167 protein-coding genes, 6 tRNA genes and 17 pseudogenes (1 of these 190 running past the window's edge) are annotated in these 230,686 nt (G+C 39.5%); 98 read left to right on the top strand and 92 right to left on the bottom strand.

Features of this window, described 5'->3' with window-relative positions:
- The 3 genes from ACX27_RS19155 to ACX27_RS19145 form a co-directional block, all read right to left on the bottom strand.
- On the bottom strand, positions 1 to 287 hold the 5' portion of the coding sequence (locus tag ACX27_RS19155; RefSeq protein ID WP_062294998.1) for an NYN domain-containing protein. Its footprint begins 244 nt before the window's first position; 287 of the gene's 531 nt are visible here — the first part of the coding sequence; the start codon lies at positions 285 to 287; the stop codon falls past the left edge of the window.
- A gap of 459 nt (positions 288 to 746) precedes the next feature.
- A complete protein-coding gene (locus ACX27_RS19150) occupies positions 747 to 1,334 on the bottom strand; it encodes a Uma2 family endonuclease (protein ID WP_062294997.1) in 588 nt (195 codons plus the stop codon).
- 5 nt (positions 1,335 to 1,339) lie between these two features.
- Entirely contained in the window at positions 1,340 to 1,777 is a 438-nt protein-coding gene (locus ACX27_RS19145; RefSeq protein ID WP_062294996.1) for a secondary thiamine-phosphate synthase enzyme YjbQ, read from the bottom strand.
- A 179-nt stretch (positions 1,778 to 1,956) separates the two neighbouring features.
- Between ACX27_RS19145 and ACX27_RS19140 the strand changes: the two genes are divergently transcribed.
- Positions 1,957 to 2,634: an ATP-dependent Zn protease gene (locus tag ACX27_RS19140; RefSeq protein WP_062294995.1), complete on the top strand. Its 678-nt coding sequence runs from the start codon at positions 1,957 to 1,959 to the stop codon at positions 2,632 to 2,634.
- Between the two features lie 172 nt (positions 2,635 to 2,806).
- Here the strand turns inward: ACX27_RS19140 and ACX27_RS19135 are convergent, their stop codons facing one another.
- From ACX27_RS19135 to pdxA, 3 genes are all read right to left on the bottom strand, one after another.
- Complete coding sequence (locus tag ACX27_RS19135; RefSeq protein ID WP_062294994.1) at positions 2,807 to 4,897, bottom strand: glycoside hydrolase family 10-like protein; 2,091 nt, start codon at positions 4,895 to 4,897, stop codon at positions 2,807 to 2,809.
- Positions 4,898 to 4,995: 98 nt separating this feature from the next.
- Positions 4,996 to 5,069: transfer RNA gene (locus ACX27_RS19130), tRNA-Val, on the bottom strand.
- Positions 5,070 to 5,136: 67 nt separating this feature from the next.
- A complete protein-coding gene (pdxA, locus tag ACX27_RS19125) occupies positions 5,137 to 6,219 on the bottom strand; it encodes a 4-hydroxythreonine-4-phosphate dehydrogenase PdxA (protein ID WP_062294993.1) in 1,083 nt (360 codons plus the stop codon).
- 261 nt (positions 6,220 to 6,480) lie between these two features.
- Here pdxA and petM point away from each other — a divergent pair, with 261 nt between their 5' ends.
- The 4 genes from petM (at position 6,481) to nblR (ending at position 9,881) form a co-directional block, all read left to right on the top strand.
- Positions 6,481 to 6,585 (top strand): cytochrome b6-f complex subunit PetM, encoded by a 105-nt coding sequence (gene petM / locus ACX27_RS19120; protein ID WP_062294992.1) that lies wholly within the window; start codon positions 6,481 to 6,483, stop codon positions 6,583 to 6,585.
- A 162-nt stretch (positions 6,586 to 6,747) separates the two neighbouring features.
- Complete coding sequence (locus tag ACX27_RS19115) at positions 6,748 to 7,737, top strand: SDR family oxidoreductase (RefSeq protein WP_062294991.1); 990 nt, start codon at positions 6,748 to 6,750, stop codon at positions 7,735 to 7,737.
- Between the two features lie 126 nt (positions 7,738 to 7,863).
- On the top strand, positions 7,864 to 8,781 hold the full coding sequence (locus ACX27_RS19110; RefSeq protein ID WP_062294990.1) for an NAD(+) kinase: 918 nt from the start codon (positions 7,864 to 7,866) through the stop codon (positions 8,779 to 8,781).
- A 413-nt stretch (positions 8,782 to 9,194) separates the two neighbouring features.
- Entirely contained in the window at positions 9,195 to 9,881 is a 687-nt protein-coding gene (gene nblR, locus ACX27_RS19105) for a response regulator transcription factor NblR (protein WP_062294989.1), read from the top strand.
- A 25-nt stretch (positions 9,882 to 9,906) separates the two neighbouring features.
- On the opposite strand, the gene ACX27_RS19100 is transcribed toward nblR, so the two are convergent.
- Both ACX27_RS19100 and ACX27_RS19095 read right to left on the bottom strand, forming a co-directional pair.
- Positions 9,907 to 10,182 (bottom strand): DUF5132 domain-containing protein, encoded by a 276-nt coding sequence (locus ACX27_RS19100; protein WP_062294988.1) that lies wholly within the window; start codon positions 10,180 to 10,182, stop codon positions 9,907 to 9,909.
- A gap of 286 nt (positions 10,183 to 10,468) precedes the next feature.
- Positions 10,469 to 11,653 carry an NAD(P)H-quinone oxidoreductase subunit H gene (locus ACX27_RS19095; protein WP_062294987.1) on the bottom strand — a complete coding sequence of 395 codons (1,185 nt, stop codon included), beginning with the start codon at positions 11,651 to 11,653 and terminating at the stop codon, positions 10,469 to 10,471.
- A gap of 213 nt (positions 11,654 to 11,866) precedes the next feature.
- Between ACX27_RS19095 and ACX27_RS31835 the strand changes: the two genes are divergently transcribed.
- From ACX27_RS31835 to ACX27_RS19065, 7 genes and pseudogenes are all read left to right on the top strand, one after another.
- The gene (locus ACX27_RS31835; RefSeq protein ID WP_144427486.1) at positions 11,867 to 12,049 is read left to right on the top strand and encodes a hypothetical protein; all 183 of its coding nucleotides are present in this window, start codon (positions 11,867 to 11,869) and stop codon (positions 12,047 to 12,049) included.
- 218 nt (positions 12,050 to 12,267) lie between these two features.
- Positions 12,268 to 17,696, top strand: a pseudogene (locus tag ACX27_RS19090) (trifunctional serine/threonine-protein kinase/ATP-binding protein/sensor histidine kinase).
- A 421-nt stretch (positions 17,697 to 18,117) separates the two neighbouring features.
- Positions 18,118 to 18,816 carry a nuclear transport factor 2 family protein gene (locus ACX27_RS19085; protein ID WP_062294986.1) on the top strand — a complete coding sequence of 233 codons (699 nt, stop codon included), beginning with the start codon at positions 18,118 to 18,120 and terminating at the stop codon, positions 18,814 to 18,816.
- 202 nt (positions 18,817 to 19,018) lie between these two features.
- The gene (locus ACX27_RS19080; RefSeq protein WP_062294985.1) at positions 19,019 to 20,929 is read left to right on the top strand and encodes a M48 family metallopeptidase; all 1,911 of its coding nucleotides are present in this window, start codon (positions 19,019 to 19,021) and stop codon (positions 20,927 to 20,929) included.
- A 97-nt stretch (positions 20,930 to 21,026) separates the two neighbouring features.
- A complete protein-coding gene (gene rsmH / locus ACX27_RS19075; RefSeq protein WP_062294984.1) occupies positions 21,027 to 21,923 on the top strand; it encodes a 16S rRNA (cytosine(1402)-N(4))-methyltransferase RsmH in 897 nt (298 codons plus the stop codon).
- A gap of 41 nt (positions 21,924 to 21,964) precedes the next feature.
- Complete coding sequence (locus ACX27_RS19070) at positions 21,965 to 22,216, top strand: UPF0175 family protein (protein ID WP_062294983.1); 252 nt, start codon at positions 21,965 to 21,967, stop codon at positions 22,214 to 22,216.
- A pseudogene (locus ACX27_RS19065) lies at positions 22,209 to 22,702 on the top strand (PIN domain-containing protein). The gene ACX27_RS19070 and the pseudogene ACX27_RS19065 overlap by 8 nt, the downstream one beginning before the upstream one ends.
- Positions 22,703 to 22,716: 14 nt before the next feature.
- Here the strand turns inward: ACX27_RS19065 and ACX27_RS19060 are convergent.
- From ACX27_RS19060 to labA, 9 genes and pseudogenes are all read right to left on the bottom strand, one after another.
- Positions 22,717 to 23,355: a MotA/TolQ/ExbB proton channel family protein gene (locus ACX27_RS19060; RefSeq protein WP_062294982.1), complete on the bottom strand. Its 639-nt coding sequence runs from the start codon at positions 23,353 to 23,355 to the stop codon at positions 22,717 to 22,719.
- Positions 23,356 to 23,576: 221 nt separating this feature from the next.
- On the bottom strand, positions 23,577 to 24,329 hold the full coding sequence (locus ACX27_RS19055; protein ID WP_062294981.1) for a DevA family ABC transporter ATP-binding protein: 753 nt from the start codon (positions 24,327 to 24,329) through the stop codon (positions 23,577 to 23,579).
- Positions 24,330 to 24,342: 13 nt separating this feature from the next.
- Positions 24,343 to 25,503, bottom strand: coding sequence for an ABC transporter permease DevC (gene devC, locus ACX27_RS19050; protein WP_062294980.1), 1,161 nt, complete (start codon positions 25,501 to 25,503; stop codon positions 24,343 to 24,345).
- Between the two features lie 45 nt (positions 25,504 to 25,548).
- Positions 25,549 to 26,838, bottom strand: coding sequence for an ABC exporter membrane fusion protein (locus tag ACX27_RS19045; RefSeq protein ID WP_062294979.1), 1,290 nt, complete (start codon positions 26,836 to 26,838; stop codon positions 25,549 to 25,551).
- A 24-nt stretch (positions 26,839 to 26,862) separates the two neighbouring features.
- Positions 26,863 to 27,450, bottom strand: a complete 588-nt coding sequence (locus ACX27_RS19040) for a TetR/AcrR family transcriptional regulator (RefSeq protein ID WP_062294978.1) — start codon at positions 27,448 to 27,450, stop codon at positions 26,863 to 26,865.
- A 371-nt stretch (positions 27,451 to 27,821) separates the two neighbouring features.
- On the bottom strand, positions 27,822 to 28,676 hold the full coding sequence (gene dapF / locus ACX27_RS19035) for a diaminopimelate epimerase (RefSeq protein ID WP_062294977.1): 855 nt from the start codon (positions 28,674 to 28,676) through the stop codon (positions 27,822 to 27,824).
- A gap of 6 nt (positions 28,677 to 28,682) precedes the next feature.
- Positions 28,683 to 29,372, bottom strand: a complete 690-nt coding sequence (locus tag ACX27_RS19030; protein ID WP_062294976.1) for a Uma2 family endonuclease — start codon at positions 29,370 to 29,372, stop codon at positions 28,683 to 28,685.
- Between the two features lie 88 nt (positions 29,373 to 29,460).
- A pseudogene (locus tag ACX27_RS19025) lies at positions 29,461 to 31,054 on the bottom strand (2-isopropylmalate synthase).
- 89 nt (positions 31,055 to 31,143) lie between these two features.
- The gene (gene labA, locus ACX27_RS19020) at positions 31,144 to 31,674 is read right to left on the bottom strand and encodes a low amplitude/bright protein LabA (protein ID WP_015114631.1); all 531 of its coding nucleotides are present in this window, start codon (positions 31,672 to 31,674) and stop codon (positions 31,144 to 31,146) included.
- 973 nt (positions 31,675 to 32,647) lie between these two features.
- Here labA and ACX27_RS19015 point away from each other — a divergent pair.
- Positions 32,648 to 34,958 (top strand): annotated as a pseudogene (locus tag ACX27_RS19015) (CHASE2 domain-containing protein).
- A 24-nt stretch (positions 34,959 to 34,982) separates the two neighbouring features.
- On the opposite strand, the gene ACX27_RS19010 reads toward ACX27_RS19015, so the two are convergent.
- The 7 genes from ACX27_RS19010 to ACX27_RS32135 form a co-directional block, all read right to left on the bottom strand.
- Entirely contained in the window at positions 34,983 to 35,327 is a 345-nt protein-coding gene (locus tag ACX27_RS19010) for a XisI protein (RefSeq protein WP_062294975.1), read from the bottom strand.
- Positions 35,315 to 35,674: a XisH family protein gene (locus tag ACX27_RS19005; protein WP_235526680.1), complete on the bottom strand. Its 360-nt coding sequence runs from the start codon at positions 35,672 to 35,674 to the stop codon at positions 35,315 to 35,317. Before ACX27_RS19005 ends, ACX27_RS19010 begins: the two co-directional genes overlap by 13 nt.
- A 124-nt stretch (positions 35,675 to 35,798) precedes the next feature.
- Positions 35,799 to 37,862 carry a tetratricopeptide repeat protein gene (locus ACX27_RS19000; protein ID WP_235526263.1) on the bottom strand — a complete coding sequence of 688 codons (2,064 nt, stop codon included), beginning with the start codon at positions 37,860 to 37,862 and terminating at the stop codon, positions 35,799 to 35,801.
- Positions 37,863 to 39,268: 1,406 nt separating this feature from the next.
- Positions 39,269 to 40,870 carry a TROVE domain-containing protein gene (locus ACX27_RS18990; protein ID WP_062294973.1) on the bottom strand — a complete coding sequence of 534 codons (1,602 nt, stop codon included), beginning with the start codon at positions 40,868 to 40,870 and terminating at the stop codon, positions 39,269 to 39,271.
- 37 nt (positions 40,871 to 40,907) lie between these two features.
- Positions 40,908 to 41,030: transfer RNA gene (locus ACX27_RS32145), tRNA-OTHER, on the bottom strand.
- Positions 41,031 to 41,062: 32 nt separating this feature from the next.
- Positions 41,063 to 41,186: transfer RNA gene (locus tag ACX27_RS32140), tRNA-OTHER, on the bottom strand.
- Between the two features lie 41 nt (positions 41,187 to 41,227).
- Positions 41,228 to 41,357 (bottom strand) — tRNA-Met (locus ACX27_RS32135).
- 557 nt (positions 41,358 to 41,914) lie between these two features.
- Here ACX27_RS32135 and ACX27_RS18980 point away from each other — a divergent pair.
- A complete protein-coding gene (locus tag ACX27_RS18980) occupies positions 41,915 to 42,646 on the top strand; it encodes a hypothetical protein (RefSeq protein WP_062294971.1) in 732 nt (243 codons plus the stop codon).
- 102 nt (positions 42,647 to 42,748) lie between these two features.
- Here ACX27_RS18980 and ACX27_RS18975 read toward each other — a convergent pair whose 3' ends face one another.
- Positions 42,749 to 43,873: a quinone-dependent dihydroorotate dehydrogenase gene (locus tag ACX27_RS18975; RefSeq protein ID WP_062294970.1), complete on the bottom strand. Its 1,125-nt coding sequence runs from the start codon at positions 43,871 to 43,873 to the stop codon at positions 42,749 to 42,751.
- Positions 43,874 to 44,068: 195 nt separating this feature from the next.
- Between ACX27_RS18975 and ACX27_RS18970 the strand changes: the two genes are divergently transcribed.
- The 3 genes and pseudogenes from ACX27_RS18970 (at position 44,069) to ACX27_RS18960 (ending at position 54,055) form a co-directional block, all read left to right on the top strand.
- Positions 44,069 to 46,933 (top strand): sensor histidine kinase, encoded by a 2,865-nt coding sequence (locus ACX27_RS18970; RefSeq protein ID WP_062298432.1) that lies wholly within the window; start codon positions 44,069 to 44,071, stop codon positions 46,931 to 46,933.
- A 160-nt stretch (positions 46,934 to 47,093) separates the two neighbouring features.
- Positions 47,094 to 47,993: an alpha/beta hydrolase gene (locus ACX27_RS18965; protein WP_062294969.1), complete on the top strand. Its 900-nt coding sequence runs from the start codon at positions 47,094 to 47,096 to the stop codon at positions 47,991 to 47,993.
- 217 nt (positions 47,994 to 48,210) lie between these two features.
- A pseudogene (locus ACX27_RS18960) lies at positions 48,211 to 54,055 on the top strand (ATP-binding sensor histidine kinase).
- 83 nt (positions 54,056 to 54,138) lie between these two features.
- Here ACX27_RS18960 and ACX27_RS18955 read toward each other — a convergent pair.
- Complete coding sequence (locus tag ACX27_RS18955; protein WP_062294968.1) at positions 54,139 to 60,072, bottom strand: trifunctional serine/threonine-protein kinase/ATP-binding protein/sensor histidine kinase; 5,934 nt, start codon at positions 60,070 to 60,072, stop codon at positions 54,139 to 54,141.
- A 410-nt stretch (positions 60,073 to 60,482) separates the two neighbouring features.
- Here ACX27_RS18955 and ACX27_RS18950 point away from each other — a divergent pair, with 410 nt between their 5' ends.
- From ACX27_RS18950 to ACX27_RS18940, 4 genes are all read left to right on the top strand, one after another.
- A complete protein-coding gene (locus ACX27_RS18950) occupies positions 60,483 to 66,293 on the top strand; it encodes a trifunctional serine/threonine-protein kinase/ATP-binding protein/sensor histidine kinase (RefSeq protein ID WP_062294967.1) in 5,811 nt (1,936 codons plus the stop codon).
- A gap of 91 nt (positions 66,294 to 66,384) precedes the next feature.
- A complete protein-coding gene (locus tag ACX27_RS18945) occupies positions 66,385 to 68,832 on the top strand; it encodes a PAS domain S-box protein (protein WP_235526262.1) in 2,448 nt (815 codons plus the stop codon).
- A gap of 205 nt (positions 68,833 to 69,037) precedes the next feature.
- Positions 69,038 to 69,196 carry a DUF2256 domain-containing protein gene (locus ACX27_RS31035; RefSeq protein WP_083468775.1) on the top strand — a complete coding sequence of 53 codons (159 nt, stop codon included), beginning with the start codon at positions 69,038 to 69,040 and terminating at the stop codon, positions 69,194 to 69,196.
- A gap of 85 nt (positions 69,197 to 69,281) precedes the next feature.
- Positions 69,282 to 70,238 (top strand): isoaspartyl peptidase/L-asparaginase, encoded by a 957-nt coding sequence (locus tag ACX27_RS18940; RefSeq protein WP_062294966.1) that lies wholly within the window; start codon positions 69,282 to 69,284, stop codon positions 70,236 to 70,238.
- Positions 70,239 to 70,312: 74 nt separating this feature from the next.
- Here the strand turns inward: ACX27_RS18940 and glmU are convergent, their stop codons facing one another.
- The 3 genes from glmU to ACX27_RS18920 form a co-directional block, all read right to left on the bottom strand.
- Positions 70,313 to 71,671, bottom strand: a complete 1,359-nt coding sequence (glmU, locus tag ACX27_RS18935; RefSeq protein WP_062294965.1) for a bifunctional UDP-N-acetylglucosamine diphosphorylase/glucosamine-1-phosphate N-acetyltransferase GlmU — start codon at positions 71,669 to 71,671, stop codon at positions 70,313 to 70,315.
- Between the two features lie 320 nt (positions 71,672 to 71,991).
- Positions 71,992 to 73,176, bottom strand: coding sequence for a response regulator (locus tag ACX27_RS18930; protein WP_235526261.1), 1,185 nt, complete (start codon positions 73,174 to 73,176; stop codon positions 71,992 to 71,994).
- Between the two features lie 842 nt (positions 73,177 to 74,018).
- Positions 74,019 to 74,924, bottom strand: a complete 906-nt coding sequence (locus ACX27_RS18920; RefSeq protein WP_062294963.1) for a tRNA (5-methylaminomethyl-2-thiouridine)(34)-methyltransferase MnmD — start codon at positions 74,922 to 74,924, stop codon at positions 74,019 to 74,021.
- Between the two features lie 133 nt (positions 74,925 to 75,057).
- Here ACX27_RS18920 and ACX27_RS18915 point away from each other — a divergent pair, with 133 nt between their 5' ends.
- Positions 75,058 to 75,873, top strand: a complete 816-nt coding sequence (locus ACX27_RS18915) for a sulfurtransferase (protein WP_062294962.1) — start codon at positions 75,058 to 75,060, stop codon at positions 75,871 to 75,873.
- 75 nt (positions 75,874 to 75,948) lie between these two features.
- On the opposite strand, the gene ACX27_RS18910 is transcribed toward ACX27_RS18915, so the two are convergent.
- Entirely contained in the window at positions 75,949 to 77,331 is a 1,383-nt protein-coding gene (locus tag ACX27_RS18910) for a hypothetical protein (RefSeq protein ID WP_335337717.1), read from the bottom strand.
- Positions 77,332 to 77,599: 268 nt separating this feature from the next.
- Here ACX27_RS18910 and ACX27_RS18905 point away from each other — a divergent pair, with 268 nt between their 5' ends.
- The 3 genes from ACX27_RS18905 to ACX27_RS18895 all read left to right on the top strand — a co-directional run bounded on the left by ACX27_RS18905 (position 77,600) and on the right by ACX27_RS18895 (position 80,933).
- Positions 77,600 to 78,949: a FecR domain-containing protein gene (locus tag ACX27_RS18905; protein ID WP_062294960.1), complete on the top strand. Its 1,350-nt coding sequence runs from the start codon at positions 77,600 to 77,602 to the stop codon at positions 78,947 to 78,949.
- A 124-nt stretch (positions 78,950 to 79,073) separates the two neighbouring features.
- Complete coding sequence (locus tag ACX27_RS18900) at positions 79,074 to 79,706, top strand: YqiA/YcfP family alpha/beta fold hydrolase (protein ID WP_062294959.1); 633 nt, start codon at positions 79,074 to 79,076, stop codon at positions 79,704 to 79,706.
- A gap of 78 nt (positions 79,707 to 79,784) precedes the next feature.
- Positions 79,785 to 80,933, top strand: a complete 1,149-nt coding sequence (locus ACX27_RS18895) for a histidinol-phosphate transaminase (RefSeq protein ID WP_062294958.1) — start codon at positions 79,785 to 79,787, stop codon at positions 80,931 to 80,933.
- A gap of 62 nt (positions 80,934 to 80,995) precedes the next feature.
- Here the strand turns inward: ACX27_RS18895 and ACX27_RS18890 are convergent, their stop codons facing one another.
- Together ACX27_RS18890 and ACX27_RS18885 are read right to left on the bottom strand one after the other, a co-directional pair.
- A complete protein-coding gene (locus ACX27_RS18890; RefSeq protein WP_062294957.1) occupies positions 80,996 to 81,550 on the bottom strand; it encodes a hypothetical protein in 555 nt (184 codons plus the stop codon).
- 1,008 nt (positions 81,551 to 82,558) lie between these two features.
- Positions 82,559 to 83,176, bottom strand: a complete 618-nt coding sequence (locus ACX27_RS18885) for a GNAT family N-acetyltransferase (protein WP_062294956.1) — start codon at positions 83,174 to 83,176, stop codon at positions 82,559 to 82,561.
- A gap of 1,059 nt (positions 83,177 to 84,235) precedes the next feature.
- Between ACX27_RS18885 and ACX27_RS18880 the strand changes: the two genes are divergently transcribed.
- The 4 genes and pseudogenes from ACX27_RS18880 to ACX27_RS31030 form a co-directional block, all read left to right on the top strand.
- Positions 84,236 to 87,790 (top strand): response regulator, encoded by a 3,555-nt coding sequence (locus ACX27_RS18880; protein WP_062294955.1) that lies wholly within the window; start codon positions 84,236 to 84,238, stop codon positions 87,788 to 87,790.
- Positions 87,791 to 87,850: 60 nt separating this feature from the next.
- Complete coding sequence (locus ACX27_RS18875) at positions 87,851 to 88,930, top strand: hypothetical protein (protein ID WP_062294954.1); 1,080 nt, start codon at positions 87,851 to 87,853, stop codon at positions 88,928 to 88,930.
- A gap of 93 nt (positions 88,931 to 89,023) precedes the next feature.
- A tRNA-Gly gene (locus ACX27_RS18870) sits at positions 89,024 to 89,094 on the top strand.
- A gap of 274 nt (positions 89,095 to 89,368) precedes the next feature.
- Positions 89,369 to 89,545, top strand: a pseudogene (locus ACX27_RS31030) (WCX domain-containing protein); the annotation flags it as partial.
- 7 nt (positions 89,546 to 89,552) lie between these two features.
- Here ACX27_RS31030 and ACX27_RS18865 read toward each other — a convergent pair.
- The 7 genes from ACX27_RS18865 to ACX27_RS18835 form a co-directional block, all read right to left on the bottom strand.
- Complete coding sequence (locus ACX27_RS18865) at positions 89,553 to 92,066, bottom strand: hypothetical protein (RefSeq protein WP_062294953.1); 2,514 nt, start codon at positions 92,064 to 92,066, stop codon at positions 89,553 to 89,555.
- Between the two features lie 415 nt (positions 92,067 to 92,481).
- Complete coding sequence (locus tag ACX27_RS18860; RefSeq protein ID WP_062294952.1) at positions 92,482 to 95,196, bottom strand: hypothetical protein; 2,715 nt, start codon at positions 95,194 to 95,196, stop codon at positions 92,482 to 92,484.
- A gap of 944 nt (positions 95,197 to 96,140) precedes the next feature.
- Positions 96,141 to 96,644 carry a phage tail protein gene (locus tag ACX27_RS18850; RefSeq protein ID WP_062294950.1) on the bottom strand — a complete coding sequence of 168 codons (504 nt, stop codon included), beginning with the start codon at positions 96,642 to 96,644 and terminating at the stop codon, positions 96,141 to 96,143.
- Between the two features lie 13 nt (positions 96,645 to 96,657).
- A complete protein-coding gene (locus ACX27_RS32500) occupies positions 96,658 to 96,801 on the bottom strand; it encodes a hypothetical protein (RefSeq protein WP_158507404.1) in 144 nt (47 codons plus the stop codon).
- A 90-nt stretch (positions 96,802 to 96,891) separates the two neighbouring features.
- A complete protein-coding gene (locus tag ACX27_RS18845; RefSeq protein WP_062294949.1) occupies positions 96,892 to 99,129 on the bottom strand; it encodes a substrate-binding domain-containing protein in 2,238 nt (745 codons plus the stop codon).
- Between the two features lie 145 nt (positions 99,130 to 99,274).
- The gene (locus ACX27_RS18840) at positions 99,275 to 103,324 is read right to left on the bottom strand and encodes a CHAT domain-containing protein (RefSeq protein WP_062294948.1); all 4,050 of its coding nucleotides are present in this window, start codon (positions 103,322 to 103,324) and stop codon (positions 99,275 to 99,277) included.
- A 310-nt stretch (positions 103,325 to 103,634) separates the two neighbouring features.
- Positions 103,635 to 104,330 (bottom strand): hypothetical protein, encoded by a 696-nt coding sequence (locus ACX27_RS18835; protein ID WP_235526260.1) that lies wholly within the window; start codon positions 104,328 to 104,330, stop codon positions 103,635 to 103,637.
- 239 nt (positions 104,331 to 104,569) lie between these two features.
- On the opposite strand from ACX27_RS18835, the gene ACX27_RS18830 reads away from it, so the two are divergent.
- The gene (locus tag ACX27_RS18830; RefSeq protein WP_062294947.1) at positions 104,570 to 106,552 is read left to right on the top strand and encodes a DNA polymerase III subunit gamma/tau; all 1,983 of its coding nucleotides are present in this window, start codon (positions 104,570 to 104,572) and stop codon (positions 106,550 to 106,552) included.
- 264 nt (positions 106,553 to 106,816) lie between these two features.
- Here ACX27_RS18830 and ACX27_RS18825 read toward each other — a convergent pair whose 3' ends face one another.
- Entirely contained in the window at positions 106,817 to 107,455 is a 639-nt protein-coding gene (locus ACX27_RS18825) for a class I SAM-dependent methyltransferase (protein WP_235526259.1), read from the bottom strand.
- A 107-nt stretch (positions 107,456 to 107,562) separates the two neighbouring features.
- Positions 107,563 to 108,970 (bottom strand): annotated as a pseudogene (locus ACX27_RS18820) (glycosyltransferase family 2 protein).
- Positions 108,971 to 109,483: 513 nt separating this feature from the next.
- Here ACX27_RS18820 and ebsA point away from each other — a divergent pair.
- From ebsA to ACX27_RS18790, 6 genes are all read left to right on the top strand, one after another.
- Positions 109,484 to 109,858 (top strand): type IV pilus biogenesis protein EbsA, encoded by a 375-nt coding sequence (ebsA, locus tag ACX27_RS18815; protein ID WP_062294946.1) that lies wholly within the window; start codon positions 109,484 to 109,486, stop codon positions 109,856 to 109,858.
- Positions 109,859 to 110,189: 331 nt separating this feature from the next.
- On the top strand, positions 110,190 to 111,284 hold the full coding sequence (locus ACX27_RS18810; protein ID WP_062294945.1) for a phosphotransacetylase family protein: 1,095 nt from the start codon (positions 110,190 to 110,192) through the stop codon (positions 111,282 to 111,284).
- Between the two features lie 377 nt (positions 111,285 to 111,661).
- Positions 111,662 to 112,165: a hypothetical protein gene (locus ACX27_RS18805; protein WP_062294944.1), complete on the top strand. Its 504-nt coding sequence runs from the start codon at positions 111,662 to 111,664 to the stop codon at positions 112,163 to 112,165.
- Between the two features lie 94 nt (positions 112,166 to 112,259).
- A complete protein-coding gene (locus tag ACX27_RS18800; RefSeq protein ID WP_062294943.1) occupies positions 112,260 to 112,655 on the top strand; it encodes an MAPEG family protein in 396 nt (131 codons plus the stop codon).
- A 70-nt stretch (positions 112,656 to 112,725) separates the two neighbouring features.
- Positions 112,726 to 113,217 carry a YajQ family cyclic di-GMP-binding protein gene (locus ACX27_RS18795; protein ID WP_062294942.1) on the top strand — a complete coding sequence of 164 codons (492 nt, stop codon included), beginning with the start codon at positions 112,726 to 112,728 and terminating at the stop codon, positions 113,215 to 113,217.
- 633 nt (positions 113,218 to 113,850) lie between these two features.
- Positions 113,851 to 114,240: a hypothetical protein gene (locus ACX27_RS18790; RefSeq protein WP_062294941.1), complete on the top strand. Its 390-nt coding sequence runs from the start codon at positions 113,851 to 113,853 to the stop codon at positions 114,238 to 114,240.
- A gap of 126 nt (positions 114,241 to 114,366) precedes the next feature.
- Here the strand turns inward: ACX27_RS18790 and ACX27_RS18785 are convergent, their stop codons facing one another.
- Complete coding sequence (locus ACX27_RS18785; protein ID WP_062294940.1) at positions 114,367 to 115,242, bottom strand: DUF3153 domain-containing protein; 876 nt, start codon at positions 115,240 to 115,242, stop codon at positions 114,367 to 114,369.
- A gap of 162 nt (positions 115,243 to 115,404) precedes the next feature.
- Positions 115,405 to 115,935 carry a tetratricopeptide repeat protein gene (locus ACX27_RS18780; protein ID WP_200929826.1) on the bottom strand — a complete coding sequence of 177 codons (531 nt, stop codon included), beginning with the start codon at positions 115,933 to 115,935 and terminating at the stop codon, positions 115,405 to 115,407.
- Positions 115,936 to 116,086: 151 nt separating this feature from the next.
- Here ACX27_RS18780 and ACX27_RS18775 point away from each other — a divergent pair, with 151 nt between their 5' ends.
- On the top strand, positions 116,087 to 116,497 hold the full coding sequence (locus ACX27_RS18775; protein ID WP_062294939.1) for a hypothetical protein: 411 nt from the start codon (positions 116,087 to 116,089) through the stop codon (positions 116,495 to 116,497).
- Positions 116,498 to 116,585: 88 nt separating this feature from the next.
- On the opposite strand, the gene argB is transcribed toward ACX27_RS18775, so the two are convergent.
- The 3 genes from argB to ACX27_RS18760 form a co-directional block, all read right to left on the bottom strand.
- On the bottom strand, positions 116,586 to 117,479 hold the full coding sequence (gene argB / locus ACX27_RS18770) for an acetylglutamate kinase (protein WP_200929979.1): 894 nt from the start codon (positions 117,477 to 117,479) through the stop codon (positions 116,586 to 116,588).
- A gap of 154 nt (positions 117,480 to 117,633) precedes the next feature.
- Positions 117,634 to 118,194, bottom strand: coding sequence for a shikimate kinase (locus ACX27_RS18765; RefSeq protein ID WP_062294937.1), 561 nt, complete (start codon positions 118,192 to 118,194; stop codon positions 117,634 to 117,636).
- Positions 118,195 to 118,236: 42 nt separating this feature from the next.
- Positions 118,237 to 119,874: an NB-ARC domain-containing protein gene (locus ACX27_RS18760; RefSeq protein ID WP_062294936.1), complete on the bottom strand. Its 1,638-nt coding sequence runs from the start codon at positions 119,872 to 119,874 to the stop codon at positions 118,237 to 118,239.
- Positions 119,875 to 120,345: 471 nt separating this feature from the next.
- On the opposite strand from ACX27_RS18760, the gene ACX27_RS18755 reads away from it, so the two are divergent.
- Positions 120,346 to 120,546: a hypothetical protein gene (locus ACX27_RS18755; protein WP_062294935.1), complete on the top strand. Its 201-nt coding sequence runs from the start codon at positions 120,346 to 120,348 to the stop codon at positions 120,544 to 120,546.
- 75 nt (positions 120,547 to 120,621) lie between these two features.
- Here ACX27_RS18755 and ACX27_RS18750 read toward each other — a convergent pair whose 3' ends face one another.
- The 3 genes from ACX27_RS18750 to ACX27_RS18740 all read right to left on the bottom strand — a co-directional run bounded on the left by ACX27_RS18750 (position 120,622) and on the right by ACX27_RS18740 (position 124,431).
- Entirely contained in the window at positions 120,622 to 121,320 is a 699-nt protein-coding gene (locus tag ACX27_RS18750; protein WP_062294934.1) for a hypothetical protein, read from the bottom strand.
- Positions 121,321 to 121,439: 119 nt separating this feature from the next.
- Entirely contained in the window at positions 121,440 to 122,060 is a 621-nt protein-coding gene (locus ACX27_RS18745; RefSeq protein ID WP_062294933.1) for a flavin prenyltransferase UbiX, read from the bottom strand.
- Positions 122,061 to 122,079: 19 nt separating this feature from the next.
- Positions 122,080 to 124,431: a ribonuclease R family protein gene (locus ACX27_RS18740; RefSeq protein WP_062294932.1), complete on the bottom strand. Its 2,352-nt coding sequence runs from the start codon at positions 124,429 to 124,431 to the stop codon at positions 122,080 to 122,082.
- Between the two features lie 1,211 nt (positions 124,432 to 125,642).
- Here ACX27_RS18740 and ACX27_RS18735 point away from each other — a divergent pair.
- Together ACX27_RS18735 and ACX27_RS35795 are read left to right on the top strand one after the other, a co-directional pair.
- On the top strand, positions 125,643 to 126,485 hold the full coding sequence (locus ACX27_RS18735; protein ID WP_062294931.1) for a hypothetical protein: 843 nt from the start codon (positions 125,643 to 125,645) through the stop codon (positions 126,483 to 126,485).
- Between the two features lie 226 nt (positions 126,486 to 126,711).
- Positions 126,712 to 127,098, top strand: a pseudogene (locus ACX27_RS35795) (hypothetical protein); the annotation flags it as partial.
- A gap of 131 nt (positions 127,099 to 127,229) precedes the next feature.
- Here ACX27_RS35795 and ACX27_RS34015 read toward each other — a convergent pair.
- From ACX27_RS34015 to ACX27_RS18710, 4 genes are all read right to left on the bottom strand, one after another.
- Positions 127,230 to 127,847, bottom strand: a complete 618-nt coding sequence (locus tag ACX27_RS34015) for a sensor histidine kinase (protein ID WP_062294929.1) — start codon at positions 127,845 to 127,847, stop codon at positions 127,230 to 127,232.
- Positions 127,831 to 128,484: a HAMP domain-containing protein gene (locus ACX27_RS34010; RefSeq protein ID WP_083468774.1), complete on the bottom strand. Its 654-nt coding sequence runs from the start codon at positions 128,482 to 128,484 to the stop codon at positions 127,831 to 127,833. Before ACX27_RS34010 ends, ACX27_RS34015 begins: the two co-directional genes overlap by 17 nt.
- On the bottom strand, positions 128,426 to 129,148 hold the full coding sequence (locus ACX27_RS18715; RefSeq protein WP_062294927.1) for a hypothetical protein: 723 nt from the start codon (positions 129,146 to 129,148) through the stop codon (positions 128,426 to 128,428). The genes ACX27_RS34010 and ACX27_RS18715 overlap by 59 nt, the downstream gene beginning before the upstream one ends.
- Before the next feature lie 371 nt (positions 129,149 to 129,519).
- Positions 129,520 to 130,614 carry a PstS family phosphate ABC transporter substrate-binding protein gene (locus ACX27_RS18710; protein ID WP_062294926.1) on the bottom strand — a complete coding sequence of 365 codons (1,095 nt, stop codon included), beginning with the start codon at positions 130,612 to 130,614 and terminating at the stop codon, positions 129,520 to 129,522.
- 116 nt (positions 130,615 to 130,730) lie between these two features.
- Between ACX27_RS18710 and ACX27_RS18705 the strand changes: the two genes are divergently transcribed.
- The gene (locus tag ACX27_RS18705; RefSeq protein WP_062294925.1) at positions 130,731 to 131,852 is read left to right on the top strand and encodes a serine/threonine-protein kinase; all 1,122 of its coding nucleotides are present in this window, start codon (positions 130,731 to 130,733) and stop codon (positions 131,850 to 131,852) included.
- A gap of 246 nt (positions 131,853 to 132,098) precedes the next feature.
- Here the strand turns inward: ACX27_RS18705 and ACX27_RS32955 are convergent, their stop codons facing one another.
- Together ACX27_RS32955 and crtR are read right to left on the bottom strand one after the other, a co-directional pair.
- Entirely contained in the window at positions 132,099 to 132,251 is a 153-nt protein-coding gene (locus ACX27_RS32955) for a hypothetical protein (protein ID WP_200929825.1), read from the bottom strand.
- Between the two features lie 16 nt (positions 132,252 to 132,267).
- On the bottom strand, positions 132,268 to 133,170 hold the full coding sequence (crtR, locus tag ACX27_RS18700; protein ID WP_062294924.1) for a beta-carotene hydroxylase: 903 nt from the start codon (positions 133,168 to 133,170) through the stop codon (positions 132,268 to 132,270).
- A 437-nt stretch (positions 133,171 to 133,607) separates the two neighbouring features.
- On the opposite strand from crtR, the gene pyk reads away from it, so the two are divergent.
- On the top strand, positions 133,608 to 135,374 hold the full coding sequence (gene pyk, locus ACX27_RS18695) for a pyruvate kinase (protein WP_062294923.1): 1,767 nt from the start codon (positions 133,608 to 133,610) through the stop codon (positions 135,372 to 135,374).
- Positions 135,375 to 135,495: 121 nt separating this feature from the next.
- Here the strand turns inward: pyk and ACX27_RS18690 are convergent, their stop codons facing one another.
- The 3 genes from ACX27_RS18690 to ACX27_RS34005 all read right to left on the bottom strand — a co-directional run bounded on the left by ACX27_RS18690 (position 135,496) and on the right by ACX27_RS34005 (position 136,715).
- Positions 135,496 to 135,954: a type II toxin-antitoxin system VapC family toxin gene (locus ACX27_RS18690; protein WP_062294922.1), complete on the bottom strand. Its 459-nt coding sequence runs from the start codon at positions 135,952 to 135,954 to the stop codon at positions 135,496 to 135,498.
- On the bottom strand, positions 135,951 to 136,220 hold the full coding sequence (locus ACX27_RS18685) for a hypothetical protein (RefSeq protein ID WP_062294921.1): 270 nt from the start codon (positions 136,218 to 136,220) through the stop codon (positions 135,951 to 135,953). The genes ACX27_RS18690 and ACX27_RS18685 overlap by 4 nt, the downstream gene beginning before the upstream one ends.
- A 294-nt stretch (positions 136,221 to 136,514) precedes the next feature.
- On the bottom strand, positions 136,515 to 136,715 hold the full coding sequence (locus ACX27_RS34005; protein ID WP_235526258.1) for a hypothetical protein: 201 nt from the start codon (positions 136,713 to 136,715) through the stop codon (positions 136,515 to 136,517).
- A gap of 116 nt (positions 136,716 to 136,831) precedes the next feature.
- Between ACX27_RS34005 and ACX27_RS18675 the strand changes: the two genes are divergently transcribed.
- Both ACX27_RS18675 and ACX27_RS32495 read left to right on the top strand, forming a co-directional pair.
- Positions 136,832 to 137,041, top strand: coding sequence for a ribbon-helix-helix domain-containing protein (locus ACX27_RS18675; protein ID WP_062294920.1), 210 nt, complete (start codon positions 136,832 to 136,834; stop codon positions 137,039 to 137,041).
- A 178-nt stretch (positions 137,042 to 137,219) separates the two neighbouring features.
- Entirely contained in the window at positions 137,220 to 137,396 is a 177-nt protein-coding gene (locus ACX27_RS32495) for a hypothetical protein (protein WP_158507403.1), read from the top strand.
- 47 nt (positions 137,397 to 137,443) lie between these two features.
- Here the strand turns inward: ACX27_RS32495 and ACX27_RS18665 are convergent, their stop codons facing one another.
- On the bottom strand, positions 137,444 to 137,656 hold the full coding sequence (locus ACX27_RS18665; protein ID WP_062294918.1) for a hypothetical protein: 213 nt from the start codon (positions 137,654 to 137,656) through the stop codon (positions 137,444 to 137,446).
- Between the two features lie 160 nt (positions 137,657 to 137,816).
- On the opposite strand from ACX27_RS18665, the gene ACX27_RS32950 reads away from it, so the two are divergent.
- From ACX27_RS32950 to ACX27_RS18640, 6 genes and pseudogenes are all read left to right on the top strand, one after another.
- Entirely contained in the window at positions 137,817 to 138,464 is a 648-nt protein-coding gene (locus ACX27_RS32950) for an NACHT domain-containing protein (RefSeq protein ID WP_200929824.1), read from the top strand.
- Positions 138,451 to 140,082: an NACHT domain-containing protein gene (locus ACX27_RS18660; RefSeq protein WP_200929823.1), complete on the top strand. Its 1,632-nt coding sequence runs from the start codon at positions 138,451 to 138,453 to the stop codon at positions 140,080 to 140,082. The genes ACX27_RS32950 and ACX27_RS18660 overlap by 14 nt, the downstream gene beginning before the upstream one ends.
- Before the next feature lie 463 nt (positions 140,083 to 140,545).
- Complete coding sequence (locus ACX27_RS18655; RefSeq protein WP_062298424.1) at positions 140,546 to 142,939, top strand: endonuclease MutS2; 2,394 nt, start codon at positions 140,546 to 140,548, stop codon at positions 142,937 to 142,939.
- A 551-nt stretch (positions 142,940 to 143,490) separates the two neighbouring features.
- Positions 143,491 to 144,654, top strand: a complete 1,164-nt coding sequence (locus ACX27_RS18650) for a GuaB3 family IMP dehydrogenase-related protein (protein WP_062294917.1) — start codon at positions 143,491 to 143,493, stop codon at positions 144,652 to 144,654.
- Between the two features lie 313 nt (positions 144,655 to 144,967).
- Positions 144,968 to 145,318 (top strand): annotated as a pseudogene (trxA, locus tag ACX27_RS18645) (thioredoxin); the annotation flags it as partial.
- A 319-nt stretch (positions 145,319 to 145,637) separates the two neighbouring features.
- Positions 145,638 to 145,982 carry a hypothetical protein gene (locus tag ACX27_RS18640; RefSeq protein WP_062294915.1) on the top strand — a complete coding sequence of 115 codons (345 nt, stop codon included), beginning with the start codon at positions 145,638 to 145,640 and terminating at the stop codon, positions 145,980 to 145,982.
- A 24-nt stretch (positions 145,983 to 146,006) separates the two neighbouring features.
- Here ACX27_RS18640 and aspS read toward each other — a convergent pair whose 3' ends face one another.
- From aspS to ACX27_RS34000, 5 genes and pseudogenes are all read right to left on the bottom strand, one after another.
- Positions 146,007 to 147,794, bottom strand: a complete 1,788-nt coding sequence (aspS, locus tag ACX27_RS18635; RefSeq protein WP_062294914.1) for an aspartate--tRNA ligase — start codon at positions 147,792 to 147,794, stop codon at positions 146,007 to 146,009.
- A 158-nt stretch (positions 147,795 to 147,952) separates the two neighbouring features.
- Complete coding sequence (locus ACX27_RS31025) at positions 147,953 to 148,099, bottom strand: type II toxin-antitoxin system HicB family antitoxin (protein ID WP_083468773.1); 147 nt, start codon at positions 148,097 to 148,099, stop codon at positions 147,953 to 147,955.
- An 84-nt stretch (positions 148,100 to 148,183) separates the two neighbouring features.
- A complete protein-coding gene (locus ACX27_RS18630; protein WP_062294913.1) occupies positions 148,184 to 148,738 on the bottom strand; it encodes a shikimate kinase in 555 nt (184 codons plus the stop codon).
- Between the two features lie 70 nt (positions 148,739 to 148,808).
- Complete coding sequence (locus tag ACX27_RS18625) at positions 148,809 to 149,015, bottom strand: antitoxin (RefSeq protein WP_062294912.1); 207 nt, start codon at positions 149,013 to 149,015, stop codon at positions 148,809 to 148,811.
- 4 nt (positions 149,016 to 149,019) lie between these two features.
- Positions 149,020 to 149,304, bottom strand: a pseudogene (locus ACX27_RS34000) (BrnT family toxin).
- Between the two features lie 199 nt (positions 149,305 to 149,503).
- Between ACX27_RS34000 and ACX27_RS18615 the strand changes: the two are divergent.
- Positions 149,504 to 151,612, top strand: a complete 2,109-nt coding sequence (locus tag ACX27_RS18615) for a pentapeptide repeat-containing protein (RefSeq protein ID WP_062294911.1) — start codon at positions 149,504 to 149,506, stop codon at positions 151,610 to 151,612.
- A 54-nt stretch (positions 151,613 to 151,666) separates the two neighbouring features.
- On the opposite strand, the gene ACX27_RS18610 is transcribed toward ACX27_RS18615, so the two are convergent.
- Positions 151,667 to 152,071, bottom strand: a complete 405-nt coding sequence (locus ACX27_RS18610; protein ID WP_062294910.1) for a hypothetical protein — start codon at positions 152,069 to 152,071, stop codon at positions 151,667 to 151,669.
- 45 nt (positions 152,072 to 152,116) lie between these two features.
- Positions 152,117 to 152,983, bottom strand: a complete 867-nt coding sequence (locus ACX27_RS18605; protein ID WP_062294909.1) for a zinc metalloprotease HtpX — start codon at positions 152,981 to 152,983, stop codon at positions 152,117 to 152,119.
- A 480-nt stretch (positions 152,984 to 153,463) separates the two neighbouring features.
- On the opposite strand from ACX27_RS18605, the gene ACX27_RS18600 reads away from it, so the two are divergent.
- Both ACX27_RS18600 and ACX27_RS18595 read left to right on the top strand, forming a co-directional pair.
- Complete coding sequence (locus ACX27_RS18600; protein ID WP_062294908.1) at positions 153,464 to 154,384, top strand: TIGR04168 family protein; 921 nt, start codon at positions 153,464 to 153,466, stop codon at positions 154,382 to 154,384.
- A gap of 109 nt (positions 154,385 to 154,493) precedes the next feature.
- Positions 154,494 to 154,578 (top strand) — tRNA-Ser (locus ACX27_RS18595).
- Positions 154,579 to 154,591: 13 nt separating this feature from the next.
- Here ACX27_RS18595 and ACX27_RS18590 read toward each other — a convergent pair.
- Positions 154,592 to 154,993: an anthrone oxygenase family protein gene (locus ACX27_RS18590; protein ID WP_235526257.1), complete on the bottom strand. Its 402-nt coding sequence runs from the start codon at positions 154,991 to 154,993 to the stop codon at positions 154,592 to 154,594.
- 184 nt (positions 154,994 to 155,177) lie between these two features.
- Between ACX27_RS18590 and ACX27_RS18585 the strand changes: the two genes are divergently transcribed.
- From ACX27_RS18585 to ACX27_RS18565, 5 genes are all read left to right on the top strand, one after another.
- Positions 155,178 to 155,474, top strand: a complete 297-nt coding sequence (locus ACX27_RS18585; RefSeq protein WP_062294907.1) for a hypothetical protein — start codon at positions 155,178 to 155,180, stop codon at positions 155,472 to 155,474.
- Between the two features lie 119 nt (positions 155,475 to 155,593).
- A complete protein-coding gene (locus ACX27_RS18580; RefSeq protein ID WP_062294906.1) occupies positions 155,594 to 155,956 on the top strand; it encodes a hypothetical protein in 363 nt (120 codons plus the stop codon).
- Positions 155,957 to 156,304: 348 nt separating this feature from the next.
- Complete coding sequence (locus tag ACX27_RS18575) at positions 156,305 to 157,564, top strand: EndoU domain-containing protein (protein ID WP_062294905.1); 1,260 nt, start codon at positions 156,305 to 156,307, stop codon at positions 157,562 to 157,564.
- Between the two features lie 292 nt (positions 157,565 to 157,856).
- The gene (locus tag ACX27_RS18570) at positions 157,857 to 158,117 is read left to right on the top strand and encodes a MoaD/ThiS family protein (protein ID WP_062294904.1); all 261 of its coding nucleotides are present in this window, start codon (positions 157,857 to 157,859) and stop codon (positions 158,115 to 158,117) included.
- A gap of 580 nt (positions 158,118 to 158,697) precedes the next feature.
- Positions 158,698 to 159,960: an ABC transporter ATP-binding protein gene (locus ACX27_RS18565; protein WP_062294903.1), complete on the top strand. Its 1,263-nt coding sequence runs from the start codon at positions 158,698 to 158,700 to the stop codon at positions 159,958 to 159,960.
- 120 nt (positions 159,961 to 160,080) lie between these two features.
- Here ACX27_RS18565 and ACX27_RS18560 read toward each other — a convergent pair whose 3' ends face one another.
- Complete coding sequence (locus tag ACX27_RS18560; protein WP_062294902.1) at positions 160,081 to 161,727, bottom strand: iron uptake porin; 1,647 nt, start codon at positions 161,725 to 161,727, stop codon at positions 160,081 to 160,083.
- Between the two features lie 322 nt (positions 161,728 to 162,049).
- Here ACX27_RS18560 and ACX27_RS18555 point away from each other — a divergent pair, with 322 nt between their 5' ends.
- Both ACX27_RS18555 and ACX27_RS18550 read left to right on the top strand, forming a co-directional pair.
- On the top strand, positions 162,050 to 162,607 hold the full coding sequence (locus ACX27_RS18555; protein WP_062294901.1) for a Uma2 family endonuclease: 558 nt from the start codon (positions 162,050 to 162,052) through the stop codon (positions 162,605 to 162,607).
- Between the two features lie 354 nt (positions 162,608 to 162,961).
- Positions 162,962 to 163,195 carry a hypothetical protein gene (locus ACX27_RS18550; protein ID WP_062298422.1) on the top strand — a complete coding sequence of 78 codons (234 nt, stop codon included), beginning with the start codon at positions 162,962 to 162,964 and terminating at the stop codon, positions 163,193 to 163,195.
- Positions 163,196 to 163,330: 135 nt separating this feature from the next.
- Here the strand turns inward: ACX27_RS18550 and ACX27_RS18545 are convergent, their stop codons facing one another.
- Positions 163,331 to 163,624, bottom strand: a complete 294-nt coding sequence (locus tag ACX27_RS18545; protein WP_062294900.1) for an acylphosphatase — start codon at positions 163,622 to 163,624, stop codon at positions 163,331 to 163,333.
- A 458-nt stretch (positions 163,625 to 164,082) separates the two neighbouring features.
- Between ACX27_RS18545 and ACX27_RS18540 the strand changes: the two genes are divergently transcribed.
- The 3 genes and pseudogenes from ACX27_RS18540 to ACX27_RS18530 all read left to right on the top strand — a co-directional run bounded on the left by ACX27_RS18540 (position 164,083) and on the right by ACX27_RS18530 (position 167,899).
- Positions 164,083 to 164,457, top strand: a complete 375-nt coding sequence (locus ACX27_RS18540; protein WP_062294899.1) for a DUF1823 family protein — start codon at positions 164,083 to 164,085, stop codon at positions 164,455 to 164,457.
- Between the two features lie 480 nt (positions 164,458 to 164,937).
- A pseudogene (locus ACX27_RS18535) lies at positions 164,938 to 166,597 on the top strand (alpha-amylase family glycosyl hydrolase).
- A gap of 258 nt (positions 166,598 to 166,855) precedes the next feature.
- Positions 166,856 to 167,899 carry a 3-deoxy-7-phosphoheptulonate synthase gene (locus ACX27_RS18530; protein ID WP_062294898.1) on the top strand — a complete coding sequence of 348 codons (1,044 nt, stop codon included), beginning with the start codon at positions 166,856 to 166,858 and terminating at the stop codon, positions 167,897 to 167,899.
- 82 nt (positions 167,900 to 167,981) lie between these two features.
- Here the strand turns inward: ACX27_RS18530 and ACX27_RS18525 are convergent.
- Positions 167,982 to 169,893: pseudogene (locus tag ACX27_RS18525) on the bottom strand (ATP-binding protein).
- Between the two features lie 318 nt (positions 169,894 to 170,211).
- Here ACX27_RS18525 and ACX27_RS18520 point away from each other — a divergent pair.
- Positions 170,212 to 170,415 (top strand): hypothetical protein, encoded by a 204-nt coding sequence (locus ACX27_RS18520; protein WP_062294897.1) that lies wholly within the window; start codon positions 170,212 to 170,214, stop codon positions 170,413 to 170,415.
- A 415-nt stretch (positions 170,416 to 170,830) separates the two neighbouring features.
- The gene (locus ACX27_RS18515) at positions 170,831 to 171,682 is read left to right on the top strand and encodes a cyanophycinase (RefSeq protein ID WP_062294896.1); all 852 of its coding nucleotides are present in this window, start codon (positions 170,831 to 170,833) and stop codon (positions 171,680 to 171,682) included.
- Between the two features lie 360 nt (positions 171,683 to 172,042).
- Here the strand turns inward: ACX27_RS18515 and pirA are convergent, their stop codons facing one another.
- Complete coding sequence (gene pirA / locus ACX27_RS32935; protein WP_200929820.1) at positions 172,043 to 172,198, bottom strand: arginine synthesis PII-interacting regulator PirA; 156 nt, start codon at positions 172,196 to 172,198, stop codon at positions 172,043 to 172,045.
- A gap of 111 nt (positions 172,199 to 172,309) precedes the next feature.
- Here pirA and ACX27_RS18510 point away from each other — a divergent pair, with 111 nt between their 5' ends.
- Genes ACX27_RS18510 through ACX27_RS18500 form a run of 3 tightly spaced genes read left to right on the top strand, consistent with a single transcriptional unit; the run spans position 172,310 to position 174,461 of the window.
- The gene (locus ACX27_RS18510) at positions 172,310 to 173,113 is read left to right on the top strand and encodes an SAM hydrolase/SAM-dependent halogenase family protein (RefSeq protein WP_062294895.1); all 804 of its coding nucleotides are present in this window, start codon (positions 172,310 to 172,312) and stop codon (positions 173,111 to 173,113) included.
- 41 nt (positions 173,114 to 173,154) lie between these two features.
- A complete protein-coding gene (locus ACX27_RS18505; protein ID WP_062294894.1) occupies positions 173,155 to 173,811 on the top strand; it encodes a DUF2301 domain-containing membrane protein in 657 nt (218 codons plus the stop codon).
- A complete protein-coding gene (locus ACX27_RS18500) occupies positions 173,811 to 174,461 on the top strand; it encodes a YdcF family protein (protein ID WP_062294893.1) in 651 nt (216 codons plus the stop codon). The genes ACX27_RS18505 and ACX27_RS18500 overlap by 1 nt, the downstream gene beginning before the upstream one ends.
- A gap of 150 nt (positions 174,462 to 174,611) precedes the next feature.
- Here the strand turns inward: ACX27_RS18500 and ACX27_RS18495 are convergent, their stop codons facing one another.
- Positions 174,612 to 175,331, bottom strand: coding sequence for a class I SAM-dependent methyltransferase (locus ACX27_RS18495; RefSeq protein ID WP_062294892.1), 720 nt, complete (start codon positions 175,329 to 175,331; stop codon positions 174,612 to 174,614).
- A gap of 122 nt (positions 175,332 to 175,453) precedes the next feature.
- On the opposite strand from ACX27_RS18495, the gene ACX27_RS18490 reads away from it, so the two are divergent.
- Positions 175,454 to 176,845: a lysophospholipid acyltransferase family protein gene (locus tag ACX27_RS18490; RefSeq protein WP_083468772.1), complete on the top strand. Its 1,392-nt coding sequence runs from the start codon at positions 175,454 to 175,456 to the stop codon at positions 176,843 to 176,845.
- A gap of 128 nt (positions 176,846 to 176,973) precedes the next feature.
- On the opposite strand, the gene ACX27_RS18485 is transcribed toward ACX27_RS18490, so the two are convergent.
- Positions 176,974 to 177,249: a hypothetical protein gene (locus ACX27_RS18485; protein ID WP_062294891.1), complete on the bottom strand. Its 276-nt coding sequence runs from the start codon at positions 177,247 to 177,249 to the stop codon at positions 176,974 to 176,976.
- A 207-nt stretch (positions 177,250 to 177,456) separates the two neighbouring features.
- On the opposite strand from ACX27_RS18485, the pseudogene sfsA reads away from it, so the two are divergent.
- A pseudogene (gene sfsA, locus ACX27_RS18480) lies at positions 177,457 to 178,183 on the top strand (DNA/RNA nuclease SfsA).
- 135 nt (positions 178,184 to 178,318) lie between these two features.
- Here the strand turns inward: sfsA and ACX27_RS18475 are convergent.
- Positions 178,319 to 179,296, bottom strand: a complete 978-nt coding sequence (locus tag ACX27_RS18475; RefSeq protein ID WP_062294890.1) for a carbohydrate kinase family protein — start codon at positions 179,294 to 179,296, stop codon at positions 178,319 to 178,321.
- A 452-nt stretch (positions 179,297 to 179,748) separates the two neighbouring features.
- Here ACX27_RS18475 and pedR point away from each other — a divergent pair, with 452 nt between their 5' ends.
- The 4 genes from pedR (at position 179,749) to ACX27_RS18455 (ending at position 182,784) form a co-directional block, all read left to right on the top strand.
- On the top strand, positions 179,749 to 180,012 hold the full coding sequence (pedR, locus tag ACX27_RS18470) for a photosynthetic electron transport-dependent transcriptional regulator PedR (protein ID WP_062294889.1): 264 nt from the start codon (positions 179,749 to 179,751) through the stop codon (positions 180,010 to 180,012).
- Between the two features lie 376 nt (positions 180,013 to 180,388).
- Positions 180,389 to 181,042 (top strand): DUF6391 domain-containing protein, encoded by a 654-nt coding sequence (locus tag ACX27_RS18465; RefSeq protein WP_062294888.1) that lies wholly within the window; start codon positions 180,389 to 180,391, stop codon positions 181,040 to 181,042.
- Positions 181,043 to 181,068: 26 nt separating this feature from the next.
- Entirely contained in the window at positions 181,069 to 182,067 is a 999-nt protein-coding gene (locus ACX27_RS18460) for a glycosyltransferase (RefSeq protein ID WP_062294887.1), read from the top strand.
- Positions 182,068 to 182,382: 315 nt separating this feature from the next.
- On the top strand, positions 182,383 to 182,784 hold the full coding sequence (locus ACX27_RS18455; RefSeq protein ID WP_062294886.1) for a hypothetical protein: 402 nt from the start codon (positions 182,383 to 182,385) through the stop codon (positions 182,782 to 182,784).
- 177 nt (positions 182,785 to 182,961) lie between these two features.
- Here ACX27_RS18455 and ACX27_RS18450 read toward each other — a convergent pair whose 3' ends face one another.
- Complete coding sequence (locus tag ACX27_RS18450; protein ID WP_062294885.1) at positions 182,962 to 184,365, bottom strand: serine/threonine-protein kinase; 1,404 nt, start codon at positions 184,363 to 184,365, stop codon at positions 182,962 to 182,964.
- A gap of 323 nt (positions 184,366 to 184,688) precedes the next feature.
- Between ACX27_RS18450 and ACX27_RS18445 the strand changes: the two are divergent.
- From ACX27_RS18445 to ACX27_RS18430, 4 genes and pseudogenes are all read left to right on the top strand, one after another.
- Positions 184,689 to 185,925: pseudogene (locus ACX27_RS18445) on the top strand (glycosyltransferase family 2 protein).
- Between the two features lie 389 nt (positions 185,926 to 186,314).
- Complete coding sequence (locus ACX27_RS18440; protein WP_062294884.1) at positions 186,315 to 187,502, top strand: TRC40/GET3/ArsA family transport-energizing ATPase; 1,188 nt, start codon at positions 186,315 to 186,317, stop codon at positions 187,500 to 187,502.
- 324 nt (positions 187,503 to 187,826) lie between these two features.
- On the top strand, positions 187,827 to 191,135 hold the full coding sequence (locus ACX27_RS18435; RefSeq protein WP_062298419.1) for a GAF domain-containing protein: 3,309 nt from the start codon (positions 187,827 to 187,829) through the stop codon (positions 191,133 to 191,135).
- A 132-nt stretch (positions 191,136 to 191,267) separates the two neighbouring features.
- Positions 191,268 to 191,873 (top strand): DNA-3-methyladenine glycosylase, encoded by a 606-nt coding sequence (locus ACX27_RS18430; RefSeq protein WP_062294883.1) that lies wholly within the window; start codon positions 191,268 to 191,270, stop codon positions 191,871 to 191,873.
- 27 nt (positions 191,874 to 191,900) lie between these two features.
- Here ACX27_RS18430 and ACX27_RS32490 read toward each other — a convergent pair whose 3' ends face one another.
- From ACX27_RS32490 to ACX27_RS18405, 7 genes are all read right to left on the bottom strand, one after another.
- On the bottom strand, positions 191,901 to 192,047 hold the full coding sequence (locus ACX27_RS32490) for a hypothetical protein (RefSeq protein WP_158507402.1): 147 nt from the start codon (positions 192,045 to 192,047) through the stop codon (positions 191,901 to 191,903).
- Complete coding sequence (locus ACX27_RS18425) at positions 192,034 to 192,375, bottom strand: XisI protein (protein WP_062294882.1); 342 nt, start codon at positions 192,373 to 192,375, stop codon at positions 192,034 to 192,036. Before ACX27_RS18425 ends, ACX27_RS32490 begins: the two co-directional genes overlap by 14 nt.
- Positions 192,363 to 192,779 (bottom strand): XisH family protein, encoded by a 417-nt coding sequence (locus tag ACX27_RS18420; protein ID WP_062294881.1) that lies wholly within the window; start codon positions 192,777 to 192,779, stop codon positions 192,363 to 192,365. The genes ACX27_RS18425 and ACX27_RS18420 overlap by 13 nt, the downstream gene beginning before the upstream one ends.
- A gap of 225 nt (positions 192,780 to 193,004) precedes the next feature.
- Entirely contained in the window at positions 193,005 to 193,247 is a 243-nt protein-coding gene (locus ACX27_RS18415; protein WP_235526256.1) for a type II toxin-antitoxin system PemK/MazF family toxin, read from the bottom strand.
- Entirely contained in the window at positions 193,231 to 193,428 is a 198-nt protein-coding gene (locus ACX27_RS18410; RefSeq protein WP_062298417.1) for a hypothetical protein, read from the bottom strand. The genes ACX27_RS18415 and ACX27_RS18410 overlap by 17 nt, the downstream gene beginning before the upstream one ends.
- A 186-nt stretch (positions 193,429 to 193,614) precedes the next feature.
- The gene (locus tag ACX27_RS35790) at positions 193,615 to 193,953 is read right to left on the bottom strand and encodes a transposase (protein WP_083468914.1); all 339 of its coding nucleotides are present in this window, start codon (positions 193,951 to 193,953) and stop codon (positions 193,615 to 193,617) included.
- Between the two features lie 178 nt (positions 193,954 to 194,131).
- A complete protein-coding gene (locus ACX27_RS18405) occupies positions 194,132 to 198,118 on the bottom strand; it encodes a magnesium chelatase subunit H (RefSeq protein WP_062294880.1) in 3,987 nt (1,328 codons plus the stop codon).
- A gap of 456 nt (positions 198,119 to 198,574) precedes the next feature.
- Here ACX27_RS18405 and vapB point away from each other — a divergent pair, with 456 nt between their 5' ends.
- Complete coding sequence (gene vapB, locus ACX27_RS18400; RefSeq protein ID WP_062294879.1) at positions 198,575 to 198,820, top strand: type II toxin-antitoxin system VapB family antitoxin; 246 nt, start codon at positions 198,575 to 198,577, stop codon at positions 198,818 to 198,820.
- A 164-nt stretch (positions 198,821 to 198,984) separates the two neighbouring features.
- Here the strand turns inward: vapB and ACX27_RS18395 are convergent, their stop codons facing one another.
- The 3 genes and pseudogenes from ACX27_RS18395 to ACX27_RS18385 form a co-directional block, all read right to left on the bottom strand.
- Complete coding sequence (locus tag ACX27_RS18395; protein ID WP_062294878.1) at positions 198,985 to 199,587, bottom strand: hypothetical protein; 603 nt, start codon at positions 199,585 to 199,587, stop codon at positions 198,985 to 198,987.
- 26 nt (positions 199,588 to 199,613) lie between these two features.
- Positions 199,614 to 199,820, bottom strand: coding sequence for an RpnC/YadD family protein (locus tag ACX27_RS18390; protein ID WP_062294877.1), 207 nt, complete (start codon positions 199,818 to 199,820; stop codon positions 199,614 to 199,616).
- 4 nt (positions 199,821 to 199,824) lie between these two features.
- A pseudogene (locus ACX27_RS18385) lies at positions 199,825 to 200,668 on the bottom strand (Rpn family recombination-promoting nuclease/putative transposase).
- A gap of 196 nt (positions 200,669 to 200,864) precedes the next feature.
- On the opposite strand from ACX27_RS18385, the gene ACX27_RS18380 reads away from it, so the two are divergent.
- Complete coding sequence (locus ACX27_RS18380) at positions 200,865 to 202,334, top strand: aldehyde dehydrogenase family protein (protein ID WP_062294876.1); 1,470 nt, start codon at positions 200,865 to 200,867, stop codon at positions 202,332 to 202,334.
- An 11-nt stretch (positions 202,335 to 202,345) separates the two neighbouring features.
- Here ACX27_RS18380 and mazG read toward each other — a convergent pair whose 3' ends face one another.
- The 3 genes from mazG to ACX27_RS34665 all read right to left on the bottom strand — a co-directional run bounded on the left by mazG (position 202,346) and on the right by ACX27_RS34665 (position 205,177).
- On the bottom strand, positions 202,346 to 203,170 hold the full coding sequence (gene mazG / locus ACX27_RS18375) for a nucleoside triphosphate pyrophosphohydrolase (protein ID WP_062294875.1): 825 nt from the start codon (positions 203,168 to 203,170) through the stop codon (positions 202,346 to 202,348).
- Between the two features lie 287 nt (positions 203,171 to 203,457).
- Entirely contained in the window at positions 203,458 to 204,453 is a 996-nt protein-coding gene (locus tag ACX27_RS34670; RefSeq protein WP_062294874.1) for a COR domain-containing protein, read from the bottom strand.
- A gap of 28 nt (positions 204,454 to 204,481) precedes the next feature.
- Positions 204,482 to 205,177: a COR domain-containing protein gene (locus ACX27_RS34665; protein WP_062294873.1), complete on the bottom strand. Its 696-nt coding sequence runs from the start codon at positions 205,175 to 205,177 to the stop codon at positions 204,482 to 204,484.
- Between the two features lie 64 nt (positions 205,178 to 205,241).
- Here ACX27_RS34665 and ACX27_RS35785 point away from each other — a divergent pair.
- Positions 205,242 to 206,196: pseudogene (locus tag ACX27_RS35785) on the top strand (ISAs1 family transposase).
- Positions 206,197 to 206,668: 472 nt separating this feature from the next.
- Here the strand turns inward: ACX27_RS35785 and ACX27_RS18350 are convergent.
- The 3 genes from ACX27_RS18350 to ACX27_RS35405 all read right to left on the bottom strand — a co-directional run bounded on the left by ACX27_RS18350 (position 206,669) and on the right by ACX27_RS35405 (position 209,968).
- Positions 206,669 to 207,457, bottom strand: coding sequence for a cistern family PEP-CTERM protein (locus ACX27_RS18350; protein WP_062294871.1), 789 nt, complete (start codon positions 207,455 to 207,457; stop codon positions 206,669 to 206,671).
- Between the two features lie 365 nt (positions 207,458 to 207,822).
- Positions 207,823 to 209,010, bottom strand: a complete 1,188-nt coding sequence (locus tag ACX27_RS35410; RefSeq protein WP_335337716.1) for a polysaccharide biosynthesis tyrosine autokinase — start codon at positions 209,008 to 209,010, stop codon at positions 207,823 to 207,825.
- Position 209,011: 1 nt separating this feature from the next.
- Positions 209,012 to 209,968, bottom strand: a complete 957-nt coding sequence (locus ACX27_RS35405) for a GumC family protein (protein WP_335337715.1) — start codon at positions 209,966 to 209,968, stop codon at positions 209,012 to 209,014.
- Positions 209,969 to 211,320: 1,352 nt separating this feature from the next.
- On the opposite strand from ACX27_RS35405, the gene ACX27_RS18340 reads away from it, so the two are divergent.
- The 17 genes from ACX27_RS18340 to ACX27_RS18260 all read left to right on the top strand — a co-directional run bounded on the left by ACX27_RS18340 (position 211,321) and on the right by ACX27_RS18260 (position 229,583).
- Complete coding sequence (locus ACX27_RS18340; RefSeq protein ID WP_062294870.1) at positions 211,321 to 212,670, top strand: glycosyltransferase family 4 protein; 1,350 nt, start codon at positions 211,321 to 211,323, stop codon at positions 212,668 to 212,670.
- A 361-nt stretch (positions 212,671 to 213,031) separates the two neighbouring features.
- Positions 213,032 to 213,460, top strand: a complete 429-nt coding sequence (locus ACX27_RS18335; RefSeq protein ID WP_062298414.1) for a hypothetical protein — start codon at positions 213,032 to 213,034, stop codon at positions 213,458 to 213,460.
- Between the two features lie 45 nt (positions 213,461 to 213,505).
- Positions 213,506 to 214,348, top strand: coding sequence for an ABC transporter permease (locus tag ACX27_RS18330; RefSeq protein WP_062294869.1), 843 nt, complete (start codon positions 213,506 to 213,508; stop codon positions 214,346 to 214,348).
- Positions 214,349 to 214,427: 79 nt separating this feature from the next.
- Complete coding sequence (locus ACX27_RS18325) at positions 214,428 to 215,654, top strand: ABC transporter ATP-binding protein (protein WP_062294868.1); 1,227 nt, start codon at positions 214,428 to 214,430, stop codon at positions 215,652 to 215,654.
- Between the two features lie 224 nt (positions 215,655 to 215,878).
- Entirely contained in the window at positions 215,879 to 216,436 is a 558-nt protein-coding gene (locus tag ACX27_RS18320) for an acyltransferase (protein WP_062294867.1), read from the top strand.
- The gene (locus ACX27_RS18315) at positions 216,433 to 217,398 is read left to right on the top strand and encodes a glycosyltransferase (RefSeq protein WP_062294866.1); all 966 of its coding nucleotides are present in this window, start codon (positions 216,433 to 216,435) and stop codon (positions 217,396 to 217,398) included. Before ACX27_RS18320 ends, ACX27_RS18315 begins: the two co-directional genes overlap by 4 nt.
- 227 nt (positions 217,399 to 217,625) lie before the next feature.
- Positions 217,626 to 218,648: a glycosyltransferase family A protein gene (locus ACX27_RS18310; protein ID WP_062294865.1), complete on the top strand. Its 1,023-nt coding sequence runs from the start codon at positions 217,626 to 217,628 to the stop codon at positions 218,646 to 218,648.
- A gap of 34 nt (positions 218,649 to 218,682) precedes the next feature.
- Positions 218,683 to 219,699, top strand: coding sequence for a hypothetical protein (locus ACX27_RS18305; RefSeq protein ID WP_062294864.1), 1,017 nt, complete (start codon positions 218,683 to 218,685; stop codon positions 219,697 to 219,699).
- A 19-nt stretch (positions 219,700 to 219,718) separates the two neighbouring features.
- Positions 219,719 to 220,687 carry a glycosyltransferase family 2 protein gene (locus ACX27_RS18300; protein ID WP_062294863.1) on the top strand — a complete coding sequence of 323 codons (969 nt, stop codon included), beginning with the start codon at positions 219,719 to 219,721 and terminating at the stop codon, positions 220,685 to 220,687.
- A gap of 23 nt (positions 220,688 to 220,710) precedes the next feature.
- Positions 220,711 to 221,868 carry a glycosyltransferase family protein gene (locus tag ACX27_RS18295; RefSeq protein WP_062294862.1) on the top strand — a complete coding sequence of 386 codons (1,158 nt, stop codon included), beginning with the start codon at positions 220,711 to 220,713 and terminating at the stop codon, positions 221,866 to 221,868.
- Positions 221,869 to 221,946: 78 nt separating this feature from the next.
- On the top strand, positions 221,947 to 223,173 hold the full coding sequence (locus ACX27_RS18290) for a glycosyltransferase (RefSeq protein WP_062294861.1): 1,227 nt from the start codon (positions 221,947 to 221,949) through the stop codon (positions 223,171 to 223,173).
- Between the two features lie 86 nt (positions 223,174 to 223,259).
- Positions 223,260 to 224,000 carry an FkbM family methyltransferase gene (locus ACX27_RS18285; protein ID WP_083468770.1) on the top strand — a complete coding sequence of 247 codons (741 nt, stop codon included), beginning with the start codon at positions 223,260 to 223,262 and terminating at the stop codon, positions 223,998 to 224,000.
- A gap of 23 nt (positions 224,001 to 224,023) precedes the next feature.
- Entirely contained in the window at positions 224,024 to 225,088 is a 1,065-nt protein-coding gene (locus ACX27_RS18280; RefSeq protein ID WP_062294859.1) for an acyltransferase family protein, read from the top strand.
- Positions 225,089 to 225,090: 2 nt separating this feature from the next.
- Complete coding sequence (locus ACX27_RS18275; protein ID WP_062294858.1) at positions 225,091 to 226,128, top strand: glycosyltransferase; 1,038 nt, start codon at positions 225,091 to 225,093, stop codon at positions 226,126 to 226,128.
- A 40-nt stretch (positions 226,129 to 226,168) separates the two neighbouring features.
- Positions 226,169 to 227,410, top strand: coding sequence for a glycosyltransferase (locus tag ACX27_RS18270; RefSeq protein WP_062294857.1), 1,242 nt, complete (start codon positions 226,169 to 226,171; stop codon positions 227,408 to 227,410).
- Positions 227,411 to 227,452: 42 nt separating this feature from the next.
- Positions 227,453 to 228,772, top strand: a complete 1,320-nt coding sequence (locus ACX27_RS18265) for a glycosyltransferase (protein WP_062294856.1) — start codon at positions 227,453 to 227,455, stop codon at positions 228,770 to 228,772.
- Positions 228,738 to 229,583, top strand: a complete 846-nt coding sequence (locus ACX27_RS18260) for a hypothetical protein (RefSeq protein WP_062294855.1) — start codon at positions 228,738 to 228,740, stop codon at positions 229,581 to 229,583. Before ACX27_RS18265 ends, ACX27_RS18260 begins: the two co-directional genes overlap by 35 nt.
- Here ACX27_RS18260 and ACX27_RS31825 read toward each other — a convergent pair.
- Positions 229,566 to 230,604, bottom strand: a pseudogene (locus tag ACX27_RS31825) (IS630 family transposase); the annotation flags it as partial. The gene ACX27_RS18260 and the pseudogene ACX27_RS31825 sit on opposite strands and share 18 nt — an antisense overlap.
- Positions 230,605 to 230,686 lie beyond the last annotated feature (82 nt).

The following is a 230,686-nucleotide window of genomic DNA, read 5'->3' as shown; positions in this document are numbered from 1 at the left end:
TTAACACAGTCAGCCATCAAACGATGATCTGCGCTATTCAAAGAAGAGTCTGTAACATCAATACTTTCAAAATCTAGTGTCTCTAGTATGTCTTTGATAGAAACTTGACTAGGATAATGTGAGTTGTAGTAGAGTTTTTTATAATCTACTTTTCCTTGCAATTTTGCAAAATCTAGTAAGAATTTGGCTGTATCCTTAATTCTTAGAACATTTTGAATATCACAAAGAACAGCAACAGAGCTTTTCCTATAGCTGTTTTGTTTTGTGGATTGTGAATGAGCAAGCATTCTACTTTCTCCAGTATTTGTGGTGTACTGGACAGCATCAAAAAACTACACCTCTAGAAGTAGCATCACCTGGGGTAAGTGATTGAAACTCAAAAAGTTTTCGCTCACACAATGGCTCTTACTATCGCTTTCTTTGGTTCTATCTCAAGAGGTACAAGTCAGTGGCTGCTTACTAAGCTTTGCTTCATCTTTCTCCCTGAATATTCAGGCAAATATCTCGTCTTATTGTTTACAGGCTAATCTGTGCCTTGGACGAGATATTTGGCTAATTACTCAGGCAAAAAGATGACTCAAAGCGTAACAAGCAATCATAAGTTATCTCTCCTGAGACAATATCAACAACTAGAGCTTTAGAGTGCATTTATTTTGCTGTCTTAAGTATAGATTTGCACAATCAATACTGGATGTCAAGATAGTTTCTTGTAAAAAATTACAGCTTGGACAGGTACTCAATATCCTTTAAGAATTTAGTTTTGGCGGAAATACTTTATTTAAATCGAGAGACAAATCAGGGAAACAAGACAACGCTACTACTTGATTAGGTAAAACAATTCGCTTATCTAGATAACCATATTTACCGTGATTATCTTGAGAAGGTTCGCTGTAACATTCTAAATAATTATCGAGCAAATTAAATATCCAACAATCAGAAATACCAGCTTGAGCGTAAATAGGAATTTTCACATCTTGGTCATAACTTAATGAAGAGTCGGCAACTTCCATTATTAACAAAACATCATCAGGACTAGGGTGAGCCAATAGATAATTATCAGGACGGTTTTTAACAATAGTTAAATCAGGTTCATGCTCACTATTGAGAAGTAAAGTAATTGGTGATTTAGATTGTAATGTTGCCTTATCTCTTACTAATTTTGGTAATTTACTTAATAAGTTTCTTAAACAAGTTGCGTGTGCTGTACCCTTACATATAATTTGAATAATTTCCCCATTGATTAATTCGATATGTTCATCTTCATGAAAAAAGCCTAATTTTGTAAGTTCGTGATATTCATCCAATGTGAAACGTTTTGGTTGAATAATAGTCATAAATTTCACTCGCCGGAAATCTGCACTGATACGGTTCGTTGACGCGGCCCATCTAATTCAAAAAATAATACAGATTGCCAAGTTCCTAATGCTAATTTTCCATCCACAATGGGAATGACTTCACTAGTACTTAACATCATGGCAAGTAGATGAGAATGGGCATTCATCGGTTCATCTTCGGGAACATCTCGTAAATGCAAATCATTGTGTAAGTAACGGTCTGATGCTGGTGCTAATTTATTAAAGAATACTTTGATATCTTCTAATAATCTGACTTCATATTCATTGATGGCTAAAGCTGTGGTTGTGTGACGTGAAAAGACTAAAACTTGTCCGTTTTTAATTGATGTTTGAGCAATTAAATCTTTGATTTGTCGAGTGATGTTGTGAATATTAATTCCTGATTCGGTGGCAATTTCTATTAACTGATTAATTATGGGCATTTCTGGAAGTGTAGATATAGACAAGGGAGACAAGGAGGACAAGGGAGGCTAGGGAGAGATTATTGAGGATTGCCATAGAACAACCCAGTTTATCTATGCAGACTATCAAAAATCCTACTCAAAAATGGAGCGATCGCTTCATAATTAAGAAAGATTAAGCCGTAGTTAAAAAACTGACAATGAGCCAAACAGCCCTCAATTTAGTAGCCATATCAGTCTTTCTGATGACTTTTTCGGTACTGCTGGGGCCATTAATTAACTTATCGCCGACAGTACCAGCACTCGCCACTTTCACTATTTTAGGAATCGCCACTTTAGACAGTTTTAGCTTGCAAGGTAAGGGTGGAACTATTTTGCTAGATTGGATTGCGGGATTTTCGAGTGAACACCGCGATCGCATTATCCACCATGAAGCAGGACATTTTTTGGTGGCTTCTGTGCTGGGTATTCCCGTCACTGGCTACACTCTCAGCGCCTGGGAAGCTTGGCGAAAAGGACAACCAGGACAAGGCGGTGTGGCTTTTAATGACGCTGAGTTAGCGGCACAATTAGAAAAAGGTACCATCAGCGCCCAAATGCTAGACCGTTACTGCACAATGTGGATGGCTGGTATTGCGGCGGAAGCTTTAGTATTTGAACGTGCAGAAGGTGGCGCTGATGATAAAGCGAAGTTGGCGGAAGTCTTAAAAATTGTGGGTTTTTCCGAGTCAGCCTTTCAGCAAAAACAACGGTTTCATGTTTTACAAGCAAAAACTCTGTTAGAAGAAAATTGGTCAAGTTATCAGGCTTTAGTCCAAGCCATGCAACAGCGTGCTTCTGTGGAAGAATGCCAAAGTGCGATCGCTAGTACAAAATAAAAATACAACGAAAAATTAAGTTTTGGGGAGAGGGTGAAGGGGCAGAATCAAGTCAAAAGTCAAAAGTAAAAAATTCTCTGACTTTTGAATTTTGACTTCCCTGTAAGGGTGTAGGTGTTCAAAACCCTTACACCCATTCTTAACTGACAATCTTTGTGCGTAAGTCCTATCATCAACTTACAGTAATAACTACACCTAAACTTTCATTTGCTAACCTATCAACGGCACAAACAGCATAAGTTCCAGGTTGGACAGTGGCGAAAGTTGTACCAGCAGATAAAATACGCTGAATAGTCCAACTATCACCTGTTTGGCGGTAAAGTGTCCAAGACCTTACAGGCTGATTATCTCCTGGTTGCCAGTTAAGTTTACCATCTTTAAATTGCAAGGCTTGGGGAGGAGATACTTGGGCAGCACTCCGCCAAGGCATAGAAGGTACTATTGCAGGTCTAGAATAAAGAGAATTTTTGAATTGGTCAGCAATACCGCGCCGATTTTGATTAATAGCACTCATACTAAAGAAAATATTTCCTAGAGATAAGTTGCTGGCTAAGTTGCGGGAAATTTTGACTTGTTTATCAATTTCATCGTCTTTCCAAGCTTTTCCATCTAATTGACCAAGATTATTTCCGGCGTAAATATGTCGCTGCTGAGAATTAATTTCTGTCCACCATCGCAGTAGTGCAGGATAACTTTGTTTGGTTTGGTCGATCCGCCAATAAAGTTGCGGTGCTAAATAATCAATCCAACCTTGTTCTAACCATTTGCGTGAATCAGCATACAATACACTGTAAGCATCTAAACCAGTAATTCCCGCAGGTTGTCCGGGGCGATAAATTCCAAATGGACTAATCCCAAATTTGACATGAGGTTTGGTTGTCTTGATTCCTTGTGAAAGCCGCAGCACCATTTGATTGACATTTTCGCGTCGCCAATCATCTAAACTTAATAAACCACCTGCGGCTCTGTATGCAGCGTAGGTTTTATTGTCGGGGAAAGATTGCCCTTGGATGGGATAGGGATAAAAATAATCGTCTAAGTGAATACCATCGATGTCATAGCGCCGTACAACATCAAGAATTACATTGTAAGCTCTATCTTGAACAATTTTTGAGCCAGGATCCATCCACAGTTGATTGCCCCACTGATAAACTACTTCTGGATGGGTAACTGCGATGTGGGGGCGGACATTAGGAGAACCTTTGATGCTAGTTTTGGCGCGGTAGGGGTTGAACCAAGCGTGAACTTCGATATTGCGTTTGTGACATTCAGCGATCGCAAACTCTAAAGGATCATAAAATGGTTCGGGCGCTCTGCCTTGGGTTCCAGTAATCCAAGCACTCCAAGGTTCTAATTCTGAAGCATACAAAGCATCACCTTCAGGACGTACTTGCAAAATCAAAGCGTTGAAATTCAGTGCTTGCAACTGGTTGACAATTTCTAAAAATTCTGACCTTTGTTGTGCAGTTGGAAGTCCCGCCTTGGAAGGCCAGTCACTATTCCACACCGACGCTACCCAAGCCCCACGAAACTCGCGTGTATGGCTGACTTTAACAGTACTAGATACAGGGGGTCTAGGTATGGGTGTGGGCGTGGGTATTGGTATGGGTGTCGGTGTTGGTGTTGGTGTCGGTGTCGGTGTTGGTGTTGTGGTTGGTGGAACTACAAGATAAACAGAAGATATCTTTTGGGCATTACCCAGATATACCAAAGCTTGATAAACCATCACCGCGACATCGCCGCGAGTTGCAGCTGTAGCGTAATTGAGTAATTTAATATTGGGGAAACTGGCAACAAAACCTGCACTCGTAGCTAAAGCAATTTGATTTCTGGCATAACCAGGAATGTTAATTGCATCTTGATAAATTTGTGGTAATTGGTTTACTAAGTCCGGTGGTATTTTCGCTGCAATACCCAAACCATTGATTAGTGAAACTAAAACATCACCCCTAGCAATGCGATTATTAGGGCGGAAATATTTATCGGGATAGCCAGTCAAAAATCCTGTTTCGTAACATTTCTCAATAGCTTTTACTGCCCAGTGATTTGCCGGGACATCAACAAAAGGAGTGTATTGGCGTTTTTCTGGTACAGTAAAAACTGCTGCCACGATCGCCGCAAACTCAGCACGCGTCACTGAGTTATCGGGGCGAAAAGTACCGTTGGGATAGCCATTTAAAATGCGCCGCGCTGCTAAGGCTTCAATAAACGGACGCGCCCAATGGTTTTGAGTGTCTGAGAAGCGTGCAGTAGTAGAGACCATTGTTGATTGCCATTAGTTTGCTTGGCTGGATTCTAACAGCGCGATCGCAATTTTTCCCGGACTTCGCAGAAATTTTCATATTTGACAATCAACAAGAATGGACGTAACTGGATTCGAACCAGTGACCTCTACGATGTCAACGTAGCGCTCTAACCAACTGAGCTATACGTCCTTAACCACACAATTTACAATAATAGCGCATATTAATCTAGATAGTCAAGCACAAGGATATTTTCTTATCAATCAACTTGTCTTCTAGTACTGGCTAACTCAGCAGCTAATTGAATTGCGGCTTTCATACTGATGGAGTCGGCAATTCCTTTACCTGCAATATCAAATGCTGTACCGTGGTCTGGTGAAGTGCGGATAAATGGTAAACCAATGGAAGTATTCACGGCACGGTCAAAGGCCATGAGTTTCACAGGAATCAAGCCTTGGTCGTGGTAGAGTGCCAAGTAAGCATCGGCTAGATGATTTATCGAAGAGTTGCTATACCAAGCTTGACTAGGTTTCACCCACATTGTATCGGGAGGGATTGGCCCTTCTAAGAGCAATTGAGGGTGCTTTTGCTGTTCTTGTTCTATCCAAGGAATCAACCAATCGAGTTCTTCGGTTCCTAATTGTCCTTGTTCGCCACTATGGGGATTTAAACCTGCGATCGCAATTCTCGGTTTACTAATACTGAAATCTGTTTGTAAGCACTCTACTAATAAATCTAGTTTTTGGCTGAGTAGTTGGGGTGTGAGTGTATCTGCTACTTGGCGCAGAGGAATATGTGTCGTAGCTAACAAGGTGCGGAGTATCCAACCAGTGTGAGGCGATCGCGCTACAAATAACATCCCATATCGCTCTACATTAGATTTTTCTGCCAAAAGTTCTGTTTGACCGGGATAATTATATCCTGCGGCTTTCCAAGCCGATTTAGCAATGGGCGCTGTGACTATACCATCAAATTCACCTGCCAGTGTTTGGGCGATCGCATATTCCATATAAGCAAAACTCGCCGCACCACTCACCTCATTTCCTACACCTGGAACAATTGCATTGAGATTTTGCTGCAACTGCACATCAATAACTTTTAAACTGTGGGGATTTGCCAAGGCAACTAAATTACCCGATAAATTTAATTGGTCATAAGTCTGCACTAACCAATCTTGATTTCCTATTACCGTGACATCACAATTTTGAGTTACTTCTGGATCAGCTAAAGCTTTTAAGATGACTTCTGTCCCAATTCCGGCGGGATCTCCCAATGTCAGTGCTAATCGAGGACGAATTGCTTTGTGTGATTTTGCTATGAGTTTTGACTCGCTTGGATACATAAGGCTAATTTATCTCGATTTGTCATGGAATTGGCTTGATCCCGCAATCATCGGGATTAACCATCAAACTAGTTTAGAATTGTTTACACAGGTCTAATTCAACGGTAGCTGTTGAGTAACTTCAGTTTATCTGGGGTCATTGGTAAAAGTAAAACTTCTATTCTTGAATCACCAGATGGCAACAAACAGCCCAAATTATATGCAATCTAAAGGTTAGCCTTTAGAATTATGACAAACGATTCTCAAAGGAGACACAAAACAATGGGTGGCGAAATTTTCAGTACAGCTTTTCTGGCTTTTAGTTTAATCTTCGTGGGTTGGGCTTTAGGTGCTTTATTGCTGAAAATTCAGGGTGCAGAAGAATAATCTCTCTGAAGTCTGAAAAAATAGCGTGTCCGCACAACGGACAACGCTGTTTTCAAAATTTTTGGGTATTAATTAATTTCTAAGAAAAGTGTAAACTTTTGTTTACGGATATAATTCTGTTAAGATTCTTTTCATAAAACATTAAGATTTAATACAACCCTCATGACATTACTAATAGTCGGTGCCACTGGCACCTTAGGAAGACAAGTGGCTCGTCGTGCGATCGATGAGGGGTATAAAGTACGTTGTCTTGTCCGCAGTAGTAAAAAAGCGGCGTTTCTCAAAGAGTGGGGTGCTGAACTCGTTCTTGGAGATTTGTGCTACCCTGAAACCCTGCCAGCCGCACTAGAAGGAGTTACCGCAATTATTGATGCGGCTACTTCCCGTGCCACCGATTCTTTAACAATCAAGCAGGTAGACTGGGAAGGTCAAGTAGCCTTAATTCAAGCAGCCAAAGCGGCAGGTGTGGAACGTTTTATTTTCTTCTCTATAATTGATGCCGAAAAATACCCAGAAGTACCCCTGATGGAAATTAAGCGGTGTACAGAATTATTTTTAGCCGAATCGGGGCTTAACTACACCGTTTTACGTTTAGCTGGCTTTATGCAAGGGTTAATCGGTCAATATGGCATCCCAATTTTAGAAGGACAACCAGTTTGGGTAACTGGCGAGTCATCACCCATCGCCTATATGGATACTCAAGACATTGCTAAATTCGCTGTGCGGGCTTTGAGTGTGCCAGCGACAGAAAAACAAGCTTTCCCGGTTGTTGGCACTCGTGCTTGGAGTGCAGAAGAAATTATTAGCTTGTGTGAACGCCTGTCTAGCAAAGATGCTAAAGTCACAAGAATGCCGTTAAATTTATTGCGGACTGTGCGCCGATTTGTCCGGTTCTTTCAGTGGGGATGGAATGTGGCCGATAGACTGGCGTTTACAGAAGTTTTGGCCAGTGGCAGACCATTAAACGCCCCAATGGATGAAGTATATAAAGTTTTTGGCTTAAATCAACAAGAAACAACTACTCTCGAAGTTTATTTACAAGAGTATTTCAGTAGAATTATGAAAAAGCTCAAAGAGCTAAACTACGAAAAAACCAAGACCAAAAAGCAAAAAGACAAACGATCGCCGTTTAAAAAGGTTAATAGTCAATAGTGCTGAATAAAACATACTAGTCCCTAGCCTCTTTTTGACTTTTACTTACAGAATAATGACTCCGTTGGTCAAAATATGTAAGGATTACATAGTACAAAGCATCGCTAAAAGTTTGGATATTTGAATGTGCCGAAAGCAGGCATTATCTACAATGATTTAAAACCGATAGCCAGTCGTGTCGCTATCGAACTAGAAGAAAAACTCACCGCTGCGGGATGGCATGTATGTGTCACCAGTAGCATCGGTGGAATACTGGGCTATGCTAATCCCGAAAGTCCTGTATGCCATACTCCAGTTGACGGTTTAATTCCCCCTGGGTTTGACTCAGACATGAAGTTTGCGGTTGTCCTGGGGGGAGATGGTACTGTTTTAGCTGCGTCTCGTCAGGTTGCACCCTTGGGTATTCCCTTGTTAACGGTGAATACCGGTCACATGGGGTTTTTAACGGAAACTTATCTCAGTCAACTCTCCCAAGCCATTGAACAAGCAATGGCGGGTGAGTATGAAATTGAAGAACGGGCAATGCTAACTGTGAAAGTATTGCGCGGAGAGTCGGTATTGTGGGAAGCCCTGTGCTTGAACGAAATGGTGCTGCATCGGGAACCGTTAACTTGTATGTGTCATTTTGAAATTGCTATTGGTCGGCACGCGCCAGTGGATATTGCCGCAGATGGCATAATAGTTTCGACACCTACAGGTTCTACGGCTTATTCCCTCAGTGCAGGTGGCCCCGTAGTCACTCCTGGGATACCCGCTTTACAGTTAGTACCGATTTGTCCTCACTCCTTGGCTTCCAGGGCTTTGGTGTTTCCAGATACGGAGACTGTCAATATTTATCCGGTGAATATTCCGCGTTTGGTGATGGTGGTCGATGGCAATGGCGGGTGTTATGTGTTTTCAGAAGATCGGGTATATTTAGAGCGATCGCAATATAGTGTCCGATTTATTCGTCTACAACCACCAGAGTTTTTCCGCATCTTACGCGAAAAACTCGGATGGGGTCTACCGCATATCGCTAAACCCACCTCTGTGGAATTACCGTAATGGTCAATTGTTAACAACGATTGTCTGTTCAGAATGGGTGTAAGGGTGTGAGGGCTTGAGGTTGTAAGGGTTTTGAACACCTACACCCTTATACCCATCTACCCTACACCCATTCTTCATAGACAACCTTTACTTGAGTCAAAATTGTTTCTTTGGGTTTTTTCCCGAATCACTGGTTTATAAATAGAATTGAAAAACAAAGTTATAGCCAAGTGCTGATACCATTTCACGAAAAATCTGATATGGATGTAAACCCTAAAATCCTTGCTGCATCTAAGTTTTTTAATTGCAAATTGCCTTAGCGCAGCGTTAGCGACGAAGGAGCGTCATTGCGAATTGCGAATTGTGAATTGCGAATTGTGAATTGGTATGAGTGCTACTTCTGTTGACCATTGACTTTTGACTTAAAATTTATGACAGTTGCTCACAGTCCCTGTGTGTTGGTGATTGAAACTGATGAAAGCTTGGCAAATCAGCTATCTTCTGATTTGCAAGAAGCTGGTTATGATGCGATTTTAGCCCACGATGCCGCTAGTGGGTTGCAATATAGCCGTGATTGTCAACCTGCTTTAATTGTTTTAGACCGGATGTTGGCAGGCGAATCTGGACTATCCTTGTGTAAAAATATCAGAAGTACTGGGATGCGTTCTCCGGTGCTGGTTTTAATGGCGCGAGATACCGTTGATGACCGTGTAGCTTGTCTAGAAGCTGGGGCTGATGATTATATTCTCAAACCTTACCGCCCAGAAGAATTTTTAAAGCTAATTCGCCTGTATTTAAAACCTGATATTGATACTACAGAGCAGTTGCGCTTTGGGGAGTTAGTTTTAGATATCTCAACCCGTCGCGCTATTCAGAATGGCCGGGCAATTGATTTAACAATGAAAGAATTTGAGTTATTGAAGTTCTTAATGGAACATCCCCGTGAGGTATTAACCCGCGAACAAATATTAGAAAATGTTTGGGGTTACGATTTTATGGGTGAGTCAAATGTAATTGAGGTTTATATTCGTTATCTCCGCCTCAAAATTGAAGATGAAGGCCAAAAACGCCTCATTCAAACAGTGCGGGGTGTGGGATATGTATTGCGTGAATCTTAAAGAATTACTAATTGGGTGACGCAGCCTAAATTTCTCTGGGTTCAGCTGATTTCATCCGCTCTTCACCAACTTCTGCCCTAGCTTCAGCAATGATATCTTCCCAGACTTCGTTTACTTCTGCGATCGCTGCTTTGCTGTTTTCGTAGAACAATATTCCTTTTTTCACAACTGCTTTGGCTACTGGTCTACCAACACCAGCTACCACTGGCAACAATACAGGCACCAACACAACCCCAACAATACCTGTAACTCCTAATCCTTCTGCTAAATCTCCAAGGTCTGGTAAAAGTTTTATCGACATAATTATGTTCACCTCCCTGGTTTTCCTTCAGTTTATTCTAATTCTTTTTTGTTAGTACTCAGGCAAATCAGCTTTCAGCTGCAAAGTAATGTAACAGAGGCAAAGAAGCTAGTAGAGGTCGGCGTAAATAAACAGATCATTAAGAAATTGCTAAAAGGCTTGTAGTATCGTTATTGTTTTTTTCCTTTTGCCTTTTTACTTTTGCCTTGTTGTACTAGTTTTATTACTCTGAATATTACTTGGTGTGTTTGGGCAGGCAAGATGCCTACCCTGCAATAATCATTGCTTATCTGTCTACAGAACCCATGATTACGTCAATACTACCGAGGATGACCACAATATCTGCGACCTTCATACCCCGCAATAAGTGAGGTAGAATTTGCAGGTTGTTGAAATCTGCGGGGCGAATTTTCCAGCGCCAAGGAAAGACATTATCATCACCAACCAGATAAATGCCTAGTTCACCCTTACCGCTTTCCACACGGGCATAGATTTCACCTTTCGGCATTTTGAAGGTGGGGGCTACTTTTTTACCAATAAACTGGTAATCAAAATCATCCCATTCAGATTTTTTGCCAGCAGCTAGGCGTTTAGCTTCCAGGTTTTCGTAGGGGCCGCCGGGTAATCCTTTCAGGGCTTGCTTGATAATCTTCACAGATTCGCGCATTTCCCGCATCCGTACCATATAACGCGCTAAACAATCACCGGCAGTTTCCCACTGAACTTCCCAGTCAAAATCGTCGTAGCATTCGTAATGGTCAACTTTACGCAAGTCCCACTTCACGCCAGAAGCACGTAACATGGGGCCAGATAACCCCCAGTTAATTGCTTCTTCGCGGGTAATTGTACCAATACCTTCAACACGACGGCGGAAGATGGGGTTATTGGTAACTAACTTTTCGTATTCATCAACTACAGGTAAGAAGTAGTCGCAAAATTCTTCACATTTATCTACCCAACCATAAGGTAAATCGGCAGCCACACCGCCAACGCGGAAGTAGTTGTTATTTACCATGCGGTAGCCTGTAGCTGCTTCCCACAAATCGTAAATCATCTCCCGTTCTCGGAATTGGTAGAAGAAGGGAGTTTGTGCGCCTACGTCAGCCAGGAACGGGCCAAACCATAGTAAGTGGTTGGCGATGCGATTAAGTTCCAGCATAATGACGCGGATGTAGCTGGCGCGTTTGGGAACTGCAATCCCAGCTAACTTTTCGGGGGCGTTAACTGTGACAGCTTCGTTAAACATTCCTGCTGCGTAGTCCCAGCGACTAACGTAGGGAACATACATAACAGTGGTACGGTTTTCGGCAATTTTTTCCATTCCTCGATGTAAATAGCCGATTACCGGTTCACAATCAATGACATCCTCGCCATCCAAGGTGACAATTAGCCGCAGAACCCCGTGCATTGAGGGGTGGTGTGGCCCCATGTTCAGCACCATTGGTTCAGTACGGGTTTCTATTCTGGCCATAAATTCCGTGTTCTCCCATGATCAAAAATTGAAAGGAACCGCGTAGATGCCAACCAGACCGATAAAATCGTGTCTGCCAAAATGTAAGTTTGTAAGGACAATATTTTGCGGGTAAAGCCTGCATCTATTGTCAATACCGGAGTTTGTTGGAGAAGATGTAGCAGCAGAGAGATTTTACGATGTTTCGTTTTGTTTCACTTCTTCAACTATTATATGGAGCTTGAGTTGCCGGAAATTCAGGCATCGGAATTTTTTTCCATTCTGCTGGTGTTGGAGTGCGATCGCTCTCTTTATAATATGTTAAGTACAAGCACAGTAGCTTTTACAGCAACGCCCTACTTAGAATTGAATGTTAGGGTGAACTTTTCAAAAAGCTTGGTAATTTACGGAATTTAATTAAGCTTCCCATAAGCCAAAATTGTTTGTTTGAAATCTGCCTTTGTATATTTCTATCAGTTTTAACTGCACTTTTTAACTCAAATAACTGATATGAGGCATTAATAACTTACATAATTGTGATCATTGCTAGAACACTGGGAATAATTAACCCAGTAACTCTTCCATAATTAGCGAAGATTTTATTTTAATTTGTGTTCCTTTAAAACTAAAAACCAATGCCACATCTTACAGAATATCCCATCCTCTCTACTCTCCATGAAGGACTGCAAACGATTATCTATCGCACGCGCATTCCTGCAACTAAGGAATCTGTAATTCTCAAGCTTTTGAAAAAAGAATATCCTACCCTAGAAGCTTTTACCCGCCTCAAAAATGAATATTTGATTCAACAGACTTTAGACTCTCCCTATATTGTAAAAGCCATCAGTTTAGAAAATTTTGAGCATCGTGTCGGACTCTTACTCGAAGATTTTGGTGGTCAGTCTTTAGCCCAATTTATCCAGACAAATACCCTTGACTTAATTCAATCTTTAAAAATTACAATCGAATTAACTAAAGCTTTAGAACATCTTCATCAACAGCAAATTATTCATAAAGATATCAAACCCAGCAATATTATTATTAACTTACAAACCAATACTGTTAAACTTGCTGACTTTGGTATCGCCTCGCGGTTAAATAAAGAAACTCCCCAATTTACCAATCCTAATTGTGTAGAAGGGACATTAGCCTATATGTCTCCTGAACAAACAGGGAGAATGAATCGCATTCTCGACTATCGTAGCGATTTTTATTCTCTGGGCGTTACTTTATATGAAATGCTGACTCAGCAAATTCCATTTATTAGCCCAGATCCTCTAGAAGTTGTTTACCGACATATTGCAGTTACGCCAGTCAATCCTCAGTTATTGAATCCTGAAATTCCCGATGCGGTTTCAGAAATTGTCATGAAACTAATGGCAAAAAATGCCGAAGATAGATATCAAAGTGCCACAGGATTATTAGTTGATTTAGAAAATTGTCTAGAGCAATTAGAAGCTAAAGGTGAAATTACTAACTTTATTCCTGGTCAGTTAGATATTTTAAGTCAGTTATTAATCCCCCAAAAGTTATACGGTAGAGAAACCCAAGTTAATGAACTTTTAGCAGCCTTTGAGCGCGTGAATTCTGGTACTAGTGAAATTATGCTAGTATCTGGATATTCTGGAATTGGCAAATCTGCATTAGTTAATGAAGTCAATAAACCTATCACTCAACGGCAAGGCTACTTTATTTCTGGTAAATTTGACCAACTCAAACGGAATATTCCCTACGCCTCTTTAATTCAGGCTTTTACCTATTTAATGCGCTGTTTGTTAACAGAAAATCAAGAAAAAATATCTATCTGGAAAAGCAAAATATTAGCAGCTTTTGGAACAAACGGCAAGGTTATTACTGATGTTATTCCTGAAGTAGAATTAATTATTGGCAAACAACCAGAAATACCAGAATTAGGTGCAGCTGAATCTCAAAATCGCTTTCACCGTGTTTTTGAAGAATTTATCCAAGTTTTTACTCAAAAAGAACATCCATTAGTTATATTTTTAGATGATTTACAATGGGCAGATTCGGCTACTTTAAACTTAATCAAACTACTAACAACAAACCCCAACAGCAAATATTTATTATTCATCGGTGCATATAGAGATAATGAAGTCAATCCCACCCATCCTTTAATTCAGACAATCACTGAGATTGAGAATGTCGGCACAATTGTCAATAATCTGGTTTTACAACCTTTAGATTTACATCACGTTAACCGACTAATTACTGAGACTCTACAAGCCAGTCGCCATAGCAGCAATCAGGATGTGATATCTAAAGCATTTAAACAGCAGATTTTTCAACTAGCCGAATTAATTTTTAATAAAACAGGTGGTAATCCTTTTTTCTTGACTCAATTGCTGCAAGCACTGTATCAAGAATATTTATTATTATTTGATTTTAATAGTCAACAATGGCAGTGGGACTTAGAAAAAATTCAAGCTATTGGTATTACTGATAAAAATGTTGTCGAACTAGTTGCTAGTCGTCTGGAAAAACTACCTCCAGCTACTCAGGAGATTTTAAAGTTAGCCGCTTGTGTAGGTGATAGATTTAGCCTAGATGTGTTGACAATCATCAATGAGAAAGCATCTTCCATCACAGCTAATGAATTATACCCAGCGTTACAAGCTGGTTTGATTCTTCCTTTAAACGAAAGTTACCGAATTCCTTTAGTTTTTAATCAAGAAGAGGCTGTCAAATTAAAATTTGACACTTCTACAATTAGTTATAAATTTTTACACGACCGAGTACAACAAGCAGCTTATTCGTTAATTCCAGCATCTCAAAAGCAAGATACTCATTTAAAAATCGGTCAGTTGCTTGTCAAAAATATCCCTGAAGCAGAAATCGAAGCTCATATTTTTGATATAGTTAATCAGCTCAATGTCGGTGTTAATTCCATAGTTGAGCAATCGCAAAAGACAGAATTAGCCAAGTTTAACTTAATTGCTGGACGGAAGGCGAAAGCATCTACGGCTTATGAAGCAGCTTTGAAGTATTACAAAATTGGCATAGAACTGTTAAGCGCCGATATTTGGCAAACAGAATATCAGTTAGCACTAAGTTTATATGAAGGTGGTGCGGAAGTTGCCCATTTGGGTGGTAACTTTGATCAGATGTTGCAATGGGCTGATGTTGTGTTGTTAGAGGCGCAAACTTTACTCGATAAAGTCCATGTCTATGAAGTGCAGATTATCGCCTCGATTATTCACAAACAACAACGAAAAGCAATTCAAATCGCATTATCAACTCTAGAGTTACTAGGAATTAAAATTCCAGAGCAACCAACAGCCGTGGAATATGAACGCAGGGTAGAGGAAATTACTGCTAATTTACAAACCAGAGCGATCGCAGATTTAATTAACCTACCATTAATGACCGATCCCCAAAAGATAGCAGCAATGAGAATTTTAATGGGAGTCCTCCCCGCAGCCTTTCAAACTGCACCTGAGTTAATGCCTCTCATTGCCTATGAAATGGTGATTTTGTCCTTAAAATATGGCAATACATCTGTTTCTGCCTATGGCTACAGCTTATATGGATTACTGCTTTGTGGAGTTCAAGGCAAAATTGATGTCGGCTATGAATTTGGGAAATTAGCATTAAATGTAGTCTCACAATTTAATGCCGAAGAATTAAAACCAAAAATTCTCACAGTAGTTAGCGCCCATGTAATGCACTGGCAAGAACATATTCAAGAAACCTTAATCACCGCTAAACAAGGATTTGCCAGTGGTTTAGAAACGGGAGATTTAGAATATGCTGGTTATTGTGGATATATTTATCCTTATCACTCATTTTGGCTGGGCAAAGAACTCTGGATTTTGGAAAAAGAGCTGGTTGCTTATTGTGAATCACTGAAAAAAATTCAGCAACAGGTCGCCTTTACTTGGAATTCCATATATCTGCAAACAGTGTTGAATTTAAAAGGTAGTCCAGAGAATGTTTACTATTTAATGGGTGAGGCTTACGATGAGCAAGTGATGTTACCTACTCATCAACAGGTGAACGATTTGTACACCATGAATCACCTGTTTGTTAATAAGCTGATGCTGGCTTATTTATTTGGTGAGTATCAGCTTGCTGTTGAGTATGCAGCAATGGCAGAAAAATCATTAAGTGGTGTCACCGGATTATTTGTAGTTCCCTTGTTCTATTTTTATGATTCTTTAGCACAACTGGCAAATTATCAAACAGCTTCCGAATCAACGCAGACAGAGATTTTAGCCAAAGTCAGAAGTAATCAGCAAAAAATGGAACTCTGGGCGAATCATGCACCCATGAACCACCTGCATAAATTTTATTTGGTAGAAGCAGAAATACAGAGAGTTTTGCAGCATCATTTAGAGGCGATGGATTACTATGAACTGGCTATTCAAAAAGCCCAAGCCAATGGTTATCTGTTAGATGAAGCTTTAGCGTACCAGTTAGCAGGTGAGTTTTATCAGTCTGTAGGGAAAGAATTAATTCAGCAAACTTACATTACTAAGGCTTATTATGCCTGCATTCGTTGGGGTGCGATCGCTAAAGTTAAACAATTAGAAGTCCAATATCCTTTTTTAGTTAAACAAACTACCACTCCCGATAATTCTGCCCTCAAATTAGATGTCGTTCGCACTACAACTCACACTACTACCAGTAGTGGTTTAGGCGATTTCTTGGACTTAAATACCTTCATTAAAGTTTCTCAAGCAATTACTAATGAAATTGTCTTAGAAAACTTGTTAAGTAAATTAATCAAGATTTTACTAGAAAATGCTGCTGCCCAAAAAGCCGTATTACTACTGGTAAAAGAAAATCAGCTATATATCGAAGCTGCTGGTAATGCTGTGGATGATATGGTCACAGTTTTACAGTCACTACCTATTAATAGCTATCCCGATTTACCCTTGTCTGTGATTAATTATGTTTTCCGCACCCAAGAAAATCTCATCTTAAATGATGCAGCCACGACTGAACCTTTTAGCATCGACAGCTATGTTCAAGTAGCAAAATCTAAATCAATTCTTTGTTTGCCAATTATTTATCAATCACAAATTACAGGGATTATTTATCTAGAGAATAAATTGTCCACAGGGGCGTTTATGCCTGAAAGAGTAAAAGTCTTAAAAGTTTTGGTTTCTCAAATGGCGATCGCAATTGAAAATGCTCGTCTATATGCCAACGAACAAGATAAATCAAAGCAATTATCCCAGTCTCTCCAAGACTTACAAGCAGCACAATTACAAATTATCCAAAGTGAGAAAATGTCATCTTTAGGTAATTTAGTCGCTGGGGTTGCCCATGAAATTAACAACCCACTCAGCTTTATTTCCGGTAATTTAGATTTAGCTAAAGATGCTGTGAATGATTTAATTGATTATCTACAACTTTATCAGTCTAATTTTCCCAATCCTGGCGATGAAATTGATGATAAAGCTGAAGAAATAGATATAGATATCCTGTTGGAAGAATTACCCAAAATGATTGATGGGATGAAAACAGGGACAAAACGGATTCGGGAAATTAGTACTTCTCTGCGGACATTTTCTCGCGCGGATACTAAATCTAAAGTATCAGCCAATATTCATGATGGAATTGATAGTACCTTGATGATTTTACAACATCGCTTAAAAGCCAACTATGATCATCCTGGTATCAAGGTTATTAAAGAATATGGCAATATTCCTTCAGTAGAATGTTACTTAGGACAGCTAAATCAAGTTTTTATGAATATCTTGCTAATGCCATTGATGCTTTAGAAGAAGCCTACTCTTCCCGGCTACTAGCAGATAATACAGTAGATATCACGAATACAATTACTATCAAAACAGAGGTTGATCATGTAAATCAACAGGTGGTAATTAAAATTAAAGATAATGCTAAAGGGATGACAGAAGAAGTTAAAGCATCTATTTTTGACCACTTATTTACTACTAAAAATGTTGGTAAGGGTACGGGTTTAGGCTTATCTATCAGTCGGCAAATTATTGTCGATAATCATAATGGTAATTTAACTTGTGAGTCAGTTTTAGGGGTAGGTACAGAATTTATTATTTCTATTCCTATTTCTGGTTAATAAATAATTAACATCAAGTTGCAGACACACTAGTAGAGATGTTACATACAACATCTCTACTAGTGTGTAATTATTCCTGTACCCATTTTCTAAAAGGAGATGGGTATTATTTTTTCATATTGTATTTATGAATTTTTTATAGTTTGAAAGTGATTTTACAGAAAATATCTGAATTTTTTGTACAAAAACATATTTATTGTATTAATTAAAAATTGGTTGTAATTATCAGTTCCATTCAACATAGAAATTGTTATTAATATTGATATGACCAAAAGCAATTAAATAACTTCTTTGGCATAATTTTGTTACTGACATAGTGAACCGAATTTAGCTAATTTTAATTAGTTAGATAAACGCCAACTTGCAGTAAGAAATACCAGCGAAATTCAGACATTTATATAGGCATTGAGACGTTAATTCTATGAAAAAAGGCAGAGAAATTCAGCAAGTTGCATCAAATTTAATGTCATTTTTTGTCAAACGGTTAAGCTTGATTTTGCTGGCTGGTGTGATGGTTATTTTCGTGGGAGGTAAATTCGATGTAGCTAGTGCATCGCAACCAAATGCAGAATCGGAAATTGAAAGTTTGGCAGTTTGTTACGCATTAGGAACTGATGCTATTGGTAGCGGTAATCTGCAAGAAGGTATAAATACTTACCAAAAATGTTTTACTCCCGATGCTAAAATAACTGCGATTTTTCCCAATGGCGCTCAGGCAACATTTATTGGTGCAGTTAATTGGGCTAATTTTGTTTCTTCAGTGTTTCAAGGTAATGGATATACAGCTACTCAACATTTGCTAGGTAGTTTCAATATAGATATCAACAACAATACAGCAACTATGTCCTCTTACCTTCATGCAACCCATAAGCTTTCCGATACAAGCATTGACGTTGCTAATGGTACATATGTGGATAAAGTTGTCAATCAAAATGGTAAATGGAAAATTAAGGAACGTGTTCTGACACTGATTGATTTCTTAAATCTTTCTTCTCCTGCTTCTCCTGACGCGGAAGTTTCCTCAGCAGCTAGAAGTAGTAATTCTGTTTCTAATACCTTATCTGATGATTCTAATAATTCCAAAAAACCACATAGACCACATGTTCCTGGTTATATGTAAGAACGTTAGACAGAGTTTAATTTGGTACTAGCCAACATTTAGGACAGGTAAAATACCTGTCCTAAAAAGTATCAACTCTGAGCATTATATATTTACGTAGAATGGCACAAAGAATAAATGACTTGAGAGTTCTGCATTTTTACGTAAGTCAAGCATATATGGTGTCAGCTATATTGCAAATTGAACAAGCTAGTAAACATCTATGGCTTTCGATCAACAGCGTTTTGATAAGCTAATTCAGAGATTAGAAATTTTTGCCAGTCAACAGCCAACTCTTTATAGATTTCACGTTGCATGTTTGGCGGTGTTGGGTTACGCCTACATATTCATGATTTTAGCTGTAACTGTGGCATTACTGCTAACTATTGGCTGGTTGATGTTCAATGCTAGATCATTTAGCCGTGGAACTATTAAGGCTGTAATTTTTTTACTAGCGATCGCTATTATATTATTGCGATCGCTTTGGGTATCGTTTCCCGCACCCACCGGATTAGCATTACGCCGCAAAGATGCACCTAGCTTGTTTTGTTTGGTTGATGATCTCACGACAAAACTCAAGGCTCCGAGATTTCATCATATCTTACTCACCACAGATTTTAATGCCACTGTTGTTCAGAGACCACGCTTAGGTTTATTTGGCTGGCATCAAAATTACCTGATTGTCGGTTTGCCATTAATGTTAGCATTACCACCTGAACAATTTCGGGCGATTTTAGTCCATGAGTTGGGACATTTATCAGGAAATTATCATCGCTTCAATGCTTGGATTTATCGTCAGCGTCTCATTTGGTATCGCATTCAAACAGTACTAGAACAAAGTAGTAATGAATCATTGTGGGTAGTTTTTCACAAGTTTTTACAGTGGTACATTCCATTTTTTCATGCTTACTCTTTTGAACTAGCCAGATTACATGAATATGAAGTTGATAGATATGCTGTGGAAATCACAGGCGTAGAAAATACAGCTAAATCTTTGATGAATCGCAAGGTGAAAATTAGATTTTTAGAAAATTATTTCTGGTCTAATATTTATCATCAAGTTCAAACAGAAGTTGAGCCACCAAAAACGAGTTATACCGCTATGCAAACAGCTTTAACTCAGGGAGTACCTCTGAGAGAAGCAAGTATTTATTTAGCGCAATCACTAACAGAAAAAACGAATCATACAGATACTCACCCTTCCCTAACAGAGAGATTACAAGCTTTAGGCTTTGTTCCTGGTATTCAAGAAGAATTATCTGTGGCTGCACCAATGCTGATTAGTGCAGCACAAGAATATTTAGGTAACGCTTTTGAAAAAATTAGAGATAATTTTAGTCAAGCTTGGTGTGAAAAAATCGCCACACCTTGGCGACAAAAATATGCTGAAGTGCAACAATCATTAGCTATCTTAGATAAACTCAATGCTAAAGCTGAAAGACAACCGCTATCATTAGGAGAAGCAACGACAAGAGCGTTGTTAACATTTGAGTTAGAAGGTGAAGAAGCAGTAATACCATTGTTGCGTGAAGTGATTAAATTAGATCATACCCACGCTTCCGCAAATTATCTCTTAGGACAAATACTATTAAAACAACAAGATGCTAGTGGTATAGAACATATTGAAAGAGCGATCGCCAAAGATATAGATATCGCAATTGACGGTTATCAAATAATTGGCTCTTTCCTCAAACGCCAAGGACAAGATGATCGAGCAGAACTATATCATGAGCTTGCCGAAGAACATTATGATTTACTCTTACGTGGTCAAAAAGAACGCGCTAGTTTAAATATAACTGATGACTTTAAAGCGCATAGTCTTTCGGAGACGGAGATAACTCATCTACGTCAGCAGTTATCTCGCTATCCCAATATTACAACTGCCTATTTAGTCCAAAAAGTTGTACAGTATTTCCCCGAAAAACCACTTTATGTCCTGGCTGTAATGCGAAAATTCAGTTTCTGGGAAAGCAATCACGAAACCGATAACGCACAACTTGTTGACGCACTGTTAAAAGAAATTGAATTACCAGGAGCAGTATTTTGCTTTATTTTGAATAGTAATCTCAATTTTGAGAAGAAGTTTAAACAAATACCAGAGGCAATTATTTACCAACAAAAAATTAAAAAATGAACCAAAAAATTCAGGAGTCCGAATTCAGAATAATTAGTAACTCTTTGTCTCTCATGTCTATACAATAGGACTACTACAGATTTTTGCTTTAAGTCTAATGAATTCTGATTCTTCCTCATCGCTGATTATTGACGAACAGATATTTTCTCATTTGCCTGTGTTACCGCAAGAAGTAATTGCAGGTTTAGCGGTGTCTGCGGGAGGTCATTATCTAGATACAACTGTTGGTGGTGGTGGCCACAGTCGGTTGATTTTACAAACTGCGCCGGATGTACAGTTAACTGCTATTGACCAAGATGAGGATGCTTTAGCCGCAGCAAAAAAAGAATTAGCGGAGTTTGGCGATCGCGTAAAATTTATTCAAAGTAACTTTGCGGCTTATCCGTTTCCCGACGCTACTTTTAATGGTATTCTCGCCGATTTAGGAGTAAGTTCTTATCAGTTAGATACTCCAGAACGAGGTTTTAGCTTTCGCCACACTGCAAGTTTAGATATGCGGATGAATCAGCAAGCTTCCCTGACTGCTGCGGATGTAATTAATGAGTGGGAGGAAGCGGAACTTGCAGATATTTTCTTTAAATACGGTGAAGAAAGACTATCTCGACGCATAGCTAGACGCATTGTCGAACGCCGTCCATTTGATACGACAACGGAATTAGCGGAAGCGATCGCATCTGCTGTTCCTCCCAAATACCGTTATGGTAGAATTCACCCGGCAACCCGCGCCTTTCAAGCTTTGCGAATTGTTGTCAATGATGAGTTAAAGTCTTTAGAAACTTTTTTAGCAAAAGCACCAAACGCCCTCGTTCCGGGTGGGAGAATTGCGGTAATTAGTTTTCATAGTTTAGAAGACCGCTTAGTTAAGCATGGTTTACGTAACTCTCCACTGTTGCGGGTGCTTACAAAAAAGCCAATTACCGCACAAGAATCGGAAATTGCTCATAACCCGCGATCTCGTTCTGCCAAACTGAGAATAGCAGAAAGAGTTAACTGAATATTCAAGCATAATTAAAATAAAAAACCGAGTTAGGAACAATGCACATCCTCTCCCTGCAATATCCTGATGACTTACTTATTACTTCTGGTAAATCACCCCAAGCTTTAGAAGCAGAACTCACGTTTTTGCTTGCTGTAAAACTATTTGAGTTAAGAAGACTCTCACTCGGCAAAGCTGCGGCTTTTTGCAATATGAACAAACCTCAGTTTATGTACGAGCTAGGACGTTTACAAGTTCCTGTGATTAACCTTGATGATGACCAAATCGCTGACGAATTGAGCGATGACTAACTCTGCCATTGTTGCTGATAGCAGTCCTCTGATCTCTTTATCAATTATCGAGCAACTGGAACTTTTACCTCAAATGTATCAGAGGATATGCTTCCTCCGGCTGTATGGGACGAAGTAACTGTCCAAGGATTAGGCTTACCTGGTTCCCTAGCAGTCAGCCAATTAACTTGGCTTGAAATTCCAACCCCTGATACGCTGATATTAGAACCATTATCAATCTTAGTTGATCGAGAAGAAGCTGAAGCCATTGCTCTAGCTCAGTCCATCCCAGATAGTACTGTACTTTTGGATGATGCTCAAGCCCGAAGGGTTGCAGAACGTCTAGGAATTCGCCGAATTGCTACACTGGGAATTTTGCGTAAGGCGAAAAAAGCAGGCTTAATTGTTGAAGTTAAAGTATATATTGAGCAGTTATGCACCAATGGAATCTATATCTGGCCTAGCCTCATTGATGCAGTTCTAAAAGATGTTGGAGAACTCGAATAATTTCTAGCTAATAATTAAAATTTATCTCTCCTTTCATAACGGCGGCGATAGAGTAATTCTAACTGTCCACCATACTCTTGAATGCGTGCCAGTTGACGTTGGTAGAGTCCTCTGAAGGTGTTTGCAAACAACAGGGTAAAAATAGCCACGACTAATCCTGATGCGGTGGATACCAAAGCTTCACTAATCCCCGCAGTGACACCTATAGTTTTTGTACTACCTACATCACCAATATTTAGCGAAGCAAAGGAAGTAATTAAACCTAAAACTGTACCCAACAAACCTAATAATGGTGCAAGACCAATAATTGTATCAAAAATGTTTTGAAAGCGTTTGAGTAAGGGTAATTCGGCTTGCGCTTCACTTTCTAGCGCCAAACGAAATTCTTCTGGTGTTGGTTCTTCTAATTCTAAAGCGGCGAGAAAAATTCGGGCAATGGGTAAGTCTGTATTTTGCTGTAATTTGTTTAAAGCACCAACCACATTATCTGAACGATAAAGCTTGAGTACTTCTTTGACAACAGAATTTTGTCGATTGGTAATTCTGAACCAGAATAAAATACGTTCAATAATCAAAGCCACTGCTAACAAAGAGAATCCCAGCAGCGGCCACATCACCACGCCACCGGCGACAAATAAATTGCTAATTTGCATTTTAGTCAAGAGTCAATTGTCAATTTTTCATTGTCAATTGTCACTGCTCATTTGTCATTAGTTTTCTTTTTCATTAGGACTTACGCAGTGAGACGAAAAACCAAGGGTGTCAGGGTGTAGGGGTATGAGCATGTATTTATTCAAAACCCTCACACCCCATACCCTTTCACCCCTGAACCCAATCTCCACAGACAATTTTTGTGCGTCAGTGCTGTTCATAATTAGTGCATTGTGGTTGCTATATCTACACCATCACTTTTTAGTATTCCATCTTCCATATAAATGATGCGATCGGCGATATCTAAAATCCGGTTGTCATGGGTAACTAGCAAAATTGTACAGCCTTGTTCTTTGGCAAGTTTCTGCATTAATTCCACAACATCACGTCCAGATTTCTTATCGAGTGCGGCTGTGGGTTCATCTGCTAAAACAATTTTAGGATGGCTGACTAAAGCACGAGCGATCGCTACCCGCTGTTTTTGCCCACCAGAAAGTTTCTCTGGGTAATAATTTACACGTTCGCCTAAGCCAACTGTTTCTAGCATAGCGATTGCTTTCGCATCCATATTTTCATTCAGATATTCATCATGTAATTCTAAAGACATTCGGACATTTTCTTTTGCTGTCAGAAATGTCATCAAATTATGCGCCTGAAAAATATAGCCAATCTGACGACGTAGTACTGTTAATTTTCGTTTATTCGCGCCGCAAATTTCCTGTCCTAAAATTTTTAAACTGCCTTCTTGGGCAGAACGTAGCCCACCTAATAATGTTAATAAGGTGGTTTTACCAGACCCAGATGGGCCGGTCATAATCACAATTTCACCAGCATTAATCTCTAAATTAATATCAAATAAAACTTGTTTTCTTAAACTATCTGCACCAAAGTAATGATTTAGATTTCGGACGGTAATTACAGGTTCTAAATTACCCTGTGAGTCGGAAGAATTTACTAGCAGAGATTCTTGTAACATGAAATTTGAATGGTTAGAAAATATCAGCAGGGTCAGCAGAACTGAGTTTACGCATAGCGATCGCCCCAGATGCTGTACACATGATTACTGTTAAAATAAACACTGTGATTGCCCGTTGCAAATTCATGAAGATAGGCAACATAGTGGCGGTGTAAGCTAGTTGATACAGCCCAATAGACAATAAAAATGACGGAATAAAACCTAAAAAAGCCAGGAATAGTGCTTCTTGGAACAATACTACTAACAAATAGCGATCTGTATAGCCCATTGCTTTTAAAGTTGCATATTCGGGCAAATGGTCGGAAACATCGGAATACAGAATTTGGTAAACAATGACGATACCAACAATAAAACCAACTCCCACACCTAAATTGAAAATAAAGCCAATACCTGTACCACTAGCCCAGTAGGCTTTTTCGATTTGGGCAAATTCTTCTGGAGTCAGGACACTGATATCTTTGGGTAATCCTGCAATCATTTGTGCTTGTACTTTTTGGGGGTCTGCATCTGCGTTGAGAGTAATTAACCCAACTTCAATGCGGTCTGGTTTCCGTTCGGGAAAGATTTGTAAAAAGGTCGAGTCGCTGGTAATCACATTACCATCCGCCGCAAACGACGCACCATTACTAAAAATGCCCTTGACACTGACATTTTTATTATTTAATTCTGTTTCAAACTTACCCGTTTTTTGAAAAATCTCTCCCACAGCACCGTATTCTGGACGACCTGCTTGGTCAAACAGCACTTGATTTAATTGTTTAATCGGGTCTAGATTGTTTTGAATTTCGGGAAAATTAAATGCTGATTTTGCTGGGTCGATACCCCAAACTAAAATGGCACGTTCTAATCTGGTTTCAGGATTGCGCCATTGTCCAGTACCAATATAAACTGGGCTTACCGACTTTACACCCTCATAGCCTAATGTTTGGTACAGGCGCTCTCTCGAAAAGCTTTTAACAGAAAACAGGGTTTGAAATTGGGGATTAATTAATACTAAATCTGCTTGTAAACTGCGATGTGGTTTGATAGCTGCATCAAATAATGCTCCTTCAAATCCCATCTGAATAAATATCAGCATATCGGCAAAGGTAATACCTGCGACTGCTACTAATAAACGAGTTCTTTCTTTTAATAATTGTCGCCAAGCTAATGGCGTTTTGAGAAATAGTTTCATATTGGTTATTTGTCATTTGTCATTGGCACAATTCTTTCCTACTCCCTAAATTTCAATTGCTGTTTGCACTTGCAAGTTTGTTAAACCTGCAACTTTTTTACTATCTTCGGGATTAAGGCGAATTTTGACTTCTACAACTCGGCTATCTAAGTTTTCTCCGGGTTCGTTGCTAAACACGTTTTGGCGGTTGACTTGTAACCCAACATAGTAAACTTCGCCGCGCAGTTCGCCGTTAAATGCTGGACTGGTGACTGTGGCTGTTTGTCCGATTTTGACTTTACCGATGTCTGTTTGATAAACTTCGGCGACTGCAATCATCTGTTCGGTTTGCGCTAAGTCTGCAATACCCTTGTCACTCATTTTTTCGCCCACTCTGGTGTGAATCTTGAGTATTTGTCCGGTCATTGGCGCTCTAATATAAGCTGCTTGTAAGTCAGTTTGGGCGCGTTTGAGTGCTGCGATCGCATTTTCAACTTCCATTCTGGCGGCTTGCACATCCACGGGACGAACTTCGGCAATACTGGTGAGTGTGGCTTTGGCTTCGCTAACTTGTTTGTTCCCAGTGGCGTTAATTCGCGCTAAAGAAACTTTTGCTTCTGCTAGTTGTCTGCTGGCGGTGGAGTTAATTCGCGCTAAAACTGCTTTGGCTTCGTCTAGTTGTTGTTTGGTTGTCTCGACAATCAAGCGTTTACTGTCAAAGGCAGAGTTAGAAATTGCGCCTTCGGTATATAGCTTTTGATAACGTTCATATTCGGCTTGAGCGTTGCTAAGTTCTGCTTCTAGTTTCCGAATGCTGGCGGCTTGGGCAATTCGATCGCCTTCCCATTGCGCTTCAATCCGGGCGATCGCTTCTCGTTGTCCGATAAAATCTCCTACAGATTGAGCCTGTAAACGCTCGACGTTGGCTCTTTGGGCTTGAATTTCCCCAGCTTTGGCACCGGCTTTGACTTGATCAAGTTTGGCTTGGGCGACACGTACTTGTTTCTCGGCTTGCAGTACCGCAGTTTCTAAGCGATCGCGCGAATCTAAAATGGCAACTATCTGTCCCGCCTGGACAATATCACCTTCTTGCACCCGAATTTCCTGGAGGCGATCACCATCTAACACCAAGGGCGCAGATAAGCTAATTACTTCTGCTGCTGGTTCTAGTCTGGCTAAAGCTGAAACTTTCGGTACTGATGTGGTTACAGTCGCAGGTTCTTGAGAAGCTGTGCGTCCAATTAACCCAAACTGAGAAACACCATAAACCACAATTCCCCCAGTAATAGCCGTAGCCCCAATGACTAAACCCAGTAATTTTTTATTGGCAGATTTCAATAGTAGATTTTGTCCCATATTCCCCTCTATAAAATTAAATTGCTAATTCTGATTCGTGATGTTTTGTTGCAAATAAACTGTCAACATTTTCCCCAGCAAAGTACATTGCTCAACAAAATCAATACTTTCGTCTCCCCATAATTTCTCCAAAATTAATCCATTTACAAAGCTCAAGACAAAAGAAGCTAAAATCTGATCTTCCACACCTAAAAACCTACAAGCAGCTTGCTGATAACGTTGATTAGCACGTTTAAAAACATTGTTATGATGTGGCATTTTCTCTGAGTCTTGATGTTGACAAAAATCCACCCAAACAAATGTCCATTTAATAAAGTAATCCTCGTTTTTTACTAGATATTTCCCTAAAGCTGCCATAGCTTCTGACAGAGTTTCTTTCCCTTTTAGTTCTGCCAAAGCGGCACTCACATCTTGCTGCGAAATCTCTTCTACTAATTGTTCAAATAAGGCTTCTTTACTAGAAAAGTAGTGATACAAAGTCCCTGTCGAAACTCCCATCTCTTGAGCAATTTGCCGCATAGTCACGGAGCCATAACCTTTTTGAGCAAATAAATCAAAGCATTTGCTGAGAAGTTCTTTCCGGTATTGGTCATGGTCAACAATTTTGGGCATAAGTCAAATGATTGTGGATTTGAGATGGACTCCTCAGATAAATCTGGGGGCGATCAGGTAGATTTATTTATATCGAACGTTCGTTATTTTTAATTTACCACCTAAGAACATGCTGATGCAAAAGGCATCGATCAAAACATGAACTACACAGACAAAAGTGAAATCTGTTGATCTGATGTAGTCTGGCTCAACTATTAATGGGTCGTTAATGCAGGCAAGTTGCTAAGTCACAGCAGACTATGAGCAGTAAATGTTAAATTTACACTTATATACACTTCTTAATGTAGGCTTGACTATCAGTTTATGTCAAGCAGAATAATACTTACACAGAAATTACTCACAAAACGGGAGGCGACTGGCGTTGTCAGGGTTTAAGGGTGTAAGGGCGTAAAATCACTTAATTCTGCTGATAATTCGCCTTGGGCAACTTTTGTGACAGAACCAGTCATAGAAATTTTAAAGTCGTCGTTGATTTGAATTAAAATTTCTCCACCAGGCATTTGTACTGTAATTGGAGAATCGCATAAACCTAATGTATGGGCCACAGCCGCAGCCGCACTGCTACTACTACCGGAAGCTAAAGTATAGCCAGCACCTCTTTCCCAAATTTCAATTTTGATGGTGTGGCGATTAAGCACTTGCATGAATTGAACATTAGTGCGATTGGGGAAGAAAGGATGAGTTTCTAAGATTGACCCATACTTTTTAGCGATCGCAGCATCAACTTCAGTTAAAGAAATCACACAGTGAGGATTACCAATTGTCGCTGCACAAAAGGTAAAAGTTACATCGCCAACATTAATTTGCTCTTTGATGACTTCTCGGCGATCGCCTACTACTGGGATATCATCACTCCAAAAGCTGACTGTCCCCATTTCGACCTGAACTATTTTCCCCCCATCTTGGATCACCGATTGCACCACTCCACCTAAAGTTTCTATGGAAAATGGCGCTGCACTCACAAGACCAGTATCCCAAAGATAACGAGAAAAAATCCGCAGTCCATTACCACTTTTTTCGGCTTCACTGCCATCGGGATTAAAGATGCGTAAACCGAACTGTGCTTGTGTTGATGGTAATGGCCCTAATAATATACCGTCAGATCCAATGCCAAAATTTCGATGACAAATGATTTGGATTTGTTCAGAGGTTAACTGTGATGATAAATCTTCGGGATTGATAACTAGATAGTCGTTGCCGAGAGCATGATATTTGTAGAATCTCATCTCAACTTATCCATTCAATTCCAGTGCTTGGGTTAACTGCTGTACAAAAGCTTGATGCTCAGGAGAATTCAGCCCTGTCTGTAATACAGTTAATACCTGCTGCATATCACCTGCGAGCAATGCCGACCTATGTAACCACAAGCCTGGAAAGACTTGGCTTTGAAATATCCCTGCTTGATTCGGTTGCAGATTGACATATTCTCCGGCTTCCAAGCAGAACCAATCAATTTGCTGGTCAAATACTTGCCAGACAATATACTCTTTGATGCCATTCCGTCGATAAGCACGCTTTTTGTCACCTAAATCAACTGTGGCACTACTGGCGGCAATTTCAGCAATTAATTCTGGTGAGCCTTCTACGTAACCATCCTCGTTAAAGCGTGATTGTCCCCCAGCTTGAGCATCAATCAACAACAGCGCATCGGGTTGGGGTTCATTGTCTAAATCAAGGCGCACAGTCGGGTTATCACCGAGACGCACTCCTGGAGTTGCAATTTTGTAATTCCATAACCAGCCCATTAAGTCGGCGTGGGGTTCAGCATGGGGTTCAAAACGCAGAGGTGAAGCCATGTAAACAGTTCCTTCAATCAATTCAGCTTTTTTTAACTTAGGCATGGCATTGTAACGCCGTTCAAATTCAAAGCGAGTCAAGCGATCGCCATTTTCTAAGGGAGGAACTGTCAAACGTAAAACCATAATTATGGCTGCAACCTTTATTTTTATCCTACAGGTAAAGGGTGTAGGGTGAGAATTTGCCACTCACACCCCTTGTTTTCAACTATATTTATGCAGTCACTTCTTCTGGTTTTTGCTTTGTTTGCAAGGATGCGTAAAGACGGTTTAACGCATTGACGTAAGCTTGGGCAGATGCAACTATGATGTCTGTGTTTGCTGCATGGCCAGAAAAGACTCTTGATTCATAGCGCAGCCGAATTGTGACTTCGCCAATGGCATCAATACCAGCCGTGACTGACTGTACAGAAAATTCAATTAACTGATTAGGTACGTTGACAACGCGGTTAATGGCTTTGTAAACTGCATCAACTGGCCCAGTACCAATAGCGGCATCAGTTAATTCTTCGCCATCTGGGGTGCGGAGGGTGACTGTAGCTGTAGGACGAGCATTACTACCGCAGGAAACTTGTACCAACTCTACTTTAAATAAATCGGGTGCTTGTTGAATTTCATCATTGACAATTGCTTCCAAGTCCCAATCAGAAATTTCTTTCTTTTTATCAGCCACTTCTTTAAACCGCACAAAGGCTTTGTTTAATTCGGTTTCGGATAATTCAAAGCCCAATTCTTTTAAGCGGGTACGAAAAGCATTTCTGCCAGAATGTTTGCCCAAAACAATTTGATTGTCTGTTAAACCAATCAATTGGGCATCCATAATTTCGTAGGTCAGTTTATTTTTTAATACCCCATCTTGATGGATACCAGATTCGTGGGCAAAGGCATTTGCGCCAACAATTGCTTTATTGGGCTGTACTAACATTCCTGTCAAACTCGAAACTTGACGGGAAGTTTTGTAAATTTGGCGGGTGTCAATATTTGTTAATGGTTCTTCCGAATCAACGGGTCTACCTAAGAAGGGATTGAAATATTGACGACGGACGTGCAGCGCCATAACTAATTCTTCTAAAGCAGCATTTCCGGCACGTTCACCAATGCCATTAATGGTGCATTCCAGTTGCCTTGCGCCATTTTTGACTGCTTCTAAAAAGTTAGCAACGGCTAAACCTAAGTCGTTATGACCGTGAACGGAGATAATTGCTTGATCAATGTTGGGGACATTTTCTTTGATGCCCTTAATTAACGCGCCAAATTCGCTGGGAGTTGTGTAACCTACAGTATCAGGAATATTAACTGTAGTTGCGCCAGCGGCGATCGCCCGTTCTAATACTTGATACAAAAACTCTGGATCAGAACGTCCGGCATCTTCAGGAGAAAATTCGACATCATCAGTAAAAGTCTTAGCATAAGCGACCATTTCTTCCGCGATCGCCACTACTTCTGGCCGCGTTTTTTTTCAACTTGTATTGCAAGTGAATATCAGAAGTTGCAATAAATGTATGAATTCGCCCCTTCGCTGCCCCTTTAATTGCTTCGGCTGCTGTTTTAATATCGTCGTGTCTGGCTCTAGCTAAACTACAAATAATTGGGCCATCTTCTGTCCCCACAGTTTGAGCAATTTTGCTGACTGCTTCAAAATCTCCTGGACTCGCAAAGGCAAAACCCGCTTCAATCACATCTACGCCTAAACGGGCTAGTTGTTTGGCGATCGCCAGCTTTTCATCTATATTTAGCGTTGCACCTGGGCATTGTTCGCCATCACGGAGTGTCGTATCAAAAATGATAATTCGCTCTGGTTTATTCATCTTTTTGGTTTTTTGTTTAGGTGTAGTTCTTTTATTTTAAATATTTGTAACCTTAGTTGTTTCGCTCTAATTTTTGTAAATAATTATTGCTAAGGTACTTGACCATCTACTTTTTCTATTTGGTCTCTAATATCATTCAAATCTATATATCTGTCCGTAGCATTACGCAGTTCTCTGGCAATCATTCCTTCTGTAGATACTACTGTAATATGTGTATTTTTAGAACGTAATAGTTCAATAGCTCGTTCAAAATCACCATCACCACTAAATAAAACTACCCGGTCATACTGGTCTACAGTATTAAACATATCTACGACAATTTCTATATCTAAATTTGCTTTTTGGGAATAGCGACCGGAAGTATCATCATAGTATTCTTTGAGAATTTTCGTTCGGACTGTGTAACCTAGACTGATGAGAGCATCTCGGAAACCTCGTTGATCTTGGGGGTCTTTTAAGCCCGTGTACCAAAAGGCATTAATTAAAGTCGTCTCTGATTGCTCGTGTTTGAAATATTCTAATACTCGCCGAGGGTCAAAAAACCAGCCATTTTTTTGTTGAGCATAGAACATATTATTTCCGTCTACAAAAATAGACAGACGATTCATAGGGGAACCCATAAAAATTTACACCTAAAATATAGCAATGAATTTAGATTGAACAATAGATTATAGCAACTCTTAAATCATAAATTTGCTAATAGCTGGGAACTAGTTCCCCATGTATAGCCTTTATCTTACCTCTTTCAAAGCATAAATTTGACGCAAACATCAACCCAAGCTGCTGGGTGTTGGATAGTTTAACCTCTAACACTATATAAATATGTCATATAATCAAAATCTACCAATAAAGCTGACTGAGTAACAGCATTCTTAGTGATATAACTGTCAATTTTACTCCTAAAGAGGTAAGGTATATATCTAAAAGGAGGATATTGGCTAATGCTCATATATACATACAGTTGAGTGAAGTAAAGTTATATGTTCAGGCAAATGTAAAAATTAGAGGTAACTGGCAACTCAAGGAGAGATTTCAAGTATATTAATCCACATATTGGTTTTACTGTTAACAAAATTAGGAACTTTTTGGCAAATATCACCTGGACGCAATCAGCCGGAGTCATTTTAAATCAACCTTCCTGGATAATATTTTGGTGAGGTTCACATTGAGTCTTCACAGATGAAAGTCCGGCTGCTATCCAATACAGAATGTGAATATCCTGACAACAGGAGATTTTTAACTCAGGAGTGGAACCTCAGAAATAAACAATTAATTGTCTATCTCTGACACCTTTATATCCTTACACTATGAAATCAAGTTTCAGCGACAAATTTGCCACAACTTGGCTTGTGAGGTGGGAATTGCCTGGGTTTAACTCCGGTAAAGGATAATCAATACTCAAATTCACTCAGCAAATAACTCAGGCTGTCTTATAGTTGAAAGCCTTCCCATTTAGATTTGGCAAATTTTCCAGAGCTAGAGAAGATAGATTACAAATGTATAAGATTTTCATTTAAGTTTTATTTCAATATGTTTTTAGTAGAAACGAGACTAAATAAATCAAGTTGTCTGTAAACCAATTATTAACACGATATGGCAGAAGAACCTACATCTAGCTTCAGCAAAAAAAATGTCTCTACTGCCAATACAGCTTCAGGCAAACCCACAAAAGTTACTCTGACAGCCTCACAGTCTAAACTTGTGGGTCGCTTGAGTCACTTTTTAGTGGCTGTATCCACAATTGGGTCAGCATTACTGACTACTTCTGGTGTGGGTTGGGTGAATTTGATGGAGAGTCAGATATTTTCGGCATTTTTTCAACTGCGGGGTACGAACGCACCACCAGCAGATATCGTGATTTTGGCAATTGACGACCAATCAATTTCCGTTCCCGAACAGTACTATAATTCAGATCCAAAACAGTATGCCTACCTAGAACCACTGAAATCTTTTCCGTTTAAACGGGCTGCTTATGGTCAAATTATCGAAAAATTAGTCAAAGCTGGGGCGCGGTCTGTGGCAATTGACGTAGTATTTGACACACCTAGCAGCTATGGCAGCGAGGACGATCGCCAATTGCAAGCTGTCTTAAAAAAATATGGCAGCAAAGTGACTTTAGCCGCACTTTTTGAGAATTTTGAGAGCCATCAGGGTACTTTCACACAATTGACGCTACCGCAAGAGATGTTTCAAGTTGGTGGAGTGACGGTTGGTTCTGTAAATTTTCCCCTAGAAGCAGATGGCAAAGTACACAAATTAGCAAGCGAATTTCCTAAGCTGTTAGCAGCTAATGGAATGTTGGCAGAGAAAGCGCCTTCCTTTGATGAAGCAGTTTTAGGCTCAGCTCAAATTAAATATCCCCAACCCAAAGGCGATCGCATTTATTTTTGGGGGACAGCCGGAACATTTGAGCAAATTCCCTTATGGTATGTTCTCGACCCACCAAATTGGAATAATTATTTGCAGCAAGGTAGAGTTTTTCAAGACAAAATTGTTTTGATTGGCTCTACAGATAAACTCAATAACGATTATCATCCGGTAGCGGCGGTGAATCCTCCAGAGAGAATGGCGGGAGTCGAAATTCATGCCAATGCGATCGCCACTTTAATGCAGAATAAAGCGATCGCCCCTGCAATTTCTAGTTCAACATTGCAAGGATTGTTTGTCCTGGTTTTAGTTGGGGGTACAGTCTACATTGCCAATAGAAGCAAGAGCAATATTAAACGCTTTGTGATTAGTTTAGCCGTAGCTGGCATTTGGGGAGGAATTAGCTATGTGTGCTTTATACATGGTCAGTTAATTTTGCCAACTGCCATCCCAATGATCGCGATCGCTTTCAACGGATTTTCTTATCTGGGAATAGAAGTTGCTAGAGAAAAATTGAGAACTCGCCAACTAGTCACAATCTTTCAAAAATATAAAACATCTCCCATTGTCCAAGAAATTATCAGCCAACAAAATGACCTGCAAGACTTACTCAATCAAAGAGATTTAGCAGTATCAGGTAAAATCCTCGTTGGACGCTACAAAATTGTCAAAGTTCTTGGTGCTGGGGGATTTAGCGAAACCTACATCGCTGAAGATATGCACCGTCCTGGTTATCCACGCTGTGTCGTTAAGCAACTCAAACCAGCCAACACCCAAGCAAAAAGTTTAGAACTTGCCAGACGCTTATTTCATTCCGAAGCTGTAACTCTCGAAAAATTGGGGACTCATCCGCAAATTCCCCAACTCTTGGCTTATTTTGAACAAGATGATGAGTTCTATTTAGTTCAGGAATATATCATAGGTCATTCCTTGATTAAAGAACTACCATCGGGTCAAGGTTTAAGAGAAACCAAAGTCCTAGAAATTATCAAAGAACTATTACAAATCTTAGTCTTTGTTCACGAAAACGGCGTGATTCATCGAGATATTAAACCCAGTAATATCATGCGCCGCCAAACAGATAACAAACTAGTCTTAATTGACTTTGGCGCAGTCAAAGAAGTTTCAGTTCCACAACTAGAAAATTCCGAACAAGCCCCTTTTACAATTGGTATTGGGACAAGAGGCTATGCACCTAGCGAACAATGTTTTGGTCGCCCGCAATACAGTAGCGATATCTATGCGATCGGGATGATTGGTATTCGCGCCTTAACTGGAATTGCCCCCCATGAGATGAATAGGAATGAAGATGGCGAATGGCAATGGAAAAATCAAGCAATTGTCAGCGATGGCTTCGCTGAGATTTTAAAAAAAAATGGTACTTGATGATTTTAAACAACGCTATCAATCAGCCAAAGAAGTATTAGTGATGCTCGATAAATTGTCAATTTTTCCAGATACAAATATTGTGCTGCAAAATGACGATTCAAACTTGCCTACTATACCTTGGTTGGGAGATTCAGCAGAAAATTTGTAAACTTCAAAAATCAATGTTTTAATTTTAGCCTACCGCATAATCAGTAAACTGGCGCATATAAGGTGAATGAAAACCTAAAACAATATCCTGCTTTGGTACACCCAACTCTACTAAATCAGCAGCAATATCATCTTCTGTACCATTCCATTGCAGCCAAATTTTTTCATTTGTAATATCTAAATGTATGACCGGGCCATAAACGCGCCTTCCTTTATCCCAGCCAACATATATAAGCTGATAATGATCATGTACAGTATCAAAGATTGTCTGCATTTCTAACTCATCATCTTTATTATTCGATGTTCGACGTTTAACATAATCTATCAATACACGTTGAACATATTCTCGATATTGTTCTAGCTTTGCCATTTGACAATCTCCTCTTTACTTGGCTCAAAGATGAGTAGATTGATTTGACTACGTTGAATTACTGATTGAATAAACCTTGTAGTAAAAAATTCTTCGTAAGTTATCGCTGGAACTGCTAAATATAAAATACGCTCAGGCTGATATTCTTCCAAAGCATAGCGATAGTTAATAAATTGCCCGATTGCTAAATGAAAGTCGGATAAAGTTGAAGGACTTAAAAAACTTTTCACTTCAACAGCAATTTTTTGACTGTCTCTGTTAGCTATAATCAGTTTTTCGGCAGCTATATCAATAAACATATTAGTGAGCCGTTCAACGGGAATAGTTAACGGCCCATCTGTAATTATCTACCCATCTTTTTGCAGGGCTATTTTAACTGCATCATGAAATTTATCTTTGGCTGACATCCCATACTGCTTGTCGCTTTTAAGGGTATTTTAGCATTTTTATAACTGCAATTATTGATGAAGATTAATTCAACAACAACTGCATTTCTTCAACATCTTTGAGCATACCTAAATATTCAAAATTATCTATTGCTTCTCTGGCAAATTTATCAGCTTGATCAGCACTACCCCATTTTTTTTCCCATTTAGCTTGAGAGCGTTGGTAGTAAGCTAAACGCCGCTTGTTTTTGCTACTGCCAGCTACAATTATGCCTTTAGTTAATAACTGTTGAGCGCCATCGCGATCGCCTTGATCAATTGCGATATCTGCCAGCCAATTTTGAGCCGAATTAATGACTCGATACCAGTTAATTTTTTTAGCATATTCCATCACTTCTTGGAAAAGCATTTTCGCTTCGGAATATTTATTTTCTTTGTGTAAGATAACTGCTCGATGATAAAGTACAGGAATGTAATAACGGATATGTTTCTGCTCTGTTAAATTTGCTTGAATTACTAACCTTTGTTCGGTATTCAGCCATTTACGTGCTTCTGCATAATTTTTTTGCGTGATTTTGAGCCTAGCAATATTTTCCGCTAAGTCAGCTTGATCGCATAAATTTGCATGATCGCGTAACACCCATGCCTTTTGCAACATCTCTTCAGCTTCTTGAAGACGCTTATCGGAACATTCCCGAATTAATATCCAAGTTTTGCGGATGATGAATTTCACCATAAATGACCATTCACCCCGTTTTTCTGATTGCTCCACAAGCCATTGCCACCAATCTAAGCGATCGTCCCAATAAGCATAGAGGTTTACGTAGTGATTCAACAATAAACCTAAATCTCGCACTTCTTCATACTGATCTTCATCTCTACACCAATAAAGTACAGCCCGTAAATTCACTTCTTCTACTTCTAGCCTTTTGTAATGTTTCGATTTTTCCCAATCTTCGCCAGCGTAACTATTAGCAAAATCTAAATACCACCTCACCCAACGCCGCCGCGCTTCTTTTGCAAAATCTTGGTTAGCCCCCAATTCTGCCAAAGCATACTCACGAGTCAGAGACAACATTTCATATCGCTTCGTCTCTGGATTTTGATTGACTAAAGAAAGTTGCTGCAAAAGTGCTAAACCATCGTTATTAGAATCAGGCGCATTTGTTAAGCCAGCCACCTCAGCCACAGCAGCTTGAGTAGGAGAGTTGGGAAAAATCGCCAGCGACATCAGCAACTTGTGGGCTGGCTGTCCAGCAATTCCTTGCACCGATTGTTCAAAGCAAAAACGAGCCACATCACCACTAGCATTGGTTAGTTTTGCCAATACTGAACTCAGAGAATAACCACTCGATACTTGACCGATCGCATAGACAATAGCTAGTGGAATTCCACCTGTGTGTTGATAGAGATCCTTCGATTCTTGATCATCAAGAGTAATACCCTTTTCTCCTGCTTGTTGCTGAATTAACTGCAAACCATCATCTAAGGTCAAGTTTTGCAGACTAATTGGAAGTAACGCAATTCGCTCACGAGTAGTAATGACTACTTTGACACAAATCGGCAGATTATAAAGGAACTCTATCACCCCGCTTCTATCTTCTATAGTCTCCATATTGTCCACAATCAATAGTGTTCGCTGTCTGGAGAGGAGTTGGCGCACACGATCAGACTGATCGTTAGGAGGAGATTGAATAATTGTCGGATCGCCAAGCGCATTACCAATCTCTCGAAAAATTTCCCGCAGATTACGCTGTCCCTGTTGGCGTTGCAAAATTCCATGAGGAATGAGTTCTTGTTGTTTTGCAGAGGTGAAAATAATCGCATTAAATTTAGGTGCGATATTTAAATTTTCACGGATAGCTTTTAAACAAAGATAAGCTGCTGCTAAAACTAACGCTGTTTTACCTACACCACCAATACCATGTACTGTAATCATGTGAGCGCCATGTTCTGGGGAAAGACGCTCTAATAAAATTTTCATATCTGCCTCACGCCCAATAAATTCTGTGTAGGTTGGTGATGGCAGATTATGAATAATTGTACGGAGATGTTTAGAAGATGGTTCTACACCTTTGCGGTAGCCATGTTTTTCTAAAATGTAAACTAGGTTACTAGCCTTAACAGTGTTGTCAGATTCTCCTGTCAAAGCTTCAATATCTCGATAAATATTACTTAATCCTGCTCTAACAACAGCATTCTTTTTATGTAAATCTTGACCAATTTTTTTTCAAGCTATGTCCACAAAGTAACCCTAATAATAGGTCTTTTTTAGTATTTTGCCTGTAACGATTTTGGGTTCTAGCTTCTAAGTCAGTCAGTAGACGGTCTATTTCCCAATCCTTTGACAGTTTTCGATGCCATGTTTTGGACAAATTTTGATTGTCTGCCAGACCGGACATAAAAATCACCTTATTCAATGGAGTAGGGGAATACAACTTTGCACCCATACAGCCGATTTGATTTTTTGCAAATTTTAGTGAAAATGCTATGAATATCAAATTTCTATATGTTTTTGAATTTTTACCTATGTTTATTGCGAAGTCTTGCTATAAAAACCTAAATGTAATCTTGGAAAAATAGAAAATATAGAAGCATATTTTCCAATCAGAGCATTGAGGATTAATATAAATTACTCCGCAATAAACACTTACCCAATAGCCATAGTCAATACTATCAATTTACTGGATTTTGAACAGAGCAGTTTACATTTTGGTGTTGATTTTGATAATTACTGTTTTTCGCAACAGCTAGCCCACTTCCAAAAGAGACACCTGCCGTCAAAATTACAGCAAGCACAGTCTCTGATAGACGCAAAGAAAACGTAACCCCTGAATTGAGGTTCTTGTTAGAATTGGGATTTTGTGACATGATAAATGAAGCAGTCCTATGAGCTGCGTAAATAAAAATCCTGATGAACGTTTGCCGACGTTCACAGGCAATGAATAACAACAGACCCCCAGCGTAACCCGTAAAACTACACTGGGGGGTCTTTGCTGTTATGTTCACGATACAATAAACACTAACAGCACGTCAATTAGCTTTTAAATATAATTTTCCTATTAACAGATTATCATGACTGTCCATAAAAATCTGCTAATGGAACATTTTTATGTACATTTGAATAACAAAACGCTAACAAGTTTTTAACATTGTTACTTCGCAAGAAAGTACAAAAATATAGTATTTACACAGAATTAGAGTGAAAAGTCAATCGTGAATTTTTTAAGAATGTTGTTCAATTAATAAGTCAGTAGACTAGTTGCACAAATCTTGATGTTTACCGTGTGGAGCAAGAGTTTTGATGCAAGAAGTCTATGAAAATGATAGGCGATCGCCAAAAACTAAACCCGCCGAGACGGGTTTTTTAATTAAATTATGTGAATGAATAAAGGCGGGTGCGGGGATCGAACCCGCTAGTCCCTGGAGATGGTGGAGACGTTAACCGATAACCCTACATTCTTCGTCCCAAAAGGCAAGTTGCGAACAAGGGATAACCCGCCGAGAAGTGTGAAGTATGAAGTACGAAATTTTATACTTCACACTTCACAATTTTTATAACTCACCTGTCGCTAACATTTGGATGATGCGAGGTGTACCAGGGTCAAATCCTGCTAAGTCCCAAGAAAGTGGATCTTGAGGATCTACCAAGGTGATGCGGTATGGTGTCAGGGTGACGTATACTGCCTTGACATTGGGATTGATTTTTTTGCGGTACTCTTTCAAGGCTTGGCTAGGATGCTTGTAACCAGCCCAGCTTTCTGAGTCAGTCCAGAAGCAGACTACATCGGCTTTGAACTTATTTTTCATCATCCAGTCGTAAGCTACAGAGGCATCTGTACCGCCGAAGTTTTGATTGCTGGCTTTACGTACCGCCGAACTAAAACTATCTTTAGCGGTGATATCTAAGTTCCGAAATTCATTAGCAAAGCCGCGAATCATATAGTTCTTCTCGGCTTTGGCTGTGACGAGTGCCATTGTGGTGGCAATTTCACAGCAACTTAGTCCCATATCTGCAACTAAGCTACCCATAGACCCCGAAACGTCTACGGCGTGCATAAAAACTTTGCCTGTAGGTTCAACCACATCAAAAGACAATTCAACAGCTTTTTCTAAGATGTCTACGATGCGGGGAACTGGAGTCCAAGTTTTCTTACTACGTCCTAGTCTGCCGCCAGACTCGTAAGTTTTGAGTGCTTTCAAAACATCGATTGGGTGAATGCGACCTTTACGCAGATGTTCTTGATTGTTGAGAACTGCTTCCACACGACCTAAGTTGGCGGTTTCGTCAGCACGTAATACGCCAAGTTCTGTGAGTGAACCGAGATTTCGCAGCATTGCACCGATGGGCATTTCTTGAAATAGCAACTGCCAAGCAGCTTTGTCCATATTGCCCACAGGTGCAGCCATTTCGTGGGTTAAGCGTCCTTGCAAAATGGCTTCGTGGGTTTGTTCAGGGTTGCGCTTTAGCCATTCATACCACCAAATCTGCGCCAAAGCTTGCGAGGGTATCTCTGTGGGCAATTCATCCCAACCTCTGACAACCCATTCAAATAATTGACGGTGATTTTCTGTTGGTGGTTTGACGTGGAATAACCGCAAAGCATCGCGGTGGGTGAAGCCTTGGCGTTGTTGATATTTCAACAGTTGATAAGCCAAACCTTTGACATCTTCGCGTGATAACCAAGTTTTACCAGCTTCTCGCACAACCTTACCAAAGCCCCGCAGAGATTTAGTGTAGTTTAGCCATTCATAGAAGTGGCTACCTGTGCGGACAACTTGGGGGAAGATTTCAGCAAAAGCTTGTTTAGCTTCTTTTGTTTCACCCATCGACAGCAAGACTAAGGCCAGGATAGGTGCGCTGTTATTTATAGCCCGTCCATCGCTGGCATAGAGAATTTCTTCCGCGACACGGCTGGGATTTTCGGCGACAGCTTGGTTAACAACCGCTACAAAATCTTCGGTTAATTCTTGTTTACCAGCGTAGTAGGTGCTTTGGGCTGTCCCAACTAACAGACAGCGCCGCAGCATCTTCCATAAGCCAGCATCAAACATCCAGCCACCGGAGCGCCCTTTTATCATCTCGGCTTCCCGGCCGGGGATGGGCTGAGTTTGTGGGGTGGTGGTTTTGTTTCTAGTGAAGAAGTTGTAGTTCATGGTTTCATCTCCCAGCCCTTGCGGGCAAAAATGAAAGGTGGCAGGGCAGGATTTGAACCTGCGACATCCCGCTTGGAAGGCGATAACCCTCATTCTTCGGCCTTTGCAGGCAAGGGGTGAACAAGGATGTTTAGGCGCTCTACCTCTGAGCTACCTGCCACATAAAAATTATTTTTAACTCAGCACTTTGGTTGGGTGGCGGAGCAGGATTTGAACCTGCGACCTCTCGAACCCTAATCGATAACCCTCAATTCTTCGGCCTTTGCAGGCAAGGAGTGAATAAGGGTAAAGCACTCTACCACTGAGCTACCCGCCACATAAAAATTTTGGATTTTGGATTAAATTTAAAATGAAATTTGGTGTGGCAGGATAGGAATCGAACCTACAACCCTCCCGATTATGAGTCGATAACCCTCATTCTTCGGCCTTTGCAGGCAAGGAGTGAACAAAGATGTTTTTGGCGCTCTACCATTGAGCTACCTGCCACATAAGAATTATTGTTTACTCAGCACTCATAACTCAGCACTTTGTTGGGGTGTAGTGGAGCAGGATTTTCACCTGCACCTCCAGAATTTTGTCTCAAGGATGTTTTAAGTTATTTGCGATAACCCTCGATATGTCGGCCTTTGCAGGCAAGGTGGGCGCTCTGGTATTTGAGCTATCCGCTACAGTTTTTGGCTAACTCCTTTGGGAAAATCAGCTTATATTACAAATGTATTATATGTAGTTTCAAACGTCAATAGGTTGAGGCAATGATAGATAAATTTTTTTCAAAGCAACGGGGCGCTGATGTTTGTTGAATAGAAGATGAAATATTTCTTAATGTTTATGTAAAGATTTTGTTTTTGCCGAGTTTTTTGTCAGGCAAAAATTTTTTTGCCGATTTTTGCCGAAAATTTGGGTTGTTTGGGTTTTAGGTGATGCAAATGAGTGATCGCACACCTGCTTTTTTCCGTAATTTTGCCAAAAGATACAAAAACCAGTCCAAATTTTTGCCAATATAATATATTATTTCCCAAAAAAATTCGCTTGGCAAAAATCGGCATGAGTGAAAAAACAATGGAAAGTAGCGGGAAGGGTTTTCTCGTTCTACTTTTGCCAATATCGTTTTTAATAATTTTCCTGGTTTCTACCTGGAGATTTTTGCTGGCGCTGGTTGTTTTGATTATTGGTTTCAATATCTGGCAACAATATCAATGGCAACAATGGTGTCAGCGAGTTAACCCGGTTTTCCATCAGTTAGTTCGGGAAAACCAGGGCAAAATTACACCAATGGACTTGGCAATGCGGGGTAGTTTTCCTGGCCCAACAGCAAAACGCTACCTGGATGGCAAAGCTTCAGAGTTTGGTGCAAGTATAGTCAATGCTGGTTCAGGCAATGAAGTTTATTACTTTATTACTGCCAGTATTTTGGGTAATATTCTTGACAGTAGCGAGCCTGTCAAAACTTTGTCTGCTCAACCTGTAACAACGGCTGCGCGATCGCTTTTAGCACCGCCAGCAACTCAAACACTATTAGCAGAACCAGAAGTTGAAGTTGAATTAGCAGCGCCAGCAACTCATACAGAAGTCAAACCCAATTTAGCAAAACAGTTAGTTTTCGGTTCACTGATTCAATCGGAATTAGCGAAACGGTTGAATGTTTATTCCAGCACTGTCTACAAACGGCGTAATGATCCAGATTTTCCCGAATGGACTCGCAGCCGTGATCCTGATGGCATTGCTTGGAGTTTCTCGGAAAAAACAAAAGAGTTCTTTCCCATAGAAGAGTCATGAATAATTAAAAATGAAATACGAACAGAAGTAAGAATCCAGAATAAATTTTTTTATTCTGACTCCTGAATTCTGACTTCTGAATTCTGACTTCTGAATTCTTTTTCATACTTCTAAAGCGATCGCCTCGGTGATCGAGTTTAATTTATTCTGCTCTAACTTGGTTAGCAACCCAGTTAAAATTCGGCGCACCATCAAGGGGCCTTCATAAATCCAGCCTGTATAAACTTGAATAAGGCTGGCTCCCGCAGTGATTTTTTCCCAAGCGTCTTCTGCGGAAAATATGCCACCAACCCCGATAATGGGAATCTGCCCTTGGGTTTGCTGCCAAATAAACTTGATGATTTCTGTGGAGCGATCGCGCAATGGCGCACCACTAATTCCGCCAGCTTCATCTTGCGGGGGTTTCCCAGTCGGGTGAATTAGCTGGGTTTTCAAGCCATCACGGCTGATTGTGGTGTTTGTGGCAATTATTCCTGCTAATTGGTAGGTTTTAGCCAAGCCAATAATGTCGGCGATCGCTTCCCATTCTAAATCAGGTGCTATCTTGACAAATATTGGTTTATGTGTATTATTTTCTTTTTGTAGTACGTCCAAGATAGAACTGAGCATAGCGGCATCTTGGAGCGATCGCAATCCGGGTGTGTTGGGTGAAGAGACATTCACCACAAAATAATCGCCTAATTCTTTGAGTAAGCGAAAACTATTGAGGTAATCTTCGGCGGCGGCTTCTAAAGGTGTAATTTTTGATTTACCTAAATTTATGCCGATGGGTATTGTATGAATGAAATCTTTTTGTGCTGCTAACCTAGCGGCCATGACTGCTGCACCTTGATTATTAAAACCCATCCGGTTCAGGACAGCTTGATCTAAAGGTAAGCGAAATAACCTTGGTTGGGGATTTCCTGGTTGGGGGTGAAAAGTGACAGTTCCCAACTCAGCGAAGCCAAAACCAAAGTTAGACCAAATTTTTGCCCCTACCCCATCCTTATCAAAACCTGCTGCTAAACCCAGGGGGTTGGGGAAATTTAGCCCAAACAAATTTTGTTCCAGACGGCGATCGCACAGACACAAAGACTGCTGTAAGCTTTGATTGACTAAACCAGCAGGAGCATGATGATTTTGTGATAACCAATCTAGACTGCGAATAGCCTGCTTATGTAACCACTCTGCATCTGTTTTCAGCAGGTTGAACAGTAGGGGACGAAGGGCAATTTGGTAAATATCCATGTGAAGACGGGAATAGGGGAATTGGGAGTGGGCAATGGGGCTAGATAGGAAAACTTTATCTATGAGTTTTCCCCCTTTCCCTCTGCCCCCTGCCTCCTTGCAGTCTTCATGATAAGTCTTTCACTGAACATGATTAACTTGGGTTGCTTTTCTGGGCATCTTATATATTAAAGAGCGATGTCAACCAAAAATCCAATGGGGCAGCCACAAAGACCGATAGCAGCTGAACATACAATCATTGCTTTGGGACGTGTCCTCCAAACATTGAGGGAAGAGGATAATGTTGATGTTCTGATTGATACTACTATTGCTTATATTCAAGAGCAGTTCGACTATAACTTGGTTTGGATGGCTCTATATGACCTACCAAAACATATATTAGTTGGTAAAGGTGGGGTTTCACCTGATGGTGACACTAAATTTTTACGCAAACAAGTGACACTTACTCCTGGCGGACTTTTAGAACAAGTAGTCATTGAACAGCGTCCCTTGGGTGTTGCTGATTTGCGGCTGGAACCTCGCGCGGCCGAGTGGCAAGAAATTGGCAAAAAATTTAATATTCAGGGAACGATTGTTTTACCTATTCGCTATCGAGACCGTTTTTTAGGTTTATTATTATTTGGTTCAGAACGTTGGGGATATTTGTTACCAGGTGATGCCAAAGCTCGTTTATTAATGGTATTGGGCGAACTGGGAGCAGTGCTTTATCAACAAGAAGTGAATTTGCAGCAACAGCAAACAAAGCATCTTGATCAACCAATCTTACAATTATTAGAAAATTTACGCACTCTCAATAATATAGACCAAAAGCTGAAAGCCGTTGTTCAAACAACACATCAGTTTGTTGCACCTAGCCGGACAAATATTTACTGGTTTGAGCGCCAAGGGCGCTATTTTTGGTGTCGGATGAGTAATCAACTGGCTAACATCGGCAGAAATAACAGCCAACAGCAACTAGCGGCGGGGATGACAGTCCAGGATTTAAGTGAATTTTATTATGCTTTGTCGGTGAATCAAATTGTTTTGATTGGTGATGAACGCAGTTCTTTAAAAAGTCATTTTACTGCCAAAGTGTTGGAACGTTTACAGGTGCGATCGCTGTTAGCCGCGCCTATCCTGTGGCAAAAAGAACTATTGGGTTTTCTGGCGGTAGAAGCCAATGAACCGCGCATTTGGACAGAAGCAGACAAAAACTTTGTTCAAAGTGCAGCCGGGTTAATTTCTTTAGTTGCGCCTAGCGAAACTATGGATACAACTATCAAGCAAATTCAAGAAGATGCCCAATTAACTAGCCAAGTTGCCCAAGCGATTTATCACGAAGAGGACTTGCAAGCAACTTTACGCGATTGTGCTACTAAAGTTTTAACGCGCTTTGCTGCCACCCGCTTTTTACTTTTACAGTACAACCCTGATTTAAATAGTTATCAAATTATTTTTCAAACCCAACCCCAAAATCGTCGTCCACTAACAGTTAGCTTCAATACGCTCAAAGATATGGATGAGCAGATGTTGAAGTCCGCCACCACATCTGTAGAGGTGCAGAAAGTAGAAGAAGATTTGCGGTTTTTTAACTGGCGACCTTTGTTATTAGAACATGGAATGCGATCGCTGTTGGTTTGTAACTGCGCTCAAGATCATACACCGAATGCACTGTTAGTTATTGCCCACGAAACAAATCGCGGTTGGGCAAGCTTAGACAAAGAATTATTGTGGGCTGTCAGTCAACAAATTGGCGTAATAGTCCGCCAGTGGCAATTAAACGCTGAAGTTGAACAACAGCAAAAAATTCTCCATAGTATTCAACGATGCTTACGTATTCTGGAAAAAACCCAAAATGACACAACTGAGTCGGGTGCAGAACGTCTAGAACGCACCGCCATAGAACAAATTGCCACTGTTCTCCATTCTCCGTTAGCAGTATTGTTATCTTGGTCGCCCGGAGATAACTTTGCCGAAATTATTCCGAGTGTGATTCACGATAGTCGATTTGCGGTTGTGACTGATCAACCAATTCCCATTCACACAGAAGTAATAATTCAGTGGGCATTAGCCAAAGATGATTATGTATGTGTGTATGCCGATGATTTACCACCAGAAACGAGAAAATGGTTACATGGGCAAAATATTGGTCAAGTTTTAGCGATCGCACTCCGCACTAGTGCTGATTATGCACCCACAGGTGTAGTATTAGTTGCCGATTACCGAGAACGCTATTGGACAGAACAAAGTCTGAATGCTACAGAAACTTTGGTAACACAATTAGCATGGTCGCGTCGTCAACAGCAAATCACCAAACTACTAGAGTCCTCGAACCAAGAATTGCGCCAACTCAACTGGTACAAACATCGTCGCCTCGAAGAAATTCAACGAACTGCCACACAGTTATTCAGCCAAATTGAAGACTTGGGTATTCCCAGTAATGAACTCACACAGACACGTTATAAACTCTTACTCCGGCAATTAGACCATAACACCGCCGCCATGACTGGCCTAGTTAAACTTGAGCAATGGCAATTGCATCAGAGTTCTGAAACCATGCCCATAGCCACCTTGTTGAAGCGATCGCTCGAACGAGTTGATAATTTACTCAAACAGCGTAAACTCTGGGCAGGAGTGCATGGTTTAGGACAATCAGCGACAGATGCAGATTCCGGTAATAGTGGAATCTTCCTCAAAGGATTACAATCTTCAAGTTATCCCTCATCCTTAGCAATTACAGGTGATATCGTTAAATTTGAATTAGTACTATATGAATTATTAGTTGTTGCTTGTAACCGTTCTCAAAGTGGCGGCAGAATTGATATTTGGTGTCGTCGCCTAGAAGAAAAATTGCTAGAAATCTCAATTACAGATCATGGAATGATTGAACCGCCTTTGTTAGCAGCACTGCAAAATCAGACACCCAAAGATATACTAGCCAGTTCTTACCTGAACCAACCACCAGCTTTACACCTACTAATTTGTCAAAAACTTATGCAACAGTTAGGTGGAACCCTAGATTTTTATCAATTACCAGATCATCGGGTAGTTAGTCGCTTAGTTTTACCTCTAGCTGATTGAAGAAGGAAATGGTGAATGGGTATAGGGGTATATGTATTTAAAACCCTTACACCCCTTCACCCTCACACCCTTACACCCTTCTTAACAAACAACCTTTGTGCATCAGTCTTGTTCCAGCTCTACATTAAATTTAAATGGATACAAGCTGGATGGGTTTAAGATGACTGTGAAAACAAAGCATCAATTTTCATTTGAGTGGCAGCAAAACCGTTATGCGATCGCTTACGATACAGTTGGTCAGGGTAAACCTGTATTGCTGTTACCTGCATTTAGTACGGTTTCTAGTCGTGGGGAAATGCAAGGAATTGCCGAGAGAATTGCCCACCGTTATCAAGCAGTAACACTCGATTGGTTAGGATTTGGTGAATCTGAACGTCCTGCTTTAGACTATCAACCCGCGCTGTTACAGCAGATGCTTCAGGCGTTTGTCCAACAAACTTTCTCAGAACCAGTGGCGATAATTGCGGCTGGTCATACGGCTGGCTATGCCTTGCAACTGGCTCAACAACAACCCCAGACTTGCTCTTGCATTATTTTAGTTGCACCTACTTGGCGTGGCCCTCTACCAACAATGGGTGTACCCAAACCACTAGCAACAGCAGTCCGACAATTGGTCAGATTTCCGGTGATTGGTCAAGGACTTTATCAAGCAAATACAACCAAGGGCTTTCTGCGACTGATGTATGGCAGGCATGTTTATGCAGATAAGTCACACCTTACACCAGAGTTTATTGAGCAGAAACAGCAAATTACTCGACAATCAGGGGCGCGATTTGCCCCAGCGGCCTTTGTTACAGGTGGACTTGATCCAGTGCGCGATCGCCAGGAATTTCTCGCACTACTGCAATCTTCACTTGTGCCTGTGCAGTTAATTTTAGCAGAACAAGCCCCTCCCTATTCCAAACAAGAAATGACCGCAATGGCCGCAATTCCAGAAATTCAATCACTAACTCTTCCTGGCACATTAGGAATGTCTGAAGAATATGCAGCCGAAGTTGCAGAATCCATATTGCCCTTTTTAGATACAAATATCCCACATAATTCAGGAGTTAGAAGTTAGAATTTAGTATTCAATTGCAGAATTCAGAAGTCAAAATCAATCAGTGGTGAGCCTGAATCTCCCACTGATTGTAGACCGCTAAATTTTTTCCTGTCAGAGATGCTACGCAAACGATTTATTTTTTAAATTGCATCGACCTACTGATAAGTTTTGCTGTTCACAATACTGAAACTACGGGAATAATAAATTTGCTAATTCCGTATTAAGGTATGTAGAAATGAATACACCTGTGGGTATAACAGCAAAAATTCCCGGCTACCGACTGACAGAACAGCTTTACGCTGGTTCTAGAACTGTAGTCTACCGAGGTAATCGCGCAGTAGATGAGCAACCTGTAGTAATTAAATTACTCAACCGAGAGTATCCTACTTTTAGCGAACTTTTGCAATTTCATAATCAGTACACCATTACGAAAGAGCTTGATTATTCTGGGATTGTTCGTCCTTTAAGTTTAGAAATGTACCGCAATGGCTATGCCTTAGTGATGGAAGATTTTGGGGGCTTGTCATTACGAGAATATCTTAAAACTCAGAAATTAACATTGCAGGAGTTTTTAATTATTGCCCTGCAAATGTGTGATATTCTTCACTATCTGTATCAAAATCGAGTGATTCACAAAGATATTAAACCTGCCAATATTTTAATTAATCCCAAAACCCACAAAATTAAACTCATAGATTTTAGTATTGCCTCGCTGCTACCTCAAGAAACTCCAACACTGATTAGCCCCAACATTTTAGAAGGAACTCTGGCTTATTTATCTCCCGAACAAACTGGTCGAATGAATCGCGGGATTGATTATCGCAGTGATTTTTATGCTTTAGGAGTAACATTTTTTGAACTGTTAACAGGAGAATTGCCTTTTAACAGCGAAGACCCAATGGAATTGGTGCATTGTCATATTGCGAAAATACCGACTAGTCTAGAAGGCAGAAGGGAAGATATACCAAAAGTTTTATGCGATATTGTGATGAAATTGATGGCGAAGAATGCCGAAGACCGCTATCAGAGTGCTTTAGGGTTAAAGCATGATTTAGAAATCTGCTTGTCGCATTTGCAAACAACTGGGAAAATTGTCAAATTTGAAATTGCTGAGTGGGATATTTGCGATCGCTTCATCATCCCTGAAAAATTATACGGCCGAGAAAATGAAGTCGAACAAATCCTAGCAGCATTTGAACGAGTGGCTAAAGTTCAAGACTCATCTGATTTCCGCAGTGAATTAGTCTTGGTTGCGGGTTTTTCGGGTATTGGCAAAACTGCCGTTGTCAACGAAGTCCATAAACCCATTGTCAGACAACGCAGTTATTTTATTAAAGGTAAGTTTGACCAATTTAACCGCAATATTCCTTTTTCGGCTTTTGTGCAGGCCCTCAGCGATTTAATCAGGCAGTTATTAACTGAAACTGACCAACAGCTACAAAAATGGCAAGCTAACATTCTTCAAGCTTTAGGTGAAAATGGTCAGATAATTGTTGATGTGATTCCCGAATTAGCCAAAATTATTGGCCAACAACCACCTGTACAAGAATTATCTGGGACTGCGGCTCAATATCGCTTTAATCTATTATTACAGAAATTTATTCAAATACTTGCTAATAAAGAACATCCTTTAGTGATATTTTTAGATGATTTACAATGGGCTGATTCAGCTTCTTTACAGCTAATTAAATTATTAATGAATGAAGTTGATAGTGGTTATCTACTATTAATTGGTGCGTATCGAGATAATGAAGTATTTCCGGGACATCCTTTGATGTTGACATTAGAGGAAATTAATAAGAGTAATTCCAGAATTAATACAATTAACTTACAACCCCTCAGCGAAGCGAATTTAAATCAGCTAGTAGCTGATACTTTAGGATGCACAGCAGAATTATCTTTACCACTTGCTCATTTGATATATCAAAAAACTCAAGGTAATCCGTTTTTTAGCACGCAATTTCTCAAATCTTTACACCAAGATGGGCTGATTTACTTTAATTTTAATCAAGGTTTATGGCAATGTGATATTACTCAAATCAGCCAGCGATCGCTTACGGATGATGTAGTCGAATTTATGGCAATTCAGTTACAAAAATTGCCATCATCCACTCAAGAAATATTACAACTAGCAGCTTGTATTGGAAATCAATTTGATTTAAAAACCTTGGGTATTGTTTGTCAAAAATCAGATAGAGAAACGGCAACTGATTTGTGGATAGCTTTGCAAACAGGATTAATCTTACCTCAAAGTGAAGTTTACAAATTTTATGTAGGGCAAGATAATCAACATTTAACTGAGCAAAATTCTCAATTTGTTACCTATAAATTTCTCCATGACCGCGTTCAGCAAGCTGCATATTTATTGATACCTGATGAACAAAAGCAAGCTACTCATTTACAGATTGGCAGACTCTTACTCCAAGATAGTTCGGATGATCAGCAGGAAGAAAGCATTTTTGCAATTGTTGGACAGCTTAATTTAGGGCAGAGTTTAATTACTGACACAGCCGAAAAACTTTTACTGGCAGAATGTAACCTCAAAGCTAGTCAAAAAGCCCTCTTTGCTACAGCTTATACTAGTGCTTTGGATTATGCCAGAAGTGGTTTAGAATTATTAAGTGAATCTGCTTGGAATGACCAGTATTTATTAACTCTCAACCTGCATAATTTAGCGGCGGAAGCGGCTTATTTATCAGGTAATATTGCTGCAATGGAGGGTTATTCCCAAAAAATTCAACACAATGCACAAACCTTAATTGATACGGCGAAGATTACCGAAGTCAAACTAGAAGCTTACACCAACCAAGGTCAATTTGTGTTTGCCATTGAGATGGCATTAGATTTACTAAATCAGTTAGGCATTCATTTATCTAAACAGCCTGTACCAGAAGAAATTCCCGCAGCATTTCAAGCGATCGCCCTGCAACTAAATGGGCGATCGGCTGCTGAGTTACTTGATCTTCCGCCCATGACTGATGCAAAAATCTTAGCTGCTATGCGGATTTTAGTTAAGGTTGGAGTCGCTGCTTACGCTTGCAATCCAGTATTGTTTCCGCTGGTGGCTTTGAAAAAAGTAGAATTATCACTCCAGTATGGTAATGCCAATACTTCTGTGATTGGTTATGTTTATTATGGGTTGTTGCTATGTGCCGTACTCGAAGATTTTTCCACAGGTTATGAGTTTGGGCAACTAGCACTCAATCTCTGCGAACAATTAAATGAAAAAGAGTTTTATGGACGTACACTTGTTCTTGTCCATTTTTACATTACTTTCTGCACCCATCATGCTAAAGAAACCCTAGTACCTTTACAACAAGCTTATAACTTGAGTTTAGAAGTCGGAGACTTAGTATTTGCTGGTTTTGGTGGGTTTACTTATTGTTTACACTCATATTTGACTGGGCAGCCTTTAAATGAATTAATCCAAAACATCAATATATATAGTCAAGGTATCCAGCAAATTGGTCAGCAGACAGCTTTGAATTTTACAAAATCCTGTCAACAAACAGTTCTAAATTTGCTGGGAAAGGCAAAAAATCCCATCGTTTTAACTGGCGAAGTCATGGACGAAGCCAATATGTTGACAACGCTAGATGCAATTGGCGATCATTCAGGATTATGGTTTTTGTTGACAAACAAAATTTGTTTGTGTTTCCTGTTTGGCGAATATTCTCAAGCTTTAGATGTAGCACAACAAGCTAAACAATTTTTGGGAAGTGGGGCTGGTACATTAAATATACCCCTGTTGTATTTTTATGAATCACTGGCACTGTTGGCAACATCAGGTAATGCTGAAATCATCGCAGTTAATCAGCAAATTCTCCAGAAAAGGGTGCTGGCTTCACCAATGAATTTTCAAAATAAGTATGATTTAATTCAAGCCGAACAGCATCGAGTTTTAGATCAAAAACTGGAGGCGATAGAATTGTACGATCGCGCTATTGCTGGCGCGAAAGCAAATGGCTATATTCAAGAAGAAGCTTTAGCTAATGAATTGGCGGCGAAATTCTATCTTGATTGGGGTAAGGAAACAGTCGCCCAAGCATACATGCAGCAAGCATACTACTGCTATGCTCATTGGGGTGCAAAAGCTAAAACAGACGATTTAGAAAAAAAATATCCCCACCTACTGCAACACATTCTGCAACAACGAAAATTTAACCTGAATCTGCAAGAAACCATCAGCAACGCTACTATTGCTACCTATACTAGTCAAGCCTCTACTTCCAATAGCAGCAGCTTTTCTGATAGTTTGGACTTCGGCGCTATTCTCAAAGCTTCAAGGGTTTTATTAAGTGCGATCAAACTTGAAGAATTGATTACAAATTTAATGCAAGTATTATTGCCAAATTCTGGGGCGCAGAAAATAGCATTGGTATTGTCAGAAAATGCTGATTGGGTTGTGACATCTATGGCTACCATTGATGATGGAAAAACTTCTGTTTTCTCACCCCATTTTCTCGACAGCAGTCATGATGTTCCCATTAAGATGATTTATGCAGTTAAACACACTCTGCAACCAATTATTATTCATGACATCACTAAAGAAAATACCTGGATAACAGATAGCTATATTCAGCAGTATTTACCCAAGAGCATTGTTTGTACTCCGATTGTTAATCAGGGGAAATTAATTGGCATTTTATATTTAGAAAATAGTTTAACCAGCGAAGTCTTCACTAGCGATCGCATCGAAATTATCAACTTACTCTGCACTCAAGCCGCAATTTCTTTAGAAAACGCCCGGTTGTATCGAGACGCTCAAAACTATGCTCAACAATTAGAACAATCTTTAGCACAACAGCAAGCCAGCCAAGCTCAATTTCGCAATCTTGCAGATAACATTCCTGGTGTGGTGTACAAGTTCCGGCTTGCTCCTGAAGGTGCAATTTCTGTTCCTTACATTAGTTCTGGTTGTTATGAACTGTATGGTGTAGATTCAGAAGATGTCATGGCAGGTAGACAAACTCTTTATACTCTACACCATCCTGAAGATGACCCAATCATTGCCCAAGCAATTGCTAAATCTGCCCAAAATTTAACGCCGTTTGAGCAAGAATGGCGAATTATTTTACCTTCGGGAACGGTGAAATGGATTCAATCAAATGCGCGTCCTGAATTACAAGCAGACGGCGCAATTATGTGGGATGGAGTTGTAATTGATGTGAGCGATCGCAAACTTGCAGAAATCGCACTCAAACAAAAATCTCAGGAATTAGAGCAAGCACTCTCTAATTTGCAACAAGCTCAAATACAAATGGTGCAAAGCGAAAAAATGTCGGCATTGGGTAATCTAGTTGCTGGAGTCGCCCATGAAATGAATAATCCTTTGGGTTTTATTGTGGCCAGTCTCAAACAAGTTAAACCTACTCTTACTGATATATTTACACACTTGAAGTTCTATCAAGATGGCTTTCCCGACGCGAATGCAGAAATTTTCAACCATGCTGAAGAAATTGACTTGGAATATAGTTTAGAAGACTTACCTAAAATCATTGATGCAATGGTCATAGCCTGCGATCGCCTGAAAAATATTAGCACTAGCCTACGTACATTTTCCCGCGCTGATCAAGATTACAAAGTAAAATTTAATCTACATGAAGGCATCGATAGCACAATTTTAATTCTCAAGCATCGCCTCAAAGCCAATGCCCAGCGTCCAGCCATTGAAGTCATAACTAATTATGGTGATTTACCTCAAATTCACTGCTTTCCTGGGCAATTAAATCAGGTGTTTATGAATATCCTGGCTAATGCGATTGATGCTTTAGAAGAAGCAAGTATTGGCAAAAAAAATTGCCGAAATTCAAGCTAATCCTAACCAGATTAAAATTACTACTTCAATAATTGATAAATATGCCAAAATTTCCATTGCTGATAACGGTAAGGGTATGAGTGAAGAAATCAGACAAAAAATCTTTGACCATTTATTTACTACCAAATCAGTGGGAAAAGGGACAGGTTTAGGATTAGCGATCGCCCGTCAAATTATCGAAGAAAAACACGGCGGTAAAATCACAGTTAATTCTGTTGTTGGTGAAGGAACTGAATTTATAATTTCTCTACCCATAGCGTAATACCAATTCGCAATTCGCAATCCGCAATTCGCAATGACGCTCCTTCGTCGCTAACGCAATGACGTTGCCTTGTTCTGTCAACCTCACGCTGGAATTTCAATCACAAATTCTGTACCTTGTCCTAAAACGGAGTGACAAGTTAACTTACCACCGTGGGTTTCTTCAACAATTTGCCGAGCAATGGCTAATCCTAATCCCGTACCTTTACCCACTGATTTAGTAGTGAATAAATGGTCAAATATTTTTTGTTTCACTTCTTCACTGATTCCTTTACCATTATCAGCAATTGAGATTTTTACTGATTTCTCTAAGAGCAATGTTGTAATTTTAATTTGGTTGGGATGAGCTTTGATTTCTGTAAAGCTCTGACCTGTATTTGCTTCTTCTAAAGCATCAATCGCATTAGCCAAGATATTCATAAATACCTGATTTAATTGCCCAGGAAAACATTCTATGTGGGGCAAATCTCCGTATTCAGTAATCACTTCTATCGCTGGACGTTGTTCATTGGCTTTGAGACGATGTTTGAGAATTAAGATAGTGCTATCAATGCCATTATGAAGATTAAATTGGACTTTGTAATCTTGATCAGCACGAGAGAAAGTCCGCAGACTAGTGCTAATATTTTTTAATCTGTCGCAAGCTATCATCATTGCATCTAAAGTTCTGGGTAAGTCTTCTAAAAGATAAATCAGGTCAATTTCGTCAGCATGGTCTTGAATTTCCTCACTAGGGTTTTCCAGAGTTTCTTGATAGAGTTTTAAGTGTTCAATGAGATCCTCCAAATTTGGTTTAGTCTGTTTGAGAGTTGCTGAAATAAAGCCTAAAGGATTATTCATTTCATGAGCTACGCCCGCAACTAAATTACCCAAAGCCGACATTTTTTCACTTTGAATGATTTGCAATTGTGCTGTTTGTAAGTCTTGGAGGGCTTGTTGCAAGTCTAAGGATTTTTGCTGTAAAGCCAGTTCAGCTTGTTTGCGCTCATTAATATCTCGCATAACAGCTACCGCACCAACTTTGTTACCCCAAGCATCAAAAATTGCTTGTCCACTGGCTAACAAAATTCTCTTTGTACCATTTTTAGGGGCAATTACCATCTCGACGTTTTCGATTTTTTCCCCTTGTAAGGCACGAAATAAAGGAATTTCATGGGTTGATAATGGTGTTTGCCCATCAGGCTGATAAAGGTCAAAATGTTCTGCCCATTGTTCAGGGGGTAATGATGCTATTGGTAAGCCATGAAATTCACAAGTTGCTTTGTTAAATAAAATCAATTTGCCATTAGCATCACAAACCACAATTCCGTCGGTAATGTTGTCAATGATGACATTTAAAAATTCTCTTTCTTGAGCCAGAGATACTTCAGTTTGTTTTAATTGTGCAATGGATATTTGTAAAGAATGGGATTTTTCTTGTTCTTGCTCATAAAGTCGGGCATTTTCTAGAGAAATCGCTGCTTGAGTGCAGATTAAATTCAACAGTTCGACGCGATCGCTAGTGAAGGCTCCTGTTGCTAAATTATTCTCTAGATATAAAATACCCAGCAATTTACCTTGATGCAAAATCGGACTACACAAGATACTCTTGGGCTGTTGACGCACAATATACGGGTCGTTGGCTAAGGTAGAATCTGCGGTTGCATCCCGCAGCACAACAATTTGGTGGCTGTGCTTGACTTTGTAAATTAACTTGTGGGGAATTTCTTGACTGTCTTCAACAGGAATCCTCTGCAATACAACTGGCGGTTTTCCTTCTGTCATCAAGCCTTTGATGAATAGGCGCTCATTTCGCAACAACATTAATACACATTTATCAGCCCCAGAATTTTTTACAACAATAGCCAGCAATGTTGACAGCAGTTTTTCTAGTTCAATTTCACCAGTCAGAGTTTGATAAGCTGTGAGAATCGCTTTTAAGTCAAAGGTATCGGAGATATTGTTGGTCGAAGTGGGGGAACTGGTAGATGTGAAAATTCCTGAAGCTAGGATAGTTTCGTTAGTTATAATCGCCGCACGAGTTGATTTTAATATCGGTGCAAGTAGTTGGGGATAGTGTTTTTCTAAGTCGGCAATTTTGGCTTTAGCACCCCAATGGGCATAAGCATAGTAGGCTTGAATCATGTATTCCTCGGCTATGCGCTGTTTACCCCATTGCAGATAAAACTTGGCTGCTAATTCTTGGGCGAGGGCTTCTTCGTTGATAAATTGATGTTCTTTAGCCAGATTTATCGCTTGGTCATAACACTCACTGGCGGCAAATTTTTCACCCAAAACTCGACAACGTTCAGCCTCGACTAAATACCATTTATGCAAGTGATTCATCGGCGCATAGCACGCCCATTGGTACAGAACTGTGTGGTGACTGGCTGCAACTTCTAGCAGTTTGGCTTGTTCTGGTTCTGGCTGGGTGGGGACAAGTCCTAGATAAGTTAGCGCCGCATAAAAATGGAAAATCGGCACAAAAATCGATCCTGATACTGCCATTAAACAAGGCTTGGCTTGGTCAATATAGTTGCGTGCATTTGTATATTTAGCGAAATAGCAAGCAAGTAGCAGTTTGTAGATATAAGCTTGAGCGATCGCAATTAAGTCATTATCCTGCTGGTGCTTAGTCAGAATCAATGTTTCATTGTAGGTATTCCCAATCAAGTAATCTGGTTCGCTGACTGGTTCTATCAAGTTTTCTGCCGCTTGTTTGCCCAAATTCAAATATACTTGAGCCGAATATTGTTTTACCTGAGCCAATGCCAAACTGTAATCAGCCATAACATGAACAAAACTATGCAGTTCTTCACCAGTGAAAAATCTGCCATCACTGTGACCACCCAAAGCAAAACCAGCGTGTAAAAAATCTCCGGTTTCGATGCCAGTTTGGTAGGCGGTTAACAGCAAGGGAATTGTGGCATCTAATCGCTCTTGGTAATGTTGAATAAAGCAGCCAAACAAAGAAAGGACAACGGATTTATGCTTTTGGAGATTAAATTTTTCCAGTAAGTTGATAGCCAACTGACCGAAAGCATATCCTGTGACTGCATCTTCTAAGAATGCACATAACACCATCCCATGAATGCCATATCCAGTTGTGGATGCCACAGTATTACCTGATTGCAGAGATAAACTCACCATCATTGAACTTAACCAGGGTAATAAACCGGGCATTCCTTGGATGATAGGTGAAAACAACATTCCCAACACTTCGATTGCAGCTTCTGTGACGGGATCAGTCATTAATGGCAAATTGATCAAGTCAGCAATGTTTCTGCCTGCAAGTTGAGTATTCAGGTTTTGTAGGATTTGGCCAGTCAAGGCTTGATCAGGTGCTTGTGGCAGTTCAACCCCTAATTGTGCTAATGCTTTTCTGCCAACTGCGATCGCCTCTAAAACATTACTTTGTAAAACTTGCGCGGCAATTTGAATTTCATAAATTTTAACTTTATCTAAAATTGTGCGGGCCGATAGCAATACTATGGTTGCTATCTGTTCCATATTTTCAAAATCACTAGTTAAATAACTCGCTTCCGCCGCCGCAATATGAATATTCAACGCTAATTCATACTGCTGAATCCAACAATTTTCCGGTAATAGTTCCAGTCCTGTTTGGAAATATATTCTGGCGGCAGAATATGCTGTAGAATTTCTCGCCTTAGTTCCTGCTTTTAAGTTAAGTTGCGCTAGTTTCTCTTGTGCTTTTTGTTCTGTAATTAACTGAATGCCTTTATTCAAATGTCCGACAATATCAAAGATTTTTTCCTCTTGTTCAATGTCAGATAAATTTTGTTGGAGTAATTGTCCAATTTGCAGATGAGTTGCTTGTTTCTGCTCTTGAGGAATCAGTGAATAGGCGGCTTGCTGTACTCTGTCATGTAAAAATTTATATTTTGCTAATTGTTGAGTAGTATTTCCTGGTTCTAGGGTCAAGCGATCGCCTTCGATTCCCTGATAAAATTTATAAACTTCACTAATCGGTAAAATTAGTCCTTCTTGCAAAGCTTTCCACAAATCAGCAGCAGTTTCTATCTCTGACTGCTGAGAAACAATTGCCAATGTTGCTAAATCAAAAGAGTTTCCAATACAAGCAGCTAATTGTAAGACATTTTGCGTGGATTGTGGCATTTTTTGTAATTGCCATGCCATGAAAGCCACAATATCATCTGTAAGTGCTAGTTGATTGACTTGGCTAATATCACATTGCCAACAACCCAAGGCAAAATCAAATTGAATGAGATTTTCTTGATGTAATGATTTCAGAAATTGAGTAGCAAAAAATGGATTACCCTGAGTTTTTTGATAGATTAATACAGAAAGGTTCCAAGCCAAATTTTCTGGACATTTCAGAGTATCCGCTACTAATTTATTTAATTCTAATTGATTTAGTGGTGCTAAAGTAATAGTATTAATTGTAGCTTGTGCTTTTTGAATTGCATTCAACGTCAAGATTAATGGATCTGCTGGTTTGACTTCATTATTACGATACGCCCCAATTAATAATAAATAACCTGTATCAGCCATTAAAAGCTGGATTAAGTTTAATGATGCTGAATCTGCCCATTGCAAGTCATCTAAAAATATCACTAAGGGATGTTCAGCACAGGTAAATAATTGCGTAAACTTTTGAAATAATAAATTAAATCTATTTTGTGCTGCTGTACCGGATAATTCTACAGCAGGTGGCTGTTGACCAATAATGTTTTCTAATTCGGGAATAACTTCAATAATTACCCCGCCATTGTCACCCACAGCCGCTAAAATTTTATTTTTCCATTGTTGAATTTTTGCATCACTTTCAGTTAAGATTTGACCTATCAAATCGCGGAATGCTTGGACAAAAGCAGCCAAGGGAATATTCCGTTGAAATTGGTCGTATTTACCTTTGATAAAATAACCTCGTTGTCTGACAACTGGTTTATGAACTTCATTCACAACTGCTGTCTTACCAATTCCAGATAACCCAGCAACCAGCATCATTTCTGTTGCGCCTTGGCTGACTCGTTCAAATGCTTGTAAGAGAGTATCTACTTCCGCTTTTCTACCATAAAGTCTATCAGGAATAATGAAGCGATCGCATATATCCCGTTGTCCAATTTCAAAATGTTCAATCGCACCCGTTTCTTGGAGTTGAGATAGACATTTTTCTAAATCATATTTTATTCCCAAAGCACTTTGATATCTGTCTTCAGCATTTTTCGCCATCAATTTCATAATAATATCACATAAAACTGTTGGTATTTCTTCCCTTCTGCCTCCTGCATTTTGCTCACTGAGCGAAGTCGTTCGCGTTAGCGTCTCCGCAGGAGAAGTGAGCCTCCTTTCTTCCAGAATAGGCGGTATTTTCGCAATATGACAATGTAACAATTCCATCGCATCATTTGATTGAAAAGGTAATTCTCCTGTGAGTAACTCATAAAAAGTCACACCTAAAGAATAAAAATCAGTCCGGTAATCAATTGGGCGATTCATTCTTCCGGTTTGTTCTGGAGAAATGTAAGCAAGTGTCCCTTCTAAGACGTTAGGATTAACAATCGCTGGCGTTTCTCGTGGTAATAAAGATGCAATACTAAAATCAATTAATTTAACTTGTTTGGTTGTAGGATTAATTAAGATATTACTGGGTTTAATATCTTTATGAAGAATACGCTCGTGATATAAAATATCTAAAGTTCTGCAAATAGAAATGGCTATTTCTAAAAACTCTTCCAGAAATTCTTCCCTACTCTTAGCCTTCCATTCTAGAAGAGAAATTCCACCAAAATCTTCCATGATTAACGCATAACCATTTTTGTATGCTTCGAGGCTATAGGTTTGAATAATGAGAGGGGAGTTGAGATTTTTCGCAATGCTGTACTGATTGCAAAAAGATAAAAGTTCATTAAAACTAGGATAAGAATTTTTTAGCAGTTTAATGACTACAGGTAAATTGTCAATTTCTCGGACTGCTCGGTAAACTACAGTTCTAGAACCATCATAGATTTGTTCGCTGACTATATATCCGGGAATACTGACTGGAGTGCTAATCATAACTGCGTTCAGACTGGAGAATTTCTGACTTTAGTGTTCCCAAATTTGCTTAGGGGACTTCAAAAAGCAAAAAAGTTGATCTGAACTGTGTTGAATAATACGCATATATTTCGGAACTTATTAGTATGCTCAGTCTTGCCAACTACAAATTCAGCGAAGAACTATACAATGGCTCCAGAATCATAGTTTATTGAGGATATCGAGAGACTGACTGATTAAAATTTGCTATCACCCGTCAAATTGTCGCAGAAACCCATGACGGAACCTTAAGTTGTCACTCAACTCTAGGCTCAGGGACAAAATTTATCATTCAAATGACGTTGTAAATTTTTGCTCATATTTATCATAAATTTAACGTGGCTGAGAAAAATTGGGAAAAATAAAGCTGTAGGTCATCAGGATTTGGCAGTATGGTTAACACTATAGTCAGCATACCTGGATATCAGGTTACAGAAGAACTCTACAACGGTTCCAGAACCTTGGTGTATCGAGGATATCGAGAAGCTGATTCATTAAAAGTAGTTATCAAACTGCTGAAAAATCCTTATCCTAGTTTTGAGGAACTGGTACAATTTCGCAACCAATACACCATCACCAAAAATTTCAATTCGCCATTAATTATCCAAACCTATAGTCTAGAACCTTACCAAAATGGCTATGTGTTGTTAATGGAAGACTTTGGGGGTATTTCCCTGAAAGAATGGGGAATCAAGAGATGGGAGTCAGGAATGGGAGAAAATTCCCAATCTTTACAGGAATTTTTAGAGATAGCGATCGCCTTATGCAACACGTTGGAAATATTGTACCGTGAGCGCATCATTCATAAAGATATTAAGCCCAGCAACATCTTAATTAATCCCAAAACCAAACAAGTTAAATTAATCGACTTTAGTATTGCATCATTACTCCCACGGGAAACCCAAACTCTCGTTAACCCTAATGTTTTGGAAGGGACACTTGCTTACATTTCTCCAGAACAAACCGGAAGAATGAATCGGGGTATTGATTACCGCACTGATTTCTATTCCTTGGGTGTGACTTTTTACGAATTACTCACAGGAAAATTACCATTTCAATCAAATGATGCGATGGACTGGGTACATTGTCACATTGCCAAACAACCCCTACAAGCTAACCAAATTAACCCGAAAATTCCGCCTGTACTCTCAGAAATCGTCAGCAAATTAATGGCGAAGAATGCCGAAAACAGATATCAAAGTGCCTTGGGATTGAAATATGATTTAGAAAATTGCTTACAGCAATTAAGAAAAACGGGTGAGATAGATAATTTTGTCATTGGGCAAAGGGATGTGTGCGATCGCTTCCTCATCCCTGATCAAATCTATGGCAGAGAAGCTGAAGTAAATACTCTCTTAGAAGCATTTGCAAGAGTTAGCACAGGTGCAACTGAAATCATGTTGGTTTCCGGCTTTTCGGGAATTGGGAAAACAGCCGTTGTCAATGAAGTTCATAAACCCATTGTTAAACAACATGGTTATTTTATTAAAGGCAAATTTGACCAGTTTAATCGCAATATTCCTTTTAGTGCTTTTGTCCAAGCATTCCGGGATTTAATCGGACAATTGTTGACGGAAAGTGATACCCAAATTCAGCAATGGCAAAGTAAAATCTTAGCGGTTATTGGCGAAAATGGACAGGTAATTATTGATGTCATTCCGGAATTAGAAATCATTATTGGTAAGCAACCACCAGTACCAGAACTATCAGGAACAGCAGCCGAAAATAGATTTTATTTAATCTGGCAAAAATTCACTAAAGTCTTTACCAGTAACGAACATCCCTTAGTATTATTCCTTGATGATTTACAATGGGCAGAGGCCGCATCATTAAAATTAATGCAGCTATTAATCACCGAAAGCAAATATTTATTATTAATTGGAGCTTATCGGGATCATGAAGTCAGTCCTATACATCCATTGATGTTAACTTTAGGTGAAATTGAAAAAAAACACACAAAAATTTATAAATTACACTTATTACCACTCAGCCAAGGACAAGTTAATCAACTAGTGGCTGATACCCTGAAATGTTCTGAAAATTTAGCCAGTCCCCTGTCACAACTGATAGCGCAAAAAACCCACGGCAATCCCTTTTTTACAACACAGTTTCTCAAAGCTCTGCATCAAGATAAACTGATTCAATTTAACTTTGATTTGGGCTGTTGGGAATGCGACATCACAAAAATCAGTCAACAGGCAGTGACAAATGATGTAGTTACATTCATGACATTTCAGTTGCAAAGATTACCTTTGGCAACTCAATATGTATTACAGTTAGCCGCTTATATTGGAAATCAATTTGATTTGACAACTTTAGCCATTGTGGCAGAAACATCAGAAATTGAAGTAGCGGCGGATTTATGGAAAGCTTTACAGGAAGGTTTAATTTTACCGACTACTAATATTTATAAGTTTTATCAAAGAGATATTCATGATGAATTAATCATCAACGATGAAAATCATCAAATATCAGTTCAATATCGATTTTTACACGATCGCATCCAACAAGCGGCTTATTCTTTAATTCCTCTAGAACAAAAACAAAAAACTCATTACCGCATCGGCAAACTGCTTTTACAAAAAATTTCTCCCGCCGCCAGAGAAGAGCGGATTTTTGAATTAGTAAATCAATTAAATCACGGCGCTGATTTCATTATTCAAGCCAGCGAACGAGAGGAACTCGCCCGACTCAACTTGATTGCCTGTCGCAAGGCTAAAGTCGCCACCGCCTACCAAGCCGCGCGTGAGTACGCCACGGTGGGATTATCATTATTAACTGCCCAAGCTTGGCAACAGCAATATGAAATCACCCTTGCCTTCCATGAATTAGCGGCGGAATTGGCCATGCTGTGCGGTGATTTTGAAGCGATGGAACAGTTCGTGAATCAAGTGATTCAGCAAGCAAAATCCTTACCAGAAAAGATACAGGTTTACCGGATTAAAATTCAGTCTCTTGTTTCCCAGAATAAATTTAGCGCAGCCATTGCGATCGCTCAAACAATTTTGCAACAACTGGGCGTAACCTTAAAAGACACACCCACACCAGTCGATATTCAACAAGAAATCCAAGCAATTAATCAACTAATTGGCAACAGAAAAATTGCAGATTTAGTTCATCTCCCATTGATGACAGATGCCACAAAACTGGCAATTGTACAAATTGCTGGTAGCATCATGCCGGTAGCTTATCTTTCTGGTTCTCCCTTGTTTCCGTTACTGATTTCTTTATCTGTTAAAATATCCATTCAGTATGGCAACACACCCGCTACAAGTTATATTTATTGCTCTTATAGTGTGCTGCTGTGTAATTTTTTGCAAGATGTTGATACAGCCACAGAGTTTGGACAATTAGCACTCCAACTCACCACCAAATTAGATGCGAAAGCTGCTAAACCGCAAGTATATCTCCTCCTAGGACTGTACATTCGCCAACGCAAATCTCACATCCAAGAAAGTCTACCACTGTTGCAAGAAGGCTATAGCATGGCGCTAGAAGTCGGTGAATTAGAATTTGCTGGACACAACGCCCATAATTTTTGCTTTTACGCTTTTTGCTGCGGTCAGCCCTTAATGACTTTAGAACAAGAAACTCGCGCTTACTGCACTGGGTTGATGCAGCTTAACCAATTAACCACCGCCAATTATTGCCGCATTTATTGGCAAGCAATTTTAAATTTACTGGGTTTCACGGAGAACCCGACAATTTTATCTGGAGAAGCCTTAAAAGAAGGTGAATTTATTTCCCGCCTGCGGTCTGGGAATGATGGTTACGGATTATATATTTTCTCTATATATAAACTCATGCTTTGTTTCTGGTTTGCAGACATAGAATCAGCTACAAATTATGCAATGGAAGTCAAACGCTATTTCATGGCTGGCGCAGGATTAGCCACTGAACCAGTTTTCTATTTTTATGATTCTCTCCTGGCGTTAGCACAACTAGATAAAACATCAGCAGCTTTAGAACGTGTAGCCGAAAATCAAACCAAACTCCAACATTGGGCGCATTATGCACCCATGAATCATCAGCATAAAGTTGATTTAATCGAAGCTGAAAAGCATCGAGTATTAGGCAAATTCTATGAAGCTGGAGATTTTTATGATCGCGCTATTTCAGGAGCCAAAATTAACGGTTACATCCAAGAAGAAGCTTTAGCTAATGAACTCGCAGCTAAATTTTACCTCAACTGGGGTAAAGAGAAAATTGCCGCAGGTTATATGCAAGAAGCTTACTATTGTTATGCTCGCTGGGGTGCGAAAGCCAAAGTCATCGACTTAGAAAAACACTATCCCCAACTGTTGCATTTAATTTTGCAACAACCAAAAAATGACTCCAACTTCTTAGACACTATTGCTTCCGATAACGTTACTTTATCGACTCGTACTTCTAGCAGTAATAGCACTAGTTATTCCGAAATTCTGGATCTGGCTTCTGTCATCAAAGCGGCACAAGCAATTTCTAGTTCTTTAGAATTAAATGAACTAATTACTAATTTACTACAAATTATTCTAGAAAATTCCGGTGCGGAAAAAGCTATATTATTACTTCCTCAAAATCATATTTGGCAAGTACAAGCCATTGCTGTGATTGAGAATGGAAAATTACACACTATTCTGGAATCAGAATTACTCGAAACTTACCCAGATATTCCCAGAAGAATTATCTATTATGTTAAGAATACCCAAGAAAAACTGGTAATTGAAAATTGCCAAACAGATATACCAGAGGTGATTGATGAATATATGCTGCAACATCAACCCCAGAGTTTACTGTGTACGCCGATATTGAATCAAAGGCATTTAGTCGGGTTGCTTTATTTAGAAAATAAATTAACTGCTGGGGTATTTACTCAAGAACGTGTACAAGTTATTAAACTCCTGGCTTCCCAAGCAGCAATATCTCTAGAAAATGCCCAACTTTTCCAAAAATCACAGCAAGCACTCCAAGATTCTTTACTTAAACAATTCTCAATTGATCGGGCATCTATTGGGATATGGTGGGTTGAAGAAGATGCCAGTATTTTTTATGTAAATGATGCAGCTTGTCTAGATTTGGGCTATCAGCGAGAAGAAATTATTGGGAAAAACATTTTTGATTTTGATGCAGGTTTTCCGCAAGAATTATGGGCAGAACATTGGCAATCATTATCTCAGAAAGGTTTTTGTGTATTTGAATCTTATCATCGGCATAAGAATGGCCAGATTTTTCCTGTGGAAGTTACTGTTAACTATGTAGAATTTAATGGTAAAGCCTACAATTTTGCCTTTAGTAGAAATATTAGCGAACAGCAAGCTGCACTTCGTGAACGCCAACAAGCCGAAGCTGCTGTCAAGCAAAAATCTGAAGAACTAGAAGCAGCATTGCATAATTTACAACAAGCTCAATTACAAATGGTGCAAAGCGAAAAAATGTCAGCCTTGGGTAATTTAGTTGCCGGGGTTGCCCATGAAATGAATAATCCTTTGGGCTTTATTGCCGCGAGTTTAAAACAAACTCAACCAACAATTGCGGAGATTTTTGAACATTTGCGACTTTATCAAGCAAGTTTACCGCATCCCAGTGAACAAATCCAAGAACATGCTGAAGAAATTGATTTGGATTACAGCTTAGAAGACTTGCCCAAGGTAATTGATGCGATGATTTTAGCTTGCGATCGCCTGAAAAATATCAGCACTAGTCTTCGCACTTTCTCTCGTGCTGACCAAGATTATAAAGTCGGTTTTAATATTCATGAAGGTATTGACAGCACAATTTTAATTCTGCGACATCGCCTCAAAGCTAACGAAAAACGTCCGGCTATAGAAGTCATCACAGATTATGGCAATATACCTGCAATTGAATGCTTTCCTGGGCAATTGAATCAGGTATTTATGAATATTTTGGCTAATGCTATTGATGCTTTAGAAGAAGTAAAAATTGACAAAAATCCAGTAGTTAAACAGCAAATTACAATTCAAACATCTCTAAAAAATCAATATGTCGAAATCAAAATTGCTGATAACGGCATTGGGATGAATGCAGAAGTCAAGCAAAAAATATTTGACAATTTATTTACTACGAAAGGTGTAGGCAAGGGAACAGGTTTAGGACTGGCGATCGCCCGTCAGATTATTGTCGAAAAGCATGGCGGTTCCATAGAATGTAATTCCTCCCCAGGACAAGGTACAGAATTTGTCATTTTAATTCCAATTAGCCAATAAATTAAAAAAATATGAACAATTTATCCATGCAACAAGAAATTACCTTGCTGCGTCAACAAAAATGCTGAATTACAAAAAAAAATTAGCAAAATTGACCAGTGAATCGCAAACCAGAATTGCTCAATTAGAAAAGGAACTGCAAGATACTCAACAACTTTTACAAAACCATCAACAAGCAGAAATAGACCTCAAGGCTTCTCAAGCCGAATTACTAGCATTATTTAACGCTATCCAAGATGTAATTATTATTTTGGATAGCGAAGGACGTTATTTGAAAATTGCTCCTAGTTGTGCGCCTTTACTTTACCAACCACCTGCGGAACTAGTAGGCAAAACTATGCACGAAGTTTTACCTTGTACTTTTGCAGACTCTTTTCTTAGCTGTATTCATAAAGCACTAAAAACAGGAAAAATGGTGAAACTAGAATACAGCTTGCCCATTGGTGAGCAAGAAGTTTGGTTTGAGGCGAACATTGCACCAATGACTGAGAACACTGTTGTGTGTGTAGCGAGAGATATTAGCGATCGCAAAGCAACCGAAGCTGCCTTATTAGAAAATGAAACCAAATATCGCAACTTGGTAGAAAATATCAGCGATCTCATATTTTCCATGTCATTGGAAGGTACTTTTATTTATGCCTCACCCCAGTACAAAAATATTTTAGGATGGGAACCCTCAGAACTACTGGGTCAACCTTTTGCGCCACTACTGCATCCTGATGATTTACTGTTAGCTCAGAAAAGTGTAGAAGAAATGATCGCAACTAATGGTCAGCGTACCCAACTAGAGTTTCGTCATCAATGCAAAGATGGTAGCTGGCGCTGGATGAGGTCGATAACTTCTCCGATGTTCAATTCTGAAGGTCAACTTATTGGTTTTCATGGGGTTCTCAGCGACATTAGCGATCGCAAAGCAACCGAAGCAGCTTTAAGTCAAAAAGAAGCCCAATATCGCAGTATTTTTGAGGCTGTTAGTGATGGCATTAGTGTGGTTGATTTAGATACTGGTAAGATTGTCGCTGCTAATCCATCTTTTTGTAAGATGCACGGCTATACTCAAGCAGAATTTTTCTACTTAAATCCTACAGACTTTGTTCATCCCAGTTCTTTTGAGAAATTTGGAGAGTTTATCAATGCCATTAAGATGGGAGTCGAATATCACACTCAAGCGGTAGACATCCGCAAAGATGGTAGTTATTTTGATATCGAAGTTACAGGCAGACTTTTGAACTACAATGGCAAACCTCATGCTCTTTCAGTAGTGCGTGATATTAGTGAGCGTAAAAAAGCAGAAGAAGAGCAAGAAAGACTAATAACTATCTTAGAAGCTACGCCTGATTTGATCGGCACTGCCGATTTTATGGGTAATACTCTATATCTCAACAAATCTTGGCGACAGTTATTAGGCTTATGTAATCAAACAGATATGAGTAACCATTCGATTCCCAACGTTCATCCAGAGTGGGCAACAGAAATTATTCTTAACCAAGCCTTACCGGAAGCCATGCGTTCAGGAGCTTGGACGGGTGAAACTGCGGTTATCGATCAAACTGGACGTGAAATCCCTGTGTCTCAGGTAGTAATAGCTCACAAATCTGACAATGGCCAGGTTGAATATTTTTCGACTATTGTGCGTGATCTGAGCGATCGCCAAAAAATCGAAGTGCAGCTGAAACAACAAGCCGAAGACTTAGCCCAAACTCTACAAGAACTGCAACGCACCCAAGCACAAATGGTTCAAGCTGAGAAAATGTCTAGTTTGGGACAATTAGTTGCGGGAGTAGCCCATGAAATCAACAACCCTGTAAATTTTATTCATGGTAATCTTACCCATTTGGAAGAACATACCCAAGATTTATTGGAGGTGATTAACTTATGCCAAGCAATGAACCTACCGGAATTTCAAGCTTTTTCGGAGGAAATTGACTTAGATTACATACAGCAAGACCTACCAAAAATCTTGCATTCCATGAAAATTGGGACTCAACGCATCCGTCAGATTGTGTTATCTCTACGTAACTTCTCACGGATGGATGAAGCCGAATTTAAAGATGTTGATATTCACGAAGGCATAGATAGTACTTTGATGATTTTGCAACATCGTCTCAAAGAAAAGCCTGAATTTCCCGAAATTCAAGTCATTAGAGATTATGCTTCTTTACCTTTAGTAGAATGCTACGTCGGACAACTCAATCAGGTGTTGATGAATATTCTGACAAACGCCATTGATGCTTTAGAAATGGGAGCGAGGAAAGATGAACAACCGAAAATTACAATTCGGACTGGGGTAATTGATGCTGACTGGGTAACAATTGCGATCGCTGACAATGGAATGGGTATGTCTGAACAAATCAAAAAACAAATTTTCAATCCCTTCTTTACCACCAAGCCCGTTGGTAAAGGAACTGGGATGGGAATGTCCATCAGTTATCAAATCATTACAGAAAAACACGCCGGCAAGTTGGAATGTTACTCCCAACCAGGACAAGGAACAGAGTTTGTCATCACCATTCCCATTAGCCAGCAAATAATTGCTTAATTGATTGTATAGAAATCAACTCAATAAATGCGATATCGCAAATCCTAAATGATTTATCAACATCTGTCTCCCTTGTCTTCCTTGTCTCTTTTATTCACATAGCAAATATGCTACATCATCTCCAGCCTCCCGCCTTTTTAGCAAACTGGTTATAATTATTTTTCGTCTCTCTCAGAATTCAACTTGATATTTTTACAGTATTTATATGGGGCGCTATCGTTCTAAATCTGACCTACCTACAAAAATCTGCCCTGTATGTCAACGTCCCTTCACTTGGCGAAAGAAGTGGCAAGATTGCTGGGATGAAGTGAAATATTGCTCAGAACGTTGTCGCCGTCGCCGTTCTGAGGCCAAAACCGAGTAAGAGCTGAAATATGAAGTATGAACAAGCAAGTGTGAAGTGTAAAATCAACTTTAACTCAGACGCAAATAGCGCAATAAATTTATAAATGCAGGTAAAGGTGCAACCAAAATTAATTATTCATGGAGGGGCTGGTAGTTCTCTCCACGGCAAAGGAGGATTAGAGACTGTACGTCGATCGCTCCATGCAGTCATTGAAGATGTTTATGCTTTGTTATTATCAGGGGCCAACGCTGCCGCAGCAGTACTGCGGGGTTGCCAATTATTAGAAGATGACCCTCGGTTTAACGCTGGTACTGGTTCAGTACTGCAATCTGATGGTCAAATTCGGATGAGTGCTTCCTTAATGGATGGCATGTCAGGACGTTTTAGCGGTGTGATTAATGTCTCGCGGGTGAAAAACCCCATTGAATTAGCCTATTTTCTACAAAATTCCCCTGACCGCGTATTGTCAGATTACGGTTCGGCGGAATTAGCCCGCGAGTTACAAGTCCCCAGCTACAATGCTTTAACTGAATTACGGTTACAAGAATGGATTCAAGAACGTCAAGATAATTTTAAAAGAACAATGGCTGGGGTAATAGCAGAGCCAGAGTTATTAGAAACCAGCAATGCCGGACGTGGCACAATTGGCGTAGTTGCTTTAGATGCTCATGGTGGACTCGCAGTCGGGACATCCACCGGGGGTAAAGGCTTTGAACGCATTGGTCGAGTCAGTGATTCAGCTATGCCGGCGGGGAATTATGCAACTGGTCATGCGGCTGTTAGCTGTACTGGTATTGGTGAAGATATTATCGATGAATGTTTAGCACCCAGAATTGTAGTGCGGGTAACTGATGGGATGACGCTCAAAGATGCCATGCAACGCTCTTTTGCTGAAGCCCATGAACATCAAAGAGATTTAGGGGCGATCGCTTTAGATGCTAGTGGCGCGATCGCCTGGGGTAAAACTAGCCAAGTTTTACTCGCCGCCTATCACGACGGTGAAAAAATTGGCGACACTTTAGAAATGGCTGTTGGTACACAAATCGGCTGTATATCTTAGTGCTGAGTGCTGAGTTAGTTTGAGTTGTAGTTAGATAAGTTGATACAGTCCTGATAGCTCACAACTTTTCATACTCAGCACTCAGCACTCTTCCTTCGCCACCCTTGTTTGACTACCTGACGGCTACGAGCAATCACTAAACTATCGTTAGGAACATCTTCGGTGACTGTAGAACCTGCGGCTACATAGACATCATCACCCAAAGTCACTGGTGCAACTAAGACGCTATTAGAACCTGTTTTGGTGCGATCGCCAATCTTGGTTCTGTGTTTTTTGACACCATCATAATTAGCGGTAATTGTGCCTGCACCAATGTTGACTTGAGTACCAGCTGTAGCATCACCCAAATAAGACAGATGCGCCACATTGGTTTTTTCGCCTAGTTGTGTATTTTTTAACTCAACAAAGTTACCGACACGGCAATTTTCTCCCACTTGTGTATTACCACGTAAATGAGCGTAAGGGCCAATTCGAGTTCCGGCTTGCACAATACTATCTGTGACTACAGAATATTGGACAGTGACATTTTCGCTGATTTGGCTATTTTCAATCAAACTTCCCGGCCCGATGCGGCTACCAGTTTTAATTGTGGTGTTTCCCCGGAGATGAGTTTGCGGCTCAATAATCACATCTGGTTGTAATTCTACAGTGTCGTCAATGGTGATGCTGTTGGGGTCGATGAGCGTTACACCTGCGGTCATCCATTTTTCTTTGATCCGCCTTTGTAAAATTTCGTAGGCTGTAGCTAATTGTAGGCGATCATTAATCCCCAAAATTTCTTGCTCATCTGCGACATCCACAGCCATCACTTTCCCAACTTGGGTGACAGCATCGGTGAGATAGTATTCTTTTTGGGCATTGTTAGCTTCTAAATGCGGTAAAACTTTAGCTAATTCCGGCCAACGAAAGCAGTAAACCCCGGCATTAACTCGGCGATTTTCTCTTTGAGCAGGGGTACAATCTTTATCTTCAACCATTTGTTGAACGATGTTTTCCCCATTACAAAAAACTCGCCCATAACCTTTAGGGTTGGATAAATGTGCAGTCAGAATAGTAGCAGCGTTTTGATTTTGTTGGTGCGTAAGCAATAGCTGTTTCAGGGTTTCGGTACGTAGCAGTGGAACATCACCATTCAGGACTAATAAATCTCCCGTGTAGCCCTCAAGATGGGGAAGTAATTGCTGGATGGCGTGACCAGTCCCCAGTTGTACTGTCTGTTCTACAAACTCCAAGCTAAAACGTGATTGGATAGCAGCTTTTACTTCCGAGGCTTGATAGCCTACAATCACGATTCGCCTTGTAGGTGAAAGTGGTTCTACACTTTCTAAAACTTTTTCTACTAGCGATCGCCCACCCAAAGAATGTAAAACTTTGGGTAAGCTTGATTTCATCCTTGTGCCGCGTCCCGCCGCTAGAATTGCTACAACTACCATAATCAAAAGTATGAAGCGTGTCCGCCCTTGACGTTCCCAAAGGGTAGTATAGCAGGAGGCATAAAGCAAGTTGCACAAGCCTTCGATGAAGGTAGCCTTTAGTTCTAGCTTGAAAGTGCTGAGTCACCGAAGTTTGCTCAACAGGGGAAATCCCCCGAACTTTGCTCAACACGGGGAACCCGCGCACGCAACTTCTCTCAGCACGCAATCGCTGAGTGCTGAGTAAAAATACTAGTCCTCAACCCCTCTTTTATATGTTCTGGTGTAAGCAGTTCATGGTGGCTACTTTCTACTTCCACTGATAATTTAGAGCTAAAACATCACCTTTGCCTGTAAGTGTGAATAAAATCAGTAAACCGCTCCATGAGTTCGGGGTTACGCCAACCCGCTTCAGTTTCTTCTCGCATCACCGATAAAGCTTCCTCTGGAGTAAAGGCTCTTTTGTAAGGTCTTTCGCTAGTTAAAGCATCATAAATATCAATCAATTGAAATACTTGGGCGAGGAAAGGAATTTCATTACCTTTGAGTCCGTCAGGATAACCCGAACCATTCCAACGCTCATGATGATGGCGAATAATTGGAATTACCCCCTGCATACTGCGTAGGGGTTGACAAATTCTTTCGCCAATTAAAACATGCTGCTGCATCATTTCCCAATCTTCTAAGGTGAGTTGCTCATTCTTGAGTAGCACTGCATCGGGAATGCCAACTTTACCTATATCGTGAAGATAACCACCCCACATCAAATCCCGCAGTTGAGAACGAGAAAGATTTAAGTATTCACCAAAAGCTTGTCCTAGCTTGACTAGGCGTTCACAGTGATCTCCGGTATTGGGGTCTCGACTTTCAATAGCTCTGGCAATGGAGAACAAGACTTGTTCAGCGTGGTCTAGGTCTTCGTTTAACCGCTTTTGCCGGACTAGCGACTTCACACGGGCTGCTAATTCCACCCGGTCAAAAGGTTTGGTGAGGAAATCATCAGCGCCCACTTCAATACCACGAATGCGCGATCGCCGATCATTTAATGCTGTAATAAATATTACTGGAATCAGCCTTGTATGTTCGTCTTGTTTGAGTAATTGACATACCTCAAACCCATCCATCCCTGGCATCATCACATCCAGCAACACTAAATCTGGTTGTTTTTGTGTTACTAACATTACAGCAGCCGCACCACTGTCTGCTTCAATTACTTCATAACCTTCCATTGCCAGCAAAGCCGCAGCTGTCATTCGACTTGCCGCATGGTCGTCAACTACTAAAATTTTTGGTGCTTCAGTATCAAAGAAGCAATTCACTTTGGAGCCTTTGGCTTGTAGATTTCTAGATAATAATGAATTGTAGCCAGAATTAATCTCAGATTTACTCCAAGAAGACTCGGTTTGTCCCTGTTCAATCATTACTTCTTGCTGGGATAAGTTTAGTGGATAGTCCCCTAAATCTCGCCATTCTAGCTCAGGATTTGCATTTTCCGTATGTAATTTTTTTTTTGGTATTTGTTCCACGATGACTTTGTTGATTAGAGTTGGTGGAATTAGCACTCCAGTAAATCACGAAAGCACCCCATTCTTCTTAAACTAACAGTTTCTGTCTGCAAAAATCAAATTTAGCTCTGGTAACTTGCTCTTCTTTGGATTTTGACAAGCTTGCTCACCTATTCTGAGGCTGCTTGTTTTTATCATGCCAAGGATATTTTCTTTATAAAAATATAATTTTACTAAGGGAAATTTGCTGTAAACATCCTAAGTACTCATTCTAGTATCATAAATTCACGCAGATGTTAAATCAGGTTTTTTACGGAGATTTTTTAAGAATTCAGTACAGTTACAGGAAAATGTTTTGCTGTTGTAATTTGTCTGAAAAATTGTGTTTTTATTTTGAGTTTTTATATAAATTTCAAGAAAAGATGTATTTCTTGCGATAATCTTTTGATAATCATCATACTCAATAAATATTTTAGCTGAGGTTAATTGACCCAACCCATACATCGAAAAATAGAACAATTTTAAGAGCATTTCCTATGAAAAACTGTTGATTTTAATATCCACAAATTGCCAACTCAGTGTTTAAAGAATTTCAGTTTTTATCAAAAACTAGCTGGCAGTAAAACGTGTATATATATATTTTTAGTTGTTGCTTCTCCCAATGGGTATGATTTGAATTATGAATATATTAGGACTTATGCACTGTACAAAATAACTATTTTGTGCATAACGAGAATCTACTGTTGTAGACCGTTGGATAATGGTGTTGAAACAAGTGCAATCACTGACTCATGGTCAATCATCAAATCTTAAGACCAGAAAGTTCCCAAGCATATTGTATTATCGCTGTCAGTGCTTAATTCCTAAGAGTGGGTTGTTTGATTTTTCATTAACCAACGTTTGCGCCAATGGGAAGTAGGTTCTAATGAACAAACTTGTTGCTCTTGTTGTCGTCGCACAATAATGGCTTCTGGTGGATCATTTAATTGGGGATCGCGGTAAGGAATTGCGGCACGAGTTAACAAATGTTCTTGTTCTTCCTGGGAAAGAGGCGGCAGTAAATTGTGGAAACACTCACCATTTTGAGGATATGCGGCAACTGTACCAGGCGATCGCCTGCCGACTGGTGGCGTAGAACCTATGTTTAAACCAGCTAATTTCATGGCTGTACGTACAGATGCCGCACAAGAATAAGTCGCCAGCCAGCCATTTTTTTGTAAACACACTGAAACTTGTTGAATAAATTCTACAGTCCATAATTGAGGACACTGGGGCGGTGAAAAGGGATCTAAAAAAATAGCATCTGCATGAAACCCTGCTTGATTAACTGCTTGAATTGATATTCTCGCATCACCAATGATTAACTTTGCTTGCAGGCGTTCTGTGTTCGCTTGCCCCTCAAAAGCTAGTTGGGTCAAAATTGGTGTATATTCGTAAACCCACTGGTCAAATAAATGATTGGCGATCGCCGCTTGCGGTACAGCCGGATTTAATTCTAAACCAATTAATTCCACATAACAACTAGGATTTACTGTCCAGATTGTCTGTAAAGCTGCCGCAGTGTTGTATCCTAGACCATAACAAACATCTAATAACCGCACAACTGGTTTTTGCGCGGCTTGAGCCAGTTGAGTTGGTTCAACAAACTTAAAATAACTTTCTTGTTTCGCACCAAAATGACTGTGAAATGATTCGTTAAACTCTGGTGAAAAAAATGTAAAAGAACCATCTGCTGTTGCCTGCGGGATAAAATTTTCAAATTCTGACATGATATTTTTCTACTTAAGTTGATAGTCAACAGTTTAAACAATTTGACTAGTTATAATTGCATCACAATCTAGTAAGATTAATAAATTGTGATTTTGATTTTTTGACTCTTATAAATTCTTATATTTATGGTTAATACTCAAATTTTTTGTTTCTCAAGATTGGCTAGTTAATCATCTCAATGATCCACAAGTTGTCATTGTTGATTGTCGCTTTTCTCTAGCTGATCCAGAATTGGGACGCAAACAATATCAAACCAGTCATATTCCAGGAGCATATTATTTAGATTTAAATCAGGATCTTTCCAGCCCTGTAGGTAAACATGGTGGTAGACATCCTTTACCTGATACTCATAATTTAGCGAAGAAGTTATCAGCAATTGGAATTAATTCCCCAGAAACTTTGGTGGTAGCTTATGATGACTCTCGCTTGGCTTTTGCATCTCGTTTGTGGTGGTTACTGCGTTATCTCGGACATGAACAAGTAGTAGTTATGGATGGGGGTTATACTGTATGGCAAAAAGCTGGATACCCAATTACAGATGTTATTCCAGAACCCCAGACAGGTAATTTTATTCCACAAATTCAAACGGAACTGGTAGTAGATGTAGAAGTTGTCAAAAGCCACAAAGACTTACCAGAAGTTATTTTGGTCGATTCTAGAGAAGGCGATCGCTATCGTGGTGAAAGAGAACCAATTGATAAAATTGCTGGACATATTCCTGGCGCAGTTAACTATCCTTGGCAAGAAGTTACAGACTCCTCTGGTTATCTACTTTCCCAATTACAGCAGCGTCAAAGATGGGAAAATATTGCCACAGCCAAAGAAATTTTAGTCTACTGCGGTTCTGGTGTCACAGCTTGCGTGAATTTGCTTTCTTTAGAATTAGCTGGTATTCACAAAGGTAAATTGTATGCAGGTAGCTGGAGTGATTGGATTAGTTATATTTAGGGTTTGCTGAACAAGTTATTTAGTGGAGATAGGCAACAGGGAACTGGGAATAGAGAACAGTTTCGGATTCCTATATTAGAATTCACCAATTCTCAAATTGTAATAAACACTCAAGAACCAGTTATCAAAATTAATATTTCTATCGGTAGAATCCCCAAAGCTAAAACCACTCTGTAAATTTAAATTACTGGAGTTTGATACTCGGTAAATCACATGGCCAAACAGACGGTGATAATGGTCATCTCTTTGTCTTTGTGTAAAATCAACAAGGCTTAATTGATAGTTAATTCCCACTTGTAGAGGCTCTTGTAAAGCATAACTCAGAGATAACCAGAAATTATTGATTAGTCGACTGCGATTATTAGGTTCAGAAAAATTGGTACTAAATTCGTAAAAGCTATCTAGAGTTAATTTAGAAGTCAGTGGATCTCGTCTGCCTAAAGATACCCTGACTGAATTTTCATCTAAAAAGCGATCGCCTGCTTGAAACATGCCAACGCTCTTAGCATAGAAGAACTGTTGGTTGTTAAAATCTAACTCTGCATACATCCGAGGCGAGAGTTGTTGATAAATTCCTACATTAAAACTGATTTGATTATAGTTAAATCTTGATTGATCAATGTAACGAATTAAATTACCGTTGATTGAACCATTAATATAAGTTTTATCACCTAAAGGAAAATAAGCAGAAGCAAGACTAAGACCATAAAAGATTAAGCCATCTTCTTTAGGGAAAAACTCAGAAGAAAAAATGTTATTTGTATGAAAGTAACCCACATTAGCCTGTAAGGAGCCGATAGGTTTAAACTTAGCTACAGGTGAGGGTGGTTTTGTTTGTGGTAAAGGTCTTGGCCTTACCCTTAACTCAAGTTCTCGAAGACTATTAGCATCAGCTGTTGGCTGTTGTTGGGGTAAAGGTCGTTGTCTAACTCTTAGTTCTAATTCTTGCCGATTATTTGTTTGGGGTTTGGGTTTTTGTCTTTGTTGCAAAATTCTTCTGAGTCTCTCTAACTGCTCAGTTCTATTGACTACGGGTTTATCTAACAGTTCTTCGATAATCGTGGGTGAAGGCTGCGGAAACTCTCTAGGCTGTGCTTCTAGCTGTGGTGGTTCATTGGAAGGTGGAGGATTGCTAGGGGGAGTTGGCCTTTGAGGTAAGGATTCAGTATCAGGGTTTGCTTCAGGGTTAGATTGAGATATGAGTATGTTGGCTGCTGAATTAAAATTAAGTAGTGGCGATCGCTGCAAATCAAAATTACTTGCCGGAAATTGGATATTCTGGTAAAACTGATAAACTTGCTGGCTATCTGTGACATATTTCGTGTCTGGTTTGTGTTGCTCACCAGAGTCATTTAAGTTAGCAGCCAATGCTACATCTACTCCCATACAACACTTATTGCCACTAATCACAGCTAATAAAGTCGCAAATAACAGTTTTGTCCAGCCCTGGGATTGCATTAACATTTATATTTTATAGACAACAGAATATCACCATTTAGTCTGATCATTAAAAAACAAAGATTGTTACCTTTTAAAAATTAATTATCTGATTTTAATATTTTTTGATAATTTTTATTACCTTGATTTATAACAAAATTTCGCTAAAATTTTTAATGAATACAAAAAAAAATTAGTAATAAAATTCACAAACTGATAAGTAAATCTAATATTTCAGAATCTATCTTCAGTTGGTGTGGTCTCAGATAAGTTATCCAGCATTAAAGCGATGTCTTTAAAATTTATTGCCTTGTTGATAATGAGTGTGTGGGGAGTGAACATGATGCCTTTATCGGCGATCGCGTCTACTCCTCTAACTCGCGCCGAGATTCAAAATCTGCGAAATTTAGTGCAATTGCTGCCTCAAAATAACAAAAAGCGCCCAGCACGCAAATTAGATCCGATAATTCCTGGCGATGGGTTGTCAACAGGTAGAGCATCTTTAGCTGATTTGCGTTTTAACGATGGTTCTCTAGCAAGGGTTGGAGAAAGAGCAATATTTCAATTCCTACCCAGAACCAGAAATTTTCGGCTATCCAACGGGACAGTACTGTTACTGATTCCACCCGGAAAAGGACAGACACGTATACAAACACCAAGTGCGACTGCGGCTATTCGTGGTTCAGCATTATTTGTCCGCTACGACAAACAAACAGACACCACAATTGTTGGGGCGCTGACAAATAGCGGTATTGAAGTATTTAATCAAGCAGCCTCTCAAAATCAGGTGTTGGAAGCAGGACAACTGATGGTCATCGTTAAAGGTGAATTTCGGGGCTTATATGATTTTGATTTGAAAACTTTTTATGAAACCAGTGATTTAGTAGAAGGATTGGATTTAACTAAGCAAAATAGTACAGCTAACCCTGACCCAGCGATCGCTAGTGTTCAATCTGAAATTATCGCAGCATTAGCAACACAAATGCCTCTAGTCGGTCAAGGAGTCATTGAAAATCCATCTTTTATGGAGTTATCTGGTAATAACTCTTCTAACTCATCTGACCAAAATAGGGACTTAGATAATTCTTCAGTAGATTCTTTTGTCAATACTGGAGAAGTAATATCAGACACTACTCGCAATACCAGCAACAATGAAATAAATCTGCCAAGTAATATTGGTAATCCTGACGGTAACACTGGCGGTAATCCCAGTGGCAACCCAGGAGGTAATCCCGGTGGCAACCCAGGTGGCAATCCTGGTGGTAATCCCGGTGGTAACCCAGGCGGCAACCCAGGTGGTGATCACGGCGGCGACCCAGGTGGTGATCACGGCGGCAATCCTGGTGGCAACCCAGGTGGTGATCACGGCGGCAATCCGGGTGGTGATCACGGCGGTAATCCTGGTGGTAATCCGGGTGGCGACCCAGGTAGTAATCCCGGTGGTAACCCAGGCGGCAATCCAGGTGGTAACCCAGGTGGCAATCCAGGTGGCAACCCAGGTGGCAATCCAGGTGATAATCCCGGTGGCAATCCAGGTGGCAATCCAGGTGATAATCCCGGTGGCAATCCAGGTGGTGATCATACTGGTGGTGGTCATTCTGGAGGGAGACCACTAGAAGGAGATTTCCCCCCACCTTAAACCTTTTAATGGGTATAAATAATACAAGTTCGCTCAGGGTTAAAATGATCGCTTTAGAAGGGGTTAAACCCTCTTCGTAAGCCTGAACTTTTCCCTGTTCCTTTTAATTTCAATAACTACGGTCTTGCAATACATTTATCTTCATGGGTTTGCTTCTAGCCCGAAATCTGCTAAAGCCCAGGCGATGAGCGATCGCTTTCAAACAATTCCAATACAGCTAAATATTCCTGATCTCAATGCTGGTAATTTCTCTCAGTTGACAATTACTCGCCAAATCAATCAAGTAGCAGCATTTATAAACAATTCTGCACCAGTTACATTAATCGGTTCTAGTTTAGGTGGTTTGGTATCTGCTCATTTGGCAAAACAATACGAGCAAGTACAACGCTTAATTTTGTTAGCACCTGCTTTTGGCTTTTTATCTCATTGGTTGCCGAAGCTAGGAGATGAAGCGATGAAGCGTTGGCAACAAGACAAATATCTCATGGTTTACCACTATGGGGAAGCGCGATCGCTGCCTCTAAGTTACGATTTCGTAACAGATGCCCAGCAATATCAAGAGGATATCTTGCAGCGTCCAGTCCCAACGCTGATTCTGCACGGTAGACAAGATGAGGTGATTCCCATTACAGCAAGTCGTAACTTTGCAGACTCACGCCCTTGGGTAAAGTTAATCGAACTTGAGAGTGATCATGCTTTAGGTAATGTCACAGACAAAATTTGGCAAGCAATTCGCCTCTTCTGTCAGTTACCGTAAAACGGTAAAATATGAAACCTGCCAACAAGCACTCTCTTAGTCATAAGAACAAATCACTAATGACTATCAACTGAAATTATGCTTCCTTTTATCCGTTCAGATTTAGCCCAATTTACGGCTTACAAACCTCACCCCAGCAGCAATACAGCAGAACCAGTCGCCACCCAGTTTGATCGACTGGATACTAATGAAAGTCCTTATGATTTGCCCCTGGAACTCAAAGAAAAATTAGCCTGGACATATCAGCAAGTTATCGAAACCAATCGCTATCCTGATGGTGGCCATGAGTTACTCAAAGATGCGATCGCAGAATATATCAATGAATCAGCTAATCTTGCTTCCTCACCGTTGACTGCGGCTAATATTTCTGTGGGTAATGGTTCAGATGAACTCATTCGCTCTTTATTAATTGCCACCTGTCTGGGAGGAGAAGGTTCAATTTTAGTTGCTAATCCCACTTTTTCGATGTACGGCATTTTAGCTCAAACCTTGGGTATCAAAGTGGTGACAGTAGGCAGAAATGAAACAAACTTTGAAATTGACCTAACAGCAGCACAGACAGCCATTACCCAAACGCAAAATCCACCTATTCGGGTAGTTTTTGTTGTACATCCCAATTCTCCCACCGCTAATCCACTCACTGCGGCAGAATTAGTATGGCTCAGAAGTTTACCAGAGGAAATTTTAGTAGTAATTGATGAAGCTTACTTTGAATTTAGCCAAAATACTTTAGTGGATGAATTGGCACAGCGTCCCAATTGGATAATACTACGAACTTTTTCTAAAGCTTTCCGTTTAGCTGCATTGCGTGTGGGTTATTGTATTGCTCATCCAGAAGCGATCGCCATTTTAGAAAAAGTCCGCTTGCCTTATAACCTGCCAAGCTTTTCACTAGCCGCCGCATTAGTAGCTTTACAAAATCGTCAACTCTTACTGAGTTCAGTTACACAAACTCTCAATGAGCGTGACAGGCTGATAGCAATTTTGGCACAACATCCCGCCTTGCAAGTATCAGACAGTGCAGCTAACTTCCTTTATGTACGTCTCAAACCCAATAGTTCTACCGCCAAAAATTTTACCCTACAAAATTTACACCAACAACTCAGCAACTCTGGAACTCTTGTCAGACTACTGAGTGAGGGCTTACGAATCACAATTGGGACTCCCGCAGAGAATTCCCGTACCTGGGAAAGACTACAAGCTGCCATTGCAAATTGTGAATCTTAACTATGCTCAAGTAAAAAAAATTCCAAATCATAAGTCATCCAGACTCTTATTTTTTGCTATGGCTAGTAATTGAATCTGCCATCAACTTCACTACCAAAACGACGTACCATCCTCGCAGTTTGAGGGAATACACCCACTAAAAGCGCAAAGGCTGCATCTGGTAAATCAGCCACTATTTCTGCTGGAAAATATTGGTCAAACTGATCTAAAATCTTTTGGACTCGCTGTTGCGGCACAGGATTTTCGGTAATTTGCTTGATTAAGCGAATCCATTGTCGCCGAATTAAGTAAGCTTTCTGACGTTCCTCGTATGATTCGGGATCTAATAAAGATAAATTGCCGATTGGCAGAACCATCTGGCAATCACTATCATATTCTCCACCAACCGCTGCTCCTGGGCCAGCGAATTCTGCATGGTAGCGTTTAAAAAGTATTAACCCATTCCGCTTGCGACTATTAACAATCAAAACTTTTCCGCTATGCAGAAGGTTTAAAATATCTGAGCCGCAAGATTGCTCAGTTCCATCTGGCATAAGAAGATGGTTCAGAAAACTGGTTTCGGGGTAATAAGTTGATACCATAGCGGTTTGATAGCGCGTTGGCTGTTCGCTATCCATGTTTTCTATAACTTTTGAATAATTTGGTAGTTTGATGCACGTCAAGCAGTAACTTGGTGTTAAATCAAATTAGTTTTTTGGTTATTTTACTATCAAGAACTTTTTGTTCAACTTAATAACAGAGATGAATCAGATTTCACTCAGTAGTTATGTAACCATATTTTATGAGATATAGCTGAATTTGTCTTCCAACTAAACTCTCCAAAAATTAAAGTTTTTATAAAGATGAATAAAATGAATACAAAGTTATTATGAGGAATATTTTATTTAGCGTAATTTTACCGATGGCTTCCACAGAATAGATATTATATATTGAAAAATTTAGAATAGGCGTTGATTAAATAAGGTATTAAGTCGTTATTTGAGAGCATCTGAAAATATAAAGCATTGTGTCTCAAAATAGCAAGTAATTCTAGGCTTGATTTTCTATTTACCGTTTCTACAATGGCTGGAGATAAAACAGATTATTACTATAAAAATCTTGTTTGATTTCCGAGTCTAGTAGTGTAGACAGGGAATAGGAAGGAGCCACTACGTTGTGGAGGTTGCTAAAGTTGTAGCAAGTGGCGTTGGGGAGCTGGAAAGAAACCTTAACTAGATGTACTGATTGTTTTCATAAATCAAATATGATTCCTATACCTTAATTCAGGTTTGATTTTTACAATTATCCTTACAGGCAAAGAATTGTGAGCATTCAAGAGTATTTTTTTTTGTAATGTTTTTTCAAAAATCAAATATGAATTTTAATATCTACGAAATATATTTTAGAGAAATTCATATAAAAATAACTTTACCGATAGTCTAAAATTCAGCTTAATTTATTTTAATTGGTGATGATACAGTTTTGACTATCAAAAACTAACTAACTTAGACTTAAAATATAGGTTAAAAATCTTAGGTGTTAATTCTTAGAGAAGAATCTCAATAAAAGTTCCAATTGCGATCGCTACATCTTTCTGTCATCACCTAAAATGTATTTACAGCAATTTCTGGTTTAGAATTCAGAAATCAGCACTCTGAATTTGGCTGTAAGCGTTTATGCAATAAGATTTGACGAGGCTGCTGGAGAAAGAAAAAATTCCAATTAGATTCTACTTTACACATCTTGTAACCTAATTTGAAATATAATTGCCGTGCCTGATGGTTATCTTCTAAAACATGGAGATATAAATCTTGAAAACCCCATTCCTGGCAAAGCTTTTCGCAACTTAGTAGTAGCTTCGAGGCGACACCATGCCGCCGATATTTTTGGTCAACAGCCAAATTAGACAGATAAATAAAACTTCTGCCATTTTTCTTCCATGAATCAGGGAAACGCAGCCCTAATTCTACAGTTCCCACTAAATTATTAGCACTAGTAACAGTGGTGTGAACAGCAACTAAACAAATATGATGGGGTGCAGATGAGGATAAACGATTTCTGAAGTCTTCGTAAATACCCAGGCGTAGCAAGGGAAAAGCCCATCCCCAGAAACCGGTTTGGGAGTGAAAGCTTTCTGCAATAATCTGGGAAATAGCTGTTAAATCGGTAGCTGTAGCTGCACGAATTTGGAATTGTTGACCAGCTTGTTTTGCGGCTGATGTCAGTGGTTGTTCGTGAGATGAGTCAAAAAACCAGGATGTCAAGGCTAGTTTATTATTAGTTAATTGTATTTTACAAAAATTTTCTCAAATATTCTAAAACACCGTTTGCTACCTTCAATACAATTGTTTCATTTACTTGCAGTATCAGGAAATTATTTCGGTAGCTGAGGTTCTTCTGTAAGTTAATAACATACTTAGCATCATTTTGGGCAACTCAGAACATCAATTGTCATAACCATTGAATAATTCAGAACTCAGAATTAATTATTAGGGGAAAAAGACCTACCACTGATATTAGACCGCTTTTCGACTACTTCTGAGGATGATACTAAGTTGCTTTCAGAAATAGTATTCCTACTCCCACCCGGTAGAGACGCTATATACAAAGTCTCTACTGGGTGGGATAAAGAATTATTTTTATACTATAAAACTAAAAAGCCATATAGTAATCTGGCTAAACAGATAAATTACTACCGTATTTATACTGAAAAAATCTCTCAAACATTTTTAGGATAATAATGCAGTTATTTTTTAGGGATCGCCTAGATAAACTAAGTACATGCTGTAATAGTTAAAGCAGCATGAATCTGTGACAGCCCCATGTCACTTTTCTCACTGGTGGTTATGATTGCTAAATTAGAACAAGTAATGGGTCTAATAGTATACTTTGCCTTTAACACTCATCGTTGTGACCTAGCTCACTCTCCCATGACCAAAATAAATAAAATTTACTTGCAAATGTTATTACAACGCCGACAAAGGGCAAACTTAATATGCAGCTTCAGTTAGCTTTTCCACCAGACCTGAATGTTGTATGTCATCCGCAAAGGTTTTCATAGGAGGTGAAACAAGACTTGAAAAGCAAGCATCTACTCTGTAGTACAAAAAATAACCGTCCCAACAACTGTGCTGTATCAGAGCCAGTGGCAAACATTACCACCGATTGAGGCTAATTACTGTGAGTAGATACTCTTACACCCAGCATTTGTGTAGCCAGAAAACCCGATTGGGCAAAATGCTCTGCTCTCACCTGATTCAGACCAATTACTTCCTGAGCAGATTATTCTTTATTCAACTGCTGTTGCAGCAGGAAAGCGGTGCATGAAATCTCAAGTAAACAGTAAGCCGAAAATTTTGGTTGTTGATGACGAACCAGACAACCTAGATTTGCTTTACCGTACTTTTTATCGTGATTATAAAGTGTTGCGGGCAACCTCCGGCCCGGCGGCGCTAGACCTGCTGGCAGAAGAAGGAGAAGTCGCGGTGATTATCTCCGATCAGCGGATGCCAATTATGAGTGGTACGGAATTTTTGAGCCTGACAGCAACTCAATATCCAGATATTATTCGGATTATTTTGACTGGCTACACTGATGTCGAAGACTTAGTAGAAGCCATCAACGCTGGTAAGGTGTTCAAATATGTCACCAAACCGTGGGAAGCGGAAGAACTCAAAGCAGTGGTACGCCAAGCTTTGGATACCCACAATGTTTTAAAAGCTCGCACCCGCGAACTCACCCGCACATTGCGCCAAGAATCGCTGCTGAATACAGTTACTAATACAATTCGCAGTGCTTTAGACTATCGGCAAATTTTGCAAGCAATTGTCGATACCGTCGGTCACATGTTAGAGGTAGATGTTTGCCTGTTACGTCCTTTTCAAGATGAACAGTTAGCAGACGAAGGATTTGTCTACCAAAAACTGTCCCGGACACAAACAGAAACAGTATCAGAAATTTCAGGAGATACAGCAGCCACATCCTTCTCGGCTTCAGCGGCTTTATTAGCGCAAACAGTTTGGGAAACCCGTGAAGTTCAGATAATTCACGATGTCGCTACTGATGAGCGAATTAAAGGAGACGATTCAGTACTACAACAAAGAGGACAAGCTTTTGCTACTGCGAATATTTGCTCTAGCTTAGTTGTACCGTTGATTTGTCAACAAGAATTGTTAGCAGTATTAGCACTGCATCAGTGTCACGAGTCCCGCCTTTGGGGGAGTGAAGAAATTCAGCTAGTGACAATGGTGGCAGATCAGGCGGCGCTAGCTTTATCTCAAGCGTATGCTTATGAACAAGTACGTGCTTTAGCGAAACGAGAAGCACTGATTAATACGATTACAACCGCAATTCGCTCTAGTTTAGACCCACAAGATATTTTTGCTGCAATTACTCATCAATTAGGGCAGGCCTTACAAGTTGATGGCTGTGCGCTGTCTTTATGGACAGAGGAAGATGAAGCTGTTCAGTGTGTGGGATTATATGATATTTTTCAACATCCTGACCACACATTCAAACCAGGGCAGAATTCTAATTTAAATATTAATCTTGACTTAATATCTCAAAATTTCCCTTACTCAACGAAATCTCCTATTAAAGATAATCCTTTGTTGCAAGAAATCTTGCGGACACAGGAGCCAGTAGTAATTTCTGATATCAGTGTCTGTCCCTTGGAATTGAAGGGTTTGGATTTGCCTGTGAAAAAGCCAGCCCGATCGCTGATGGTCGTGCCTTTGTTAGCTGATGGCAAATGTATTGGTAGTATTACCTTACGGGAAGGGCGAAAAATCCGGCAGTGGCTATCATCTGATATTGAACTGGCTAAAGCAGTAGCCGCGCAAGCCGCGATCGCCGTACAGCAGTCACGCCTCTATCAGAAAACCCGTGAACAAGCCGAGCGTTTATTGGAATTAGATAAACAAAAAACCGAGTTTTTCCAAAACATCTCCCACGAATTCCGCACGCCAATTACTTTAATTCAAGGGCCGTTAGAATCGGCAGTAGCGGCGGGTGAAGGATTATCTCATGGCCAAAGTGCGATCGCCCTACGTAACTCTCGCCGTCTGCTGCGACTAGTCAACCAATTACTCGACTTACAACGCTTAGACGCAGGCCGAATGCAGCCGAGTTTTCGTCCCTGTGATTTAGTCGAATTCGTCAGCCAAATTGTCGAGTCATTTCGGCCTTACTGTGAGAAAAAACAACTACATCTAGCCACTGATTTTGGTGCATGTCCCAAGGTTTACTTAGATATGGAAAAATTTGACAAAGTGGTTTACAACCTACTGTCAAATGCCATGAAGTTTACGCCTGAAGATGGCACAATCAGCGTTACACTCCAACATCACAACGAATACTGCATCCTGCAAGTCCAAGACACAGGAATTGGCATTATTCAAGAGCAGATTCCGATGTTATTTGAGCGATTCCGCCAAGCTGAAGGCTCAGAAAACCGTTCTTATGAAGGCAGTGGACTGGGGTTGGCCTTAGTCAAAGAATTGGTAGAACTGCATGGCGGTAAAATCACTGTAGATTCAGTGTACGGTGAAGGAACTATTTTTACATTGTGGTTACTGACTGGTCATGAACACTTACCAATTAATCAAGTATTAGAAACACCAGCTGAATTGAATACCAGTCGTGCCACTGTGGAATTAGCTGATTTGGAACTGATAGAACCAACAGCCGAAAAATTGGAACACATCACAAAAGATGTATCAGCTGTGTTGCTAAATCAGAATTCAGCAGTCAATCACTATCCGGTGGTGGCAGACTCCAGCACACAGGAGAATAGTCGTCACTCGATTTTAGTTGTTGACGATAACCCAGATTTACGAACCTACGTATCTGATATTATTCGGCGCAACGGCTATCAAGTCCACACAGCGCGTAATGGTTATGAAGGGTTTGGTGTAGTTCAAGAAATTGTTCCCAGCTTAATTGTTACAGACTTGATGATGCCTTTGGTGACAGGGCTAGAAATGATTCGGATGATTCGCTCTGATGAGAAATTAAAAGGAATCCCCATCATTTTGCTCACCGCTAAAGTAGACGAAGAAACTCGTATTGAAAGTACAGAACATGGTGCAGATGCTTATTTAGCCAAACCATTTAACGACCGAGAACTGCTGGCAGAAGTCAGAAATCTCTTGGCTTTGAAGGAAAATGAACGACGGGTTTTGGAACTAAATACTTATCTGACAGAATCAGTTCTCAAGCGATTTCTGCCCAGTGTATTGGTGCAGAAAGCCGCCGCCGGGGATTTAACTTTGGATTTACGTCCTGAACCACGGTTAATTACAGTTTTGTTTAGTGACATTGTAGGGTTTACTCAGTTAGCCAACACTCTCAGGTCTCGCCGGGTGGCAGAATTACTGAATGAATATTTAGAATGTATGACCAAAGTTGTGTTTGACAATGGCGGGACTGTAGATAAATTCATGGGAGATGCAATTTTAGCTTTGTATGGAGCGCCAGAAGAACTCACTCCGAATGAACAGGTACGTCGCGCTGTCAACACTGCTAGAGGAATGCACCGTTCACTGGAACAGTTAAACCAGCGTTGGCGAGACCAAGGTGTATTTGAAAGTGATGGACGTTCTGGCGTACAGTTTCGCTGTGGAATTCACCAAGGTACAGCTGTTGTCGGGATGTTTGGTAGCGCCGAACGCGCTGACTATACTGCAATTGGGCCAAGTGTGAATATTGCCGCCCGATTGCAAGCAGCTGCTGTTCCCGGTACGATTTTAGTTTCGGCGGCTGTGGCAGATTATTTACAGGATGAAGAAATCACCAAAGGTAGCCCATTAAAACTCAAAGGAGTTGATGAAACTGTCCTGACTTTTGCAGTTTCGCCAGATTTAGTAGTTAATCGCTAAGATCCAAACGGAGTCCTTAAGCTTTGCTGAAGACTTTGGATTATATTTGGCTTTGGTGATATGACAACGCCTGTTGCAGACAAAACTCCTATTCCGCCCAAAATTTGGCGACGACATAGCGATCCTCCCAGTTTATGGATATTTGTCGCTCTGAGTTCAGTTTCCCTACATTTGTTGGTTTTCTGGCTGATGCGATCGTCTGATGCTTTGGGACTGTGGTTTCCACCGCCAAGCCAAGCTATTGTTCCTATAGAGGTTGTGGAAATTTCTCCCGCAGCCAAATCAACATTACCTAAGACGACAGTCTCACCCAAACCAAACAACTCATCACCAAAATCTGTAGCCAGAACTGAAACAGCAAAAACTACACCCAGAAATCAAGATACAAAAACCAGCATTTTGAATCAAAGGGAAGCTGCGGTTCCGCCAAAAAACACTAAACCATCAGTCAAAAAATCAGTTTCTCAGCCAAAACCCACACCACAAACGACACCGCAACCCAGTTTTACACCTGACTTAACTAAATCTACGCCACAGCCCACACCTACACAGGCAGTTCCCGTTGGTAATCTTCCTTGGAATCGTCGCCAACAAATCGTTCTGGGAAAAGGAAGACAATTACCCAGTAGTCTTCCTACTGATCAACCAAGCAATTCCACCACAGAAACAAAGAAAAATCCTCCTATTTCCACCGGAAATCCCTCTCCAAATTCTACAGGTACAACTTCTGAGACCCCGACTCAAAAAAATCCCCAGACTTCTCCCACTCCTGCAAACACAAATTTTAATACTTCTACACAAGCTGGCTTGAGTGTAAAAATAGTGCCTTTAGCTGATCAGGAAATGCGTCAACTCAGCCAAGATTTACCTGATGTTCTGGCTCAATATCAGGGAATCAGTATTAAAACATTAGCCGTAAATTCTCGCAATGGTGAACAGGGACTTGCACCAGCACAACTTTTAGCCAGTTTGGTAATTGATCAAAATGGTAACTTTCAAGAAGCTAGAGTCTTAGAAATACAACCCGCCAACCTCCAAGGCGAAAAAAAATCTCTACCAACAAGCAATCAACGAACTTTTCAGCAACGAGAAGTTTACCCCCGCCTACAATCAAGATGGCAGCAAACCAGAATTGAGTAATCTGTTTGTCAGAATTACAATTCAATCGGTTAATTCTAATTAAATATTTGGATTTTCTTTAAAATAGTGTTATGATAATTAGGTTGGAAATTTGCGGGCGTAGTTTAGTGGTAAAACTATAGCCTTCCAAGCTATTAATGCGGGTTCGATTCCCGCCGCCCGCTTAGAAAGTGAAACTCTTGTGAGCTAAGACTTACGAGGGTTTTCTTTATTTATAGGACAGTTCTTTTTATAGTATTTTTGTACTAAAAATATACAACCATTTCGGGTAGTTTTGGGTATTTTGGGTGGATTTGGATGTAACCTTAGTGTACAAAAGTACTATTAATTAAATATCTACAGATAAAAAAACCAAGGGAAGAGTCTCTATCATTGATTCCAATAGTGGGTTATAAATACGGTTTTGTTATGGAAGTAAAAGATACTATCTATTGGTCAGATACCCAAAAAGTACGGCGAGTTGTTAAGCGTGTCTCTAGTACATTTTGGTTTATTCGATAAGTAATGCAATATGCACTAGATTGTGTGATTGTATCGCCAGAAAATGTGCGATCGCTCATCAAAGAAAAACTCAAAACTCTTTGTCAGCATCATGATTTAAAAATTGACTCCTGAGATAAATTTACCAAGGTAAACGCCCGGAATAATTACTTCCTCGGCGTTCTCTTTCTATATCTAAACGCTGTTTCAGCATTTTGTATATTTCACGTGCAAGAGTATCCAAATTTTCCAATTCTTCTTTTGCAGTAGAATCTTCATTAGTTAATGAATTATTTTTATCTTGTTGAACAGAATCGGCTGAATTGAAGGTTTCATAACTGGCTTGGATAAATTGAATAGAATTTTCATTGTTTGGAAAATCAGCCTTATCTAGATTTCTCATTTGTCTTACAGATTTTGAGTTATTGTAAGATTGTTTATTTTCTCTGAGCGTTTGTATAATAGTTTGTGGGCTAATACTATTAGCTTGAATTTCACTAAATAATTCTGCAATATTTGACCATGAATTTGGTATTTCTTGTGCTGATTTTTTTTGAATTTTGTAATTAGGATTATAAGAGTGAGAAAGAGTCTGAGTAACTTTCGGCGAATTTATTTTATCTATGGTCGCAGATGATGTAGATTTCGATACTTGAGAAAGTGGAGAAAAAATCGAGATATTTTTTAAAGCTTTAGGCAACTGAGGAATTTCTTTTTTATTTAAAATATGTTCTGCTGATTGCAATGTAATTTTTAGATTATCATTTGTTAAATTACTATCAAAATTATTACTATCTATTTTTGGCTGAATAATGTCTGATTTTATAGCAGGATTTGAAGGTACGATCGCTTGTTGTTTTAACTCAGTTTGTGAGTAGTCATTTTCTACTATCTCTGGTTGAGTAGATACAGAATTATCGCTATCTAATTTTGCTTGAATAATTGGTGATTTTGTACCAAGATGATTTGGTGCGATCGCTTGCTGCTTTACTTCAGTTAATGAGTGGGCATTTTCTAATATCTCTGGTTGAGTAGATACAGAACTCTCACTGTCTAATTTTGGTTGAATAACTGATGATTCTGTACGAGAATTGGAAGGTGCGCTCGCTTTTCCGTGTGACGTAGTTAGTGAGTTTTCAGTTTCTACCGTCTCTGGTTGAGCAGAGACATAATTACTACTATCTAATTTTGGTTGAATAATGTTTGATGCTTTAGTATTATTGAAAGGTGCGATCGCTTGTTTTTGTAACTCAGTGAGTGAGTGGTCAGTTTCAAATATCTCTGGTTGATGATAGACAGAATTATTACTATTAGTTTTTGCTTGAATAATTGGTGATTCTGTACCTAGATTATAAGGTTTGATCGCTTTTTCATTTAAGTCAGTTCGAGAGTCGTCAGTTTCTACTATCTCTGGTTGATGATAGATAGAATTATCACTATTAGTTTTTGCTTGAATAATTGGTGATTCTATATGAATATTGGAAGGTGCGATCGCTTGTTGTTTTAACTCAGTTTGTAAGTTGTCATTTTCTACTATCTCTGGTTGAGTAGATACAGAATTATCGCTATCTAATTTTGCTTGAATAATTGGTGATTTCGTACCAAGATGATTTGGTGTGATCGTTTGCTGCTTTAACTCAGTTTGTGAATGTTCAATTTCTAAAATCTTTGGTTGAGTAGATACAGAATTATGACTATCTAGTTTTGGTTGAATAACAGGTGATTCTATATCAGTATTGAAAGGTGCGCTCGCTTGCTGCTTTACTTCAGTCAATGAGTAGTCGTTTTCTACTATCTCTGGTTGAGGAGAAGCAGAATTATCACTATCTAATTTTGCTTGAATAACAGGTGATTCTATATCAGTATTGAAAGGTGCGCTCGCTTGTTGTTTTAACTCAGTTTGTAAGTTGTCATTTTCTACTATCTCTGGTTGAGTTGAGACAGAATTACTACTATTTATTTTTGCTTGAATAATTGGTGATTCTATAGCAGTATTAAAAGATGCGATCGCTTTTTCATTTAAGTCAGTTCGAGAGTAGTCAGTTTCTACTATCTCTGGTTGATGATAGATAGAATTATCACTATTGGTTTTTGCTTGAATAATATCTAATTCTATATGAGTATTGGAAGGTGCGATCGCTTTCTCGTTTGACGTAGTTAGTGAGTGTTGAGTTTCTACTATCTCTGGTTGAGGATAGACAGAATTATTATTATCTGTCTTTGTTTGAATAATGTCTGATTCTGTAGCAGTATTATAAGGTGCGATCGCTTTTTCATTTAACTCAATTTGGGAGTGGTCAATTTCTACTGTCTCTGGTTGATAATATACAGAATTATTACTATCTAATTTTGCTTGACTAATGTTTGATTCTTTACTAGTGGTAGAAGGTGCGATCGCGGATTGCTTTGACTCAGTAAGTGCGTGTTCAATTTGTACCATCTCTGGTTGAGGAGAAGCAGAATTATGACTATCTAATTTTGGTTGAATAATGTCTGATTCTGTAGCAGTATTATAAGGTGCGATCGCTTCTTGTTTTAACGCAGGTTGTGAATGTTCAATCCCTAATATATCCGGTTGAGAAGAGACAGAATCATTACTATCTGTTTTTGCTTGAATAATTGATGATTCTGTACCAGTATTGGAAGGTGCGATCACTGTTTCATTTAACGCAGTTCTTGAATGGTCAAGTTCTACAATCTCTGGTTGAGAAGAGACAAAATTATTACTATCTAATTTTGCTTGAACAACTGGTGATGCTGTACCAGTATTGGAAGATACGATACCTGTTTCATTTAACTCAGTTTGTGAGTGGTCAGTTTCTACTATCTCTGATTGAGGAGAAGCAGAATTATCACTATCTATTTTAGTTTGAATAATATTTGATTCTATAGCAATATTAGAAGGTGCGATACCTATTTCATTTGACGCACTTTGTGAGTTTTCAAGTTCTACAATTTCTAGTTGATGATAGACAGAATTATCACTATCTGTTTTTGCTTGAATACTTGTTGATTCTATAGCAGTATTGGAAGATACGATACCTGTTTCATTTAACTCAGTGTGTGAATAGTCATTTTTTTAATACAACTGGTTGAAGAGACACTGAGTTATCACTATCTATTTTTGGTTGAATAACTGTTGATGTTGTAGCAGTATTGGAAGGTGCGATCGCTTCTTGTTTTAATGCAGGTTGTGAATGATCAGTTTCTAATACAACTGGTTGAGGAGACACTGAGTTATCACTATCTATTTTTCCTTGAATAGTTGGTGATTCTGCAACAAGATTATTGGGTACGATCGCTTTTTCATTGAACTCAGTTTGTGAGTGGTCAATTTCTACTATCTCTGGTTGAGGAGAAGCAGAATTATTACTATCTATTTTTGGTTGAATAACTGTTGATGTTGTAGCAGTATTAGAAGGTGCGATCGCTTTTTCATTTAACTCAATTTGGGAGTGATCATTTTCTACTATCTCTGGTTGAGGATAGACAGAATTATCACTATCTAATTTTGGTTGAATAATGTTTGATTCTATACCAGTATTAGAAGATGCGATCGCTGATTGCTTTGACTCAGTGAGTGCGTGTTCAATTTGTACTATCTCTGGTTGAGGAGAAGCAGAATTATCACTATCTAATTTTGCTTGAATAACTGGTGATTCTGTACCAGTGTTGAAAGGTGTGATCGCTTGTTGTTTTAACTCAGTGTCTAAGTGTTCAGTTTCTACTATTTCTGATTGATGATAGACATAATCATTATCGATTTTAGCTTGAATAACTGGTGATTGTGTAACAAGATTATGTGGTGCGATCGCTTTCTCGTTTGACGTAGTTAGTGAGTGTTGAGTTTCTACTATCTCTGGTTGAATAGAGACAGAATTATTACTATCTAATTTTGCTTGAATAACTGGTGATTCTGTACCAGTGTTGAAAGGTGCGATCGCTTTTTCATTGGAGGTAGTTAGTGAGTGTTGAGTTTCTAATATATTTAGTTGAGGATAGACAGAATTATTATCTGTTGTTGTTTGAATAATGTCTGATTCTGTAGCAGTTGTGGAAGGTGCGATCGCTGATTGCTTTGACTCAGTGAGTGCGTGTTCAATTTGTACCATCTCTAGTTGAGGAGAAGCAGAATTATCACTATCAATTTTCGCTTGAATAATGTTTGATTCTGTACCAGTGTTGAAAGGTGCGATCACTTGTTGTTTTAATTCAGTTAATGAGTTGTCGTTTTCTACTATCTCTGGTTGAGTAAATACAGAATTCTCGCTATCTAATTTTGGTTGAATAATGTTTGATGCTTTAGTAGTATTGAAAGGTGTGAGCGATGTTTGATTTAACTCAGTTCGTAAATAATCAAGTTCTGGTATTTCTGATTGAAGAGAAGCAGAATTATCACTATTTAATTTTGGTTGAATAACTGATGATTCTGTACTAGTATTGAAAGGTGTGATCGCTTGTTGTTTTAACTCAGTTTGTGATTCGTCAATATCTGCGTCTGGTTGAGTAGATACAGAATTTTCGCTATCTAATTTTGCTTGAATAATTGGTGATTTCGTACCAAGATGATTTGGTGTGATCGTTTGCTGCTTTAACTCAGTTTGTGAATGTTCAATTTCTAAAATCTTTGGTTGGAAAGAAACAGAATTATGACTATCTAGTTTTGGTTGAATAACAGGTGATGCTGTACCAGTATTGAAAGGTGCGATCGCTTGTCGTTTTAACTCAGTTTGTGAGTTGTCAGTTTCTAATACATCTAGTTGAGGAGAAACAGAATTATTATTATCTATTTTTGGTTGAATAATTGGTAATTCTGTATCAGTATTATAAGATGCGCTCTCTTTTTCATTGGAGGTAGTTAGTGAGTGTTCAGTTTCTACCATTTCGGGTTGAGGAGAAACAAAATTATCACTATCAATTTTCGCTTGAATAATTTTTGATTCTGTACCTAGATTATAAAGTTTGCTCGCTTGTTCATTTACCTCAGTTTGTGATTCGTCAATATCTACTATCTCTAGTTGAGTTGAGACAGAATTATCACTATCTAATTTTAGTTGAATCACTGGTGATTGTGTAACAAGATTATTTGGTGCGATCGCTTTTTCGTTTGACGTAGTTAGTGAGTGTTGAGTTTCTACTATCTCTGGTTGAGGATAGACAGAATTATTACTATCTAATTTTGCTTGAATAACTGGTGATTCTGTACCAGTGTTGAAAGGTGCGATCGCTTTTTCGTTTGACGTAGTTAGTGAGTGTTGAGTTTCTACTATCTCTGGTTGAATAGAGACAGAATTATTATTATCTGTTTTTGTTTGAATAATGTCTGATTCTGTAGCAGTGTTGAAAGGTGCGATCGCTTTTTCGTTTGACGTAGTTAGTGAGTGTTGAGTTTCTACTATCTCTGGTTGAATAGAGACAGAATTATTATTATCTGTTTTTATTTGAATAATGTCTGATTCTGTAGCAGTATTAGATGGTGCGATCGCTTTTTCGTTTGACGTAGTTAGTGAGTGTTGAGTTTCTACTATCTCTGGTTGAATAGAGACAGAATTATTATTATTTGTTTTTGCTTGAATAATGTCTGATTCTGTAGCAGTATTATAAGGTGCGATCGCTTTTTCATTTAACTCAATTTGGGAGTGGTCAATTTCTACTGTCTCTGGTTGATAATATACAGAATTATTACTATCTAACTTTGCTTGAATAATGTTTGATTCTTTACCAGTTGTAGAAGGTGCGATCGCTGATTGCTTTGACTCAGTAAGTGCTTGTTCAATTTGTACCATCTCTGGTTGAGGAGAAGCAGAATTATGACTATCTAATTTTGGTTGAATAATCTCTGATTCTGTAGCAGTATTAGATGGTGCGATCGTTTTTTCGTTTAACGTAGTTATCGAGTTGTCAATTTCTAATATATTTGGTTGAGGATAGACAGAATTATTACTATCTAACTTTGCTTGAATAATGTTTGATTCTTTACCAGTTGTAGAAGGTGCGATCGCTTGTTGTTTTAAATCAGTTAATGATTGGTCAATTTCTACTATCTCTGGTTGAGGAGAGATAGAATTACTACTATCTGTTTGTGATTGATATGGATTGAGTATAGTTTCAATTTTTTGATTTGTACCAGAAATATTAGTATTAATTTGTGGTTGAATTAAGTTTGATTTTTTACTATCAGGGTTTAATAAGATTTTTGGTGGTTGTTGAGGTATGTTTGATAATTTGTTTATTTCGCTAATATCATGATTTTTTATTTCTGGGTTGCTATGATTAGTATTTTGTGTGGTTATATTTACATTGGCGATCGCTTCACTTTGAGATAATGCGATATCATTGCCATGACTTAATAATATGTCTCTACTTAAACTAGAATTATTTCCTGCTGATTTTTGTTGAATCTTTTGTGAATCTGAAGTGTTTTTTGTTATTTTGTGTCCTTCGTAATGATTTGATTTATTGAAATTTTGTGATTTAGATTCAGAAAAAAAAAGGTGAATCTTGAAATGAAGTTTCTATTATAGAGAAATCTGTAATTACTGAATTTGAAAAAAATTGATGGGTCAAAATTTGATAATGATTTTACTCCTAATGGTGATAAAAACTTAGGACTAATAAATTTTCGTCCCAAAGGTCGATGAGGTAATAAAGGTTGCTTTATCCCTAAATTTAGGTCTGGTTCTGAAGGTTCTAAGATAAAACCTGTTGTCAGATTTTCTGTCATATACTTTTAATTACTAGCAAATGAACCTGAACTGTCGCGTCCTGACAAAATTGATGCACCGCCAGACCTTGTTTTATCAACTTTTAAGCCTTCATAAGTCAAAGTTAATTCTTCAATAGCAACTGTGCTAGAATCAGCACTTAAACCTGGTGCTTTCCATGAGATAGGTACAGCACCAATTAAAGTCCAACATTGCATGGTTTCGCCTGCTTGATTAAACACTAAAATATTGACATTACGCCTTTCTATTGCGCCACTTAAAATTTTATTCATCCAATTCCAGAAGGTTAAGTCATTTGTAATTCCTCGTTTGAGAGTAACATCAGAAAAATCTGCGGGACTTAACAAAACTCGTTGTTGATTATTCACACCACCTTCAGAAAATTTTTCAGTTTTGATATTCACACCTAAGCCTTGGCATTCTGTAAAACAGGCGGTAATATTACTCTCAATTTCTACATAAAATCTATTAGCAGTAACGTAGTTTAATTCTCGGCTAGTATTAGCCATAACTCACTCCTATCTAATTTTTAAGTCTTTCTTTTTGTTGCTGTAAATCTTCCTTCATCAGTTCATAAACTTTATCTGTCAACTTCCATAGCAGTTGACGATCGCACATTACCTTACCTGCTAACTTGGCAAGTTTTTTTTTGCTGATTACTGTCATCAGTCATAACTAAACAATTGCAGAAATAGATTTATATATATCAGCCAATTCTTCACCTCGATAATTAGCCAATAGTCTACTTTTACTGCTTTATTGACGACTTAGTGGTACTAAACCAGTTTTCTCTAATATTTGCTGTATTTCTGCGGTTCTTAGCATTTCCGCAAATTTTTGACCGATGGGAGGACGGCTGTTATCCCCCGCATACAATACAACTAATGGATAGCTGAGGGGATAGCTACCTGTTTTAAATACTTGGATGTTAGGCTGATAACTGCCTTTATCATCACATAAATCAGTATTAGGGTCTATTGATTTCCCGTTATCTTGTACTAAAGTTTGTACTGCGGCTTTATCCTTATCTGCTATAGCCAAAGGATAAGCAGAACACTGACCAAATACTTGACTGAGTGTAGCAAAACCAATACTACCAATATTATCTTCTTCAAAGTCCCGCAGGACTTTTTGTAGCATTTCTAAGGTTGATAAAGATGTGATATTGATGCCAGAATAGGTAAAAGATGTGTTTGATTGTTGCTGTTGCTTTAAATAACGGAAAGTTGCGATCGCTTCTTCATTTCTGAGTACTCGCTGTTCAAATATTCTGATAGTTTCTGCGTCTTTTGGTATGTAAAGGTTAATTGGTAAATTAGGTAAATTTGCTCCTTTTAATTGTTGCCAATTATTAATCTTACCTGTATATAAATCTTGTAGTTGCTGAATACTAATCTGACCATTCAAAGCTCGTGGTAGACTTTTATCGCGCTTGGAGTAACTAAAAGCTACAAATACCACTAAACCATCATAAGCAAATTCTTGATGTTTTAGCTCTGGAGTCAATGCTTCTACCATATTAGCGATCGCAAAATCTTTTTGCTTGTCTTTGACGCTGGCGATCGCTTGTTCTATACTATCCTCTGGTTGGTACTTTAACTGCAATTTTGGCTGGCTTTCTTTTAACTTTTCTTCTAGCGTTTGATTTTGCAAAATTAAATTGCTTTGTCGTCGGATAAAACTCCAAGTACTGTCTTTTTCACCAGTATAGTTAAATTTACCCGCAGGTATACCAGTCACACTTTTTAAACAGCAAACCACTGGTTCTTCCATCGCAGTTTCTGGAGATTTCCATCTCTGGACTAGCCACAATATTAATCCACAGAACAATAATACCCCCAAAATACTTAATAGTAATATCGACGGTCGATAAAGTTTTGGCTTGGGTGTTTCTGCTTGTTCTGTAATTACTAATATTTCTCTTGGTAAAACCTGATAAACTTGTAATAATGCTTCTCTGGCTTCTTCCGCATTATTAAAGGGCTTGTCCAATTCTAAAAGGCGGAATAAAAAAGCTTTAAACTCAAGAGTTATTCCTTGCCAATATTGTTCTTTTCTGGGGTCAATATTTGCATCTAAAATATTACCTTGCAATAAATAAAAAGCTACATAGCCTAAATCAACTAAGTCTTTCGCCGCAGTCGAAATCACAGGTTTACTAGTTGATAAATTAAATAAATTCTCCCATAAGGCTAAATCTGTTAAATGAATAAAAAATTCTGCGGTATCTGCCATAATTAGCAGACTATCTAAATTAATATTACCGTGAGCAATTCCCTGTTGTATTTGTCCAGTCGGTAGACTAAATTTTTGACCGTGGAGAAATTGCAGAGTTTGTAATCCTTGGTCAAGCACACGATACACTTCCCTTTCAGACATTGGTTTATTAGTAGCTTTTAAGTATGTCTTGAGAGTAGGATAAGCATCGATATTACCATTAGTAACAAGATAGCAGCGTTCGGCAATTGGATCAGAAATTGCATCCCAAGGAAAATTCAATCGAATATCTTGAAGTCTTCCATCAGCTAAACTCAAACCAGCCAGATGTTCAAAGGCTTGTTTTCTATCTCTGGTTTCTTCCGGCTTAAAAGCCAATTGGGGTAATAAATATTCTTTAATAATTGCTGGCTGTTGGTCGGTTAGTTGTATTCCCTGATATAAACGCCCTAAACCGCGATTTCCGATATACTTATCTATGCGATATCGCCCTTTATATCCTCGAAATTCAGTTTTAGTAGGTATAATCGCCGGAAAACCACAGTTTTGACAAGTTTTAGCCGTCGGGTTGTGTTCTATTGTGTTTTTCGGCCATTCGCAGCCTAAAGTATTTCCTGTCCAGCAGCGATATTTGCGGTAGATGATATCCACGCCTATAGTCGTTGGTGCTTGCGGAGTTAAAGGAGTTAAAATCGGCTCCGGTTCTACAACTGGGGGGTTTTCTGGTTTCGGGAAAAACCTCTGCGGTAATTTGGCTTTGATTTGTTCATAAACCACGACGGAAACCCTTAGCGATCGCTCTTAATCTGCTGCATCTTACCCTGAATTTTCGCTAACAGACATTAGACTTTCCTCTATAAATTCATAAAACCTCTGTGTGACTTTGCGTAAACCTTTGCGCCACTCTGCGTTAAATATTGATTTAATTCCTGCTTGTAATGATAAAACCTGCCCAATAATAAGGATGATTATAAGGCTTTCTCTCAGGAACTATTTTGCTAATTCTATATAAATGAGTAGCTAAATAAGTTCTAATTCTTAACTCATCTGGATGCAGAGTTTTAATTAAGTTTTCATACCAAATAGCCAATTCTCCGGCGGTGACTTCTTGTAACCATGTAGTTGCTTCTGTTAAAGCCGTAGCTGGTGATTTGTTGACTTGCAGGCGGCGATAAAATTCGATAATTAATAACGCACTCGCTGATGATTCCACATTCCACAGAGTACTAATCACTTGGGGAACTCCACCACACAGAAAACCATTCACCAAAGAGACATATTCAGTAGTGATATTTTGGTTAAAATGACTTGCAAATTTACATGCCGATAGAAATACTAAATTGTAACTAGTGAGGTTTTTTGGGCAGATTTCTGCAATAGTGAGTTTATCTTCTCCTGCTAATGTTAATTCTGATTTATTCTGGTTAATGAAATTGTTGATAACTTGCCCTGTAAAATGCAAGATATTGTAATTATCAGCTAACGCTTTTTCGACAGTAGTTTTAGTAACTGCTTCTGCTTGAATGCGTTGGGGATGTTCAAACATCTGGGTAATGACTTCTGACTCCAACTTGGCAAATTTTGGTGGTGCATAATTTGTCTGTGCTGGAGATTCAATACTCAGTAATATCTGTTCTTGCCAGTTATCTATATTTTTGGGTTGTAAGTTTAATCCTACTTGGATGCTAGGCAGATAATTTGTAATGAATCTTGAGGGAAGATTGAGAAATTCTGCGTCAGAATTAGGCAAATTAAACAACAGATGTAAAGGCAATCTGGCTAAATCGCGGTGAGGAATTAAAATGAGGTTGGTAATCCCTTCTAGCTCTTGCGTAATTGTGGAAATTTCCAGAATTTTTTGCAGATTTAACAGCCTTTGTTCCATCTGCGCTCGCCAAACATGATTGCCTTTAGTTTGGGGGTCTTGGGCTTGTTCACAATAATCTTGATAAGTTCTATGCCAATCTTCTAACCAATGTTCAAAAGCAATCAGTCTTTGTGTTGCTTCTGGTAATGGTAACTCTTGTAAAGGCTTATTATTTGCTAATGTATTACCTCTTGCTTGCACCGGAATAAACACCAAAATTGGCGAAGGAGCGCCATCTTTAATAATAAATGTGTGCAGTGCAGATGGGCTAATATGCCAATAAATAATTGCCGTATTGGGGTTCAGTAACTCTTGAACTGAGTTATAATTCAGAAAATAAATTTCATTCTGCCAGCCAAATAATAGCCACTGCAAACAAGCATTTTTGATTTGTTCTGCTAATTCCCAAGCTTCTACTAAATCACCCGATTCTACTAAAAAGTCAACGCCTAATTGCCCAATTCCCGCAAATTTTAGCGCCAACTGTTTTTTATTTTCATCAGAACGTGCAGCATCACTCAACAATGCTTGCAATAAATTAGCCGCCCGTTGTTGTAATTCTTGGGCTTGGGTAATCTGCCCTAAACCTAACAGAACTTTGACTAAAGATTGCAGTATTTCTAAATGTAATTGGGGAAATCCTTCCCAACTGAGAGTTAACAGGGCTTGGTTATATTCAAATACAGATTTTCGCCAATGTTGACGAGATGCGGGTTGTTTTTTACCTTGCTCATAATGGGTATTACCAATCGCCAGATGTAATCTACCCCAACCCTCTGGGTGAGTATCTGGACGGATATGTTTTAACCCTTGTTCATAGCTGGCGAGTTTACCTGTATAACCGCCTTGTCTTAAAGCAGGGTAATTGATGGCGACGGTAGTTAATAAATTTAAGACATGACTTTCTGGTACATGACCAATTGCTGTCCCTCGACCAATCCAAGCTTCCCAATAATCCAGTTTGATTTGTAGGGCGTTGTCGTAAGCAACGATCGCCTCAGTATAGCGTTCTAAATAAAACAGAGCGACTGCTTGATTGTACCAAGCTAAATGAAAGTCTGGTTTAATGGCGATCGCTTTTTCGTAGGAGGCGATCGCTTCTTCCCGCCTACCTAAGTTATCTAGCGCCACACCCCGGTTATACCAAGCCAAATAAAAGTCTGATTGGGCAGCCAGGGCTTTATCCCAAGAAGCGATCGCCTCTGACCACTGTCTCAAATTAAACAGCACCACACCCCGGTCAATCCAAACTTCGTAATAATCGGGTTGCAGTTCTAACGCTTGATTGTAAGAAGCGATCGCTTCTTCATATTGTTCATTAACAGCTAAAGCAATACCTCGGTAATACCAGGTTTCCGGGTCTTGGGGTTGCAATTCTAAAGCTTGATCGTAACTGGTAATAGCTTCCCACACTTGCCCCAACTTCAGCAGCGCCAAAGCCCTACTCGCCCAGGCTTCGGGGTAATTAGGATGAATTTCAATCGCTTGACTAAAAGAAGCGATCGCTTCTGCAAATAATCCCAATTCTCCCAGAGTACCGCCACGATTGTACCAAGCTTTGTAATGGTCTGGTTTCAGGTCAATTGCTGTGTCATAAGCCGCCACCGCTTCCGCAAACCGTTCTAAATGGAACAAAGTCAAGCCACGATTAAACCAATATTCAGGGGATTCCGGTTGTAATTCAATGGCGCGGTCGTAAGATGCGATCGCACCTGCCAAATCCCCCGTTTTGGCTTGTTGTAAACCTTGATAAAACCAAGCTTGGGCTTGAATCGCCGTATTAACTGGATTCGGCGTAGTCGGCAAAGCAGGACTAGATTGTGTTGTCAGATTAATTGCCAATTGCTGTACTAAATGGGCGCTTTGATCCAACCTGCCCAATAATTCATCTAAAGTATAGGCAACAGTGGGATCTAAATTTGCCAGATACTGATCCCAAGCATTTTCAGCAACACCTGTTCGCACCAATCTGGCTTGTTCATCAGGATATTCTAGTGACAATTCAGCCAAATTACCAATCACATCTTCTGCCGCCGGAGTCAAAAAAGCCACGGCTGCGGGGGGTGAAAATTCTTCTGCGGTGTATTCCCAGGTTGTTGTTGTCCTTTCCTGAGATGGTGCGGTGGTGAATGCTTCGCCAGTATATGTATTCACTTTTTCTGTCTCTGGGGGTGGATTATTTGCCGATTTTGCGGCGGTGTCTCCCCAAAGACTAGCGGCTAAATTATCTGTTGCCGTTTCCTCTGTATAGTCCCAAGTGGGAATATCTGTGTTTTCTGTGGCGTATTCTAGAGGTGGTGGACTATCTGTCAATTCTGCTGCGGGATCACCCCAAAGACTAGCGGCTAAATTATCTGTGGTAGTTTCCTCTGATGTGGTGGTAAATGCTTCCCCAGAATATTCCCAAATCGGGATATCTGTCTTTTCTGCGGGATCTGCTGGCGGTATTGTACTAACTACAAATTCTTCTCCTGTATACTCCCAAATAATTTCTGCGACATTCTCTGTAGAAACTTCCGAGGATGATGTCATATCTGGAACCTGATTAACTGCATTTTCTGGAGATTGTGCAGTTGCTGGAGGTGGTAATTCCTCGTACTCCCATAACGATTCGCCCAAATTCCGCAGTAAATCTTGTCCAGGAGTATTCGTTGCTTCATTCGTTGTCGAGACAACAGGTTGTTCCTCAGCATCTTCGTCCCAGTCATTGGTATGACTCGTCATTAAACGAATACCAATGTCATAGGAAAGTTCACCAACTTTGCCGATATTGAGTTCCCCTAGTTGGATCATCTGGGAGGCTAACTGCTGATTAGGCGGCCCAGGGGAGATTAACAATCGTTCACCATAAATGAGTAACCAATCTATCCAACGTTCGGTACTAATTCGGTCTTCCATCCGTTGGAGATATTTGATTGCCCATTGTTGTCCTCGTCCTTGATGTACCCCTTCTAGCAGTTGGGTAAACAGAAGTTCCAAATCAGCATTAGTTAATTCAGGAGGTGGTTCTACCATTTCCTGTTCGCTAACAGTTTTTAAAGTCTGTTTACTACTAGTGGGCTGGTTTGAATGTGTTTTAAGCCACTGCCATAACTGCGTGAGCATCTGCACATACTCTGAAGGTTTTGTTTATCCTAGATTGTAGTGATCGTTATGTCAAAAAAGGCTAGATTTGCGTGAAACCCACTGCCATAAACGGGTTTATTGGGTAGATGTTTATCAAAAATATACAAAACTTTGTTAGTTGTTATAGCAGGAGGCAGGAGGCAGAAGGCAGTCCCGATGAAACAAGCTTCGTAGCCAAGTATGAAAGTGAGACTAGCATTTTTACTCAGCACTCAGCACTTTCAAGTCAGGCGGTAAGAATATTACTATTGCTAGTTTTTACGCTCTCAATCTAAAATCCGAAATCCTATTAAGTTATCGCTTCATCAGATGGTGCGCTACTGGGCATATAGTATTGATGCACCAATTCTTTGATAATTACTTCTGCATCATCAGACTCAATCCCTAATTGTTGGGAAATCTGCTGACGTAAGTTTTCATCTTCCTGCATCATGCCAAATAACTGCTCTAAAGTGACAGTTTGATAATCTGCTTCTGAGGCAGAATCATCCGTTGTTTCGGTTTGTAATATTTGGTCATCATCTGATGGGGAATGGGTGCTGAATACATCTGGCCCATCATATTCCCAGATGGTTTCGCCAGAATTACGTGTTAATAATTGCATCCCAATTTCGTAAGCTTCATCACCCAGTTCACCTACGCCTAAATCACCCAGTTGGACTAACCGCGCTGCTAACTCATTATTTGGTGTAGGTGCAGCCAGTAATCTTTCCCCAAAGCGGCGTAACCACTCTAGCCAACGTTCTGTGGAAACCCGATGCTCAATATTATGCAACCATTTGATCGCCCAAGCTTGTCCCCGCGCCTGATGTACGCCTTCTAGCAGTTCGGTGAAGAGAAATTCTAAATCTGTATCACTCAGAGGCGGTGCTGACTCTTGTGGGATATTTACATCTGCTGTTTTCGGCGTTGATTTTCTGCCAAATAAGCTCTGAAAAAGGTTTTTGAGCCATCGAATTAACCGCTTGAGCATTTGTCCCACCATAAAGTGTATTGTCTACCCTAAGATTGTAGCGATCGCTCTCGAAGATGGCGGTAGTGCAGTTAAGAAAATGTACATTCTGAAGTATGAAGTGTGAAGTCTGAAATCTTAACTTCATACTTTATATGGTTCAAATGTACTATAATCATTAAAAACAGACAAGCTGCGTTTAAAATATTTGAGCGCCGATTTGGGCGTTTATGTAAAAATCGATTCTGAAAATGAATTGACATTTTCCTTCCATGCCTTACGAACCCCTGCACCACAAGTATCGCCCAAAGAGTTTTGCTGAACTGGTGGGGCAAGAGGCGATCGCTACCACCCTAGTTAATGCTATCCGTACAACTAAAATTGCCCCGGCGTATTTGTTCACTGGGCCAAGAGGTACGGGTAAAACATCTAGCGCCAGAATTCTCGCCAAGTCCCTCAATTGTCTCAAAAGTGACAAACCCACCGCCGAACCTTGTGGGGTATGCGATGTCTGTCAGGGAATCACCAAAGGCTACTCTTTAGACGTAATAGAAATTGATGCCGCCAGTAACACTGGTGTCGATAATATCCGCGAACTCATCGAAAAAGCACAGTTCGCCCCAGTGCAGTGTCGGTATAAAGTGTACGTGGTCGATGAATGTCACATGCTCAGTACGCAGGCGTTCAATGCGTTACTAAAAACACTAGAAGAGCCGCCTAAACATGTAGTCTTCGTTCTCGCAACCACCGACCCACAAAGAGTTTTACCTACAATTATTTCTCGATGTCAGAGGTTCGATTTTAGACGTATCCAAATAGAGGCGATGGTGAAGCATTTAAATGCGATCGCCTGGAAGGAAAGTATTGATATTTCGGAAGCAGCTGTTACTTTAGTCGCCCAAATTTCCCAAGGTGGGTTGCGGGATGCAGAAAGTTTACTTGACCAATTAGCCTTATTATCAGGGCAAGTCACACCGGAAAGAGTCTGGGATTTAGTCGGTTCTGTTAGTGAACGCGACTTGTTAGCCTTATTGAGTGCGATCGCTCAAGATAACCCAGAAACAATCTTAGATTGTAGCCGCCACATTCTCGACCGAGGACGAGAACCACTCACTATTCTGCAAAATCTCGCCAACCTCTACCGTGACTTACTCATTGCTAAAACAGCCCCCAATCGCCAAGACTTGATAGCTTGTACTCCACAAACTTGGGCAGCCTTAGTTGAGTTAGCCCAAAACTTACACATCAGCACAATCTTGGCAGGACAACAACATCTGCGAACAGCAGAAATTCAAATTAAAAATACTACCCAGCCGCGTTTGTGGTTAGAAGTAACATTACTCGGATTATTACCCAGCGCCAGTATTCAGTCAGCAGCCACAGTTGTTGTCCCAAAAGTCAATATCCCAGCACCACAAAATAATCATCACCCATCACCACTACTAACCGAAACAGCTGCTCCTCCACCTTCAAACCCCCAACCTATATCACCACCGCCTCACACTGCACCTTTAAATCAGTCACCTGTACAACCAGTTACCGCAGAAGTCATACCTGCAAACCCGCAACCCGTATCACCAGCACCGCCAGTACAAAAACCTGAACCTGTCGCCGCAGAAGCCACACCAGAAACTGCACAACCAGACTTAACCGAAATTTGGCAGCAAGTACTGAGTAATATTCAGTTACTTCCCCGTCGGGCATTATTAGGGCAAATGTGCCATCTGATTGAGTTTAACGGTAATAGTGCGCGTGTAGGTGTCAAACCTGCATGGTATGACAAAGTTAAATCTGACCTCACCATGATTGCTGGTGCTTTTCAGCAGACTGTGAATCGCAACGTTGAAGTCAGCCTAGAAAAAGCCACAGCCGCAACTGCTTCTCCCCCAAAAAAAGAACCATCAACCAATAATTCTAATGGGGTTCACAAACCTTCTCTGCCCCAAAAAAATAACCATCACCCAGCAGCAACACCCCAAGCATTTACACCGCCACCAGTACCAGCGCCACCACCAGTTACACCGCCACCTGTAAAACCAGAATATTCCACAAATGGTAATGGTACTGCTCACATCCAATCTCCCCCACAACCCACAGAAAATTCATCAGAAGAATGGGAGGAAGTAACAAGAGCCGCCCAACATTTAGCACAATTTTTCGATGGGCAGATTGTCCGCTTTGCCGATGATGGTTCCGATTTATCTGGTTCTATCACTCCGTCGGATTGGGTAGAGGAAGTGGAGGTTGATGATTAAAAGGTAAAAGTAAAAAGTAAAAAGGTAAAAGCATTGGTAGTAGCGCGTCTAGTCTAATTTGTTTGATTGAGTCATCATCATAACGATTAAATTTTTGTTTTTAACAGTTTTTTGCACCCAACATTTTAAGCTTGCCGCGCTACTACAATTTTTTTGCTTAGGTACTAAGCAGGCTTGCGGGCTGCCAAAATCAAGAATAGTGGAATACGCTTTCGCCGTTCGTAAGTTTCTATGTCTTGGAAGTACTCATGTTGCGGATGTGCCTCACGCAGATCCGTAATGATGAATCCAGTGTTTTGAAGGAGATGAAAATATTCTTCGACCGTGCGGTGATATTTTTTTTACTGTGCCACCAAGCCAGTTTGTCACTCGCAGTCCGGTTTTGAAATAGTTATCGACAATCCAACCGTGGCGGAGCGTACCACCTATCCAGCCGCGATCGCACGACGTAATCACCGGATGTTCCACCGAAAACACAAACTGTCCCGATGGGGCGATCGCATCAAAGACTTTGGTAAAAATTAGCGCCAGATCAGCGACATAATGTAGGGCAAGTCTTGATATCACTAAATCAAATGCTACCTGCGGGTACGTCCAATCCTCAATCGTTTGCAAAATAATTTTGCCAGAAGTGTTTGCTAGTGTTTGATGTGCAAGATTAGCCATCTTATGTGAGCCTTCGATGCCAATATAGCTCGCCGCTCCCTGGTGGAGAAGTTCACGCCCAATTGCTGCATCGCCACACCCTATATCCAGGATACGTTTGTCAGTAATGGGTTGAATGAGATCCATCAACACTGGCTTTTCCAGCGTATCATTAGCCGTATCTACACGTTGACGATGTTGCATATAGGTTGCAAAAACTGCTTCATCATCAAAAAAGTTTGGGCCTGACTTCTCCATGTGAATGTATTAAGTGTTGTGACTTTTTAACCTAGCTTTTTTCTGCTAAAAACAAAAGGGCAAAAGAAAAATTTTCTTTTGCCCTTTGCCTTTTAACTTTTGCCTTTCTAATCTCCACTGCCAGAATGTACTGTCTTTACCCATTTCAGACGCTTTGGTCTAAAGGACATTCTAGCGGTGGTACTACTCATCACTACTAACCAGTGCAGCATGTATAATGTGCCGCGCAGGGTTTGTAGTAGTAACACCGGATAAGTCGCAACGGTGAATTTCTGCTCTTGACGTATCCGTCGTAGTCCGGCAAACATTCCAAACACGGACATAGATACAGATAAGGTAGTAGCTGGGCCTAGCAGTGGTAAGCGATGCCTAGCAATTGCCATTAATAAGTCTGGGATGGCAGCCGTAGGCAAGATGTACATGGTGATCATAAACATGAGCATATCCCAGGTTTTGCGGGTTCCCATACGGTTTTTCAGAATCAGATCCCAGTAATCTAAATAACGCTGATAGCCGCCTTCTGCCCAACGGTTGCGCTGATGCCAAAGCGCGATCGCATTGGTGACACCTTCTTCCTGCACGGCTGGGGAGAACACACACTCAATATCCCAGTTGTCCAAATGCAAGCGCAAGGTCATATCCAAGTCGTCGGTGATGGTTTCTTCATTCCACCCACCACAACTGTCTAAGGCTGTGCGGCGGACAAATTGACCGTTACCGCGCAATTCCCCGATTCCACCCAAAGCAATGCGCTGCTGCTGGAACCAAGTATCCAGTGCCATTTCTGCCATCTGACCTTTTGTCCAAAAATTTTTCTTTAGCGTTGGCGATCGCTTTCCGCACCTGCACTGCACCAACTTTTTCTTTTTGAAACAAAGGTACTATTTGGAGTAACAAATCTGATGACACTTGAGCATCAGCATCAAACACAGCAATAATTTCGCCTTTCGTCTGGGGCAGAACTTGATTTAATGCTCCCGACTTACCGCCACCAGCTTGGGGGGAACGCCTCAGTACTTTGAGTTTTTTGTATTCCTTCGCCAGTTCTGCTAGGATTTGCGGTGTTTTGTCAGTACTGTTATCGTCAATTATCCAGACTTCGTATTGTCCATCTGGATATTCCAAATTGCACAAATTCTTGACTAACTTCCCAATCACCGCTTCCTCATTTTTGGCAGCTACCAACAAAGATACAGAAGGTAATTCACCCTGCATTTCTTTTTGATAACGGCGAGGTTTAGCGAATATCACCACTAACGCATGAACACCCAGGATTGTGGTCAACCCCAGAACAAAAATGTAAGCCCAAGAAGCTAAGTGTAGAGCGATCGTACCACTCCAAACTATTGACAACACCAGAGCGGCTTTACGTCTACGTCCTTGAAACCGTGATGGTTGAGACAAACGATTTGTCCCTACCAATGAATCTTCTGTCGCCGATAGGTCAGCCAACAGAGAATCTAGCGGGTCAAGCTCTTTGTATGAATCGTTTTCAGGCCAGGAGTTCGCTGGCATAGGTTACTTAATGCGATACCAGTATTTTTCTACACCCATAAATAAGCCGGGAATTCTGTAACGTCAAACTTTTACTCTGCCATCTAGCATTACTTGCTGTATCAACATTAAGTTGCTTTTCAACGGCAACGGTAGATTCAACGAAGTAATTACAAGATAGGCACAGCTTTTGGTTGTGAGACATTGCAATCAGCGTCTTCAAGACCTAGTGTTAGGTTTTTTCGTCGCTACTGCCCCAGCTTGGATAAAAGTTAATGCAGCCTTATTGTAACCGAAATTTTAATATTTCTTAGTAGTAACTTTGCTCTCACTATCACAAACTCAAAACTAAAAAGACAAAATACAAAGAATTACTTATTGATTATTGCTATTCATTAATGTTTTTTGCGAAATATTTTCAGGCTTTTCCTGAGAGTTGTGCTTTTGTAGTGTGTATTACATCAGTTTTTTTTGGGAATACTATTGACAACGACTAATATCCCCAGTTTCACCTAACTTGAGGAATATTCAACAATGTCTATTGAGCAACTCCAGCCTGCAACTCAGCAGCAAGCAAGCGTTTACTTGCCTTATATTCAGGGTACAAAGCGGAATTTCTTGCCCTATGCCATCAGTCTCTATCAAAAAGGTATTTTGGAGGGACACCGCAAAATAGAAGCCAGTGAAAATATTCCCTTTGTCGCTTCTTGGAATGTGGCCACCCTGCCTTCAGACTTAACGCGCTGCCGAATGCAGTTTGATGGTAATGCTGAACTCAGTTATGAAGTGATGATGGCCAGCTTTGAGTTTATTAGTTTTTTAATTGAATTAATGGAAAACTATAAACGTTATCGTGTCACAGACTTTTCCCAATCATTCTACAGAAAGTTGCTGCGTATTGATGAATAAATTAATTCCCTGAAAGTTGAGGGTATAGGATTACAAGGGAAAACTATTTCCCTTGAACCTAACCCAGACAGTTATGCTTACGAACATTAAGGCATAGTCTAGTTGATATATTTAGCATCCAGCCCATAACATTTTAAGCATTATTTTCAATACCTAGTAGTTAGTAACTTTACAGGATCAATACTGTAGATAAAAGCTATTTTATTGACCAAAAAAAATGTTAATTCTCAAAAACTATGCTCGCTGAGAGCGTAAGTCTTTTGCTGGAACAAACTAAAATTAGTAAACACCTAGCTGGGTTCTACTTCCTTTTGAAATTAGGAGTGCATGTGTGCCAAAATCTGCTAAACATCTGCTGATTGGCTCAACTGAAACTTATAGCGGAAAATCTGCAACAGTTTTGGGTTTGTCTTATCAGCTACAGCAAAAAGGACTGGATATTGCCTACGGCAAACCGCTGGGAACTTGTTTGACAACCTCTAGCGGTACCTTAATTGAAGAAGATGTCCAGTTTATTGCTTCTAGCCTGAATCTAGCAGCCAACCGCATTGCGCCTACCATGCTGGCTTTAGATGCAGTCAGTGTCCAAAAACGTTTAAGTGGCGAAGATAACAATAATTATCGCCAGTCGCTGATTCAGGAATATTTGCAAGTTACTCGCGGCGATTTAGTCTTACTGGAGGGGCCAGGCAATTTAACAGAAGGACATTTATTTGATTTATCAACGCTACAAGTCGCTGAAGTTTTAGACGCTGCGGTTTTGTTGGTTAATCGTTACAACTCGTTACTTTCTCTAGATGCGTTGTTGGCAGCAAAAGAGCGTGTAGGCGATCGCTTGGTGGGTGTTGTTCTCAATGATATTCCTCCCCAAGAATTGGAAATGGTTGAAACCCTTGTGCGTCCATTTTTGGAACAGCAAGGAATTGCCGTATTAGGAACACTGCCAAAAAATGATTTACTGCGGAGTGTCAGCGTCGGGGAACTAGTCAACCAGTTAAATGCGGAAGTTCTCTGCCGTAGCGATCGCTTAGACTTGATGGTAGAAAGTCTGGCTATTGGGGCGATGAACGTCAATGCAGCTGTCAAGTATTTCCGCAAACGGCGTAACATGGCAGTAGTCACAGGAGGCGATCGGGTAGAAATTCAACAAGCTGCCCTAGAAACCTCAACTCAATGCCTAATTCTCACAGGACAATTACCACCGCCGCAATTTATTCTCAGTCGTGCTGAAGAACTGGAAATCCCAATTTTGTCTGTTGACTTAGACACCTTGACTACCGTAGAAATTGTTGACCGGACTTTTGGTCAAGTACGTGTCCATGAACCAATTAAGGTGCAGTGCATCCGCCAATTGATGAATGAGCATTTTGATATTGAGCGTTTATTACTGAAACTGGGCTTAAGTACAGCAGCAGCCTTATCTTAGCCACACACTAAGTATCTTTGAGATTGACTTTACCCACCAGGGAATTAACCAATTTTGGATTTTAGATTGAACATTTCCCTGAATCTAAAATCCAAAATCTAAAATTGGCCTGGTCAATGTTCATCAAAAGCCTGATTTTGGTTAACTCTAGCAATCTTCAATGATTTATAAACACTCTCTCCCTTGTCCACCCTATCTTCCTTGTCTCCCTTATCTCCCTTGTTCACACATAAAATAAGACTGCTATCTTGACTCACTTAGCCAGCTACTTAGTTAAATAATTCAAAAATTGTAGCAATGTCTAACTTCAGCTGGCTGTCTACCTACACTCTGTTTGGTAAAATAGCTGGGTCGTTAAATTCTAATTAATTTTATCTTTGAGCCAGTCAATAGACCTGATTAACCTCGATACATTAGCGCAAGAACTGGCGACAATCCAGCAAACAGGTTCTAAGCGAATTGCTTTGCTGGGTTCTCGTCATGTGCCGATTACCCATCAAAATCTGATTGAAATGATGACATACGCTTTGGTGTTATCAGGCAATCGGATTATTACCTCTGGGGCTACGGGAACGAATTCAGCTGCCATCAAGGGCGCAATGCGGGCTGATCCCAATTTGCTAACTGTAATTCTTCCCCAAAGCTTGGAACGTCAGCCTTACGAATCTCGGCAACAGTTAGAACAGGTAATGCACCTGGTAGAAAATCCCAGTAACGATAACCTGACTCTGGCTGAAGCTAGTTACATCTGTAACAAAGAGATTGTCTCGCGTTGCCAACAGTTAATTTGTTTTGCTTTTCATGACAGTCGCACTCTGCTACAAACTTGTGGGGATGCCGAAGAACAAAGAAAAGTAGTAACTTTGTTTTACTTTGATTAGTCATTTATCCGTTGTCATTTGTCCTTTGTCATTTGCAATTTACTAATGACTAATGACCAATGACTAATGACTAATAATTATGGACTAGTAGCTAATGACTATTTTTTTGTACTGTATTGCCGCAGCTGCTGTATTAATTTATCTGCCGTTTTTGCTGGTGGCGTATGCCCGGTTGAGTGTGGGATATGATATTTCCGCACCTCGCGCGATGTTTGATAAATTGCCACCTTATGCTCAACGAGCGACTTGGGCGCATCAAAATTCTTTTGAAACATTTACGATTTTTGCTGTCGCCGCATTGATGGCTTATGTCACTAATGTAAATTCTACTGTGGCTGTAGTTGCGGCGATCGCTTTTGTCGTGACGCGGTTGTTATACTCTATCTTTTATATTTTGAATATACCGCTTTTGCGATCGCTGATGTTTGCTGTTGGTTCTTTGGGTTCTGCTACGCTCTTCTTCTTTAGCATCATGCAAGCAAATAATTAAAATTAGGGAAGAGGAGAGATAATACCAATTACCAATAAACTCATCCACAATCCCAAAGTTAACAATTTTTATGGCTTCAACTTACTCCTTTGACATTGTGAGCGATTTTGATCGGCAAGAATTAGTTAACGCTGTTGATCAAGTTGTGCGAGACGTTAACAGTCGATATGACCTCAAAGATACTAAAACTACAGTTGAATTGGGTGAAACAACTATTACTGTTAATACCGACAGTGAGTTTACTTTAGATTCTGTACACAACATTCTGCGCGAAAAAGCTGCCAAGCGTAGTCTCTCTCAAAAGATTTTTGAATTTGGCAAAGTTGAATCTGCGAGTGGTAATCGTGTACGTCAAGAAATCACACTCAAAAAAGGTATCAGCCAGGATATTGCCAAGCAAATTTCTAAATTGATTCGTGATGAATTTAAAAAGGTGCAAGCTTCAATTCAAGGTGATGCTGTACGGGTTTCTGCAAAATCAAAAGATGATTTACAAATTATCATTCAACGGTTAAAACAAGAAGACTACCCAGTTGCATTACAATTTACAAACTATCGTTAGGAAATTCCTAAATCTAGTTAAACTTTTTCCTAGAAACTGCCAGCGAGTTCTTATTCGTTGGCAGTTTGTTTTATAGTCAACGCAACATACCCAGAGTTTTCCCCAGATTATTATTCATATATAGCAATCCTATCTGAGTTGTGAAAAAGTATTCTTTTTAACGTAGACGCGAAGCGGCTTCCCGAAGGGTACCGCAAAGGGCGCATAGACACGAAGTGGCTTCCCGTTCGCGTAGCGTCTCCCTTTGGGAGAAGGGTAGGACACAAAGAAAGAGAAGGAGGAAAAGAAAGAGAATTTCACAAATGATTTAAGATTGCTATAGCAATCCTAAATCATTGATAAACATCTCTCAACCTTGTCTCCCTTGTCTCCCTTGTCTATTTTGTTCCTATCTCACATAGGACTGCTATATCCCAAAATAATTAGGTACATCTTCATAGAGAATAGATATAAGTATAGTTATTGTGAGAGATTAGTCAAATGCGTGATCCACAGAAGAATACCATTAAAATTGATCCAGCAACTGTTGTTTTAATTGTGTCTATATTAATACTTTTACCTCTTGTACTCACTGGTTTGTTCTGGCAGTAAGAGGATAATGAAAAGATGGATCATTGATAAGGTATCTACACAATGAAATCTGGTGTGACATTTCATCAACTGCAAGAAGAAGACATTTATGATTGGAATGGCGAACAACTCAAGTCAGAGGTGCGCCAACATCTAAGCGTGAATCATATTGTGCGGGTTCAGGTGAACTATCCAGATAACTGTTTTGAAGCCATTTATGTAGAAATCACTGCTGTGGAAGGTACGGAGTTAATTGGTACAGTACTAGACACATACCGCCACTTTCTCGAAGATGAAATCATCTATGTTGAGAATGGCGAGACAGTTCGTTTTCATCGCGCCTGTGTTATTGAAGTACCACTCACCTGGAATAATGATCTACAAGCAGTAGCTGAAAAGACTGGAATAGGAAGAACTATCACGGGAGTACTACCTAGTAGCCCTCAAGAATAGAATTCGTTGCTTTGAAGAAGTCAGAATTCAGAAGTTAGAATTAATTAGTGGGGGAAAATACCCGCAACTGGCACAGAATTCAGAATTGAATTCTGGCTCCTGACTACTGAATTCTCTTTGGATAAATTAAGATTCTGTTGCAGTTGATTGAGGTGTAAACTGAACTCTTGGATCTGGCATAAAGGTGTATCTGAGGTACATTCCACCCCAAACGAACAAGACAATTAACAAAGCACCAATACCCAAAGGACTGGGAAGCCAAAATACTACTTCTATATGATTGAGTTCACCGGGTTGGAGTCGCCACAGCAGTTGATTACCTTGTTTTTCTGGTTCGACAGCATTTTCAGTGAGTTGAATATTGTTCGCACCCCAGGGAGTGTTTAAGCTAAATTCTAAATTGAGAATTGCACCTGGATCAGCAATGACGTTACCTTTACTGGCAATTAACGCCAGCGATCGCAAGTCTAAATCATAAATTAACCGATTCCGCACTAACAATAAAAAATTATTCTGGAATAGCAGTAAATTAGATTCAATTTTCGGTAATTCTGATTCAGCTTCGCTATTTGTAGCTGCTACTTTTTGGTTGTTGTGGGAATTAAAAAAGTCATTAAACTTAGTTTGTAATTCTTGACCATTACTAAAGGGAATGGTAACTATTAGTTCTTCTTGAGAAATACGTCGGACTTTGCCTTCTAGTTTACGAGTCCGATTTTCTATACTATCTAACCAGGCATATACATAATCACCACTAAAACTAGTAAGCTGTTCACCTAACTTAATATGCTGCACTAGTTCGCCGCTATTGGAGTGATGAAAATTCACGCCAACATCATACTTTACACACCCAGACAACAGCAGGGATGTTAACACTACTAGCCACAAAATAGTTTTTCTTGGGGAAAAGATGCGGTTAATGTTGTGTCTGAGTTGTGTCATTAACCCGCCCAATGGTTGAATTAACCACATCAATATTTTTCCCAACTTAGAAAAATTCATCACTGTATTTCTCCTCAAGAAGTATGAATTTTGAAGTATGAAGTCTGAAATAAAATTTCATATTTGACTTAGAGCATAAAGGATGCAGATCAGACTTCTTTAATAAGTAGGGTATCTTGTTCTGCATGATTGATAACCACTTTATACTTCATACTTCATACTTCAGAATGCCAACCAAGTTAAGTAGGAGAGAATTAATCCAATAGCAGCGATCGCTACCCAAATAAAGCGATTATCTTTGGTATTAACTTGGCTGAGATCAACAAATTCCTTGTCAGCAGGTTTTTTCTTGACAGAAGATTTGGGGGGATTAGTCGCCACCCGCATTTTCGATTCATTATCCGATAATGCACCCAAATCGGGAATCTCCGTCATCCATTCGCTGGGTCGTTTCAGCTTTGGTGCTTGTAAAATGTAGAGCAATCGCCGAGCTTGTTTATTTGTTTCGGAATAAGGATGGCGTTGTAGTTGTTTGCAAAGTGCGATCGCTTCTTCATTTCTGCCGGCTGCTTCATAAGCTGTTACTAGCCATAGTTGTGCTTCTCCCCCTAAGCGGGAATTCCGCGCTAACAAGGCGCTGGCCTTTTCCAGATTTTCAATCGCTTCCCGATACTGCCCATTTTCAAAGGCAATTCTCCCAGCTTGGTAACGCTTTCTGGCAATTTCTAAACTTTGTTCACTCACGTCTTGCATATTAAATCAGCCCTGCTTTAATTTTGCCAACGCCAGAAATCTTTTTGTAATCTTTTCAAAAGCTGGCAATCTTCGAGTAAATAAGCTTTTACAATTCTAACTAGAAGTCATCTGTAAAAACCCTTAATTATGCAATGCAGGTGAGCAAAATATGGTAGATATCAAGCTTTTTCAACTGAATTGGCTAGGAGCCGGAATCACTTTGGTATTGATGAGTACCGTAATTACTCCAGCTTCAGCCCAACAAGTGATTGTGATTGATCGCAGCAATCCTTTTAGCGTCAATCAGCCGCCTGCTGTTGGTTCTTTTATTTATGGTAGTCCGATTCCCACACCTATGCCCGTAGATCCCACAACAGGGCTTTTACCTAGCCGCACCATCTACCCCTATTATCCTCAAGTCAGGTACGACAGGTTCAATAATTCCACACTGGTGAACCCGACTTTGGTGAATCCCATTATTAAAGATTCCACAATCGTCAATCCAGTGATTATCAATAATTCCTGGCAACGGACACCCTTTAGAGGGCGATCGCGGGTGATTATCACTCATCCTTGGTAATTTTATGGCAGAAGGCAGTGGCTATTTTTCAGGAGGAGTCAGAATCCTTTTCTGAACAAAACCTTCTGCCTCCTGCCTCCTGCCTTCTTCAAACAAAGTGAGAACCAGAAATCATCGTCCCAATCCCAACGTCGGTAAAGATTTCAAGTAGCAGTGCGTGGGGTAAACGACCATCGATAATGTGTGCAGCCCGGACTCCTTGAGCGAGCGATCGCACGCAACAATTAACTTTGGGGATCATCCCGCCACTGACTACACCACTAGCAATCAATTCCCTGGCTTCCCGAATATCAACTTTGGGAATCAAAGTTGATGGGTCTTTGTAATCTTTTAAAATCCCTCTCGTATCAGTCAGCAAAATTAACTTTTCTGCCCCCAGCGCCGCAGCAATTTCCCCCGCAATGGTATCTGCGTTAATGTTATAAGCCTGTCCCGAATCATCAGCAGCAACACTTGACACTACTGGAATATAACCATTACTTGAAAGAGTTTCTAAAATTTTGATATTAACACCGCTAACTTCACCCACAAAGCCGATGCCTTCTTGACCTTGGGGACGGGCGGTAATTAAATGACCATCTTTGCCACATAAACCCACAGCCATACCACCGGCTTGGTTAATCAAAGCCACAATTTCTTTATTTACTCGACCGACTAACACCATTTCCACAACATCCATTGTGGCAGCGTCAGTAACTCGCAAACCATTTTTAAATTGTGGTTCGATGCCTAATTTATCTAACCAACTGTTAATTTCTGGGCCACCACCGTGGACAAGAATCGGGCGCAAACCAACACAAGATAAAAAGACAATATCGCGGATTACCTTGTCTTTGAGGGTGCTGTCTTTCATCGCCGCACCACCATATTTCACAACAACAGTACGTCCCGCGAATTGTTGAATGTAGGGTAGTGCTTCGCTGAGTACCCGTACACGGGTGGCTTCAGCTTGCCTGATATACTCAGTATCGTTGACCATTATGATTGAGATTTAAAACCTATGCAGTCAGTGTAGAAGACTTTTTCTCTGGTCACAATCTCTTGCTTAGAAGTGCTGAGTGCTGAGTGCTGAGTAAAAATCTTAGTATCTAGTCAAGAGTGCCTCTTCTCTGGTGTAGATACTTTCGGGAGATCGCTCAATTTTCTACATTCTGATGAGATGCAGTAGTTTTCAAAACGCTAGGAATTGCTTCCATAACTCTGTTAGCGATTTGTTCTGGTGTTTCACCTTCGTTGACGATGATATGTAAATCAGCTTGGGCGTAGAGTGGTTGGCGTTGTTCGAGGAGCGATCGCAATTTACCTTGGGGATCAGGATCTTGCAGTAATGGTCTTGTGGTATCTTCCGCCAAGCGAGTATAGAGTAGTTCCACGGGTACATCTAGCCAGACAATTAAACCGTGGCGCAAGTAACTCCAATTTTCTCGCCGCAGCACAATGCCGCCACCTGTAGCTACAGTCAATTTAAGATGGGCGCTAATTTGTGCCAATACATCACTTTCCAACTGGCGGAATGCAGCTTCTCCTTCTTCAGCAAATAACTGATTGATGGTTCTACCTGTGGCTTGAGTAATCACATCATCAGTATCCACAAACCCATAACCCAACTGCTGTGCTAGTAAACGTCCTACCGTTGTTTTGCCAGCGCCCATCATACCAATCAAGTATAGGCTGACTCCTTGCAATAAGCTGCTCACCAGTCGCTTTACTCCAGTAAATTCTCAACTCCTCACTTTACTTTAAATCTCGGCATTCAAGCGACTTTGTTTGATATGGTTTTTGAGGTGGGCTGCAAAAATCGTCTGACTCATTAAAAAGTAGCTTTCTTGTTCGTCACTTAATTTTAAGTTTTCCTCAATTAACCGTTCAACGATATACTCCATTAACACCACAGTTAGCGAAAAGCTAGAAGCTTGTTGTTCGATGGGCGTAGATGTAGCCTTTTCAAGTAGCGATCGCTTATGCAACAAATCGACAGCTTCCAAGATTAATCTTTGCGACAATCTAGGCGACAATCCTGGTATGGTGTTTTTCTGCAATTGTCGCACTGAAACAGCATTATTATTCATTGCCAACCAGTACATCATGTGCTTTTCTAACTGCGACAAACGATTAAACTGTTGGTCTAATATGGTGCGAATTTCGCCAAAAACTACGGTTCCCTGCTGAATAAACTCGTCAACATTACCCGCAAATAAATCTTGAATTGTTGTCGCTACTAATTTGAGAAATAAGGGATTGCCTGCATATTGTTCTGACAAGATGCGGAATTTTTCTTCTGATATATTGAATAACCCTTTATATTTTAGAAGTGACAGACTTTCTGATTGATTTAAACCAGTTAATCTGAAAGAGCGCACGGGTAATGTGTTCCCTTCTAAAGCTACAATCTCTGGAATTTTTTCTCTGCTGGTTAATATTAAGCAACTTTGATGCTGAGACTCACCTATTCGCCTGATAAATTCACCATAGATTTCATAGCCTGAACGATATTGAATTTGCGGCAGGATAAAAGCAGGAACATGATTCTTTATCCCGTGGTGACTAACTGTTAAATTAGCATCAATATCATTACTCGCTAAAACCGCATCCAAATTATCTAAAATAATTAAACATTTATTATGTCGCAGAAAATCTATCAATTGAGAGATGCGCCCTTCTATAGTTTCTGAAATTACTGTCTCGGCGGTAGGTAATAAAGTCTGAATTAACTGTTCAATTATCTGCTCTGGGGCAGGGGCAAGACGTAGCGATCGCCAGATAACATAATCGAACTGATGTTTAATTTCTTGTGCCAACTTTACCGAGAAAGCAGTCTTACCAATACCACCCATCCCTAATAGCAAGAGCAAGCGACAGCCTTCTTGCAAAATCCACTGCTGAGTTTTTGCTAGTTCTGTGGTGCGCCCATGAAAAATACTAACATCAATTGCCTCACCCCAATCTTGAACCAACTTAGCAGGAGTTGTGACTAACTCTGTCTGTGGAGTCGTTTGTGTTTGTTGGGGAATGATGGCTGCTGATAATTGAAACCTGATTTTCTTATACCCAGCTTTCTCAAGTAAATAAGTTACACGGCTCCAATTTTTCACTTTCACTGAGTAGCCAGCAGCATTACTCAGCATTTCTTCTATATACTTGTATAAACCATTAGACAAATAAACTCTAACGGTACTACTACTACGACTTTGATAAACTATACTGGCAATTTCCGCCGGACTACAACCACACAGTAAACCTCTCAAGAATTTCTTTTCTACAGGTGTTAAGGCCTTACCTTTTGTGGAAGCTAAATCTACGTATAACTTTTCTAACTCCCAATTATTTTTAGCCTCAAAAAATTCTTCTTCTGCTTGATTTGCATCTGGTGTTATCATTACCATTATTGATGTATTTTATATAACCCCGAAAATATCCTAACTATTATTCGATGAAGTCAGAATAAATCAAAATTAAATTTATAACGAATTTACTAACTGTTGTTAGGTGACTTGGAAGTTATTACTTAGATATCTTTAGACTTAACGGAATTTTTATAAAGCTTGTTTGAAACTTTAAGCAACCAAACTCAGTCAACATAAATCTACGTAACTTTTGGTCTGTACTGTGAGAATTTTTAGATTGGCATCCCACTGTGTTTTCAACATCACATTATTGGAATTCTAAAGTTCTTGGAAACTAGCTTCTCATCAATAACTTTTGCCAAGCAAGGTGTAAAAAATGACTGAATTTTTGAGCTTGTCAGAACTAAGCTTTGCAAAATTTAAGGTATAAACACCAAAACCGATGCGTAATCTACCCGACTCAGCCCGAATAAATTAATTGTGGTGTGTTAAGAGGCATCAACCATGACTCGAATTCGTGACGTTGTACATCAAGCTTTAGCAACTGGCTATCTAACGGTTGAAGCAGAAAACCAATTGCGCCATTTATTGACTACCCGCTATGACTTAGAAGATTTCAATGCTTTTATGTCATTACAGGAAGCGGCGATGAATGGCCAAGTCAAGCAAGAATCGCGGGAAAGAAGTGTGAAGTGTGAAGTGTGAAGTTTGTAGACAGGTAAACAAGACTACCATTCTCTTCCCTCCTGCCTCCTGCCTTCTGCCTCTGAGTCTACTCAATCATTTTCGTGGTTTTTCATCATCCCCAAATTCATCATCCTCAAAAAATGACCAGTCATCGTCATCATTAGTATTTGCGGGTTCTTCGTCAGGCTGTTTATAGGGAGGAATAATCACGCGGTAGTCAGCATCATAAACTGATTCTGTTTTGCCTACAGCCGTATTTTTTGGTTCGCGGTAGCTGTAAGAATAGGTCGAACCAGACTTAGAAGCGGTTTTAGGCTCTGGCTGGCGTTCTTCTGGTTCAAAATTGCGTTCTGGCTGAGTTTTTGGTCTGGGTGGAGGCGCTGGTTCTGACTGTTCCGCAAAATCCCAATCATCGTTATTACTGCTGGTTTCCCAATCATCAAATTCTTCATTAGCAGTCGCCTGATTTGACCTAGAAGATGATGGCGGAGTATAAGGTTGAGATTGAGGTTCTTCTCTACGCGGTGTGGTGACACGCCGAGGAGTGACTCGTGATTTGGGGGCTGGTTGTGGTTGCCCTGCAAAATAACTCGATAATTTAAATAAAGTAGTTATCAATACAGATGTCAAAGCACCCGCAGTAGTAATGAATAATATCCACATCGCTAGGGGTAATGGTTGAGTACGCACCCCCAAAAATACTAACGATATGGCAGGCGACCAGTTCTGCACTAACAACAGTGTTAGTCCTCCTAGTATTGCCACTAATAAAATTAAGCGAAGTACAGCCATAAAAAGGGCAAAAGTTAAAAGGCAAAAGTTAAAAGTTATTTAGGTCAATGAAAACAAAAGGTAAGAGTAAAAAAGTAAAAGAGAGTCTATCTTACTTTTACCCTTTTACTTTTACCTTTTTACTTTCTTCCTTGCCATCGTTGAATCGGGATGCAGTCAATCTCCAATTGATCTAAAGTCCTGGCAACAACGAAATCTACCAAATCCTCGATAGTTTGGGGGTTGTGATACCAAGCGGGAATGGCTGGTACAACTCTTACTCCTGCTTCTGCCAAGGTGGTTAAGTTCCGCAGATGAATCAGGCTAAAGGGAGTTTCACGGGGGACAATCACTAGTTTACGCCCTTCTTTGAGTTGGACATCGGCAGCCCTTTCCAGTAAGTCGGAACTCAAGCCAGCAGCAATCTTGGCAACTGTACTCATACTACAGGGAATAATAATCATCCCCAAAGTGCGAAAGGAGCCACTGGCGATATTGGCTCCCACATCACTCCAAGGATGACAGCATAGTTTGCCGGCAACAGGTACTCCTGCTTGTTCGCGCCAGAATTGCTCTTGTTGCGCTGGTTCGGACGGCATCTTAATTTCCTGTTCTGCTTGCCAAACCATGTAAGTTGATTTAGAGGCAACTAATTCAATTTCATAGTCAGCAGCAAGCAAATACTTGAGAGCGCGAACGGCATAAATTAGCCCAGATGCTCCTGATACGCCAATGATTAACGGCTTGGTGTGATGTGACACGCGATTTTCTTAACAAAACTTATTCATCATCAGCATAAGGTTCTAAATCGCTAGGTTCAAGGTCACGGGACAAATAAATGTCATCTCGGTCATCGTTAAGACCAGAATTACCTAAGCCTTTAGGTAGTCCATCACTGCCAACGGTGACTAAATCAATTTGTTGGCGGTAGTAATCGACACTTTTCACTTGGACTGATACACGATCGCCTAATCTGTAAGAAGCGCGATTTTTTCGACCAAATAAGGCTTGTTGTCTGGCGCGATATTCATACCAGTCATCTTTTAATGAACTAACGTGGACTAATCCTTCCACCCGCAATGGCGCACTGGGATGTTTTTGTTTGGGTGAGTCTGTGGTTGGGACTTCAATTTCCACAAAGAACCCGTAGGACTGCACACCAGTAATTACGCCTTGGAAGACTTGCCCGATGCGCTGTTTCATCAGTTGGGCTTTTTGCAACCCTGCCAAGTCAGCTTCGGCTTCTTGGACTTCTTTTTCGCGGTCGTTGAGTTGAATGATTACCCTGGTTAAATCGCTTTGCAGTTCTTGTTGCAATTCGGGCGGTAAGACGTTCCAGCTGACTTCGATGTGGGAAGATGAATGACGCAGGTTAACGCGGTCTTTAACGCGGGTAGTACGGCGATCGCGTCCATGTTCAATCAGTCGGTAGTAAACTCGTTGCAAGAGCAAATCAGGATAGCGGCGTAAGGGCGAAGTACAGTGGGTATATTGCGCTAGTGCCAAGCCAAAATGACTGCCTTTGGTGGTGCTGTAGGCGGCTGGTTTGAGGGTATCTTGCAACAAATAAGTTAACACCTGTTCGGAAGGTGATTCGGCAAAGGCTCGCGTTAATAACTGGTAATCTAAGGGTTGGATATCCGCGTCGGGTTCTAATGTCAGTTCCACACCCAAATTAATTGCCAGTTTGAGCATTTCTTGGACATCTTCGGGATCAGGTGCGCCTTGGACTCGCCAAATCGCGGGAATGCCTAACGCACTCAGATGTTCTGCCATTAGTTGATTGACTAATAGCGTAAACTCTGTGAGGAGCGATCGCACAGTTAAATTATTCACCACCACCGCACCTAACATTCCTTCATCAAAGTAAGGGTTTTGATTGGGTGGCAAGTTTAACTGTAAGCTACCACGGGCTAGGCGTGCTTGTTTGACAACTTGGTGTAAACCTTCCAGGTTTTGCAATAACTGAATAACTTCCTCAGATTCCTTGGAAGGTTGACCACTGAGAACTGCTTCCGCTTTGTCTTTATTAATGGCTGTATCGACATTAATCACACTTGGCTGAATTTCCCATTCTTCCACTTCCCCGGATGTTGGGTCGATGGTAATTAAGAATGAAAGTGTGAGGCGATCGCTTCCCGTCGCTAAAGAACAGCGATCAGCTACAGTGTCTGGTAACATAGGCAATACTAAATCACCCAAGTACACAGAACGGCCGCGCTTCAAGGCTTCCCTATCTAAAATTTCATCGGGCTGAATGAAGTGAGAAACATCGGCAATGTGAAAGCCTAAACGCCAACCTTTGTTAGTTTTTTCCAAACTCAAAGCATTTTCTACTAACTTGGCATCAGTATTGATCCCCGTAATTGCCAAGGTAAATAAACTGCGTAAATCTAATCTGGTTTTGATATCAGCTTTCAGGATGCGTTTCGGTAACTTAGCAGCTGCTTCTTGTACTGCTTCGGAAAAATTGCGGGATAAATCATGTTTACAAGTCACCAAATCAATATCGGCGGCGGCTTCCGCATCGCTACCTAAAATTTGCACGACCCTTCCCAGGGGGGGATATTGTGCTAAAGGATAACGCAGCACTTCCACATGGGCGAGATGGTCGATAGCTTCGGCTAAAGTCATCCCAGCTGTTTGCAACTTGAGTTCAAACAGCAGGCGATCATCTAAAGGTACGGCGCGAAAACCACTTTCTACTTGTTTAATCCGGGCTAATAAAGTGTGATTAGAACGTTCTAAAATTAACTTAACTTCGCCTTCGGGAGAACGCCGACGACTGCCTTCTTTAAGAACTCTTACTAAAACGCGATCGCCATTCCACGCATTACTTAAATGACTTTCGCGGATGTAGATATCTTCAGCGCCTTCTACATCTTGAATTGCAAAACAAAAGCCCTTACTAGAACAGCGGAGTTTAGCTTCGATCACGCCTTCTTCAAAGACGCGGCGATATTTGCCCCGTTCTTTGACCAAAATTCCGATTTTTTCGAGAACATCCAAGGCAATATGCAGCTTTTCTAAACTATCCTCATCTTCGCAGCCAAGTTTCTTTTCTAAAACTTTCCGAGCTACCAATTTATCATCGGTGAAATTGGCAAGGAGTGTAGCGATTGAAAATTCCATGCAGTGAACCGACCTTTGGTCAAAACATCATGTTGGTTTAACAATGAAGAATCCAGGAGACAGGAGTCAGAATTCAGAATTTACCTTTTGGCGACTGGTGGATGAATCACGGTTTTAAGTCTCACACTCAATATATGATTTGATTTAGTGGTTCTAACTCTTGGCGCTGCTTCATCACACTTTCTTGTTCTGACTCCTGAATTCTGACTTCTGAATTCTTCTTGAATCTGGTTCTGTTCTGTATACCCTCACGGCCTACAGATACTAACTAACTGGAAACGAGTTGCCTTGAGGCATGGTTCTGTGAAGTTCCCCATTAAAGCAGTCAACCTACCTGGAGATCAACTTACTTCCGAAATTTGAGAACTTCTCACTGCATGACCATTTCAGAGTTAATTGGCGTTTTCTGCTCCTTCACTGAACCAAACTGATAAAGTACGCCTGATGAGGGGGTTTTACCTGCTAAGTAATGACGCAAAGGGTTTTTGAGAGGCTGGCTTAAGGTTCATCTCCACAGTACCCAAAAGCGATCGATTCGGAAAAACCACAGGTGTTTGATTGTCTAGCTTGAAGGTGCTTTTACGCCATCCGACTCTGATGTTTAACTAGGAGAAACTGCCGATTAACCCAATATTCCCACATGTAGAATCGGTCACAATTAGGTCAGCAGTCATACAAGCAGTGAGGGCGAACCTTATCTCCATTATTGTAGATTTAGAGCGTACTTCTAGGAAATAATTCTAAATAGAGATTTAGGTAAATAGTATAGCACTGAAGGCGATATCGCCTACATAAATAGAGCTAGTAGTTAATTATGCCTCAAAATAATTGTTACTGCTGCAATGACAACACCACAGACAAAGCATAAACATTACTCTGAATTTTAAGATACCAGAAAAATTAGCTGGAGGATGGGGCGGTAGTTGTAGGCGATCGCTTTGCCGGACAAATCAATCTTACTAAATCCGAGATTTCCTAAAACTTTTCTCTGCCAACCCAGGAACTATAGACTTAAATTAAAATATTTCCATAGATTCACTGTGGACATATTATAGTTATCTCCCTTTCGGCATTGGGGTAAATATCGCAGTTGCCAGATGAATGAGGACAAGAAATAATTGTCAAACATCCTTGTTTCTCCCTCTCTGTTCCCTGCTATAGATAAAATTAACCCCGTGATTTAGCAGACATTAGATTTTGGTGACAGTATTATGTTGGCTCAATTTCAGAGCTTGTATCCCAACGGTAGTTTAACTTCCGAATTAGTAGATATTTTTCAAGGCAAATATATTGTTAGAGCCAGTGTGCAGATTGACGGTGTAATCCGTGCTACTGGTTTAGCAGCAGCAGAAACCGTAGAAGCCGCAGAAGACCAAGCCCGCAACCGGGCGCTGATGGTATTAGGGGTAAAAAATACACCACAAACTCAGGCAGAATCATCGCCTCCAGTAACAAATGCTGTAGCACCTACTCCTGTAATTCAGACAACAGTAAATGTCAGTGAATCAACTTATGCTGCTACACCCGATAAAAATTTGGAATTAGTGACTAGTAAACCGGAAATATCTCCTGTAGCTGCTAGTAGTAAAACTCTCACACCCGATTTATTTGCCAATGAAGCATTAAGCATTGATACTCATACCCCAGATTTAACGCCTAGCTTACCTTTAACTCCCAGTCGAGAGCCAGCGTTTGTTCCCTCTGCGGATAATTTAGAAATTGAAGTTCCGCATCAACCAGAAACACCAGCTTTTTCGGGAATGACAGCGAGTAATGTCACCCCATTTACACCCCGTAACTATAGTTCTTCTGAAACTACAACTACTTCAACAACTACCAGTAAAAGAAAAAAGAAAGCGGAAGCAGTTGATTTATCTGATGTGATTGCAAAAACTGATGTGGAGTTGCAACGTTTAGGCTGGACACCAGAACAAGGAAGAGAACATCTGATTAAAACCTATGGTAAACGGGGACGTACTTTGCTGACTGAAGAAGAACTGCACAGCTTTTTACAATATCTCCAATCTCAACCTGATCCAATTGCGGGGTTTTAATTAGTGATTTGTCATTAGTCATTTGTCCTTTATCCTTGGTAAGGACAAATGGCTGATATTGTTTGGATTTTAGTATCAGAAACGAACCAGAGAGTACACAGACAGATAAGGGTTGAAGAAGTTAGTGTAAGTTTTAGTTTGTAATTATGGCTGACTCTCAAAATTCATCCAATCAAAACCAAACTACAAAACTACCTTGTCATACTAAAAAATTCAGTCATTTATGAAACCAGTAAATTTAGCGGAAGTATTAGCTAAAACTGATGTTGAATTACACCGTTTAGGCTGGACACCAGAACAGGGAAGAAAATATCTCATTAAAACTTATGGCAAGAGAGGGCGGACTTTATTAACCGAATCAGAATTACTCGATTTTCTCAGATACTTGGAAGCTCAACCTACACCATCACCACGAGAAGATTTGTTTATTCAGGTTATAGCTCAAACTGATCAAGAAATGCAGCGATTAGGTTTGAGTGTAGAGTGGGGAAGAGATTATCTGATAAAAACCTATGGTAAGCGATCGCGCCATTTATTAACCCAAGAAGAATTACTCAATTTTCTCAAATACTTGGAATCTCTAGCCACACCTCTAGATGAATCTAAATACTAGGACTAAACCTTATTTATGCAAAAAATCCCAGATTTTAAGTAAGTCTGTGGTAAAAAACATAACTATATTAAGAAAGGTGAATTAAACTACAACCCTCTTTCCTCTTGCCTTCTGCCTCCTCCCTCCTTTATTTACGGGGATTCCTTTCTGCCTCTTGCCTCCTTAATTTTGCCTTCTGAGGGCAAATCTTGCTGAATGGGAATTTGAATAAAAAATTTAGTACCTTTTCCTAGACTGGATTCACACCAAAGCTTTCCTTGATGTTTTTCGGTAATAATTTCATAACTAATTGATAAGCCTAATCCTGTACCTTTACCAACAGGTTTAGTTGTAAAAAAAGGGTCAAATAACTTTGATTTTACTGATTCTGGAATACCTGTACCATTATCTGCAATGGTAATTAAAATATCAGTTTCCGATTTTCTTTGAGTTTGAATCAAGATAGTGAGAGGTTGCTTTGGGCTTTTTTGATGGGTTTCCTCTAAAGCATCAATCGCATTTGTCAATATACTCAAAAATACTTGGTTGATTTGTCCGGCATAGCACTCAACTAACGGTAACATAGTATATTCTTTAATGACCTGAATTTGCGGATGCTTAGGCTGGTCTTTGAGACGATGTTGCAAAATCATTAAAGTGCTATCAATACCTTCGTGCATATTTACCGCTTTGAATTCTGCTTCATCCAAGCGCGAAAAATTTCGCAAAGATTTGACAATTTCTCGGATACGATTAGCACCAATTTCCATTGAATTGACAATTTTTTTGTAAATCTTTATGTAAAAATTCTAATTCTAGTTCATCAACTTCTGCTTTTAAGGCTTGTGGTGGATTAGGGTAACATTTTTGATAAGAACGAATTAATTTTACTAAGTCTTGAGTGTATTGCTGAATATAACTGAGATTGCCATAAATAAAGCTCACTGGATTGTTGATTTCGTGAGCTACACCTGCCACCATTTGTCCTAAAGCAGACATTTTTTCATTCTGCACCATTTGAGATTGAGTCCGATGCAGTTCTTCTAGAGTTTTTTGGAGATGTTGATTATTTGCTTGTAACTCTTGAGTACGTTGAGCAACTTGATTTTCTAAATATTGATTGGCTTTTTGTTGTTCGGCTAAAAGTTGTTTGATAGCTTGAATTAGCTGATTAAACGAAGTCGCCAAAACACCTACTTCATCTCCCGCCGTCACTGGTACTTGTACATCAAAATCAGATGTTTGGATGGAATGCTGCACTGTTTGGGTGAGGTTTTGAATTGGTTGTGCGATCGCCCGACTGGTGTAAAATGCTAAAACCGCAGCCAGCAGCACAGATAAGACTAAGCTAGTAATAATAATTTGCGATCGCAATTTTTTGAGCCGACAAGAGAATCTCTTCTGCATCTTTATATTCACCCGCCGCTCGTACCACCATCTGGGTTAGAGCTTCAGAAAAATGATTAATCCTAGATACATCCTGACTACGATCAAAATTAATTAACTGCTGTTGTGCTTCCTGAATATTTTTTGGGTGCCAATTTTCTTGCTTGAGTACATCTAACAGTTGCTCAACTTTTTGCAGGTAAGCTTCTGGTACTCCTTGATAAGTCTGCATAAAGTTTTGAACTATAGCAATTTCTTCTTCTGTATCTCCCGCTTGAGTGTGTATATCACCTTCCAAAACTTGCAATTGTGACCATATTTTCCTAAACTCGGTCATGGATTGTCTTAGTTCTAGAACCTCGTGTTGTAAAAGTTGGGGATTATCCAAATAAGTAATTAACTGTTGGCGTTTATTCCTAGTTGTTAATTCAACTATCTTCAGGTGATTAATCAACTGAATCTCTTGTAGAGCATCTTCTTGTGCTTCTAGTGCTACCTGGTTGTAATGATCTCCCAACAGTGAACCAACCAGCGTTCCACAAACAGCCACACTCAAAGCTATTCCATACCCGCAAGCAATTTTCTGTCCTACCTGCAAGCGTTGTGTCCATTGAAGAATTGTTGATTTAGCTTGTGTAATGTAATTAGTTTTTTGGTTTGATGAGCGTGAATTGAGAACAGCCATATTAAGAGATACAGGATAGTTGGTAATTTATATTTTCAGCCTGTGCGACTATGTTCGTCACCTGAAAATAATTACCTTTAGTATTCCCAGTAGATTAACTATAAGAAACAAATCAGTCAGGCTCGTTTCCTCACTATCAAATTATGATAGTGATGGCTCAGTTGAACACTGATTTACACGTAAATATATTTGCATAAAAATTAATAGAAAAATCACAAATTTTTTTATGCAAATTTTAGTGATTAATCTACATAATTATGTTTACAAAACTCTAATTGATGCAAAAAATCCCAGATTTTATTAATTGTATTTTCAGCTATGAGTACGATACAAAGTTGCAATTATTAGGCGCACCATCAGTTTGAAGTAGGTTAATGAGCAGCTATTTCTTGGCTATTAACAGGTAAAAAGCCAGCTTGGGCGATCGCTCTTTGTCCTTGTTCAGTCAGCAATAGTTTGGCGTATGCTTCCCCAACTTGTTGTGCTTGACCTTGGTTTTGTTTAATCATCACAAATAATGGCGAAGTTAGTGGATAACTACCGTTTTTGATGACAGATGGATTTAGTTGATTGCGTTGTCGAGGACATTGATTTGGCTCTACAACTGGTTCACGGTAAAGAGACACAAACTTGTCGGAACTTACCCCCAAAGGTAGTAGCTTCACGCCACATTGATTGATTACCCCTCTAGCCGAGGCATAATACACACTACCAGGAGTTGTTTTAATGCGGCGTAATGCTTCTGTCGTTGAGTAAACATACTCTACCTGCGAGCCGAAATTTTGCTGATCTGCTGGCTTATCAGCAAATAAAAGCGTGTCGGCATTGTCAGGTGATTGAGACAACGGTACAATTGGCAAATCTTTTCCGCCTACTTGCTTCCAGTTAGTAATCTCTCCCAGATAAATTTTTTGTAACTGTGCAACTGTTAAACCAGGTACTTGTAATTCTGGGTTAACTACTACAGCCACTCCATCCATTCCCACTTGACGTTGTTCAATTGTGACACCTTGTTTTTTCGCCTCCGCTTGTTCTGCATCTGTTAGGGGACGGGATGATTGAGTAAAGTCTAACTCTCCAGACAGCAACATCCTAATTCCTGCGCCCGAACCAGGACTACTATCTGTAGGATTAACATAGAGCAATTGAAATTCAGGACGAGTATTTTGAATCTGTGAATCTACTAGTTGTCTAATTGATGCCCAAGCTGTACTGCCACCGTAATTAAAAGCACCGATTGGCATATCATTCACATTAGCAAAGGTTGAACCCGTAAGACTACTGACAGTGGCGGGATTCTGACTAGAGACAGAATCTGGACGATTATTAACAAATAAGCGTGGTCTTAGCCACAACCAAAGCCCACCAATGAGTACAATTGTAATGACTTCACCAATGATTAGACCCCTGATCATTTGGATAGCATCTGTGCTGAGTGAAACAGCTCTTCTATTACTGTTGCTCATTAGATTGAATTTTATTAACTGTCTTTAATCAAGAATATATATTAAAAATATAAGTAAATTATAAGTAAATCTCTTTAAGTAGAATTACGGCAAACAACCGTCAGGTAAATCGTAACATGTTAATAAAGTTACTAAGTGAACGTTACCAGGTTGTACAAGTTTTAAGTCAAGGAACGTTTTGTAAAACTTACATGGCTGAAGACACGTATCTTCCGCACCGTCCCACCTGCGTTATCAAACATTTTTTACCGAGTAGCGAACTTTCCATTCCTGTAGAAATTCGCCGACGGCTATTTAATCGAGAAACACAAGCACTACAAAAACTTGGTGACTATGATTTAGTTCCCCATTTGTTGACTTATTTTGAAGATGACCAAGAATTCTACTTAGTACAACAATTTATTGCAGGACATACATTAAGTACAGAACTCCAGCCTGGTTACTGTTGGACGCAAAGCCAAGTTATTCAACTTCTGCGTGAGGTTTTAGAAATTCTGCATTTTGTTCACAGTCATGGGTTAATACATCGAGATGTCAAACCCAGTAATATTATCCGCCGAACATCAGATAATCGTTTAGTTTTGATTGATTTTGGGGCAGTGAAACCAATTTTGACGCAATTGGTTAAAAACCAAAAAAATTTAGTTCCGATTGAATATTCTACAATTGCGATCGGTACACCAGGATATATGCCGAGTGAACAACAACGTGGCAGACCAAAACCTAATAGTGATATCTATGCTTTAGGGATGATTGCAATTCAAGCACTCACCGGCGTACATCCCACACAATTACCAGAAAATCGCAAAACAGGTGAAATTATTTGGCAACATTTAGCTGAGGTAAATGTTGAATTCGCGGCGGTAATTAATAGAATGGTGCGTTATCACTTTCAAGACAGATATAAATCCGCCAAGGAAGTATTAGAAGCACTATTACCTCTTATCAATAATCAAGATGCTACCCTACTGTCAAAATTTCCATCTCACAATAATTTATCTGCATATCAATCTCATGCAGTGATAAGTAGTACCATATCAGCACCACTTTTAGAAAAACCAACCAGCATTCCTGAAACTTCTGTTATTCCCAAAAATTCACCTTTAGTGGTTGGCTTACTAATTGGTGTGGTTTCTGGTTTAATTTTGATGGTTGTGAGTTATTGGTCTTTGCAGATAATTTCCCCTGAACCTAATATTCAAAATTCCTTACCCACACCAGGGAATATCAATCGTTAAACATGACAGGACTTACGCACCAAAGTTGTCTGTAGAGACTGGGTTTAGGGGTGAAAGGGTATGAGATGTAAGGGTTGTAGATACATACACACCTATACCCCTACACTCTCACCAAAACCCTTAATTTTTAGTTCTTATGCTTAAGTCCTAATTTACTCAGCTAGAAGTTGCGTGCGGTGAGGTAGTCGCAGTCTTGGCGGTTCCCGTCGATTGCGAACTACCGAACCCGGAGGGGGGTTCCCCCCGTTAAGCAAACTTCGGTGACTCAGCACTTTGCATGATTTGCGATTGATTATAGTTTGGTTGGGTACTGTCGCGGTGAATTAAAAATGCCACAATTGCCAGCACAGTTAAATTAACAGCTAAAACGCCAACGGCACTCCATACCCAAATTTTCATTTCAGCCTCCGAATTGTTAGTTATCAGTTGGCTTATGATGATGAAACCGAATTCCTAAAAAAATGTCGTAAACAAATTCAAAAAAATCTTTCTTTTGTAATAATCCCGAAGTTTGATAACAGCCTTTTGCATCTAAAAGTGGCTTCATCACATAATACGCTGGTTGATAATTGTACCAGGGAATTGAAGGCCAAAGATGATGAACTAGGTGATAATTTTGTCCCATAATCAAGAGATTGAGAATGGGATTAGGATAGACACGGGCATTTTTCCAGCGATCGCGCTCTACAAATGGCCGATGTGGCAGATAATCAAAAAATAATCCTAATGCTATCCCAACTATAAAAGCGGGAATAAACCAAAAATTGAGAATATAACCTAAAAATCCATACTGAACGGAAATATATACAATACTGACAACAATCAAGCGGCTAATAAACCACTCTAACAATTCATATTTTCGCCATAGTTGTCTTTTAAAGAAAAACACCTCATGGTATAAAAACCGCACTGCAATCAACCACAAAGGCCCCCCTGTAGAGACATAATGATCTGGGTCATCTTGGGGATGATTAACATTACCATGATGTTGCAAATGTACGCGCGTAAACACAGGAAACGCAAAAGCCAATATTAAAGCACTACCATGACCTAGCATCGCGTTAATTATCCGGTTACGATGTGCAGACTGGTGACAAGCATCATGAATTACTGTCCCAGAGCCATGCAAAGCTAAAGTGTTAACACAAAAGCATAACCAGTGTGGCCATTCCCACAACCAGTAGCCAAAATTGGATAGCACCAGCATCGTCACAGCAGACAAAAAAATTAACATTGTCGGGCTGAAATTACCGGGAGGCTCTAAAAATTCCTTGGGCGGGATTTTCAATACTTTTGGTTCTGCCTCCAGCGCGAGCATTTGTTACTCCTTACCTAATCAAACATTACGAATATACGATCAATCTTAGTAAAAAATAAAGTTTAATGAAGTTTTGTATAGCAATTTTTTTATCTAAACATCTGCTTCGCAGTAGATGAATAACGCTATGATTCCAAACAAAACCCAAGCATTTGCTGATAATTAGGGTGTATCGCTCAGTTATTCAAGAGTAGAGAGAAAATATATTCCTGGGGAGAGAGGGCATCAAGATTAGTGTACGATAGCTAATCTGTTCCTTAGTTACTAGGAATAATCAAAGGGAAAACTCAGCAATTGACATTTAAAATCATTTCCCCAAATCTACCCTTTATCTGCCCCGCGCTAACTGCTTAAATTGATGGATGTGGCAGTAACTGAATACAGCATCTCCCTGAACTTACTATGACTGCTTAATAAGATCCCTAAAATCAGCCCCTATGCAATTAAGAGATTCTCTACGTCGGACAAAAATTGTCGCTACAATTGGCCCCGCTACCAGCAGCCCAGAAATGCTCAAAGCGATTATCGAAGCAGGAGCAACCACGCTGCGCCTTAACTTTTCTCATGGTACTCATGCCGATCACCAGCGAAACATTCGCTTAATTAGGCAAACTGCTTTTGAACTTAATCAGCCAGTGGCAATTTTGCAAGACTTGCAAGGGCCAAAAATTCGCTTGGGGCGGTTTGAAAATGGGTCTATAGTTTTAGCAAAAGGCGATCGCTTCATCTTAACTAATCGCCAAGTTGTAGGTACACAAGAAATTAGCTGTGTAACTTACGAATATTTGGCAGAAGAAGTCCCCGCCGGAGCCAAAATTCTCCTCGATGACGGACGAGTCGAGATGGTAGTGGAAGAAACCAATCGGGAAAAAGGTGATTTGCTTTGCCGTGTCACCGTCGGTGGCAAATTATCTAATAACAAAGGCGTAAACTTTCCTGGGGTTTACCTGTCCATTAAAGCCATGACCGACAAAGACCGCGAGGACTTGATGTTTGGTCTTGACCAAGGCGTAGACTGGGTAGCACTTTCCTTTGTCCGCAACCCCCAAGATGTCATCGAAATCAAAGAATTGATTTCCAGCACCGGCAAGCAAGTACCAGTCATTGCCAAAATTGAAAAGCACGAAGCTATTGAACAAATGGAAGCCGTTCTAGCTTTGTGTGATGGCGTAATGGTTGCTAGAGGTGACTTAGGGGTAGAACTACCAGCCGAAGATGTTCCTGTATTACAAAAACGGTTAATTTCCACAGCCAACCGCTTGGGGATTCCCATTATCACCGCTACTCAAATGCTAGATAGCATGGTGAGCAATCCCCGCCCCACCCGCGCCGAAGTATCAGACGTAGCCAACGCCATTTTAGATGGTACTGATGCAGTCATGCTTTCTAACGAAACTGCCGTTGGTAGTTACCCAGTGGAAGCAGTCGCCACAATGGCGCGGATTGCCGAACGTATCGAACAAGAACAACGCAACTCAGATATCCGCCAACAGCGAGATAGTAGACGTTCCATTCCTAACGCCATCAGCCAAGCCGTAGGTCAAATTGCTGAAAACTTGGGAGCCTCCGCAATCATGACCTTAACCCAAACTGGGGCGACGGCGCGTAACGTTTCTAAATTCCGTCCCCATACCCCCATTTTGGCGGTGACACCCCACGTCAACGTAGCGCGACAATTACAACTAGTTTGGGGTGTGAAACCGCTACTTGTATTGGGACTACCTTCCACTGGTCAAACCTTCCAAGCTGCTATCAACGTCGCTCAAGAACATAAATTACTGTTTGAAGGCGATTTGGTAGTCATGACCGCTGGTACACTGCAAGGCGTGTCTGGTTCCACAGACTTAATTAAAGTTGAAGTCGTTACAGCTGTATTAGGTCAAGGAATTGGACTGGGACAAGGTTCTGTAAGTGGTCGCGCCAGAGTTGCTCAAACAGGAATGGATGTCAGCAACTTTAACCCCGGCGATATCTTAGTTGCACCCCGCACTGGTGCTGATTTTGTCGAAGCCATCCGCAAAGCCTCTGGTATTATCACTGAGGAAGACAGCCTGACTTGTCACGCCGCCGTGATTGGCTTACGTCTAGGTGTACCTGTGATTGTTGGAGTCAAGAAAGCCACCCAAGTTATCCGTGATGGAGCGATTTTAACTTTGGATGTGCAGCGTGGTTTAGTTTACTCTGGTGCAGTAGGCACACCGTAAAAAGGCAAAAGCCTCACTTCGACTACGCTCAGTGACCAGGAGACAGAGAGTAGGAGGATTTATACTGGCTTGCCAAGAATCTCTAACAACTCTCTGCGCCTCCGCGCCTCTGCGTGAAACATCATATTGAAGGTAACTGCGGAACCTCAAAGTCATGAAATGAGCAAACATTATGAGATGAATTATTTAACGCTCTCACCAGTTTTGCATCGAGAGTCAGTAAAACAGTATTGACTTGCTGCGACAGTGCAACATAACAAGCATCATAGGCAGAAATGTTGTAGTTGATGGCGATATTCACCGCGTCCGTCATCAAATCAGCCGTCGAGACAACACGTAAAGGAAAGTTTTTGAGCGTGGCTAAATCTGTTTGCACTTCAGCGACAGTGTACATTCTTGCCCGAACATACTTCCACATCACATTTGCAGACTCAATATAAAAAAGGTCTGGAACAAAAATTTCTGTCTGTGGATTGGAAAGATGACCAAACAGTTGCTTAACTTTAGTAGTTAATGGGTCAGCAATAAAATATTTGATGCACACACTGGTATCTACCACGCATCTAAGGGGTGTGGTCATCTGTCTCGGTCTTCTCGAATTAGTTCTGTACTATCAGGTAATCCAAAGTCGGCTGGATTTAAGCGGCGACGATTGCGGCTACTTTCTTCCAGAATTTTCAGTACATTTTTGTACCTTTCATCCTCCACTGGCTGCGTTTTTGCCTGCAAGACCTTTTGCAAGATAGTAATAACTTGAGCATCAACTGAGCTATTTTCCGCTTTCGCTAACTCTTGCAGTTGTGCATATAACTCATCGGGTATATTCAAGGCATTAAGGGTAGCCATTACTCGACCTCCCACAAGAATTTATTGGTCATGGTAGCACGATAAGAGTTTGGGAAATTCAGAACACTCCTCTCAAAAGAAAGGAGTGTAGTAAATGTTAATTCTGAAAAATGCTATTGACTTAGTATTTCAATTGCTTGTTGTAGCAATAGCTTAGTCTTGTGGAGATTTAACATTCTAGTCTGGTTGTAGCGTTCTGGCAGAGGAAGTAACCTACCTTCTAAAGTTGCTCGAATGAGTGCGGCTTGTTCATTTGTAGGTTCTCCTATTTCGTTAAGAATAACCTCAAGAGCTTCAAAACTTTTCCAACTCAGATTTTTTTAAACCTCTTCTATTATCTTGGAATTGCTGAATAGCATGTACGGGAAAAGCTAATAAAGGAGTAACCCAGCTTGTTTTGTAACCTGGATTTCCTACAGGCTTGATTCCGTAACGTGCTGCTAAGTCTTGCAATTGTTTAAGGGTTTTGCTTTCAAGTTCAGAACGTGTAAACATAGAAATGCCTAATTTTCTAATTGGGTTTGGCAGCTACCCCAACTTGCGAGGCTCGGTTAGCTGCCAATTAAAGTATCGCACGAAGTCATGCGATAAACAATTATTTTTAAACTTTTATGCCTAATTACGAAGAAAAACCCTATTTAAAGAAGCATCAATTTACAACTAATAGGGAAGAACCATTAACCGCAAAAATAACTCTCAGGCTTCCTCCATCTATGCTAGAAAAATTAAAAGGTCTAGATAATTACCCAGAATTTATCAGGCAAGCAATTGCAGATGCACTAAATAAGCTGGAAGAGGGGAATGATGTTAATGAAGATTAATTATGATATGTGAAGAATAGGGACAAGGTAGACAAGGTGGACAAGGGAGAGAGGTTTGGAAATGGTTTAGGGTTGCTACAGAAGTAAAATATTAATAACTATTGAAGAAAGCTATTAATACCTGTTTAAGCAAGTAATATATAGAACAATAAAAAGCTAACTGGCGTGTATTGACAAGGTGTATTTACAAAGCCAACACTTACTGATTGTTGCTTGCTCTCAGCGTAAGCTTGCAAATGATGGGTTAATGCCTGCGATCGCTCGGTATGATGGGCCAGTTTTTCATCTGCTGCGGTGCTTTCTCCAACAAAAACCGTTAAACCCACCAGATACATATATCCTCACCGCCGAGTAGAAAGCGATCACCTGTGATTTGTGGGTGCGATCGCTTGCTCATCCCTACTACTGGTCTTGTGATTCTTCTGGTATATCTTTGAGTGGTGTTTTTCGCAAAACCCAATCTAGATAAAGTACAAGAATCTGCATTTTCCAGAAATTGTTAGCACTTTTGATATTGGCATCACTCAGTAGCCATTTACAAAACTTTTCTAGCAGTATTCCAATAAAAACTTCAACAGACTTATTAACAACCAAAGGGATTAGTGTTTCTAGCATTGCGATTTCCTCAGAAGCTTAACTGAGTTAAATGTCGCAATTTTCTTTTGTAGCTATTTATCTGACTTGCCTTGACTTAGCCTGACTTACACTGAGTTAACTCCACATTTTGATAAAAACTTTGGCTACACTGGCTTATAAGTAATTGTGGGAGTCATCAATGTCTATACCAGAAGACTTTCTTAAGCAACTAGAGCAATATACTGAATTGTCACATCGACAGAAAGAAGTCTTTCTGGAAATATTTGGTCGTAGTAAGAGCCGAGTCCAAGTAACTCAAGAATTAAATATTTCTGAAAGTAACCTCAGCACTTGTCTTACAGAAATTTATCGAAAATTTTCTATCACCGGACATGGCCCTGTTAAAGAAAGCCGGTTACGGGAATATCTGAGCAAAAAATACTCACAGCAAAAACCCTCTAGTCATTTAACTACAGATGGCATAGATGATTCTATTGATGCTTTAGTCCAAGAAATCCGCCAACAAATCAAACCCTACATCAAAGAAAAGTGCGGAACCATGCGGGTATTAGATATGCCTAAGCCAATTGAGTTAACAGGAAAACAAGGTATTTACACAAATGTCAATATTCTGGAGGCAATAACAGGACGAAGACGATTAAAAGTTGCGGAACTAATGCAAAGCTGTGACCATGATAACTTTGAGCGACTTGGACTTAGCGGAGTAAAACAGAAACGAGTGTCAGGATTAGAGGTTGTACAGCGTTATAGTAAATTGATGGTTTTAGGTAAACCAGGGGCAGGAAAAACCACTTTTTTTAAAATATCTAGCAATGCAGTGTATTGAAGGGAGATATCAAGCAAATAGAGTTCCCATATTCATAACATTAAAAGATTTTGCAGAAGCACCTAAAAAGCCAGATATTTTGAAATTTATTGTTCAACTATTATCAAGCTGTGGGGGAACTCATGTCGGTGCCACAGTAGAGAAACTGTTGAAACAGGGCAAAGCATTCGTATTGCTGGATGGGTTAGATGAAGTAAGAGAGGAAGATACCAAGCGTATTTTACGACAAATTCGGGAATTTTCTGACTTGTTTCATACCAATCAGTTTGTAATTACTTGTAGGATTGCTGCCAAAGAATACACCTATCAAAGTTTCACAGAAGTAGAAATGGCAGATTTTGACGAAAAACAAATAGCCATTTTTGCTCAAAATTGGTTCCAGTTAACTGACCCAGTTAAAAGTCAAAGATTCATTCAAAAACTAAAGGAGAATAAACCAATCCAAGAACTAGCAAGTAGTCCTTTACTTTTGACATTGCTGTGTTTGGTGTTTGGAGATAGTGGAGATTTCCCAGCAAACCGTTCTGAGCTTTATCAAGAAGGATTAGATGTATTGCTGAAAAAATGGGATGCCAAACGCAATATTGAACGGGATCAAGTCTATAAAAATCTGTCTTTGCAGCGAAAGGAAGATTTATTGAGTCAAATTGCCTTAACCACTTTTGAGCATAAAAACTATTTTTTTAAGCAAAAAATGGCCGAAGCATACATTGTTGAATTTATTTGCAACTTACGTGATGCTGACTTAGATCCAGAAGCCTTGAAACTCGATAGTGAAGCTGTATTAAAGTCTATTGAAGCACAGCATGGGCTATTAGTAGAAAGAGCAAAGGGCATCTATTCATTTTCTCACCTAACATTTCACGAATATTTCGTAGCAAGAGAAATAGTTGCCAATTCTGACTATGAAACTTTGATTGAGCATATCACAGAAACACGCTGGCGGGAGGTTTTTTTGCTGACTGTTAGTATGATGCGAAAGTCTAATGAACTTCTCTTATTAATGAAGCAGAAAGTAAATAGTTTTATAGCTAGAGATGAAAACTTACAAAAATTTCTTTATTGGGTAAACCAAAAAGCTTTATCTATCCAATCTAACTATAAACCAGCAGCTATCAGAGCGATTTATTATGCCATTGGTTTTTCTAGTTACTCCCCAATTGATTATAATAACGAGCTTATCAAAAATTTAGATTTAGGGCGAATCTTGGATAAAGTCCTTGACTCCCACATAGCACGTAAATTTAATGATGGTCTTGAGCATAATGTAGCTGTTGACCTTGAACTTGCTCTTAGTCTTAATTATGATCCACATTCACCTTTTTTCAATCTCTCTGTTGCTATCGAATTTATAGATAAATCTGAAGTTCGGCATTTATTGGAAAAGTTAAGAAAGCAGACATATAGCCAAGCTTGGGTTGACCAACTAAGAGCAATAATGATTGAATATCGTAATATTGGGCATGACTGGCAATTTAGCAACGTACAAAAGGATCTGTTAAAGCAGTATTATGATGCAAATAAGCTCTTAGTAGATTGCCTGAATAGTGATTGTTATATTAGCCGAGAAGTCAGGCAGGAAATTGAAGATAGCTTGTTTTTACCAATTAAAAGTTAAAAATTTAGTCAAAGCTGAAACAATGCCAAAGAAAGAGGAGAAAAACGGTATAGGAATTTATTTGAATTTTTAATCTTGACTAATGAAAAAAGATATTTGCGATTGCTCTTTTACTTTTCAGTTACCATAGTCAAATTGTGCCAGTTTTTAGAATATAAACTAGGAGTAGCATGAACCTTTACTCAATACTTATTAAGGTTAAGAAGATTGATTAGAGCTAATATAGAAGAAGCACAATCTGTTCAAAAAAAGCAGAGCAGAAGTTTACTAGTTCCCTACATAGTTGATCATAAAAAAGAAAGTTTTACTAATAAATGAGTATAAATGCTCTTTCAATTATAACGTAAAGCAGATCGCTCCCTCTCCCATCCCACCCAAGCAAGTGCATCATCTGAGTATTGGCTGTAAAGGCGACTCTGTTGTTACGATAATTTCATATAAGATTTTTTTAGATGTTGCAGCCTTGATCCAAGCGGAAACTTTAGAACTACTAGAATGGCATCGCCTCTGCCAGCATTTGGCGACATTTGCGGCTACTAAGCTAGGGGCGATCGCATCCACTAATTTACAAATTCCCACATCACAGTCAGTCAGTGAGCAGTTATTAGCACAGACTAAAGAAGTTTACCAACTGGAAAGTCGGCTGACGACAAGCTTATCTTTTGATGGGATTCAAGATATTGGTGATTCTATCGAACGCGCCGAACTCCGAGGGATTTTAGCTGGCGATGAATTACTGGCGATCGCAACTACCCTGGCTGGTGCGAGAAATTTACGGCGTGTCATCGATAACCAAGAAGATATACCAGTATTAACTGAGTTAGTTGCCGATTTACGCACTTACCCAGAATTAGAACAGGAAATTCACCGTTGTATTGATGAACGTGGGACTGTGGCTGATCGCGCCAGTCAAAAGCTGAGTGAAATCCGCGACGATTTGCGTAAATTACGCAGTCAAATTAACCAAAAACTGCATAATATTTTACAAGCGAAATCCAACGCAGTTCAAGAACAATTAATTACTCAACGGGGCGATCGCTTTGTTATCCCAGTCAAAGCCAGCCACAAAGATGTGATTCCCGGCATTGTTCACGATACTTCTACCAGTGGCGTGACTTTGTACGTGGAACCTAATTCTATCGTTCCGATGGGTAATCAGTTGCGACATACGTTAAAGCGAGAACAAGCGGAAGAAGAAGCAATTCGTCGTGCTTTGACTGAGCAAGTAGCAGCCGTTACTCCAGATTTAGAAAGGCTATTAGCAATTGTCACTACCCTAGATTTAGCTACGGCGCGATCGCGTTATAGTTACTGGCTAAAAGCAAATCCCCCCAGATTTATCAACCGCAACGAACAAGAAATCATCACCTTACGCCAGTTGCGTCACCCTTTGTTAATTTGGCAACAACAACACGAACAAGGACACGCTGTAATTCCTGTAGATTTACTGGTTAGTCCCCATATTAAGGTTGTGACAATCACCGGGCCGAACACTGGCGGTAAAACTGTCACCTTAAAAACCCTGGGTTTAGCAGCCTTAATGGCGAAAGTGGGTTTATTCATCCCCGCCCGCGAACCTGTGGAAATGCCTTGGTTTGACCAAGTATTGGCAGATATCGGTGATGAACAATCGCTCCAGCAAAGTTTATCCACATTTTCTGGGCATATCCGCCGCATCAGCCGGATTTTAAATGCTTTAGAAAACGACTCAGCACTCAGCACTCCCCACTCCCTCGTATTACTCGACGAAGTAGGCGCAGGTACAGATCCAGCCGAGGGTAGCGCCTTAGCGATCGCACTTTTACAATATCTCGCAGAACACGCCCAGTTAACCATAGCCACAACTCACTTCGGGGAACTCAAAGCCCTGAAGTACGAAGATGCGCGGTTTGAAAATGCCTCGGTAGAATTTGATGAAGCTACTTTGTCGCCTACATATCGTTTATTGTGGGGGATTCCTGGACGTTCCAATGCTTTAGCGATCGCTTTACGTTTAGGCTTAAAACCGGAAGTAGTCGAACAAGCGAAAACCCAAGTCGGCGAAGCATCGGACGAAGTTAACCAAGTCATTGCAGGCTTAGAAGCGCAACGTCGCCGCCAAGAAACCAAAGCCGCCGAAGCCCAAAAATTATTACAACAAGCGGAACGATTATATAAAGAAGTATCCGACAAAGCCGCCGCTTTGCAGGAACGAGAAAAATCCTTACGGGTTTCCCAAGAAGTAGCCGTACAGCAAGCGATCGCCCAAGCCAAAGGTGAAATAGCCCAAGTTATTCGCCGCTTGCAACAAGGTACACCCACCGCCCAAGATGCCCAACAAGCTACGAATGCTTTAAATCAAATTAGCCAGAAATACCAACCAGCTCCAGCACCTAAGCCGAAAGTTGGGTTTATGCCAAAAGTGGGCGATCGCATCCGGATTTCCCAATTTGGACAAACTGCGGAAGTTTTAACCGCCCCCGATGAAGATGGTGAGTTAAACGTCCGCTTCGGCATTATGAAAATGACAGTCAAATTGCAAGACATCGAATCTCTCGATGGGCAAAAGGCTGAACCGATTGTCAAACCCAAGCCAACACCAGCACCAACCACTCCGCCTCCCCAAGCCGCCCCAGCCATTCGTACTTCTAAAAATACAGTAGATTTACGAGGTAAACGGGTAGCCGATGCCGAGATTGAATTAGACAAAGCCATTTCCGAAGCGAATGGCCCCATCTGGATTATTCACGGACACGGTACAGGGAAATTACGACAAGGTGTTCACGGCTTTTTGCAACAACATCCGCGAGTCAGCAGTTATGAAGCAGCAGAACAAGCTGATGGTGGTAGTGGTGTTACTATTGCTCACGTTTCTTAAGCTTGATTATATTAGCTAAAAATCTTGTCTCAGGAAAAGAGCGATCGCTCTTTTCTAACAAGTTAGATAATCGATAATTCTGTGCAGAATTAGGCAGAAATTATAGCAGTAGTCAAATCCTTCCTTCTGCCTCCTGCTATATCAGGACTTACGCAATAACTCTCTCCAACTCTTATAACTTTGTGTCTATGCGTCCTTTGCGGTTCGTTTTTTCATACTTTTGCGTAAGTCCTATATATGATTAAACTTGCCTATTCTTGCTATTTTTTTGTTTCACACCGAGGCGCAAAGGCGCAACGAAAAGAACGTAAATCATGACTTGAGCAAAAGAATTTACAACCAAAGGTATGAAAATTTCTTCCCCTCACACCCTTACACCCTTATACCCCTACACCCATTTACAAAGTAGTTCTCATAAATTACAAAAATCCCGTTTTCTAACCTCTAGTCCCTAACTTGAAACATCTTTGTAGTTACTTCCAAAAAAATCGCTGCAAATCCCCTCACAATTTGATACCCTAGCTAGAACAGTTTTGATAAAAGTTAACAGCGTGGACATTCAACTTGGGCGGGGAAAAACAGCTCGCAGGGCTTACGGAATTGATGAAATTGCACTAGTCCCCGGTAAAAGAACATTAGATCCTAGTTTGGCAGATACTAGCTGGCGGATTGGCAATATCGAGCGAAATATACCAATTATTGCTAGTGCAATGGATGGTGTAGTTGATGTAGGTATGGCTGTGCGTTTGTCACAGTTAGGTGCATTAGGTGTTCTTAACTTAGAGGGTATCCAAACTCGCTATGTTGACCCAAATCCCATTCTTGATCGAATTGCTTCTGTAGGTAAGGATGAATTTGTCTCCTTAATGCAAGAACTTTATGCCGAACCTATCAAGCCAGAGTTAATTGAAAAGCGCATTCACGAAATTAAAGAACAAGGCGGTATTGCGGCTGTCAGTGCAACACCAGCAGGTGCGAGTAAATTTGGTGAAGTTGTTGCTAAAGCTGGGGCAGATTTATTCTTTATTCAAGCTACAGTCGTCTCTACAGCACATTTATCACCAGAGTCGATAGTTACCCTCGATTTGGCAGAATTTTGCCGTTCTATGCCCATCCCAGTGGTGTTGGGTAACTGTGTTACCTACGATGTCACCTTGGACTTAATTAAGGCTGGTGCGGCTGCTGTATTAGTGGGTATTGGCCCTGGGGCTGCTTGTACCTCTCGTGGTGTGTTGGGTGTGGGTGTACCCCAAGCAACAGCGATCGCAGATTGTGCCGCTGCCCGCGATGATTATTATCAGCAAACTGGTAAATATGTGCCTGTCATCGCCGATGGTGGTCTAATTACTGGCGGAGACATTTGTAAATGTATTGCTTGTGGTGCTGACGGTGTGATGATTGGTTCACCCTTCGCCAGAGCAGCTGAAGCACCAGGACGCGGTTTCCATTGGGGAATGGCAACACCCAGCCCCGTTTTACCACGCGGAACTCGAATCAAAGTAGGTACAACTGGCACTTTAGAGCAAATTCTCACTGGCCCCGCAGGCTTAGATGATGGTACTCATAACTTGTTAGGAGCTTTAAAAACAAGTATGGGTACATTGGGAGCCAAAGATATCAAAGAAATGCAACAAGTTGAAGTTGTAATTGCTCCTTCCTTGTTAACGGAAGGTAAAGTGTACCAAAAAGCTCAACAATTAGGTATGGGCAAATAAAGAAAGTATAAAGTTTTAAAGACTGGAGGATGAAATTTTAGACTTCAAACTTCAGTTGAAATTCTTTAGGAAATTTTTCCAGACTCCCAAACATTCAACTGGAAAAATCCCTTCTGTCGCCTACAATAGAGAAAGCGGAGACGCATGTTTCCGTTCACTCCTCACACCACACTCCGCCCGGACTACTGTTCGGGCGGTTCCTTATGTTTATGAATATATGAATAAAATCCAGGGCTTCTTTGCAAATGTACATCCTTGCTCTTCAAAGCAGATGTTTTTGCTATGGTAGAATTTTCACGAAACTCAGAAATTTAATTGGCAAAGGTTTTTAGGCATGTCAGCAGCCGCAGCAGTTACAGATTCTACTTTTAAGCAAGAAGTACTCGACAGCACGGTACCTGTTTTAGTTGATTTTTGGGCTCCCTGGTGTGGCCCTTGCCGCATGGTAGCTCCTGTCGTCGAAGAAATTGCCGCTCAGTACGATGGTAAACTCAAAGTTGTGAAAGTTAATACTGATGAGAATCCTCAAGTTGCAAGTCAGTATGGCATCCGCAGCATTCCCACATTAATGATTTTTAAAGATGGAGCAAAAGTTGATATGGTTGTAGGTGCTGTACCTAAAAGTACATTAGCTACTACTTTGGAAAAGTATGTTACAGCTTAAACCTCTATCAGGAATAAAATCCTTTTGAGAAGCTCTTTTGCTTTAGTTTTGTGTAAATATTTGTCAATAAGTTTATGAGGCGCTAAAACCTGCGTCTCAGTTAAACTTTCTCAAAAGGTCTTGAATCTGCATATAAATATCTGAGAAACTTAATTTTGCTTCTCAAATATTTAACAGCCAAAATGGGCTAAATTTATATTTCCTCAGACTACCAGTTTGAGGAAAATTTGTTTTTTTAGCTGTGATACTGATTCAAATAATCTATGAGCTATATAAGCTGCTACACAGCTTAAAACCTACGGAAGAGACATTATTATTTATGGATAATATTCAAGATATTTTTAATAAATGGTTTGCTCGATGGCAAATCACCTTACCAGATAAAAATTTACAAGAGCGCCAAAAAGGTTCAATTTTTCAAGCTGGTTGGAGCATAAATTTCATTTTTGGAATTGAAAATAATCTTGAATATCTTGAATTCTACGCTATACACCGCATGACTAATGACAGTCACACTGTCATTTATGAAAATGGAGAAATCAAACACTTAGAATGTTTAAATCCTCCCTTAGAATACAGTTCACCTATTGATGAAAACCAAAGGGAGCATAATAAAAAAAATCGAAAAGTTAAAGAAGAATTAATTGATAAAAGCTTACTTTAACTTTCTCTACTCCCTTGGGCTTTGTTATGACTTGGGTTTGTATGTTGAAGCAACGTGCAGTTCTTTTAATTGCTTCGCATCTACCCCAGAAGGCGCATCTGTTAACAAGCAACGGGCTTGTTGTGTTTTCGGAAAAGCAATCACATCACGGATAGATTCTTCCCCAGCAAGTAACATCACCAAACGATCTAAACCGTAGGCGATACCACCATGTGGCGGTGTACCGTATTCAAAAGCTTCTAAGAGGAAACCAAATTTACTTTGTGCTTCTTCTGGTGACAAGCCAATGGTTTCAAACACCTGTTCTTGAATTTCTCGCTGATAAATTCGCAAACTACCGCCGCCAACTTCAAAGCCGTTAAATACCAAGTCGTAAGCTTGGGCGCGGGCAATTTTTAAGTCGTGCAAATCATCGGGATGGGGTGCGGTAAATGGGTGGTGTAATGCTTCCAAACGTTTTTCGTCAGCATTCCACTCAAACATCGGGAAGTCAACAATCCACAACAAGTTGAGTTTTTCGGGATTGATTAACCCAAATTCTTTAGCAGTAAATTGCCGTAATCTGTCTAAAGTTTTGTTAACAGTAGCAACATCACCAGCCGCAAATAATAACAAGTGTCCCGCTTCTGCACCTGTGCGGCGGAGAAGTTCAGCTTTTTGTTCGGCGGTGAGGTTGTCTTTAATTGCGCCGATGGTGTCAATTTCCCCATCTTCCCTAACTCTGATGTAGGCTAAACCTTTCGCACCGGCTTCACTGGCTTCTTTGAAGATGTCGCCGCCTGGTTTAATGCGGACGTTAGAAATTTTGTCGTTACCGTTGGGAATGGGCAGAATTTTGACGATACCACCGTGGGCGACAGCATCCTTAAAGACTTTAAAACCAGAGTCTTTAAGAATATCGGAAACATCAACTAATTCTAAATCATAGCGAGTGTCTGGTTTATCGCTACCATAACGCGCCATTGCATCAGCGTAGGTTAAGCGCGGGAAAGGATGGGGTAACTCAATACCTTTCACGGTTTTGAAGATATGACAAACCAGCTTTTCGTTGAGTTCAATAATTTCTTCTTGAGACATGAAACTCATTTCCATGTCTAATTGGGTGAACTCTGGCTGTCTATCGGCGCGTAAATCTTCATCCCGGAAGCAACGAGCAATCTGATAGTATCTGTCCATACCGGATACCATCAAAATTTGTTTAAATAGTTGCGGTGATTGGGGTAAAGCAAACCATTCACCAGGGTTGACACGGCTGGGTAGAACATAGTCCCGCGCACCTTCGGGGGTGGAACGAGTCAAGACTGGTGTTTCAACTTCGATAAAATTTTCGCCGTCTTCTAAATAGCGCCGCATAGCTTTGACGACTTGATGACGCAGTTGCATATTTTGCGCCATGCGATCGCGCCGTAAATCCAAATAACGGTATTTTAGTCTTAAGTCTTCCCGTACCGATTCGGTGTCAGCACTAGAAACTTGGAATGGTAGCTGCTTGCGGACTGCATTCAACAATGTAATCTTGTCCGCGTAAATTTCCACTTCACCTGTAGGAATGCGGTTATTCAGTGATTCTTCGGGACGTTGCGTTACTCTGCCGGTGATTTCGACGACGTATTCATTCCGCAAAGCATTGGCTTGCTCGTAGGAATCGGGGGTGCGTTGTGGATCGCTGACAATTTGGACTGTGCCAGAGCGATCGCGTAAATCTAAGAATATCACGCCCCCATGATCGCGGCGACGGTCTACCCATCCGTACAAGGTAACAGTTTCTCCAATGTCTTCTTTTCGGAGTTCGCCGCAATAGTGAGTTCGCATAGTAGTTAATGTGTTCTTCCGGGCTAGATGGGTCAATAAAAGTCAAAGCTTTCCCATTATCTAGCATCAATAGTATCTGATTGAAGAACCGATGGCATAATATCTTAGCAGCAGGCAGGAGGCAGGAAGATCAGCAATTTTTAAGCTTGCCCAACCTCTCAGCACAGTTCAATAGCTTCTTTTATACACTCCATCAGTTCTTCTAAAGATTGAGCTTGGGTATGACATCCAGCCAGACTCGGCACCGAGGCAACAAAATAACCGTCAGAGTCTCGCTCTATAATCACGTTAAATTCTCTGCTCATTTTAAAATTAATGTTTTGATGGAGTAATGTGATTTTAAATGATTCATAAAGTCTATAAGCACAAACATAACTAAATTACTCTGTTTATCTTTTTAGCACCAAATTTAAAATTTCATTGCAAGTTTCCTGTGGAGCCTTATCTTTTGTGTATACAGTAAACTTTGCCAGAAGATAATTTGAGGGATGACTCAGAAAGTGTTCATTAATGTTGGGACTGCCATCAGGTACATATTCGTTGCGATCATTTAAAATTTGCAGCGACTCCTGTAAATCAGGTGATGGTAGCAAAAGAATTACATTAGGTAATGGTTCTAAAACTTTTTGTACTCTTTGAAATAAAGAAGTATCTTCGTAAACAGAATGACCTGCACCAAAATCTATCACACAATTTTTATATTCTGATAATAATCTTTCTACTGCATAAGCTTCAAAAGGTTTCCAATATTGGCAAATACTCCATAAGCCTCCAGTTTCACGTTTCTGTTTTGCTAATTCCTCATCATAGCCAATTTCTTGGTAATATCCCAGTCTTAGTTCATCCATTGAGCATTGAGGAATACCAAGCTGATTTGCTAATAATTCACCAATAGTAGATTTACCAGCACCCATAGGGCCAATCAAGATAATATTTGATACCATATTTTTTTTAATATTAGAAAATTAACCATTGCTGATCTCGGTTACACCAAAAGTTAACAAACTATACTGCTTAAAAAGATATTTCACGCTGACTAAGTACACAATCTTGAAGGTATAAATTAATTAATTCTTGATAAGAAATCCCTTTTTCTTCTGCTTTCTTTTGGAAAAATTCAATTACCTCAATGCCCAAAGGTAAAGTGACTGGTTGATTTAGCTGTTTAGCATAAGGATTAGGACGACTTTTCATATTAGCGAGGTGATATTCTGGTTTCATTCTTTTATCCTCGATACTGTTGACTTTCTTTTTGAGTAGCCTTTCGTGCGGAAATAATTCTGATTATAGATTCTTGTTCTCGGAAACAATGAACAATTAGTAATATTCTCATTTTTGAGCTTCTGCCCAGCAATAAAAATCTGTCTTATGTCTCAGAATGCGCGTCATCCCAGAATTCAATTGCATTATCATCATAAAATACTGATTTTTCTTCTTCAAATGAAACACCGTGCTTTTTTTGATTGATTTTATTTTTTTCGTTATTCCATTCAAATAATAATTGACTCATGTTTATTAAATTATTTAGTTTTGTAGTCAGGTATTTTAAGGTAATGGCAAGACTTGAGCGTTAGAGATAATAAAATTAGCCATAACACACCATTATCAGACGGTGATTACAAATAAATTTAACCAAATATTGAGAAAATTCGGAATATTACGCTGTAAATTTGTATATAATCTCAGTGATAACGCATAGTAACGCAATTATGCCGCCAGACTACTCCGGTCAAAATTTGCGAGGTCGTTCATTTAAAGGTCAAGATTTGACTGGAGCTAATTTTAGCGGTGCAGATATTAGAGGAGCTAATTTTAGCAAGACTATTCTCAAAGGGGCTAATTTTAAAGGTGCAAAAGCTGGACAACCAGTATACTGGGTATTACTTCTAGCAATATTTTCATCATTTCTAGCTATACTCTCAGCATTTACGGCTGGGTTAACTACTGTATTTAATCAAAGCTTACTGAATCCTGATCCTATAGTTCATATTATTACTTCTGTTGTAGTTTTGATAGTTCCATTTATAGTCACAACTACAAAAGGATTTCCACTATCTTTAATATCGATAGCTTTTTCATTAGCAACTTCTACATTATTAGTAATATTTTTAGCTGTGTCTGGTCATGTATATACAGCACTATCTGTTATTTTCACAGCAATAGGAACATTAACAGGAGCTACCACTGTAGCAGCTACTATAGCTGGTGTAAGTACAGTAGCTGGAACTATAATTGCTACAATTGTTAGTATTGCCAGTTTAATTGCATCTTTAGCAGGGACTATATGTGGAATTAGTGTTGTTTTGAAAACAGCCGGAGTAGTAGCAAAAATAGAATTAGCCGCCGACTTAGCAGTTGCAATTATGGTATTAATTGGTGCTATTCAAGGTGTTTATATGGGTTGGCAAGTTCTAGCATTTTCTCCCAAATATTCTTTGATTTATCCAATAGCAATTAACTTTGCTACTATAGGTGGAACTAGCTTTTATAATGCTGATTTGACTAATGCTGATTTTACTGGTGCGACCCTTAAAACTACAGATTTTAGAAAAGCGAATCTAACACATACCTGTTTTTATGAAGTGAAAAACCTGGACTTTGCTAGAGTAGGTGATTCAATATTATTCAACCCAGTTATTCTTAATTTACTCGTGACTGGTAACGGTAGAAGAAAATCTTATACTGGTACTAATCTTAAAGGTGCAAACCTGATATGTGCAGATTTAAAAGAAGCAGATTTAAAAGATGCTGATATTAGTGAAGCAACATTTAAAGGAGCTTGTTTAGAGTGGGCAAATTTAACTTTAACTCAAGCTGTAGGTACTGATTTCACTCAAGCTCAAATGACTGGCGCTTGTGTGGAAGCTTGGAATATTGAAAGTACAACCAAATTAGATAATGTTGATTGTCGCTTTATTTATCTTCTAGAAAATCCTAAGCCTGGAACTGATGATAGAGAACGTCGTCCTAGTAGTGGCGAATTTCAACCAGGAGAATTTACTAAACTATTTAAAGAAGTGGTAAATACTGTTGATTTAATTTTTCGTAACGGCATAGACTGGAAAGCTTTTGTTGCTGCCTTCAAAAAAGTGCAGGTACAAAATGAAAATACAGAATTAGCAATTCAGAGCATTGAAAACAAAGGTGATGGGGTAGTTGTCGTTAAGGTTGCAGCATCGGTTGATGCTGATAAGGAGAAGATTCATAATGATTTTACCCAAAATTATCAATTGGCGCTGCAAGCTGTTGAGGAAAAATATAAAGCTCAATTACAAGCTAAAGATGAACAAATAGTCATTTATCGCCAACAAAGTGCAGATATGAAGGAAATAATTGGCTTGTTAGCAAATAAGCCAATTAATGTTCAAGTTGATAATAAAGTAGAGAATAAAAATATGGCTAATAGCAATGATTCGAGCCGCAAAGTTGAAATTGGCAGTATCGGCGGAGATTTTCATGCTAGTGGGCAAGCATTGAATTTAGGTGAAATTAGTGGTACGGTGACAAATACTATTAATCAGCTGCCACCTTCATCAGAATCAGATAAACCCGGAATTAGAGAGCTATTAGAAGAATTGAAAGCAGCAATTGAGGCGGAAAAAGATTTATCGGAAGAAGATAAGGCGGAAGCTTTAGAACAGGTACAAGCTTTAGCTGAAGCAGGTAAAAATCCTCAAGAGGGGGCAATGCAAAAGGCAGCGAAAACGGCGGTAAAAATTTTAAAAGGAACGATCGCTAGTTTACCCACTACAGCCACACTGGTTGAGGCAGGTAGTAAATTGTTGCCGTTGATTTCTAAATTTTTGGGTTTGGGTTAAAAAAAGGGGCAGGCATTCCGGCCTACCCTATAAGAAATTTATCAATTAACTAAATTAATGATTACGAGGGGCGTTAAAGGCTTCCCAGGCGGCTTTGGCTGCACTTTGGAGACGATCGCCAAAATCAGCAAATTCTTTCCAAAGTAAGTGCCAATTTTTCTCAGCTTCTTCTTGGATCACAGCCCAAGCATTTTCCAGGCGATCGCGTTCAATGAGTTTTTCACCTTCAATGGCTTGGCGGGCTTGGCGCACAGCATTTAAATAAGTTTCGCGGGTAAGAGTTCCGGCTGATTCAGCTTCAGCTTGGGCGCGTCTTTTGAGTGCTTCAATTAAAGCTTTGGTTTCGTTCTTCACTTCATCAGTCTCTCCAGCCATTTCAGCTTCTACCATTTCGTTAGTTTGAGAACTGATTTCTACAACTACAGTAGATTCAATTGATTCAAAATTATTACCAGTCATAGTGACAATCTCCTCTTAATTAAGTTTTCAAAAAGGGACGAATGACTAATATTTTGTAGATAGTTGTTGTTCTAATTTCAGCAATTGTTCAACTCGTGATTCTGTGTCAGGGTGACTAGAGAACAAGTTACCCAAAAACTTGCCAGAGATAGGATTGATAATTAATAACGGTTCAAAAGCTGGATTAGCATCTAAAGGTAATTGTCGTGCTGTTGCTTCTAATCTTTGTAAGGCGCGGGCTAATGCACGGGGATTACCTGTTAATTTGGCAGAACCAGCATCAGCAGAAAATTCTCTTGTGCGGGAAATTCCCAGTTGAATTACTGTTGCGGCTATGGGTGCTAACAATACAGTTAACAATATTCCTAAAGGATTACCGCCTCTATCGTCATCGCGGGAACCACCGCTAAACCACAAACTGTAACTTACCATTTGTGCGAGGAAAGAAATAGCCCCGGCGATCGTTGCGGCTACTGCTTGGGTTAAAGTGTCACGATTGATAATATGCGTTAGTTCGTGGGCAATCACACCTTCTAATTCGTCTTCTGGCAGGATATTTAAAATACCTTCAGTCACAGCCACAGCCGCATGTTCGGGATCGCGTCCTGTGGCAAAGGCGTTAGCAGTTTGACTGGGAACGATGTAAACTCCAGGCATCGGGATATTAGCGCGTGCGGCTAATTTCTCCACCATCCGATATAGTCCTGGTGCTTCTGCTGCACTTACTGGCTGGGCGCGATATGCTGCTAATGCAATCTTATCTGATTGATACCAAGAAATTAAATTAGTTACTGCTGCTAAACCAATACCTATAATTAAGCCGCTAGTGCCACCAATTACCCAGTAACATATAGCAATTAATAAGCCACTGAGCGCACCTAACAAAGCAACTGTTTTAATTTGATTTCCCATATTTATGCTCTCCTATTAATGCTGTATGAATTTTTTTTTAGATTTCTCAATAACAGCATTACTTAAGCCACACATAGATTGTATCCATCTAAACAGGTATTTATCAGGTAGAGATTGCGCCCCCATTCTGTACGGTTATCCCACTCAAATCACCGAATAATGACTTATTTAAAAGGAAGGAAATTTAGGGTTTAGTTAATCAAGCTAGAAGTTTAAATTAACCTCTTAATTAAATAAAAAATAGTAATTAATGCTCAATATAGTTACAGAAGAATTCAGACGTGAGGAGCCAGAATTCAGCTTGGGAATTCTATTCGATTGGCGGATATTTTTTCCCACTGATTGCATTCTGATTCCTGAATTATGACTACTGACTCCTGACTTCTTCTTCAATAATTGTTCTTCTCGACACTGTAGCGAAGATGGTGTCAAAATTTCCCTGAGTTTCCTATCCTGGAGATAGACAGCAAGGAAAGCGGCATGACCAGTCAGAAAAAACCATCACAAACTCTCAAAATTGCTGTAGTTGGAGATATTCACGACCAATGGGAAGTGGATGATGCCATTGCACTCAAGCATTTGGGTGTGGATTTGGTGCTATTTGTGGGAGATTTTGGCAATGAATCAGTGGAAGTGGTGAGGGCGATCGCTTCTATTGATATCCCCAAAGCAGCAGTTATGGGCAACCACGATGCTTGGTACACAGCTACAGAATGGGGACGGAAAAAATGTCCCTACGATCGCACGAAAGAAGACTGGGTGCAAGAACAACTTGATTTACTGGGTACAGCCCATGTCGGTTACAGCCAATTAGATTTTCCCCAATGGAATTTAACGGTTGTTGGCGGTCGTCCTTTTACTTGGGGTGGCCCAGAATGGAGATTTGCTGATATCTGCAAAGAACGTTACGGTGTGACAAATCTCGAAGAATCAGCAGCTAAAATTCTGGCTGCGGTCAAAAGTGCGGCTAGTGACGCAATTATTTTTCTCGGTCACAACGGGCCGAGTGGATTAGGCGATCGCCCCGAAGACCCTTGTGGTAAAGATTGGCATCCCATCGGCGGCGACTTTGGCGATCCCGACTTTGCCGCCGCTATTTCTCAAACTCTCACCATTGGTAAAACCATTCCCCTCGTCACCTTTGGACACATGCACCACAATCTGCGCCATACCAAAAAAGAATTACGTAAATCAGTGTTTAAAAGTCCAGAAGGCACAATTTACTTAAATGCCGCCAGCGTCCCCAGAATTATCGAAAATGAAGGACACAAGCAGCGTAATTTCTCAATTATCCACTTAGAAGCAGGAGTAGTCACAAAAGCGGCTTTAGTTTGGGTAGGCAAAGATTTTCAGGTAATCTCAGAGGAAATTTTATATGCTGCTTCACCCAGTGAATCGTAGACATTCGCTTGGATTAGTGCAACCTGCGTAGATGTAAGATATAGTATTATCTGTCAGCTTTGTTGCTCACCAAAGACCATCAGGTAAGCAGTAGCTAGACAGTTTTACTGGAGAGGTGGCAGAGTGGTCGATTGCGTCCGACTTGAAATCGGATGAACCGAAAGGTTCCGGGAGTTCGAATCTCCCCCTCTCCGTTGTTTGAAGTACTCATCGCCCTGTTGGTTGACAAAGGGCAAGAGTCAGCAATGTAGTAGCCCCAAATGCTGCTATTGTGCGGATGTGATTCCAGAACGTCCAGTCGCTCAGATATTTAGTCCATAAATTTGCGCCCTCGGTGCTATCTGGATTAACGATCGCCAAGGCATCATTGAGAGGTACATTAAAGGCGATCGTTACCCCAACAATGCCAATGAGGTAAAGTAGGCTGCCAAACAGCAAGTAGGCTGCACCGGGTTGATGTAACTTGGAAAATGAAGCGATCGCTAAAACCAAACAAGCCAAAGCTGTGCCGAAAAGTGCCACCATAAACAACGGATTGATTGCTGTGATATTAATTGACTGCATAGCGACAATACCTACTTTTGGTTGGAGTCGAGCCAGTGCATTCATCACAAAAGTCGAAAAAGCAAAAAAAGACTCCCGCCACTAACCCACAGCCCAAGGTAGCGCCAAGTTTGAGTGCAAAAGGCAAGTGGTCAAAACTGATCATCAATCCTCCTACATTTGAATTGATATTCCAGAAAGCAGTACTATAAATGTACTATTACTACCTTGTTCTATTTAACTATTTAAAGTGAAAGCCAGAATTGAAAATCAAGTATTATTTCTCCACCACCCAGATTTGCCAGAGTTTAAAAAAGGCGGTTCGGTGGTGAGAAATTCTTATTTTTGGGCTTTACGTTCAATTGCCGGTCGGGCTTCACGTTATAGTGACTGGGAATATGAATCAGAAGTTTGGTTCGCCCTAAGACGAATGTTGTTATCGTTTGCGGAGTCTGGGTATTTAGGTTACAGAGAAACTTTGCTGGAATTTCCCCTAGAGATGGGAGAAATCCCAGATGTGTTGCGTGATGTTTCCACTTGGGAGTAAGTAGGTCGGTGTAAATAATTATTGTTGGAATAAGACAGGGGGCAGGGAACAGGGGGAGAAAGCGTTTGAGCCATTAATGTAGATTCAAATATCATTCCGATTTTCTTGATTTAAATCAAATGAGTCTCAAAATATTAGAAAGTGTAGATTCTTCAGTAGTTAGAGACTTGAGAGCAGAAATACTGTCAAAGCGTAATCGAGGAAATGTTTTGTTTGAAATTAAACAAATAACTTCTAATGTTTTGCTTGACGAGGCTGAAAATTTAACAGGAATTCTTGATTTATTTGTTAGACAAATAGGCTATGTTGGTATTGGCGATCGCTGGCAAAAAATCACGCAAACAGCAGCCAACAAAATTATAGTATTTGTCCTGACTAAAGATTTAGCCTATTCCTCAAAAATTATGCAGGTAGAAGAGGCAGAAAAAATCTCTCATCAAATATTTGATTTATTTCAACATACCTGTAATTTTTTTTACTAATGCAGAATTTGTTAATAACTATTCTGCTATGAGTGCTTGGAATTCTCTGACACCAGCAACCTTTGACACAGGAGTAATATTTTTAACTGAAACACAGATTGGAATACTCTGGGTAAAAGATGATGATTGATTACTGAAATTAGAGAATAAGTTGCTAACTTAAACTTTAACTTAAGTTTAATCAACATTTAATAAACAACCATGATAATTGATAGCCGCGTTACTAATTGTAATGTGTTTTTGAAAGTTTATAGCGTGTATTTTACATGATGATTTTGTTATCTGGAAAGTAACTAAAATTATCGTCTTTTCTGGTTCGCTATCACCCACTAATTAAATCAATTAAGTATGTCTAAGTTAGCTTTTCCCTTACAGATATCAGCCGGAACATTTATCCTGTTGACCCTTTGTGTAAGTAGTGCCAAGAGTGCCACAATTACGGAAGATTTTGAAATTGGTACAAAAGGCAGTTATGCAGCAGCAAATGTTGTGCTGAGAACAGGTACATGGAATTTTAATGATGCTTTACTGGGGAATCTTAGCACTGATGTCAAAAATGGTACTCAATCTGCCCGTATCCGCAATAGTGGTATTATCTCCATGAGATTTGACTGGACTACAGGTGCAGGTACGATCACTGTCAAACACGCTAAATTTGGTAATGATGGTAATTCTAGCTGGGGCGTTTGGTGTTCAACTAACAGTGGCGCATCATACTCACCAGTGGGTGCAATTGTTAATACCACTTCTACAACCTTGCAAACAGCGACTATTACCGCCAACATTTCTGGTACAGTTCGCTGTGACATTCGCAAAACTGATGGAACTGCAAACAGAACCAATATTGATGACATCGTAATTACTGATTACGGTACTACTTCTTCTTTACCCCCAGGTTCTGTACCTTTCTTTGATAACACCAACAACCTTGTGTCTGGGTTGGCTTATGGTAGTCCAGCTGATGTCACCCCTCCCGCTCCCTCTCTTAATAGCTTTGACACAGCAGTAGTGAATCTTTGTGGCGCTCCAGGTACAGTTGTAAGTCGCACTGGTTTCCAAACATTAATGAATAATAACCCCACTGTATTGGCAAATATTCAGAATTATGTGGGAGGATACCTCAAACCAGGTCGGACTTCAACTGTTGATTTCTTGAACGATTTAACCGATTTGTGGTTTAGTGTCGCAGGTTTTGACCATGTATTCTGCGGTGAACCAGTACAAGGCGGTGCTATTGGTGGATTGCATTTTGTTGGTCGTTATGTACAGTTGCAAAATCAAGGTTTAGCTGGACGACTAAACAATAATACATCTAACGAAGAAGTAGTTCCCAACACAATCTACACTATAGGTGCGATCGTGAGAGTAGGTAGTGGGACTTCTCAATCCACCATCAAAGGTTATCCTTATACTTTGAATGCCGAGGAAATTTTGTCTAAAGCATCTTTAGGTTACAAAAACAACCCCAACACTACCAGCACTAACCAAACCTGTCTTCTCAGTGTTACTGATGAAGGTATAACCTTTAAAGCTGTCTTTGTCAGAAGATCAGGTGGTATTCGGACTTTTTATCCTGATGCTACTCCTAGCGGCGCTAACTGTATTTAGTAATTAAACTGACCAATTTAAACAAAAATCTACAGTTTAGAGGTGTAAGTGGGAAAAGCCCTGACACTTTTACTACTATTCACCTCTTCTCAAAACATAACTTTTTGTATCTGTGCTATTTACTTTTCTCATCATTTTTTCTGGACAAATGGATGATAGTATTTTTGCTAACCACATCAACAATATCCAAGTTGTATTAGTGGTTACAAATGACAGTTGCTCAAGAGGCTATGTCATGTTTCGGTCTGGGAAACTCTAGATTGAGCAAGGTTCTAGAATACCAAACTTTTGTATGTCTACATCTGCAATCACTGTCACGGTAAAATTATTTGCTGCTTATCAAGAAGCCTTTGATCTGTCAGAATTGGTGTTGGAATTTCCTGAAGGTACACCAGTGAAAGCCGTGTGCGATCGCCTGATTGCAGAACGTCCAGAACTCGCTAAATGGCGGGATATCACCCGCTTTGGTATCAATTTGATTTTTGTTGAACCAGAGACATTACTCCAAAATGGGGATGAAGTGGTACTAATTCCGCCTGTGAGTGGCGGGTAAGCTGTTAAGCATATCAGAAAGCACATTGAGGCCGCAGAGGAGCAGGGAGCAGGGAGTAAGGGAGAGGGTTTGCAGCTTTCAGTACCATGAACATGGTGCAATTTAAATGACGATTATAGCGGTTCTCGGTTGGATGAGGTACATTTCAACCCCACCCCCAACCCCTCCCCGCTTGCGGGGAGGGGAGCTTTTGCGTTAGCAAATGCGGGGTGGGGTTCCGACTGTATTACAAGCAAGTAAGAACCGCTATAGCTTAAAACAGATGTCATTCTGAATTGAGAATTTGGGTACTTAATCGCTGATGGGCGTTAAAATGTCCTTTGTCATTCGTCATTTGTTTTCAGTTAATGACCAATGACTCTTGAAGAAGGCAAGAGGCAGAAGGCAGGAGGCAGAAGGTTTTTTTTAGAAGCGGATTCCCTTCCTGAACAATTGCCACTCTCACGCAAGCTCAGTGTGGGTCTTAAACCCTTGAACATCCGGTGACAGCAGGAGTTAGAAATCAGTCTTCCTCCTGCCTCCTGCCCCCTAACTTCTGCCTTCATAGATAAATAATGACCAATGACAATAACTAATAACCGTGGCGCAAGTAATTTTAGAAAACGTTTATAAAAGTTTCCCTCCGCGTAAGGGCGAAAGCAGTGCAACCCCAGAACGTGCGGAGAATATTAATGTTTTGCGGCGAATTAACCTGACAATAGCCGATGGTGAATTTATGGTGCTGGTGGGGCCTTCTGGCTGTGGTAAAAGCACTCTGCTGCGGTTAATTGCTGGCTTAGAAACTCTGACTGGTGGCAATATTTTAGTAGGCGATCGCTTGGTGAATGATTTACCACCCAAAGAACGAGACATTGCAATGGTGTTTCAAAATTATGCTCTCTATCCCCACATGACGGTGTATGACAACATTGCTTTTGGGTTACGCCGCAGAGAATTGGGGAGTGGGGTAAATGAACGCTCCCAACTTCCTAACTGGGCGGAAAATCTTTTGTTTGGAGGAACAAGGAAATTACCGAAAGGATTGCGTTATGTCTCCGCAAAAGAAAGATTAATTGAGACGCAGGTGCGGTCTGTGGCGCAATTATTACAAATTGAAATGCTGCTGAATCGCTTACCCAAACAACTGTCAGGGGGACAAAGACAACGGGTAGCATTAGGAAGAGCGATCGCGCGTAATCCCCAAGTATTTTTAATGGATGAACCATTATCTAATTTAGATGCCAAATTAAGGGCAGAAACTCGCGCTCAAATTGTGAAATTGCAGCGACAATTAGGCACAACCACAATTTACGTTACCCACGACCAAACAGAAGCAATGACAATGGGCGATCGCATCGCCATCATGAATCAAGGTCAAATTCAACAACTGGCTTCCCCATTAGAACTATATAATCGTCCTGCTAACCGTTTTGTCGCCGAATTTATTGGTTCACCACCAATGAATTTCATCCCTGTAGAATTTTCTGCACCATTATTAATTACCCATCCGCTATTTCGGCTTACACTTCCCGAAAGTTGGGGATCAGCCCTGCAAAAATATGACAAACAAACATTAATTTTAGGCATTCGTCCCGAACACTTAAGCTTGAGTTTACCTGCTACTAAAAATCTACCAGTCAAAGTAGACTTGGTAGAAAACTTGGGCAATGATGCTTTTTTGAGTGTCAGACTAACCGAACCAGAATCTCCAATAAACGCTAATGCGCCTTACTTACAAGTCCGAGTTCCTACAGACCGACAGCTAAAAGTTGGCGAACAATTATGGTTATCAATAAATCCCGAAAAAATTCACTTTTTCGACCCAGAAACAGAATTAGCCATATTCCCTACAAATGATTTTTAACGATAATTCAGCCGTTATATATTAATCTGTGAAAATCGCGTTTGCTTAGATCCCCGACTTCTTCAAGAAGTCGGGGATATTAAACTCGAAACAAGAGACACCTTTAACTGATGAAACTTTCTAGAAAGTAAAGGTGGTTCTCAAAGTACCGATGATTGCATCATCAGCATTAGCAGTTTGACCAGGATTGGTTAACCAAATTACACCAGGGGTAATAGAAATGTTGTCGCTGACGCGGTATTTATAAAAGCCTTCGATGTGGAAAGGATTGCTGTTAGTGTTACTACCAAGATAGGGTTGAGCGCCGCCAAAAATACCTAAAACGTTGCCTTTTTTACCGAAATCAGGCAAAGCTACACCTAGTCCATAACTCCAAACTTCATCATCATCATTAGCGCCAAAGCCTCTAACTTGGCTATAGAGGGCAAAACCACTAATGGATAGTTTATCACTGGGTTTGAAAGCTGCTTCAAAACCATAGGAGTTACTGACGTAGGCATTACCACTATCGACAAAGTTAGCTTGTCGAGTACCAACAACACCAGTGGTTACTGAGCCAAAATCGAATAAGGCGCTACCTGCACCATGATAGCCGTTAACGTAGGTGGCAGCTAAGGTGAGGCGATCGCCAACATTCAAGTTTAATTGGGCTAAGGCTGCATAGTTCCCAGCAAATAAACCGGAACCAGAATTGGGGTTATTTCCTTCAGAAGCCAAGTAACCTAAAGTTAATGAAGGTTTAAAAGTACCGCCGCCACCAAAGGCTAAGTTTAGCGCCGCACCAGCACCGCCGCCGATACGATAAATTGGACTTTCGCCAGCAAAGGTAGATAACGCACCATTACCACCGTCAAAATCTTCAAAGTAGGGGTTGACGGTAGGAACATAATCGCTATGAATACCGCCAGTAGCTGCAACATAAACTTGCGAGTTACCGACAGGGAAGTAATATGCTAACCAATCGATAAACGCACTATTGCCACTACCAAGGAAAATGTTAAATGTTTGCGTTCCCTCAAAAGTGTCGTTTGCTAAAGGTAAAACACTGGCGTTACCAGTTGCAATCCGAGTATGCAGGATATCTTTACCTGTGAAACTGGTTTGGAAGTCAAGACGCACCCTGTCTTGAAAAACAGTGTTGTTGTTGTCGTTGTCGCCAAAGCTATCAGTGACAGCAAAAACAGCTTCACCAACGAGTTTTGTAGTAGTGGAAAATTGATTGGCTTCTAACTCTGCGGTGCGTGCTTCTAGTGCGTCTACTCTACCGCGTAAGGTTGCCAGTTCTGCGGAAAATTCTTCTTGCAAACGCTGGAGTGTGGCTAAGTCTTCTTTGGTTACTAAGTCGGCGGTTGCTGTAGCAATTAGTTCATTAACTCTGTCTAAACAAGCGTTTAAACCTGCGGCAAATTCATAACGTGTCAAAGCACGATTACCGCGATAAGTACCGTTAGGATAACCTGCAATACATCCGTAGCGTTCAACTAAAGATTGCAATGCTTGGAATGCCCAATCTGTGGGCTGTACATCGGAAAATTGCGAAACAGATGTGACTTGAGATAAGGAAGTTTGGTTTTTACCTTCTTGGCTGTATTGGTTGACTTGTTCTAAAACTGGACTGGCTTCAGTTGTGGCTTGAGAAATCAACTGCTGTTGAGGTGTGGGCGAGTTGGTTTCAATTTCAGCCGCTACTACTTTGGATGAACATACAATAGCTACACCTAAACAGACTGGAGATAACACCAGTGTTTTCCACAATAAATGAGACATGTTCGTTTTTCCTCACACTGTTTTGTTAGAATGACGCGATCGCGGTCTTCTAAATGTATTCCATAATACTTTATTTTCTCTTTTGCTGATTTAGCCGCTATTGTGCCAAAACTTCTCTATTTTTTTATATTTCTCAGTGTAAACTCTTGATTTAGCTGTTTTATCTCAATTATCTCGGCATCAAAAGTATCTTGATTTTTTCAGTAAAAATTAAATTGTTAATTTTTATACATTGTGTATTGAGGCAAGGTCTACCGTTAGGCGATCGCAGATAGACCAGAGAAGACATAATAAACTTAACCGCCGAGGAGATGCGATATTTATGACTCAAATCAAATCTCAACTGACACTGCAAGAATTTTTCGCCCTACCAGAAGGCGATATTACCTACGAATTAGTGAATGGAGAGGCAAAACCTAAATTAGTACCAAAAAGATTTCACTCACGTTTAACTTCAGCTTTAATTCAACTTTTAACGCCGTGGGCAAAAAATCATGGTGAAGTTGGTATTGAATGGGCAGTGACGCTAAAACGCAAAGGTCGAGACTGGGTTCCTGTACCAGATTTACTTTATGTTTCTTACTCTCGTCTAGATACTGATTTTGTTGAAGATGAACCCTGTCCCATTCCCCCAGATTTAGCAATTGAAATTATCTCGCCTGATCAAACTTTTGGTGAAATGAGTGCTAAAGCGACCGACTATCTAGAAGCAGGTGTTTTGAGAGTTTGGGTTGTGGATGCCAAAGCTAAAACAATTACTGTGTTTTATCCTGATGCACACCCACAAACAAAAACTGGTGAAGATAGTATAGAAGATTCTTTATTAGAAGGACTGCAAATTACACCCGCACAAATTTTTCACCAAGCAGGAATACCATAAATAGCTTGCATCCAATTTTAAGAATGTAGTGTAAAATACTAATTCCATAATTGAGCGATCAACTTTAGGCGATCGCATTTTGCTTTTGTATAGTAATTCTAAATGATTTATTAACATATCTCTACCTTGTCTCCTGTGTTTACCTTGTTCCCTTGTCTCTTTTGTTAATATCTAAAATAGTAAAGCTTTTGGTGCGTTACTACACATACTAAAAAATTATTCCTAATTTAACTTCAATATTATGAATAATGTGGTTTTAACTACGCTCTGCGATGGGATAGATCAGATAAACTTTCAAAGTGAATGTCATTAAATACTGACTTTCATAACTTTACAAAACAGGATAAGCTAAATATGAGTAGAGATGTAGTCAAAGTCATCTTATGGGAAGAAAGGCAAAAAGATTATCTTAAAAAGTTGTATGATTTACAATTCATTCCCCGAATTGGAGAGGAAATTTACATTAACAGGGAAAATTGGAAGGTAATGAGAATTGAACATGATGTAGAAGTTAGTGAAATTAATATCTATATAGAAATAGTCAAAAAATCCAAACCAGAAAAAGAAAAATCACCATCAAATTCATAAATATGTAGTAAATAAGGATTCTTCAGTTCATTTTATGTAACTTTTATTTGACTTCGTCGCCCAAAACTTACCATATTTTGGGCGGTTCCTAGGGGCTAGGTGCAAGATATGTGCATATATTCCCACCTTCCCAAACTACTTAACCTCAAACCCCCGCAAGCCTTCTGGTTGTTCATACTCAGTTACCACCCCTTGCACCACAGCCGCAGGTGGCCCAGAATAACACCAGCGAATCATTTCCTCAACAACCTCCCGCGTCCCTTCAAATACCGCTTCTACCCTACTATCAGGAAGATTTCGTACCCAACCAGTTAAACCCAACTGACTGGCGGTATCAACTGTTGCATAACGATAGCCCACTCCTTGAACTCGGCCAGAAATTAAGACATGGGCGCGAATGATTTTTGGTACTTGTGTGGAATCTTGCATAAACTGGTCAATTCTTTACGCTTTCCAGTCTACCTGTTATGTGAATACAGAACAAAATTTTAATTACACACTCAAGTTTTTGCCGATAACTGTTTTATTAAAAAAATATCATTTACTATTCTACCAGAGGACAAATTTATCTACGTTCATCTGCGTTCATTTTCTGCAATGGCGATTAAATTTATCTAGCTCCTTTACCAGCGTAGGAATAGCTATAACCGCTTTAAGAATAAGTAAAAATAATGATAAATTATTGTTTGTAAGCTATGACGCATTTAACTTGCACATTATTAATTGAGAGAAAAACATCAATTTCTCTCCTCTGCCCCCCTGCGGTCTACACTACAAATTAGGTGATAAATAGCTTACCTTGCCATAATCCATAGACTGCTGCATCCCTAATTACAAACTACCATCTATCAATTTGTTAATTTTAAAATTTGAATTCTGCTTTGCTTATGTCTAATTTACCACCTTTGAATCCTGATACAATTTGGGGAATCCTCAAGGATCAAATTGATGATACAACAGTCAATCAATTAGTTTGGTACTACTTGGGATATCGCTATAATTCCACAACTGATAAATGGGAAAACAACGAAGTTTTACCAGAATGGCGAGATGAATACCCAGAACCACCAAACTTTCTTGCAAGTCGTCCCGCAACTATGAAATTAACACGCTCTATCCCCACAGAATATAAGCAAAGCCTTAAAGAAAAGCTGGGTTTTAAAGGCTACAAAATTGGGGAATTTACACCCAGAGAAACACGCAGAGCTACAGCCGCCAATTGGTTATTAAGTTATTGGCGACAACAAAATCCTGAATTATAGTTATTCAGAAATTTTTATATACCAATTCTCAATTATTTATGAATTACAAGATACCCGAATTCTTTAAGAAGTTGGGTATCTAATTTACTCAATTTTTGCAATTAATATATGAAAAATCTCAGTATTTGTAGGGTGTGTTAAGCATAAGACGTAACCCAACAAAAGCTTTGGAGCAGATTTGTTATGAATCGCGTTAACACATCTTAAGTGTATTTAACAAATCAAGTCTAAATATCATATATACAGAACTAATTTTACATATTTAATAAAATCTATCGAATGAGTGATGGTAGATAACTGATAATTTCCGAATATTCAGCATTAATTGGAATTAAACTCTAAAAAACACCCATTTAGATATTAACTAGTCTCTCTAGGGATAGAGGAAGTGATTATTTAATTATTTCCGTAGACCGATTTGCAAATTGATTAATTATCACGAAAATACTGATATTCGCTTTATATACTTGAAAAATTTTTATGGCTAATCCCATTGAATTTAGTTTATTTGCCCCATATAACGAAGGCGCGGCATTAATAGGTTCTTTTTCTGATTGGCAAGAAATTCCAATGGAAAAAAGTGAAGATGGTTATTTTCGTACAACGGTAAAATTAGAAGATGGTGTTTATAAATATAAATTCCGTGTTCAGTCAAAATCGTGGTTTTTTGAAGCAGATCAGTGGGTAGATGTTACAGACCCTTATGCAACCGATATTGATGAAATTGGTGGTCAAGATAATGGTGTAGTTCGCATTAAAGATGGACAAAGAATTGTTGATACTTATGTCTGGCATCATGATGATAAATCTTTACCATCAGACCATGAATTAGTGATTTATGAATTACACGTTGGTGATTTTTCTGGTGGTGAAGATGACCCTTATGCAAGAGGAAAATACAAACACGTTATTGAAAAGTTAGATTATTTGTGTGATTTAGGCATTAACGCTATTGAACTACTACCAGTGAAAGAATATCCCGGTGATTATAGTTGGGGTTATAACCCAAGATATTTTTTTGCAACAGAATCTAGTTATGGTTCTACAGATGAATTAAAGCAACTAATTGATGAATGCCATAGTCGGGGTATTCGGGTGATTATGGATGGGATTTATAATCACTCAGAATCTTCTAGCCCTTTAACACAAATAGACCATGATTATTGGTATCATCATGCGCCACGTGACCCTGATAATAGCTGGGGGCCAGAATTTAATTATGAACTTTATGATGAAAATTTAGAGACTTATCCCGCCCGTAAATTTATTGGCGATACAGTTCGTTTTTGGATTGAAGAATATCATATAGATGGCATTCGCTACGATGCGGCTAGACAAATAGCCAATTATGATTTCATGCACTGGATAGTTCAAGAAGCGAAAAAAAACTGCTGGTGCAAAACCTTTTTACAATATTGCCGAACACATACCAGAAACAACCAGTATTACAAATGTTGATGGCCCGATGGATGGTTGTTGGCATGATAGCTTTATGCACACAGTGACGGCACATATTTGCGGTGACAGGTTTGAGTTAGAAAACCTCAAAGATGTGATTGATCCGAAACGCCAAGGCTTCATGGGTGCGACTAATGTGGTTAATTATCTCACCAATCATGACCATAATCGGGTCATGGTGGAGTTAGGTAATCGGAATATTTTCGACGAAGAAGCTTTTAGACGCATCAAATTAGGTGTAGCTATTTTGATGACGGCTGTGGGTGTACCTTTGGTATGGATGGGTCAAGAGTTTGGCGAGTATAAACCTAAAACCCAAGAATCATCGAAAATTGACTGGACACTACTAGGTAATGACTTAAATAGTAGTTTATTTAATTACTACAAAGGCTTGATTAATCTACGCAAAAATAACCACGCTTTGTATACTGAAAATATTGATTTTATCCACGAAAATGCTGAGGCTAAAGTGTTGGCTTATAGTCGGTGGAATGATGAAGGTTCCCGTGTAGTTGTGGTAGCAAATTTTTCCGAAAACTTTTTAGGTGGCTATCACGTTCCTAACTTCCCTTGTAGCGGTAATTGGCACGAGTGGACAGGAAATTATGATGTGGAAGCTGGCGATGATGGAATTATTACTGATCTTGGCCCTTATGAGGCAAAGGTATTTGTCTGGCAATAACAAGATTCTCTGACATTGAGTTAGGTATATCATAACGAAGTTAAGGGGGCGATATTTGCCCCTTTTTTATTAATGGTTAGACAATGTGCGATCGCCCCAATTCTCCCAGTAACCAATTACAGCTAAACTATCAATAGACTCAAGAATAAAGTCTATTTAAATAAAAATCAATGATTCGATTGTTGTGCTTTTGACCTAAAATGTGTATATTACTTTTCACTCCAGCAACGAGATCACTAAAATCTCTAGATCGGCTCCATGCACAACAAATTATCTAATACTAACATTAAAAGTTCCCATATCTTGTTAACGCCTCACGACGTTAAGACAAGATTGCCAATTACAAAATCCGCAGAACATACAGTATTAAAATATAGACAAGAACTAGAACATATTTTAGATTTTCAAGATAGTAGAAAATTTATTGTAGTTGGGCCATGTTCTATTCATGATACCAAAGCAGCGATAGAGTATGCTGAAAAATTGCAAGTTTTAGCCGAGAAAGTGAAAGATAAACTCTTATTAATTATGAGAGTTTACTTTGAAAAGCCGCGAACAACAGTAGGCTGGAAAGGTTTGATTAATGACCCTGATATGGATGATTCTTTTCATGTAGAAAAAGGTTTATTAACAGCCAGAAGTTTACTATTAAAAATTACGGAACTAGAATTACCCGCCGGTACTGAAGCCTTAGATCCAATCATTCCTCAATATATTAGTGAATTAATTACATGGTCTGCCATTGGTGCGAGAACCACAGAATCACAAACACACCGAGAAATGTCTAGCGGACTTTCTATGCCTGTAGGTTTTAAAAATGGCACAGATGGTAATATTCAAGTTGCTTTAAATGCGCTGCACTCAGCTAAAAGTCCCCATAACTTTTTAGGGATTAATAACAAAGGACAAGTCAGCGTTTTTCAAACTAGGGGAAATCCTTACGGTCATGTGATTTTAAGGGGTGGAAATCAGCCCAACTATGATGCTGCTAATGTCAAATTAGTAGAACAAAAATTAAAAGATTCTAATTTACCACCGAGAATTGTAATTGATTGTAGTCATGGCAATACAAATAAAGACTACAGATTGCAGTCTAAGGTATTTGAAGATGTGATTCAGCAAATAGTCGATGGTAATACATCCATAGTTGGCATGATGCTGGAATCACATTTGTATGAAGGCAATCAACCATTAAATTGCAAACCAGAAGAATTAAAATATGGTGTTTCTGTCACCGATAAATGTATTGGTTGGGAAGAAACAGAAAGAATTATTTTGGCAGCACACACTAGATTGAGGTAGTAGGCTGTCATATATTTAAATTGCACAACCAGAGTGGGCATCTTGCCCGTCCTGGTTATGCAAAACTCAAGACGGTTTCAACTTACAAAATGGTGCTAATTTCTTTCAAGTAAACTCTTGTAAATGGTTCATCTTCTCCTAAGGTGTAGTCTTCAATTAATCCCTTACGTTTAATCGAAACATTATTACCTTTTTTAATTACCACTGTGGAACCATCAACCAAATCACGTACTAACATCATTTCCGTTTCAGTGGGGTTATCTAAGATCACAAGGTTGCTGCCGTGATAAAACATCCCCTCTGTACCTAAAGTTTCCGAGTCATATTCTGCAATTAACAAATCAAGTTTGGGATTCCGCAATAAACTTTGGATATTGCTGTTGTAATCTGGACGCAGAACTTTTTGGGAGCGATTTATCAAAACAGCTTCCCGGCACACAGCACCTATTATCCATTCAGGATGTTGTGACAAAATATGGTCTATTGTGGTTTGTAGTTCTTGAACTGAGATTTTGTTCAAGGTAATAGTAGGAATTCTGGCATCAATTCCCGATGCAAAAAAAAGTTTCGAGGATGCGAGAAGGAACATCAACACTGTCACCTACGGCTGGATTAAGGTGCATCAAAATACCGGGTGCAGCATTAATTTCTAAGATGGCAAAGTTACCTTTTTTCCAAGATTCTCCTAAGTCTTCGGTAATGACATCAATACCGAGACAAGTTAAGCGGAAATGTTGGGCAATATCTTGCGCCAAGATAATATTATCATCATGAATTGTTTGGGTAGCATTGATACTCATACCACCAGCAGAAAGATTGGCTACTTTCCGCAGATAGACTGTTCTACCTTTTTCGAGGACACTTTTTAAAGACAAACGCTGTTCTTCCAAATATAGTTCCATCGCCTCATCAATTTGAATTTTGCTCATTGCTGAGGTTGGTGAGTCTAAACGTTCTGGTTTGCGATTTTCTTGACGAATTAATTCGTTAATGGTGGAGTAACCATCACCTGTGACGGATGCGGGACGGCGTTCTGTGGCTGCGACAAATTTACCGTTAACACACAGCAAGCGAAAATCTTTCCCAGCAATGCTTTTCTCGACAATTATCCGTGTAGGCTGATTTTCTGGAATAGCGGCGAAGGCGCGATCGTAAGCTGATTCTAACTCGTAGGAGTCTTGTACTGCTGCGGTGACACCAATTCCTTTGTGACCAACTACAGGTTTGACGGCGACGGGGTAGCCAATTTCTCTAGCTACTATCAAAGCTTCTTTTTCACTAGCGACGATTTCACCTTGGGGAACTGGGAAGCCTAAGTTACCTAAGAAGTCTTTGCAGTCGTCTTTGCGGGTGGTGAAGTCGGAATCTATATGGCTATCACAGTCAAAGGTTGTGGCGACACCCCGGACTTGGTTTTTTCCCCAGCCGTATTGCATTAATCCTTCATCCCAAAGATAAAAGGCGGGAATACCTTTTTCGTCGGCGGTGCGTAATAAGGAGTAAACGGTGGGGCCACCATAAACAGACTCACGGAATCTACGTTGTAAATTTACTAGCTGCTCGTCAAAAAGAAAATCTTCGTCTTGGCTGATGGCTTCAAACCAATCCCAAACACAATAAATTACGGCTCTAGTTGTGCGCGGATGCAGTGATTGAATGCTAATGCGGGTAAATTTTTCCTCTGGTTTAACGTTGAAGTGGCTCAGGTGCAAATCCATTTCCAGCTTTCCCACTTCGGAAGAGGTGCGAGCAAACAAATGAGCATAAGATTCATAAGTTTGATTGCCTAGAAGGGGGTAGCGATCGCTAATTTTTTTAACATAGTCTTCAATAGGCAAAGGTTCTCTATACCCAGTCAGTGCAAAATCAAACACTAGTGCGCCTCTATCTAGATGAGGGTTTGGCCCGGCATAATGCTGAAAATTGAAAACATCAAACACATCTGTTCTTCTGGCATTCACACGGACTACATTGGTGCTTTTTTCTTGAATCATTAATTCTCAACCTTTGCTAAACACCCTGAAATTTCAACTTTAATTTGTGGTTGCTTAGACTCAATCAATTATTGTAAATTGATTCAAATTAGCTTGAGTAAGCTGTAAATTTATTCTTAACTTTGTTAATTTCACCCTAAATCGATTTATTAGGTATTTTTAACTATCTCAGGGCATAAATAACTTTCTGTGGGTGTGACTCAAATCAATAGGATTCTACACGCAATTGGCCAAGATAAAAATATAACCTTTGAAGGGTGATTCTTGATTCAGAAAAATATTATAAGTAGAAAAATAGGGTTAGAGGAGACAGCCAACATGAATAGCACAAAAGCTGCTCTCAGGGATGAAGTTAGACAACTCGCTGAGGAAGCTTTTCACTTGAAACTGATTTCGGGCTATGGTGATGGCCCAGATGTCGAAGAATTCCAAATTGTTTATCAGGGTAAACCACGACATTTACCTCTGGAACAAGCACGACTATTTTTAGTTAACTTACTTTACAAAATTCGTCCGCAGTAGCAGTTTCCCTGGAGATTTTTGCATAATCTCTACATTTATCATGTCAGGGCAATAACAAAAGCCCGTACGATCAGAGGGATAAATACATTTTTAATACATTAGTAATTGGTAATTCTGCTAAATAAATTACCAATTACTCCTATGCTTTTCTATCTCTTTGCGTTTTGGCGCTGCGGTAGTCATTATGATGGGCTGAACCCGGAAAATACTGCTTTCTGTACGCGAAATAAACCATTATTTCTGTCTAAAAGTTTATACAAGATAATTATTGGATTTAACTATACATAAAGTTATATAAATTTTAGCTTCTCCTAGTAAAAATTAATCTACCAGAGGGCTGATTGGATTGTATTAATTGTCATGGTTTATTGAAATTAATTAAATTAATTCTTAAGCCGGTTATCCGGGAGGCATTATGACAGAGGCTACACATAAACGCCAGCTGGTAATTATTGGCGGCGCAGAAGATAAAGAAGGAGATTGCGTAATTCTGCGAGAGTTTGTCCGTCGGGCTGGGGGTACAAAAGCCAATATTGTAATTATGACAGCCGCCACAGAACTACCCAGAGAAGTGGGAGAAAATTACATTAGAGTTTTTGAACGGCTAGGTGCAGAACACGTTCGCATTATTGATACAGAAACTCGTGAAGATGCTAGGTCTTCTACGGCTTTAGAAGCAATTAGTAAGGCGACTGGGATATTTTTTACTGGCGGAGACCAAGCCAGAATTACTAGCATTCTCAAAGATACCGAAATTGATGCCGCGATTCACCAACGTTACGCGGAAGGCGCAGTGATCGCAGGTACTAGTGCTGGTGCGGCTGTGATGCCCGATAAAATGATTGTTGAGGGTGATTCTCAAAGTACACCAAAGATGGAAATTGTGGAAATGGGGCCTGGTCTTGGTTTTCTCCCAGGGGTGGTGATTGATCAACATTTCTTGCAACGCGGACGTTTAGGACGTTTGATTACAGCCTTAGTCCGTGAACCTGCGGTGTTAGGATTTGGCATTGATGAGAATACAGCGATCGCAGTAACTGATGACCAAATCGAAATTATTGGTGAAGGTTCAGTTACCATCGTGGATGAATCTGATTCTACATATAACAATGCAAGTGAAATTCTCCGCGATGAACCTTTAGCAATTTGTGGTGCGAAACTACACATTTTGCCACATGGTTATAAATTTAACTTAAAGACGCGGCAAGCAATTCTGACTAATGGTGTTGTTGCTAGTGAAGCGATGAATCAGTCTGTAGCGGTATAGAGATAAAGGGGTGTAGGGGTGTGAGGATGTATGTAGGTGTTCAAACCCCTTACACCATTTCACGAAAAATCTAATACAGATGTAAACCCTAAAATCCTGGCTACATCTGAGTTTTTTAATTGCGTTAGCGAAGTGGTAGCGAGTCTGCAATAGCGAAGCGTTAGCGAGGAACGAGCGTCGCGTCATTGTGAATTGGTATTACACCTCTACACCCTGATTTCAACCCTTAATATCGAGCTTCCTTGGTCGATAATGTGAAGAAATATTTCGCCAACAGCATCACTACTCAACAAAAAACCCGCCGAAGCGGGGGTTTCCACACAACAAAACTATAAACAGTCAACTCTTGCTTTACCAGACTTAGCCGATATATCTCATTTCGGCTTCTAGTTGATGAATTAGCTTTTCGTTACCTTGGGCTTTGGCTACTTCTAAGCGGTGTTCCAAGCTTTTTTTCAGGTTTTGTCTGTGGACTTCTTTAGCTTGTCTCATAGCCTGTAATCTATTTTGATTCATAGTTATTTCCCTCTTTATGCTTTTTTCTGTTTAGTATTGCTAATATAGCACAGGTTTTGTAGCTGTTGCTACAGAAATTAATATCTTAATATATGTGAATATTGTAAGTTTATGGCAGACAAAGCAATAAGTACCCGATCGCTCTTGACTTTACTTAGCGATTTTGGCGATCGCGATGTTTATGTCGGAGTGATGAAAGGTATAATTGCTCAAATTAACCCAGAAATCAGGGTTATAGACTTAACGCACCAAATTCCGCCACAAAATATTGTTGCTGCTAGATTTTGCTTGATGAATGCTTATCCCTACTTTCCTGATGGAACAGTACATATAGCAGTGGTAGATCCGGGAGTGGGTGGAAACCGGAGGGCGATCGCAGTAGAATTTGCTGGTGGGTTTTTAGTCGGCCCCGATAATGGCATATTTAGCGGTGTACTCAGTCAAACTCCCGCAGTGGCAGCCGTGGAACTTACAAACCCAGACTACTGGTTAACTCCCCAACCTAGCCGCACTTTTCACGGTAGAGATATTTTTGCACCTGTAGGAGCTAACCTGGCTAGTGGTGTTCCCTTGAAATATCTGGGAAAAGAAATTAATCCCACAACTTTGTTACAGATAGGGATGGGCAAATGTCAAACAACTAGCCGTGGTGTGTTGGGAAATATTCAATATATAGATCATTTTGGCAATTTAATCAGCAATATTCCTCAAAGTTGCGTGGAAGGTAAAACTTGGTACGTGGAGATTGCGGGGTTGACAATACCAGGATGTGAAACTTACAGTAATGGCGAAGTTGGGGAAGCTGTCGCCTTAGTTGGTAGTCATGGCTGGGTAGAAATCGCTATCAATGGCGGAAATGCACATTCACAGTTGCAGATTAACTACCAAGATACTTTAGAGGTGATTAATTATTAGACTAGAAACTGAGATTACTGCTAACTTATCACTGTTTTTCTATGACTACTCAAACTGTATCTCCATCACCAGTTTATCAAGGCCAGTTTGGTGAATTTACCATTGATCAAAGCGATCGCACTGGTGTAATTATCTATCGTACTGCGTTAATGGTAGCGGCACTCAGCTTTGCTGCGGGGACTGTTTTGGCATTGTTTTACAATAACCCCACTACCATCCAAGCAATTACCCCTTTATATACCTGCTTTAGTTTAGCTCTCGGTGTGAGTTTGTTGACTATTCATATTTACATGGCTTCTTTGCACCGAGTTTTACAAGTTTTTTGGTTAATTGGGAGTATTTCTGCGTTTATTTTTGCTCATTTTGACAGTCAACCTTTTGCATTGACTATCTACACGAACCCATTCACTATTTTAGGTGTAGGTTTTACTTTCGCAGCCTTAACAGGCATTTATTTTAAAGAAGCATTTTGCTTTAATCGTCTGGAAACAAAGGTTTTAACTTTCACAGTTCCCTTGCTTTTATTAGGACATTTAGTCGGAATTTTACCAGTTCAAGTAGAACAAATTTTGTTAGGAATTTGGGCAACTTTATTTTTAGTATTTGCTTTGCGAAAAACTGTACAAGCAATTCCCGCCGATATTGGTGATAAATCTGTATTTGCTTATTTAAAAGCCCAACGTTCAGCTAAGGTTTAATGTGGTTAATCAAACGTCAAGAAATTTGGACTCTTACGGCGCAGGGATGGGCGTTATGTCTGGCTATTTTGGCTAGTAATTTATTCTTTGTAATTCGGAATGTACACTCATTTCTCGCTGTAACTTCCCCCATTAAATCAGCAGATACACTCGTTATTGATGGCTGGATATGTGATTATGCTTTAGAACAAGCAGCCGGAGAATTTCAAACTGGTTCCTATCGCCAAATTATTACTATTGGCTCAAAAGTAGAACAAGGATTTTATCTGGCGGAATATCAGAATTTTGCCGAAATTGCAGCTTTGACATTGGCTAAATTGGGTGTTCCGCAAGATAAATTGATTATTGTACCTACGCCGAGTGTAGCTAAAGATAGAACTAATGCTTCTGCGGCGGCATTATTGCAATATATATCAGAAAAAAATTTACCAATTGAGTCAATTAATTTGTTGACAATTGATGCTCATGGGCGAAGAAGTTGGTTGATATTTAGAAATATATTTGCTCCCAAAATTCAAGTCGGAATTATCTCGGCTAAAACTAAAAACTATGATCCGCAAAAATGGTGGAGTTCTAGCGAAGGTGTGCGGGTAGTTATTAGTGAAGCGATCGCTTATGTGTATGCTAAGTTGATAAGCTGGAAGTTGTAGGAAGGGACGAGGGAAGAGGGACGAGGGAGACAAGGGAGACAAGGGGGACAAGGAAGCAAGACTTCTACCTTGTCCACCTTCACTCAGCACTCAGCGAGAAGTTGCGTGCGCGGGTTCCCCGCGTTGAGCAAACTTCGGTGACTCAGTACTTCAAAACCTTACTTTATATAATTCAAATAATTCGCCTGATTGCTGTGCAACTAATTTACCACCGGCGGCTTTGATGATTTTTTCCCACTCGGCTAGAGGTTCTAAAAATACTTCTGCACCTAAATAAGTTTCTAACACCGCCCAATCTTCGGCTAGAGGTTGTTGGGGGTTGAGGACATCAAAAACAAAATGTCCGCCAGATTTTAAAACTCGTTGGACTTCTCCTAAAACAATATTCCAGTATTCCAGGGGATAATAGCAACTAAAGCCGGTGGCGATCGCTAAATCAAACTGATTTAAAGCATAATTTAAACGGTGCGCTCCACCTAACTCTACACCTTTGAAGAGTTTAGAGTTTAGCTGAGAACCACGAGAATTAAGTGTATCTCGCGCGATGCTACTAATTTCTTGACCATAGAAAAATGCTTGCCAATCACGCCAAGGATAAATCAAAAAACTGACTCCGCAACCAATATCTAAACAATGTTGATTTTTCTGGGGTTGAGCAATTTCCCAAAACGGCGAAACAGCCCTCCCGGCTAAAATACCCGCTTGCCATTCTTGATATATTGGCAAATCTTGTACCTCTGGGGGTAATTCAAAAGTTTGATTTTGATATTGGCGGTTGAAGCGATAAGCTACTTGGTTAGTTCTTTCCTGCCATTTATCTGAGTGGGGACTGTTATTAAAGGGAAAACTGGGAGACGGTTTTTTAGACATAAGGCTTCACGGCTGTTGAGTGTGAGTTCTGGGTTGGGGTTGGTAAAGATTTGTGCGATCGCCCAAAGCATAACCTAAAGTTCATATTGTACAATCGCAAAAAACATCATCTGGAGAACAGCTTGCCTAAATCAATCCACTCCACTCAACCACCATTAAAATTTATTCCCCAAAATTTTAACCCGCTAATACTCCAGATGATGCGGTGGTGCTTGCCATTTATCCTGCGGTTTCGCACTCGACCTTGGTTAACGGCGGGTGTGGTTAAAATCGAAGCGGAGAATGCAGAGATATTAGCGGAACTTTATCAACAATTCCAAGCCGGCAAAATCCGCTTTTTGATAGCATTTCGTCACCCAGAAGTCGAAGATCCCTTGTGTATGTTGTATCTGCTGTCACGCCTGGTTCCCAAAGCAGCACGTCAGCATCAGATTAACTTACAAGAACCGATTCATAGTCACTTTATTTATGAACGAGGAATGACTTTATGGGCGGGAAACTGGCTGGGTTGGTTATTTTCCCGTGTGGGTGGTGTTCCTGTGCGGCGGGGGAGACGAGTTGACAAGCTGGCTATTCAAACAGCGCGAGATTTATTTGCGAATGGGAAAATACCGATCGCCGTTGCCCCGGAAGGTGGTACTAATGGTCATAGTGGCATTGTTAGTCCTTTAGAACCAGGTGTAGCGCAATTAGGTTTTTGGTGTGTGGAAGACTTGCAAAAAAGCGATCGCCCTGAAACAGTATTTATAGTACCAGTTGCCATACAGTATCGTTACGTCCAGCCACCTTGGGCAAAAATAAACTGGTTATTAAGTAAATTAGAGGCAGATAGCGGTTTAACAGTCCAGTCAATTTCGCCCTCACAAATTGATAACCCAGGTGAAATTTATCATGAACGCATTTGTCGCTTGGGTGAACATCTCATCACCGAAATGGAAGAATTTTATCGCCGCTTTTATCATCAAGATTTACCCCAAATTCCAAATCAACCATTTATTACTCGACTGCATCGTTTATTAGATACTGGCTTAAAAATTGCCGAACAATATTTTGATGTTCCCGCCCAGGGAAACTTTATTGATAGATGTCGGCGTTTAGAAGAAGCTGGTTGGAATTATATTTATCGAGACGACATTCCTGATATTAATAGCCTACCACCCTTGAAACGCGGACTAGCTGATTGGATTGCCGAAGAAGCCGACTTACGAATGCAGCACATGAGGATAGTAGAAAGTTTTGTCGCCATTACCGAAAACTATCTTAAAGAAGAACCGAGTAGCGATCGCTTCGCTGAGACTGCATTATTAATGTATGATATGCTGACGCGCATTCAAAATTCCACACTGCCAGGAAGACCGCGTTTAGGTTTACGCCAAGTAAAAATTACTGTAGGTGAACCAATTTCTGTTACCGAACGCTGGGAAAAGTCCCAAAATAACCGTCACGCAGCCAGACAAGCAGCCAGTAATTTAACCAAAGACTTGCAAACAGCATTAGAAAATTTGATTAATTAGTACAGGTGGGTGGGAAAGTTTATTCAAGAGTTCCTGTACTTTTTCCGAGTTTTTTGAACCGCTTGCACTCATACATTTTCATATCTGCAAGGGTGATGAGTTGGTCTAAAGGAATGGGTTGATGAGGATCATAAGCTTGAAAACCCAAAAGGAGCGATCGCATCCTCATCAACGTAATAGCAATAACCATTGTCTCGTAAAATAAAACTAGCTCCATCAGACCCAGTGATTTGCCGCGCCGCTGCTCTCACAATTTCAATAACGCGCTCTAAAGTATGGGCGAGGGATAAATCTTGAACTACTACCAATAAATTTTCCATTGCTCGTAAATATACTTGTATCGAAGTATCTTTAATATCTAAAACCAGTGAACAATGTAGCGGCGATTCCACATTTATAGTCATATATCCCTCAAGAAGCCATTAAATTGATACTTCCCTCTGAGAATTATTCAGTATAAATTTGTAAAAAAATGTAATATGTAGATTTTTATTTTCCCAACCTTGAGACCAGACACGATATGATTCTTTGTGCATTTATCAAAACAATGAATACCCGACGCTCTTGATTCTGACTTCTGAATTCTTCTTCAAGGTTGGCTTTGCAAAATAATGCTAGATTGGCTTTATCGTTACCCGACGCTCTACCCTGGTGTTTTACTCAAACGCTACAAACGGTTTTTTGCTGATGTGCAGCTTGCTGATGGTCAAATCGTCACAGCACATTGTCCCAACACAGGGCCGATGACTGGAGTTTCTACTCTTGGTAGTTTGGTGCAATTATCTCTCAGTGATAACCCTAACCGTAAACTGGCTTACACCCTAGAACTCATTCAAGTACACGATAATGAACCAACTTGGGTAGGTGTCAATACAGCTTTACCTAATCGCATCGTCAAACTAGCTTTAGCAAAATACTTATTTCCCGAATTAGGTAACTACAGCCAAATCAAAGGTGAAGTGGTTTATGGCGTAGATAAAAAAAAGTCGTGTGGATTTTTTGTTAACAGGTAGTGATGCAGAACGCCCGATATATTTAGAAGTTAAAAATACAACTTGGGCGCAAGGAACCTTAGCATTATTTCCTGATACAGAAACCACCAGAGGACAAAAACACCTGCGCGAATTAATGGCGCTGCTACCGACAAATCGGGCTGTGATGTTGTACTTTATCAACCGGGGTGATTGTACAGAGTTTGCCCCTGGTGATACTACAGATCCAATATATGGCCAGTTATTGCGGCAAGCGATCGCTCTTGGTTTAGAAGTATTACCTTGTCGGTTTGATATTTCTCCCGGAGGTATCCGTTATTTAGGTTTGGCAAAACTCATCATTTAAATTTAGAACTTACGCACCAAGATTATCTGTGAAAAATGGTATCGGGGTGAAAGGGTATGGGGTGTAAGGGTTTTGGAGATATATACCCATATACCCCTACACCCTTACACCCATTCTCAACAGACAACAGTCTTGTTAAAGTTGATGGGTAGCCAGAAAAGCCTCGACTTCTGCGGCTGTTGGTTGAGAAGCGATCGCACCTGGTTTAATCGTAGTTAATGCTCCCACAGCACTAGCATAAGTAACAATGCGTTTTGCTGTGTCTGCATCTGCCAATTTTTTGATCCCGTGCTGACTTAATTGGTGGATAAATCCCGCCAAAAAGCTATCTCCCGCGCCAGTGGTGTCAGCTACTTTCACCGGAAAAGAAGGTAATATTCCTTCGTTACCACTTAAGCAATAGGCGCAACCTTTATCACCGTCAGTTATCAGCACTCCTTCCACAGAATCTAAACGGTAAGTAATGGCTCCCGCATCGGCGGTATCAAAAAGCCATTCTGCTTCCTCTTTGGAGAGTTTGAGAAAGTCAATCCGCTTAAATGTATCTTGAATTTTTTGCCGCGCGATATTTTGGTCTTGCCAAAATACTGGTCGCCAGTTGACATCTAGCACAATCTTCAGGTCAAATTGTTCTGCCAAATCTAAAGCGCGATAAACTGCCTGTTCGCTGTCAGGATAGGCTAATTCTAAAGTACCCAAAACCAGAAAATCTGCCTCTTGAAACAGCGCAGTGGGTAATTGCTGGGCTTGTAGACGGGTGTCGGCAAATTCAGATGTATCATACTGACCGAAGCCAGCGAAATTGCGATCGCCCGCCAAATCTCGCACTACATACACCTGTCGCGTTGGTGCAGTCGGATGACGTTGTACACCCGTTATCTCTACCCCAATTTCCTGGAGTAACTGAACCAGCTCATTCCCCGGTTCATCTTCACCTACAGCGCCAACAAATCCGGCGGAAGTTCCGAGTTTCACCAACGCACAGGCCACATTAGCTGGCGCTCCTCCAGGGTAAGGAGTCCAAGACTGTACCTCCTCCAGTTTTAGCCCCAATTGATCGGCTAAACAATCGAACAGAATTTCACCAAGACACAAAACACGGGGATTGCTCATCTCACTTTAGATTTGCGATTTAGGTTGAGGAAGCAAAGAATAATCCTGATATCAGAATTATTCTGCTTGAACCCAGAACTCTCAATTCTGAGTTTTTCCTATTGACCCCTAACTTTTAAGTTCTTGTGAGGTCAGTATAAAATCTACAATAATCTTGTCGTTCTGTCGCCAGTCCTTCATACAATTCAATAGCATTTTTTGTTACTCCTACTGAATCTGTAGGCTTTAATATCAGCTTTTATTTATCAGTGTTAATGCTTAATAAAATCTTTAGAATAAGTATTATAAATGACATTTAAGTTGTGGTATGTAAATTTTCCCTTGAGTTAAACTTGAAAAAAATTATTGTCAATCGTATTACAGCTAACACTTCAAATCCCTACCAACAAAAGAATCTTCTAGAATTAAAGAGAGTGATTAAGTACATATACCAAGGGAGGATATAATCAGTCATGGCTGGTGGCGAGTCCCAGACCCCTGTTACTCTGTCAGACAGAGAACTGCAAATTATCGACTTAGTGGCCGCTGGCTTAACTAACCAAGAGATTGCAGCAAAATTGGAAATTAGCAAGCGAACAGTTGATAACCACATCAGCAATATTCTCACCAAAACCCAAACAGAAAACCGAGTGGCACTTGTGCGCTGGGCTTTACAGTGGGGCAAGGTCTGTTTGGATGATGTGAATTGCTGTCCTCTGCCTAACCAAAACGAATGAATTGCTACAGATGCGGTCAATGGCGTTTGGCAGATGCCATAAATCGCGTCTAATCTGGCGATAAATTTCATTTGGTGTGCAGCTACGACATTTTCATGGTTCACTGCTTGTTTTACTCCTCACGCATCTATTTCAGCGTGAACCTCTAGTTCTCGCTAGCATCAACATCAGGCAGAACAGATTACTTAGTTATTAGTTATCGTGCAGAATTGTTACCGTTGATTCAGTTTTACAAAACTGGCTCAACGGTACATTTCACCATATTTAAAAAGATATTTATCCAGTCATCAATAAAAATTAGCAATAATCTTTTGCCGCAAGCGTTACATTTGTAAGAAATCTATGTTGCTCCATCAGTTTGGGGAGCAGTGTGACTATGGAAACTTCTGCTTCTGTTCAAGGTGGCTCGTCTTCCTTTAACTTTTTTAACTTTGACTTTACTACGCCGCAATCTAACCTAGATGCTGATTTAGTCAGACAGCTATCATTTATTCCTGGTTTGAAAGAAATTATTATGCTGCGGCAAGTTCACGCCCTAGAACATGCTACAGTTTGGGTTTTGAGTGAAACTAAGAATGTCCATACTCCTCCAGGGAGACCCAATACAGTTCAACTTGATAACGAATTATTAGGTGGTTTATCTACAGATCAAGGATTTTACCTTTATGGTGAAGTCAATATCAGCAACTTGCGACGGGCAGTCAGCCAAGCCCTTTATCGTCTGACACATGGTGAGTGGGATTTAGCAGTACATCCCCGTTGTGGTACAAATCTCTCAGTCACAATGTTGTTAACAGCCGGACTTGCTGTCGGTGTCAATTTGTTGCTTCCCTTTCGTCCGGTTGAACAATTAATTGGTCTAGGACTAGCCGCCACCACAGCCGCAGAAATCGCCCCAGATTTAGGTTCAATAGCCCAGCGTTATCTCACCACAGCTATTCCGTTTAACCTAGCAGTAGAAAATATTACCGTGGCTCGTGATGTTTGGGGACGGCAAGGACATTTTGTCAAGGTAAAATGGCGAGAGTGAAATTAATTCGTAACTTATAATTTATAATGCGAAAGCTTTATTTTCTATTGCCTGGAACTCAGGGCAGATTTGTCTGTGGTGGTCTCTGGGCAGAATTAAAAACCTTGAAACTTGCTCAACAGATTTGCAGTGCGGAAGTTGTAACTTACCGCCAACGAGAAGCCGATAAGTTGTTTTTAGATGACTTACTGAGAGAAGCAAATTTAGATAATGCCATCTTTGTTATTAGTTGGGGATTTGATATCGCTAAATTAGTTGCCAAACTCAAGCAGTACAATGTCGTATATCATGCCCATAGTTCTGGTTACAAATTTAATTTACCTCCAGGGATTCCCATTATTACTGTTAGCCGCAACACATTAGGTTATTGGGGGCAGAAGTCGCCGAATAACCTCATATATTATTTGCCGAATGAAATTAGCCCAGAATTTAAAAATTTACATTTAGAACGAGATATCGATGTGTTAGTTCAGGCGCGAAAGTCTTCGGAGTATTTATTAACAGAGCTAATTCCCACGTTAAAACAAAAATGCAATGTGCATTTAGTTGACTATTATGTAGAAGATTTACCGGGATTATTTAATCAGGCTAAAATTTATCTTTATGATTCGGCGGAATATTGGGCGCAACAAACTGTCAGTGAAGGCTTTGGACTGCAACCGATGGAAGCTTTAGCTTGTGGGTGTCAGGTATTTTCTAGCGTTAATGGTGGGCTTTCTGATTATTTAGACCCTGGGTTTAATAGTTATAAAATTGCTAATTATTCCAAAGAATATGATGTAGCCAAGATTCTGAAAGTGCTGCAATCTTCTACAGGTTTAAGTTTGTCAGAAGAAGTACTGAAAGAGTATCGCTACGAAAATATTATTCAAAGACTGCGAGTAATTTTAAAGGAATTAAATGAATTTTTTGATCACAAACAGCATTATCAATCTAACATACCCACATTGACGCAATTACGCTTAAATCAATTAAGAATTAAAAATCTCTACAAAAAAGTGAAGAAAAAATATTTTCATGCTTGATTAGATATAGCAGTCCTAAATAATGCTTGAACCGAAAGATCCCCGACTTCTTCAAGAAGTCGGGGATCTGAGCCTCTCGATGAGTAATTAATAATGAGTAATAAGTAAATTTCTGACTCATTACTCATTATTAATTACTTTTTTCAATCAGTTGCTGTACTTTATAAACATCGAATCTGTTATGTATAGACAACTGTGCCAGTTTTGCAAATGGAACACAGTTAACTTGATAGGTGATTACATTTTAATTGCTTGCGGATAAGATGGAATTGCACTTGTAGGTATCACATATAACTTAAATTCAGGGGTTAGAGTATGAAACGCCCATTTATAACTTTAGCTGTGATTGTCAGTGCGATCGCTCTTGCTCATCCTGTCCAAGCGCAACAACAGGAACTTGCGCCACTGACTATCGAAAGCCGCGAAGCCGCCACCCTGATCACTGAACCAATTACAATCAACAGTAGCGCAGTTAGCAACAGCGATCGCGCTCAAGCCTTAAGACAAATTGCTAACACTATTGGCCGCGTCCGTGAAGAAAAGGGCTGCAAAAATATTAAACCACTAGAAATTCTCAACGACCCAGAAGCAGCAATTAAAGAGTGCGAAAAGCCAAATAATAGCCAACCGAATCAACGTAACGGTGAACCAGTAGATTATTTAAAGGTTCCGCGACTAGATTCTGGTGGTGTCAGTTTGACAGTGACTCAGTTTTAAAACAATCTCTTAACATTTAGGGGCATAGGCTTGGCTTTATCAAAGGTTACAGCCATTCGCCCTTATACCAAATCGATATGAAGAAGTATATTATTAGCCTGCGAAGGTGATCACTGAGCTTGTCGAAGTTCAGGATTTGTTTGTATAGCCCCCAACTTCCCGTCTGAGGGGTTTATTTTATTCAAAAACAAAAGACCGAATCATTTTTTCTGCTATAGGTAAAAATTTATCATATTCATCAACAGTTGCAGTGTAAGTAATAATATAGGCATTATCATTTTGTAAAGTCCAAACTTGCAGACTCTTTAACCGTCCATTATCAATTTTCCCTGTAAAGACTAGTTGATTTGCTCGCTGATTAGCCAGTGTTGTTTCACTAGAACTTTCTATTTGAGCATCATCTACTGTATTTTTGACTTCCCGAATAAATAAATCTTTTGACTCGTCTAAAGTACTTGAAAGTGGTTCAACCCGAATAGTTACAAGTTCTTGAAATTGGTCATAATCGCTTTGTTTTGGTGCTAAGAAAGTAACTATATCTTGTGTCACAGCATTTGGTGTTTCTTGCACTGCCCAATTATCAGGATAGTTAATTTTTACTCCATGAGCAGCATAGTTTGAAAAATTGGTTTGATTAATTTTGATTTGAGATAAAAGTATTAATCCAACTGCAACTGCGGCTGTAATTCCTAAACCCATCACCCATTTTTTCGGCAAAGATTGTTTGAGTTTAGTTAATGGTGCTTTCTCAAGCATTTCTAATGCTTGTAATACCGACTCGGCTGTAGGGTAACGCTGGCGAAAATCATAGCGCACCATTTTATCTAAAATAGCGGCAAACTGGGGGCTAACTTTCACTTTATCACGCCAATCAATTTCGCCTGTATTTGGGTTTCTGGGGATTGAATGGCTACCAGCCGCCGGATTTATCCCTGTTAAAGCTAGGATAGCAATCATTCCCACTGCATAAATATCGCTACTTAAATGGGGATTACTATTAGCCTGTTCACTGGGCATATAACCAGGTGTACCAATAGCAACAGTAAAACTTGTTTGTCCAGCGGTGTTGGCTACTTGGGTACTAATTTGTTTGACTGCGCCAAAGTCGATTAAAACTATTTTGCCATCTGATTCTCGGCGGCGAATATTTTCAGGTTTGAGATCCCGATGAATCACATGATTTTGATGCACAAATGCTAAAACCGCCAGTATCTCTTTTAACAATTTAATTACAGCAGTTTCGCTTAATTTATCACTGAGTGGCGGTAATTCTTGTTTGAGATCATGACCGGGAATAAATTCTTGGACTAAAAAGAATTCTTCATTTTCCGCAAAGTGAGCCAGTAATTGGGGAAGTTGGTCATGTTTTCCTAACATTTCCAAAATCGCGGCTTCTAAGTCAAAAAAGCGTTTAGCTGCATTTAAGGTGTAGGGATCATTCGCCAGTGGCTTAAATTGCTTAACAACACACTGGGGATTTCCAGGTCGTTGTATATCTTGAGCGATAAAAGTCGTGCCAAATCCTCCCCGTCCTAACTGAGTAAGAATTTGGTAGCGTCCCCCGACCGTTTGACCCAGCATGAAGTTTCCCCTCTCTTTGAGAACACCCACTCACTGATTTGCTAATCTTGATTTTTGCACATACAGCAGAATTCAGCAGTCAGAATTCCGAATTCCGAATGATCATTAGCTTTCTACAGTTTTGCCAATCTATTGTAATAAAGTGTTAAGTAGTAGCTGGTAGCAAGTAGAGTTGTCATATAGCAATCCGGTTGGATTTGTAAACTACTCGTAGAAACAGGAGTAGATTTGTGAGTAACCCATTCCAGATTGCTAAGTGCTGAATTGGTGAAAGTGCATCTTCTATGTTTAATCAATACAAGTAAATAAATTGAAGTTTGCGTATGAGTATTAGTCTGTGCATGATTGTAAAAAATGAAGAAACTACGCTACCGAAGTGCTTAAATAGTGTTAAGGATTTCGTGGATGAAATGGTAGTGTTAGATACAGGTTCTAGCGATCGCACTCCCGAAATCGCCCAACAATTCGGCGCAAAAGTACATCATTTTCAATGGACTAATAACTTTAGTACTGCTCGGAATGCCGCTTTAAAATATGTTACTGGTGATTGGGTGTTGGTGTTAGATGCGGATGAAATACTCACACCCAGCATTGTGCCACAGCTACAGGATGCAATTCAAAGTGATGAATATATCTTAATTAATCTCATCCGCCAAGAAATTGGTGCAGTCCAATCTCCCTATTCTTTGGTTTCGCGGTTGTTTCGCAATCATCCTGAAATTCGCTTTGAGCGGCCTTATCATGCCTTAGTGGATGATAGTGTAGCGGCGATTTTAAAAAAAAGAACCTCATTGGCAAGTAGGTTATTTGCAGGGTATAGCAATTCTGCATACAGGGTATCAAAAAAGAGCGATCGCCCAAAATAATAAATACACCAAAGCCCAAGCCGCAATGTTAGAGTTTCTCGCTACTCATCCCAATGATCCTTATGTTTGCAGTAAATTAGGGGCGCTTTACGTTGAAACTGGCAAACTTGCTCAAGGTGTAGAGTTATTGCAAAGGGGACTCAACCAAGCCAGTGGTAAGTCACCCCAAGATTGGGTGACAGCAAATCAATCAGCAGAAAACTACGAAATTTTATATGAACTCCATTATCATTTAGGGATTGCGTACAATCATTTAAAACAGACGCAATCAGCCCTAGAACACTACCAAGCTGCAATTAAATTACCGATTTATCCAATGCTCAAGTTAGGAGCATATAACAATTTAGGTAACTTACTCAAAGATGCAGGAGATTTAAACAACGCCAAAAAAGCTTACGAAACAGCTTTAAAGATTGACCCAGATTTTGCGACTGGATATTATAACTTAGGGATGACATTAAAGGCTTTGAATTTATTTACTGATGCGATCGCTTGTTATCAAAAAGCCATCAAATTAAATCCTTATTACGCAGAAGCATATCAAAATTTAGGCGTAGTACAGCTAAAAGTTGGTAATCTCCAAGCTAGTCTGACAGCATTTAAAAATGCCATTCTTCTCCACGAACAGCAGCAAAATCTCGCAGAAGCCAAAAGACTGCACCAAGGTTTATATGAAATGGGATTAATCAAGTAGCGATTCACAAGCTATTAAGTATATCAGAATCTCTGCCTAGTAAAACCGTGATTTAATTAGCCTTCTGACTCCTGAATTCTGACTTCTATGGGACTTACGCAATAATTCTCTCAAACTCTTATAACTTCGTGTCCTTTGCGTCCTTTGCGGTTCGTTTCTTCATACTTTTGCGGTAAGGATTCAGGTCTAAATTCCTCGCCCAGTTTGGACTGGGACAACTTGTGAGTTAGAAAATTACGTAATAATAAAAGATGAGTGTTTTTTTGGCAGAAAGATTGAGTATGAAATTCATACTTGATATTTGGCTGCAAAACTAACCACCCCCTCTTTGAGCATTAATTGAGCATTTTAGAGGACTCACAAGCTAAAAACCTTATAGATTCGAGATAATGCGAGTAATTTTGATGACAGGCAAAGGCGGTGTGGGAAAAACCTCTGTTGCTGCCGCTACGGGACTTCGTTGTGCAGAACTTGGCTATCGTACACTAGTTTTAAGTACAGATCCCGCCCATTCCTTAGCCGATAGTTTTGATTTAGAACTAGAACATGCACCCAAACAAATTCGCCCAAATTTATGGGGTGCAGAACTAGATGCACTGCAAGAACTTGAAGGTAACTGGGGTGCTGTGAAGCGATACATTACCCAGGTTTTGCAGGCGCGGGGCTTAGAAGGAGTGCAAGCGGAAGAATTGGCGATTCTACCAGGTATGGATGAAATTTTCAGCTTGGTAAGAATGAAACGCCACTATGATGAAGGGGATTTTGATGTTTTAATTATTGACTCAGCCCCCACCGGCACAGCTTTGCGCTTGTTAAGCTTACCAGAAGTCGGCGGTTGGTATATGCGCCGCTTTTACAAACCATTTCAAAATATCTCTGTAGCGTTGCGTCCTTTAGTGGAACCAATTTTTAAACCAATTGCTGGGTTTTCTCTACCCGACAAAGAGGTAATGGATGCACCTTACGAATTTTATGAACAAATTGAGGCGCTCGAAAAGGTATTAACAGATAATACCCAAACTTCTGTGCGTCTTGTCACCAATCCCGAAAAGATGGTGATTAAAGAATCGCTACGCGCCCATGCTTATTTAAGCTTATACAATGTAGCTACAGATTTAGTAGTTGCTAACAGGATTATTCCGCCGGAAGTCGAAGATCCATTTTTCCAACGTTGGAAACAAAATCAAGAACAGTATCGTCAAGAAATTCACGAAAATTTCCATCCTCTGCCAGTCAAAGAAGTGCCACTGTTTTCAGAAGAAATGTGTGGATTAGCTGCTCTAGAAAGACTCAAGGAAATTCTCTACAAAGATGAAGACCCTAGCCAAGTTTATTATAAAGAAACAACAGTTAGAGTCGTACAAGAAAAGAATGAGTACAGTTTGGAACTGTATTTACCAGGTATTCCAAAACACCAAATTCAGCTAAGTAAAACAGGTGATGAGTTGAATATCACAATCGGTAATCATCGCCGCAATTTGGTTTTACCACAAGCTTTAGCAGCACTACAGCCGGCTGGTGCCAAGATGGAAGAAGACTATTTAAGAATTCGTTTTGCTGATAATAACAGAGTTTAATTCTCTGAGTAATCAGCCGCAAGGAAGAATTAATACTTAACAATAGAGACACAGCTTAGTTGTGGTCTCTATTTTTTTTGAAAAACATAAATATCTGACTTTTTTAAACTTTTTACTAGGAAAAATTTATCAAAAATCTATAAAATGATGGGATTTTTTTTGTAAAAAAAACAATGTAAAAACCTGTAACAAAAACCTATGAGTATTCACTGTATTTTGACCGTGGTTTTACTGTGGACAAATAGATTACATAAAATTCACAATGTTTTTAGATTTATCGCTGACAAGATATTTAATTTCAAAAATTTTTTAAACTTAAAAACAATGTCCCAACTAGCAGATCCAAACTTGCGGACAAGACTTGATCAAGAGAGTCTCCTGCGCCGGATAACAAATCGTATTCGTCAAACATTAGAGTTAGAAGAAATTATTGCAACCACAACAGCAGAAGTACGTTGCTTACTGGAAACTGACCGAGTAATGATTTATCAATTTCATGCTGATGGTACTGGTCAAGTTGTTGGTGAATCAATTTATGAACAGCGTTTACCTTCGCTGTTGGGACTGAATTTTCCCGCCGATGATATTCCGCCTCATGCGCGTGAATTGTTTACTAAATCAAGGGTACGTTCTGTTGTGAATGTTGATCTGCAACAGATTGGTCACAGCCCGATGAGTGTTTTAGAAACAGGCGAACTGAAAACAGAAGATATTCGTTACCGCCCTGTAGACCCCTGTCACGCGGAATACTTAACGGCGATGGGAGTCAAATCTTGTGTCGTTGCGCCGATTTTTCATCAACATCAATTGTGGGGATTGCTGGTATCTCATCATTCCCAGGCGCATTCTATTTCACTTTATGAATTAGAAGCGATGCAAATGGTTGTAGATCAATTATCGGTGGCGATCGCTCAAAGTTATCTTCTCGCCCAAGCCCGCGCCAAAGCCGAACGAGAAAGTGTGATTAATCGCATTGCGACCCTGCTACATTCCCTCCCGACAATTGTTTTACAACCGGCATTAGAAGCTGCTGTCGCCGCCTTTCAAGGTGCTGGTGGGAGATTGTGTATTAGAAACGAAGCTTTTCAAGCTACCAATAGTCAAATTAAAAGTCTAAAAGAATGTTTAATTCCTGGTAGTGACTGCATTCAAATTTATATTAGTGGACAACAGCCAGAAATTCCCCCAGATACGATTTATCCCTTAATGGAGCAGTATAACGTCTGGCAAGAATATTATCAGTCTGGCGAATATGATGTTTGGGCAATTGATGATATTTATCAAACCGCAAATTTGCGAACTTTGCAACCAACTTTTAAACCAACAAAAATTCGCAGTTTACTGATGATTCCATTGTGTTATCGTCAGCAATTAGTCGGTTATTTGAGTATCTTTCGTAATGAAATCGACACAGAAACCTTGTGGGCTGGTCAATTTGACCGCGATCGCCGCCAGTCTTATCCCCGGTTATCTTTTGATGTTTGGAAAGAATCAAAAACAGCCCAAGCCCAAAAATGGACAACCGCAGATATTGAATTAGCGAGAGAACTTGCCAAACATTTTGCCTCAGCAGTTCAACAATATGAACTTTATCAGCAAGTACAAGGCTTTAATCTCAATTTAGAACATCAAGTAAAAAGGCGCACAGTTGAACTAGAACGCACATATCAACAACAACAAGCCGTATTTGGTGTGATTGCTAAAATTCGGGAGTCGTTGGATGTAGATCAGATTTTTCAAATTACTACCAAAGAAGTCTGTCAGTTAGTCAAAGGTGATCGCGTTTCGGTTTATCGGTTTACAGAAGATTGGGGTGGTGAATTTGTCGGCGATTTTGAAGCTACTAGCCCCCATTGGACAAATGAAAGCAAAATTAGCGTAAATACAGTTTGGAATGATACCTACCTGCAAAAAACCGAAGGCGGGCGTTACCGCCAAAACGAAACATTTGCTGTGGATGATATCTATCAAATGGGCTTTACCCAGTGCCATTTAGATAATTTAGAGTATTATCACATTCATGCTTTTGTTTTAGCTCCCATTTTTGTCGGACAAAAACTCTGGGGCTTACTTTGCACCTATCAACATTCTGGCCCCCGCGAATGGAAACCTTCGGAAGTTAACTTTCTCAGTCAAATTGCAGCGCAATTGGGTATAGCTCTGCAACAAGCCCAATTACTGATGCAAACTCAGCAACAAGCTGCTGATTTGCGAAAAGCCGCCGAACAACGCCAAATATTATTTGAAGTAGTAACTAAATTGCGGGAATCTCTAGATTTAGAGACAATTTTTAGTGCAACAGCCCATGAAGTGCGGCGGACTTTAAATGCTGACCGAGTTGTAGTTTATCGCTTTGACCCAGATGCAGAACTAGATACGGGTGAAGTCGTAGCAGAGGATATTTTACCTGGGTTTGTCTCGACACTCGCCCTAAAAATTCAAGACACTTGCTTTAAGCAAAAATATCTTGCTTTGCATCGTCAGGGAAGAGTGCATGTGATTACTGACGTTCACAACTCTGGACTTAACCCTTGTTATTTAAACTTATTGGAAAAACTTCAGATACAAGCCAATTTAGTAGTTCCTCTGGTTAAAGGTCATGAACTCTGGGGTTTATTGTGTATTCACCAATGCACCCAACCGCGAGAATGGGAAACTTCCGAAATTCAATTTACTACCCAAGTAGCAACTCAACTGTCTGTCGCCTTAGAGCAAGCTGATTTACTAGCCCATACTAAACAACAAACCCAAAAATTAAGCGAAGCCTTGCATGAGTTACAAACTACCCAAACTCAACTCATCCAAACCGAAAAAATGTCTTCACTGGGTCAATTAGTGGCGGGTGTGGCTCATGAAATTAATAATCCCGTGAATTTTATTTATGGTAATTTATCCCATGTGCGGGAATATGCAGATGATTTACTGGGAATGCTCAACCTTTATCAGAAACAATATCCTAAACCTAGTGAAGAAATTAGCGATCGCCTGGAAGATATTGACTTAGAATTTCTCTCACAAGATTTACCCAAAACTCTCGCTTCCATGAGCGTTGGTGTAGAACGCATCCGCCAAATCGTCATGTCCTTGCGGAATTTCTCTCGCCTGGATGAAGCGGAAATGAAAGTAGTAGATATTCACGAAGGTCTCGATAGTACCCTGCTGATTTTACAGCACCGCTTGAAATCGAAATCAGATAGTGCTGACATTCAAGTTATTAAAGAGTATGGTGATTTGCCATTGGTAGAGTGCTATCCAGGACAACTCAACCAAGTATTTATGAATGTGTTGAGCAATGCGATCGACGCTTTAGAATATCACCCAGAATCAACCTCAGCCACTCTTCAACATCAAATTACCGTTCGCACTATCGTTGGTGAGATGAACAAAAATGTGCCGAGCGTGGTAATTTACATCAAAGACAATGGATTAGGCATACCAGAAGCTGTGAAAACACGAATCTTTGACCCATTTTTCACAACTAAACCTGTAGGTAAGGGTACAGGTTTGGGACTATCAATTAGTTACCAAATCGTGGTAGATAAGCATGGTGGTATTTTTCAATGCGATTCACAACCAGGCCAAGGTACAGAATTTCGGATTGAAGTTCCCATTCAGCAAAGTATTCATACTTGAAGTGCTGAGTGAAAAATACTAGTACAGATCGGCGGAAATAAAGATACCATTTCAAGTTAGTGAAAAGCTTGTGATATAGGCTTTTTGACTTTTGACTTTTGACTTCCGCGTAGCAGTACTAGCCCCTAATCTATGAAATCTGACATTGATGCAACTTGGCTGACTCGTCCCTCAACTTTAGTGGCTCCTGAATTGATTGGCTGTACTTTAGTTAGACAAATGCCAGATGGTAGGATTTTTCGGGGAATGATTGTTGAGACAGAGGCTTATGCACCGGAAGATCCAGCAATGCACGCTTATCGTAGTCGGACTACTCGCAATCAGGTCATGTTTGAGGCGGCTGGGAAAGCTTATGTGTATTTAATTTATGGTGTTTACCACTGTTTGAATGTGGTAACTGACAGAGATGGAATTCCTAGTGCTGTGCTTCTCCGCGCCTTGGAGTTAGCGCAAGTTCCTACCTGGGTTGATCATCAAGAAAAACTTAAACCACATCGCATCGCCGCCGGGCCGGGTAAACTTTGCCGTGCTTTGAAAATTGATTTGACATTGAATGCAACACCCCTAGAATTTGGTCAAGCACTCTGGTTAGAACACCGCCAGCCTGAGTTTCAACAACAGCTAGAACAAGGAAATCTGACGTTAATTCAGACTACGCGCATTGGTTTGACTAAAGGTGTAGACTTGCCTTGGCGCTGGTATTTATGGAATAGTCTGGCTGTATCTAAAAAAGGATAAATTAATTGCTTTTGGTATCTTAGTGTATTATTTGGGCGATCGCACTCTGCATTCCCAAAAGCGATACCTGCGGTAAGCTTCACTAACGCATCCCAAATTCCCAAACGCGATCGCACTCTCCACAATCCTAATGCGATCGCCTGAAAAAACTAATAATTGATTAAGCTGTTGCAAAATCTGTAAATTTCCTCACATCTGGAGGATGAAAGGCAAGCACAATATCATTATTAGGCACACCTAATCTGATTAATTCAGTTGCTATTCCTTCCTCTGTATAATCTTCCTCTATATAAATTTTTTCGTTCTTAATCCGAATATGAATATAAGTATATTTAATTCGCTTGCTGCCTTGCCAATCTACAGCTAACCATAAATAATGGTCATGATTTTCATCAAATACTAAACTAGTTTCGTAATTAGTGTCAGGTGATTGACGAGATAAATTATCATACTCAGTAAGCACTTGTTTAATTAATTTCCGATACTCTGCTACTTTGTCCATAAAGTAATTTCCTCTCTTTCATTGTTAAATACCATCAGTTTAATATGATGAAGTTCTACAACTGCTTGAACAGATTTTCGTTGAAAGAAGGTATCAAATATTGTATCTCTAATCGCTAGATATATCTCATAGTTTTTATTTGCTAGTTGTAAAATGTCGCGGTATAAAATATACTGACCTAAAGCATTTTGAAAATCTTTCATCAGAGAAGGGCTGATGAAGCTCTTGATTTCAACAACTATTTTCCGTCCTTCTTGTTCAGCTAGTAAGGCTTTTTCTACAAATAAATCAGCATAAAGTTCAGCATCTTCATACTGCAAAAAATAAGGATCAGCCGTAATTGTCCAGCCATCTTTAATTAAGGCATTTTTAACAGCATCATGGTAAATGTCCTTAGCTGGCATTTGGTTATAGTGAGATAGCCTAGATAAATTATACTAATTGTGCAGGCGATCGCACTCTACATTACCAAGTGCGATCGCCTGATTAAAATATTCAATTCTCAGTTTTGAGACATTGCCATAAATAATGGTATTTTATATTACAGTCCCAACCAACCTTTTAAGGATTGCTCTAGCAATTTAGCATCAGCATCAGCTAACTTGCCAATTACTTTTACAACCAAGCTTCTATGGACTGTATATAATCCTCTTTTTAACTGCTGTTGCTACATTTAGTCCTGCGGCTTTCCATTCAGACAACACAAACTCGCCTTCTAATAATGATTCAGTTTTGCTTGTCAAAGGCGTAATAAAAATATCTTGAGAAATGTGTTGCGTACTGACTACAACAGCAGGTCTAACTTTTGAAGTTGACAAATCTGAAAAGGGATACTGAACTAAAATGATGTCATTTTTAGAGTAGTTGAGCATAGACATCATCCTCAGTATTATCCCAAACTTCATCTAATGATTTTTGACTAGCTTGAAGCCAAAATTCATTTTCATCATCAGGAAGCAACGTCACTAGCACTTTTGTTCCTTCTGGTAATTCAGCAGATTCCAGTAGTTCTATCTTTCCATGTCTCACAGTAGCCCAAAGTGTTTTTAGCATAGCCTTATTTCTCATAAGCGATCGCTGATTCTATGATGGCACGGTTAGCGATCGCCTGTATGGAGAGATAAGCGATCGCACTCTACACAATCATAAAACGATCACAATTCGTATTGTCATAAATACTGATCATTCGTTTCATCTTGTAAATCATTATCATCTTTAAATAATTCTAGTTGCTGTTCTCTATGAGAAGGAAAAATCTATACGTGCAATCATTAGCCATGCCGTATTTTTGTCAACTGCAAGTAATTTTGCAAGCTGACGTGAACTGAGCTTTGTTCTCGCATATATCAGTAGATAGATAGCCAAAAACCACTTTTGTAAATCCACACGAGTTCTATGGAATAAGGTTTTAACTGTAACGCTATATTTTGTGTTACATAAATTACAGTGGTATCTGCTTCCGTTTTTTAAATGTGTGAAATTAGATGAGCTACAGTACGGGCATTTTGGCTTTCCTTTCCACCTTTGCTTTTCAAGGTGAATTAGGCAAGCTTCACGAGTTGGAAACTTTTCGTACATTTTTATGATATCCATATTTTCCAATAAATTTCTGTCTTTATCTAGGACATTATAAATTTTTCTTTCTGTCTTTATCTAAGACAAATATAAAAAATTTTAAATAAGAAAAATGGAGCCTTGATTGGCTCCGCTAATCATTAGAGTTTTTTAGTTTTTGGTTAGGGACTAGCTTTTATATTTACTCAATCCCTTCAATTCGGTCTTCAACTTCTTGGTACAACTCGCGGAGGCGGTCTAAATTCTCCTCGCTAGTTTCCCAATAACCGCGACCATTCACTTCCAATAAGGTGGATACCATCTTGCGGAAAGAATGGGGGTTGAGGTTCATCAAACGTTTCTGCATTTCTTCATCTTTGATGAAGGTTTCGTTGGCATCCTCATAAATCCAGTTGTCAACTGCGCCGGCTGTTGCACTCCAACCCATTGTGTTAACCAACCGCTTGGAGAGTTCGCGCACACCTTCGTAACCGTGAGACAGCATACCTTCATACCACTTGGGATTTAACAATTTGGTACGGGCATCTAAGCGCACTGTTTCGGATAAGGTGCGGACTTGGGCGTTGGCTGTGGTGGTGTCTGCAATGTAAGATGCTGGTGTTTTGCCATCACCACGCAGAGTTGAGACAACCTTGGTGGGGTCAGAGTCGAAGTAATGGGAAACGTCCGTTAAACTAATCTCGGAGGAATCCAGGTTTTGGAAAGTCGCTTCAGCAGTTTTGAGGGTGCTTTCAAAAATCTTCCGAGATTGTTCCATCATGCCAGGATTGTCAGCACTGAAGGCGAAGGATTTGCGGGTGAGGTACATTTCTTGTAACTCGGCTTCGCTTTCCCAGGTGCTGTTTTCTACTGCCAAGTTGATGTTAGAGGAGTAGGAACCGGAAGCGTTAGAGAAAACGCGGGTTGCTGCTTGACGTAGATTAATTCCCAATTCCTCAGCTTGCTGCATGGCGTGTTTGCGGACAAAGTTCATTTCTGTGGGTTCATCCGCTTCCGCAGCCATCTTCACAGCTTGGTCTAGTAGGTTCATCTGGTTGATGAACAAGTCGCGGAATACACCAGAACAGTTAATTACAACGTCAATTCTGGGTCTTCCCAATTCTTCTAAGGGAATTAACTCCAACTTGTTCACCCGTCCCAAAGCATCGGGAACCGGACGCACACCCACCATCCACATAATTTGTGCCAGTGATTCGCCGTAGGTTTTGATGTTATCGGTTCCCCAGAGAACACAGGCGATGGTTTCTGGCCAATTACCGTTGTTTTCGGCTTTGTTCCGTGCCAAAAGTCTATCAACCACGATTTTTGCTGATTGGACAGCCGCCGCCGTGGGGATGGCTTGGGGGTCGAGGGCGTGAATGTTCTTACCTGTAGGTAATACATCCGGGTTGCGGATGGGGTCGCCACCAGGGCCGGGGAGGATGTATTCGCCTTCTAAACCTTTGAGTAATGCGCCGAGTTCGTTGTCTGCACAAACTTGTTGTAAGCAGAACTCTAAATACTCAAACAAAGGTTTCAAGGCGGAAGCATCAACTTTAGGATAACCAGCTTTGTGCAGTGCTTCTACCCAAGGTTCTTTTTTACCCATGTTGAAGAAATTCAACCTGGAAACTAAGGAAACCCTACCTTCTGCGTCGGTTTGTTCTTGTACCAAGGCGCGGACAGCAGCGCGAGTGGCTAGGGTGATGTCTTGTAGGAGTTGGACATCTTCTAATACGCCTTGATCGCTATTTTTGTAAATTTCGTCAATATCCCGCCCCAGGCTATTGGCGATAATCCGGGGTAAGCTGAGAATTTCTTCTTCTTGGCGGTCTAGGCTGGCGATATTAACTAGAGTTGCGATCGCTTCTTCTGCACTTGGGGGTTTACCGATAACGTGCAAACCACAAGGTAACAACCGCGATTCGATTTCCATCAACTTGCGGTAGACGCTACCAACGATATTATCCCGTTCTTCTGGGGTCATGTCTTTAGCATCGATTTCGGGCAAGTCGATGTCTTTGTCTAAGTTCACCATCCGGCATTTATCCATGATGGTGTTGACGATGGGGATACCGCGCCCGCTATCTTTTAAGGTTTGGTAAGAAGCAATTAACTCGCTGAGTTCTTTCAAACCTTTGTACAAACCTGCGTTTTCTGCGGGTGGTGTGAGGTAGGAAATTGTTTCGGCGTAACTGCGGCGTTTGGCAATTGTCGCTTCGCTGGGGTTGTTGGCGGCATAGTAGTACAGGTTGGGAATTGTGCCAATTAAGTTATCGGGGTAGCATTCACCAGACATCCCCATTTGCTTTCCTGGCATAAATTCCAAGGAACCGTGAGTACCAAAATGCAGCACAGCATCAGCACCCCAAATTCTTTCGAGGTAAGTGTAATAAGCAGCAAAGCCGTGGTGAGGACTTGCAGAACGGGAGAACAACAACCGCATGGGGTCGCCTTCGTAACCAAAGGTAGGCTGTACACCAATGAAGACGTTACCGAATTGCTTACCGTAAATTAACAGGTTTTGTCCGTCGCTGTTGAGGTGTCCTGGTGGTGGCCCCCAGTTTTCTTCTAAGCGTTGGGAATAAGGTGTCAGTTCTTCGTATTCTGGAACTGACATCTTATAAGCAATGTTGAGTTCGGGGCTGGCGTACTGTGCTTGTGCGTCGTGGATAACTTGTTCCATCAACTCTTTCGCGTTTTCTGGTAAGTCCTGCACCTCGTAGCCGTTGTTTCTCAACGCTTTCATGACTTCGTAGATGGAACCGAATACATCGAGGTATGCGGCTGTTCCTACGTTGCCTTTATCGGGTGGGAAGCTGAAAACGGTAATTGCAACTTTTTTATCTAGTTTGGGTTTGCGGCGGAGGTTAGCCCACTTTAATGCACGTTGCGCTACAGCTTCGATGCGGTCTTGGAGTGCGATCGCCTTTCCTGTCGCCCCATCTCTACCCGATAATATAATCGGTTCAATTGCGCCATCAAGTTCAGGAATCGCAATTTGTAAAGCAACTTGAATTGGATGTAAGCCTAAATCGCTATCTAACCATTCTTCGGTGGTTTGGAATACCAAAGGTAACGCCACCATGTAAGGGCGATTTAGGCGTTTGAGTGCGTCAATTGCCTTGGGATGGTCTTGTCTAGCCGGGCCGCCTACTAAAGCAAAACCAGTTAAGGAAATTACTGCGTCTACTAACGGTGTATTTGTAGTTGGTTCGTAGAAGTAAGCATCCACAGGTTTGGAGAAGTCCAAACCACCGGCAAACACAGGTACTACCCTTGCGCCTAATGCTTCTAACTCCTGAACCATCGCCACGTAATGGGCATCATCACCTGTAACTAGGTGAGTGCGTTGTAATACTAAACCTACACAGGGTGCTAAAGGATCTTTTAAATCTTGCGGGATATCCCGGCGGGCGCTGTACCAGTTGAGATATTCTCGAACATCCTCATACATGGTTGTGGCTAAAGGATGCCAAATCCCCATATCGGGATAAACTACTGGTGCTTGATATTCTAAAGATGCAACTTTTTGTTTTTCAACATCTTTTAATACATATTTATCAGCCAGCATCAGCAAGAAGTTTTCCAGGTTTTCTGGAGAACCACCCAGCCAATACTGGAAACTCAGCATAAAATTGCGTGCGTCCTGTGCTTTATCTATCGGTAAGAACTTCAGCACTTGGGGCAGTGTCCGCAATAGTTTCAGCATTCCATCTTGGAATCCTGCACCGGATTTTTCTTTGCGTTTCTTCATGAATTGTGCGATCGCACTCTTCGATTGACCCAACTGCGCCAAGGAAAAACTGCCCATTTTATTCAGGCGCATTACCTCTGGCATTGATGGAAAGACAACAGCAACGTCTAAATTATCGCGGTACGGTTCTACTGCTGCTACTACTTTCTGTGCTAAGTCTTCGATAAAAATCAGAGAGGCAATAAAAATATTGGCACTTTGTATATCGCGCTGGAACTCTTCGTAATTTTCGGGGTCTCTGAGTTCCTCAATCAAGTACCCACTGATTTCAATCGCAAGGTCAGGATTGTTGGCGTTAATTGTACGAACCGCTTGCGACAATGCACTCTGGTACTGGGACTCAAGCACGACATAGACCACCTTAATTAAGTTACGTCCGCCTAGGTTCTCAGGCGCAATGTGTCTAATGGTGGACTTGACGTGGGTGAACATGCTTCCTCTGCTCCTTTGATGCGTGTTCTCGACTGAAATTTCTTTGCGGCTAATTTGCCAACAAAGTTTAACGATTTTTTTCGGCAATAAGAGTTTTTTATCAGAAAAACCTTACCAAATGGGCATTTTGTCCTTTATCTGACATAAATCGATATAAAAATCGCAAACTTTGTTAACAAACATTAATAAATAATAAAAGCAAATACTCGCATTATGTAACAAAAAATTAATATTTTTCCCATATTCTGGCAAATCTGTACTTTTGAGGCGTGATATAGCCAAATATATAGATATGGATTTTTGTCAAGTATTAATTGGAAAATTTAGGCGATGGGAATGAAGAGGTCAGGATTAGCGTAGTGTTTCTCTATGTATTCATAGTAGTACCAAATCAAGGGCGATCGCCTGACTAAACAACTAACATAAAATTCAGATGTCACCAAGGGAGAAGGTGAGATGACTACTCAAGTTGGAGATACCACCTCAGAATTAATTGCCAAGTTGCAAACTCTAGCACCAGAACAGCAACAGCAAGTCTTAGATTTTGTGGAATTTTTAATGCAAAAATATGCTCAACCTGAAAAAAACCAAGAAACTCCTCAGCAAAGGATACTGGGATTAAATGAAGGTCAAATTTGGATGAGTGATGATTTTAATGATCCTTTACCTGATGAATTTTGGATGGGTGAAGGAGAAATATAGAAATATATAGCAATACTATTTGATATGTGAATAACAGAGACAAGGAAGACAAGGAGGACAGGGTAGACAAGGAAGAAAGATGTTTGTAAATCATTTAGGATTGCCATAGCAGATGAATTAAGTAATTTACAGAATTATCAAGGTAATTAGTATTTAGATTTTGACTAACCCTCTTGCACCATCCAAACCAACATTCCTAATAGCATTTCGACGGGAGGAACTGTATAATCAGTCAAATCAATACTTAATGTTTGCTCTGTTAATTGCAAAAATCTCCAAGCAGTGCCACTGCTGACACTGCCATAAATTGTCTTAATTGGTATATTATTGGTTTCATTAAACTTTTGTGCGGCAATCATTTCTGCGGCACATTGTCCTAAACCTGGTTTTAAATCACCTTTTTTCGCTTCAATAATGACAATAACAGGAGCTTCGATAAATATTTGTTCGGGTGAGCGACTAATTAAAAAATCACACACACCACTTAAGCCTAAATCTGGTGCAACTGTAAAATCTTCACCCGAAAACAAACTAACTTTGCGTTCGAGTATTTTTCGGACTTCTAAAAGAATAGGACTAATAATTAACTCTGAACGTGCTTTTTCTGAACCTGTCGCTGTTGCTAGTGGGATTCCTTCACTTAGTGCTTCTTGGAGATAAAGACTAGGTTTTATTGGTTGTATTTCTGGTAAAAAACGTGCATTTTCAACTATTTTTAAGTTGAAGTCGCGTTTGACTTTTGCCAGGGAGAAGTCACTATAAGACATGAGGCATTAAATATTTTGTTTGAATATTACTGAATATCAGTATTTTCTATTTGAGGTTGTAATTTTTGAATCTGTTCGATAGTTAAATCAGTAACTTCAACAATTAATGCAATATCAAAACCTTTCCGTAGCATATTTCTGGCAATTTCCTGAGCTTTTTGTTCTAAACCTAGTTCAAAACCTTCTTGAAACCATTCTTGCCAAATCTCTTGAGCAACAACCGATTCACGCATAAGGTTACTGGGGTTGAATGTCTTCTGTTTGAGCCTGTAATTGTTGCAACTGTTCAATAGTTAAACCTGTGGCATCGGCAATTATTTCGAGATTAATACCTTTATTAATCAGTTTGATGGCAACTTCTTGAGCTTTTTGTTCAATACCCTGTTCAATACCCTGCTCAATTCCTTGCTCAATTCCCTGTTCAATTCCTTTTTCAAAACCCTCTTTAACACCTTCTTGCAAAATATCTTGATAAATTACAGATTCGCGCATAATATCACTCCGCAAAATTCTTTTAATCACGTCCTTATTTAATACTAGCCCAGATAACACGGCTGCTGATGCAGCAAGATTACTGCGGATTCTGCTGTCTTCGATCGCTTCAATAATTTGAGCTACTTCTTCTAAGGTTTGGGTTTGATTATCGGTTTGGCTTAAAGTTGCAAACGGTAGCAAACCTGGGTAATTGAAAAATATTTCCGTTGGCTGTTCCCACAGTCGAATTACGTCAAATCTGTGCCAGCTATTTTCTAAAACAAATTCTGTTTGATAAACTAGCTCAGAATCGCTTGGTTGTAAATAAATTACCACCTGACGCATTTTTTTTATGGGGAAATTTGCGATACCCGCGTAAGCGATAATCACTCATCCGAAACGGAATATCGGCTTTTGGTCTGGTTTGAAATTCGAGATGGAGGATAATTTCATCGGACTGTAACAAAATTAGTGCATCTGCCCGTATGGGTTCGAGGGATAATTCCGATGGACTTAGTTGAGTTAGTGCAATTGATTCATTGAGTAGCCAAGTTGCAAAGTCACTGGCAAATGATTCAGCAAGGAACTTACAGACGTTATCATACATAGGTTGTAATTTTATCAGTACTTAGCCCCGACGAATGGAATTCGCGGCTATCAGAACAAAGTCCGCCTGCGCGGACTAATTTAAAATAGAAGGTTTTCAAAAGATTTATAAAGAAAATCGTCCATCATAATGTATTCCCGACAACATAATTAATAGATGTCAGCCAATTTTTCTCCAAAAGCTTCAGGAGGGCCTGATGGTTACAACGACAGAACCGAAACAGCAGGTCAAAATCGGCCCCACTAAACTGCTGATTAATAATGAGTGGGTAGATAGTGTCAGCGATCGCCGATTTGCAACAATCAATCCAAGTACAGGTGATATGATCTGCGAAGTCGCCGAAGCAGATGCAGCCGATGTTGATAAAGCAGTGCAAGCAGCGCGTCACGCCTTTAAAAGTGGGGAATGGCGCAATATGTCTGCAACCCGTCGTGGAGAGTTGCTTTATCGGTTAGCCGATTTAATTGAGCAGAATATTGACGAGTTAGCGCGACTGGAAACCCTAGATAACGGCAAACCATTACAAGATTCTTTAGGAGACTTGGGTTTAGTTATTGCCTGTTATCGCTACTATGCAGGTTGGGCTGATAAAGTCCAAGGTAAAACTATCCCAATTAACGGCCCTTATTTTTGCTACACCCGTCATGAGCCTGTGGGGGTGGTTGGGCAAATTATCCCGTGGAATTTCCCCTTGTTAATGCAGGCGTGGAAATTAGCACCAGCTTTGGCAACAGGTAATACTGTGGTGATGAAAACGGCGGAACAAACACCGTTATCTGCATTGCGGGTGGGAGAGTTAATTATTGAGGCTGGTTTTCCCCCAGGGGTAGTGAATCTTTTATCAGGATACGGCCCTACGGCTGGGGCAGCGATCGCACATCATAGAGACATCGACAAAGTTGCTTTCACTGGTTCCACGGAAGTGGGACACCTGATTATGGAAGCGGCGGCGAAAAGTAACCTCAAGCGTGTGACCTTAGAACTAGGTGGTAAGAGTCCAAATATTGTGTTTGCTGACGCAGACATGGATGCAGCGATCGCAGGTTCTCACGAAGCTTTATTCTTTAACCAAGGTCAATGCTGTTGTGCAGGTTCGCGGCTATTTGTCGAAGAAAAATGCTACGACGAGTTTGTGGCTAGAACTGTGGAAAAAGCTAGACAGCGAATTGTCGGCGATCCCTTTGATTCTGCCACAGACCAAGGGCCGCAGGTAGACCAAGAGCAATTTAACAAAGTCATGAGTTATATCGAATCTGGGATGCGGGAAGGCGCTCAGATGCTTTGTGGTGGACAACAAGTAGGCGACAAAGGTTACTTTATTGCCCCCACGGTTTTTGCCGATGTGCGTGACGATATGAAAATTGCCCAAGAAGAAATCTTTGGCCCGGTGATGAGCATTATCAAGTTCAAAGACATCAACGAAGTCATTGAACGGGCAAATAACACCATGTACGGACTCGCCGCCGCCGTTTGGACTCAGGATGTTACCAAAGTTCATGCGATCGCTAACAATCTCCGCGCAGGTACAGTCTGGGTCAATTGCTACGACGTATTTGATGCTGCTGCACCTTTTGGTGGTTTCAAGCAATCGGGTATCGGTCGTGAACTAGGTGAATATGGCTTACAGCAATACACCGAAGTTAAGACTGTTACCATCAAACTGTAAACTGGTATGTATCAAGGCTCCTGGGCAAGTTGGGCTTTTGCCTGTTGCCAGAGCGTTTCTAACTCATCCAAACTGTAATCAAAAAGGGGGCGGTTAACCACTGCCTCCATTTTTTGTAACCTCTGGACAAATCGCTGATTTGTGCCTTGCAAAGCGGCGCTAGGGTCAAGATTATACCATCGAGCAAGTTGCAGCACCGCAAATAATAAATCCCCTAATTCAGATTCTTGGCGTTCTGGTGTTTCCTCAGCCACAGCTTGCTGAAACTCCGCCAACTCTTCGTGAAACTTTGCCCACACACCATCAATGTTTTCCCATTCAAAGCCTACCGCCGCCGCTTTTTGGGAAATTTTCATCGCCGCCATCAAGGGGGGAAGAGTGCGCCCATAACGGCTGAGTTTAGCACTGAGTTGGTGCTTTTCTGGGGTTGGTTCACCTTTTTCTGTCGCTTTGATTTGTTCCCAGTTTTGCCGCACTTCATCAACATTCTGCACCGACACATCACCAAAAACATGGGGATGGCGACGGATGAGTTTTTGGGAAATACCTTGGGCGACTTCTTTGAGGGAAAATTGCTGATATTCGCTGGCGATTTGGGCTTGTAAAACAACTTGTAAAAGTAAATCGCCTAATTCCTCAGTAATGGCGGTTGGATCATCACTTTTAATTGCGTCCACTACTTCGTAAGCTTCTTCAACCACATAGGGTATCAGCGTTTGGGGAGTTTGTGCCAAATCCCAAGGACAACCACCATCAGGCGATCGCAATTTTGCCACCACATCAATTAATTCTTGTAACGCCGCCAATGTTTCAGCCTGATTCTGATTGAATTCCATAACTTAACCTGTCGCCCAGCTAAATACTTCTTTACCTTAAGCAAAGCATGATTAGCTTATCTCCGATTATTCTATAGCCTTTGAGTGAGGGATTAGCAAAGGCATCATCAAGTTTACGTCCGGCAAAAAACTTTTCCTCTGGGGTAATGACGGCTTATACCGTTTCTGGAAGAAGATGCACTTTATTCTGTACTGTAGAGACGTTGTATACAACGTCTCTACATCATTTATTTGGCGCAACTTCATAGAAAATTGGTATTAGGGGATTTAGGGGGATAAAACTTGGCTTATTTATTCCCTTTAAATGATTCAATCAGGTTTCCAATTAACGGAAACTGTTTTATTACTCTTACTGTTAACTCTACAAAATTTTCCTCAGAGAGACGGTCATCTTGTCGCAGTTGCAGAACACCAATTAAGATAATAAATATACCTGTACCGATAATAGTTAAAGCTAAATAATGAAACGGTAGAGAACCACCCAAAGTTCCAACTATGGTGAAGACAACTACACATACAAATAAATAAAACATTCCATTTCTAAAAGCCCAAGGTAGTGTAACTTGAACTTCTGATTTAGAAGATTCATCTGGTTTTTGTGGCTCTGTCATAATATTATTCCCTTCGTTTAAATGCTGAATTACAACTTTTTCAATATTTCCGGCAAAGGTGAAGGAAGAATTAGACACAGAATCTCTACTTTTATCCTGTTCTAGTTCTCTTCTATCCATCACGTCGTCAATTAGGCTCAAAACATTGACTGTTTCATAAGGTGGTTTGTCACATTCAATTTGGTATTTCTGATTGACAAAACGCTGCCGCAGATTCTCAAATTTATAAAAGTGAGGTTCTTGACTATCTTTGCAGGTGAGACAATTGCAGGGAATTAATTTATCATACTTAAGCCGCTCATAGGGTTCATGAATTTCATCTAGTTTATCTGTAACTGTTCTCATCACATCTCTTTTATGTTTACCTGCGACTCGAATTTTAATTTCTCGCTTGTCGTAATATTCAATTACCTCTGCTTTGGTTTCGTCTTTGTTGAGAATGACACCACTTTTCCAGACAATTTGTTGTTTATCCATCACATCAATTAAGTTGTGTATAGCAACAATAAACTGAGTAATAATACCTTCGGGCATGAAGTCGTAGGTGTAGCGGAGGATAAGATTATTTGTTTCTTTCCATTTATAATGCGGTTGTTTTGCTGTTAACAATTGTGGTGCAATGTAGGTTTGGGGATGATTAGGAATTTCGTAACATAGCTTGAAATTGATCATCAATTGCAAGAGTTCATTTTGCTTTTGGTCATATTCTTGCTCCTTCCAGATTTTTTTTTAAGTCTTCCCAGGTGAATTTGCCCAAGTTATTAATTACCTGGGGATCGTCTAAAACTCTGTAAACTGCATCAGTACCCCACTTGGGTTTGAGAATCAGAGTCTTTTCTAATATGCGGTCATCTTGAAAGTGTAAGCAAACTCCTAAATCATGGAGATAACCACTTAACTGCAATTTATCTTCATGTCTGGTAAAACCATTTTGCTGGCAGATGTTGAGATATTCATCCAAGCTGATGTAATTACGTGGATCATTTTCTAAAGTTTCTCTCACTTTTACCCAAGTTTTAGGTAGTGGTGTACCCAGGTGAGGTAAAGACGTAATTTGATGCTTAATTTCTTTGATGACGTTATTTAAACGTTGGTCATTTTTAGCGAGATTGGTTGCTAAGGTTTCCTTGAGGTTATTAAATTGCCCTTTTAATTGCGGTTCATTAATTTCGCGGGTTCTATCACTCTTCTCATTTTTAACGATTAGCACTGGGCTGCTATCACTGAGCAATTCCACCACATTCAGCCAGCGATAAAAATTGGTGTCTTCTTTGCGATTATCTGCAACTAAAGCATAGAGAGAACGTTTAGTGAGGAAAAATTGATGAGTGGCATGGTAAATTTCTTGCCCGCCAAAATCCCAGATGTTAACTCGAAATTCTCGCCCGTTTTCCATTGGGAAACCCCACTGGAACACCTCGATTCCCTTAGTAGAATCTGTTGTGTAGGATACAGAGGTAATGAGAGATTTTGTCAAACGCCATCAACAATCATTAATCGAAATACTAGAGATACCAAAAGATAGAGTGCCATCGTACTCGACAATTCGCCGTGTGATGATGCGTGTAAATTTTGAGGAATTGACACAGATATTTAATGAATGGGCAAGTCAGTATGTAGAATTAAGCTCCTTAGAATGGTTAGCAACTGACGGTAAAAGTATCAAGGCGACAGTCCAGGACTATAGCAGTGCCTATCAAAGATTCATTAGTGTCGTATCGATGTTTAGTAGCCACCAAGGTCAAGTCGTCGGGTTACAAACGATGGATAACAAGCAAAGCAGTGAAATTGCTACGGTTCAAAACTTAATTGCTATCTTGGATTTAAAGGGTGTAGTGTTTAGTTTTGATGCACTTCATTGTCAAAAAAACAGTCCAGCAAATCATCCACAGTGGCAATGATTATGTGATTGCAGTCAAAGCCAATCAGCCCAAACTGTATCACCAAATCCAACAGAATATGCAGCACTCACAGCCCACAACTATACATACTGATTTTGAACGAAGGAGTGGTCGCTTTACTCAACGTCGTGTTTGTGTATTTGAAAACTTGAACAATATTTCCCATGATTGGCTGGGTTTAAAGTCGATTATTCAAGTCGAACGAGTTGGTACTCGTGCTGGTAAAGCTTACCAAGAAACTGCTTACTACATCAGTTCTCTGTCCCTGAAAGCATCCGATTTTGCCTGTGGTATTCGTCGCCACTGGGGCGTAGAAAATCGATTACATTGGGTGAAAGATGTTGTCTTTGATGAAGACTCTGCCCAAATGGTTGATGGTTATGCTGCTGCCAACTTCTCAATTCTCCGCAGTTTTGTGATTAATCTTTTCCGCCACAATGGTTTTGATTCCCTTACCAGAGCTATCAGATTCTGCTCCCACAACATCCCATTACTTTTTTCCTTTTTAGAATGAAACAGCCCTGCCCTTAAAAAGGGGGGAACCAGAGTTAAAGTCCCCCTTTTTAAGGGGAGCCACTGCGTTGCGGGGGTTCACCCCGTTGAAGCAAGTGGCGTGAATTTAGGGGGATCTACAAGTCTTTAATACAACACCAAAAAGTTTTCAGACATCCTCTTATAGAATTGGTATTATTAATTACAAATAAGGAAGAGAACTTTTATAGTTTAACAGGGTATATTAATTTCCCTACAAGCAAATTTCAAAAAATATTTCTAATAAATTCAGGTTTTGAATATTAATAATCAATATTTAATTGCTTAAATAAATTTTTTATCTAAAATTCACAAATAAAATAGAGAACACACCAAATTTTTATTTGAGAAGTTTATGTCAAATTTGAATTAAAGATGTCTATTCAGTAAATGACACATTTTTGAGAAAATCTAGCCTTGCTGAATTAGCGTAATCAAAGTTATTTGAATTACGCTTAAACTGTTACTTTTGCTTTTTTGTTGCCATATCTACGTTTTAAAGCACCCAATCCTACAGTACCTACACCAAGACCGAGCATAGTGATTGGTTCGGGAACTGGTGTTCCTGGGGTTCCATTACCTGCCAATACATAGCTACCTTGACTAGTTTGGAACCTAGCAGCAAAAAACTGTAGAAAAGCTGTATCTGAGGTAAAGTTTCCTTTTATTTTCAGGTTAAGAATGTCGGTTTGATTTGAGCGCAAACCTCCGTTCCCACCACCTTGACAGTTATTACCACCAATAAAACAAACATCTATATCGATGTTGTTAAAATTTCCTGCTGTAAGTCCCGTTAATGCAGCACTGAAAACATCCGTGTCAGTAGTAATACCATCATTTTTAGTAAAAACGATACCATTAGCTTCAGGGTTGACACCAAATGCCATTGAAGTCAAACGTGCAGCTATATCTTGTGGTGTAGTTGCAGTTGTGTTTGTCAGCCTAATCTGCAAATCTAAGGCAGAAGTGGTAAAGTTAGTAATTGTCCAAGTTGAAGTAGCACTTAAAGGCTGTGAGAGCTTTCCCGTATTTGAACCTGGTGCTAAATTCCAGTTAATATCAAAACTTTTGCCGATGTCGTTAGTTCTAGAAATTGCGGCTTGATACAAAGTTTGACCAGAAGGCTCCCCAGCTGTAGCACCTGTTGGTGTGATAGTAATCGCCTGAGCCGGAGCTAACACAGAACTAGCAACTGCAATGCTTGATGCTGCTAATAAAGCAGAAAAAGCTGAATTAATTTTCATTATCTATTGAAGCCGGAAACAATATTGCTCTAAAAATATACTGTTCTACTTTCAGTAAATCAATAGGTATAGTATTTAACTTCATCAAGAATTTATCAAAACAAAATATTTAGTTATTTTAATATTTAAGTATATTTTACAAATCATAAACTACATGTTTGCATTGAGGCTATTGCATATTGTGAGGAATAAAGTTGATATACAGCAAGCAACATAACAACATCAGGTTATTGGTAGTAGTATTTTGAGTTAATGGGCTATTAAAGCAGAATATCCCATAACATTTTGATAAGGAATAAATTTGAGTGCGTGTTAGCTTGATGTATACAACAAGCTACCAATACCAGTATTTTACAAGCACTTTGTTAACTGTTACTAACCACACCTAGTATATTCAAAGGTAAAATCCTTAAATAATCTAAAGCTTGCTCTATCACTGAGGCATCTGTTTTGCCTACCCTCACCACCATCAAAACCCCATCTGTATAAGGTGAAAGTATACTAACATCAGATAGTCCAAAGAAGTGAGGAGCATCATAGATGACTAAATCATAATCATCCTGAAAATCTGCCATTAACTGCTTCATTTTTTCAGAAGCTAGTAATTTAATTGGATCATCAGGTGCAGGGCCAGCCGTAATCAAAGATAATTGCTCCATAGAAGGTAGTTTATGAATGACTTCACTGACTGGTAAATTTGTGGATAGTAGACTACTTAATCCCCATAAATTCTTTAAATTGGCTAGGTTGTGAACCATCGGTTGGCGAAGGTTCGCATCTACCAGTAGTACTCTTAGCCCCATTGCTGTAGCTGTTTGGGCTAGATAAAAAGCCACGATAGATTTTCCATCACCAGATGTAACCGAACTAACAACCAAAGAACGTACCTGAGAATCAGGTTTAATTTGTTGAATATTTGTATAGAGAAATCTTAAAGCATCTAAAAATTCAGTTGAGTAACTGCTATATTCTTGAGCGATTGAAATATTTGTATCTTGGCCACCTTCTAGTAAAGAATTAAATATTTTAATCGGAGAAAACTTTGATTTGGAAGTTCGAGATTGAAGGGCTTTAACCTCATTATCAAAAGGCACATTTCCCAATAAGGGAAAATTGATTTTCTTTTTTAATTTGATCACACTATGGTAAGAGTTATCTATTTTTTCTAGTAATAAAGCAACTCCAATGCCTGCTGCTACACTTATAAAGAAACCTATAATTAAATTTCTCACTCGACTAGAAGCAGTTACAAGCGATGGCTGAATAGGTGGTTGGATTAACTGCCATCCTAATTCTGTTTGAGATATTTGGATTTGCAAATTCTCGCGGTTTGATAAAAAACGATTTAAACTTTCATTCGCAAACTGTAATTTGCGTTGGATTTCCGTATATCTTCGTGCTAAAATTGGCACTTGCTTACGTTGTTGCTCTACTTGCGTTGCGAGTTTGGTAATTTCGTTGCTTTGTACTTCTAAGGATTGAAGTTGAGTTGTTAACTCTGCTTCTCTTACGCTTAAAAAGCGTTGTCCTTCTTGTTGTAAGACAGGTAGCAAGCTATCTCTTTTTTTCTTTCAGAGTTTGCAGTCTTGGGTTAGCATCTTGCAAAATGGTTGACTCAGTAGCGATTTGGGAGTTCAAATCCGTTACTTGCTGTAAAAGTTTTTGATATAAAGAAGCAGCATTAAGTACTGTTGTTTTTCCATTATCTGACTGGAGCAGACTTAATTGATTTCGGACTTGCGTCAACTGTAGATTAATATTCTGTCGCGCCTCAGCTAGAGAACTAGCTTGTTTATCCAGCAAATCTCCTTGACTATCTGGATTGTTAAAACTGTATCTTTGACGAAAAATTTGCAATTCTTGTTGAATTTGATTAACTCTGCTTTGTATCGATGGCAACTGTTTATCAATAAATTGCAACCCTTGACGCAATTTTGTTTGTCTTCTTTCTTGGCTATATTCTATATAGTCTTTTGAAATTACATCTAATACTGCTTTAACTTGATTTGGGTCTTCTCCTCGATAACGAACATCTATAATTTTGGTTTCACCTAACCGATTAATCGTCAAGGCTCGTAGTAAAGATTGATAAGTGAGACTTGGATAAGAAACTCGCAACTGATCCAGAATATTCGTCATCAATTCAGGACTTTTGAGGACTAAAATTTGACTATCATAATCTAGGGTTGAAGTCTTAGGATTATTATCTTGAACAATATTTACTGGCTCATTATCATTGTTAATCGGTTCCACTAACATTAAAAAGTTACTTTCATATTCTCTTGGCTGCTTAGTTAGCATGACATTCACAACCACAAAAGTCATGACAGCCATCGATACTCCCACTATAACTAGCGATCGCCGTTTTAATACGTTTAGCCAATCCTTGATACTAAAATTTTCTTCTTCTTCTTCATTCCATTGCGGAGGCATAGGTTGCGGTTGCGGAAATAACGGCTTATATTTGCCATTTTGTTCAGTGTTTAAGCTGCGGTATGATTGGTCACTCATTTTCGTTACTTACATTTAAGTATGTTTTAACTATTTTTAATAAAATGATGAATATTTTAGTATCAGATTGTTTCTAAATCGCTAAAAAAATATGAGTAAATCTCTGTTCATAATTTATTATTGAGTAGTTAGCTATTGAATCTAGATAGATACTGAGTCAAACAAAAAAGTAATTTATTATACATCTTGCTTTCATCAGTATTCTTATAATCGCTAAAATTCCACATAAAATATCTATACAGATCCTAATTGATACAACACATCTGTATTATAAAGATTTAATTATTCTATATGTAGATACCTTGAGACCTAGGTAACTCAGAGATTAGCTCAATATCAATTACTTTAATTCCAACCGAAAGAAAATATTTAAACGGTACTGAAGGGATAAACGTAAAGGCTGGGAGTACGGCATGTTAAGTGAATGAATCTGTGAGTAAACGAAATTCCGGATTAACTTGCCCGTACAGGAGTAGAAAAGGGCATTTTTTTGGATGTAATGTATTTTTTCTTCAAATCAAATATGAATCCTATAGTTACCCCAATGTCAATTATACTACCAAGGTTTTTAGGCTGCATAATCAACCTCGTTACATAATCAACTATTTGCCTGCCACTGGAGCTGATTTAGTAGCTATCTTTGGATTCTGTAATATTTACTTCATATAAAGTTTAATACAAAGCCAAAACAGCCTTTTATGAAGAAACATCTGAAAAATCTTCTGAAAAAATGAACTTTCTATGAAGGATACCAGTTATCTTTAAAACATGGTATCTTATATTTCGTGATCACACTTACGTAAACAAAAATATTGGGATTTCAATTAGGAGGAAATTTTATACTTAAGAGAAATTTATTAAGTAGTCAAATAAGAAATTACAAAAAAAGTGCAAAAAAATCATGAAAGAGGGTAGTTTTTATTTAATAATTATTGTAAAATCGCATATTTTTTAAGAAATAGTAATATATATGATATATGAACAAAAGTGGTCATTTTTATGTAACTGACAATAGCTAACAAATTAAATAGAACAAAATGGTTGACTGGCGCTTTAAATAAATCCTTTATCTGGCAAATAGTTACGGTTATTCCTGCTTTTGTATTGCTTATGTGTGTTCCCAATTTCGAGAAAAGTATTGAATTCAGAACTATAGCTAGATAGCCTAGATAAACTAAAATCTTAGGTGAGCATAGAGGATAATAGTGGCAGATAAAAGAGCCTCTATCAGCCTGTAAAGAAAGAAAATCATCAGTCAATATAGGTAATATTTTCAGGTATCGGATTAATGACTTAGGCAGTTCGGGAGTGTCGTAAACAAAAATTTTAAATTATCCCGTAGGACACAGCCGATGAAATTAAATGAATGGATTAATCACAAATTTGTACCCTCTATTTCTATTCCTGTAGAATCCGAACCTACACCAACTGTAAAAAGCCAGAAATCTATAAAGTTGTCTGTCATCACTCAGTTTTTCCCTCCTGATTATGCTGCTACAGGACAGTTGATTGAAGAACTCGTGAAACAGCTAGGGCAGCAAGGTGTAAATGTTGAGGTATTTACCAGTCAACCTGGTTATGCGTTTCAATCTCAGACTGCTCCTGCTGTTGAATGGGTTGACCGAATCAGAATTCAACGCTCACGGACTGCTCAACTTTGGTCTGGTAGAATTCGTGGTAAAGCTGTTAATGGTGTTCTATATACTTTACGTGCATTACTGTATCTGTTCCGAGCTTGGCGACGCAACAACATATTATTAGTTACCACAGCCCCACCATTCTTACCAATTATTGGATATTTAGCTTATTTATTATTTCGACTACCTTATGTCTGCATACTTTATGATCTCTACCCAGATATTGCGATCGCACTGGGAGTAGTTTCAAAAAATAGTTGGTTAGTGCGTTTGTGGAATGAAATTAACAAACAAGTTTGGTTAAAGTCTAAGGGGATTGTGGTACTTAGCCCCGCAATGAAGCAAAAAATATTAGCCCAGTGTCCAGAAGCGGCTGATAAAATTGCAGTAATACACAGTTGGGCTAACCCGGAAGCAATTGTGCCAATTCCGAAGAAGGAAAACTGGTTTGCCCACGAATACAATCTAGTTAACAAATTCACGGTGCTGTATTCTGGTAATATGGGGCGCTGCCATGATATAGAAACCATGTTGGAAGCAGCAAAACAATTACAAGATGAACCAATTCAGTTTGTCTGCATTGGAGGTGGTGCCAAACGTGAAGAATTAATCAAAGAAGTAAATCGTTTAGGACTAGACAATTTCACCTTCCTACCTTACCAAGATAAACAAGTCCTACCTTATTCCTTAACAGCCTGTGATTTATCATTAGTGAGTGTGGATGCAATCACAGAGGGTTTAGTTGTACCAAGCAAACTCTACTCGGCTTTAGCAGCAGGTAGACCAATTGCTGTAATTTGTTCCCAGTCTTCTTACCTTAGAGAAATGGTAGCAGAAGCTAACTGTGGAAGTACATTTGAGAATGGAGATAGTCAAGGGTTAGCGCAATTTATCCGTTTTCTCAGCCGTGATCTCCAAATAGGGGAACGTATGGGTAAAGCAGGCCGTCAGTATTTGCGATCGCACTTCACACCAAAAGTCATATCTCAACAATACTTACGTGTTCTGCAACAGGCAATATCATCTGATGAGTTTATGCCCAAATCTCAGAGCAATGTAAAGTAAGCTTAGTGAGGTTATTAAAGTTTGGTAATTTCCCCATAATTATCAAATTAATCAAGCCACAAATGTTCAACTACATGGTATAAAAATATCATCAGGTAAATACAAAGTTAAAAACTTGATTGAATTAAACTGTATTTCAATAACTTAAAGTTATTGATGAGAGTTTAAAAGCTGGTTTCAAAAATTTCCAGCGTTGTGAAATAATTAACCAACAAAAGTAGCAAAAACAAATAGAATTACTAGTGTAATTGAACATTTTGGCTGTATGTTGAGGAGTTGGGCTTTGATGGTCTTCTTTTGATCTCAGTCCCTCCAACGCAACCTTCCTTGCTCATAGTTGTTGTCTATACAGGAGGTGAAATTGCAGAGAAGGTGTGACCGAAATCGGAAACGTTCTAAACGACGCGGAATTTATTGTCCGATTCATGGCTGTTACCTTGATAGTGTCAGTCAGAAGTATCAGATATTTGCTGATAAACCAGGTCAATTACAACAAAGAGGTATGAGTCGGCGGAATGCCTTAATACTAGTAGCAAATCGAACAGCAGTCCCTCTCGAAGGAGAATGGTTAGAAGCTTTTTGGTGTGAACACTGCCAGCAGACCAGATGGTATCACGTTCGTAAACGTGACGAGCGTACTTATGAAATTTCAACAGCACCACAAGAACTATGGCAACAAGCAACAGGAGTGATTAGTTCTCACGGAAATCCTTCTGTAAGTGAATTTACACGTAGGAGTGCCAAAGATATTACTTATCAAACTCTGAGTAGTTTTCAGGTTGTTAATTAACTAAGCTATTAAATTCCTTCATATATTAATCTTCAATCAAAAACTATGAGTAATACGAAAATTGTAGCTAAACAAGAGTTAGTGATTGAAGCTGGACGCACTGAGCAACAGTATTGGAAAGATATCTGGCGTTATAGAGAATTGTTTTATTTTCTGGCTTGGCGTGACATTTTAGTAAGATATAAACAAACTGCGATCGGTATTGCTTGGGCATTAATTCGTCCATTTCTAACGATGGTAGTCTTTTCAGTCGTATTTGGACAATTAGCAAAACTGCCTTCCCAGGGTGCGCCTTACCCAATTTTAGTATTTTCAGCAATGTTGCCTTGGCAATTTTTTGCTAATTCCCTTTCCGAGTGCAGTAATAGTTTGATTGGTAATGCCAATTTAATTTCAAAAGTATACTTTCCTCGCCTCATTGTTCCTACCAGTGCAGTGGTAGTTAGCTTTGTAGACTTCATGGTTTCAGGCATCATCCTACTAGGATTAATGGCTTGGTATAACTTTGTTCCTACTTGGCGAATTGTCACCTTACCATTTTTTATTGCTATTGCCTTTGCTGCTTCAATGGGTGCAGGGTTATGGCTGGCTTCTTTAAATGTTAAATACAGAGATTTCCGTTATATTGTCCCGTTTATTGTGCAGTTTGGATTATACATATCACCAGTAGGCTTTAGTAGCACCATAGTTCCAAAACAGTGGCGACTTTTGTACTCTTTAAACCCAATTGTTGGCGTAATTGACGGTTTTCGCTGGGCGATTTTAGGTGGAGAATCAAATTTATATTTACCTGGATTTTTGCTATCTTTGGGTTTAGTATTTCTATTATTTATAAGTGGAATTTGGTACTTCCGCAAAATGGAACGAACATTTGCTGATGTAATTTAACAATAAAAACCTCAATCAAAAATATCTTTGTCCTAGAAATTAGAAATTTAATTATCAGATAAATTTAAAATCAAAACTAATGTCTGACACTATAATTACAGTAGAAAACCTGGGTAAAAAATATATTATTGGACACCAACAGCAGGAAAAGTATACTGCTTTACGAGATGTTATAGCCAATGGTGCTAAGGGTTTATTTAAGTCTTTCCAAAATAGAAAATTTCAATCCTCAAACTATCATGAAGAGTTTTGGGCGCTAAAGGATGTTTCATTTGAAATTAAGCAAGGTGATAGAGTAGGCATTATTGGACGCAATGGCGCAGGTAAATCTACACTGTTGAAAATTCTCAGTCGTATTACTGAACCAACACAAGGAAACATCAAAATTAAAGGCAGAGTTGCTAGTTTATTGGAGGTAGGTACAGGCTTTCACCCAGAATTGACTGGTAGAGAAAATATCTACCTCAATGGTGCAATTTTAGGGATGAGTAAGGCAGAGATTAAGCAAAAGTTTGATGAAATTGTAGCTTTTGCAGAGGTAGAAAAGTTCTTAGACACCCCAGTAAAACGATATTCATCAGGTATGTATGTAAGGTTGGCGTTTGCCGTAGCCGCGCATTTAGAACCAGAGATATTAATTGTGGATGAAGTTTTAGCCGTGGGTGATGCTAAATTTCAGCAGAAATGTCTAGGCAAGATGCAAGAAGTTAGCACTGAAGGACGAACCCTGATATTTGTCAGCCATAATAACAGTGCTATAGCTAATCTTTGTGAGCGTGGAATTTTTTTAGAGAAAGGTAGTATAAAAGCAGACACAAATAGCACTCATGCTCTTAATCTTTATACTAGCGAATTAAACCAGTTAAGATTTATTGGTCAAGAAAATACACAATATCCAAGCATTTGGAAAGTAGAAATTGATCAAAGTGCATTAGAAAAAGGTGATCTAGATGTTCTTGTTTATTTTACTTCTCCTTGGCCACTTAATCCACCTTTAGTTGGAATTGTTGTTTACAACATTCATGGTACACCTTTGTTTGGGACAAATACTTGGTTAGATCCAGAATTCCAACCACAAAGCCTATCTTCTGGAATCGCTACTATGATGATTAAAAATCTACCTTTACATTCTGGAAGCTACAAACTTTCTGTTTGGCTCGGAGAAAAAAATCAGAACTATGATTCCAAACAAGATGCAGTAGCATTTGATTTTATATCTCTAAGTTCTCTACCTCAAGGTCTTTCTCCAGATTTTATTGGCCCCTTTAATGTGAATGGTAAATGGAGATTAACACAGTACAAATAATTTACAAAAACTTTATAAATTAAACAATAAGCATTATATTAGGAATCATATTTGATTTCCGAGAAAAATCACGAGGTAGATAATACGAAGGAATTTATCTGTGCTAACAGCGAACAATGATAAATCAAGATATACATCTCCATAAAATTAACAGAGGAACTGATTTTCCGTCTTTTCGGATATACGGAGTTTTTTAAGAAATCAAATATGATTCATATATATTAATGATTATTAGCATAAATAATGCGTTAAAATTACTTGACCAAAACATTAGATTGCTTTATTTAAGAGGCTTGGGTATTGAGATTGATTTTTCCTGCTTAATTAGCAGTAATATAGTTATAAATTTAGGTTATTCACAAGGTCATAAGGGAAATATAAAAATTAGTTCAAAAACACAGATAAATCACGGAGTTACTTTGGATGCTTGGGGAGGTTCAATAACTATTGATGAGAATGTATTTATAGGTCCTTACACAGTAATATATGGACATGGGGGGGTCAAAATTGGCAAAGATACTTTGATTGCTATGCACTGCCGAATATTATCTTCAAATCATACAATTCCTGATAGAAATAGCCGCATTAGATCAAAACCAGATGTTTTATTACCAGTAAATATCGGAGAAGATGTATGGCTTGGTGCGGGGGTTACTATTTTAGGAGGTGTTACTGTTGGAGATGGTTGTGTTGTTGGTGCTGGTGCAGTTGTAACTAAAGATTTACCACCTTACTCAATAGCAGTTGGTGTTCCTGCAAAAGTAGTGAAAACTCGTTTATGAATCCTTTGATTTCAGTTATTATTCCTACTCATAATCCTAATGACAAGCGGTTAAACAAAACGCTTATTGCTCTAAAGAACCAGACTCTTTTACAAGAAAATTGGGAACTAATAGTTATAGATAATTTAACGCCTGATCCCAGTTATATTCCTAGCTTTGATTTCTCTTGGCACAATTTTGCAAAAATTATTAGAGAAGAACGCTTAGGGTTAACACGAGCAAGAATAGCAGGAATTAATGCCAGTCGAGGCAATTATTTAGTATTTGTAGATGATGATAACGTCCTTGATGTAAATTATCTAAGTAATGTAATTGCAATTTTCCAAAATCATCACCATTTGGGAGCTATTGGTGGAAAATCTCTCCCAGAGTTTGAAGTTGAACCTGAGCATTGGATAAAAGATTTTTGGGTTTGTTTAGCACTTCGTGATTTAGGTGATGAGGTTCAAGTTTACTCTTTTGATGAACTATCTAGTAAAGAAAAACAACACCCATTATTTGCTCCCATTGGAGCAGGAATGGCACTACAACGTCAAGCCGCACAATTTTACGTTGATAGTATTGCTGAAAATGTCAATCGGCTATCTTTAGATAGAACAGGTAAGAGTTTACAATCTGGGGGTGATTGCGACATTAACTTAACACTTTTAGAAGCTGGTTGGGCAGTTGGTTACTTTCCTCAACTGCAACTAAATCACCTAATCTCGTCAAATCGTTTAACCAAAGATTATCTTGCTCGTCTGAACCGTGCTTCATCACGTTCCTGGGTTCAAGTTTTAGATGCTCATAACATTCATCCTTGGCAGAAAATACCCAGTTGGAGTGTTATTCCCAGACAGATAAAGGCATTTTTTAGTTATCAACCTTGGAAAAGTCCTGCTAATTACATCAATTGGCAGGGTGCTTGTGGAATGTTTGAGGGACTAGGAGAATTATTAACTAATAAAAGTACCAACCTTTGAACTATAGTTTCATTTATATGTTTGGACTTACTGATTTATATAAAGAAGATGAGGAAGACAAAAACACTCTTATCTTTCATTCAAAAGAAAAAATTTTAAAAATAAAAAACGCCTACCAATGGTTGGTGGAGTGAAATTGTGAAAATCAGCCAACCCTAAAGTAAAATTCCTATTTAGATTATTTACTCGTATCACAAAGTAAATTCAATACTAAAGTATTAGCAAAGATGTATTACGATTTGTCTATAATTATTCCTGCCTACAATCGTACTGAAATGCTGAAGTATACTCTTCAGAGTATAAAGAACGCAATTCATAATTTAAATGTAGAAGTAATTATTGTTGATGATGGTTCAAAAGAACCTTTATCAGAGCAACTGCAAGGGTTTTTGAATTTGCCTATTCGCTTTATTCGACAAATAAATCAAGGTTCAATTGTTGCTAGAAATCGAGGACTCAAAGAAGCAGAGGGTAAATATGTTTTATTTCTTGATTCAGATGATTTAGTTCATCCAGATAAACTGACTTTACAAATCTCTGCTTTAGAAGCATCCCAAGCAGATGTTTCTTATACTGACGAGGCAACTGTCAAGCTTAAGGGGGAATACAGTAATTTAGCCTTCCAACCAAAACGTATTCTTCGCCATGTTAATCACTCAGCAGAGTTTTATTTGGCGGTGCAACCAATTCCTAGTAATCCAATATACAGAAGAAGTTACTTGGTGCAATACTTGAGTAATCCATTAGTTCCGGAGAATCGGATATTTGATCCAGTAGGAGATGTTTGGATTTATTATAATTTGGCAGCTTATGATGCCAAAATAACTAAAATTAATGGTCACTATAGTATTGCAGGTGAACATGAACAAGAAAGGTATACTGATCACTGGGAAAATTTGGGAGTAGCATCCCTGGCAGTAATGATGTCATTTATGAAAAACTGTCCATCTAGTGATTTAACACATGAAGCTCGTAGACTTGTAGGAGAGTGCGCTTTTATTTCTTGGCGCAAATTGCCGAAAAATTTTAATTCAGCATTTGAACATAAAATGATGGAAATTTGGCAAAAAGCACCTAAAGGAAGTTTGAATCACTTGGGAGGAAGATTTTTTCAAACTCTCGCAAAACTAATTGGGGCGAAAAATGCAGCTTTCGTTCTTCGACATATACAAAGACCTGATTATTCTCAAATACAAACAGTAAGTTTTGAAGACTTAAAAGAAATGGTAGCTATTCTTCATAGCATTTAAATTATTAGCAAATTGAAAGATATGGCGATATCGGATGAAAAATCATAAACACAATATAGTTAGTGATCACCTCCGCCATTATGCCAAGGAATGGAAGCTAGGAGAGGTTGCCTATAAATTATACTATGCTCCTAAAGGATTTGTGCAGAAAACAATGCACAAAGGCCCTCTCAATATGGTAATAGACCATTTTTCAAGTCTTCAGATGGAACAAGCAGTTTATCGTTTATTACCGATTAGCCCGCAAAATTTACAACAATCACTTGATATCTATTTCTTGACTGGTCGAAAGTTTTGGTATCAGACCTGTTTTTGTGCTTATTCAATGGCACAACATACAAACTTGACTTTGCGACCAATTATTTATGATGATGGCTCTCTAGAAAAGAAGTATCAAGCTCAAATTATTAAAATTTTTCCTAATGCCAAAATTATTCTTAAGCCAGAAATTGAAGAATATATAAATCAACACTTACCACAACATAAATTTCCATATCTGAGAGAACGCCGCTTCAATTATCCCAATATGCGGAAGATTACAGATATTCATGCTGGTTCTAAAGGCTGGAAACTGGTACTTGACTCAGATATGTTATTCTTTCGTACACCTGATTTTCTGTTGAACTGGCTCAAATCTCCTCAACAACCATGCCATATGGTAGACGTGGAAACTTCCTACGGTTATTCTGATACTTTAATGGCCTCCTTAGCACAAGCTACAATCTCTGAGCGATTGAATGTAGGAATATGTGGTTTAAAAAGTGAGGATATTGATTGGGAAAAACTCGAATATTGGTGCAAAACGCTAATTGAGCAGCAAGGCACTCACTACTATCAAGAGCAAGCACTTGTCGCTATGCTTATGGCTGGTAAACCCTGTGCCGTTGCACCAGAGGAAAACTACATCGTTATGCCAAGTCGGGAGGAAGTGATGAAGCCTAAAGCCGTTTTACATCACTACGTTGCCGACTCCAAGCCTTGGTATTTTCGCTACGGCTGGAAGCATATTGCTCAGAATTTGTTTTTAGGTCAGACAAAATCTAATATGTAAATTTAGTGGAGCAAGTTTCATGAAACCTTTGGTTTCTATACTTATACCCTGCTATAATGCTGAACCTTGGTTAGCAGAAACATTAGAATCTACTCTACAGCAAACTTGGAAAAATATAGAAATAATCTTAGTAGATGATGGCTCAATTGATGGCAGTTTAACAGTTGCCAAGAAATTTGAGACAAGGGGTGTGAAAGTTATCAGTCAAACTAATCGGGGAGCAAGTGCAGCTAGAAATCGAGCGATTCAAGAGGCGAAAGGAGACTTTATTCAATATCTAGATGCTGATGATTTGTTGGCACCTGACAAGATAGAACTTCAAATGCAACTTTTAAATTGCGATCGCAATTCTGATTACATTGCATCAGGCGCATGGGCAAGATTTTACAAAACACCATCAGAAGCATTATTTAAGCCTCAACCTCTTTGGACAGATATGTCACCTGTTGAATGGCTGATTTGCGCTTGGGAAGGCAATTGGATGATGCACCCTGCTGCTTGGTTAATTCCCCGTAAAATCTTTGAAGCAACAGGTTTTTGGAACGAAAGCTTATCCTTAAATGATGATGGAGAATATTTTTGTAGGGCATTATTAGCTAGTAAAGGAGTAAAGTTCTGTGCAGATGCTAAAACTTATTATCGCTCTGGTCTTCAAAATAGTTTAAGTAAAGCTACATCTAGAGATTCTTGGGACTCAGCTGTTAAAGCATTACTACTATGTTTAAATTATCTACTTACAGTAGAGGATAGTTTTCGTACTCGTCATGCTTGTGCCACACTCTTACAACGTAATATATATAGTATTTACCCAGACGTTCCAGACTTATTACAAATAGTTGAATCTCAAGTAAAAATGCTTGGAGGATCTGACCTGAAACTTGATTCTGGCCCTTTAATAAAACTTATAGAAAATATTTTTGGTTGGAAATTAGCAAGAAGACTTCAGAAGTTTAGACGTATTTATTTGCCGCAGTTGCAAATAAAATAACAAGTATAAATAAAATATTAATTATGAGAATTTTATTAAGTTGTTTACAGTCTCCGCATAGACATCCAATCCCAGCATACAAGTTTTGGGAAGATTATTTTAAAAAAGGAATTGAAGAAGCAGGGCATGAATGGATAGAAGTAAAAGATGTTGATTGGGCAGAAGGTTTAGTTTATTCAGATACTAAAAGATTACAAGAATGGCGTAATTTTACATGGGAAACTACTATTAAATATATTAAAAAACAACAAGAAATTAAAGCTATTGATTTATTCTTAAGCTATTTATTTCCTCAACAAATAAACTCTGATGCTATTAAGCATATTCAGTCATTAGGTATACCTTGTGTCAACTTTTTTTGTGACAACGTTAGAGAGTTTACACAAATACCTAATGAATTTTGCTGCTTTGATTTACATTGGGTTCCAGAATTTAAGGCATTAAAAATGTATCAGCAGGCAAATCTTAAATATCTTTATGCACCTATGCCTGTTTGGATTCCATATCATCAAAGAAGCTATAAGCATTCGGAAAATTACGGTGTTAGCTTTATTGGTTCCCGTGATGTACAGCGTGAAGCATTACTTGCCCAAGTTTTATCTTTTGTTCCTGTTGAAATTAGAGGTAGTGGATGGGATAATACTCCATCTAGTTCATCAATTTCTTCTGTGCCTCAACACCAAAGCTTTTGGCAAACTGGTCTTAATCAATGGAAATTTATCTCTCACCAAGGTACTTTAGCTTGGCTGAGAAAATTAAAATCTAAATCAATACCAAGAATTGCTAACGATACCTTCACAAATTTTGTTAAACAGCCACCAAATGCAGATGAATACACAGCAATTATTCAACAAAGCATAATTACTCTAGGTATCAATCGTTATCCTAGTTATCGTTATCCATTTTATAAACCTGACACTTACTCTCGAATGCGTGATATTGAAGCCCCAATGATGGGAGCTTGTTATTTAACTGAATGGACAGAAGGACTGGAACATCTATACGAATTAGGAGAAGAAATTGAAACTTATCGTAACGTAGATGATATGGTTGAAAAAATTCAATATTTAATTAAATCTCCCGATGTAAGGCAAAAATTAAGATACAATGGTCAAAAAAGAGCATTATCGGAACATACTGTTCCCCACAGTATTTCTAAAATATGTCGAGCAATAACGTAAACAAAATTTACACTACCTCTAAAATTGAGTTGAATCTTATATTTCAATCTACATTAATCTGGTAATTAAAACTGATTGATGGCAAAGATACTAATTTTAATTGGTGGACATCTCTGCACAGCACCGCGCCCACAAAAAGAAGCAGAAGCCTTAGCAAATGCAGGTCATGATGTCACCGTGTGCGGCTTTTGGTTTGATCCAGATTTAGTAGAGCGCGATCGCCTGCTCATAGCAAACAAAAAATGGCAATTTGCACCCATTATCGACTTCCAACCAAGCCAAAGATTCAACAACTGGGCTGTTCGCCTCCAAGCACGTTTAGCTAAAGAAAAATTTCAACGTTTCGGGATTTTTTCACCCGAATTGCTGGGTTACGGAGCAAAAGCAATGCTAAAAGTTGCTTTAAAAAGCCGTGCAGATTTAACGATAGTCCACTCAGAGCTAGGACTTTGGGTAGGAAACAAACTTTTAGATCAAGGCTTTAAAGTAGGTGTAGATTTTGAAGACTGGTTTTCTGAAGACTTATTACCAGAAGCCCGCGTCAGCCGTCCTATTGAGCAGCTAAAAACTCTAGAAAGTAGGCTAGCAAAAGAATGTACCTATTGCCTGACTACATCCCATGCCTTAGCCGATGCTCTAGCTAAAGCTTACAACGCACCCAAACCCACAGTCATTTATAACGTTTTTCCCTTATCTGAGCGATCGCAAATTGACCACCAAAAACGCGATCGCTGTAATCTGAACTTACCCTCTGTTCACTGGTTCTCTCAAACTATTGGCCCAGGACGTGGACTAGAAACCCTATTTCAAGCTTTACCTTACATCAACATTCCTTTAGAAATACATTTGCGAGGTAATTATCCTGAAAGTTCCCGCCAATGGCTAGAACCATTAATACCTGAGCAATGGCGAGAGCTTCTATTTATTCACCCTACTGTACCCAACAATGAGTTACTATCGCGTATTGCTGAACATGATATTGGTCTAGCTTTGGAACGCAGCGATATTCCTAGTCGCAATCTTACAGTCACAAATAAATTATTTCAATATCTACAAGCCGGTTTAGCTGTTATTGCTACTGATACGGATGGACAAAGAGAGATTTTATCTCAAAATTCTGCTATTGGTCGATTGATAACCAATAATCCAATAGAACTAGCCCAAGCAATTAATGACTTATTGAAAGATTCTAATACATTAAATACAACTAAATTAGCTTCTTTGGAAATTTTTAAAGAAAAATTTATTTGGGAACAACAGCTTGATAAATTATTGCAATTAATGCTTAAAAGTTTGGATAATTAAGGAGTATGCTTAAAGTGATTAAGTATGGAAAAGTATGAATTTGTAGAAAATAAAATTGTTTTTTTGAACAAAAATCTACTTAAATCATGAATCATAGATATATTATTGGGAAAACTTTGTCTAATATTGGCAATACGATATTAGCATCTGAGCTTATGCCTTTGACCAGGATAGTACCTCAAGGAATTAGCTATCCATATGATATTAAAAGAATAGCTAAAAATAGGAAAATTAAAACAATATTTGATGTGGGCGCAAACATAGGGCAAACTAGTAGATTCTTAAACTGGCATTTCCCACAAGCCGAGATATTTGCATTTGAACCAATAAATGAAACTTTTAAAACACTACAGAAAAATACTCACTACTTAAATAAAATCCAGTGTTTTCATTCAGCACTTGGCTCTCATGAGAGCGAAAAGTTAATTTACATCAGAGAAGATTCGGAACTCAATACTTTGATTGAGCCTAGTGAATTACCCTCAAACTTTAAAAAAACTGAAACAGTAAAAATTACAACAATCGATACAATTGCTAAGAAACATCAACTAACTAGTATTGATATTCTAAAGATGGATGTGCAAGGGTATGAATTAGAAGTTATTTATGGTGCTGAATTTTACGTTAAGAATAACTTAATTAATTTCATTTATGCAGAAATAGACTTTGATGAACATAATAAAGAATGCCAAGATTTTGGAGAATTAAACAAATTTTTAGTGAAAAATAATTTTAAGTTTTCTGGCTTTTATGAAGTTTTTAGATGGGGAGAAAACAAAAGATACTTTGGCTTTTGTAATGCTCTTTTTGTTAATTGTAATTTATAGTTTTAAGTTGTGCTGGCTATTATATGACATATTGGAATCCACAATACAAAACCCTAGACCATTGGCGTGGTATCGCTGCCTTATGGGTGATGCTTTTTCATGGTTTTGGAACTACTTTTGATAAATCTCTTCATCCATTGGTAGAAATAATAAAATCCATTGCGGCTCCTGGTTGGTTAGGAGTGCATATTTTCTTTGTTATTAGCGGCTATTGTATTACAGCCAGCGTCTATAAACTGATTCTCAAGGGTGGTAGTTCATGGGCATTTCTACAAACTAGAATTTTGCGTTTAATGCCAACTTACTGGATAGCATTTTTATTAACTTTAAGTTTAAATATTATATCTTCACCTTTTAATAAAGTGAATTTAGCAGATGCAATTCCTTCTTCATGGGAGATTTGGTTCGGAAACTTGTTTCTCATACAGCCCTATTTGAATGTTCCTTTTTATGTTGTTGTCTACTGGTCATTGGTGGTAGAAATAGGATTTTATTTGATTGTTGCTACTCTTTTAATAATTAGAAACAAGATTAGTCAAAATTTATCTTTGTTCCTGGGATTATTCTTAGCATTTATGGCAATATTTATGCCTCATGACTCAAAGCTAGGTTGGATAAGATATTGGTCGGAATTTGTATGTGGATCTCTAGTATTTACTGCTTTATTTGCGAAGCATAAAAATCATACTTATCATCAAAATCTATCTATAACTTTAATTATGATACTAGGTGCTACAGGCGCTTGGATTCACTTGATTCATGATCAAAATCAACTCTGGTTTAGTAGTATTTTCGCAATAATCATTTATTTGTTATATGGTTTTGATAATATTATCAATTCAATTAACTTGATAAATTGGCTTAAATATTTTGGTTTAATATCATATTCGCTTTATCTACTTCATGTTCCCTTTCAAGGAAGAGTAGTAAATCTAGGAACAAGATTTATTCCCGTTGACAGCATAATGATACTTGTACTGCAAGTGTTAGGATGGGCTGTGGCAATTACCATTAGTATTATCTTTTTCAAATTAGTTGAAAAACCTTTAAATAACTGGCGATATCAACAAAGAATAGCTAAATTATAGCCATGAAAATCCTGCTTACAGCCGATCCTGAATTACCAGTACCACCAAAACTATATGGTGGCATTGAACGTATTGTTGATTTACTTGTCACAGGATTGCAAGCTCGTGGACATACAGTTGGACTGGTTGCTAACGCTGATTCAACATCACCAGCAAATAAGTCTTTTGCTTGGCCAGGAAAGCGATCGCAAAACAAATTAGATGCACTCCAAAATACATTGACTCTATGGTCAGCAGTACAGCAGTTTCAGCCTGATATTATCCATAGCTTCTCGCGTATCCTGTATTTATTACCCCTGTTATCCTCTGATATCCCCAAGGTGATGTCTTATCAGCGAAATCCCAGCCATCGCACCACTAGCTGGGGTGTCAAACTTGCCAAGGGTTCTCTGACTTTTACAGGTTGTAGTAATTATATTTGTAACATTGGACGAAAGGCTGGGGGTGTTTGGCATACTATCCATAACTGTGTAGAACTAGAAAAATACACTTTTCAACCAAAGGTAGCTCCCGATGCACCCCTAGTATTTCTCAGTCGAGTAGAGCGAATTAAAGGAGCGCATACAGCGATCGCTATTGCCAAAAAAACCGGACGCAGCTTAATCATTGCTGGCAATCACGCCACAACTGGAAAAACTGGTAAATACTGGCAAGAAGAAATTGTGCCTCACTTGGGAAAGGATGGAATAGAGTATATTGGGGCTGTTAACGACACTCAGAAAAATGAACTGCTAGGGCAAGCTGCTGCCATGATTGTTCCCATAGAATGGGAAGAACCTTTCGGGATTGTTTTTGCTGAAGCTCTTGCTTGTGGTACTCCTGTAATATCTTGTTCCAGAGGCGCATTGCCAGAGATTATCAGGCAAGGTATTGATGGTTATTTAATTAACAGTATTGATGAAGCCGTAGTAGCCATTAACAGTTTACCTAAGTTAAATCGACAAGATTGCCGTCAGCGTGTTGAAGAGTTTTTTTCTACTAATGTAATCGTAAGCCAATATGAGCAGATGTATCATAGTTTAGCTACCTCTATTTCCTAAAATTAAATCTATATAAATTAAGAAATTAAGATTCTGTAAAATGCTGAAACAAAACATTATTTATCTCACCAAATTGCTAAACAGTCTTATTGAGTTTGTTTTTATAGAAAAGAGACTTCCGCAAAGATTAACCGAGAATTATATATTTCAGTATCCTAGTTTTATTAAAAGTTATTTTAACAATAAATATAAGATTATTAAATATGAAAATATTGCTGTTGTTGATTTAAATAATGTACAGAAAAGATATCTTTTTCAGATTTTATATTTTCTCAGTATGTCACATACACAACTTATTTTTATATGGGATTTTAATATTAAAAATTATATAAAATTAGGTTATGAAGGAAGAAGACTATTATCTATAAAAAATCTAAAAATAGTTAATAAAATACCTGATAATTTAAAAATAACAACACTTGTTACTGAAAATCTTCAACAGCATAATTATTCAGTCAAGCCAGAAAAATTGCGAATTCTTGTGGAACAAGATGTGGCGCAAAAACCTTGCTCAGAGTCATTTTTAATTCCTTATTCAGTTCATCCATCTTTCCTCCAAAACTATCAACAGTATACTAATAAATTAAGTAAATTTAGAAGTAATCACAGATTATGGTCTATTTTATTTTCGGGAAACGTTGGGTTTGTAGGTGATAAACACTTAGTGGAAAGATATTATGGAGTTCCTTCGCGTGATAGAAGTGTGGAATTTTTGATAAAACACACAAAACAATTGAATATAAAGGTAATTGATAACATTTGGGAAAGAAAACATTTGACAAAAAAAGCAGAGAAATACAGTAATTATTCTCTGCTTCTTTGCCAGAAAAAAGGATTGCAAGAAAAATGGCTGATAGAGTTGTCAAATGCTAATTTTTTCTTGGCATTACCTGGTGGATATATGTTGATGTGCCACAATGTAATTGAAGCAATGTCAGTAGGTACAATACCTATCATTTCTTATGAAAACTGGTTGTATCCTAATCTGATTCATGGGAAAAACTGTTTAGTGTATAAAACGTTAGACGAAATGTATGACTTAATTGATCAAATAACTAAGATAGATAATGACACTATCAAAACCATGAAAAAGAATGTAATAAATTATTATGATGAATATCTTAGTTATTATAAAGTGGTAGATTTTATAAAAAACTATAAAGGTACAAATTTATATTTATATTTCAATAATGAAAATGCTGAAATACTAAAGAATGTTACAAATGAATCAATTTTAAGTTGTGGGGGTGGTCTTCAAAATATTGCAAATAAAAATCTATGATAATAATTAAAATTGAAAACAGCAATTAAATTGTGATATCTAATGTATCGTACTTTAAAGCGTAAAGTTTTAATTGTTAGCCCCCATTTCCCACCAATTAACGCCCCCGACCATCAACGGGTGCGAATGTCTCTAGCCTATATGGAACAATTTGGTTGGGAAGCACACGTTCTGACAGTTTGTCCAGATTGTGTTGAAGGGATTCAAGACCCCATACTATTAAAAACAATTCCCTCTCATATTCCCATTACATACACAGGCGCATTACCTGTTAAACAAACTCGGCGTATTGGTATGAGTAGTTTGGGGCTACGATGTTTACCATATATTTTACAAGCAGGCGAGCGCCTACTTCGTCAACAAAAATTTGATTTAATCTACTTTTCCACAACCGTATTTCTCACCATGTGGCTAGGTAGTATATGGTATCAAAGTTTTAAAATACCTTATGTCTTGGACTTTCAAGATCCTTGGCTCAGTGATTACTACAAACAAACAGGAACTCAGCCACCAGGAGGACGCTTTAAGCATGGATTTGCTCAACTCCAGGCAAAACTATTAGAACCAAAGGCTTTAAGTCAAGTCGCTCATGTAATTAGCGTTTCACCAGCATATCCAAAAACCTTACAACAACGCTATCCATATTTAAAAACCGAACAATTTACAGTTCTACCGTTTGGTGCGCCTGAACCTGATTTTTCAGCACTTTCTAGCCTGAATATTCAGCAAACAATCTTTAACCCTAATGACGGTAAACGCCATTGGGTGTATGTAGGACGAGGCGGCTATGATATGGCTTTAGCGGTGCGGTCTTTGTTTTTAGGTATTCAGTCACACCGTCACCAAAACCCAGAAATTTGGCAGTCTGTACAGTTACACTTTGTTGGTACTAGCTATGCTCCTGGTAATTTAGCTGTTAAAACTATAGAGCCAATAGCTCAAGAATTAGGGATTGCAGACTTAGTAACTGAACATCCCCATCGCATTCCTTATTTTGAGGCACTACAAATTCTTGTCGATAGCGATGCTATTGTACTAATTGGCTCTGATGACCCTGATTATACGGCATCTAAACTTTATCCCTGCATTCTAGCCAAAAAACCTATATTAGCAATTTTCCATCATCAAAGTTCTGTAGTTGATATCTTGCATCGCTGCCAAGCAGGCCAAGCTGTAACCTTTACTTCAAAGCAAGAACCACAAGATTTGCTATCCCAAGTCATTACGCAACTAAATTGGTTACTATCTATTAATAAAGGATTTCAACCAGACACCGATTGGTCAGCCTTTCAACCCTATACTGCTAGAGCAATGACTCACAAACAATGTGCCATTTTTGATAGGTGTCTTACCACTGCCTGATAAAGTAATCATTATGAACCAATCTATCAATTCAACACCTCAGTCATGGGCATACTTACCTTCTCCACCAAAAAAAGAACAGAAACAATTATTGAGGGTGTTTTGGCTCATATCATTGGGATTGGTTTTCTATGAACTTTTTTTAGTAAAAGATACTCCCTTTGTAAGTAAATTAGGTGCTGTTTTCGTCACCGTTGCAGCTTTGTTACCTAACTATCTTTGGTGTTCAGGTCGTGCTAAGGGAATGCCTGTTTTTCCCTTTTTTGCTCTTACACATATTTGGACTTATGGCTTACCCCTTGTAACTCATCATCCCACTGTTTTAACTTACTCTGTAGAAAACCAAGTATTTGCCAGTCTGACTGTAGCCGGATTTCTGATACTTGGAACTTCAGTATGGTTTTCATTTGTCAAATCTACACCGCGAACACTTAAATTTTACCGAACTTTAGGTAATCGCAAGGGCAATAAGTTTTTCTTCTTTATTTTAATAGTTGGTGTTTTTTTTAATGTGTCTTTTTACGGTAATTGGGGTTGGCTATCTCTTATAAACGGCGGTTTATTCACCGCATTTCGTGCTGCCATTTTAGGACTAAATGCACTGGCTATTTTTGTCCTTGCTTATCAGTTAGGTAATAAAGAATTAAACAAACTGCAAAGTATATTGTTTATTTTGTTACTGTCTGCATACATGATAACAAACTCATTAGGCTATTTGCTTGTGGGTGCTTCTAGTTCATTTCTACTTGCAGCGATCGCTTTTACGATTTCCAGCAAAAAAGTTCCTATAGGACTAATATTTGATTTTTGAAAAAGCTCCGTACATCTGAAGAGTGGGAAAATCAAAGGTAGTGTGACGGATAAACCATTCAAACATCCATTTTAAATGAGAAAATGAAGGGAGCAAAGCACAAAAAACGTCGAACCCAGGTTTTGGCTTGCAACCAAACATCCTCAATAGGGTTTTGTGTTGGACAATTAGGAGCAAAACGAACGCAGTGTATTTTCCACTGGTCAGTTGAAAGTCCTTTATTCAGTTCATCCAAAAAAATTCTTAATTTCTTGAGAACGATGGTAACTAGCACCATCCCAAAAAAATTAATAATTGCTGATTAGGAGACTCATCTAGCAAATAACGTAGATAATCAATCGTATTTTGGGAATTTCCAGCATCATAAGTTTTAAGTATTAATTCTCCTTGAAGATAGTCAATGGCTCCATAATATGTTTGTTTCTCTCGTTCATTGACCACCGGAACCATAATTTCTTGGTCTGTTTTACCCCATATATAACCACTTAAGTCTCCCCACATTAAATGACATTCATCAATCAGTAGCACTCTTAATTTACCTGTTTCAATTTCGCTCCGGTTGTTTTCCAACAATGTTTCAATCTCTTTTTTTTTTGCATCAACAGCATCTGGGTCGGCTTTTGGGTTAACTTTCGTGTTTTTTTTTCCAACTTATTCCTGCTGCTTTAAACAAATCGTAGTAACTTTTTTTCGTTTCGTAAACTACATCGTATTCAAAAGCTAGTTTATACTCTAATTCTCCTATTTCCCAATAATCCTTTGTTTGAAGCCAACTCAATACTTCCTCTCGCTGCTCATTACTCAAATAGCTTTTTCTTCCTTTATAATTTAGTCTTAGACCATCAACACCATTCTCCTCATATACTTGTTTCCAACCTGTTATTGAACCAAGTGAAACACCAAGAATTTTCTTGATTTCCTCATATAAGTAACCTTGATAAACCAGCTTTACTGCTAATCCTTTTCTCGCTTCACGGGCATTTATATTTTGAACTATAAATTCCTCTAGTTCAGCGATCGCCTGCTGCAAGTGCTGATTCAGCATTGTTCTTCCTTATACTTATTACCTGTCTCCGTATTATCTCTTGTTTTTTTTCAAAAAT

It is taken from the genome of Nostoc piscinale CENA21, assembly GCF_001298445.1.
Taxonomy (GTDB): domain Bacteria; phylum Cyanobacteriota; class Cyanobacteriia; order Cyanobacteriales; family Nostocaceae; genus Nostoc_B; species Nostoc_B piscinale_A.
The sequence above is the reverse complement of the archived record's forward strand: the minus strand, read 5'-3'. Positions and strand labels throughout refer to the sequence as shown.

Bases quoted from the DNA above. Each gene is read 5' to 3' on its own strand.
- ACX27_RS19070 (WP_062294983.1), top strand. From the start codon at position 21,965: ATGCACATCCTCTCCCTGCAATATCCTGATGACTTACTTATTACTTCT.
- ACX27_RS19080 (WP_062294985.1), top strand. From the start codon at position 19,019: ATGGCTTTCGATCAACAGCGTTTTGATAAGCTAATTCAGAGATTAGAA.
- ACX27_RS34005 (WP_235526258.1), bottom strand. From the start codon at position 136,715: ATGTTTACACGTTCTGAACTTGAAAGCAAAACCCTTAAACAATTGCAA.
- ACX27_RS18940 (WP_062294966.1), top strand. From the start codon at position 69,282: ATGCAGGTAAAGGTGCAACCAAAATTAATTATTCATGGAGGGGCTGGT.
- ACX27_RS18320 (WP_062294867.1), top strand. From the start codon at position 215,879: ATGATTATTAGCATAAATAATGCGTTAAAATTACTTGACCAAAACATT.
- ACX27_RS18600 (WP_062294908.1), top strand. From the start codon at position 153,464: ATGACCAGTCAGAAAAAACCATCACAAACTCTCAAAATTGCTGTAGTT.
- ACX27_RS18420 (WP_062294881.1), bottom strand. From the start codon at position 192,779: ATGCCAGCTAAGGACATTTACCATGATGCTGTTAAAAATGCCTTAATT.
- petM (WP_062294992.1), top strand. From the start codon at position 6,481: ATGGGTGGCGAAATTTTCAGTACAGCTTTTCTGGCTTTTAGTTTAATC.
- ACX27_RS18465 (WP_062294888.1), top strand. From the start codon at position 180,389: ATGGAAACTTCTGCTTCTGTTCAAGGTGGCTCGTCTTCCTTTAACTTT.
- ACX27_RS18300 (WP_062294863.1), top strand. From the start codon at position 219,719: ATGAAACCTTTGGTTTCTATACTTATACCCTGCTATAATGCTGAACCT.
- ACX27_RS19040 (WP_062294978.1), bottom strand. From the start codon at position 27,450: ATGCCCAAAATTGTTGACCATGACCAATACCGGAAAGAACTTCTCAGC.
- ACX27_RS18850 (WP_062294950.1), bottom strand. From the start codon at position 96,644: ATGGCTAATACTAGCCGAGAATTAAACTACGTTACTGCTAATAGATTT.
- ACX27_RS18970 (WP_062298432.1), top strand. From the start codon at position 44,069: ATGGGGCAGCCACAAAGACCGATAGCAGCTGAACATACAATCATTGCT.
- ACX27_RS18570 (WP_062294904.1), top strand. From the start codon at position 157,857: ATGTCTACATCTGCAATCACTGTCACGGTAAAATTATTTGCTGCTTAT.
- ACX27_RS18860 (WP_062294952.1), bottom strand. From the start codon at position 95,196: ATGGTACAAATTGAACAAGCACTTACTGAGTCAAAGCAATCAGCGATC.
- ACX27_RS18515 (WP_062294896.1), top strand. From the start codon at position 170,831: ATGACAGAGGCTACACATAAACGCCAGCTGGTAATTATTGGCGGCGCA.
- ACX27_RS18405 (WP_062294880.1), bottom strand. From the start codon at position 198,118: ATGTTCACCCACGTCAAGTCCACCATTAGACACATTGCGCCTGAGAAC.
- ACX27_RS18875 (WP_062294954.1), top strand. From the start codon at position 87,851: ATGACAACGCCTGTTGCAGACAAAACTCCTATTCCGCCCAAAATTTGG.
- ACX27_RS18390 (WP_062294877.1), bottom strand. From the start codon at position 199,820: ATGCGTGAATCGGTTGTTGCTCAAGAGATTTGGCAAGAATGGTTTCAA.
- ACX27_RS18895 (WP_062294958.1), top strand. From the start codon at position 79,785: ATGCTTCCTTTTATCCGTTCAGATTTAGCCCAATTTACGGCTTACAAA.
- ACX27_RS18450 (WP_062294885.1), bottom strand. From the start codon at position 184,365: ATGCTGGGTCAAACGGTCGGGGGACGCTACCAAATTCTTACTCAGTTA.
- ACX27_RS18410 (WP_062298417.1), bottom strand. From the start codon at position 193,428: ATGCTAAAAACACTTTGGGCTACTGTGAGACATGGAAAGATAGAACTA.
- devC (WP_062294980.1), bottom strand. From the start codon at position 25,503: ATGAAACTATTTCTCAAAACGCCATTAGCTTGGCGACAATTATTAAAA.
- ACX27_RS18685 (WP_062294921.1), bottom strand. From the start codon at position 136,220: ATGGCTACCCTTAATGCCTTGAATATACCCGATGAGTTATATGCACAA.
- ACX27_RS18495 (WP_062294892.1), bottom strand. From the start codon at position 175,331: ATGTCTAAAAAACCGTCTCCCAGTTTTCCCTTTAATAACAGTCCCCAC.
- ACX27_RS18315 (WP_062294866.1), top strand. From the start codon at position 216,433: ATGAATCCTTTGATTTCAGTTATTATTCCTACTCATAATCCTAATGAC.
- ACX27_RS19060 (WP_062294982.1), bottom strand. From the start codon at position 23,355: ATGCAAATTAGCAATTTATTTGTCGCCGGTGGCGTGGTGATGTGGCCG.
- ACX27_RS34010 (WP_083468774.1), bottom strand. From the start codon at position 128,484: ATGCAGAAGAGATTCTCTTGTCGGCTCAAAAAATTGCGATCGCAAATT.
- ACX27_RS18550 (WP_062298422.1), top strand. From the start codon at position 162,962: ATGAGTAGAGATGTAGTCAAAGTCATCTTATGGGAAGAAAGGCAAAAA.
- ACX27_RS18530 (WP_062294898.1), top strand. From the start codon at position 166,856: ATGCACAACAAATTATCTAATACTAACATTAAAAGTTCCCATATCTTG.
- ACX27_RS18485 (WP_062294891.1), bottom strand. From the start codon at position 177,249: ATGACTATAAATGTGGAATCGCCGCTACATTGTTCACTGGTTTTAGAT.
- ACX27_RS18280 (WP_062294859.1), top strand. From the start codon at position 224,024: ATGACATATTGGAATCCACAATACAAAACCCTAGACCATTGGCGTGGT.
- ACX27_RS18265 (WP_062294856.1), top strand. From the start codon at position 227,453: ATGTATCGTACTTTAAAGCGTAAAGTTTTAATTGTTAGCCCCCATTTC.
- ebsA (WP_062294946.1), top strand. From the start codon at position 109,484: ATGTCTATTGAGCAACTCCAGCCTGCAACTCAGCAGCAAGCAAGCGTT.
- ACX27_RS18575 (WP_062294905.1), top strand. From the start codon at position 156,305: ATGTCTAAGTTAGCTTTTCCCTTACAGATATCAGCCGGAACATTTATC.
- ACX27_RS35405 (WP_335337715.1), bottom strand. From the start codon at position 209,968: ATGAGTGACCAATCATACCGCAGCTTAAACACTGAACAAAATGGCAAA.
- ACX27_RS18605 (WP_062294909.1), bottom strand. From the start codon at position 152,983: ATGGGAAATCAAATTAAAACAGTTGCTTTGTTAGGTGCGCTCAGTGGC.
- ACX27_RS18690 (WP_062294922.1), bottom strand. From the start codon at position 135,954: ATGACCACACCCCTTAGATGCGTGGTAGATACCAGTGTGTGCATCAAA.
- ACX27_RS18350 (WP_062294871.1), bottom strand. From the start codon at position 207,457: ATGAAAATTAATTCAGCTTTTTCTGCTTTATTAGCAGCATCAAGCATT.
- ACX27_RS18795 (WP_062294942.1), top strand. From the start codon at position 112,726: ATGGCTTCAACTTACTCCTTTGACATTGTGAGCGATTTTGATCGGCAA.
- ACX27_RS18780 (WP_200929826.1), bottom strand. From the start codon at position 115,935: ATGCAAGACGTGAGTGAACAAAGTTTAGAAATTGCCAGAAAGCGTTAC.
- ACX27_RS18910 (WP_335337717.1), bottom strand. From the start codon at position 77,331: ATGCAATCCCAGGGCTGGACAAAACTGTTATTTGCGACTTTATTAGCT.
- ACX27_RS32955 (WP_200929825.1), bottom strand. From the start codon at position 132,251: ATGAAAATTTGGGTATGGAGTGCCGTTGGCGTTTTAGCTGTTAATTTA.
- ACX27_RS18830 (WP_062294947.1), top strand. From the start codon at position 104,570: ATGCCTTACGAACCCCTGCACCACAAGTATCGCCCAAAGAGTTTTGCT.
- ACX27_RS32500 (WP_158507404.1), bottom strand. From the start codon at position 96,801: ATGACAGTAATCAGCAAAAAAAAACTTGCCAAGTTAGCAGGTAAGGTA.
- ACX27_RS34015 (WP_062294929.1), bottom strand. From the start codon at position 127,847: ATGGAAATTGGTGCTAATCGTATCCGAGAAATTGTCAAATCTTTGCGA.
- dapF (WP_062294977.1), bottom strand. From the start codon at position 28,676: ATGAGATTCTACAAATATCATGCTCTCGGCAACGACTATCTAGTTATC.
- ACX27_RS18305 (WP_062294864.1), top strand. From the start codon at position 218,683: ATGAAAAATCATAAACACAATATAGTTAGTGATCACCTCCGCCATTAT.
- ACX27_RS18435 (WP_062298419.1), top strand. From the start codon at position 187,827: ATGTCCCAACTAGCAGATCCAAACTTGCGGACAAGACTTGATCAAGAG.
- ACX27_RS18615 (WP_062294911.1), top strand. From the start codon at position 149,504: ATGCCGCCAGACTACTCCGGTCAAAATTTGCGAGGTCGTTCATTTAAA.
- ACX27_RS19115 (WP_062294991.1), top strand. From the start codon at position 6,748: ATGACATTACTAATAGTCGGTGCCACTGGCACCTTAGGAAGACAAGTG.
- ACX27_RS18955 (WP_062294968.1), bottom strand. From the start codon at position 60,072: ATGATTAGCACTCCAGTCAGTATTCCCGGATATATAGTCAGCGAACAA.
- ACX27_RS19150 (WP_062294997.1), bottom strand. From the start codon at position 1,334: ATGACTATTATTCAACCAAAACGTTTCACATTGGATGAATATCACGAA.
- ACX27_RS18975 (WP_062294970.1), bottom strand. From the start codon at position 43,873: ATGGATATTTACCAAATTGCCCTTCGTCCCCTACTGTTCAACCTGCTG.
- ACX27_RS18675 (WP_062294920.1), top strand. From the start codon at position 136,832: ATGCCTAATTACGAAGAAAAACCCTATTTAAAGAAGCATCAATTTACA.
- ACX27_RS18715 (WP_062294927.1), bottom strand. From the start codon at position 129,148: ATGGCTGTTCTCAATTCACGCTCATCAAACCAAAAAACTAATTACATT.
- ACX27_RS18520 (WP_062294897.1), top strand. From the start codon at position 170,212: ATGAATAGCACAAAAGCTGCTCTCAGGGATGAAGTTAGACAACTCGCT.
- ACX27_RS18510 (WP_062294895.1), top strand. From the start codon at position 172,310: ATGGCAGACAAAGCAATAAGTACCCGATCGCTCTTGACTTTACTTAGC.
- vapB (WP_062294879.1), top strand. From the start codon at position 198,575: ATGACTACTCAAGTTGGAGATACCACCTCAGAATTAATTGCCAAGTTG.
- ACX27_RS18310 (WP_062294865.1), top strand. From the start codon at position 217,626: ATGTATTACGATTTGTCTATAATTATTCCTGCCTACAATCGTACTGAA.
- ACX27_RS18340 (WP_062294870.1), top strand. From the start codon at position 211,321: ATGAAATTAAATGAATGGATTAATCACAAATTTGTACCCTCTATTTCT.
- ACX27_RS18540 (WP_062294899.1), top strand. From the start codon at position 164,083: ATGTCTAATTTACCACCTTTGAATCCTGATACAATTTGGGGAATCCTC.
- glmU (WP_062294965.1), bottom strand. From the start codon at position 71,671: ATGGTAGTTGTAGCAATTCTAGCGGCGGGACGCGGCACAAGGATGAAA.
- ACX27_RS18270 (WP_062294857.1), top strand. From the start codon at position 226,169: ATGCTGAAACAAAACATTATTTATCTCACCAAATTGCTAAACAGTCTT.
- ACX27_RS18965 (WP_062294969.1), top strand. From the start codon at position 47,094: ATGACTGTGAAAACAAAGCATCAATTTTCATTTGAGTGGCAGCAAAAC.
- ACX27_RS18775 (WP_062294939.1), top strand. From the start codon at position 116,087: ATGGTAGATATCAAGCTTTTTCAACTGAATTGGCTAGGAGCCGGAATC.
- ACX27_RS18275 (WP_062294858.1), top strand. From the start codon at position 225,091: ATGAAAATCCTGCTTACAGCCGATCCTGAATTACCAGTACCACCAAAA.
- crtR (WP_062294924.1), bottom strand. From the start codon at position 133,170: ATGCTCGCGCTGGAGGCAGAACCAAAAGTATTGAAAATCCCGCCCAAG.
- ACX27_RS35790 (WP_083468914.1), bottom strand. From the start codon at position 193,953: ATGTACGAAAAGTTTCCAACTCGTGAAGCTTGCCTAATTCACCTTGAA.
- ACX27_RS34665 (WP_062294873.1), bottom strand. From the start codon at position 205,177: ATGGAAAACGGGCGAGAATTTCGAGTTAACATCTGGGATTTTGGCGGG.
- ACX27_RS18920 (WP_062294963.1), bottom strand. From the start codon at position 74,924: ATGTCAGAATTTGAAAATTTTATCCCGCAGGCAACAGCAGATGGTTCT.
- ACX27_RS19095 (WP_062294987.1), bottom strand. From the start codon at position 11,653: ATGGCCAGAATAGAAACCCGTACTGAACCAATGGTGCTGAACATGGGG.
- ACX27_RS18665 (WP_062294918.1), bottom strand. From the start codon at position 137,656: ATGCTAGAAACACTAATCCCTTTGGTTGTTAATAAGTCTGTTGAAGTT.
- ACX27_RS18740 (WP_062294932.1), bottom strand. From the start codon at position 124,431: ATGGAATTTTCAATCGCTACACTCCTTGCCAATTTCACCGATGATAAA.
- ACX27_RS18545 (WP_062294900.1), bottom strand. From the start codon at position 163,624: ATGCAAGATTCCACACAAGTACCAAAAATCATTCGCGCCCATGTCTTA.
- ACX27_RS34670 (WP_062294874.1), bottom strand. From the start codon at position 204,453: ATGATCAATTTCAAGCTATGTTACGAAATTCCTAATCATCCCCAAACC.
- ACX27_RS18500 (WP_062294893.1), top strand. From the start codon at position 173,811: ATGTGGTTAATCAAACGTCAAGAAATTTGGACTCTTACGGCGCAGGGA.
- ACX27_RS18625 (WP_062294912.1), bottom strand. From the start codon at position 149,015: ATGAAACCAGAATATCACCTCGCTAATATGAAAAGTCGTCCTAATCCT.
- ACX27_RS18590 (WP_235526257.1), bottom strand. From the start codon at position 154,993: ATGAATGCACTGGCTCGACTCCAACCAAAAGTAGGTATTGTCGCTATG.
- mazG (WP_062294875.1), bottom strand. From the start codon at position 203,170: ATGGAATTCAATCAGAATCAGGCTGAAACATTGGCGGCGTTACAAGAA.
- ACX27_RS19100 (WP_062294988.1), bottom strand. From the start codon at position 10,182: ATGTCGATAAAACTTTTACCAGACCTTGGAGATTTAGCAGAAGGATTA.
- ACX27_RS18440 (WP_062294884.1), top strand. From the start codon at position 186,315: ATGCGAGTAATTTTGATGACAGGCAAAGGCGGTGTGGGAAAAACCTCT.
- ACX27_RS18825 (WP_235526259.1), bottom strand. From the start codon at position 107,455: ATGGAGAAGTCAGGCCCAAACTTTTTTGATGATGAAGCAGTTTTTGCA.
- ACX27_RS18800 (WP_062294943.1), top strand. From the start codon at position 112,260: ATGACTATTTTTTTGTACTGTATTGCCGCAGCTGCTGTATTAATTTAT.
- ACX27_RS18840 (WP_062294948.1), bottom strand. From the start codon at position 103,324: ATGCTCACGCAGTTATGGCAGTGGCTTAAAACACATTCAAACCAGCCC.
- ACX27_RS31835 (WP_144427486.1), top strand. From the start codon at position 11,867: ATGGAGCTTGAGTTGCCGGAAATTCAGGCATCGGAATTTTTTTCCATT.
- ACX27_RS18785 (WP_062294940.1), bottom strand. From the start codon at position 115,242: ATGAATTTTTCTAAGTTGGGAAAAATATTGATGTGGTTAATTCAACCA.
- ACX27_RS18950 (WP_062294967.1), top strand. From the start codon at position 60,483: ATGGTTAACACTATAGTCAGCATACCTGGATATCAGGTTACAGAAGAA.
- pirA (WP_200929820.1), bottom strand. From the start codon at position 172,198: ATGAATCAAAATAGATTACAGGCTATGAGACAAGCTAAAGAAGTCCAC.
- ACX27_RS18505 (WP_062294894.1), top strand. From the start codon at position 173,155: ATGACTACTCAAACTGTATCTCCATCACCAGTTTATCAAGGCCAGTTT.
- nblR (WP_062294989.1), top strand. From the start codon at position 9,195: ATGACAGTTGCTCACAGTCCCTGTGTGTTGGTGATTGAAACTGATGAA.
- ACX27_RS18380 (WP_062294876.1), top strand. From the start codon at position 200,865: ATGGTTACAACGACAGAACCGAAACAGCAGGTCAAAATCGGCCCCACT.
- pdxA (WP_062294993.1), bottom strand. From the start codon at position 6,219: ATGTATCCAAGCGAGTCAAAACTCATAGCAAAATCACACAAAGCAATT.
- ACX27_RS18430 (WP_062294883.1), top strand. From the start codon at position 191,268: ATGAAATCTGACATTGATGCAACTTGGCTGACTCGTCCCTCAACTTTA.
- ACX27_RS18460 (WP_062294887.1), top strand. From the start codon at position 181,069: ATGCGAAAGCTTTATTTTCTATTGCCTGGAACTCAGGGCAGATTTGTC.
- ACX27_RS18760 (WP_062294936.1), bottom strand. From the start codon at position 119,874: ATGATAACACCAGATGCAAATCAAGCAGAAGAAGAATTTTTTGAGGCT.
- pedR (WP_062294889.1), top strand. From the start codon at position 179,749: ATGGCTGGTGGCGAGTCCCAGACCCCTGTTACTCTGTCAGACAGAGAA.
- ACX27_RS18610 (WP_062294910.1), bottom strand. From the start codon at position 152,071: ATGACTGGTAATAATTTTGAATCAATTGAATCTACTGTAGTTGTAGAA.
- ACX27_RS18285 (WP_083468770.1), top strand. From the start codon at position 223,260: ATGAATCATAGATATATTATTGGGAAAACTTTGTCTAATATTGGCAAT.
- ACX27_RS18290 (WP_062294861.1), top strand. From the start codon at position 221,947: ATGGCAAAGATACTAATTTTAATTGGTGGACATCTCTGCACAGCACCG.
- ACX27_RS18705 (WP_062294925.1), top strand. From the start codon at position 130,731: ATGTTAATAAAGTTACTAAGTGAACGTTACCAGGTTGTACAAGTTTTA.
- ACX27_RS18455 (WP_062294886.1), top strand. From the start codon at position 182,383: ATGAAACGCCCATTTATAACTTTAGCTGTGATTGTCAGTGCGATCGCT.
- ACX27_RS18415 (WP_235526256.1), bottom strand. From the start codon at position 193,247: ATGCTCAACTACTCTAAAAATGACATCATTTTAGTTCAGTATCCCTTT.
- ACX27_RS18475 (WP_062294890.1), bottom strand. From the start codon at position 179,296: ATGAGCAATCCCCGTGTTTTGTGTCTTGGTGAAATTCTGTTCGATTGT.
- ACX27_RS18295 (WP_062294862.1), top strand. From the start codon at position 220,711: ATGAGAATTTTATTAAGTTGTTTACAGTCTCCGCATAGACATCCAATC.
- ACX27_RS18980 (WP_062294971.1), top strand. From the start codon at position 41,915: ATGAGTGAAAAAACAATGGAAAGTAGCGGGAAGGGTTTTCTCGTTCTA.
- ACX27_RS19135 (WP_062294994.1), bottom strand. From the start codon at position 4,897: ATGGTCTCTACTACTGCACGCTTCTCAGACACTCAAAACCATTGGGCG.
- ACX27_RS19010 (WP_062294975.1), bottom strand. From the start codon at position 35,327: ATGGCAAAGCTAGAACAATATCGAGAATATGTTCAACGTGTATTGATA.
- ACX27_RS18890 (WP_062294957.1), bottom strand. From the start codon at position 81,550: ATGGATAGCGAACAGCCAACGCGCTATCAAACCGCTATGGTATCAACT.
- ACX27_RS18880 (WP_062294955.1), top strand. From the start codon at position 84,236: ATGAAATCTCAAGTAAACAGTAAGCCGAAAATTTTGGTTGTTGATGAC.
- ACX27_RS18560 (WP_062294902.1), bottom strand. From the start codon at position 161,727: ATGTCTCATTTATTGTGGAAAACACTGGTGTTATCTCCAGTCTGTTTA.
- ACX27_RS19085 (WP_062294986.1), top strand. From the start codon at position 18,118: ATGAAAAAAGGCAGAGAAATTCAGCAAGTTGCATCAAATTTAATGTCA.
- ACX27_RS18750 (WP_062294934.1), bottom strand. From the start codon at position 121,320: ATGGCTGTACTTCGCTTAATTTTATTAGTGGCAATACTAGGAGGACTA.
- ACX27_RS18735 (WP_062294931.1), top strand. From the start codon at position 125,643: ATGTTGGCTCAATTTCAGAGCTTGTATCCCAACGGTAGTTTAACTTCC.
- ACX27_RS18990 (WP_062294973.1), bottom strand. From the start codon at position 40,870: ATGAACTACAACTTCTTCACTAGAAACAAAACCACCACCCCACAAACT.
- ACX27_RS19140 (WP_062294995.1), top strand. From the start codon at position 1,957: ATGAGCCAAACAGCCCTCAATTTAGTAGCCATATCAGTCTTTCTGATG.
- ACX27_RS18425 (WP_062294882.1), bottom strand. From the start codon at position 192,375: ATGGACAAAGTAGCAGAGTATCGGAAATTAATTAAACAAGTGCTTACT.
- ACX27_RS31025 (WP_083468773.1), bottom strand. From the start codon at position 148,099: ATGAGCAGAGAATTTAACGTGATTATAGAGCGAGACTCTGACGGTTAT.
- ACX27_RS19030 (WP_062294976.1), bottom strand. From the start codon at position 29,372: ATGGTTTTACGTTTGACAGTTCCTCCCTTAGAAAATGGCGATCGCTTG.
- ACX27_RS18325 (WP_062294868.1), top strand. From the start codon at position 214,428: ATGTCTGACACTATAATTACAGTAGAAAACCTGGGTAAAAAATATATT.
- ACX27_RS18630 (WP_062294913.1), bottom strand. From the start codon at position 148,738: ATGGTATCAAATATTATCTTGATTGGCCCTATGGGTGCTGGTAAATCT.
- ACX27_RS19045 (WP_062294979.1), bottom strand. From the start codon at position 26,838: ATGGGACAAAATCTACTATTGAAATCTGCCAATAAAAAATTACTGGGT.
- pyk (WP_062294923.1), top strand. From the start codon at position 133,608: ATGCAATTAAGAGATTCTCTACGTCGGACAAAAATTGTCGCTACAATT.
- ACX27_RS18755 (WP_062294935.1), top strand. From the start codon at position 120,346: ATGACTCGAATTCGTGACGTTGTACATCAAGCTTTAGCAACTGGCTAT.
- ACX27_RS18640 (WP_062294915.1), top strand. From the start codon at position 145,638: ATGGATAATATTCAAGATATTTTTAATAAATGGTTTGCTCGATGGCAA.
- ACX27_RS18660 (WP_200929823.1), top strand. From the start codon at position 138,451: ATGCAGTGTATTGAAGGGAGATATCAAGCAAATAGAGTTCCCATATTC.
- ACX27_RS18835 (WP_235526260.1), bottom strand. From the start codon at position 104,330: ATGGTGGGACAAATGCTCAAGCGGTTAATTCGATGGCTCAAAAACCTT.
- ACX27_RS19055 (WP_062294981.1), bottom strand. From the start codon at position 24,329: ATGTTACAAGAATCTCTGCTAGTAAATTCTTCCGACTCACAGGGTAAT.
- ACX27_RS18330 (WP_062294869.1), top strand. From the start codon at position 213,506: ATGAGTAATACGAAAATTGTAGCTAAACAAGAGTTAGTGATTGAAGCT.
- ACX27_RS18580 (WP_062294906.1), top strand. From the start codon at position 155,594: ATGAGTCTCAAAATATTAGAAAGTGTAGATTCTTCAGTAGTTAGAGAC.
- ACX27_RS18905 (WP_062294960.1), top strand. From the start codon at position 77,600: ATGTCTTTAAAATTTATTGCCTTGTTGATAATGAGTGTGTGGGGAGTG.
- ACX27_RS18790 (WP_062294941.1), top strand. From the start codon at position 113,851: ATGAAATCTGGTGTGACATTTCATCAACTGCAAGAAGAAGACATTTAT.
- ACX27_RS18395 (WP_062294878.1), bottom strand. From the start codon at position 199,587: ATGTCTTATAGTGACTTCTCCCTGGCAAAAGTCAAACGCGACTTCAAC.
- ACX27_RS19145 (WP_062294996.1), bottom strand. From the start codon at position 1,777: ATGCCCATAATTAATCAGTTAATAGAAATTGCCACCGAATCAGGAATT.
- ACX27_RS32950 (WP_200929824.1), top strand. From the start codon at position 137,817: ATGTCTATACCAGAAGACTTTCTTAAGCAACTAGAGCAATATACTGAA.
- ACX27_RS18710 (WP_062294926.1), bottom strand. From the start codon at position 130,614: ATGAGCAACAGTAATAGAAGAGCTGTTTCACTCAGCACAGATGCTATC.
- ACX27_RS18555 (WP_062294901.1), top strand. From the start codon at position 162,050: ATGACTCAAATCAAATCTCAACTGACACTGCAAGAATTTTTCGCCCTA.
- ACX27_RS31035 (WP_083468775.1), top strand. From the start codon at position 69,038: ATGGGGCGCTATCGTTCTAAATCTGACCTACCTACAAAAATCTGCCCT.
- aspS (WP_062294914.1), bottom strand. From the start codon at position 147,794: ATGCGAACTCACTATTGCGGCGAACTCCGAAAAGAAGACATTGGAGAA.
- rsmH (WP_062294984.1), top strand. From the start codon at position 21,027: ATGAATTCTGATTCTTCCTCATCGCTGATTATTGACGAACAGATATTT.
- labA (WP_015114631.1), bottom strand. From the start codon at position 31,674: ATGGGTTCCCCTATGAATCGTCTGTCTATTTTTGTAGACGGAAATAAT.